The sequence below is a fragment of the Flagellimonas hymeniacidonis genome (assembly GCF_008040165.1).
Classification (GTDB): Bacteria; Bacteroidota; Bacteroidia; order Flavobacteriales; family Flavobacteriaceae; genus Flagellimonas; species Flagellimonas hymeniacidonis.
Map to the genome: position 1 here is coordinate 122150 of NZ_VRUR01000001.1, position 230686 is coordinate 352835.

Sequence of the window (230686 nt, forward strand, 5' to 3'; positions counted from 1 at the left end):
GTCGATGGAATCTTAGGCAACGAGGTCCTAAACGCAACCACGGGAGGGTCCTTGACAAGGTCAGGCGCTGGGTCCGCAGCCGACCCATTCACGCTCGATGTCGCTGACGACGGAATCGATACCGCAGAACTTGCGGACGACGCCGTGACAACGGATGAGATAGGGACATTAGGGGCAACAGATGCCAACAAAGTACTCGGAACGGACGCAGCGGGCGACCCCCAATGGCAAAATCCAGCGGTGATAGCAATGGGTAAAGTTGATGCGGCAGCCATAGCGGAAAATGCAAGTGGTGCAACCGTAGTCAGAAATGGTCTTGGTGACTATACCGTGACTTTAGATACAGCCGTATTATCCGCAGATTATATAATACAATTGACATTACAAAATGCTGGAGCAAATACATCCATTGAAGTAATAACTCAAACAGCAAATAATTTTACAGTCCAGATTTCTCAAACATTTATTGACAATATCACTACTCCTGGTACACCTGTTCTGGATTCAAATCAAATAGATGCTGAATGGTTCTTCACTATAACAGACTTCTAAGCTTTGAAAAAACTTCTTTACATATCACTTTTCCTTTTCACTGGATTTATCCAAGCCCAAACCGCTTTATATAACAGCGGAAACATTCGCATTCACCCTAATGGTAATTTGGGATTTCATACCAACCTGGTCAACGATACTGCCTTTGACCAAAATGAAGGTCTAGCTGGCTTTTATGGAAATCAGGTCATTCAGGTATCAGGGAGTATTTCTCCCACATTTAGAGATGTTGAATTTTTGGTCTCCAATAACGTGTTTTTACAAAATTCTGTCAGCGTGGATAACAACGTAAATTTTGTAGATGGTAACATACTAACGCCTCTTAATGACCAAACCATTCATCTAAATTTTCAAAATAATGGTTTTTTTACTGGAGAAAGTGATGCTTCCAAAGTAACAGGCTTTGCTGCTATTACCAATAGAAGCTTTTTCTCTTTTCCTGTAGGAGACCAAAATCAATTGCGTCCTTTGTTATTGGATTCTGAAAGTGAATCTCCCTTAGCTATTTGTGCCTATTTCTTTGAAAACCCTTCAAGCCCTTCCTCAATCTTAGAAAGTTTTGACATAGAAGAAAAAGTGAGGGATATAGGTACTGTAACGGACAGGGAATTCTGGATTATCCAAAGTGATGTTCCAGCAACTGTTACTATAAGTTGGAATAGTAGAAGTGCTTTGGGCTTGATTCCAAATACAACCGCCGATGCAATAATAGTTGTTGGCTGGAGCAAGCAAGCAAACCAATGGGTCATTATTGGAAATTCCGCACAAAGCGGGGATATTTCTCAAGGATTTGTGACCTCTCAAACTTTTATTCCCAGTGATTTTGAAGCGATTACCTTTGGGACTATTCCCTTGCCAACAGATACCTTTGCTGTAAACAATCCAACCTTGGGCAATTACTTTTTAAGTCCAAACGGAGATGGCACAAATGATTTTCTGGTTATTGAAGGCATGTCAGAATCACCAAACAATAGTCTGCGATTATTCAATCGCTTTGGACAAAAAGTGTTTGAAAAAATCAACTATGTCGATGAATTTACAGGAATATCAAACACAGGGAGTTTGTTACTGAGTCAAGATATTGGTCTTCCGGAAGGAATATATTACTACTTGGTAACTTTAGATGATTTGGAATTAACATATCAGGGCTTTCTATTTCTTGACAGGTAATCTTGTAAGAATTATACTTCAAATCAATTACCCTAAACTGCTAAAAACTAACCTTTTGAAGCACTAGCTCTCTTTTTACAACATTCTTATTTAGCTACACAACATTTACTGGTGATTCCTCTCTCAAGCATCTATTTTTAGCCAGCTATCAAATTAGTTGTAATGAGATTGAGAATAATATTACCCTTTTTTGCCCTATTTTTTTCTGCTTTTGTCTTTTCTCAAGTTAAAGTTGGTGCTAATCCAAACATAATAGATCCTTCATCAATTATTGAGTTGGAAAGTTCCAACAAAGCATTTGTCTTAACAAGATTGACATCAGCGCAAATGCAAAGTATAAACCCATTACATGGTGCTTTGGTATACAATACTGAAACATCATGTGTCCATTATTACAATGGAGTACAATGGGTTAATCTTTGTAGTTCTTCTAATACAACAAATCTCACATTTGTAGATAACAATGATGGAACCTTTTCCATTCTTGATAATGGTCAAATTGTTTTTACATCTTCAGATTTAACCGGCCCGGCAGGTGCAGACGGTCTTGACGGAGCAATAGGTCCTCAGGGACCGGCAGGGCCACAAGGACCATCAGGTGCAGATGGAACAAACGGAACAGATGGCGTCGACGGCGCAATAGGTCCACAGGGACCGGCGGGGCCACAAGGGCCGGCAGGTGCCGATGGAACAAACGGAACGGATGGTATTGACGGAGCAATAGGTCCTCAAGGACCGGCGGGACCACAAGGGCCAGCAGGCGCGGATGGAACAAACGGAACGGATGGTGTTGACGGGGCAATCGGACCACAGGGACCAATAGGATTAACCGGACCAGCGGGACCCCAGGGACCAGCAGGTGCAGACGGAGCAATCGGACCAGCGGGACCACAAGGGCCGGCAGGTGCGGACGGAGCAATAGGACCCCAGGGACCGGCGGGACCACAAGGACCGGCAGGTGCGGATGGAACAAACGGAACAGATGGTGTTGACGGAGCAATCGGACCCCAGGGACCAGCGGGACCACAAGGGCCAGCAGGTGCGGATGGAACAAACGGAACAGATGGTATTGACGGAGCAATCGGCCCACAAGGACCGGCAGGTGCAGATGGAACAAACGGAACGGATGGTGTTGACGGAACAGATGGCGTCGACGGGGCAATCGGACCACAGGGACCGGCGGGACCACAAGGGCCAGCAGGTGCAGATGGAACAAACGGAACAGATGGTGTTGACGGGGCAATCGGACCACAGGGACCGGCAGGACCACAAGGGCCTGCAGGTGCGGATGGAACAAACGGAACAGATGGTATTGACGGGGCAATAGGTCCTCAAGGACCGGCGGGGCCACAAGGGCCTGCGGGTGCGGATGGAACAAACGGAACAGATGGTGTTGACGGAGTAATCGGACCTCAGGGACCGGCAGGTGCGGACGGAGCAATAGGTCCCCAAGGACCAGCGGGGCCACAAGGGCCGGCAGGTGCAGATGGAACAAACGGAACAGATGGTGTTGACGGGGCAATCGGACCTCAGGGACCAGCGGGACCACAAGGGCCAGCAGGTGCGGACGGAGCAATAGGTCCTCAAGGACCGGCGGGACCACAAGGGCCAGCAGGTGCGGATGGAACAAACGGAACGGATGGTGTTGACGGAACAGATGGCGTCGACGGGGCAATCGGACCACAGGGACCGGCGGGGCCACAAGGGCCTGCAGGTGCGGATGGAACAAACGGAACAGATGGTGTTGACGGGGCAATCGGACCTCAGGGACCGGCAGGTGCGGACGGAGCAATAGGTCCCCAAGGACCAGCGGGGCCCCAAGGGCCGGCAGGTGCGGATGGAACAAACGGAACGGATGGTGTTGACGGGGCAATCGGACCTCAGGGACCAGCGGGACCACAAGGGCCGGCAGGTGCAGATGGAACAAACGGAACGGATGGTGTTGACGGGGCAATAGGTCCACAGGGACCAATAGGATTAACCGGACCGGCAGGTGCAGATGGAGCAATAGGACCCCAAGGACCTGCGGGGCCACAAGGACCGGCAGGTGCGGACGGAGCAATTGGACCTCAGGGACCGGCAGGACCGGTAGGTCCACCTCAAACATTGAGTAAAACAGGTATTACTATTACCTTAAGTGACGGAGGTGGGTCTGTAGACGAGACAACGACAACTTTAACTCAAAACAATTCTACAGGAGTAATTACATATACCAATGAATCATCTACTCCTCAAACCGCAAATACTGTAGGGGCCGAAACAGACAATAGTATCTCAGTAGGGGCTAATGGAGGAGCTTACTATGAAAGTCCAATCAAAGCCTTTGGAAAAATAGCTTCTAATGGATCAGTGACCAGAGCTACCGCAGGTATTACTGTCACAAAACTTGGCGGAAATGGTCGTTATCGCGTTAATCTGCCAGCTGGATTAGTATCGGATGCAAATTATATCATTCAATTGACTCAGCCTGGAAGAGGCGGTGCAGGAAATGATGACCCCGGCATATCTTACAATAACCAGACATCAACAAGTTTTGAAGTTATTGTCGGAGATAATGACAATGGTGGCGGCAATCGATTCAGATTTAATTCTGAATTTATGTTTACCATTTTAGATTTATAAACAACTATGAGAAAAGTACTCACAACCTTAATTTTTATTTTAATTGCCAACGCTTCTTATGCTCAAATTGAGGCAGGTTTATTGTTTAGTCTCAACACAGGAAGTACCTCTGAAATAAATGCCATTACTGGTATGCAACAGGGGCAAATGTTATTCAACACTGACACTCGTGAACTATTGGTTTTTAACGGGACCAATTGGGTAACTACCTCAAATTCTAATTGGCTTTTAACTGGAAATGCAGGCAGTACTGGATCATTCTTAGGTACAACCAATGATGTCAGTATGGATATAAGATCTAACAATGTTAGTACTCTTGAGTTTGGAAGAAGACAAACACTGGGGTTAGTCCAAAATTATCTTGACTATACGGATGGAAATCAATACCTGACATATGTTAAAGGCAACAATGGAGTTTCAGCTTTGCAATTTCAGGCAGATGCTGCGGCCTTTTATAAACCTATGTTCTTTACCAATAGCGATGGAAACTTTAGGCTAAAAGGAAGTGCGGCAGGTACTGACTTTTTTGAAATTGGATCTAATGGGGTTTCCAATAATGGGGAGCTAGAATTTATAATCGCTGATGATGGTGCGGAACCTTTTCTTTTTAAACGCTTTGACTATAGAGACCAGCAACTTAAAGAACTTTTTAGAATTCAAGGAAGTGCAAATGCTCAAAATGCGAAACCCAGAGTAGGTGTAAACACAGGGCAAATGGCCAATTCTACCTTCGAGGTTAACGGATCTATGTCGTCTGCAATTGTACGAATCACGAACAGTATTACCCTTACAGAAGATCACCATACCGTAATAATGACAGGGGGTTCCCCGAATATTACATTACCAAATGCAAATAGTTGTCAAGGTAGAATTTACATTGTTAAGAATTATTCAGGCGGTAATAGGTCCAGTTCAACCTATAGGGCTGATAATGGAGGCACTAGCACTCAAATACGTAATGGAAGATGTTATACTTTTCAGAGCGATGGTGTGGAGTGGCAACAAATAGTAAGAGACTAAAATATACCTGTAAAGGATGTTTATACAAAATCGACATATAAAATTATTGCTTTGTGGAGGTTTGTTGTTCTTGAACACGATTCTCTGGGGACAAGATGCTGTACATAATTTTGGAAATCTTCAGTTTCATGCAACGGCCTCTGTTGGCTTTCATATTGATTTGATTGATGATGGTACTTTTCAAAATAATATGGGACTAACCGGTTTTTATAGCGCAAACCGATTAAGCGTATCGGGGTCTTCAAATCCCATTTTTAACGATGTAGAAATTGTAACAGACAATGGTTTGCTTCTAGAAACGTGGATGGGGGTTACCAACAACCTCAACTTTATAGTGGGTGATATCCTAACTTCAAAAAATAACTCAAACAATTACCTCAATTTTATAGATAACTCATTTTATACGGGAACTGGAAATCTAGCCCATATAAATGGATATGCCGGAGCAACAAATAAGGAAATCATAACTTTCCCTGTGGGAGAGGGCAATCGCTTACGGTATTTAACCCTAACGTCCAACGCTGTTAATAGTCTTGCCAAATGTGCTTATTATTTTGAATACCCTAACAATCCGTCTTCAATACCACAACAGTTTAGCACTAACAGCAAGGAATTTGATGATATCCAAATTAGTTTACTTGAGTTTTGGAAATTGGAAAGCAATCAACCCTCTGTAGTTACACTAACCTGGGATGTAAACAGTGATGTAAGTGTCTTGGCTGAATCTATCGAAGGTTTATTGGTAGTTGGCTGGAGCAAAACAAAAAATCGTTGGGAACGACTTGGTAATTCGGACATCACTGGAAACCTTCAAGTAGGAACCATCACCTCGGAGATTTTTGTTCCGAATGAATATGAAATTATAACGCTTGGCGGCTCGGATGATTTGTTGGAAACGTTTTCAGTTCTTGAACTTGATAATTACTTTTTAACTCCAAACGGAGACGGCATCAATGATTTTTTACTCATTGATGGTATTGAAAATACACCCAATAATCTTCTGAATATTTATAACCGTTATGGGGTAATGGTCTATTCCAAGTTAAACTACACCAATGAATTTAACGGTGTCTCAAATCGGAATTCAGTATTAAGCAGGGATTCAGGCTTGTCTTCAGGTATTTATTTTTATACCCTTACGGTTAATGATACCCGGCAAAAGTTTCAGGGGTATATGTATATCTCAGACTAAATACATTTCTAAAACTGGGCCAGTCAGTATCAGTTAGACTAAAAAATACTTCTTAACTTGTCCCGTAAACAAATTCTGTTTGATGAAAAGAAGGACTTTTATAAAAAAAACTGCGGTATCAGGTATTGCTTGTTCTTTACCTCCTGTTTTTCCATTTAGCTCGAATCCAGATTATTCCATTTCGGAACTTATGGGCAAAGCTGATATTGAACTTTTTGGTGAAGGTATTAATCTTAGGGAAGAAGCTTACATGGCTTACACAAAAATGAAAAAAGCAGCATATTCCGCTGGGTTTGATATCAAAATGGTATCCAGTTATCGGGATTTTTACAGACAGGAAGGAATCTGGGAACGAAAGTACTTACGCTTTACCGAAGATGATAACATGCGTCCTTTGGAAGCAATTGACAAAATAATTGAATATTCTACAATACCAGGCACCAGTAGACATCATTGGGGAACGGATATTGATATTATTGACGGATATGCCAAAACCTCTGGAGATGTATTGGTGCCTGAAAAATTTGAAGCAGGGGGACCTTTTGAGGGTTTTAAAGCATGGCTGGATGAAAATTCAGAAGAATTTGGGTTTTATCTAGTTTATACGGATGACCCTAGAAGAAGAGGTTTCAAATATGAGCCTTGGCATTACAGCTACGCCCCTATTTCCATTCCAATGTTGACCGCTTTTAGAAAAAAGAATATTCTAAAGTTATTACAAAACGAAGATTTTGTTGGCTGCGAACATTTTACTACCGGATTCCTGCGAACCTACATTCAAGACAATATTCTTGATATTAACCAGAATCTATTATAGGTCATTTTTTGTATCTTGAGTTCTTAAGAACACTAACACCATGAGAAGAGGAAGTTGGAAAATACGAATCCTGATAGGGCTTGCTATAGTTGCCTTTGCTTTTGTACAGCGCTGTAACAACAAAGAAGAAAATGCATACACCGGAAGAGTTCAGAACATAAACATGACGGCAGATCAAGAAATTGCCATTGGTTTGCAAAGTGCTCCTGAAATGGCTCAACAACATGGTGGGTTATATCCCGATCAACGGATGCAAGCGTTGGTTGATGCTGTTGGGAACAAACTAGTCCAAAGTAGTATTGCTAGAGAAACACCCTACAAATACGAATTCCATCTTTTGGCAGATGATAGAACCATTAACGCCTTTGCATTACCGGGCGGGCAGTGTTTTATCACCTATGCCCTATTCTCCCAACTTACCGAAGCACAATTAGCTGGAGTATTGGGTCATGAAATAGGACACGTTATCGGCAGACATTCTGCAGAGCGCATTGCGGAAAGTAGCTTTTGGCAGACACTTACCATGGGAGCCTCCGTTGGTGGAGATATGGGCGGTCTAGTTAGTGGCATTGGACAAAACACTTTATTGAAAAATGGTAGAGGAGATGAGTTGGAAAGTGATGAACTTGGTGTTTTATTTATGATTCAATCTGGTTATGATCCTTACGAGATGATTGAGGTCATGAAAATTCTAAAAGCGGCTGCCGGACCAAACAGGGTTCCGGAATTTCAAAGTACACATCCCGACCCAGAAAACAGGATAGAAATGATTAAAGCGGCCATCGAAAAATATTCAGGTCGATAGATTTGACACGTTCATCGATTAAAACCTCATATTCCCTAGTTTTGACTACCTTTGGGTGACCCCAAGTCTGAATTACCTTTCCTTAGCCCCCTTTCTGCTATCTAACGAGAACAGTACATGGGAACACTATTACATTTCAGGAACCTTTATAATGAGGCTTTTGATGACTGCAAACCAAGTTTTGTTGTTATCATACTAAAAGGATATACCATATTTTGTGGCATATTATTAACTATGGCGTTGTATGCATTCTTATACAGGGCATTTACAGGATTTGAATTCTAAGACAAGATTTTTACTCTTTTACATGAACACTAAATGAGTTAAAAAGCCCATCCGTTTGGATGGGCTTTTTATTTGGATGAATAAACTCCTTGTTTATTTCTTCATAGCCAATTTTAATACTTCCAAAGCTTCTGTTGCATTGGAAAGTTCTGCGTATTTTTTCGCAGTATATCCTTTATCACAACGTTTTTTTACATTTGCTCCATTAGCAATAAGCAATTCCAAAATTTCAGTTTGGTTGTAGCGAGCTGCAAAATGAATGGGAGCCATTCCAAGTGATTTTTGGTTGACATCTTCTCCCAATTCAATAAGCTTTTTTACCGTCTCAAAATCTCCCTTCATAATTGCTTTGCAAAAAGAGTTGATTTCAGCCGAAATTACCGATGAAGGTAAATTGCTGTCAATAATTGTTGATGAGTCATTGGCGCGCACGCCGGTAGCCACTAGCGCAAAAGCAGCAGCTACTGTTAGGATTGTTTTTTTCATGATGAATGAATTTTTGATTAAAGATTTAACTTATATAAAAGTAGACTCCATCAATCACCAAATGTTACAGCATTAACACTTAAATAACTAAACTTTAACAAGACCATTTTTTTTAACATAAATAATTAACAAATCCGCAAGTAGAAAACTAGCAAAATACTAGGGCTTCCAGCCAAATCATTCTATTTTTGCGGTTCAATTTCACAACATGAACAAGAAAATAATCTTGATGATTCTGGATGGTTGGGGCAAGTCTCCAGATCCAAAAGTTTCTGCCATTGCACAAGCTAAAACCCCTTTTGTTGATTCCTTATATACCCAATATCCCAATTCCAATTTATTGACAGATGGAATGAATGTTGGCTTACCTGAAGGCCAGATGGGTAATAGCGAAGTAGGACATATGAACCTAGGTGCCGGAAGAATCGTTTATCAAGATTTGGCTAAAATCAATAAGGCTGTTTCAGAAAACACTTTGAAGGATGAAGTCGCATTAAAAAAAGCTTTTGAATATGCAAAGGCCAATAACAAGGCGGTTCACTTTTTAGGATTGGTAAGTAATGGTGGGGTGCATAGTCACATAAGTCATTTAAAAGCATTGATCAATGCTTCCCAAGAAAATGGTGTAGAAAAATCCTTTGTCCATGCCTTTACCGATGGTAGGGATGTAGATCCTAAAAGTGGTAAAGGTTTCCTGGAAGATTTGACTCATTTCTGTTCAGATAAAAACACCAAGTTAGCCACAGTAATTGGCAGATATTACGCAATGGACAGAGATAAAAGATGGGAGCGTATAAAATTGGCCTATGATGTTCTTGTGAACGGTAAAGGAGAAAAAGTAAATAATATTTCTGAAGCCATGCAGAACAGTTATGATGAAGGTATCACGGATGAATTCATCAAGCCAATAGTAATGGTAGACTCAGATAACAACACCAATGCTAAAATAACCGAAGGCGATGTGATTATTTTCTTCAACTTTAGAACAGACAGAGGTAGAGAGCTAACCCAAGTATTGAGCCAACAAGACTTTCATGAACAGAATATGCACAAGTTAGATTTGTACTACGTAACAATGACCAATTACGATGATTCTTTTAAAGGAATTAAAGTGGTGTATGACAAAGAAAATATAAAGAATACCTTAGGTGAAGTATTGGCTAATCATGGAAAAAAACAAATACGCATCGCCGAAACCGAAAAGTATCCGCATGTAACTTTTTTCTTTAATGGTGGTCGCGAAGAGCCTTTCGATGGCGAAAAACGCATTTTATGTCCTTCGCCAAAGGTGGCGACCTACGATTTACAACCTGAAATGAGTGCCTATGAAATTAGAGATGCCATTATTCCTGAACTTGAAAAAGCTGAAGCAAGTTTTGTCTGTCTAAATTTTGCAAATCCAGATATGGTAGGGCATACAGGTATTATGGAAGCTGCAGTAAAAGCATGTGAAACGGTAGATGAATGCGCCAAGGATGTAATCACTGCTGGTTTAGAAAATGGCTACTCCACCATTGTTATTGCCGATCATGGGAATTGCGATACTATGGTGAATCCAGATGGAAGTCCAAATACCGCACATACCACAAATCCAGTCCCATTAATTTTGGTTGATGGGGGAATCAAGCATATCAAGGATGGTGTCCTTGGAGATATTGCTCCTACCATTCTTCATTTATTGGGTATTGAAAAACCAGAGCTAATGACTCAAAAATCATTGGTATAACTAACGAATCATCTTTTTTCAAACATTCTGCGAACCAATAATTAATTGATTTCCACTTATCTTTGCAGCCATGGTAAAAATTAAGACAGCGGAGGAAATTGAATTGATGCGCGAAAGCGCATTGGTTGTTTCCAGAACATTGGGAATGTTGGCTTCCGAAATTAAACCTGGTGCTAATCCACTGCAACTGGATAAAATGGCAGAAGATTTTATTCGTGAGCAAGGTGCAGAACCTGGTTTTTTGGGCATGTATGACTTTCCAAATACCCTAAACTGGAGCCCAAATGCCCAAGTAGTACATGGAATTCCAAATAATGATCCATTAAAAGAGGGGGATGTAATCTCCGTAGATTGTGGTGCACTTAAAAATGGATATTATGGGGACCACGCCTACACTTTTGAAGTTGGCGAAGTCGCAGAGGAAACCAAAAAACTACTTAGAATTACCAAAGAGTCCTTATATGTTGGCATCAAGGAATTCAAAGAAGGGAATCGAGTTGGAGATGTGGGTTATGCCATCCAGAATTACTGTGAAAATCATGGATATGGCATTGTTCGGGAGTTAGTAGGTCATGGATTGGGTACTGAACTTCATGAGGATCCCCAAATGCCCAATTATGGGAAACGAGGACGTGGCAAAAAATTTGTAAACGGCATGGTGGTGGCAATAGAGCCTATGGTTAATATGGGCACTCGAAGAATAAAGCAGCTAAAAGATGGCTGGACCATTTTGACTGCTGATGGAAAGCCAAGTGCACATTTTGAACATAACGTAGCTTTAATTGATGGCAAACCAGAACTGCTTTCTACCTTCCAATACATATATGATGCGCTTGGGATAAACAGCAACGAAGAGGAAGCCTTTAGAGCTCAAAAATTACAGGCCTAGGTTTCTTTTTGGAAAGACATATGAAAAGGCTCTTCAAATTCTTTTTAAATCTAATTCCAAGACCTTTGCTCATAAAATTGAGTTATTGGGTTAGACCTTTAATAGCTTTTTGGTTAAAGGGGAAAAAGTATACCGATCCCATTGATGGGAAAAGTTTCAGGGCCTTTCTACCATACGGATATGAGCAACCCAGAGAAAATGTGCTGTCCCCTTCTACCCTATCCTTGGAAAGACATCGGTTACTATGGCTGTATTTAAAAGACGAAACAGATCTTTTTACCAAATCCCAAAAGTTATTGCATTTTGCACCAGAACAAGCTTTTTACAAAAGGTTTAAGCGTTTACAGCATATTGAGTACACCACCACAGATTTAAACTCACCCTTGGCAGAGGTGAAGGCAGATATCTGTGAGCTTCCCTTCGCCGATAATTCATTTGATGTAATTCTTTGCAATCATGTTTTAGAGCATATTCCCGATGATACCAAAGCCATGCAAGAGCTGTATCGAGTACTAAAACCAGGGGGTTGGGGTGTTTTTCAAATTCCACAAGATCTAAAACGAGACAAAACCTTTGAAGACAATTCCATTATTGATAAAAAAGAACGCGCTAAGATTTTTGGGCAATATGATCATGTCCGCGTTTATGGAAAGGACTATTTTGATAAACTTAGGAGTATTGGTTTTAATGTAAATGAGGTTGATTATACCAATAAACTCTCAGTTGAGGAGGTAGAGAAATATCGATTAGCCCAAGGTGAAATCATTCCTTTGGTTTCAAAATAATCAGTTTTTCATCAAAAACTTGAACCCTGAGGTCATAAATTCTTGGGTAACTCCATTTTCATCCAGATAGATAATATAGGCTTCCATTTCATCTTGATTTTTTAAGAGTTTTATTGATTCACTCAAATCCATAGCCATAAGCGCCGTGGCATATGCATCCGCTTCACCGCAAGAATTTGCTATCACGCTTGCGGCCAAAACGCTGGAATTTTTGGTATAGCCCGTTTTTGGGTTGATGGTATGCACATATTTATTTCCAGTTTCAGGGTCAATTCTAAACTTTCTATAATTTCCGGAGGAAGCCATGGCCTTATCTTCTAAGGATACAATTAATTTGAGCTGACGTCCTGTTTCAACCTGAGGATCATCTATACCAACAGTCCATTGCTTTTCAGAAATGGTGTTTATTCCTTTGGTCAAAACCTCTCCTCCTACTTCAACTAAATAGTTTTCAATTCCATTGGCATTTAACATTGCCCCCAGCCGGTCGATGGCATAGCCTTTGGCAACAGCATTAAAATCAAAACGGATTTCCGAATGCTTTTTGGAAACGGTATTGTTTGCATTTAGCTGCACTTTCTCCCAGCCCACAAAGGTCAAAAGGCTATCCACTTTCAAACTATCCAGATTCATTCGTTCCTCTGGCCCAAACCCCCATGCATTAGCCAAAACCCCAATTGTTGGGTCAAAATAGCCATCAGAAGCCCTGTGGACCTTTGTTGAAATTTCAAATACTTCTCTAAACATATCGTCAACCACTACAGTTGAATCTCCCCTATTGATTTTGGAAATATCTGAGGTAGGAATATAGGTTGACATGGATTGGTTTATCACTTGAAAAACCGAATCAATCTCATTTTCAAAGTCTAACTGTTTATCCGCTATATAGATAATGGAATAGGTGGTACCCAATGCACTGCCCACATTTTGATTCTTTATTAATGGATTCGTTGTACATCCAATAAAAAATACAGCTACTAGTAAAACAACTACTCTCATCTTTAAATCTCAATTAATCCTTGATAATCCACTAGATATTCTTCATTTAAAAATACAGGTAATTCTTGATTGGAAGCATTGGACAACCCCACTCCTGCAAAATAGGTTTTGGCTTCAAATTTTATAGCATGGTCCTTCATCTTTTGCATTAATTCCTTATCAAATTCCCTTGAATTCATAGGATATTCCACATTCCTGACCACTATAAAATGTAATATTTTCTCTTTTAAACATACATACTGTGGGTTCTTCTTGAGTTTGCTGTTTACGGCCATAAACTCAAAGCCATCTGCTTCCAGTTCTTTGCCAACAATATTCATGGCCAGATTATGTAGTTCTTGATCCGTAAGTGCTCTTCGTTCTTCCATATAAAAAAACCGATGCTTTCGCATCGGTTAGGTTTTATAATTTACCTCTCGACTGCGCTCGAGGTTAATATCTATCTATTATCCTCCAAAGTCATCAAATCTGATGTTCTCATCAGGAATACCAAAATCTTCTCCCATTTTCTGAACTGCTTTGTTCATTAACGGAGGTCCACAGAAGTACAGTTCAATATCTTCTGGCGATTCGTGGTGGTTTAGGTAATTGTCAATTACACAATTATGGATAAAGCCAACAAAACCGTCTCCTTCTCCATCAATATCTTCTTTTACCTTCCAATTATCCTCTTCCATAGGTTCTGAAAGCGCCATATAGAATTTGAAGTTTGAAAATTCTTTTTCCAATTGCTTAAAGTGGTCGAGGTAGAATAGTTCTCTTTTAGATCGTCCACCATACCAATAGGTAACTTTTCTATTGGTTTTTAAAGTTTTGAACAAGTGGTACAAATGCGAACGCATTGGCGCCATTCCGGCACCTCCTCCAACGTATAACATTTCCGCTTCTGACTCATTGATAAAGAATTCCCCAAAAGGTCCTGAAATAGTAACTGGATCACCTTCCTTTAATCCAAAGATATACGAAGATGCAACACCAGGATTTACATCCATCCATCCATTTTTGGAACGGTCCCATGGCGGCGTAGCAATACGTACATTTAGCATGATTTCTCTTCCTTCCGCAGGGTAAGAAGCCATCGAATAGGCACGTTCTACTGTTTCAGGGTTCTTCATGACCAAAGGCCACAAATTGAATTTATCCCATTCATTCTTGAATTTATCAGGAGTTTCATGCTCCTCTGGGTGTGCTGTAATATCAATATCTGAATACTTAACCTCACAAGGTGGAATCTCAATTTGGATGTATCCACCAGCCTTGTAATTCATGTCTTCTGGAATCTCTACAACAAATTCCTTGATAAAAGAAGCTACATTATAGTTACGGACAACTTTGGCAGGCCATTTTTTAATTCCGAAAACTTCTTCTGGAATGGTGATGTCCATATCTTGCTTCACCTTCACTTGGCAAGCTAGACGGGCGCCATGATTCAATTCTTTTTTAGAAAAATGTGGCGTTTCTGTTGGCAATGCCTCTCCACCGCCAGATAATACATGACACTCACATTGAATACAGGTTCCACCTCCACCACATGCAGATGGCAAAAACACCTTTTGGTTTCCTAGTGTAGTCAGTAAGGAGTTTCCAGAAGCAACTTCAATTTGCTTTTCACCATTAATTGTGATGGTCACTGGTCCTGAAGGAGATAATTTCTCCTTAGTGAACAACAATAATGCAACTAACAATAACAACAAAATAAGAAATGCTACAACGGTAATTAGAATAGTACCTCCAGTACTTGTGGCTAAAATCATCTTTATTTGTTTATAACTTCGTTATAAGAGACTGCTTTTTCTTTAGCTTCAATCTCTTTTTTAATTTCTTTTTCTTCAATGGTTTTCTCTGCAGTAGTGTTTTCCGTAGGTTCTGGAGCTTCATTATCTCCTGTTAACATTCCACCAAAACTTTGAAATCCAATACCCATCAACCCAGTAATGATAAAGGTGATACCCAATCCACGAAGTGGCGCAGGCACGTTGGAATATCTAATTTTCTCCCGAATTGCTGCAATGGCCAAGATGGCCAAGAACCATCCGATACCAGAACTAACCCCATAATTTAAGGCTAGTCCCAAACTAGGAATTTCCCTTGCTTGCATAAACAAAGAACCTCCTAAAATGGCACAGTTAACCGCAATCAAAGGCAAGAAAATACCCAAAGAGTTATATAGGGATGGGGAAAATTTTTCCACTACAATTTCTACCAATTGAACCATCGTTGCTATAGTTGCAATAAATAAGATAAAGGATAAAAAGCTTAGGTTATAATCCGCATATTCTGGACCTAACCACACCAATGCTCCATCTCTCAACAAGTATTGATCTAACAACCAATTTAATGGCACGGTAACCGCTAAAACGAAGATTACAGCTGCGCCAAGTCCCACTGCCGTGGAAACTTTTTTGGAAACGGCCAAATAGGAACACATTCCTAAAAAGACCGCAAAGACCATATTATCTATGAAGATGGACTTAAAAAATAATTCTAAATGCTCTAACATACTTTCCTATTTATGCTTCTTCTATTAATGCTTTGTTTCTGGAACGTTGTACCCAGATGATGATTCCTACAACAATCAATGCTGCTGGCGGTATGATCATAAAACCGTTGTTCTCATATCCGGTAGCGTACAATCCTGTCTTTGCAATGGGATCTCCCAATACTGGAATACCGAACAGCGTTCCTGAACCCAATAGTTCTCTAAAAAATCCTACAATAATCAAGATTACTCCGTACCCTAAAGCGTTTCCAATACCATCTAAAAAGGATTTCCATGGACCATTGCCCAGAGCAAAGGCCTCAAAACGCCCCATGATAATACAGTTGGTGATAATTAAACCAACAAAAACCGAAAGGGTTTTACTCAACTCATACGCAAATGCCTTTAAAACCTGGTCTACAATAATTACCAAGGTTGCCACAACGATAAGTTGGACAATAATTCTAATTTTTGAAGGAATCACGTTACGCATCAATGAGATGACCACGTTACCCACTCCCAGTACAAAAATCACCGAGATTGCCATTACCAATGAGGCTTTAAGTTCAGCTGTAATTGCCAATGCCGAACAAATTCCTAAAACCTGAATGGTTATTGGATTATTGTCCGCTAACGGATCTAAAATTAGATTTGCATCTTTTTTTGAAAGCAATGCCATATTAATTCGTTCTAATGGTTTCTAAGTAAGGTTTGTAAACCTTTAAGGTTTCTTTTATCATCGCTGAAACTCCATTTCCAGTGATGGTTGCACCTGCAAGTGCATCCACTTCATTATCCTCTTTATCGTTGTTCAATGGATCATTGTTTCCTTTTGCTACACTTACGCCGGCATAACTTTTACCTTCCAACAAAGATTCACCTATAAAATCATCCATGAAAAAGCGCATTTTTATATTTGCGCCAAGACCGGGAGTTTCAGCTTTATGATCGAAATAAACTCCCTGAACTATCATATTGTCATCAACCGAAATAAAGCCCCAAATGGCATCCCATAATCCTTTACCGTACATGGGTAGGATATATGATTTCTTGCCATCTTTTTCACCGATAAAAATAGGCAACCGCGCTTCGCCTCCACTTTTAAAGGCAGCTAGCTGTTTCTTCATATCAATCAAAAAGGCTTGGTCATCTTTTTGAACCTCGCCATCCACGAAAACATATTGTTCTTTAATGTATTTTGAAAACTCACCCTCAACTACATCTGTAGGAATAAAGTTTACCCCACTATCTTCTGTATTCTCATTTATACCCATGGCGTAAAGGATATTCTGTTGTTTTTCAAAACGTTCATTTTCCTTGATTCTGTCATTTAGGCTAGATGCCAAAAAAGCAAGGACAGAACCTACAATTACAACCATTATGATTGCAAAGATTACGGTATATGAGTTTTTATCTGTGTTAATTCCCATTATTATACTGTTTCCGTTTTTAATGCTTCAGCACCATCTGTTACTTTTGGGTGTATGGTTGCTGTTTTCAATCGTTTCATTCTTCTTTTGATGTTGCCTCTCACCACATAATGATCAATGGTAGGTGCAAAAACGTTCATTAATAGGATGGCCAAGAAAACACCTTCTGGGTACCCTGGATTAAATACACGAATCATAACAGACATAAAACCAATCAAGAATCCATAAATCCATTTACCTCTATTGGTCTGTGATCCTGTTACGGGGTCTGTTGCCATAAACACAATACCAAAGGCCAGCCCTCCTACCAGCAAATGTTGCCAGTACTCAAAGCTCATGAGCCCATAAAACTTACTGTACACCGGAATCCATTCCGCAGCAACGATACCGTTAAAAATCAGTCCCATTGCAAGAGATCCGATTACGGCACTAAGCATAATTCTCCAAGAAGCTATTTTTGAAAAAACTAGGAACAAACCACCCAACAAAATCAAAAGTGTGGAGGTCTCCCCTACTGAGCCAGGAATAAATCCGTAGAACATATCTGAAAGTGAATATGCAAACTCAGTACTCCCTTGTGCCAAATAGCCTAATACCGTTTCTCCTGAAATGGCATCAGCAGTTCCTGTTCTTTCCACTGCTCCATGCACCCATACTTGATCTCCACTCATCCATGTTGGATACGCAAAGAACAAAAAGGCACGAATGGTCAATGCAGGGTTTAGGATATTCATCCCTGTACCTCCAAAAACCTCTTTTCCAATCACTACACCAAAGGCTACGGCAACTGCCAACATCCAAAGTGGTGTATCTACAGGAACAATCAGTGGAACCAACATCCCTGTCACTAAATATCCTTCTTCTACTTCATGTCCTTTTATCACTGCAAAAATGAATTCGATGGCCAATCCTACTCCATAGGAAACAACAACGATAGGCAATACTGTAATTGCTCCCAACCAAAAGTTATCCCATGTTAGAAAGTGTTCAAAAAGTGAGAATTCAGCTGGGAAACCATTGATTGCTGAATAGTGTTGATATCCCGCATTGAACATTCCAAATAACAAACAAGGCACCAAAGCCAAGATTACCGTGTTCATGGTACGCTTTAAATCGTCTGCTGAACGAACATGACTACCGGAATGGGTGGTTTCATTTGGTGAATACAGAAAAGTATGAATGGCATTAAAGGCTGGAGCCATCTTTTTGCCTCGATACTTTAATTTTATCTGATGTAATTTTTCTTTCATACCCATATTATCCAATTTCTTGATGTAATAAATCCAAACCTTCCCTTATGATCTGCTGATGTGGTTGTTTAGAGATACAAATGAATTCTGTTAGTGAAAAATCTTCCGGAGCAACTTCATATAATCCCAATTGTTCCATTTCATCCAAATCCTTAACCATACACGCCTTAAGCAACTGTAATGGGTAAATATCCAATGGAAAAACATCTTCATAACGTCCCGTTACCACAAATGCCCTATGTTCACCATTGGTATTGGTGTCCAAATCATATTTCTTATTGGGCTGCATCCATGAGAATGTCAACGCCCTAGTGGATGAAATTTTGTTGAAAACTGGCTTGTTCCAACCAAAGAACTCATAATCATCCCCTTCTGGAATAGCAGTAACTGTATTGTTATAAAAACCTAAATGCCCTTCTGGGTTGGTTTTTGAACCTGTAAGCACATCTCCATTAATCAACCTAAACTTATCTTGACTTACACCGCTGGCATATAAAAAGGTTGAGATTTCCGTACCAATTTTAGTGGTGTAATATTTTGGATCTTTTACTATGGAACCTGCAAGTGCAATAGTGCGTTCTGCGTTAAACCTCCCTGTTAACAATAACTCTCCCAAAATAATCAAGTCTTGGGGTGATACTGTCCAAATCACCTCACCCTTATTGATTGGGTCGATTTTATTGATTTGGGTTCCCACCAAGCCAGCTGGATGTGGTCCTGAAACTTTATGAAGGGTAATCCCATCCAACTTCTCCAAAGGAGAGGTATTGGATTTCCCTACAGAAACATGCACCTGACCTGGAGTTAACTTAACAAGAGCTGTAATCGCTGCTTGTAGTTCCGTTTCTTTCCCATCTAACACATAATCAGCATTGGCCGCCAAAGGTGCTGTGGTATATCCTGAAATAAATATCGCTTTTGGAGTAGCTTCTGGATCAGCTATAATATCGTATGGACGCTGCTTTATGAAGGGCCACCCTCCTGATTCCAACAAGAAAGCTTTGATACTCTCGGCATCGGCTCCTGCTATATCCAGTTTTTGGTGTTCCACATATTCCTGCGTTTTATCTGCAAGAATTTTCAGCGTTAAGATTTTTCTTCTAGCACCACGAACAATTTCCACCAATTCTCCACTAACTGGAGACACAAAGAGCATATTCTCTTTGCTCTTATTGTAAAACAATGGCTCTCCAGCTTTAACCTCGGCTCCTTGTTTTAACAACATTTTTGGTGTAATTCCGTGAAAATCGTCTAGGTTTAGGGCATATACGTTGCTTAAAACGGCTTTGGAAGTAGTCTGCTCTGCTGCCCCGATGAGATTGATGTTCAATCCCTTTTTAATCCGGATGTCTTTAGACATATTGTTGTAGACCTTTTGTTATCAAAATTGCACGCAAATTTAGCACTAAATGGATTGTTTTCATAATAATTGACCATAAAAATGGGATTACATCGAGCTAAATTTGCTCGGCACACTTTTTGTTTACCTTTACCCAAAATTTAAGGCCTAAATGCGCTTTTTGATCAAACAATTATTCTTTTGCCTTTTTGTCTCCAGTATTTTTGCCCAAGTACAAGAAGAAGTAAATCCTCCAAGCAATATAAAGACCGTTGTTTTTAGAGGACCTACGGAAGATCAATTTCCATTACTAAAGCTGGGCGAATCCATGACCCTGGAGTTTGATGACCTTACAGCAAGTGAACAGGATTACTATTACAAAATTGTACATTGTGATTATGATTGGACGCCTTCACAACTCTTAAAATCGCAATATTTGGTTGGGGCAGACAACCAGCGGATCATCGATTACGAAAATAGTTACACCACCCTCCAACCCTATTCCAATTATCGCCTAACCATTCCCAATGAAAATGTAAAACTAAAGGTAAGTGGCAATTATCTTATTGAAATCTATAATAGTTATGGGGAATTGCAATTTTCGCGAAGGTTCATCATTTATCGCGATTTGGTTTCTGTGGGAGGTACGGTAAAACGTTCTCGTGACTTTAATTTTTTAAATGAAAAACAAGTTGTACAATTCAACATCAACACGGCTGGTTTTCCTGTGGTGAATCCAAAAAAAGAAGTAAAGGTTGCCATTCTTCAAAATCATTTTTGGCCAACCGCTTTGTATGATGTAAAACCTCAATTTACCATAGGCACCGAACTAGTTTACAAATATGACCAAGAAACTAGTTTTTATGGGGGCAATGAATTTTTGAATTTTGACACCAAAGACCTACGTTCACCCACTTTTGCAATTTCAAGGGTAGAATTCAAGGAGCTTTACAATCATTATTTATTTACCAATGATTACCGCTATGATCGCCCCTATACTTATTTTCCGGATATTAATGGAGATTTTGTAGTACGCACCATGCAAGGTGAAGATGTATCTCGCGAAGCGGAATATTCCGAAGTGCATTTTAGTTTACCGTATTCAAATGAGATAGGACTGGACAATGTTTATGTTTTTGGTAAGTTCAACAATTATGAACTCGGTGATGAAAATAAAATGAACTTTAATTCCGAAAGTGGAAAGATGGAGCTTATTCTTCCCATAAAACAGGGGTTTTACAATTATAAATATGTGGTTGAGCGTGATGATGGAACTATTGATCTTAATCACGTTAGCGGAAACTTTCATTTCACAGAAAACAACTACCTTATTTTGGTGTATTATCGAGATTTTGGAGACATGTACGACAGTGTAATTGGTATCGGTTCCGTCAACTCTAGAACTATTAGTAATTAATTATCTTTAGCTTCAAATCCTATCAGGATAATGGAGGACGACAAACCAAGTATAATTACCAAAGGCCGATACGAATTAAAATTTAGAGGCACAGAATGCCTCAACTGTGGCCACCTTTTAGATATCAGTGATAAATACTGCCCTAATTGCTCCCAAGCCAACAGTACTAAAAAGTTAATCCTCAAGGATTTTTGGGATGAGTTCTTTTCTAGTTTAATCAATTACGATTCCAAGTTATTAAAAACCCTATATGCCCTTCTGGTAAAGCCTGGCACCATCACCAAAGATTATATTAAAGGTAAGCGTATTGCCTATACCAATCCATTCCGATTTTTATTGAGTTTGGCATTTCTGTATTTCCTAATGGCCACTTATGATAATAGTCTTTACAATTTGGACAATCTTGGCTTAGAAGATAAAATTGAGCAAACGGGGCCCTTGTCCTACAGTTTTAATAATGGAAAAACTGCTTCTGACAGCATCAACGCGAAAGAACAGACCGAAAAAGCACTAAAGCAGCTTGATTCCTTGAAGAATTTAGAAAATGTCCATATTCCAGGAATTCAAAATTTGGACACATTACAGACCTTAATAGGTCAAGGGATAAAAGAAGAGGCAAAAAAAGATTCTTTTATGCTTGCAAATCCTCGAAAATACTTTGAAAACCTTCAAAACAACAATTCTGGAGGTCTTGGGGGAAGAATGGAGTTTTTCTTTACATTTCTGCAAAAGGACTCTATAAAAACCTTCGAAGAAGCAAAAGAAAAATATGGGGCCAATGAGACTTGGAGAAATAAAGTGGCCTTTAATGGATCCAAGAGCTCTCTTAAAGCAATTGCGCAACCTGGGACATACTTAAACAATACAATTGCTAAGCTGCCTTTGGTCATTTTCTTCTTTCTTCCCATATTCACAGTTTTCCTTTGGGTGGTTTACATCAGGAAAAAATACACCTACACCGATCATCTTATCTTTAGCTTTCACAACCAATCATTATTATTTATCTTGCTCATCCTTAGCCTGATAATAGATACAATTTTCAATACGGCTAGTGCAGGTATATTTTTACTGATTTTCGGTTTTTACCTGTACAAAGCAATGAGAAAATTTTACGGGCAAGGAAGGGTTAAAACGATTGTCAAATACATTTTCCTAAACACGATGTTCGCCTTTTTAGGTTTTATTGTGGTAATCATTTTGTTTACGGGAAGTGTCTTTACCTATTAGAACTATGTTCACTCAAATCACAAAAGGAATTAAAGTATCTGTGCAAACCACTTTCGAGGGCACATTCTTTAAAAACTACAAAATGCATTATGCCTTTGGATATACTATCACCATAGAAAACCAAAGTAAAGATGCCGTGCAATTAACAGCCAGGCATTGGGACATTTTTGATGCTTTAAAAGAATTGGAAACAGTGGACGGGGAAGGGGTCATTGGCAAAAAACCCGTAATCAAACCTGGCAAATCCCACACCTATAGCTCGGGCTGTTTATTGGCATCCCCTATCGGTGCAATGCGGGGGTATTATCACATGGTTAATTTTAGTTCTACGGAAGAATTTGAGGTTGAAATCCCCACCTTTAAATTTGCTGCTCCCTTTGCCATAAACTAGTCGCAATTCATTTTATAATCGCTATTCCTTTTACTACCTTTGGTGGAATTTTTAATACATAAAAATCATCACTATGGGAAAAGGTTTTTTTCAAGTTCCAACCGCATATAACGAGCCTATAAAAAGTTATGCTCCAGGTACTCCGGAACGTGAAGAAGTATTGCAACAATATGATGCATACTACAAAGGAAAGGTCGAAGTTCCTTTATATATAGGTTCTGAAGAGATTAGGACTGGAAACACTAAACCGATGTCTCCTCCACATGAGCACAAGCATGTTGTAGGGCAATTCCATTTAGCAGAAAAAAAACATATAGAACGGGCTATTTCAAATGGCTTGGAAGCTCGTGAAGAATGGGCCAATTTAACTTGGGAGCAACGCGCAGCAATCTTTTTAAAGGCTGCGGAACTTATCGCAGGGCCTTACCGAGCAAAAATTAATGCTGCCACCATGATGGCACAATCTAAAACCATTCATCAAGCGGAAATCGATGCTGCATGTGAATTTATAGATTTTCTTAGGTTCAATGTAGAGTACATGACCCAAATCTATACTGAACAGCCAGAGTCGGCAGAAGGTATCTGGAACCGTGTGGAATATAGACCGCTGGAAGGTTTTGTATACGCCATTACTCCTTTTAATTTTACTGCTATTGCGGGTAATCTACCTGCAAGCGCAGCTATGATGGGAAACGTTGTAATTTGGAAACCTAGCGACAGTCAAGTATTCTCTGCAAAAGTGATTATCGATGTCTTCAAAGAAGCAGGTTTGCCAGATGGAGTTATCAATGTAGTATTTGGGGATCCAGTGATGATTACGGAAACTATTCTATCAAGTCCAGATTTTTCTGGCCTACACTTTACAGGTTCTACCTTTGTTTTTAAAGAATTATGGAAACAGATTGGGAACAACATTCATACCTATAAGACCTATCCAAGAATTGTTGGTGAAACTGGTGGAAAAGATTTTATAGTTGCCCACCCATCTGCAAAACCCAAACAAGTGGCTACTGCCATTGTTAGGGGGGCATTTGAGTTCCAAGGTCAAAAATGTAGTGCCGCATCAAGAGTTTATCTACCAAAATCTACAGCCAATGAAATTTTAGATTTCGTTAAAGCTGATATTGCCTCTTTTAATAAGCCTGGTTCTCCTGCGGATATGAGCAACTTTATTACGGCAGTGATCCACGAAGGCTCTTTTGATAAGCTTGCCAAATATATTGATCAAGCCAAAGCTGATAACAATGCAGAAATAATTGCTGGTGGAGGTTATGATAAATCTGTTGGGTATTTTATTGAACCAACAGTTATTTTAACCCAAGATGCCAAATACACTACCATGTGTACGGAACTTTTTGGACCAGTAGTGACCATTTATGTGTATGACGATGCTGATTGGGCAGAAACGCTAAAGTTAGTCGATGGCACCTCAGAATACGCATTAACTGGAGCTGTTTTGGCCACAGATCGCTATGCGATTGACGAAGCTACAGTGGCATTGCAAAATTGTGCCGGTAACTTCTATATCAATGACAAGCCGACAGGTGCGGTAGTTGGTCAACAACCGTTCGGTGGAGCAAGAGCTTCTGGAACCAATGACAAAGCTGGTTCAGCACAGAACTTATTACGATGGGTATCACCAAGGTTGATAAAAGAGACCTTTGTTACTCCCGAAGATTACAGATATCCATTTTTAGGGTAAACAAAATTGCTTGCAATGAACGTTTCAGCCTACTTAGAAAGAATTAATTTCAAGAAGAAGGTTGAGACTGATAAATCCACTTTATTTGAACTTCAAAGGGCACACTTGTTAAGTGTGCCCTTTGAAAATTTGGACATCCATTACAACAGGGAAATTGTTTTGGATACAAATATCATTTTTGAAAAAATTGTTACCCACAAGAGAGGCGGGTTTTGTCACGAGCTAAACGGCCTTTTTTACACACTTCTCAAAGAGATTGGATTTAACGTTCATTTGGTTTCAGCTCGAGTTTATTCCGAAAAAAATCAATACGGTAAAGAATTTGGTCATATGGCCATTTTTGCAACTATCAATGAAGAACAGTTTCTGGTAGATGTTGGTTTTGGCAGATTCTCATTTGCACCGCTGCCTATAATAATTGATAAACCTCATACGGATGAATATGGAGTTTTTGTATTTGACCATTATGATGATGACTATTTGAGGGTATGTACACAAGAGAATGGTATCTTAATTCCTCAGTATATCTTTAGTCCTAAGTCCCGCAAACTATCTGAGTTCAAGAATATGTGCCATTATCAACAGACTAGCGTAGAATCACATTTTACCCAAAAAAAGGTGATTTCCATTAGTACACCGAATGGACGTGTTACCCTGAACAACACCAAAATAAAGATTATTGATGGTGCAAAAACTGAAGAAATCGAGTTTAATGAGGATCAATTCGAGGTGCTTCTTAAAAATTACTTCGATATTGTTATGAAAATTGGAGAATCAAAGTAAACATAGAGCCTTCTTTCTTGTTCCCCCAGAAGTTCAACTTTTGGACATTGCTGGGCCCGCCCATCTTTTTTATGAGGCCAACGAATATGGGGCAAGTGTTAAAACCCACTATTTAAGCCTAAATACATCTTCCAAAGAAATTTCCAGCGCTGGGGTTTCTTTAGGGAATTTAGAGGAATTTGAGAATTTTAGCTTAAACCAAGACGATCTTATTTTTATTCCCGGTTTAGAATCCCACCTATTTTATAACAAAAATTTTATTCAACAGAATCAACACTTTTTCACCTGGCTACAAAAACAACATCAACAGGGTGCAAAAATATGCTCAGTGTGCACAGGTGCTTACCTCATGGCCTATGCTGGGCTTTTCAATGGAAAAAATTGTACTACCCATTGGAAGTATTTGGAAGATTTTCAGTCCAGATTTCCTAAAACGAAATTGCTCAGGGATAGATTGATTGTAAAAGACAACAATCTATATTCAAGTGCAGGGGTCTCATCAGGAATAGACTTGGCCTTATTCCTTTTAGAGGAGCTTTTTGGACCTATTTTTGCCACTAAGGTTGCCAAAGAAGTGGTTATCTATTTAAGAAGAACAGAGCAAGATCCACAGCTTAGTATTTTTCTACAATATCGCAACCACTTGGATAATCGCGTACATCTAGTTCAAGATATATTGGCACAAAATTTACACAAGAAAATTGGCATTGAAGAATTAGCAGAGCGGGTGCATATGAGCCCAAGAAACCTAACGAGATTGTTTAAGAAAACCACCGAAATTACTATAGGTGAATATTTGGATAAGCTAAGGGTTGAAAGAGCAATACAGCTCCTATCCAATGGCTCAAAAGTGAGTTCTGCATCTACTTCCTGTGGATTAAAAAGTGCCAATCAACTAAGAAAATTGCTTAAAAAACATACCGCTTCCCTTCCTTCGGATTGGAAAGAACTGTTGTCCCAATAGTGCGCCTCATTGTCCTTTCGATACTAGTCTTTGTAATGTAGTTTTGAAGTATCATCAAAAATCAAAAACATGAACAGATTCGCAATAGCCCTAGCACTACTTTTTACATTTTCACTAATCCATTCACAAAACAACATCCAAGTGTCGAGTGTATACATTTGTCCTCCATGTGACCTCCCATGCGACGACAAAGAGCACAGTGAGCCTGGAAAATGTTCTTATTGCAATATGACCCTTATGAAAAAAGAAAATATAAAGACAATTGCCTTTTATTTGCAGGATAGGGTAGAAGTTTTGGATTTTGCCGGACCTATGGAAGTACTTTCCTATGCCGGTTTTAAAATCTTTACCGTTTCTGCCACCAAAGAACCTATTAAATCACAGGGCATTCTAAATGTCATCCCTGACTATACTATTGATAACGCTCCAAAAGCTGATATTTTGGCCTTTTTTGGGGGAAATGCAACCTCAGCTTCCAAAAACCCCAAGGTAATAGAGTGGATAAATGGGCAAAACAGTGTTGAATACTATTTCTCTGTCTGTACGGGTGCTTTTATTTTAGCAGAAGCTGGTCTCTTGAACGGAAAAACGGCCACCACCTTTCACACTGTACTAGATGATCTTCAAAATGATTATCCAAAAGTCAATGTAGAAAAAAATGTTCGCTTTGTAGACAATGGCAAGGTAATAACTACTGCAGGAATTTCTGCGGGAATAGACGGCGCATTGCATTTAGTAGCAAAATTGCACGGACTGAATGCGGCCAAACGCATTGCATATAATATGGAATATGACAACTGGAAGCTTGGCAACGGACTAATCTTATCCGATGATAATCCATACATAAGCACAAGAACCACTCCAGAATTAATTGCTTATGAAGGAAAATATGAATACAAAGATGGGAGTGAAATCGACCTAAAATTAAACAAACAAAAAGACGAAATTTACTGTATAATCAGTGAAGTGGCTTATCCTATTTATCATGAAAAGGATGATGTTTTCGCAGACATTGGAGGCGATCTTATTTATTTCAAAAGGAATGAAGCAAATAAGGTGATTGGCTATTCTTTTACTATTGATGGAGACATATACAAAAAACTTTGATACATTGATAAACATCATTCTTGAAAAGAAAAAATGCTGGAAATAAGAACTTCTTGTGAAAATTGTAATAAAGAATTACCGAATGACAGTTCTGATGCCATGATCTGCACTTATGAATGTACGTTTTGCAAAAACTGTGTAGATGATATTCTATTTAATGTTTGTCCTAATTGTGGCGGGGGATTTGAAAAAAGACCGACAAGACCTAAGGACAATTTGGTTAAAAACCCCGTTCGAATGGACAAGGTATCTAAACCTGTCATAGAAAATAGGTTTTTAAAAAAGTTTAAGAATAGTAACCCAAGAAAAAGGTAATTCTCTAGGCTATTACATGGCTAATACGTGCCAAGAAAGCTTCATAACACTATTCACATTTTCATCGTAAACACCTATTAACCAATTCCTTAAAGACTAATAACACTCCCCTACACTCAAGATAAGTACATATAAAATTTGTAAAGCATAATATTTTATGTAAATTTAACGTTAAGTAATTGTAAATTTTATGCAATTATAAAACTCATGTCCTTATGAAAGAACGAATATTTACATGGCAAAAATCGGTGATTGGACGGATTGACCTCATTTACAAGAATATGAAAAACTATTCTAGAAAATGCAGGTTGGTGTATAACAGAATGTGGAGTATCTAATTTCCACCACGAAATTTTTGCGGCAGATAAACTACTTTTTTGGTTTCAAAAAAGTCTTCAGTATAGTAGGCATTCAAATTGAATGTTTGCGCAGTCGCGTAGTCCCTTAATTCTTCAGTTAAATCCCCTCCTTTCAAGTAGAGAATACCATTTTTTCGCTCGTGTACGGACTCTTTCTTTACTTTTCCCTTTGTCCAATGTACAAAGGTGTGCATGGCAGCTACAGCCCTACTTACGATAAAATCAAACTGCCCATCTATATCCTCTACTCTAGCATGAATAGCCGTTACATTTTCCAATTGTAGTCCATCCACAACCTCTTGCACCACTTTTATTTTTTTCCCAATGGCATCGACCAAAGTAAACTGAACCTCAGGAAATAAAATTGCCAACGGAATACCTGGAAAACCTCCACCAGTTCCTACATCCAAAATGGCGGAGTCTTTTTTAAATTCTTGAATTTTAGCAATTCCCAGGGAATGCACTACATGACGCAAGTAAAGCTCATCTATATCTTTTCTGGAGACTACATTTATTTTCTGGTTCCAATCCTTATAAAGTGCTTCCAAACCTCGAAAATGATCTTTTTGAGTACTGGTGAGTGTTGTAAAATACTTGAATATCAAGTTTGCATCCATGCCAATCTGTTAATTTTGCCAAAATTAATACTTTTAAGCACCTTAACATCGTTTTCATAAAAAGGTGGTGAACTTGAGAAATCTATTTACTTACCTTTGTAAAAATTTTTATTTATGGAAAAGGATATCATCCGATTTTCAAGAAAAGACTCAGCACAATTCTTCAGAACACTAAACAAACGAGTAAACCAATATTTTAACGAAAATGAAATAAAGAAAACCGGAAACTGGAAACTTCACCTTAAAACCATAGTGATGTTCGCCGTTTTTCTTGCCCCCTATTTTTTGATGTTAACCTTAAATCTCCCTTTTTGGGGTTATTTACTGCTTTCCGTAACCATGGGAGTAGGCATGGCCGGAGTTGGAATGAATGTAATGCATGATGGTAATCACGGTTCCTATTCTAATAAAAAGTGGATAAATAAGTTAATGGGCGGCAGTATCTATATTTTGGCTGGAAATGTATATAATTGGCAGGTTCAGCACAACGTTTTGCACCATACATACACTAACATTCACGAGCATGATGAGGATATGGAAGCAGGAAGAATTCTTCGCTTTTCAAAACATGCGGAGTGGCAAAAACACCACAGATTTCAGCATTACTATTCCATATTTCTTTACGGATTATTGACATTCAACTGGGCTATAACCACCGATTTTCAGCAAATGTATCGCTACATGAGGAGAAAGTTGTCCTATGGAAAACTACCAAACCCTGTGATAAATTGGAGTACACTGGTCATTACCAAAGCCATTTACATTACCATTTGGATTGTTTTACCGCTAATACTTGTGGATATTGCCTGGTGGCAAGTACTCCTTGGTTTCTTTATTATGCACTATGTAGCTGGGGTGATCTTAAGCGTAGTATTCCAATTAGCTCATATTGTTGATGAAGCTGAAACCCCGTTGCCTGATGAAAGCGGTACTATGAAAAATACATGGGCTATACATCAACTTATTACAACTGTAAATTTTGGCACCAAAAACAGAATTGTAAATTGGTTCACTGGTGGTTTGAATCATCAAGTTGAGCATCATATTTTCCCTAACATCAGTCATATTCATTACACAAAAATTTCCAAGATTGTGAAACAAACGGCAAAGGAATTTAATTTGCCATACAATGAATATAAAACTACTAGAAAAGCTATAATTTCGCACTTCAAACATTTGAAAGAACTAGGTAAAAAACCAGTTCTACAGTACTAGCTAAATTGCATATCAATGAGTAACCAACTTTCTGAAAGGATCAATAGCTTAGTTCCTTCAGCAACCCTTGAAATGGCTGCAAAAGCTCGCGAGCTTAGAGCCTCTGGAAAAGATATTATTGGCCTTAGTTTAGGAGAACCGGATTTTAACACTCCAGATTATATTAAAGAAGCAGCAATACAAGCTATCAATGATGGCTATAATTCATATACTCCGGTTGATGGTTATGTTGAATTGAAAGATGCCATTATCACTAAGTTTAAAAGGGATAACAATATTGCATATGAGCGCCCACAAATAGTAGTTTCGACTGGGGCCAAGCAAGCACTTTATAACGTGGCACAAGCATGCATAAATAAAGGAGATGAAGTTATTCTGCCTTGCCCATACTGGGTAAGTTACAGCGATATTGTAAAACTTTCTGATGGCATACCAGTAGAAGTTGAAACTTCCATTGAAAATGATTTTAAAATGACGGCCGAACAGTTGGAGGCAGCCATTACTCCAAAAACCAAAATGCTTTGGTACAGCTCGCCTTGCAATCCAAGTGGATCCATATATAGTAAAGAAGAACTGAGAGCCTTGGCCGATGTGCTCCAAAAACACCCACAAATTGTGGTGGTAAGTGATGAAATTTACGAGCATATCAATTATGGGGTTACTCCGCACGCATCTATGGCCGCTTTTGAGGATATGTATGATCGTACTGTAACCGTAAATGGTGTAGCCAAAGCTTTTGCCATGACCGGATGGCGAATTGGGTATATAGGTGCGCCAGCTCACATTGCCCGTGCTTGTAATAAATTACAAGGACAAGTAACCAGTGGTGCCAATTGTATAGCTCAAAGAGCTGTTATTACCGCATTATTGGAATCGCCCAATCGTGTACAATACATGGTGGATGAATTCAAAAACAGAAGGAAACTTATCTTAGAATTATTAAATGGTATTGATGGTTTTAAATGCAATGAACCTGAAGGTGCCTTTTATGTATACCCAGATGTGACCGCTTTCTTTGGAAAAACGTTGAATGGGAAAACAATCAATAATGCATCTGATTTTGCTATGTATCTTTTAGAAGAGGCCAATGTGGCCACGGTTACTGGTGATGCCTTTGGAAACGGAAACAGCATCCGTATTTCTTATGCCGCCAGTGAAGATGATATAAAGGAAGCGATTTCCAGAATAGCTCAAGCAGTGAAATAATGCTTCCCAAAAATTCAAAAAACATACTAACCTTTGGTTTTCACTAATCAAAGGTTTTTTTAGGTCTTTTTCCAAAAATATGGTGTTAGAATAATCAAGACGGTAAACAATTCTAGACGCCCAGATAGCATTAAAAATCCACACCACCATTTACCGGCATCTGGCAAGCTATTGTAATTACTGAGTGGGTTGAGACTTCCCAATGCGGGACCAACATTGCCTAATGAAGAGGCAGCTCCACCTATCGCCGAAACAAAATCGAGCCCTAAAAATCCTAAAATAAGGGAGCCAATTATAAAAAGTAGCATATACAGCACAAAAAAGGCTATCACATTATATACAATGTGTTCCGTTACTGTCTTGTTGTTGTAACGCACTGGAATAATAGCATTGATATGAAGGGTTCGTTTAAATTCCAAAAGGCCATTCTTAATAATCAACAAATGACGCATTACCTTAATTCCACCTGCTGTAGAACCTGCAGACCCTCCCAAGAACATCAATCCAAAAAAGAAAATGGTCAAAAATGGGGTCCAAGCTGTAAAATCTGCAGTTACAAATCCCGTGGTGGTCACTATAGCAACTACTTGAAAGAGTGTATGCCTAAAAGCACTTTCCATCTCACCAAAAACCATAGGGTGAAAATCCGATATTTGAACGTCAGCCTTAAGATAGACCACTAAAAAAGCTACAATTACAAAAAGAACAACAAAGCTTGTGTAGTATTTAAACTCTTCATCCTTTAAAACACGTTGAACCTTTCCGGTAAAAGCAAAATAGCTCAGTACAAAATTGCTCCCGGCCAAAAACATAAACAGAATAGTGATGTACTGTATTAAGGGCTGGTTGTTCCAATAGGCCAAACTGGCATTTTTTGTGGAAAACCCACCTGTAGACAATGTAGCCAAGGAATGATTCATGGCATCAAATAAAGACATTCCTGCCAGTTTCAACAATAAGGTTTCAGCCACGGTATAGCCAAAATAAATTAACCACAAGCGTTTAGCGGTATCTGTGATCCTAGGATGTAATTTATCTCCTCCAGGACCCGGAGCTTCAGCAGCAAATAGTTGCATTCCTCCAATTCCCAAAAGTGGAAGAATCGCGATCGCAAGCACAATAATCCCCATTCCGCCAATCCAGTGCGTCAAACTTCTCCAAAAAAGTATCCCTTCTGGCAGGGCTTCAATATCATCAATAATGGATGCTCCAGTTGTGGTATAGCCAGATATGGTTTCAAAAAACGCATTGGTTACCGTAGGTATCGCTCCCGAAAAAAGATACGGTAGCGTTCCAGAAATGGACATGATAATCCACCCAAAAGTCACCACTATATACCCTTCCTTGCGCTTTACTTCCTTTTTATGACCTCTTGTGTAAAACATGGCCATTACCCCAAAAAGCATGGTTACTATTGCAGCCAAGGTAATATCCAGCGTTACGCCATCCTTATAAATACCACTAACAAAAGCGGCTATAAGCATAAAAGAACCATTGCAAAGCAGCAATAGCCCCATAATATGTACAATTATTCGGGTATTGAGTCTCATTACAAGAACAACTTTTCTATTCTGGGAATTGCTTTTGGTAAACAACAGACCACCACACGGTCACCTTCTAAAATTTTAAAATCCCCCAAGGCAATTATTCCTTTTCCATCCCTAATTACGCCTCCAATGCTGGCCTCTCTTGGAAAGCTTAACTCCCTTATAATTTCTCCGTTTACCAAAGAAGAAGCTTTCACCTCAAATTCCAAAATTTCGGCGTTCAGGTTATTCAACCGTGTAAGTGCGAGCACCTCTCCCCTACGGATGTATCTAAAGATATTATTGGCAGCCAATAGCTTTTTATTGATCAAAGTATCTACCCCAATGGATTGCGATAGTTCAAAATAATCCATATTCTCCACCATGGCGATGGTTTTCTTTATCTTTTTGGATTTGGCCACCAAACAGGACATAATATTGGTCTCTGAGTTACCGGTAACCGCGATAAACGCATCCATGGATTCCAGGCTTTCCTCATCCAACAGTTCAACATTTCTTCCATCACCATTGATCACAAGGGCATGGGGAAGGTCGTCTGCAATCTGAAATGCTTTGTCCTTATCTTTTTCAATCAGCTTTACGTTGAACTTATTATTGCACAGATCTCGAGCTGTTTTGAAACCAACTTTGCTCCCTCCCAAAATCATGACATTTTTGATGTCTTTTTTCTGCATACCGGTGAGCTTATACAGCTCGTCCACACCACCTGCGGAAGTAATAAAATACACTTGATCTCCTTCCTTAAAAACGGTATCTCCCCTCGGAATAAGGGTAAATTGTGTCCCCATTCGCTGCAGTGCAATAGGCATAAAATGGAGTTCAGGGAATATTTTGGCTGCCTCTTTGACCATTTTACCCACAAAAGGGGCCGATTTTGGCAAGAAAACCCCGATCATGGTCAATAAACCTCCTTCAAACTCATAGGTATCATTAAATGCAGATTGATTCAACAATAATTGTATTTCTGTTGCTGCCAATTCCTCTGGAGAAATTAATTCATCTATACCAAGCTCATCAAATTTGATAAGGTCCCTATTATCCATAAACTCAGTATTGGATATTCGAGCAATAGTTTGTTTACATCCCAATTGCTTGGCTAAAAGACAAAGGGTTAGATTGGTCGTTTCTGAAGCGGTAACCCCAATCACCAACTCAGAACTTTCAACCTGAGCATCGCGAAGCACCTCTATTGAAGTGGCATCCCCCTTTAGTACACGAATATCTAAATGATTATCTGCATACGACAAACTTTCTTTGTCCGTATCAATCAATGTTATGGCCTGTGCTTCATACGACAAAAGTTTTGCCAAATGAAAGCCTACTTCACCTGCTCCCGCAATTATAATCTTCATTGATTAGAATAAGATGTTCTTAAATAAATTCAATTTGAGTATTACAAATGATAAAAAAAGAATGGTATTCGGAGTCTAAAAGACGCATACTTAACATACTACGGAAAAGTTTTCCTTTATTGTTTGGCAAAATTACGCAATTATTTTTTGTACAGCTCCATATCCCTATGTTGTATATTTGCCAGCAAATTCTATACATGCCCAAAAAAGTTATTCCATATAAGGATTCTGAATTAGGAAAAAAGGAACAGGTTAAGCAAATGTTCGATACTATTTCTAAGGATTATGATGGGCTAAACAGGGTAATTTCTTTTGGTATTGATTTAAAATGGCGCAGAAGGGTGGTGAATCTTCTTAAAAAGAAATCGCCGCAAACCATCTTGGATATTGCAACTGGAACGGGAGATTTGGCCATTGCAATGACTAAAACAGGCGCTAAAAAAATTATTGGTTTGGATATTTCTCCTGGAATGTTAGAAGTGGGGAAGCATAAAATTGCGGATAAGAACCTGCAAGACACCATTCAAATGGTGGTGGGTGACAGTGAAAATCTTTCTTTCGATGATAATACATTTGATGCGGTTACTGTAGCTTTTGGTGTGCGTAACTTTGAAAACTTGGAAAAAGGACTTCGAGAAATTTACAGGGTTTTAAAACCAGAAGGAAGTTTGGTGATTCTTGAAACTTCTGTCCCAACCAAAACACCATTTAAACAAGGGTATAGATTATATACCAAATATATTCTCACAGGTATAGGCAAAACCTTCTCTAAAGATCGTTCTGCATATGATTACTTGAGCGAATCAGCTTCTGTTTTTCCTCATGGGCAGGAATTCAACAATATTTTGGCCAAAATTGGGTTTATAGGTATAGAGAACATGCCCCAAACATTTGGGGTGGCATCTATATATGTCGCGACAAAATAATTTAATGAAAAACGTCCTTCTTCTGTTCGGTCTACTGGTATTAGTATGCCCAAATTCCATAGCACAGTTTCAAAAAGACCCTATCCTTAATCTTCAGAGCGAGGATTTAAAACTTTTGAATTGGGGTTACTATCTTGGTTTTAACCAATATGATTTTCAATTTGAATATGAAAATGACATTGGACAAGATGTTTTGGTTGATAAAAGCATAGGCTTTAATGTTGGATTGATAGGAGAGCTAAGAATCAACGAGTTTTTGGACCTTCGTTTTGAGCCTGGTTTACTCTATACATCGCGTAATCTTGGCTTTCCAGGGTTTACAAGCGAAGCCGACGCCCTTAGAGAAGTAAAATCAACATACATTAGGTTTCCTTTATTGTTAAAAGCCAGCGCAAAAAGATTTGGCAACTGGAAACCCTACATAACTGGTGGAGTGTATACTGCCATGAATTTAGGGAGTAAGGAAGATAGTTTAGATGATAACAGCAGTGGAGAGTTTAGGATGAAACAAAATGTGTACGGCTATGAACTCGGATTTGGAATCGATATTTATACGGAGTACTTTAAGTTTTCACCTTCTATCCGTGGGGTTTTTGCCTTGACCGATGAGCTTGTTCCTGATAATGACCCTAATAGTCCTTGGACAGGGAACATCGATGCCATGCGGACCCGAGGGTTCTTTATCAACTTTACTTTTGAATAGCTTGGTTTCTTCTCACCTCATTTAATAAAATAGCCGTTGCGGTTGCAACATTCAAACTCTCTGCAGTAACTTCTCCAAATTGAGGGATAGCAATACGTTCTGTAATTAATTCACTGATTTCTTCCGAAATGCCATTGGCCTCATTCCCCATAACCAAAACCCCTTTTTCAGGTAGTTTTTTCTGATAAACGTTTTCTCCATCCATAAACGCACCATAAATAGGGTAATCCATGGTTTTCAAATAATTCGGCAAATCAACGTAAATGACATCCACCCGGGCAATGGAGCCCATGGTAGCCTGCAATACCTTAGGGTTATAACAGTCAACCGTATCCAAGGAACAGATTAGTTGTTTAATTCCAAACCAGTCGCAGAGTCTTATAATAGTCCCCAAATTTCCAGGATCCCTAACAGCATCCAATGCAACAGTCCAATCAAGATTTTCGTTCTTTTCTGTACTACGCATATGAAATACTCCCAATATACCATTTGGGGTACTCAAACTACTCATCTGTTTCAATTCAGATGCTGAGACCAATTCAGCCTTATTAAAATTTTCCAACTCGTGGGAGTTATCCACAAATAGTTTAAATGGTACCAATCCAACCTCCAAAAGTTCGTTTACCATCTTTTTTCCCTCAACTACAAACAATCCATGTTCACTTCGGTACTTTTTTTGCTGTAAGCTTGTAACTAGTTTAATTTGGTTTTTGGTAACCATCTAAATCGTGTATTTTTGGCGTCTATGAAGGGTGTTTTAGGTCTAATGTGCAACAAAGCAAAAGTAGGACTATTGTTGCTTATGTTAAGCATGGTAGGTTGCAATACCCTTAAAAAGGTGGAAGATGACGAATTTCTTCTCACCAAAAACACTTTGTATGCGGATGACAAAAAGGTAAAAAACGATGATATCGAAAGCCTGATTGCTCAAAAACCCAATAGCAGTCTTCTTGGATATCCACTTCGTCTTAACCTATACAATCTTGCAAAAGAAAACCCAGATTCTTCCTTCCAGAATTGGCTTCACCGAAAAGAAAAAAGAGAAAAGCGATTAAATAAGTTGCTTTCTCAAAAACAGGTCAACAGATTAAAAGAATCCTTTGTTGTAAAAGGAGCAAGTGATTTTTTTAAAAGAATTGGTGAGGCTCCTGTGGTAATTGACACATCGCTAACCCAAAAATCCGTAGACCGTTTAAAGGGATATTATAATAGCAAAGGTTATTTTAATAACTCGGGCACCTATACTATAGCTCCAGCAAAACGAAAAAAGAGAGCTGAAATTGATTATAAAATCTCGTTAGGAAAGCCTTTTCTTATTGATACCATTCAAAAAAACATATCATCTCCGGAGTTGGATTCCATTTATATCCATACGAAAGACCAATCCCTTGTTAAAAATGGAGATCAATTTGACCTTGCCAACTTTAACCGTGAACGTGAGCGCTTAACCTCGTTATTTAGAAACTCTGGAGTGTATAACTTTCAGGAAAGCTCTATTAATTATGATATTCAGAGAGACACTTCACAAGTTGCAAATGACCAATTGATGGATGTTCAGTTAAATATTCAAAACCCAAGGACTGCAAATGATAGTACTGCAACAGATAACGAGTATCGAGTGCATCGATTAAAGAAAATAAACATTTATGCAGATTATTTGTTTGGGAGTGATTCCGATTCCCTAAAATCCCTGGATTATGAAAACTACACCATTTTTTATTACAACAAACTTAAATATAAGCCTAAGGCCTTAACGGATGCTATCTTCTTTGAAAAAGACAGTGTTTATCGAGACTTGGACAGGATTAGAACCTACAGGCAAATAACCAACCTCAATACCTTCAAATATCCAAATATTGAGTTCATACCAGATACAACAAGGGCCCAACTTATCTCTAACATCTACTTGGCCCCAAGACAAAAATATTCACTGAATTTGGATTTTGATGTAACCCACTCCAATATTCAGGAAGTAGGTACTGCTTTTAGTGCAACAGTAATTACAAGAAACGTTTTTGGAGGAGCAGAGACTTTAAATATATCGGCTAGAGGATCCATTGGTCTTCTTAGTGATCGTAATCCTTCACTATCCAATGAAGCTTTCACCTCAGAATTGGGTGGAGACATCAATATCACATTTCCTAGAATCTGGCTTCCATTTAATACAGAAAAAATTATTCCATATTATATGTTGCCTCAGAGTCGGTTTCTAATAGGTACCAACTTTCAAAAAAACATTGGTTTGGACAAGCAATCTTTCAATAGTGTATTGTCCTATAATTGGTCGCCATCAATCAGCTTAAAACATAACATTGAGTTGTTGAACGTGGAGTTTGTACGAAATGTGAATCCAGATAATTTTTATAATGTTTATCAAAACACATTTAGCAACCTTGACGAAATTGCCGATCAATTCGAAAATGACCCTCAATATGCTTCTTTTTTTAATACTCCTGATAATGCAGCCGATCCCATCCAACTAAACATTCCTTCAGGTGCCAATAACTTTGCCCAAGCAGTATTAAATAATGAAATCCCTGTAACTCCAGAAGAGCGAAGCGAGGTAAACAGTATCGAAGAACGTAGACAAAGACTAACAGAAAACAACCTGATTTTTGCTAGTAATTATACATTTACCAAAAACAATAAATTGAACATTAACGATAATGATTTTTATCAATTTAGAGTTAAACTGGAAAGCGCAGGAAATTTACTCTCATTACTTGAGGATGTAGTTCCGTACAATAAAAACGACAATGACCAACTTTTGGTTTTTGGGGTCCCCTTCTCACAATATTTTAAAACTGAACTGGATTTTGTGAAGCATTGGGAGGTTTCAGATTCAAAAGTATTGGCCTTTAGAAGTTTCTTTGGATTGGCAGTACCTTATGGCAATTCAGAAAGTATTCCTTTTGTTCGAAGTTATTTTGCAGGTGGGTCCAATGATAATAGGGCCTGGAATGCATATGAATTAGGCCCGGGAAGCACACAAAACGTCAATGATTTTAACGAAGCGAACTTAAAAATTGCCCTTAATGTAGAATATCGGTTCCCTATTGCCGGTGATGTAAAAGGAGCATTCTTTGCCGATGCAGGAAACATTTGGAACGTTTTTGACAACGAGGATAATCCAGATGCTATTTTTAGTGGATTCGATTCTTTGGGAGATATTGCACTGGGAACTGGATTGGGGCTTCGTTACGACTTTACCTATTTTGTTTTTAGACTGGATGTAGGCTTTAAAACCTACAATCCCGCACTCGAGCAATCCAAGCGATGGTTTAGCGGATACAACCTAAGTGATGCCGTATTTAATATAGGAATCAATTATCCTTTCTAGAGTAAATATTTTATTACTTTTGTTGCTTAATTTAAACCGTAACTAACTAAAACATGTCCCACAATATAAAACCGGGTGTTGCTACTGGTGATGAAGTGCAAGCCATTTTTAACCATGCAAAAGAAAATAACTATGCCTTACCAGCTGTAAACGTTATTGGATCAAACACCATAAATGCCGTTTTAGAAACCGCTGCAGCCTTAAATTCCCCTGTTATTGTTCAATTTTCAAATGGAGGAGCCCAATTTAATGCAGGAAAAGGGTTGTCCAATGAAAATCAAAGAGCTGCCGTATTGGGAGCAGTTGCCGGTGCCAAACACGTACATCAGCTAACGGAAGCTTATGGAGCTACCGTTATTCTACATACAGATCACTGCGCCAAAAAATTATTGCCATGGATAGATGGCCTTTTAGATGCCAGTGAAGAACATTATGCAGCTACTGGAAAATCATTGTTTAGTTCCCACATGATAGATTTATCTGAAGAACCTATAGAAGAGAACATAGAAACTTGCAAAAGCTATTTGGAGCGTATGAGCAAGATGGACATGACTTTGGAAATAGAATTAGGAGTAACCGGAGGTGAAGAAGATGGCGTGGACAATACAGATGTCGATAGTTCAAAATTATACACACAGCCTGAAGAAGTCGCGTATGCATATGAAGAATTATCGAAAGTAAGTCCAAAATTCACCGTTGCTGCGGCTTTTGGTAATGTTCATGGGGTGTATAAGCCTGGTAATGTTACATTGACGCCAAAAATCTTGAAAAATTCTCAAGAATTTGTTTCAGAAAAATATGGCGTGGAACACAATCATATCGATTTCGTTTTCCATGGCGGGTCAGGCTCCACAGTTGAAGAAATAAGAGAGGCTATTGGTTATGGAGTTGTAAAAATGAATATTGATACAGATTTACAGTATGCCTTCCTTTCTGGAGTTAGGGACTATGTACAAGGCAAATCCGATTACCTTCAAGCACAAATAGGAAACCCTGATGGTGGTGACCAACCCAATAAGAAATTCTACGACCCAAGAGTATGGCTCCGTGAAGGGGAAAAATCTTTTGTTGATCGTTTGAAAAAAGCATTCGAAGACCTAAACAACATCAATACGTTGTATACACTTGGATAAAACCGTTTAATTTAATTTTATTGCATGTCGTCTTGGTTTAAAAGAAAAGAAAAAGGAATACAAACAGCCACCGAGGAGAAAAAAGACACTCCAAGGGGGCTTTGGTATAAATCCCCCACGGGAAAGATTGTTGAATCCGAAGACTTGGCTAAAAACTTCTATGTTAGTCCAGAAGATGATTACCATGTTAGAATAGGTAGTAAGGAATACTTTGAAATTTTATTTGATAACAATACGTTCAAAGAATTGGATGAGAAACTATCTTCCAAGGACCCTTTACGTTTTGTGGATACCAAAAAATACTCAGAGCGTTTAAAAGCTGCCCAACAAAAAACTGGACTTAAAGATGCTATTAGAACAGGCATTGGAAAATCTATGGGTAAGGAATTGGTCATTGCCTGTATGGATTTTAGTTTTATTGGAGGATCTATGGGAAGTGTGGTAGGTGAAAAAATTGCCAGAGCCATCGACGTTGCCAAAAAGAAAAAAGTTCCATTTTTAATGATTTCCAAATCGGGAGGAGCACGTATGATGGAAGCGGCTCTTTCTCTTATGCAATTGGCAAAAACCTCTGCTAAGTTGGCCCAATTGGCTGAAGCCAAGGTTCCTTACATTTCATTATGTACAGACCCCACAACTGGTGGTACCACAGCTTCATATGCCATGTTAGGCGATATTAATATCTCCGAACCTGGTGCTTTAATCGGTTTTGCTGGACCCAGAGTAGTAAAAGATACCGTAGGCAAAGATTTACCAGACGGATTCCAAACATCAGAATTTGTTAAGGAACATGGGTTTCTAGACTTCATTTCCCATAGAAAGGATTTGAAGAAGAAAATAAATCTATATCTGGATTTGATACAAAATCAACCAGTAAGAACATAAAAAAAGCCTGCAATAGCAGGCTTTTTTTATCCAAGAGCTACTTTAAAAAGCGTCTTAGAAATATTTCCGTTTCAGTACCGTCTGGCTTGGTCAATATGCCCTTGGCATCACAACTTCCATCTCCAAAATCCAAACTTGCCGTATTGTCATTTCTAGAGATTTCCAAAACCCCACTAACAATAAACCTACAAGCCATTTCCCTACGCAATGGTGTAATCACCTCCTTAATGAAAACATTCCCCAATCTACCAACATAAGTTCTCTTGCCAGTAATTAGAAAAACATTATCACCCCAAAAACCTGAACCATACCCCTCAATCCATTCACGGGTTCTGGTTCCAGTAAAAGAAGCGGTATCGCCTTCGGGCCATGTGGCATTAAAAGAAGCATTTGCAGTACTTTGTGGATTACCGTTGTCATTAGATCTAACACGTAAGATATCTGCAGACCCTTCCACTGCAACGCCATTAAAAGTGAAATTTTCCAGCGTTAATGCAATGGATTTAGAAGCGGTTTCCATGTCCTTGGCATAACTTAATTGAATAATCCCACTCAATACATTACCATTTGGAAGTTCACAGCCTTCGCCAAAATCAATAGTTTTTTCTCTAGTAGTATCAGTAACAACCGTTGTAATAGTAACACAATCTGGTAAGTAATCAGACTGATAGTCTGCTTTGGAAATCATTGAAATCTCATCCGCTGCGTAAACATCTTCGGCTACAGTGGTAACTTCTTCAGAAATCATTTCAGCTTCATCACTAAATTGTAATTCTGTAGCCGAAATTACTTCCGTATTTGATAATTCATCTTCGGCACTCTCCTCCTTACTACATGAAACAACTGTTAAAAGTAACATTGCCAAAAGCATTAAGGTAATTCTAATAAAGTTTGTTTGTTCAAGACTCTTTTTCATAATGATTGAATTTTATGGTTTGTGTCTATGACCAACAGAAGAACAAAAGGTTTAATGAGCCATCAAAAATTCCACATTCTAAAAAAAGAACTTATCTTTGCACGCTGATTGAGAGACAATCATATACATAAAAATCATTTAAATAAATATTGGAATGTATTTAACAAAAGAAGTGAAAGCCGAGATTTTTAAGAAACACGGCGGTTCCGAAGGGAACACAGGTTCTACGGAAGGGCAAGTTGCCTTGTTCACGCACCGTATCAACCATTTAACACAACATTTAAAAAACAACCACAAAGATTATAATACTGAGCGTTCTTTGGTGAAGTTGGTAGGTAAAAGACGTAGCCTTTTAGATTACCTAAAGAAAAAAGATATTGCAAAGTATCGTTCTTTGATTAAAGAACTAAATATTAGAAAATAAGTTTCAAAGGGGAGGTTTCGGCTTCCCCTTTATTTTTTGCTAACCATGTTTAGCTTTCAAAAGTCCCTGCCAATATAGGTTGGGCAAACACAAAAAGCTGCCTACAGTTTTTCATTGGTCAGTGCCACAGGCACACACAACAACAACACAACCCGACCGTCCGGATGGCGGTAGACCAAATGTTTAACGACCCGTAGATATTAGACGGGTAAGATATTATTTATGATTCCAAAAACTTTTAAAGAGGTCATTGACCTTGGTGACGGTAGAGAAATTTCTATTGAAACTGGAAAATTGGCAAAACAAGCACACGGCTCTGTTGTTGTTCAATCGGGCGATTGTATGTTATTATGTACGGTTGTATCAAATTACAAACAAAGCGATGTAGACTTTTTGCCACTCACGGTAGATTATCGCGAAAAATTTGCAGCTGCTGGGCGTTACCCCGGTGGTTTCTTCAAACGTGAGGCTCGCCCTAGTGATGGCGAAGTATTGACCATGCGTTTGGTAGATAGGGTTTTAAGACCATTATTCCCAAAAGATTATCATGCTGAAACCCAGGTGATGATTCAATTAATGTCTCATGACGAAAACGTAATGCCAGATGCTATGGCAGGACTTGCTGCCTCTGCGGCAATTCAACTTTCGGACTTTCCATTCGAATGTGCCATTTCAGAAGCTAGAGTCGGACGTGTTAATGGTGAATTTATCATCAACCCAACGCGAGAGCAGTTAAAAGAATCTGACATCGATATGATGATCGGTGCCTCTGCCGATTCTGTAATGATGGTAGAAGGCGAGATGAAAGAGATTTCCGAAGAGGAAATGACCGAAGCGATCAAATTTGCGCACGAAGCCATTAAAGTACAATGTGCAGCACAGATAAAATTGGCGGAAGCTTTCGGTAAAAAAGAAGTACGCGAGTACGAGCCAGAGCATGAAAATGAAGATTTAGCCAAAAAAGTTCACGACCTTGCTTATGATAAAGTATATGCAGTAGCCAAAGCAGGTTCTGCAAAACATGAGCGTAGTGCTGCCTTCGATGAAATTAAAGAGGAAATAAAAGCAACTTTTTCTGAAGAAGAATTGGAAGATTTTGGTGATTTAGTTACCAAATATTTCTATAAAGCCGAAAAAGCAGCTATTAGAGATTTGACCCTCAATGACGGTTTGCGATTAGATGGTAGAAAAACAGACGAAATCAGACCAATCTGGTGTGAAATCGACTATTTACCTTCTGTTCACGGCTCATCTATCTTTACTAGAGGGGAAACTCAAGCATTGGCAACAGTGACTTTAGGAACTTCAAGAGAAGCTAACCAGATAGATATGCCATCCTATGAAGGTGAAGAAACGTTCTATTTGCATTATAACTTCCCTCCTTTTTCTACAGGTGAAGCAAGACCTATCCGTGGGACATCTCGTAGAGAAGTTGGTCACGGAAACTTGGCACAACGCGCACTAAAAGGAATGATTCCTGAAGATTGTCCATATACAGTAAGAGTAGTATCTGAAGTATTGGAATCCAATGGATCATCATCAATGGCAACGGTTTGTTCCGGTACAATGGCATTGATGGATGCCGGTATTCAATTGAAAAAGCCAGTTTCTGGTATTGCAATGGGATTAATTACTGATACCGATTCAGGAAAATATGCAGTTTTATCAGACATTTTGGGTGATGAAGATCACTTAGGAGATATGGATTTTAAAGTAACCGGTACCGCTGATGGTATTACTGCTTGTCAAATGGATATCAAAGTAAAAGGACTTTCCTATGAAATCTTGGTAAAAGCATTGATGCAAGCTAAAGATGGTAGGTTGCACATCCTTGAAAAACTGACCGACACTATTGATGCGCCAAGAGCTGACGTTAAGTCTTATGCACCAAAAATTGTTACCAAAATTATTCCAGGAGAATATATTGGGGCTGTTATTGGTTCTGGTGGAAAAGTGATTCAAGAATTGCAGAAAGAAACCAACACTACTATCGTTATCAACGAAGATCCAGATACAGAAGAAGGTATTGTTGAAATCTTAGGTACTGGTCAAGATGGTATTGATGCTGTAATTGCTAAAATTGATGCATTAATGTTCAAGCCAGAAGTAGGTAGCGTGTATGAGGTAAAAGTCATTAAAATGCTAGACTTTGGTGCCGTTGTTGAATATGTCGAAGCTCCAGGTAACGAAGTATTACTTCACGTTTCCGAATTAGCGTGGGAACGCACCGAAAATGTGTCTGATGTTGTAAACATGGGAGATGTCTTTGATGTGAAATACTTCGGACTTGATCCAAGAACTAGAAAAGAAAAGGTATCTCGAAAGGCTTTACTACCAAAACCTGAAGGTTATGTAGAAAGACCACCAAGAAACGACAGAGGTGGAGATAGAAGAGGCGGTGACCGCAGAGGTGGAAATCGTGATAGAAAACCAAGAAGAGACTAAATTTTAGTCAATTCATTGAAAATAAAGGCTCCAAGCATTGCTTGGGGCCTTTTTTACAACAAAAAATCAAGAAAACTTTATCAAAATGTAACTTTTTGCATTTTCCTACGTATAACTTAATGAGCTCCGGTTCACAAATTTAATTTGAAGGGAAAATAAATGAGACAGTTAAAAATTACAAAACAGGTTACCAATAGGGAAACCGCATCGCTAGACAAATACTTACAGGAAATCGGTAAAGTAGATTTGATTACTGCCGACGAGGAAGTGGAATTGGCACAGCGAATTAAAGCGGGTGACCAGATAGCCTTGGAAAAATTAACTAAAGCCAACCTCAGGTTCGTGGTTTCTGTTGCAAAGCAGTATCAAAACCAAGGATTGACCCTTCCTGATTTAATAAATGAAGGAAACTTAGGGCTGATCAAAGCAGCACAACGTTTTGATGAGACCCGTGGATTTAAATTTATATCCTACGCAGTTTGGTGGATTCGCCAGTCTATTTTGCAGGCATTAGCGGAACAATCCCGTATTGTACGTTTGCCGTTGAACAAGATTGGATCTATCAACAAAATCAATAAGACCTTTGCTTTTTTAGAGCAGGCACACGAAAGGATTCCATCTGCAGAGGAAATAGCCAAGGAATTGGATATGACCGTTGAAGATGTTAAGCAATCCTTGAAAAACTCAGGACGTCATGTATCTATGGATGCGCCGCTAATTGACGGTGAGGATTCCAACTTATACGATGTATTAAGAAGTGGAGAATCTCCAAATCCAGATAAAGAATTATTACACGAGTCCTTGAGGACAGAGATTGAACGTGCATTGGAGACATTGACTCCAAGAGAAGCAGATGTTATCCGCTTGTACTTTGGTCTAGCAGGTCAACATTCCATGACTTTGGAAGAAATTGGTGAAACTTTCGACTTAACAAGAGAACGTGTTCGCCAAATAAAAGAAAAAGCAATTAGAAGGTTAAAACATACTTCTAGAAGTAAGATTTTAAAGACTTATTTGGGTTAATCATAAGATTATCCGCACAAATTACAGTTAAACAAACCTTAAATTTGTTTTTTGGCAAGAAAGTTGTAATTTGTAATCCTACAACAGTTTATCATGACTGTTCGTTTTTTGATTGATGAATAAACTCCGGCTGATTACCGGAGTTTTTTCATTTACACCCTGTCCAAAAATTGGACAAACTTAGCCAACCTCCCTGTTAAAGTTTCTCAAACGACTGTCCTTATAGCATTTTCCAACGTACATATTCTAACTACAGGATATTTTAAAATAGACAGGATATGAGTTTTACTATAGAAATAAGATTTTTAGGTGGTTTAACAGAGAGTCAACAATCAGTATTTGCAGATGCTGCATGCAGATGGCAAGAAATTATTCTAGGAGATTTACCTCCTGTACAATTGGCGAACGGAGATATCATAGAGAATGTGAGAATCGATGCCCAAGGCACTACTATTGATGGTGCCTCAGGAATATTAGGCCAAGCAGGACCCACACAACTAAGATCAGGAAGTTTTTTGCCCGCAACTGGCATTATGCGATTTGATAGTGCAGATTTAGCCCGTTTAGAAGCTGAAAACAGCCTTGTTGATGTCATTATTCATGAAATGGGGCATGTTTTAGGGTTTGGGACACTATGGTCTTCCCAGTTTTTAGGGTTAATTGCTGGTGAAGGCTCTGAAAATCCTGTATTTACTGGTGAAAACGCTCTCAATGAATATAAAAACCTCACCAATAGTATTGAGCCTAATCCTGTTCCTTTAGCTAATACCGGAGGCCCAGGAACTAGAGAGGGGCATTGGCGTGAGCTTACTTTCGACAATGAGTTGATGACAGGATTTATAGATACAGGGGACAACCCCATAAGCAGACTATCTATTGCCGCGTTTGAAGACATGGGGTATCAAGTGGAATACACCTCCGCTGATACATATGCCCTCCCCGACCCAACAATAATGGAATTGAAAGAGTTAAAAGAAAACAATCAGTGTAAAATGTGTAGCAGAAAAATTCTCCGTTGCGACCCCATAATCTTACCTGAAAGTGCATTTTTGAATTAGCAATCAAGACAAAAATAAGGCGCGTAAACCTAAAAAAGCATTTGCTTATTTTTGTATGCATATAATGCTCAGATGAACACAAAATTAGTAGCTCCTTCCCTTTTAGCGGCAGATTTCGGAAACCTGCAACGAGATGTTGAAATGGTAAACAAAAGTGATGCCGACTGGCATCACATAGATGTAATGGATGGTGTTTTTGTTCCAAACATTTCATATGGAATGCCTGTGGTAAAAGCAATTGCCAAGCACGCTACCAAACCTTTGGATGTGCATTTGATGATTGTGGACCCGGACCGTTACATCAAAACATTTGCCGAGTTGGGTGCTTCAATTCTATCTGTTCACTATGAAGCGTGCACACATTTGCACAGAACTCTACAAGCTATAAAAGCAGAGGGCATGAAAGCTGGGGTGGCTCTAAATCCGCACACTTCTGTACATTTATTGGAAGATACCATCCAAGATATAGACTTGGTCTGTATGATGAGTGTAAATCCAGGTTTTGGAGGTCAATCTTTTATTGAAAATACCTACCAAAAAGTAAGTGATTTAAAAAATCTCATTAAAAAGAAAAATTCTAAGGCCCTTATTGAAATTGATGGTGGGGTTAATGCGACCAATGCCAAAAAATTGGTGGATGCCGGTGCCGATGTTCTTGTTGCTGGTAGTTTTGTTTTCAAAAGCGAAAATCCGACAGCAACCATCAAAACCCTTAAAGAAGAAATTGCATAATGCAAGATTTTGATGTTATTATTATTGGTGGCGGTCCCATTGGTATTGCCTGTGGCCTCGAGGCCAAAAAGCAGGGGCTATCTTATCTAATTATTGAAAAAGGACCTATCGTCAACTCCCTTTTTAACTATCCAATCAATATGCAGTTTTTTTCTTCTTCGGAAAAACTGGAAATTGATAATATCCCTTTTATTAGTAAAGAAGCCAAGCCCAAGCGCAATGAGGCTTTAGAATACTACAGGAGAATTGTAACCTCCAACCAACTTAATATTCACTTGTTTGAAAAAGTAACCGAGGTTAAAAATAATGGTGGTTCCTTTTCAATACACACCGAAAAAAATCAATATACCTCCAAAAACATTATAGTAGCTACCGGCTTTTACGATTTGCCCAATACGTTAAACGTTCCTGGGGAAGACCTACCCAAAGTTTCTCACTATTATAAAGATCCCCATTTTTATGCAAGTCAAAAATTAGCCGTTGTAGGTGCTAGTAATTCAGCCATTGATGCAGCTTTGGAATGTTACCGTAAGGGGGCAGAAGTCACATTAATAATTCGCGGTCCGGAAGTAGGTCAACGGGTAAAATATTGGGTGCGCCCAGACATCATAAACAGAATAGAGGAAGGGAGCATTAAGGCCTATTACAATGCCACAGTAAAGAAAATCTCCTCAACTGAAATACAAATTGACACTCCAGATGGTGTTGTAACCTTAGAAAACGATTTTGTCCTAGCACTTACCGGTTATATGCCCAATTTTGAATTTCTGGAAAAGTTAGGCATTGAGCTATCTCTAGATGAAAAGCGACTTCCCAACTACAACCCAGAAACAATGGAATCCAATATTGAAGGGCTTTACCTGGCCGGGGTTATTTGTGGAGGTATGGAAACCCATAAATGGTTTATTGAAAACTCCAGAATCCATGCCCCCATCATTATCCAATCCATTAAGAGTAAAATAGCATAAGAAATCAGGTTTTAAACCTTATAAAAACTGCTTTAGCCGTAAGGTGCATTCCAAAATCCCTACTTTTAAGTAGTATAGGAATTCAAAAACAGGAAAATGACCAAACAATTGCATTTGGCTGCTCAATATTTGGCTACCGCAGCGAAAAGCTTTTTAGAAGCCAAATCAGACGATAGTCACACCAATCTTGGCTTTTCCATAGAGGAAAAGAGTCTTCAAACTTGGGCTTTGGATGCCAATGGCACAAAACTCTGCCTAAACTATGAGCAATTTTCACTAGAGTGGAAATCCCATGAAAGCAACTCCTTTTTACTAGATGGAAAAACCCATGAAGAAATAGTGAACTGGTTAAGCCAGACTTCCAAAACCCTTGGATTTGAAAAGCCATATCAGTTTGACTTACATTACGATATGCCTTATAGTATGAATCCAACTGACCAATTTAAGAAGTCGGATACACAGGAATTGATATTGTTGAGGTCTCTCGCACAAAATGCGTTAAAATCATTTTTAAATATTGAAAACCTAACTTCGGATATTCGTATTTGGCCGCATCATTTTGATACAGGAGCATTTTGCGTATTAAATGATGGTTCTGGAAAATCGATTGGTATGGGGCTCTCCATTCCGGACGCTATGATTGATGACCATTATTTTTATATCAGCGGATATATTGGGCATGACGGTCTTGACACTGCCAATTTTGCACCATTGACGAAAGGCAAATGGTTAAATGATGGATTCAAGGGTGCTGTATTATCTGCTTCGGGAATAAGTACTGAAATTGCTGTTCAATTTTTTAGAGAAGCCTTTAAGGCTTATGTTAGTTAAAGTGAAAATTGATATTGTAAGGAGATACTAGCGATAAATCCTTGTTCCACCTCATCTCCACTGGTTATGGCGTTGATTTCACGTCCAAATCCAGCAGTAAGACCAATTTGGGATTTGGTATTCTTGATAGGCAAGAAATACCCGCCTTCCAACCAAGGTTGTACTACCAAAGTATACGTACTTCCTGATACTTGACCTCCTATAGGTCCAATATTATCTGTCCAATCAATGTTTAGGCTCCAGACATCCACATTGAAACCTGCTATGAATTTACCCTTACCGGATGGATAGTGTTTTCGAAATCCAACGGAACCACCAAAACCTTCGCCTTCTTCAGTAATATTGACATCGCTAAAATCTTGGCGATCCACAAAATTTCCTCCCAAGCGAAAAAGTAATGAGGATTTTTCATTGAGATAATGCTCCAGATTTATTGTTGGGATGATCCCAGCTGGATATACTTGAATAGACACTCCTAAATCTGTTCGCACTCCATTGGTGTTAGTATCTTGGCCTTGGGCCGAAAGATTGGCAAGACAAAAAAACAATCCTAAAACATACAATTTTGCCTTCATGCTATATCACTTTTAATTGTGCTTCCAATTCACCATTAGCTTTCAACATGGCTCTACCATCTTTAAAGCTAAGGTAAGAATGTCCCTTTTTATGGTTCATGATACTGATATCATTGAGCATGCCCCAATGCCTAGTAATCTCCTTCCATGCAAAAAACAAAGAGTGCTTTGGGTCGTAGATATGTGTTGCCTCTCCCCCAGCCCCGTTAATTTCGATAATACTGAAGTTTTTACCCTCCGACAGTTCTTCAATAGAGTTATGGAGTACATCTAAACGTCCATAATGAAATCCTTCAATTCTTGAACAAATGTCATCTATAGCCTTCAACAGTCCTTCATTAAGTCTATGGGTATCGTCAATAAATTTGGCCCCTCTAGTATGGCTTCCGTATGGCACCAAAATGAATTCCTCACCTTTATCGAGAACCAGATTTAATTTAAAACCAAATTTCTTTTTTAAAGCTGAAAGTTGTAAGTGACTTCGCGGGTCTTTTTTAATAAGATCTAGAATAGCACTTTTCCCATCTCCTATCACAGATAAAAACAGTTTGGAGACTATTCCAGTAATCTTCCCTTTTTTCTCCCCAGGTTTGCGAACATAAAAAATACCAACTTCATTAGTATAGGGTATCAATTCTTGAATCAAAAAATGTTCTGGGTTTTTTGAAAAATACGCTCTAAACTCTTCTTTGTTATGAATTTTATCCACCCCAAATGCCTTCATCCCGATATCCGGTTTAGCGATAAAGGGGAAATTAATTCCTTCAACCAATACCTTTTCCAAAGCTAATTCTGGAGTCTCCTCCTTAGAAATGAATACGGTCTTGGGGATGTACTGTTGTGGAATCATATTATAAATTTCCATTTTTGATTCCATAGCCATTCCCCCGTTTTTCATGGATGGATTGGCAGCATTGAAAAAGAAAAAAGAACGTGCTTTAATGGAGAAGTACAACCAAACGGGAAACAAGGGGTAATAAATTGCCCATAAAGGCCAATATTCCCAATGTGTTAGTTTATGAAGTTTTAATCTCCAAGGTTTCATTTTGTTACAAGTTGATTTGGTGAAAAGGGCACAACATACTTTTTATTATTGAATAGATCTAAGTGCTTTAAAACGGACTCTTCATTACCCAAAATCGCTTGGGTTACACTAAAGGTCTTCAATCCTGTATTTCTATCGATAATAAATCCGTTTTCATAATCTTCATGATTGTTAGAGTGAAAATCAACAACATCTGAAGCCAGAATATCCGTATTGCTACCTATGAACTTACTGAAAAGGTTAGCTCTATGGGCTATAGCCTCTTCATCATATAGGGTCGCAGAGGACCAGATATGGCTTTGGCTTTTATCCAATAACTCGAGATGTTTTTGGTGTCCATCCCATCTAAGTTCTTGCAACTTATCTGTATCAAACAGTACCAATGTAAAAGGTTCAATATTGTCTAAATCCATCTCTTTTATAAAAGCATCAGGATTGGACGCACTAATCACATCCAACAAAATAAGTCCTCTGCTTTTTGCATAATTTCCTTTGGATTCATGTTTTTTAAACGCCCCATTCAATACTACTGCAACAACCCCATTTTCATTTAAAGCGAACCATGTTCCACCGGCTTTTGGGTCCTTGGGAAAAAGCACTTTAGTAGTATTTATTATTTCTTCCTTTGGCTCAAATGCTACGGGCCGCGAAATATGTTCATCACGGTTTGAAGTGATGAAATAATTATTATTTCTAGAAATGAAGCTTACTGTACACATGCTGCTCTATGTTGCATGGTTGAAGGAGCAACTCCAAACGATTCGGGCAGTTCCATGGTAGAAAAATGTCTAATGCCTACCTTAATGAGTGCATGGTGGTGGATGGTATGCTCCAAATTATACATCACCTCTCTATAATAATTAGATTCCAAACGAGTTTCTGAATCACCCAATTCATAAGTTACTTTTACCGTTTTATTGGGTTTTTCCAGAGTTGATTGGATGCGTTCCAATTGCTCAATGGCAAAAGTCAATTCTTGTTCAATTTTATGGTTGCGTTCCCGCTTATCATAAGACACATCAGCTCCATCATATCCATTGATCAGGCATAAGTACAATTCGATGATATGTCTTGTATGTTGCCCTATCGTGGAATTGGAAAGCACTTCACATGACTGCGCATAACACTCCTCTGGAAGCTGCAAAAGTATTTCTTTGAATTGCTCAATAGTATCTATAGAAGATCTGAACATAATTATTATTGTATTTTGAGGTTAAGGCGTTTTTTAACAAACAAGAACATAAGATAAAAAGAAAATCCAAGGTACAATAGCCCCATTAACAGATTGGTAATCATACTATAGTTCTCATAATTTGTAAAAATATATTTGCCTGCGGAAATGAAAATACCTAGGCCTATCATGGTCCCGATTCCTATCCCGAATAAATAAAAAGCATAGGATCTTTTAGAAGTTTTCAATATCCCTTTAGTGCTAAGTACCTTGTTCCAGGTCATCCAAAAAGGAATTTGCAAAGGGTTAAGGGCACTCAATAAAAGACCAAGTAAAAATGCTGAACTAATTTGTGGCAATGCATTGACTTTAGGGCCTACGTCAGAAAGACTAGCAGATGCCAAAAAACTGGTTGTGGCTAAATACAGTAGTAAAACTATCCCAAAGGGAATGAGGTAATTGGACACTTTTTCACTCAATTGCAAGCGCTCATTCCCAAATAAGGCTAGACGTACAACTAGTAGTTCAACCAAAACAACTGCAACGGAAAACCATATGGCCGATGTTACACTTTCAGAAGCTGCAATATTAAAAGCTGTGAGGTTCAAGGTACCTAAAGGCAAAGCCCCTAAAAAACTAACTAATAACCCTGAAAAACAAACTTTTGAATATTTATCCATAGTAACAATCAATGTTTATCCAACATTCAAACATTGCTCTAATAGTCTCTAAAATAGATATACCTAACATCTAAAAGCAAATCTAATGCAGATTTTAAGCTGTCTATCCTACTAAATGTTATTTGTTTCTTATTTTTTTCCAGTTCTCATCTGCCTTGGTTTGCAGTGTTTCTGGAGATTCTTTGGTCCAAAGATTCAAAGTGTTGGTTTTTCCTGAATTGTAGAACAGATAGAGTTTTCCATCCCTAATCTCAAAAGTCTCTGGGTTGATGCTTACCTTTTTGTCTGAAACAGCAACAGCGTAAGCGCAATATCCACCATATTGAGGAACAAATTTGGTTGGATCGGACTTAAAGGAATCCAAATTGTCTTGGTTGGAGAACTTATATTTTACTCCATCATGGCCAGTGGTCAATTCTTTTTTTCCTTCAACGGCTTTTCCATCAAAATAGGCTACCACATCATATCCATTGGCTGCATAACCTTTTTTTGTGTTGTAATCGATGGATTGGGCAACCGTTATGGTGCTCATAATAAAAAGAAGAGCAATTACAATTTTTTTCATTCTAGTAAATTGAAGATTCTTTATCTAACTTTTCTATTTTGGAAACATCAATGCGCATAGTGTACCAATCTTCCAGTTTTTCAACCTTTCCCTTTAATTTTGAAGGAAGGCCTATATACGGTACTATGTCTTTATGTATTGGGTTTCCTTTCAAATCGGTTAATAGAAAATATTCTGAAATGGAATTATTGTCCGAAACAGCCAGAACAGGTGGAATTCCGCCAGAAATACAAAGAGCCGCACAACTACGGTGTATTTTTCCATAGCCAGGTTTCATTACCCCAAAATAGCATTTAGGGTCAACTATTTCTCCAACAACCTCATGATTACCCATGGATTCTGGTAGTACAAAATTTTTCTTTTTTGATTTATCCAAGCTTATTTTCTGGCTATCATCAATCTGCAGCAAGGTCTTCCCATTGTAATAAATAAGGTTTCCTTCAATGGTCAAATGTTTACCATTAATGTTTCCCTTATGCCTTTTGATTTCATCCAAATAAGCATTTGCACCAAATTTCCCAAAACCTAACAAAAGAACATCCTTAAAAGTGTTCTTTGCAAGTTCAACTCGTAGCATGGGATAAGGAGCCTCATAATAAGTGCCGGATATTTTTGTGGGGGTATCAAAATCAAAAACGCTATTGTTAGCCTCCTTCTGAAAGAAGCCAAATAAAATTGACCCAATAAGAAGTAGCCCTAAAGCAAATAGAACAAAGCGTTTAATGGAGCTCTTCGTTTCCTTGCCCACAGCATCTACATAACCAATATAAAATTCATCCTTTTTCTCCATGTCCTAGCACAATATTGGTTCAACTTCGGTTCCTTCTTCCAACCCGATAGGATTAATGTATATCATATCATTATCCAATCGTAACTCATATGTGGCCACTTTTTCTGTAAAAGGCGGAGGAGATTGTCCATTATGGGGCAGATATTGATATCCATGCCAAGGACAGGTAACACATCCATCTACAATCTTGCCTTCCCCCAATGGACCACCTTGATGCTTACAGACATTATGGATTGCTGATAATTTACCATCGTACTTAAAAATCGCTACGCGTTTCTTTCCTACGGAAAATATTTTAGCCCTGTCTTCAGGAATTTCATGCACATCACATACTTTCAACCATCCTCCAGTATCTTTTTCCCCCTTAAATCCATCTACTTTAGATTCTTTAAAAGCCGCCACTAAATGCAAACTGCTTATCACGATAAACCCTAAAACCAAAATACCTATTGTAAATACTGATGTTTCTTGTTGAAATGCCCCTAAAAAAACATGAAGAAGTATCAGGGCATAAGCAACATAAACAAGCATATGGAGCCCTTTCCATACATTCGGAGAAAGGTTTTTCAGAAAAAAATCATGACTTGTGGAAGCCATAAAGAACAATATTAACAAGGCTAAAAAACCCAAAACTTGAAATGGGAAATTGGTCAAGGAACCATAATCCATATTGGAAGTGAATACAGCATAAATTGAGTTCACATTTCCCAATGTGTGAAAATGAATTATTGCAAAAACTCCATGGATTAGAGCGGCTAAAAACATACTTACTCCCAAATGTCTACGATTGTACAAAATGGGTAAAAATTGAGGGTTTAGCCTGCTTAAGGGGCCAATGACCAAAATGATATGAAGCATTATGACCGCTAACGAGCCAAATGCCCGAATAATCATTGTTTCCGCTATGGTTTCCGGATTGAACGCCAATGTTAGGGCTATAAATAGTACTAAGTATAAGACCATTCCCAAAGCAATGATCTTATCATAGGTTTTTTTGTGCTTATTCCAAAGCACCAGTTTATAATCCAATCCCATTAGAATTCCATTTTTAGTATTTCTTCATTCTTGAGTACATCCTGTATTATGATTCCTTGGATTTCTTTTTCAGAAGGAAATGTATAAGAACCTATACCCTTTATTTGCCCCAATTTTGTGCCCTTCTCCCCTTTCATATTCAAAGCATAGATCACAGATGAAGCACTTTTAAGTGGATACTTTACATTTAATTCAAGAATATAGGCTCCATCGCTCTTTGTTAAATTGGCATCAACCATATTATTGCTTGAACTTCCATTGGTTTCATAAGAAATGTTCTCAGGTTGATTAAAATTCAAATCCTTGATAATCAAAATCAACAAAATGGGCAGTATGATCGCAAGCAACAACCAACTGTATTTATGTCTTTTTCTTAAATTGGCATCCATTAATCTGCAGTTTGGGATTTAAATAGCCTTCTCAATAAAAAGGGCCATGTGGCTACTACTCCAGGAAAAAGAAGTAGTCGAACCTTCTTTTTACTATCCCTCATTATGGAATCAATTTTTGATGCGCCTAGGAGCATAAAATACAATCCAAACAGCAATCCCACACCAAAGTACAGGGCTAAGATTGTCAAAAAAGCAGTTATTACCGTTTCCATCTTAAATCAGGTTTACATCCGTTAGCACCTCTAAAACGGCTGGTCCCTTCTCTGCATAAAGCGCTTTCATTGCAGCCTCTAAATCATCTTGATTTTCAACTCGCTTACCCCAAGCGCCACAAGATTGCGCAAATTCAGCAAAGTTTGGGTTGGAAAGGGAGGTTTTCCATACATCAAATTCACCTGCACGTTGTTCTTTGGAAATTTTACCAAGTTCATGATTGTTCAAAACAATAAGCTTTACAGGCATATTATACTTTACCAATGTGGTGATTTCAGCTAAATATTGACATAGCCCTCCATCCCCAGCAACGGCAACTACTGGGCGAGAATCTCCAACCGCGGTCCAAGCGCCAATAGCCGCGGGCAACGCAAACCCAATAGAGCCTAAATAACCAGACATTAAAAAATCTTGATTGGTAGGTTCAAAATAGCGTCCAAAGGAATATGCATTATTACCCACATCTACACACATCACTGCATTTTCAGGGGTCAACTTATTCATCGTTTCAAAAACGGCAATGGAACTAATACCATTGTTTGAAGTTTCCAAAAGTCGTTTTGCCTTTTCTTCCTTCCAAATTTTCCAACGCTCCGCTATTTCAGGAGTTTGATCTACGGTGTTTATATTTCCGTTTAGTTCATCTTCAAAAATTTCAAGGGTTCTTGATATTTCACCCCAAACAGCAACTTCAACTTTATGAAATTTACTTAATGCCATGGGATCAAAGTCAACCTGAATAATGGGTTTTTTGGGGGTTATTCCGGTGTGATTGGAGAATGAAGCTCCAAAAACAAGCAATAAATCGGATTCATTCATAAACCAAGAAGCAATGGGAGTGCCACTGCGCCCCAAAACACCACCGCCAAGGCGATGATTATCAGCAATTAGACCCTTACCCTTAAAAGTTGTGACCACCGTCGCATTTAAGCGTTCTGCAAACTTTACAATTGCCTTTTTATGTGCTCTAGCCCCATGACCCATTACAATTACAGGGCGTTTTGACTTTTTTATCAATTCAACTGCATCATTTACGGCCTCTTTTGGAGGTGCTATTTCCATAGCTGTAATGCGCTTATCTGGTGTTTGCGCTTTTTCATTGGGTTTGGCCAATCTTTCTTGAACCTCATCAGGAAACGTCAAATGGGAAACATCGCGCTTTAAAATAGCATTCTTTACCGCCAAAGACATCAATTCCGCATGTTTACTGTCACTTTGTACACGTTGATTGAATTCAGCAACAGTACTAAATCCTCTAACCAAATCTACTTCTTGAAAATTTCCTGTTCCCACCACCTGCGTGGCTACTTGACCCGTTAACGCCAAAAGCGGCGCTCGGTCTACCTTAGCATCCCACATCCCCGTATACATATTGGTAGCTCCGGGACCAGCGATTGAAAAACATGCTGCAGGCTTGCCAGTTAATTTTCCATACGCAGAAGCAGCAAAAGCAGCGGCGCCTTCATGCCGTATTCCGTAAAAGTTTAACTTTCCTTTCTCCTCCTGACGTTTCATGGCATCGGCAAAACCTAGATTGGAATGTCCTACCATTCCAAAAACCTTGGTTACACCCCAGTTTACCATAGTTTCTGCCATAATATCGGAAACAGTGGCCTCATGAACATCCTCTTCCTCTACTCCAACATAAATGGCATTATCTTCTTCTTTAACTTCAAAAGTCTCGATGCCGTCATCATACCCCCCTGGAGGTAAGCCTGTACAAGGATCAAAATCCCAACCATGCCATGGACAGCGGAGCATTCCATTTTCAATAGATCCTTCACCCAATGGTCCTCCTTGGTGTGGACATTTATTGTCCAATGCAGAAAACTTGCCTTTAAAATGGGTCAAACAAATTCCTTTGTGGGCAGCAGTTACCGTTTTAACCCTCCCTTCTGGAAGTTCCCTTTTATTATCTAATACTTTATGCCAAATCGTTTTTCTTGAAGAAGCCATAGTTAGTTGTTATTTTTTCAAGTTAATCAGTTAGTTTTAAGTAATCTCGACACTACCTTATCAATGGTAAGTCCTTGCACTATAATTGAGAAAACCACAACACAATATGTAACAAAAATCAATGCCTCCCTAAATTCTCCATCTGGTAAAGTCAATGCAAGTGCAATTGAAATTCCTCCTCGTAAACCTGCCCAGGTCAATATGGTCATTTTATTCTTATTGCTGCGGTGTTCTTTTTTCAAAAATATGTTTGAAATAAAAACAGAAATATATCTTGAAAAGAGCACAATCGGAATTGCTACTAGTCCAGCAATTAAATAATTTAGTTGAAAATCAAGGCTCACTATTTCCAACCCTATCAAAACGAATAGGATAGCGTTTAAAATTTCATCCAAGACCATCCAAAATATATTCATGTTTTCTTTTAATGGTTCACTTTTACAAGATTTATGCAGATAATCACCAATCATTAATCCCATAACTACCATCGCCAATGCTCCAGAAACATGAATTAATGAAGCCAGCCAATATCCTCCCATAACAATAGCTATGGAGATATGCACCGCCACAATGGGTGATTCATATATTCTATTAAGAAAAAGTTTACCGATATATCCCAAGACAAACCCCAAGGCAATTCCTCCAAAAGCTTCTTGGGCAAATTCTAAAAAGATATGTGACGGTTCAACGCCATGGCCACCAGACATAGTAGCTATGGATAAAAGTGATATAAAAACCACGATTCCCACACCATCATTGAATAAGGACTCGCCCACTATCTTAATTTCTAAATCCTTTGGTGCTCCTGCCTTTTTTAGTAACGCTAGAACGGCAATAGGATCTGTTGGAGAGATTAAAGAGCCAAAAACAAGACAATATATATAGTCGAAGTTCAGGCCAAAAAAACCACTTACAAAATAAAACAATGTTCCAATTAGAAATGTGGAGATTAAAACCCCTACTGAGGCATATATAAGGACAGGACCTTTTTCTTCGAGCAGATTGTGAAGATTTACATGTATAGAACCGGCAAAAAGTAAAAAACTCAGTAGAAAATCAAACAAAATTGTTCTAAAGTCAATTTCGTCAATAACCGAACAGACACTGACAAAAGCCTCATGATCAATAAAATTAAGGGCTCCAATCAATAATGAAGCTACAATTGCTAAAAGCATGACACCGATAGTATCTGGAAGCTTCAGTACTTTTTTATTGATAAAGCTGAGTAAGGAGGATAGGGCTACTATGCCCGTGAAAATTTGAAACATATGTTTAGCATTTAGCGAACTCCCGCATAATTGATTCCTGTTAGGTCATGCATATCCTTATTAAAAGTAGACAGGTCATTATGATTAAATTTTGAAACATCATCATAACCACAGGAACGTGCCACTACCTTAATTAAATCATTAGTGGCGCTGAAAAAATTATGCAATTGTTTGGCCGAAGAATCAATGATCAATCTACTTCTCAGGCTTTCTTTTTGTGTAGCGATACCCACAGGGCAATTATTGCTCCCGCACGCACGCATACCCAAACAACCTATTGCCTGAATGGCGGAATTTGAAACAGCTATGGCATCTGCTCCCAACATCATCGCTTTTGAAAAGTCTTCTGCAATCCGCAGTCCTCCGGTAATAATGAGTGTAACATCTGTAGCTCCTACTTTATCTAAATACTTTCTGGCTCTTGCCAATGCAGGAATTGTAGGAACATTAATATTGTCTCGAAGAATTGTTGGTGCTGAACCTGTTCCACCTCCGCGTCCGTCTAAAATGATGTAATCTACCCCAACATCCAATGCAAACTGAATGTCTTTTTCAATATGACTTGCAGCAATTTTAAACCCTATTGGTATTCCTCCTGTACGTTCTCTAACTTTTTCGGCAAAGGATTTAAAATCCTTCACTCCATGAAAATCTGGGAAGGTTGCAGGGCTAATAGCGGTTTCGCCCTCTTTTAATCCTCTTACTTCGGCTATTTCTTTGCTTACCTTATTCCCAGGTAAGTGTCCGCCTGTGCCTGTTTTGGCTCCTTGCCCACCTTTAAAATGAAAGGCTTGTACATTATCCAGCTTATCCCAAGAAAAGCCAAACTGTGCCGAGGCCAATTCATAAAAATATCTGGAGTTATTTTTTTGCTCATCTGGCAACATCCCTCCTTCTCCAGAACAAATTCCTGTTCCGGCCATCTCGGCTCCTTTAGATAGGGCAATCTTTGCTTCTCTGGATAGTGCACCAAAACTCATATCGCTTACAAACAGGGGTATATCCAAAACCAGTGGCTTTTTGGATTTTGGGCCAATAGTCACTTTTGTTTCCACTTCTTCATGATCTAAAAGAGGCCTGCTTGCCAGCTGTGCCGGCAAAAACTGAATATCGCTCCATTTGGGCAAGGTATTTCTATCCACACCCATGGATGAGGAAAACCCGTGATGTCCAAGATTCTTAAGGCCGTTTTGGGCCAATTCCTTGATATAGCCAGTATAGGGTTCGGTATCTTCAGGATGTGTGTCTGCGTACGTACCTAAATAGGCATCCCTATCAAAAGGTTGTGGGTGTTCATTTTCAAAAGCTGCTATTTCATGTTCATCAACTTGCAATGAATCGCCTTCAACATGCTCTTGAAACTTATGAAGCTGTTCGTTATTATTATATTCACTTATTCCTGTGTCGTACCGGTAATCCCACCCATGAACTCCGCAAATAAGGTTTTGGCCTTCTACATGACCATCTGCTAAAAGGGCCCCTCGGTGGTGGCAACGGCCATATAAAACAGATATTCCTGTTTCGTGTTTTATAATGACTAAATCGGTGTTTTTGACTAAGGCGTATGCTGGTTTTTTTTCTTCAAGAGTAGAAATCTTTGCAATCTCGATAAGCTTTTGTGACATATTTGGTTAGCTATTTTTTAAGGTTGAATTTAGTCTTAGGTCGAAAAATTGTAATACGCATTACAAGAGTAAGTTAGCGTTAATACTAATGCAACGGGCTAAAAACTATTAAAATGTGTCGGCTGTAGTAAGTCTTGCTCATTTTTTCATAAAAGAAAACCCAAGCATAATATACTTGGGTTTCTTGACAACCTAAATCCAATCATCAATCAAAAACTATCTTGACTACCTAATACTATATTAGATGTGTCTTTTCTAAAAAACTTGTGGTCCAACAAAAAAGCTTGGAAAAAGATTCCAAGCTTTATAAGCTACGATTAGATCTAAGTGCAATAATTTTGTTTATCTCTTAAGGTCTTCGACCTTTTCCATGACGATGTAATGCTTGGGATATAATCATATCTAGTTTAGCCTTTTGCTGCGGAGTACAAATTTTGCCCACTGCTTTAAAGTGATTAAATACGTTTAGCTCTTTCTCTTTACTTAATTGTGCTATAATAGAGGTAATTGAATCTGCTTGCTCTTCGGTAAACTGCTGATTCCCTATCCCATCAAAGAGATTATCTTTTAGTCTTCTTGTCTGCTCATCAATACTTCTCATTGCACGCATATGCCCATCACTTAATTCTCTAAATTGTTCCATTTGATTTACATCAAAACCCAATTCCTTAACGATAAAATCTCCAGGAGGTCCGGGGGGTCTTCTATCTGGGCCCTGTTGAAATAACATAAAAAGGAGAATCCCATTCATCACCACCAAAAAAAGTAAGAGAAGGCCTAAGAGTAGATTTTTCTTCATATTACTTAGTTAAAATGGAATTATCTTCGTTGTTAGAAAGGCCATAGGCTTGTGCAAATGTCTCTATCTCCTCTATTTGATTGCTATTGTTATAAACATATAGTGCCCCAAAATTTAAAAAAGCAAAAATAACCAACGCCGCAATTTGATATTTGGGTAAAAACCAATCCAATACGTTTGAAACTTCATTTACTTCATTGTCGCTAGACAACCTATTGAGCACTCTATCTTTAAAAAACGGAGGAGTATTCACCGCTTCAATATGAGATACCGTTTCTAGGACCTCATCAATTTTTTGCTGTGTATTTTTTTTACCATCCATGATTTTTAATGTTATATAGTTTAGATGTTTTTTTTTTTTCAACCTTGCGGCTTAGGGCACATTTTTATAATATTCTGTTAAAATCTTCTGCAAATTCTTTTTTGCCCTGAACAATAATGACTCAATTGAGGATACGCTTTTTTCGGTAACCTCGCTCACTTCTTTGTAGCTCATACCATCAACTTTATGCAATGTAAACACCACTTTTTGTGCTTCTGGAAGCTTATTAATCGCGCTGAATAGAAGCTCACTTTTTTCCTTGTTTTCTAGTTGAATCCCAGGGTGATTGAATTCAGTAAAATAAGAAGATTTATCTACGGGCATTTCACCACCTGTAATCGATTGCATAAAACCAAAACGCTTCTTGGTGCTTTTCTTTCTTATAAATTCCAAACTCTTGTTCACAGAAATCCTATATATCCAAGTGGAAAGTTTGGAGTCGCCCTTAAACTTTTTAATAGAATTAAACACCTCAACAAAAACTTCCTGTGCTATATCTTCAGCATCCTCCTTGTTGGGAACAAATGAGAGACAAGTATTAAAGACCTTGCCTTGATAATCATCTAACAATCTACTGTAAGCGGATTGTTTCTGCTCTCTAAGATCCGCTAAAAACTGCTTGTCCTCCAATAAATTATCAAGTTAATCTTAGTGCAATTTAGAAGGATTTTTAAAATCAGAATAGAAAAAAATCATCACTGGGCACAAGTTTTTAAAAACAACAGCATCTAAACTTAAAAAGCATAACAATCATATTATGAAGAATAGCACTTTAAAATTAGCAATCTCCATAGGAATTATTGGAATATTGACTTCTTGCAATTTAAAAGCCCAGCAGCGAGAAAGAAACTCTGATAGAAGAGAACCTCCATCATTTGAAGAACTTTTAGAAAAAATGGATAAAGATGAAGATGGAAAATTATCAAAGGCAGAAGTTAAAGGGCCTTTAAAAAATAATTTCGACAAAGTTGATTTGAACGAAGATGGATATATCAACGAAGAGGAATTTAAAAAAGCTCCTAAACCTAAAAGACAAGGAGGTCCCAATAGAAATTAATAATTAAAAAATATAGTAGTATGAAAACGAATCCTATTTTAAGCTTAACTATACTATTTTCAATAGCAATATTCTCCTGTTCAAACGACGCCGATGGTACATTGACAGATGATGGCACCGGGATTGATACCAATGATACAGCATTAACTGAGTTGCCCGCAGCTTTTGCAGCTTTTAATACCGAAGCAACTGATATCTACTTATCTGATGGAGGTACCACGGTCACAATAGAGACTACCGGTCTACCAAATCACGAAACCGTTTATTGGGGCGAAGGTAATGACGGTTATATAGAAGAACCAGATGTAAGACTTACTCCATCAATTATAAGCAGCAATAATAATGCAACAACAATAACTGTTGATGCCGTTCCAGATATAGATGGCAGTACCGTGCAGACAGAATTAGGAACAATAGGAATAGCCGTTAGTGGTTCTTCCTTGTTCAATGATCAAGAAGGTGGTGGTGCACTAGATCAAGCAGCGGCAAGTTTAGATTGGACCGGAGCACATATAGGTCCGGGTGTATACCACTATCACCTAGAACCAGTTGCTTTCTCAAATGATGATGAAAATTTAGTTGGAGTTTTATTGGACGGTGTATTTATTTATGGACGAAAGTGTAACTCAACAGGTACCTATCCAACAGATTTAGATTCTTCCGGTGGGCATACATCTACTACCCAGTATACAGATGGCGAAGAGGAATACCACTATCATATCATTAACGAGATTTATTCAACAACCGGTTCTTATATTGTATTTGCGGGCCCTTATCAAGGATACTAAATGAAGATAATTCCTAGCATACTTTTACTGTTGTTTGTTAGCTGTATTTTGAGTTGTGAGCATAATTCAGAACCAAAAAAGAATGGTGCCAGCGAAGAAAAGATTATAGCAAATGTTCAAGTTGCGAAGGATAGTCTTGTTCTAAATGGCAACGAGGGTAATTGGTATTACAAGAACCAACTTTTTACTGGTTATGCGGTAAAATATCATATGAATGATTCGCTACAGCAAAAAGTTGGTTTTTATGAGGGTAAAAAAATGGGGGTTGCAAAAGTGTGGTTTCCAAACGGGATTTTAAAAATTGAATCGCATTACAATCAGAACAAACTTGTAGGCAGTTACAAAGCATGGTGGGATAATGGTGTTTTGGCTTCAAAAGCCAACTATGTTGATGGTAAGATACAAGGGATTGAGAAAAAGTGGTATAAGACCGGTGAATTAGCAAAATCAAGGAATTTGGTAGATGGCAAAGAAATAGGTTTGCAGCAGGCATGGTTGAAAAATGGAAAGTTGTATGTAAACTATGAGGCAAAAAATGGAAGAATTTTTGGCATGAGGCGTGCCAATTCATGCTATAAACTAAAAGATGAAGAAGTGGTACTTTCTAAAAATTAGCAGCCTAAACTGTTTCTGTCTTTATTTACTTGTTTGCTTTATAAGTTGTAAAAAGGAAATCAAGAAAGAAAATATAAAGATTGAAGAGACTAGTAGAGTTGAGCACCTACCTTATTTTGGCGATGAGACTTTTACCCCGCATTGGATAACTCCTAGAAGTAATGAAGAAAAGAGGTTTCACAAAATCCCAGATTTTAAATTGACAAATCAGCTGGGTGACACCATCACACAAAAAACATTTGACGAAAAGATTTACGTGGTAGACTTCTTTTTTACAAGTTGTCCTGGCATTTGCCTTAAAATGACCAATAATATGTCTAAAATACAGGATGCCTTTAAAGATGATTCAGAAGTATTAATACTCTCACATTCCGTAACACCAACAATAGATTCCGTATCTGTTTTAAAAGCATATGCCAACAAATATGATGTTATAGATAATAAATGGCATTTAGCAACAGGTGATAAAGTGGAGATATACAATCTTGGCAGGGACCATTATTTTGTGGAAAATGATTTAGGCGAACCAAAGAGTGTTGATGATTTTTTACACACAGAAAACTTTTTATTGATAGATAAAAACAAGCATATTAGAGGCATTTACAATGGATTGAACAGATCATCCATAGCACAGTTAATAATAGATATTAAAGCTTTAAAAAAAGAGTTTTAATTCTTATTCTATAAGTTGAGCCATTGCTTAAACTCTGAGGCTCTGTTCTTGCTGATTATAATATCGACCTCGGAGTTGGGGTCCACTAAAATCTTTAGTTGATTATTTCCATATTTTATAATCTTACCAATTGATGAGATAGCCACTATGAACTGACGATTGGCTCGGTAAAAATGTGATTCATCCAGATTTGAAAATAATTCATCCAAGCTCAAATTAGAGGTAGATCTACTTTCATCAAAACAAACAATATAAGTAATAGTGCTTTCCATAAAAACATATGCTATATCATCCGTAGAAATCGGTTTGAGCTCATTCCTAACATAGGTAAGAATTCTCTTCTTTCCTTTTTCTGCACTTATTTTTTTAGACTCGGGTTTAGTACTTTCAGTTACTTTTTGTTGATAATTGTCCAATGCCCTGTTTAATTTGGCCAAACTAACCACCTCATCTTCCAACTTTTCGTTTTTGACCTCCAATCTTTTTTCATACGAGCTTCCTATAAGTCTTACCATAATTACAGAGCAAAGGATTATAGCAAAACCCATGATTATAAAAATGGTGTAAAACTTGTTGCGTAAATCGTCTATTTGATTGGATATTTTTTTCACATTGGCATGTGCTCCAATAATCCAATCTGAATTTTCTACAGGATATAAGTAAATGATTTCCGAGGCTTTTTCTTCCTCATTAAAGTCTCTTATTCCCCCAAAACTCTTTTTGCTGGTCAATAAATCGTAAAAATCTTCAGGCGTCAAATCACCATCAACTGTAGATACCGAAGATTGATTTGGGCTTACCTGTTGCCCAACTCTTGTAATATCCGGATGACATATTTCCTTTCCAGACCAGTCGAACATACATATAAAACCATTTTCAGTATCTGTATTTTCAATGCTTTCCTGGACGTTTTTAATTACCACGTCTTTATCCAATCCGCTAGCCAATTGAAAGCCAATCAAACTGGCTACCTCTTTTGCTTCTCTTTTACTGGACTCTAGCTGGGTTTCTAAAAACTGATTGGCACTTACTTTAATAAAGGATTTTACGGCAATTCCTGCAATTAAAATAAAAACAGCAGTAATTGCCAAAAAAGTAAAAAAATAAAGTTTGTCCTTTCGCATTGTTCAAAGATTCCGTGCAACTATGGCTAATATAAAAGATAAGTTTTAAAATTTAGAAAACTGGCCGGTCCTTATACATCCCTTTTTTATTCCTTTTTAAACTCTAAAATTCCCTTTCACAAACCTTTTTAGTGATTCACGCAAGGTTTATTAATTGATTTGTGCTGTAATTAACATCTAAAAAAAAGAATCAAAAATGAAAAAGTATTTATTTATTTCCGCATTACTTCTTACAGCATGGAGCTGTTCTGAAGACGATATTAACGATATCCCGGATGACGCCCCTGCACCTCCTCCAGAGGAACCAACAGGTCAAGCATCTGTAGTGTTAAATGAGGTTGCTTATTTAAATGGATCCGTTGAAATTTTCAACAATGGTGATGTGAATGTAGACCTTAGTGATTACTTCTTATGTTTAGGACCTGGAACTTATAGAAGAATAGGCGATTTAGAATTACAGGGCAATGTCGACTTAGCTCCAGATGAGTATTTGGTCATCAATTATAACATGCCCTCTGCGGCGGGTGGATTGGGCCTTTATATCAATAATACTGATTTTACAAGCGCCTCGACTATTGCAGATTTTGTGCAGTGGGGAGATGCAGGAAGTGCACGTGAAAATGTTGCCGCTGCTGCCGGCATATGGACAACAGGTGATTTTATTCCTGTTGTTGGCAGTACCGATAACAGTATAGCTTATGATGGCACTGGAAATGCTGCCTCAGATTGGACAGAAACTACAACGCCCACCTTAGGTTCTGAAAATTCTACAACAGCGCCAGAACCTACTGCCTCCATTGTGTTGAATGAGGTTGGATATTTAAACAACGATATTGAACTCTATAACAACGGAGATATAGCTGTTGATGTAAGTGATTATTTCTTATGCCTTGGTCCTGGCACTTATAGAAAAATAGGTGACCTAACCGTTGTAGGGAATTTGAATTTAGAACCAGGGGATTTCTTAAGCATAGCTTATGACATGCCAAATGCTGAAGGAGGCATTGGTCTTTATGCCAACAATTTAGGTTTTGGCGATGCCGCCAATATTCGCGATTTTGTTCAATGGGGTGCCGCAGACAGTCCAAGGGAAAATGTTGCTGTAGAAGCTGGTATTTGGACCGCTGGGGAATATGTAATGGTAGTTGGAAATGCAGATAACAGCATTGCTTACGATGGACAAGGAAATAGTGCAACAGATTGGTCCGAGACCACAACGACCACTTTTGGGGAATCAAACACTTTTACTGCTCCTGAGATTAGATCAATTGTCATTAACGAAGTGGAATATTTAGTGGATGATCAAATTGAACTGTACAACAACGGCAACCAAACCGTGGACCTATCTACCTACTGGATGTGTTTTGGTCCAGGTCAATATTTTAGAATTGGGGATGTAGCAATGACCACTGTGGTAAGTGGTTCTACAAACTTGGCGCCAGGAGAGTTTCTTGTAATTTCTCCGGCAACCCTGGAAGCACCTGATGATGCTGGTGGTCTTGGTCTTTACGCTAATAACAGCGGCTTTGGAGATGCTGAAAACATTAGAAGCTTTGTACAATGGGGTGCGTCTGGTAATGCTAGAGAATCTGTAGCTGTTGAAGCCGGTATATGGGACGCAGGTGGATTTGTACCTAACGTGGCTTCAGGGTCCAGTATATCTTATGATGGAGAAGGGAAAACATCATCCGATTGGGGCGAAGACGACAGCCCAACACTTGGAGAAGGAAATTCTGCCTTATGATAAATACTTCACCAAATAATTAATATCTAAAAATCAACCCATGAAAAACTTAAAACTAATTGCAACTATAACTGTGAAAGTCCTTATAGTCCTAATCCTTGTAATGAATATAAGTTGTGATGACGATGATGACAGCTCATACGGAGGCCTTATAACGCCCGAGCATTACATTGATTTGGCTACGCTTGATTCCGGGGAAATAGATTGCTATGTCTAAAATCGATTTTCCAGTTTAGTTGTTGACAACCCATAGGAGTTCGGAATTCCCCGAGTATTGCTCCTATGGGTTATTTTTATACTTTGCCCAATAAAACACAACCACTTAAAATAAAAATAGGTTATCATTAATCTAGATACAGTAAGCAATGACTGTAAAAAAGAAAATCTTCATAACGTTTTTAGCATCCTTTTGTTTAGGCCTTGTCTACTATATTCTAGTAAAATTCAATGAAGAACCTAACCAAAACTCCATTACCGCAGAAACGGAGATAAGGATTAATTCAACAGATTTATTAACTTCATTTATATCTGATGAAACACTCGCCAACAAAACTTTTGTCGAAAAAATAATAGAAGTTGAAGGTATCGTCAAAGAGGTTACTTTCTTTAATAATAGATATACTGTATTATTGCAAGGTGGTGAAGAGTATATGTGTATTATGTGCGATATGAAAGAAAATCAAATTGAACAAATAAAAACACTCACCAAAGGAGACACAGTGGTCCTTAAAGGAATATGTAAAGGTTTTTTGATGGACGCTATATTGCTGAACTGTGTATTGTTAAACCAAACCAATGAATAAACTAACCCTATTTGCCATAATTCTTGTTTCGCAGGTTTGTTTTGGACAAAAAGCAAATCGTGTAATCACCAAGCAAGGGCAAATAACTTTTTTTTCATATACTTCTGTTGAAGATATTGAAGCCAGCAACAATCAGGTTTTAAGCATAGTAGACTTATCCAGTAAAGAAGTGGCCATTAGTATGCTGATGCGCACATTTGTTTTCAGGAAAGCACTAATGCAAGAACATTTTAATGAAAGCTATATTGAATCTGACATTTATCCCAAAGCTACATTTGAGGGGGAAATACAGGATTTTGATACAAGTTTACCTCCTTTACAAACCAAATTGGTCAAAGGAAAAATAACAATTCATGGTGTCACCAAAGAAGTTGAGATAAAAACTCAGATTGAGTATGTAAATAATGTCCTGGTTTTATCAGGAAATCTAAATCTGACAGTGGCAGATTTCAAAATCAAAATACCACCAATTGTAGCAGGAAATATTGCAAAAACGATACAAGTAAAATTTAGATTTGAATATCAGCCTTATGAAAACTAAAATTTCCTTTGTTTTTCTTTTTTTGGGTGCAGGAGTACTTAATCTTCTAATAGCACAAGATTTATTGCAATCACTGGACAAAGAGTTTCCGGACAGTAAACAATTTACAGAAGCTACTTTTAAGACCACCCGAATAGCTTTAGGGCATTCCATAGAAACAAGAAAAAAGGGAATAATGGAAATTTCAGCCAATTCAAGGTTTTGGAATATTCCGCAACGCACTCAGGGGTTTTTAGCAGATAGAATCAGTACCAGATTTGGTGTGTCTTATGCTTTTTCAGATAGACTTACTTTTGGTAGTGGCATAACCACATTTGATGGAATTTTTGACACCTATTTTAAATACAAGCTTGTGCAGCAAGTTAGTAACGGCAAAGGCTCTCCTTTTACAATAACGCTTGCACAAAATGCCAGCCTTAGAACAAATCCCAATAGAAGTATTAATGCAAGTACAGGTTTTTCAGATAAATTAGCATTTACTTCACAAGCCTTAATAGCCCGTAAGTTTACTAGAAATTTCTCACTACAGGCATCACCTACTTTCATTTATAGAAATTCTTCAAGAAATATAAGTGATCCAACTAATCATTTTGCCGTGGGTATTGGGGGTAGGTATAAAATAGGTGGTCATTTATCAATATCAACAGAATACTATTATTTGGCCAATCCATTAGAGTCTGTAAATACTTTTGACCCCTTTGCAATAGGTGTAAACTGGGAGTTAACAGATCTAATGCTTCAATTTCATCTTTCCAATGCGCCAAACATTGCAGAAGATGCCTTTATTACGCAAACTCGAAACAATTTTAATACGAGAGATGGCAATCTTTTCTTCGGATTCAATGCTATTTTCATATTACACTTGAAGAAAAAATAATATTAAAAGAAAAACCTTAAAGTAGCATTTGGAGTAAAACCAAGGGATAACTGTTCTATTTGATTTAACTCCTGTGCACTTGTCTCCAAATTTTCATCTACTCGATAAAAAACAGATATTGGAATTTGTCTGCTGTACAAATTTTGAAATGACACTCCAAAAGTGCCTCGAAAATTGCTTGTATTGGAATTTCCAAACTTGTACAATAACGAAGCATCCAATCGGTGGTAATTTGGCAATCTTTCACTATTAATCGCTCCAAAATCAATATCCCCTGTAACGATGCTAAAACTATCAACTGGGGTGAACGGTGTACCTGTTCTATATGTCCATCCCAAAGACAACTCCCAATTTTTCACATCCAAAGTATTGGATATTCTAAAATTATGGGTGACATCATTATTACCAGGAAAAGGATTAGTTTGTAATTCTTCAAAAGTGTACTCTACGTTATTATAGGTATATCCTAACCATACTCTATAATTTGCAATTTTTTTACGGAGCAATACGTCAACACCGAAAATATCGCTTTCACCTTGCGATAATTCTTCAGCGGCGTTGGTAAAGCCATTGGTAAAAGAGGTAAGCCCCTTTATATTCTTTACATAACCATCAATATCAAAAGTCCAACCACCTGAATCGATTAAAAATCCACCAGAAAACTGTGTACTCTCCAAAATGGGTATTTCATTTCCATCCGAAAGTGTCCAAATATTGTTTTCCAGCCGAAGCTGAGTGTCTTCAAATTCAATTAATTGACTTACTGGTTGATACCTTCTTTCCGCAGTACCTTTAATTCGAAAAATAGGGGAAAGGGGATATTCAATGTTAATCCGTGGTTCCAAATAAAGTTTATCCACCAAAGAATAATGAGATCCACGTACGCCCAAACTTACCAGCCCTTTGTTTTGTGGTCTAAAAATATATTCCCCATAGACTGAGCTAGACTGATTGGTATTGTTCCGTTCCACATTAAAATCGCGTGTTTCTGGAGGCAATGGAATTTCATCGTCATCATCAGGGTCAATATCACCATCTCCTGCCTCATCACGAAACAATTCAAAGAACACATCCAAATTAGAATACTGATATCCCAATTTTACCTCATGTTGGGGCAAGAACTCCAAGGCAAGGTTTACATCTAAACCATAGTCTTCAACTGTATTTTTCCTAAAATTTTGCTCTTCTTCTATAAAATTCTCACTTATTACATTATTATACTCGCTATCAAAACTTGAATAGTAGCCTTTTATCGAGTGTCTTAATTTTCCAAATTTGGTGCCATTCCAATTAAAACTTGCTCCTTTGTTCTCGATAATCAATCGATCCTGCGTGATATCTTCATCGTCTCGAGAAGAAAAGTCCAGATCATTATTGGTCAAAAGTCCGCTAATCGAAATGTTATCATTTTTGGAAGGTTGAATGAGCAACTTGGCACTTGTATCATAGAAAAAGAATGTATCTCCCCCTAAAACTTCGCTGAAATCATCATCATCATCTTCAATGACCTGACCTGTAACATCTGTCACTACTTTAGTATTTTGAAATACTTTTTCCGACAAAGCGGTATATGTAGGTGTTTCCAAAATATCTGTATAAGACCTTCTTGCCGATAAAATTAAAGCCACCTGCTTCCCTAGGGCAGCTTTTAAAAATCCATCGGCATGGGTTCCGTTAATGCCTATGCCAGCATTGGTTTTAGTTGGAACATTGGCATCTGTTGTAATATCTATAACTCCAGAAATACGGTCTCCATATTCTGGGCTTGCCCCTCCCTTAAAAACCTTGGCGCTTTCTGTTACATACGGGTTGAATGCAGAGATCATTCCAAAGAAATGTCCTGTATTGTACATTTTAATGCCATCGTAGTAGATTAGATTTTGATCAGGTGATCCACCTCGAATCTGTATTCCAGAAGCAGATTCATCCAAACTGGTAATCCCTGGAATCAATTGAATGCTTTGAAAAACATCTGGTTCCACCAAACCAGGTAAAATACCTTGCTCTGCATTATTCAAGGTAAAAGATCCATCTGAATTTTTATCAATTCCTTTAGTAAGATATGCCAATACCACTACTTCCCGCAATGACTGTGCCTCGGGAAATAAAATGATGTTTTTACAATCATCGACACCATATTCAGAAGCTTTTATTACCTTATCTGAAAACCCCACATATTGAATGAGAATATTCTGATCTTGTTCTATTTCTTGGAGCTGAAAAAAACCATTTTCATCACTTGTAACTCCAACGATTGTGCCAGCAATCAAAATTGTGGCAAATGGCAATGGAGTGCTTGTATCACTATCAAAGAGATACCCACAAATATCCATCTTGGTAGGTGGAACACTTATAATAACTTGATTTTCGGATACTTTTTCAAAGTTTAATCCTGTTTGGTTAGCAAGTTCTGATAATAGTTGAGATTCGTTCAAATTGGAACCTGACAATGTTATGGTCTTATCAACTATTGAAGCTTCCGCATAGGAAAAAGTGAGTGTGGTTTTAGATTCTAAATCCAACAGCACTTCTTTTAATGGAGTGACTGCATACTCAATAGTAACCATCTGTTGAGAAAAAGCTTCTATGGAAATCAATAACAGACATAAGTACAGTAGCTTTTTCATTTGGGTGCTTTATGGGGTTTTAAGCAGTATAGTTTTCTCATCTATAGACACTTCATAAGCTATGCCCATAGGTACAAATACAGTCTTTAATGCTATCTCAAGGTTATTGTGAACAAAACTACCTGTAAAACGATCAGCATCATTTGCAAGGTTATGTTGTATAGTTATTCCGTATTGAGCTTCCAGCTCTTGTATCACCTCAACCAAAACAACATTGGAAAAAACACTTGTTCCTTGAGTCCAAGAAGGGAAGTCTTCTTTTAGTTTCTCTCTTTCGATTACGCCAGCGGTATTCAAACTTATACCATCTCCATGTTCCAAAATAGCTTCCTCATTGGGCTTACCAGTTTCAAACTTCACTTTACCTTCATAACAAGCCAATGAAAAGTTTGCACTCCGTGCCCTTACATTAAACTCTGTTCCGAGCACTGAAACCGTTCCGGATTCAGTTTCAACTTTAAAACCATCTCCTTTTTCTACCTTAAAAAAAGCTTCTCCTTTAAGGTTGACCGATTTATCATTCTTCCAAAAAAAACGATTATGGGTAAGTTTGGAATCAGCATTTAATTGAACCGAAGAACCATCTGGAAGATTAACCGCCAATTGCTCTCCAAAAGACGTGGAATAGCTTATTTCATTAAAGAAAATACCAACAATCAATGCTAAAGAGGCTGCAATTCCTATTGCATAGTATAAAGGTTTAAGACGGATTACTTTGCCTTTGGATTCCTTATTTTCAATTTGAGCTAGGACTTTATCTTTTAAGACAGAGGTATCAAAGTTTGGTTTTTTAAACCGCTCCATCCCCTGGCTTATCCGCTGATACTCTAAAAACTCCGTAGAGTTTTCAAACTCCTTCTGTTCTTCAGGAGTGAGTTCACCTGCCAACCATCTGGCTAATATTCTATCGTCTTTATCTTCAAACATTTTTATACATTCAATGAGAGAACAGGTCAATTGGCATACACCCTACCCCCTTATATATTTTTAACTGTTTTTCTCATTTTAACCAAAGCTTTGTGCATACGTTTTTCCACGGCCTTTTGGGAAACACCTAACATGTCTGCTATTTCTCTGTACGTTTTTTTATCAATACGGTTTAGCAGGAAAACTTCGCGTTGTCCTTCTGGCAAAGCATTTATTGCTCCCTGTAATTTTTCCATAAATTCATTCTCCTCAATTTTATACTCAGGAGTTTCATTATCTGCGGTGCTTCTGGGAATCTTGGAATATTCTAAAACCACTTTTTTATGTGCAACCTGATTGTAAAAAGCATTCTTGGCCACAGTGTACAAAAAGGCCTTTGCTTTCTCAACTAATACTTTTTTACAGTTGTTCCAGAGTTTTATAAAAGCTTCTTGGGCCAAATCTTCAGCCTGTTGTATATCACCACACTGATAATACAGATAGTTACAAAGGGTCTGGGAATTAAGATCAAAAATTTGATTGAAAGTTTTCTGGTTGCAAACTGAGTTGTCAGTACTGGCCATTAAGTATTCTTTTTGGGAGGGGGTGGGGTAAAATATGGATTAGCTGTTCTATATCAAAAATAGCAAAATATATAGTTATGAACGCACCCTTCAACTTAAGAACAGTAATAGTGAGCATCTTGGCCCTAGTAATGATCTCACTTGTGGTAAAGCTGATTCCACTAAGTAAAAACATAGATGACTTTTATGCAGAAGAAATGTATCAAGTCACATACAAATATTTTTTGAAGACCGGTGAAAAGAAGACTTTTTTGAAAACCTACTTACCAAAAAACAATGGTCATCAGCGTATTAGTGATGAAAAATTTGAAAAAAAACCATATTGGACCTTTCAAAAACAAGCCGTTGGAAATAATATGAAAGGTGTTTGGTTTACAGGTAGGGAAAATTCATATGAAAGCATTGATTATCAATTCACTTTTGAAGGAAAATCCAAAATTTTTGCCGTACCAAATGTTTTTGATAAATCCAATGGGATTCATGAGAGGTATTTAAGGGAAAGTGAGTTTATCCAATCCAATCACAATCGCATTGTTAAAAAAGCAAAAGAACTATCTGAAAACGCCAACAACAATAGACAAGAAATTCAAAGCATATTTGATTTTGTCAATAAGATTCCATCAGCTCCAATCATAAACCTTACCGATGCAGTTACGGTTTTAGATCAAAATAGAGCTTCTTGCAATGGAAAAAGCAGATTACTAGTGGCTTTGGCTCGAAATCTAGGGTATCCCGCAAGAATAAAAGGGGGTATCATACTAGAAGAAGCCAACAAAAGAACTTCACATGCATGGGCAGAAATCCATATTAACAATACATGGGTTCCTTTTGATGCGCTAAACGGTCATTTTGCCTACTTACCTTCAAATTACCTAGAACTTTATGCAGGTGATGAATTTTTAATTGCGCACACTCCAAACATTCAATTGGATTATATCTACGAAATAAGCAAGCAACAAAAAGTACCTTTTCTAAATATGAACGCTGATGAAGTAAGTAAAATATCAATGGTCTCTCTTTGGGGGTTGGTTGAAAACAACATTATCTCCATAGAAGCTTTGTTACTTTTATTAATGCTGCCCATTGGTGGACTATTGGTCGCGTTTCTAAGAAATGTGGTAGGACTGAGGACTTTTGGAGTGTTCCTTCCTGTGTTGATTGCTTTTGCGTTATTGGAAACTGGTTTTCTTACCGGTATACTCCTTTTCATTTTTCTAATCCTTTTCGTAGGTATCATTTCAAGACCATTTAACAACCTGGGACTCCTACATACCCCCAAACTTGTCATCTCACTTACATTAATGGTTTTGGTAATGACCTTAGGTTCTTTTATTGGTTCATTGACCGAAGTTACTTGGTTAACGGCACTCACCTTTTTTCCTACCATAATCCTCACCATATCTGCCGAACGATTTTCTACTTTAATTATAGAAGATGGATTCCAGAAAGCAACAGGAACGCTTTTTCAAACTCTTATTGCGGTAAGTTTTTGCTATTTCATGTTGTCCAGCCAATGGTTGTCATCTATCCTAATTCTATTTCCAGAAATATTATTGGTAGTCATTGTACTATCAATGCTCTTGGGAAAATACATTGGTTTACGTTGGACAGAATTGCTACGTTTTAGACCTCTATTGAACCTTAAAACCGTATAATCATGATTCAGAAAATTTTCAACATAAAGAACACTGCTGGTGTCATGGGATTAAATCGAAGAAACCTAGAACTCATTTATCCCCATAACAAAAGAGCAAATTATAGTTTAGCTGATGATAAGGTGAAAACAAAGGAGATTCTTCATCAAAACCATATAGCATGCGCAGAAACTTATACCGTTATCACTAAAGTCAGTGAAATCAAGAAAAAATGGGCTCTGTGCAAAAGCAAAAATGCAATGGCAGTCAAACCTGCCAATGGATGCGGAGGCGGGGGTATAAAAATCCTTAAAAAAACCAATGAAGGAGAATGGAAAAGTGGAGAAAAGGTAATCTCTGAAGCACAGATTTTTCAACATATTACGAGTATTGTTTCAGGTTTGTTCTCCATGAATTCTTCAGATAGCTGCTTAATTGAAGAATGTATAGTACCCCATCCCTTTTTTGCTGAAATCTATGATAAAGGCGTACCAGATTTTAGGGTCATAACCCTTAAAGGGCAACCTATTATGGGAATGTTACGAATGCCAACCTCAAAATCTGGAGGTAAAGCAAACCTTCATCAAAAAGGAGTAGGTATTGGTGTAGACCTAGAAAAAGGGACCTTAACCCAAGTTTATGATGGAAAACAATATATGGACCATCACCCTGACAATCCAAACAAAGTGAATGGCAAGCCTATTCCCTATTGGGATGAAATGATCACCCTATCCATAAAAACGGCAAAAGCCTTCCCTCTAGACTACCTCGGTATTGATCTTGTAATTGATGCTGTTAAAGGGCCACAAATCATGGAGGTCAATGTACGTCCAGGATTGGGCATACAACTAGTGAACCAATGCGGCCTACAAAAGGCTATAAAAGAACGGTGCGAAATGGTCTAAAAAGTCCATTTGTTTTTTGATTGAAAATCCAGCTTTAAAAAGCTGGATTTTTTTGTGGTCAGGGGGTGGGGTAAACAAGAACAAACCTGTTCTATTATCATAAAAGCAAAAAATAAAAATCATAAAATAATTACGATGAAAGCAAAAATAAAAATGTTGATAGCACTACTGGTATTCCTAATGATATCGTATACCATCTCAGCACAAGAAAGCAAACAAAATTTTAAGGTAGGCACCTATGCAGGTTATGAATACAATTATTTTAAAAGTCCGACCGAAGTCCAACAAGACACTGTTCTATTTACGGAAAGTGACCTTATCTCCAGTAGCTCTTATAAAGATATTTTTGCAAATTATGACTATACCACCAAATGGAAAGGAAATAGACTTCGCCTTTCCGCCAGTCCATCTACTCGTTTATTCTATGACAACTTTGAGGATAGTTATTGGAGTTTGACCGCAAATGTAAAGTATGATCGTGAACTCAGTGAAAAGACCAAGTTTTTAGCACAACTTTCTTTCCGAAGAATGAACCGGGAAGGGCTAGATGGCGCACAGGATGTTCTGGTCAATCCGCTTGGATATACAAATTACGGAGTTAGAACAGGTTTAGGGATAGCACCGATACAAAAAAACAAGACTACAATACTGGCATTTTATAACTTTAAAGATTTTGATGCTTTTGGAATTCGTGATTTACAATTTGACGAATTTGGCCTTCAACTAAATACCAGACAACAGTTTAGAGTAAATAAGTTACGCCATGCTTATGGAATAAACTCCTATATCAAAAAGCGCTTATACGACACCTTTAATGCTTCTGATGTAATAAGCTCGGGAGCGCGCGATTGGAGTTATGTAAAGGCAACTGCCTATTACGAACTTCCTATCAGTAAAAATTTAGAAATTGAGCCGAGTTATACTTATTATACTCGTATAGATAATATGGACAAGCGCTCGGGTTTTACGCAAACTGGACCTGCACTGGGAATAGTTTTTGACAATGATATAACTTCGGTACGTTCTTCTCTAAAATATTTGACCAGAAATTACACCACCTTAGAAGCACGCGATAACCTTGGTTTAATTGGAGAGAAAATTAAGTATCAATACATGGACATTGCTATTAATGCAGAACATAGATTGGGTAGTAGCGGTTTTTCACTAATCGCAGAAGCCTATAGTAGAGTAAGAACCACAAACTATACAGATATTGATGCCCGTTCGTTTAGAGGGTACACTAATCAGTATGCTGGGGTTGGTCTAAGATGGCAACTATAAAAATTAAGCCTTTTTGATTACGGAAGTAAGTATTTTCCGTTTTCTATTCTTAAAATATTCAAAGGGTTTTCAGTTTTCAACTCATCTGGAAGTAGTGAATCTGGATAGTTTTGATAGCACATTGGTCTTGTAAATCTTGTTATTGCAGCAGTTCCCACAGAAGTCATCCTTGCATCGGTGGTAGCCGGAAAAGGTCCCCCATGCACCATGCTATGGCACACCTCAACTCCTGTGGGAAATCCGTTAATCAGCAACCTGCCCACTTTTCGTTCCAATACCTTCAACAAATCTGCATATTCCTCCAAATCTTCTGGGGTTCCATGAACAGTGGCCGTTAGATGCCCATTTAGGTTTTTAGCAACGTCCATGATCTCAGTTTTATCTTTCGTTCGAACCAACAAGGTAGATGGACCAAAAATTTCCTCTTCCATTTCCTTATCTGATAAGAAATGATTTGCAGATACAGACAGTACTTCAGCCACACCTTGTGCTTGTCCTTCAGCTTTCTTTCCGATAGAAACAGATACAATCTCGTTTTTAGTTTTCAACCTTTCCAGTCCTTGATTATATGCTCCATGAATTGCTCCTGTGAGCATCGTTGTGGATTCTGATGCTTCAATGCTAGTTTTTAGTGCGTCCTCAAAAAGATTGCTCTCATCCATTTTAGGGAGTACCGTAATTCCTGGATTAGTACAAAATTGACCTGCACCTAATTGCACAGAGGTTGATAGCCCTTCTGCCAGCGCTTGATGTTTTTCCTTTAGAATTGCAGGAAGAACAAAAACAGGGTTAACACTCCCCATTTCCGCATAAACCGGTATGGGTTCCTTTCGCTTGGCAGCTTCATCAAATAAAGCCTTTCCTCCCCTAAATGAACCTGTAAACCCAATAGCTTTTATAAGTGGATGGCGAACAATTGCCTGCCCCACTTCAATTGACGCTCCCTGGACCATTGAAAATACACCATTAGGCATGTTTGTTTGCTTTGCCGCTTTTACAATTGCAGTTCCCACCAACTCAGAAGTTCCGGGATGTGCTGGATGTGCTTTTACAACAACGGTACAACCTGCCGCTAAAGCCGATGCCGTATCCCCACCAGCTACTGAAAAAGCTAGAGGGAAGTTGCTTGCTCCAAAAACCCCTACCGGTCCTAGAGCTATTTGCATTTGTCTTATATCTGGTTTTGGAAAGGGAGTTCTGTTGGGGTCGGCTTCATCAACTCTTGCATCCACCCATGATCCATCCCTTAAAAGGGAAGCGAACAGCTTTAATTGCCCTGTGGTTCTGCCCAACTCACCTGTTAACCTGCCCAAAGGCAAGCCCGTTTCCTGACTGCACAAATCAACTAATTCACCTTCGATTTGCATTAATTCTTCTGCAATACCTTCTAGAAAAATTGCCTTTTCCACTCCTGTTTTCTCCCTATATAGGATAAAGGCTTTTTCAGCAAGTCTTATTGCCTCATTCACCTCTTCCAGTGTTGCCTCATAATAAGAGGTAGGTAATTCGTCGCCTGTAGCTGGGTTTTTTGCATGAAAAAAGGTAGTTCCTTTTGCTGAAAAGCTAGTACCAAAAATATTTTTTCCACTTGTCTTCATCATTCTATTGGCAATAAGATTAGTTGGTAAAAGTAAGGTGTTATTTGAATCAATCAAAAAGAGATTTGCATCGGGAAATGGGTTTGACTTTTGTTATCAAAACTCATAATAATTGATGGTTTAATTGGATAGCATATCCAAATCAACAACTGTCCTGAATCCGAGGTGTCCAGTAGAAGAATCTGTCGCCGAAGACATTCTGGCAGATATCCTATAACTGGAACAATAGGCAGCATTACACAAATAAGACCCTCCTCTTATTATTTTTTCTTTCGCTAAAGGATTATTGGAATTGAATGGAGTTTCTGCCCCCTTAGGGTTTCTAACAACGCCCTTTTCCAAAATTTTTTGGTAGTATTTCGCATTGTACCAATCACTTGTCCATTCCCAAACGTTCCCAGACATATCATAAAGATTATTTGCATTAGGAGGGAACTTAGCTACTGGCGATGTACTTTCATAGCCATCGGTCTTCAAATTTACCACAGGGAATTCTCCTTCCCATGTATTGGCATACTGGGACAGTTGTGAAAAATCATCCCCCCAGAAAAAAATGGTGTTTAATTTTCCCGCTCTAGATGCAAACTCCCACTCCGTTTCCGTAGGAAGGCGCCTATTGGCCCACTTACAATACGCCAAAGCATCTTCATAGGCAATATGTACTACAGGATGGTCCTCTTTACCATTAATGGAGCTTCCCGGGCCTTCCGGTTGCTTCCAATTGGCTCCAATGGACCACTCCCACCATTTTGAAAAATCATACAGATTTGGTAATGTTGTTTTTGCCTTCTTAAAGATTAATGACCCAGGTTGTAATACAGAATCCGGCGGTTTTGGAGTGCCTTCAGGAACTTGCTTTTTTAGCTCTTCCCAGTCCGGTTTTCGTTCGGCAATTGTAACATAGCCTGTTTCCTTTACAAATCTGGAAAATGCCCTATTCGTTACTAAAGTAGTATCCATAAAGTAGCCGTCCACAGCAACTTTATGTGCAGGTTTTTCATGAGACATAGCCTCTTTGTCATGAGCAACAGCGCCTTGGATGAAAGTACCTCCCGGAATCCAAACCATCCCATCCGGTATTTTAATATTTGAAGGTTTCTCCTTGATTAATCCCAAGGTATCCATAACCATTACCTTTTTTGGAACGGTACTTTCTATATTGGATTTCTGTTTGCTCTTTTTGTTGGAACATGCTATTGAAATAACCAAAATGTATAAAAGGAATGTGCTTTTGAAGAAAATAGGTTTGATATGATTCATCTTCTCATATTTCATAATAATGACTTTTATTCTTTACTGGTAAATCAAAGGTAATCCATTCAGATATTCCATTGCAGAATTTAGTGCAAACAAAAAACGCTCAAGTAAACTTGGCGTTTTTCTTATGGCATTATTTAGTTGTGACCACGGTAGGATTCAAACCTACGACCGCTGGAGCCGAAATTCTTAATAGAAATAACAATATTTTTTAAAACACTGAATGACAATAGTTTATACTTTTTCATTTGGCCTTATTTAACTAGTAACATACTCGCTTATATGCCTAAAATTTTCTATTCCCAAGGCTCTCTGTAAGGCATATTTGGCATCAATATATAAAAAGCACCTAATTTGGGTGCTTTTATTATTCAAACATTACATCTTCTGGAACCATTTTAGCTACATTTATTGTTGGCAGAATTAAATGGTTAACTTTAGTTCCGTCGGTTTTTGCATGAAGTACGCCTCTAGTAGTTCCAACAGTTATCATGCTCATATGGGCTACAAAACCTTTTGGAAAAATTATTTTCCCTTCTTCTTTTTCAGAAAAACCTTTCCATCTATAAACTCAATAACTTTTTTTAGGCTTCCGAACGTACTTAATAAAATGCTTATACATTGCTAACATGATGAATACGGCGCAAGGTTCAATAACAGGATTGACCTCTAACGAGTGTTTTAATCAATTCTTGGAGGATTCCGAGAGTGTTCTTAATCATATTATTTGGAATTAAAGCAACAGAAGATATTGAATACACCTCTTACAGAACAACAAAACGCAAACTCCATGAATTAGTCAAACCCCCTAATTATAAAGTCTTCACTGATTTGACAAAGGTCATAATAAGCGCAGATAGGGAATTGGGTATTACCCAAGCCAAATGGGCCATTAAGCTCTACATTTTGAGGGATTCAATAAACCAATCAGGTAACAAAAAAAATAATTGAAAAAACCAGAACCTCCTCCCATAAAAAACCATCCCAAAGGATGGTTAGATTTTTTTAAAAATATTGATTGACTATTATTTTGGAGTATTAGCACTTTTATTTTCTAACTCCTCAAAGAGCCTTAAAATATCAGATCCAATATCATTGTCCACTTTTTTAATTTCGCCCTCATACTTATAATCTAAATCCAAATATTTCGGCTTCGCTAAAAATGTGTAATGATTCTTTTTTATTTTGTCATATGATACTAACATAGTTACCGTGTCCAAAGATTGTTTGACTTCAATACTATTTATATAAAACAAACAATCCTTCTCTTTTAATCTAGTTGGTTTTAGTTTTTTACCATTTAAATAATCTTCTAACTGAAAATTATCCTTCCGGTAAATAAGACCTACTTTCTCATCGTTTTCGTATATCTCAAATACACCATATTTCAACTCATGACAAGATTTATCTTGAGCACAACTAACAATGGACATTGAAACAATTAAACACACCGCAAACTGGATTTTTGACAATTCTCTATAGACCATAATAATACCTATCACTAAAAATACCAATGTTCCAAATATAATATTAATATCATAGGACATAATCCAATAATTGTAATCTTTATCTTTCTCGATATCTTTTTTGGTATAAATTAAATAAAGTATTGTTCCAACAATTAATAATATACCTATTAGTAAATTTAAAAAGTCTATTGAATTTGAGCTTTCCATGCAAATTTTATTGTTCTTCTTCTATTGGGACACCTATTACTGGTCTTGCTTCTGGAATGTTTAATGGCACTACTCCCTTGTTTTCTTTCCTCATAATATCTTGAATTACCTCATTACCTCCTTTTTCCATTATTTTTAAAGCTGCTTTAAATGCATCAGTATCTACTTTAGCCTTTTCAGTTGCTCTCAATGCTTTTTTACTCGCTTGCCCTAAAATTATTCCTGGTAATCTTTCCTTTGCAATATTCCCTAAAGATTTTCCATCAAAAAAATCAACTGTTATATTTATTCCTGTTCCTGTCTTACTAATTCCCTCTCCTAATGCAACTCCAGGGCCGAATCCTACTGCCGCACTTAATATTGCTAATCCATCGCCTCCTTCTTCCATAACCGTACCTGCTATTTGAGCTCCACCTTTTGTTGCTTCCGCAGTTCCTTCAGCAACTTCACCCATAGCTTCTGACCTATCCGCTAATCTTTCCTGTTGAATTTCTTCTTTTCTTGCTGCGTTTAAGGTCTTACCAGATTCTATTCTTCGATTTAATTCTTTACCTGTCTCATTATTTAAAAGGTCGCCAGCACCTTGTTTCATTCGGTCCATTCCAGCTTTGAATCTATCAAATAATTCCGCTCCTTCAAGCTCAACTCCCATACCGAGTTTGTTCTCTTGGAAAGCAAAGGTAGAATTATAGACGTAATCGTCAGCCAAGGGGTCTATCTGCCAGAACCTCCCGATTGCTGGGTCGCTTATCCTGAACTTCCATTCGTGAATATTCAATTCCAAATCCTCGGTAAATTCCTGACCTTGGTACGTATTCAAGTTGTTCTCTGCACCATAGGAGATATTGTTATATCCCTTATGCTCCAGTCCTAATGGATAATAGTTCTGCTCCCTTCGTATCTCGAAAGATGCAATGATATTCCCATCGTTATTATCATCCGCATAGGTCAGTCTTGTGTTACCCCATATATCGACATATCTATAAACATACTGCCACCCATTGCCGTCAGGCTCTATATATCCTTCGAGTTGGGTAATCTGTTTAAGGTTCCCATTTTCGTACACGAACGACCCTGCATAATCAGTTGTAGTCCCATTGCTACTGATTTTACGAAGTTTCTTCCTATCAGAAGAATAAATATAGTCAATGGTTCCTGTATTATTGCCACTACTGACTGTAATCTTGGTAGGCATGTTGAGATGATTGTACTCGATACCATTCACCGCTATACCTTTATTCAAGTCGGATGTCATATTTCCATTGGCATCGTAGGTGTACTCCGTGGCCTGATCTGTACCATCCTTAAACCCATAGGTATCGTTGCCGTTGTCCAATACCTTGGTCAATTTGTTTCCGCTATCATAGGTGTATACAAGGTTGTCCATGGTGCCAAAGGTTGTAGCAGCACTATTGGTATGGCCATTCCTTACCAAGGTGGTAATGTTCCCCATCTTGTCATAATCCACATTGGTAAGGCTATAGTTGGTATTGCTTCCCATGGCATTCTCTATCCGGTTGAGGGCATCATATCCATACCGGTACCAACGCAGGGCATTGTCATTGGCCGTTTTCCATTCGGTCTCGGCGATGTTCCCATTGTACAGCGCGGTACCGCCATGATCTGCCGTATTGTAATTGATATCAAAGGCAAAGAGGTCGTTCCCCAAATTGGCAGGGTCGTTGATCTGTTTTAACCAACCCCGTACATTGTATTTGTAATCCACGGCCTGCAAACTTCCGCCAACGGTTTTCTTCTTTAATTGCCCCAGTTCATCATATTCGTTCCGTACCAGTTCCTCGGTATGGCCCCCTATGGTCTGTTCCAGTTTTACCAACCTTGCCGCCTGATCATAGGTAAAATCATCTATGGTCACTATAGGTGCATTGGCCCCTTTGGTATGGGTAGTTTTGCTCTGCAGTACCTTCCCGGCAAAATCCAATTTGGTCTCCACAATGTCAGTTGTATTGAGATAATTGTTCTTACTTGCCGTATATATAGGCCGCCCCTTAACATCATAACCTGTAATGGTGGTAATCCAATTAGTGGTTCCCAGCACCCTTACCTTGCTTACTGTAGGGAGTCCATGGGTATTGGTCGTGGCTGCCTGCCCCAATACTGTTGTGGGAACGGCAAGTCCATCTTCGTCCTCATAGTTATCATAATAATTAATGGTAAACACCTCATTATAGCTTGTGGGGTATGCATCATTGCTATAGTATACATTTGTGCCTGCCAAGTTCAAGGCGGTGCCACGTTTTTCTTCAAAAGTATCCGTCGTGTTATCAGCGGCATTTTGAAGTGCAGCTCTTGTGCTGCTTGTATTGTCATCCCTTCCGGTGTAGATGACCCTTCCAAAGGCATCATATTTAGTAAAGAGCCATTGGTTCAATGCCTTTAAATTTGCATCCCTGGTCATTATAGGTCTGTTCAGTTTGTCATAGACAATTTCCTCCCATCCTTTTCCAGGCAATTTTTTCTCCACCAAACGGTTACGGTGGTCATATTTATATTGATAGCACAACTCGCTAAGTTCGGTGCTGCTTACATTGTCCACGGTCACTTTTGGCGGGAGCACATAGGTGAGGTTGCCAAAATCATCGTACACATAATAAGTGTCGTGCGCACCATTGTTATAGGTCCTTTTTAACAATACCTGCCCCAATTTATCGGTAAATTCCTCGGTACTATGGTCCGTCCCGGAGGTATGGTTCTCATCATAGGTTACTTTTTTATACAGGGCATTGGCGGGATAGGTGCCATGGTTGACCAACTGTGGCGCTTCTGTATTTCCACCACTAAAGGAAATGGAAAAGTGTCGCACCTCATTGGCATCGTTGGTGTCATACCCAAACTCTATTTCATGTCCCCCGCCCATGCGCCAATCGTAACCTGGGGCCGCTTGTTTTAACACTCGGTTCAACGGGGAGGCCTCAAATTGGGTCTCTGAATAGGGGTTGGGAGTGCCGCTGTTGATATCGCCGGGATATGTATTGATATAATGATCATTGGTCGCCGTTTTGGAACTGCTTCTATAGGTTCCCAGCCCATTGTACTCCATATAGGGCAAATATTGTTTTGATGCACGGCCATAATCGTCATATTCCACATGGGTGACAATGTCCTTGGGCTTCCCATCATCAAAGAGTTTCTGCAAGGGAAGCTCACTGCCATCGACCACTTCCACTTTAGGGTCATAAAAGTATTGGCGTACGTTCACATCGGTACAATAATAAAGGTAGCTCCTAAAACGTGAATTGGTCGTATCCGAACGCCATTTGAACTCCGTACCATCAAGGACCTTATTGCCCTGAAGGTCATAGACCCCACTTACCCCTGTATCGGTACTGCCATGGGTATATGGATGGATGATGCCCACCAAGAGGTACCATTCTTCAAGCTGTGGAGGGTCTCCTACCCAAAAATAAGGGTTACCATTTGCACCTCCGCCTAAGTTATCCACGTTCTGGGTTCCATGATAACTATGTCCATTATTACTGTGGTGACGACGCACCCAAACGGTATACCTATAGGTCTTTGTCTTGTCCACATTAAAATAATCGGTGTTCCAGCCACCATCTGAACCGCTATCTGGCTTGTTGCCGCATTCCCAGACCAAGTTATTGTTGCCAAAAGGGTCTGGTGCCCAAACCCTAGCATTTTCCGATACTTCCCCATTCCTATTGAAGAAGGCTGTACCTCCAGTACCTTCGGACCAATCCATGGTCCAACCTGGTGCAATATTGGGTGTCTGCGCGGATGTCTTTCCCGAGCCCCGGACAAAGACGTTCTGTTTTGTCCTGCCAAGGCCATCAAAATAGGCAACGCTCTCAATGGCCTCTGTCTCTGAAGCATCCTGATAGATTCGTGTGGAAACATAGTTCTCATCACTGGGTGTTATGAAGATGGCCTCACAACCATTTCCACTACCTGGTTCATTTGGGCATTGATCCGTATTGTTATCCGCATATCCCAATCGTTTGAAACTGGCATACAGGGTGGTGTTACCATCCCCAAAACCATCTCCGTCCACATCGCTGTAATATGTCTGTGGGGTCAAATTGGTCACCAGTACGGTTGTATCGTCATGGTCGGAGCTGTTGGCCACATAACCTGATGGTTGGCTGCAATCCGAAGTCGTCGAGGAGGAATTTCCATAGCCATCCCCATCGGTATCGGCATACCAAGTTGTGGGTTGTGTTATTGAATAGGTAACCGTACGTGAAGCCCCCCAACATCCACTGCTACTTCGTCCTCGCAGGTAATAGGTGCTTCCGCTGGTACGGGTAACGCTACTATTTGAGTTGGAAGTACTTGTTCCCGAGGAACTACTTTGCCAATACCATGTTATTCCCGAAGGTGGATTGGACCTTGTAAGGACTGAACTGCCGCAGTTGTTTGTTACTGAAGGGGTGGAAGGTGTTCCTGGCGCCGAGTTTATGGTATAGTTCACTGTTCTTGCCGGGCCCCAACATCCTCCGGAATTTGCCCTAGCTTTAATATAATATACTGTGCCGCTTGTTCTTGTTATGGAGTTTGATGAATTTGAAGTACTGGTTCCAGAGGGACTGCTCTGCCAATAAAGTGTAAGCGCACCTGAATGCGAGGGTTTTGTTAGTATTGTGCTTCCACAATTATTTGTGATGCTTGGGGCTCCTGGAATACTAATTGAATCTTCATCGACCTGTCCATCACAGTCATTGTCCACACCATCGCATAATTCTGGGGCTCCAGGATATGTAGTATCACCGGTATATTGATTATCATTACAATCCCCTCCTCGAGAGACATACCCAGGTGGAGGATAGCTCCCTGTAATGGTTTGGGTTCCTCCCCAAGTATCCCCATCGACGTCCCTGTAAAAAGTTTGATTCCATTGCGAATATCCAAAGCTTTGAACTAATACAACTATCAAAATAGTTAGACATATGTATGATTTTTTCATGGCTTCTAGTTTTTATAGTTGTATTTGTTCTCACTGATAAGATTACCGTTGGAGTCCTTAACAAATTCTAGACGGTTATTACTATCATATTCATAAGTTGTTTTGTATCCCCGCGGGTTTACTATACTGGTGACTCCTACCAATGGATCATAAGTATATGTGGTGACCAAAGCATTTGACATATTCTGGTGGTTCCTCAGCCCATCCAATTGTGATAAATTATTTTCATTATAGGCCCTCAGCACAACCTCAGTTATTCCTAACGCTGAGGCAACCTCAGAAAAGTCAGCATTCTCAATCTTTGCAATAACGTATTGTTTGTCATAACCCCAAATCAAAGTAACTTTCATTCCGTCTTCTTGTTGGAATTCAAGTAAATTGCCTTTATCATCATATTTGTTAAATACATATGAAGAATACAAAGCATTGCTTTCTTTTCCCATAAGAATTCGGTTCTGCTTGAAGAGATAATTGCCCCAATCACTATAAATTGTTCTAATTTTTTGAATTGCCGTTCCGTCTACTTTTTTCTCGATTTGGATTGGATAAGCAATAAGGTGTTGATCGCTCTTTTTCATCTGTTGGACCACTGCATATTCTTGAGAAGACAACGCAGAGCCAGGCAGGGTACTCGCAGAACTTATATCATCAGGATAATAGAATACATTTTCTTGGGATTTTCCTGAGCTATCTGTCAACGTATTTCTAGTTAGTTGAGCATGTCCTGGATTATCATAATAAAAATTTTCTATAGTTTCTAAAGTTTTGTTTCCATTCTCGTAGAAGAACATTTTCTTTTTTGATTGCTTAAGGTAAAACCATCCCGATACGTTATGATAGGTTCCCATCCACAAGGTTTCTGGTTGCGACTCAATTCCATTAAAATAGAGAGCTGGAGCATAAATAATGCTTTGAACAGCAGGAATAATATTTTCATTGGACAGTGAGGAATTCTTATCAAATTTGTCGTGAAGCACTTCATAAAAATACTCCTCTTCGGATGCTGTACGGAATACACCTCCGTCATTTTCATAGTTTTCTGTTTTCAGCAACCTTCCCCTCAGCCAATCATATATGGTAGGTGGAAAGAACGGCCAGGTTGTTGTGTTTCGACCTAAATCCAAATCGCTGGAATAAGTATTGACCCTTTTACCAAGAATACCGTTCAAATCACCAAAGTGTGTTTGAACATATTCATATCCCACATAGTTGCCTTGCACAAGTCCAACCAAGGATGTATTATTTGATTTCCGGGTAAAGTATTCGCTTACCAACAGCGAGTTTTGGGTACTACCGTATCTGAATTCTTGATGAGTCGAAAAATAGTTTACCTGAAAATTCACAAATCCAGACGACGTTGCAGTATTTGTTGGCAAATGATATTTGTACTCCCTGAAATTTAGCTCACCCAGTTCTGATTTATCAACAAGTTTTTTTACCCTAACTCCCCCGCCAATTTTGTTACTGCTGATTTGTGATGTACTTTCCACGGTCCAGTGAAAGTTTAAAGAACCCACAAATCCCGTAGTCGTAGTAAGTAATTTGATTTCATAATCCCCGGCAGCTAAAAACATCTCATTAGGATTGGGATAATCCGCGGAACTTGATCCGGAATTCACAGGCAATTCATAGGTCTGTTGAAAATTTCCTGGGCTTACCAAAGTAACTGATGCAAGTATAATATCCCCAGGGGTTAGACCACCAGGGGGTGGTGTATAATTAAATATTACGTCCGCAAATGAACCTCCCTGGGGTATAGTTATTATTTGTGATTGATTGGTTACTTGTCCATTCACAGATAATGAAACGTTATGGTCAACATAAGATACCTCGGGACCACTGTAAAAATATTCGTTAGGTTCATAAGTGAATTCGGTATGCCCACCTAAAGGATAAGTGACTTTTTTCAGAATGTTGGCAGTCACATAGCTAGGATTTGGAGATCTATCAGCTCCCGAAACGGTTCTATTTCGATATCGTGCTTCTGGCACCAAAGTCGTATTGTTATTTTCTCCATTGTAGTAACCCCAGTGATCCCGAGCAAAAGAATCTCGATATGGGAGAATTGTATTTGATTCATAATCAAACACATGGGGAGGTTTTCCGTTTTCTGTAATCGAATCCAGTTTCAAACGATATTTTGCGTCTCCAGTTCCGGAAGTACTTGTAAAATAGGAATGGTTCAATGTCCAATCATTAATAACCTGGTTATTGTACTTCAATGAGATTTTATGTAAGGCATTGGACCCATTCAAGTCTTGTCGGTTGTTGACCGAATACTCAAATTCAATACTTGTTTTTTCATGAACAATGGAAGTAAGCCTTTTACCGGCAACATTATTCTTTAGGATACATTTGGAATTTGCCTTTGAAATAGAATTGGGTGACGTAATTTTATCTGCAATAGATTTAATTTCAGAACTGAAATAAGTGTAGTCATAATTTACATTTTCATAGTTGAATTGTACCAGTTCCCCATTAACGGTTTCAATCCTAGAGAGGTATAACAAGGAAGTGTAGTTGCCTTCTGGAGTAAAAGGACTTGTAATATTGCAATTCACAGACCCACTTCCTAACTCAAGGAACGACGTCTCATTTGTTTCAAAATAAAACTTGTTCCCTTTTTCATCCGTTATCATAAAATCATTTCCCGTTAATTCCGAAATCTTGATGCTCCTAAAAGGAATGGGTTTAATTTGTCCTAAATGGTTATAAGTAAAGTTCCCCGAACTGTTCGGTAAAGAATAAGAAAACAAGTCCGGTTCCCCATCCATTGTCCCTTCAGCTAGTTCGAATCCGTAATCATGGTCTCCGTGAGCATCAGAAGATGCCCCTCCCTCATTTGTATACTCTTGGAAGCTTCTAGCGATATATCTATTATATATTGCGGTCGAGTTTCCCAGATTGGTAACATACCCGTAACTACCAAAATCATCCTTTCCTCTTATATTTCTTGTTATGTTACCTCCTGCGTTCAACACCCAACCTAAACCAACAGTACTAGAAATTTCGTCCACTTTAATTCCCCTTGTGATATAACTCAAGGAAACGGGAACAACCATTTCTTTCAGTTTAAGTTCATAAATAGGGATATTGATTGATGCTGTCCCGGAAAATTCGCCTATTGGGATATTACCGTATTTTTGAAATGCAGCTGCCTCTGGTGTGGAAGGTGTGATTTCTAGAGATGGGTTGCTTATTTGTTGACTTGATAATTGAAAGGTTGCTATTAAAAAAAATAAGATTGCAGCGAAAAAAGAGTATTTAGATTTCATTTCATGTGTTATTAGATGTTGTATTGCTATCTGAAAATAGGTGGAAGAGAAATTATTCCCTTTATGAAGTTTTGGCAAAACAAGGCAATAAGAAAACAGTCCGTTACCTACTAAGGGTAATGGGATTTGTTGGTTCTTCAGGTATTTTCTTAATTTCTATCTTAGGAACAGAAGAAAGAATTTATAATTGGAATTACTTATGCTGATGAAAACTTCTGAAATTGGATATAATAGCAGGTACGGTTGACCTGCTGTTCTGAAATTCGTTGTGTAAGGGGAAAATTCGTGAAGGTTGTTGACATGGGTTTGAAGAGGATTGATCGTTACGTAATATGTTTTAATAAGGTCTTACTAAAAATAGGAAATAAAATAATATGTAAGTAAGAAATATCTTACAAAAGTTATTAACATCAATTTATTTGGCCACTACAGCCTATCCCTAATAGCTAGGCCACCCATATTTTACAAATTAGTTCCCTCTTCAACCATAGTAACCTTAGTTTGTATCTTGGTAACAGTATCTAAATAGTGTAACTATTTTGACATCATTGATTTTTGAACTGAAGACAGTTCCCAGTCTTTCATGGTCTATTCTATAATAATCCAATAGTAAAAGTATGTTGATAAGTGTGTCATACCTGTAGCCAAAACAAAATTTGGCCACCTCTAAGCTAATTACTCAGATGAGCAGAGATATAATTGCCTAAAAGATGAGGACTCAGAATCCCCATACCTGTGAATAAATCAATCAAATTCACCGACTTCATCGCTAAAAAGTAAAAAAATAAGACACTCAAAAATAAAATGTTATAATAATATGAAGTCTAAAATCATTTTTTACTTATAATATGTAACATTAATTTAACTATTAGAATCAATCAATATGAGTTATCTTTAAATATGTAAGTTATTGTTAGTTAATCATATTAATTGGAATTAAAGCAATGGAAGATATTGAATACACCTCATATAGAACAACAAAACGCAAACTCTATGAATTAATCAAACCCTTTAATTATAGGGTATTTACTGATTTGATAAACCCTATAATAAGTGCGAATAGGGGGTTGGATATTACCCAAGCTAAATGGGCAATCAAGCTTCAGAGTAGAGAAGTGTTACTGTTTTTAGAACAAACAGGCATTACAATTAGAAACTTCGGTGTGGATATTCAAATAGATAAAAAACAGATTTCGAAGAAGGAAATTAAGGGCTTAATTCCAGAAATTACCAATGAGGAAATCGAAAAAACCCTTAACCCTATAATTTCGTGCCAAAGAGGGGCATACATATCAGACCCCAAATGGGTGAGATATGTTTCCATGGATGAACTCAGGATGTTTTTATTGAAAATAGGAGAGCCTATCCAAGGAGTTTCAAATCAAATTATAGAGCTCGTTGACTCCTCAGAAAAACCAGTTGTATATGAATTAATCTAGTGCTAATCTTTTCTCTTTTGTAGCATCCACATACGAAGAAAATCGTATGAGTAATTATCTTATTGTGGTTATCATAAATACTCTAGTTTATAGCGATAGCATTTTGTTTGCGAATTATATACCTGAAGTCTAATGAGCAAGATTTTAAAATACTTCAAACGTATCATTCTCAGGAATGATGGCCGTGATAATCATTATGGTTTTATATTATAACATAAAATGTCTCTAAGAATATATTATCAAGCTAAGGCTTATCATCTTCAAAATCTTCAGGAAAAAGAATAGGTAAGATTTTGGCTTTATTCTTTGGCAAAAACTCGTTTACGTATCTTAGTTGCTCATCTTTTTGGTCTTTCAAACAGTTTTCAATTAGATGAATATTAGACTTAAACAATTCAAGATGCTCTTTACCCATTTCTTCTTTATAAAGTTCTGATATTTCATCAATCTTAGCGCTTGTAACTTCGTGCATAATTTCTCTAACTTTCTCATCGTTCACTATCAGGTTTGTTGCTTTTCCGATAGCTGTCTCTTCACGCATATCAGCAAACTCTCGAACTTTCTTAGTATCGAAAATTTCCATAAAATCTTTTATCGCAGTCACAATTTTATTTTGAGCATAAAATGCGATTCCTAAAATGATTATTCCAATTGTATTTATTAACTCCAGGTAAGGTAAAAAGTTTTCCATTGAGACTATGTTAGATTAAAACATATTTATTATAAAATATTAGATTTGATGTAATTAAGGTAATAAAGTTTTAAATAGGTGGAATTCTACCTATACAAAATAAACAGTAGACGTTTGCATACCCGTAATTCCGGGTATGGAATATGGTTTTGCACTATTACCCCTCCTATTGTCCTTACAATGGAGGGTAATGAGAGTCTTCATTGGGCTTTAAATGTACGGAATTCAGATGTTTAGAGATTTACAGTTCACCTTTCTTTACACCCTCTATAGCTTGTTTTTTTAATATTCTATCTTGGTACTTTTGAATTTTATAATACCAAAAGATTGCTCCTACTATTGAGAAGCTTATTCCAACATAAAGTATCCAAGACATTTTTGATTTAAGAATCAAATAATTGTCGTAAATCATGTCAATTTTTTTCCTTCAACCTCTATTATTTGTAGCTTTCTTTGTATGTCAAATTCATGATTGTTATCGTGTTTCAAAATTTCACTGATACTTTCCTCAATCTTTTCTGGATTACAGTTATTACCAGTAATTCTGTATTTAATTCCTTTTTCACCCTTTTCTAAAGCTATACAGCAAGGATTGTCTTCACAATAGGTAAAGGCCTCTTCCACGTGTTCTGAGTGCTTCTTTTTAATATTTCGAACTTCTTGGTTAACCAATTCAATCTCAAAATGTAAATCCATTTGCTTCTGAGAGAAGTCCTCATAACTTGTGAATTCAAGGTATAGGTAAAGAAAAATCAAAATCAACCCAAAAAGGGTCAGGAATTTATATAGACTATCTGTTGGGAGTCTCGGTATATTCATTGTTACTTTTCTTTAATAGGACCATTTTGTTGATTTACGTCATCTAATTTTGCTGATTGTATTATATCTTTTCCAAAAGTATTGCATTCTTTTTATGTCCAACATCATACATCTTCGTTGTCTTTCTGAAAATTTTTTTAACAACAAAATGATTACTTAAAAATGAAATTGTGTCATTTTCAAAGACTTGAATTGTTTGTGAATTCCTTTCGAAATTAAAAGAATCCGAATTATTTTGAGAATATATTTTTTGAAGCCCTGTAAGCCCCATTTGTCTGCTATTGATATAAACGATAATGTTAGCAATTGGTTTATATATACCATCCTCCCATTTGACCTCTTCAGTTTCTATTAAGTCAATACTTAGGGTATCGTTGTTGTTATAATTGTAAAGTATCGGGGTAGGTTTTTTAAATACTCCTTTTTCAATCAAGAAGGTCTTTTCTCTGGTAGAATAACTCTCATCTATTCCCAATATTCTATAAGATAAATTAGCTATTCTTTCATTAATAATATTTATCTTCTTTTCAGTTTCAACTGGTTTTATCCTAAAGTTACTAATTGAAGCAACAATAGAAAGCACAAGCGCTATCAATCCTATCCAAAAACCGTAAATCGAGAATATACTGGATTTTTTATTTTGATCTAACTCCTTTTTTATGCTGTCAATAACCTGTGATTTTATGGCATCAATGTTATCTTCAATTTGCTTTATTTCCTTAGTATGTTTAGCTAGTTCTTCATAACTGTCATTCAAGTCATGGATAGATATCCCTTTTTCCTCTATAACTGAAATTGAATTTTTAAGGTTTTCTAGTATTTTTTCATACTCTTTCTTCATCCTTTTGGTGTATAATAGTCATAAACAATTATCATTCATGTCTCTAGAACCATATTCCAATAATTAATAGTCCAAATATAACTGATATGGAGCATTACGCTCTTCATCTATATTAAATTCTAATCTCCATCCCGTTCTGATCAATCAAATCAAACTCCGTTATAAGAGTCAATATTGCTCTATTACGCAATGCCATTTTTTTTACCTTAGTTTCCACTATTGTTTGGACTAGTTTGGTTGATGTAATCCGATTATGGTTTGAATTATACCCCTTTTTATGCCCTATATCTCCCATTTCAATCAGTACGTCTGCTAAATCCACCCCTTTTTCAAAGCCTTCTTGTTTTTCAAACCAATCATCAACTTTAATTTTATACCCCTTTTGATTTAATAAGAAAGCCCTATTCTTCCAATCACAATATTCTCCATTGTCCGGGAAAGCAACTATGTCGCAATCCTTGATAGGCTCCAAATAACTTTCTTTAAATCCTTGCTTGCTACCAGTGGCCATCCAGGTGTATTCAGGTTTGAAAATACTCATCATTATAGCAGTCTTTTCGCCTTCCACAAGGGCTATTAACTTGTTTTTGCTTTCATTGATTAGATGTAACCCGAACAAACATTGTTTTAAGTTGAAATCTTCCAATTTGTTCATTGAGCGGACACTTGTAATATAGGCCCTTCCATTTTTTTTGACTCTTTTGCCGGTATTCTGGTCATAGAGCATAATTTTGCCATGTCTGAGATTATTTTGTCTGTCTATCTGCCAAAATACCGTGTCCCCTTTCCAGTGTTTGGGGGTTCCAATGCAATATTTCAAGATGGCTTCCTTTATAGAGCTGATATTAAAATGTAGTTTTAAATACTGTATGAAATTGTTCTCTATATAATTTCTGCCATACCTTACTATAAGTCTTTTATCATGGTAACTAGCCCCTAGGGGTTTAATAGACTTACCATATTGTGGAATATAATGTTTCTCGGTATTCTTTTCAAAGAAGGTCTTTTCACATGAATGGCAATAACCATAATTTTCATACCCTTTAAAAGGAACAAACCTCTGATTTCTATTGCTCCTACCACATGGACAATATTTAACCCTTTTTCTATTCCTATCAAACTCTAAATTTCGATTCATTTCCATATGCATTAAAAAGTTGACAAAGTTGATAAAGTGCCTTACCTTCAATGGTTTGTAGTTTTTTGTTTTCTGAAGTCACAAGTAAAGTTGACAAACTAGAGGGTAGAAATCGGTAAAACTTTGCAAAGTTAGATCATTAATATTCAATCACTTGACATCCGAATTATCAACTTTGTCAACTTTTCAGTAATAAATCTTTTTATACACCCCATAGCTGAGGGTTTTATCCTTTTTTCGATTATCGAAGAGCTCTTTTCTTTTTAAGAATCTGTCCAATGATGAATTTGACATATGGTGTTCTTCCGCAATTCTTAAAACATCGTTTCTTTTAAATTTCACAGGCATCTTTTCGTATAGCTCTCTTTCTATTGCATTTAGTTTTTCAATTGGGTCATAAGTGGCCAGCTTATCGTGGACCTTCAAAGCTTGGATTCTAAAGTATTCAACAAGCCTTATGGTTTTGTGGAGAACATCTTCGGAAAGTTCTTTTTTGAAGCTTGCTATGGAAGCCTGATGCATTGTTTCCAAAACAAGTGCAAGCCTCCATATATAAGTTTCCATTTTTGATTGAATTGCATGTTCAAGGTCGTCGTTATCTACTTCCATCGCCTTTTTATGTTGCCATGATTTGTATATATCTAAGCATTTAGGCCCCACAAATATTTCATGTCCTTCAAAACCAAGAATATTATTAATTATTCTACAGTAATTTTCAAAAAGAGCAGTATCCAATCTTTCTCCAGTAAAAAGTCTTGGTTTAGGGTTTTCAGGAATAACAAACAGGAACCTGTCCAGGAAACCATCACTTGTTCTATTGGTAGCCAAGGTTTTCAACAACTCAGTTTGCATTCCACCAAGAATATTGACACATGGATTCTCTATTCTAATGGCATCACTGCTTTTTCTATCGACAGAATAAATGGAACCATTCCACAATTTTAGGTAGGCTTGTTGGTCACCACCCTTGCCCCTATATTTGTCAAATTCATTTACCCATTTTAATAGCTCGTCCTGAAAAATCATTACACCCCTTTCGTTGAAACTTAACAATTCCACTAACTTTTCAATGGTAAAATCATCAAGAAGGAATTTTTTAAAAGTTGGTTTTCTGGTGTCGTCAATTCCAGTAGAACTCTTAGACACTTTTAATTCTTCGCGATAATTGAGATAACTTTTAGAATCTTGATTTTCCAATGGTTCTTTAGCTTTGCTTAGTGGATGGGTTTTAGCCGTTCCTCTTCGTCCCACAATGGTCAGCCATAATATGGACATTACACTAAAACTTCCATTATTCAAGGAGTATGCACTACCCATTGAAGTAGCGACTGTTGAAAGGATGCCTGCGGAAAAATAATCAGGATTAAATAATACTGTTGTTCGAGCATTTTCGATAAGTTTCTGGATACAATCTGGAAAAACATCTATAGGAAACCCATTTACATCATGAATCATTGCATTATCAATTGTCTTGCTAAAGTTTTCCAAATCAAAATGTTGAAATATTAGGCCATCCCGGTTAGCTTTTTTTGCTCCCATTGCTAATTAATTAAGTTGGTTCAATGATGTTCTAAATGTTCTTTTGAAATGGGTCATTTCAAGAAATTTGGATATGCCCTGAGAAAGTGGAATGGTTCTACCCGATCTCAACTTTACATTTGGGAATGTGTAGATATATGGGTACTTTTGCTTTGCTATTGTTTTCATTGTTATTCTATTAAATGATGAAAATATTCGAGGGGGTAAGTGTCAATTACCCCTTTTTGTTTGGGAACTATCCCATGGAATTATCTAAAAGGGCTTCTATTTCCTCTAGCTTATAGAATACTTTATCTCCAATTTTTCTTTTTTTGAGGATTCCTTTTTTATCCCAGGAATCAAGCGTCATGTAAGAGACTTCCAATTTTTTTGCAGCTTCCTTTCTGGTAATATATTTCCAGACTGGTTTAAGTATGTTGTCTCTAGATTTACAGGAGAGTATTTTGCTCGCTAATCTTTCCACTAAATTTTCCGGTGTGATGTTGTGAACCTGTGTAATTGATTCCATGATAATATTATTTTGAAGCAAAGTTCATCATGGAAACCAATAAATAAAATTCCCATTTTATTCCAGTTTTGGGAATAAAATGGGAATAATTGGTATTATTATGTCATATTGTATTCTTGGTTCTACCCTTTCAGAGTTTTGTAGGTGGAAAGGTTTTCTACAAAATCGCTAACCTCTTTCTCATGGGCAACTCCTCCTGAGAGTTTGGCCTTGGTGCCCAAACCATAGGTAGTATCTAAGTACTTGATATATTCGATTTTCTTCGCTGATTTCCTAAAGAAATCTAAGTCCTCTTGAAAAACACTCCAGAAAGCATCAGTTATGGGCATAAACCTCCCTTTAACGGCTATTTCAACATTGTCAATCGCCTTAAAATGTTTTAACACACAACTCAAAATCTCTTCAGCTACCTCATGTGCAAAGATTGAACTGTAATAGTTTTCATTCACCCTTCTGAGGTCTTGTGTATTGGATGGGAGTATTTTAGACAGCTTAAAAAACAATTTGCAAAAAACATATATGAGTTCGAAATCAAGAAATTCAACACCATTTACCTCAAAGTAAGGGTAATCATGGGTGCTAGAGCATTGATTATTGTTTCCATACTCAGTATTAAGTTCTTTAATGATTTTGAACCTTTCAAACATAAGGCCATCACTACCTTCATTTTCAGTTTTAAGATATTTGGCAATCGCTATACCATATACCCTATACTCATTCTTTAGTTTTAGTATTTCTTCTTCCTTGGCAACAATTTTTTCCTTCAGCGCATCCAAATTTTGCCCCACTTGGAAATCAAAAAGATACTCCTCAAAATATTCAAGTTCATCTATCACTACTCGGGCGACATTTCGAACGTAAATATCATTCAGACTCTCATTTAAATATTTTGAATTCCATGTATTAAGTCCATTATCTTTTTTAATGTTGTTTAGATGAAAGAATTTCAGAGGATTTGTTTCGGAAAGGTCTTTATATTTTAGCTTTCTAAACACCATATCTTTCTCCGCTGAATACCATCGAGTACAGTATTCTCTGATGGACTCAATTGTTTCCTTAAAAACTATTTGTATAGAATCAATCGTTCCTTTCATTGGCTCGAATCAAAACCTCTGTCTTTATCCAATTTTTCAATTTCTTCTCTAGGCACTTAACTTGTCCTTTTTACATTCTAATATATATGTAAGGAAATTTTGCAACAATGAGTAATGATGGGTATGGGACAGATGGATTTCTCTATCAAGAACCCCGGTGTCATGACTTACATTTACCCAATCGACAAAAAAATCAGAAAGAGAATCTTTAATTAAGGTGACATCATATTCTTGAAGGTTTTTAACTTCAGCTAATAAACGATTGATAGTCTTTTCGTCATAATTTGATTTTGGTTCCATAATTCTAATATTTAGTTTATAATACTGTTTAATCTTTAGGGTTACCTGATACTACTAAAATGATATGTTGTAATGTTTGGTCCAATCCTTGGGTAAAATTGCCCCTATGTCCCTTAGGTAGTTTCTAAGTGCTGACTCATCCTTGTGCCTCGTTATCTTCATTAATTGTTGAATGGCCTCGTTTTCTGTAAACCCTTGCTCTACAAAGCTTTTAAATAAATCGACCGCTGCATTGTGCCTAAAGGAATATGTTTTTTTGTGGGCATCAATATTTAGTTCTTCACGGATTTTTGCAAAGTTCTTGCTTATGGAATCCACTTTTTGTTTTATGGAAACATCCCAAATCCCGGGAACACCTTTTGGAGTAAATAAATCAAAGTGTCCTGGGCACTGCTCAATGTTCCATTGCTTTAATAGTTGATACAAAGGCTCTACCATTAAGATGTGTGACACCCTATCCCCTTTCGTCTCGATTGAAATTGTTTTGCTAACCATATTGACATTACGAACTTTTGTGCTCAGGATTTCACGGTTCCTCATAAAGGAATAGAACAAAAACTGAATGAAATTATAGAGAAATGGTGGGTTTTGGTTGGCCAGCACCTTTTTGATTCTGCCAATTTCTTCCAAGGTGAAAGGGGCGTTCTTAAGTGGTTTATTCTTCTTGGTCTCAATGTCCTTGATAAAATTATGTCCAATCAATTTTGATTTTTGCATTGATGACATAATCGCACTCAGGTTAAGCTTGTGGTTGTGTACTGAAGTTGGCATCAATCCTTTCCCGGTTGGCTTCTTTCTTCCAAGGTAGTTGAAGTATGAGATAACATGTTCCTCTTCAAGCTTTGTAATTGAAATTTTTGAAAGGCCTTTTTTATCACACCAATGCAGGAACATGTTCAAATAGTCTTCATAACTATCAAATGTATTAGGTTTTAAATAGTTTCTTTTATTTTCAAGAGCCCCTTCAAACGCCATCCGTACACTTATAATGTCTTTTGCATTCTTGCTAGCAGAATTCAAATCATAGGGATTGTAATTTTCACTTAATAAACGTTTGGTGACGTTAACCAGCATTTTTCCCGCCGCTTTTCTCTGGCTAACTGTTTTTAGCCGATTCAGCCCCTTATATACCTTAAACGGTTGCTTGGACATCTGCCCCGTGGAGGGGTCCCTGAAATAATAGTACACGTACCACCTTTTTTTCAATGAAGGTGTTCCCAAACTCCCATCCTTGTTGACTTCTTTGGGGATATATAGTCTGGGTTCAGAGTACATTTTTATCGCAAACTTTGAAATTATATTTACATACTCGTTCACATGCTTTTCGCCAAGGCGTTTTTTGATTATATCCATTGGATGAGGTTTAAAAATACAAAAACCCCTGTAAAAACATAGGTTTTACAGAGGTTTATTTCGTGACCACGGTAGGATTCAAACCTACGACCGCTGGAGCCGAAATCCAGTGCTCTATTCAGCTGAGCTACGTGGCCATTATATTATGAATTCAATTTGGCTCTAACAATATTGGAAATGGTTTTTCCATCCGCTTGTCCTGCCAATTCTTTGGAAACAATCCCCATAACCTTACCCATATCTTGCATTCCTGACGCTCCGGTGGAATCAATAGTCATCACCACCACCTTTTCAATTTCTTCTTCGGTAAGTTGTTCGGGTAAAAACTTCTCAATTACTGCCACTTGGGCCAGTTCCGGTGCTGCTAAATCCTCTCTTCCCTGTTCCGTGAAAATTGCAGCGCTATCCTTACGTTGTTTTACCAATTTTTGAACCAGCTTTATTTCATCTTCCTCAGAAAGCTCTCCAGCGGCACCTTTGTCAGTCTTTGCCAATAAAATAGCAGATTTAATGGCTCGCAACGATTCCAATGCAACTGTATCCTTTGCTTTCATTGCCGTTTTCATCTCTATCATTATCTGATCTTGCAAACTCATTTTCTCTTTATTTTGGGCAGCGAAGATAAAAAATAAACCCGAAAGTCTCTTAACTAACGGGTTTAAGCTTTCCATTAAAAATGGATTTCAATTTAAACACTACTAATCAACATTATCGTGTAAAAAAGAGTTGTTGGAGCGTAATTGTAAATCATCATTACTGTCCTCACTCAATGTTGTTCTAGATACTTTTTGTTCTTGTGGAGTATCATTTAAGTCGACACCCTGTCTTTTATACGCAGGTTGCTTTTCTATCTCATCGATACTATTTCTATTGTTTTGAAACTTATAGTTGAAGTTCTTCAGCTTCTTTCTTCGTTCGTCTGCGCGATCTTTTAATAAATCGTTGATAGAACTATTGAATGGGTCCACATTGCCTGAAGCGCCATCTCCCTCACCTTTTGCTTCTACCTTTATGGTTTTCTTTTCAAAAACCAATTCATCTTCCACCAATTTAGGCTCATGGGTCTCCGCTACCGATCTAGCGCCCGTTAATTGGGTCTCCAACTCCATGTATTCTTCCAAATTGTACCGTGTTTCTCCCTCCTTTTTATATTCTAATACTGGCTTAACTTCTACATATTCGTTAACATCAATATCGTTAACGTTGTCATCCAAGTCAAATGTAATAGTATGCTCTTTTTCTTCAGGCTCTTTAGTTTTGTTCAACGGTATATCAAATGTCAGGGCAAACTGGTCTTCTTCCGCTTTTGGAGACACTTCTTCTGGGTCTACAACCTCAATATCATTTAAAATGCTCTTAGCTTCTATAATGACAAAGTCATCCTCTATATTTTCTGGAACCACCTCTTCATAAAACACATTAAAGTTTCTGATGTAGTTCGTTGTTGGAATAAGGTGTGCTTCTTCTACTTTAGGAGTTATTTCCTCTGCTTCCTCCATCTCCAAAGTGTGCTTTACAATAACAGGCTCTGGTTCAGACACCTGCATTTCAATCTTAACATCTTGCACAGCTGTTGCTTCCGTAGTTAATTCCTGCTCAGCAATTTGCTCATCTTCAAGCGTATAAAATACCTTCTTGGTTTCTGTATTTACAATGTCATCTTGCTGATCTACATTAAATCCTGTGGCAATTACAGTTACAGCAATGGCATCCCCCAAATCCTCATCTTCACCAACACCCATAATAATATTGGCTCCGTGTCCTGCCTCTATCTGGATGTAATCATTGATTTCCCCAATCTCATCAATAGTGATTTCCTGTGTACCTGAAACGATAAGTAACAATACGTTTTTAGCTCCATTAATTTTATTATCGTTCAATAGTGGAGAATCCAATGCTTTCATAATGGCTTCACCAGCTCTTGCAGAACCGGAAGCAGTGGAAGATCCCATGATAGCTGTTCCACTATTGGAAAGTACGGTTTTAGCATCCCTTAGGTCAATATTTTGCGTGTAGTGATGTGTAATTACTTCTGCAATACCCCTTGCTGCAGTTGCCAACACTTCATCCGCTTTAGAGAAACCGGCTTTAAATCCTAGATTACCGTATACCTCACGTAATTTATTATTGTTGATTACAATAAGGGAATCCACATTAGAGCGTAATTTTTCAATACCTGCCTGGGCCTGTTTGTTACGCATGGCGCCTTCAAACTGGAATGGAATAGTAACGATTCCAACAGTAAGAATATCCATCTCCCTAGCCACTTTTGCAATGACCGGAGCTGCTCCAGTTCCGGTTCCACCACCCATGCCGGCAGTAATAAAGACCATCTTGGTTGTCTGTTCCAACATGATTTTTAAATCTTCCATGCTTTCCAAAGCGGCTTGTTCACCAACATCTGGGTTGGCTCCAGCACCTAGACCTTCGGTTAGGGAAACGCCCAATTGAATTTTATTGGGGACGGCACTGTTTTGTAAAGCTTGTGCATCTGTATTACAGATTACAAAGTCCACTCCGTTTATTCCGGCCAGGAACATGTGATTAATGGCATTGCTACCACCTCCACCGACTCCAATTACTTTTATTACGTTGCTTTTGTTTTTGGGAAGATCAAAAGCGATGTTGTCAAATTCAGTGCTCTTACTCATGACAGTTTTCTGTTACTTATTAAAGGGGTTATTATTCTGCATTGTCTAAAAAGTCCTTCAACTTCTCTGACCATTTGTCAAAAATCGATTTGCGTTCTCTGGCAGACATCTTATTTGATGTACCAGTCATATGTTCCTGTCCTACCAATACTTCTTCTCCTTCTGCCTCAATCTCCGCCTCTTCCATTGCGTTTAGCGTCTCCGTTTCCAAGGCATTCATTAAAAGTCCTACTGCAGTGGCATACAAAGGGCTCGCAATCTCCTCATCAGAATCGCCAGCCAAATGCTCATTGGGGTATCCTATACGGGTATCCATACCAGTGATGTATTCCACTAGCTGCTTTAAGTGTTTTAACTGGCTTCCACCACCTGTTAATACAATTCCAGCTATCAGCTTTTTTTTCTGATCTTCATGGCCATAGTTTTTAATCTCCACATATACCTGCTCAACAATCTCAACTACTCTGGCATGAATGATTTTGGATAAATTCTTTAGCGTAATTTCCTTAGGTTCCCTACCTCTTAAACCAGGAATAGATACAATTTCATTGTCTTTGTTCTCACCTGGCCATGCAGAACCAAATTTTATCTTAAGCAGTTCAGCTTGTTTTTCAATAATGGAACAGCCCTCTTTAATGTCCTCAGTGATTACGTTACCACCAAATGGTATTACCGAAGTATGTCTGATAATGCCATCTTTAAAAATGGCCAAATCCGTAGTTCCACCCCCTATATCGATTAAGGCAACACCTGCTTCTTTTTCTTCTTGACTTAAAACTGCCTCAGCAGAGGCTAAAGGCTCCAAAGTGATGTTTGCTAAGTCCAATCCAGCACTTTTTATACATCTACCAATATTTTTGATGGATGACACTTGACCAACCACAACATGAAAGTTAGCTTCCAAACGACCCCCGTACATTCCTTTTGGCTCTTTTATCTCGGGCTGACCATCCACTCGGTATTCTTGTGGCAATACATGGATAATTTCCTCTCCTGGAAGCATTACCAATTTGTATACCTGATTACAGAGCTTTTCCAAATCATCATCGTTGATAACTTCTTCTGAATTGGGTCTTGTGATATAATCACTATGCTGAAGACTTCTGATATGCTGCCCAGCAATACCCACGACCACAGAACCAATTTTTAATCCTGAATCTACTTCTGCTTGTTCCACTGCTTGTTGGATAGAAGAAATTGTCTGGGTGATGTTATTGACCACTCCCCTGTGCACGCCTAAACTTTTGGACTTGCCTGTTCCTAAAATTTCAATTTTCCCATACTCATTTTCCCTACCAATAATTGCGACAATTTTGGTAGTTCCAATGTCCAATCCAACTGAATAATTACCCTGTTCCATAATTTATATTTTGGTGCAAACCACTTGATTGTTGAATTCTAAACTTACTGTTGCATATTTTTCCAAAGAATTGTCTTTGGCCGCCTTGGCATAAAAAGCCATAAAATTTTTAAATTTTTCATTGAGGTTGTCCACGCTGCCCAAATTCACTACAAAATTTTCCAAACGAAACTTGAGTTGATACTTTCCTTCTTCCTCAATATGTATTCCTATGACATTTTTCCTAAGAAAATCGTCTTCATTAATGTAATTCAATATCGTATAGGCATCCTCAAGGCTTTTGCCTGTAATTTTGCCCGTAATTATGGGAACTCTAGCTGAATGATGCTTGGACAAAGGCATATGCTCTCCCAAATCATCCAAATAAAATTTAGAGACTCCCTCCACTCTTCCAATCGGTTTACGCTGAACAATCTTAGATATAAGTTCTCCATTTATAGTAAGATAGACTTGGGCGTTTTTCACCATATCGTTGGATAGAATTACCTGCTCTATGGTATTCAAAACTAAATCTTCTTTAGCCCTATTTTTTACCGCGCCGTAATTTTGTATTAACAATTTATTAACTGTGGCCTCTGTAAGATATAAGTCATTGTTTCCCAAAAAATTAATGGAAATATCGCTTACTCTTTTTTTCTTGCTACGGTGGTCGGCAAACCCATAAAGTCCAATTACGGCCATGGACAACAGCGTCAATTTTATATAATTCCAGTTAACTCGCATATGCCAATTCTTTTTTTATTTTGGGTATTTCCAATCCAATATCTCCAGCTCCCATAGTTACCAAAACTCCTGTTTTACAATGTTTTATCTCGTTTATTAGGCTCGATTTAGAAATCAATTTCTTATTTGGGTTATCAATCTTATCCAATAACCAAGCTGAAGTAACCCCTTCCATGGGTTCTTCCCTTGCCGGATATATCTCTAAAAGCAAAACCGCATCGAATTGGGATAAGCTCTCCGCAAAGTCATCAGCAAAATCTTTCGTTCTTGAAAATAAATGGGGCTGAAAAACTGCTGTTACTTCTTTGTTGGGGTGCATTTCTGTTATAGCCTGATATACTGCTTTGATCTCTGTTGGATGGTGTGCATAATCATCAATAAAAACAAAGTCCTTTTCCTTTATTTGATATGAAAATCTTCTCTGCACTCCCTTGAATGTTCCTAATGCTTCAGCCAGACGGTGCGGCGGGGAACCAGCCTGCACCGCCATCGCAAAAGCTGCTAATCCATTAAGCAGGTTATGCCTTCCGGGTTTACTAAAACGTACTTGTTTCAATATTTCCTTAGGCGTAACCAAATCAAATATGTAGGTGCCATGTTCAATTAAGATGTTTTTAATGCAATAATCAGATTCATCCTCTATGCCATAAGTGATTCCTTGCAACGGAAGCCCATTTCGTATAAACAGCATTCCCCCTGGTTTGATTTTTTCTACAAAATCTTGAAAGGATTGCTGTAATTCTTCATTGGTTCCATAAATATCCAAATGATCTGCATCCATGGAAGTAATGCAGGCCACATTTGGTGAAAGCTGTAAAAAGGAACGATCAAATTCATCTGCCTCTACCACGGAATAATCCGTTCCTTCCAATACAAAATTGCTATTAAAATCTTCAGAAATACCTCCCAAGAAAGCCGTCAATGGGGTACTATTTTCTTTTAGCAAATGTGCCAAAATACAGGAAGTTGTAGTTTTGCCATGTGTACCTGCTACTGCGAAACAATAGGTGTCTTTTGTGATAATACCCAATACTTCTGAGCGCTTTTTCACTTCAAAACCATTACTTCTAAAATATTGTAATTGCGAATGCGTCTCTGGAACGGCCGGGGTATACACCACCAAGGTATTTTCAATATTCCTGAAGGTCTCCGGTATCAAATCCAAATTGTCTTGAAAATGAACTTTTATTTCATTAGCGGTGAGCTCATCTGTAATTGGGGTACTCGTTTTATCGTATCCCACTACTTCTTTTTCAATATAGCTGAAATAGCGCGCCAAAGCGGACATACCAATACCTCCGATACCGATAAAGAAAACATTATGGATGTCCTTCAAATTCATTTCAACAACTTTTCAATTTCATCAACTATATGTTCCGTAGCCCTTGGCATGGCCAGTTTTTTAATATTGGCGCTCAAAATATTTTGGGTACTCTCTGAATCCATAAGACTGGTAAAGGCCATTTCAAATTCAGCATCCAATTCACTTTCTTTAAGCATAAGCGCTGCTTCTTTGGAAACCAATGCTTTTGCATTTTTGGTTTGATGGTCCTCTGCAACATTGGGAGATGGAATAAACAAGACAGGTTTTCCTACCAAACAAAGCTCTGATACCGACCCAGCCCCAGCTCTTGAGATGATAATGTCCGCAGCAGCGTAGGCGTAATCCATCCGGTTTAAAAAGGCAAGCACCTTTACATTATCTGAGTTATGCTTTTTATACTCCTCAAAATAGAGCTTGCCGCATTGCCATATTAATTGCACTTCTTTTTCCTGAAAGAATCGAATTTCTTTTTCAACCAATTGATTTATACGTCTAGCTCCTAAACTCCCTCCAATAATTAGTATGGTTTTCTTATTGGCATCCAAATCAAAAAATTGAACAGCCTGCTCTTTACCCACCTTTAAATCCACTAAATCTGAGCGAACCGGATTGCCTGTTTTAATGATTTTTTCCTTTGGGAAAAATTGGTCCATTCCATCATAAGCAACGCAAATACGTTCTGCTTTGCTTGCCAACAACTTGTTTGTGATTCCGGCATAAGAATTTTGTTCTTGCAAAACACAAGGAACATTGGAACTAGCTGCCATTTTTAACAATGGCCCACTTGCAAACCCCCCAGTGCCAATGGCGACATCGGGTTTAAACTGTTTTGTTATTTGTCGTGCTCTAAACAAACTACTCACTAGTTTTAATGGAAACATCAGATTTTTTAATGTCAGTTTCCGTTGCAATCCACTTATCCACAAGCCTTTTATTTTATATCCGGCTTGCGGCACTTTTTCCATTTCCATTTTATCCTTTGCTCCAACAAACAAAAACTCAGCATCGGGATGCCTCTTTTTTAATTCGTTTGCTATGGCAATGGCCGGATAAATATGTCCACCAGTACCTCCTCCAGAAAGTATGAACCTATAATTGCCCACTTAATACTTCTAAAGGATTACTTTCATCTATGTCATAGGATTCCTCCTCTAAATTTTCTTTTTTATTGCTTGCACTCAATACAATTCCAATCGCCATGCAGGTCATCCAAATAGATGTCCCTCCCATACTGATCAATGGTAAGGGTTGACCTGTTACGGGAAATAGTTGCACTACCACTGCCATATTTATAAATGCTTGAAAAACGATAGGCAAGCCTACTCCGATCACCAATAATTTTGAAAAAATGGTTTTGGCCGAATTTGCCACTACCACAATCCGGAACAGCAACAGCAAATAGAAAAACAACAACGCTCCTCCACCTAACAGACCATACTCCTCTATAATGATGGCAAAAATGAAATCTGACGTACTTTGCGAAAGCATATTTTTCATAACACTTTTTCCAGCGCCCTTTCCAACTACTCCACCTTCGGCGATAGCAATTTTTGCCAGTGTCAATTGATGTAAATCATCTTTTCCTGCCTTTTCTGGGCTCCAAAAGGTTTCAATTCTAGATTTCCATGTTCCCGCTCTTTGTGGTAATATCTCTGGAGTTTTAAACAGTACAAACAAAAACATTCCAGAAAGCACTAGTCCGGTGCCTACTATCGCGAATAAATATTTGAGCGGATACCCCCCTAAAAAGCATAAAACCAATACCAGAAGACAAATAATAATCGCCGTAGAAAAGTTTTCAGGCAGAATCAACAAAACCACTAGAGTCGTGGGCAACCATAGCGGCAAAATACTTTCCTTAAATGTGATTGCCGTATCCTTGATTTTGGTCAGATATCTGGCAATCCAAATCATTAAAACTACCGAAGCCAATGTTGACGTTTGAAAATTGACTCCCACAAACGGAATTTTTATCCACCTGTTTGCTGTTACGCCTCCTATTCTGGTCTCCACGGTTAATGTATATGCCAAAAGGATTAAAACAATGGGTAGTGCAATAATGGATAGTCCCTTAAAATAATGTGTAGGTATGCGATGAACCGCATAGATGATTCCAAAGCCCAAAAACAAAAGCACGGCATGTTTTACCAGGTGCCCAACGGTTGTACCATCATCGTTTACATAAACCAGATTGGTACTCGCGCTATACACCGGCAAAAATGAGAAAAGTGCCAACAGGGCCACTACGCCCCATATCGCTTTATCACCTTTCAAATTTTTAAATACCGCCAACATTTGCTTATAAATTTTTTATTGCTGCTTTAAATTGATTTCCCCTATCCTCATAATTTTCAAAAAGGTCAAAACTTGCACAGGCAGGAGACAATAACACTGAGTCTCCACGTTCTGAAATTTTATAGGCGACTTTTACCGCTTCCTCCATGGAGTATGTCTCCACCATTAATTCTATTACATTCCCAAAAGCATCCTTAAGTTTTGAATTGTCCATGCCCAAACAAATAATTGCCTTTACTTTTTCTCGTACCATTGGCATTAATTCTTTGTAATCGTTGCCTTTATCTATTCCGCCAACAATCCAAACAATTGGTTTTTTAATTCCATTCAACGCATAGTATGTTGCATTTACATTAGTAGCCTTGGAATCGTTAATGTATTCCACATGATTAATTTTCAGGACTTTTTCCAGTCTATGCGGAACTCCTTGAAACGTTTGGATACTTTGACGAATCGTTTCCTTCCTAACATTTACCAAAAGGGCCGCAAGGCCTGCTGCCATGGTGTTCTTTACATTGTGTTGACCTTCTAGGGTCAAAGTATCTGTGCTCATTTCCAAAGTTTTATGTTCTATTTTTATTTTAATCGTTTCATTTTCCAACCAAGCTCCTTCTTCTTGTTGTTCCTTTAGTGAAAAGGGAACTAATTTGGATTGAACTGGGTGTTTTTTCAACCACGCCGTGATGACTTCATCATCAGCATCATAAATCAGAAAGTCATTTTTATCCTGATTCATTACTATTCGAAATTTTGATGCTATATAGTTTTCAAACTTATACTCATAGCGATCTAAATGGTCTGGAGTAATGTTGGTTAAAATTGCTACCTGTGGTTTAAAATCAACAATGCCGTCCAATTGAAAACTGCTTATTTCCAATACATACTGCTCATAATCTTGCTCTGCAACCATTTTAGCATAGCTATCGCCAATATTCCCTGCCATTCCAGCATTTAATCCCCCATTCTTTAGCAAATGATGGGTCAACATAGTTGTTGTGGTCTTCCCATTGCTTCCTGTAATTCCTATTAGCGTTGCATCTGTATATGTTGAAGCAAACTCAATTTCAGAAATCACAGAAACTCCATTTGCCACCAATTTTTTTACCAATGGAACAGTGTCTGGAATACCTGGACTTTTCATAACTACGTCAGCATTTAAAACCTTAGCTTCCGTATGCTCTCCTGACTCCCATTCAATCTCAAAATGTTCAAGAACTTTTTTGTAATCTTCCTTTATTTCTCCCTTGTCTGAAACAAAGACTTTAAATCCTTTTTGCTTCCCTAAAATGGCCGTGCCGACACCGCTTTCTCCTCCTCCAAGAACCACTAAGCGCTTCATTTATCTCACTTTTAGCGTCACTATACTCACAATTGCCAACAAAATTCCAATAATCCAAAATCGGGTCACTATTTTGCTCTCGTGATATAATTTCTTTTGATAATGATGATGCAACGGAGCCATTAGAAATATTCGTTTTCCTTCTCCATATTTTCTTTTGGTATGTTTGAAATACCCCACTTGCAGCATTACTGAAAGTGATTCTGCAAAGAAAATTCCACACAATAGCGGAATCAACAATTCCTTTCTTACGATAATAGCTATTACAGCGATAACACCCCCAATGGTTAAGCTTCCTGTGTCTCCCATAAAAACTTGGGCAGGATATGTATTGTACCATAAAAACCCAACCAATGCTCCCACAAAAGCAGCTATAAAAATCAGTAGCTCTCCTACTCTTGGAATGTAAAATATGTCTAGGTAGTCTGAAAACTGGATGTTACCAGATACGAGTGCAAAAATCCCCAAGGTCAATACGATTATTGCTGAGGAACCCGCTGCCAATCCATCAATTCCATCGGTAAGGTTGGCCCCATTGGACACCGCAGTAACAATTAATATCACCACAGGAATAAAAATCAACCAGGCATAATCTTCCAAACCATCTCCAGCCCATGTAATCCAATCGGCATAGTCCAGCTCATTGTTCTTAAAGAACGGCACATTGGTACGCATGGCCTTTATATCTTGTCCAAAAACCCTTTCTACCTTAAAATTCTCTGTTATTCGGGTGGTATCTTTTTCTTTAATGGTGACTTCTGGATGGAAATAGAGCACAGCTCCTACGATAAGTCCTAAGCCCACTTGACCCATTACCTTAAATCTTCCTTTTAATCCCTTTTTGTCTTTTTTGAAGATTTTTATATAATCATCAACGAATCCGATAATTCCCATCCATACGGTGGTGACAATCAAAAGAATAATATAGATGTTCTTAATATCAGCAAAGAGCAACACGGGCAGTAAGGTGGACATGATGATGATCAATCCACCCATAGTGGGGGTTCCAGCTTTCTGCTGCTGTCCTGCCAACCCTAAATCACGAATACTTTCTCCTATTTGCTTTTTCTGCAAAAACAGAATAATCCGTTTACCGTAAACCATTGCAATCAATAAGGAGAACAAGACCGCCATTCCCGCTCTAAAGGTCTGGAACTGGAACAATGATGCTCCGGGTAACTGGTATTGATTCTCTAAATATTCGAACAAGTAGTATAACATGGACTACATTATTTATTTAAATTGGCTAACGCCTCTTTTACTTCCTTAAAATCATCAAAATCCACACGTTCACCATTTGTTTCTTGATAGGTTTCGTGTCCTTTTCCCGCCACTAGAATGATATCATTTGCCAATGCCAATTTGCACGCTGCCTTAATGGCCTGCTTTCTATTCTCAATGGACAATACTTTTCTGGTATTCTGAGGTTCTACTCCTGCCTCCATTTCTTCAATAATCGTAGAAGGGGGCTCTGTTCTAGGATTATCTGATGTAAAAATGGCCTGATTGCTCATTTCTGAAGCGATATGACCCATAACCGGACGCTTAGACTTATCACGGTCACCACCACACCCCACTACGGTGATGACGTTTTCATTTCCAGTCCTCAATGCATTGATCGTAACCAACACATTTTTTAACGCATCCGGCGTATGGGCATAATCAACTATTGCTGTTATTTTGTCTTTAGATATGTAATATTGAAATCTGCCATCTACATTTTCCAATTCGCTGATAAGCTTTAAAGTCTCTATTTTTTCAAGACCCAAAATATCCGCGGTAGCATATATAGCCAGTAAATTGTACGCATTAAAATCTCCAATTAGTTTGGACCAAAGTTCATTATCATCAATTTTCAATAGTTGTCCATCAAATTGTTTTTCCAAAATCTGCGCTCTAAAATCAGCGTAAGATTTTAAGGCGTAGGTGTACTTTTTTGCTTTGGTGTTTTGCAACATCACCAAGCCGTTCTTATCATCTATATTGCTAAGCGCAAAGGCCGTTTTAGGAAGGTTATCGAAGAGTTTTTTCTTTGTATCTCGGTATTCTGCAAAGGTTTTATGGTAATCTAAATGATCATGGGATAGGTTTGTAAAAATAGCTCCTTCAAAGTATAATCCTTCGGATCTTTTTTGATGGATACCATGTGAGCTCACCTCCATAAAACAGAACTCGATTCCCTCGGCATTCATCTTAGCAAGATGATTATTAATGGTCAGTACATCTGGTGTGGTATGGCTTGTGCTGTATTCCTTATCATCTACCATGACCTTTATTGTGGAAATCAATCCTACTTTAAAACCTGCTTTTTTAAATAGATTGTATAGTAGTGTACTTACAGTTGTTTTCCCGTTAGTTCCTGTGATTCCAACCAGTTTCAGGTTTTTTGAAGGGTTGTCATAGTAATTAGCCGCAATTATGGCCAAAGCGCTATTACAGTCAGAAACTTTTAAATAGGTAACTCCATCTACCAATAACTCAGGAAGCTCTTCGCAAACAACAGCTTTGGCACCAAGTTCTATCGCTTTTTGAATGTACTTGTGTCCATCTGTGATTAGGCCCCTAATGGCTACAAAGACATCATCCATTTCAACTTTTCTTGAGTCAAAATGAACATGGTTCACCAACACATTGGTATCTCCACTAACCGCAGAAAGGCTTACTCCATACAATATGTCTTTTAATAACTTCATGAAAGTTCCAACACTATTTTTTTTACTCGATTGATATCTGTTCCTTGAGTAATGGATTGCTTCCTTACTTTCCCGTTGCCTCGTACCTCAACCTTCATTCCTAAATTCTCCAGCAGCGAGACAGCATCCATTCCGCACATTCCTTTTACATTAGGCACTTTAGTGTACTTTTTTTGTACTTGCGCATAGTACTGTTCATACTTTTCTTCCAAGGCATCTCCATTGAAGGCTTCGCCTTTTACTTCATCAATAATTGGTGAGGTGGCATAAATTTTTTGTGCCATGGATTTAAACACTGGTCCCGACACATCCGCACCATAGTAGCCTACACTTTTATCTGGTTCATGTATAATGACGATACAGGAGTATTTTGGATTATCTGCAGGAAAGTATCCTACAAATGATGAGATATAAGCCAGCTTATCTGGGTCTTTTGCTATGTAATTCTTCTGACAGGTTCCCGTTTTCCCCGCCATGGAAAAACTTTTGGAATACAATCCATGACCTGTACCATATTCTTTTTCCACCACATCTTTTAGCAATTGTTGCGCTTTTTGCACAGTTTCCTTGGAACAGATTGATGCATTGGTAACTTCTTTATCAAATCTTTTAAGGACTTTGTTACCCTCCCTTACTTCTTTAATCAATCTGGGTTTAACAAATTCCCCATCATTTGCAATGGCATTATAAAATGCAAGGGTCTGCATAGGTGTCAGGGATACTTCATAACCATGGGACATCCAACCCAATGAAATTCCTGACCATCCTTCATCTCCAGGGTATCTGATAACTGGTTTTCCTTCCCCAATAATGGGCAAATCCAGTTTTTTGTGGAGACCCATATTCATAAGTCGATTCACAAATCTTCCTGGCTTTTCCTTGTAATTTTCATGAATGATTTTTGCAAATGCAGTGTTTGAAGAAATAGCAAAAGCCTTTGCAGCCGAGACTTTTCCATATCCACCCCATTTAGAATCTTTTACCACCCTATCATAAATTCGATATCTTCCTTTTTCCGTATCAATTACGGTGCTAGTATCGATAACCTTGTCCTCCAAGGCAGCAATCATAGACATTAATTTAAAAGTTGATCCCGGCTCATGGGACTCTCCAATGGCATAATTCAACTTTTCATAATACTTTCCTTCGGAAGTTCTACCCAAATTAGAGATGGCCTTAATTTCTCCAGTTGCGGTTTCCATAACCACCACACACCCATGGTCGGCCTGGTATTTCTCTAGTTGGCCCAAAAGCTCATGATGGGCTATATCCTGAATGTTAATATCTATAGTCGACACCACATCCAATCCATCTTGCGGCTCTACAATATTATCCAGCCCTACTGGTTTCCATTGCCCTTTTGCTATCTTTTGTTTTAGGCGTTTACCTTCTTTACCACGTAGATATTGTTCACCAAAGGCTCCATCTAAACCTACTCTAGTGTAATATCCGTTTTCATCGACTTTTTCGTAACCAATGCTTCTTGCCGCCATTTTACCCAAAGGGTATTCACGAACCACACGGTGTGTTTCGATAAACCCTCCTTTGTATGGGCCCAAAGCGAATAATGGAAACTGTTTAATGCGGATATAATCCAGATAATCTATATTCCTGGCCACCAATTTGTATCTATTACCGTTGGCACGAGCCTTTCTAAATAACTGTCTATAATAGGAAGAAGGTCGGTCAAAAAGATGTCCTAAAGAATCTGAAAGTGCGGCCACATTATTTTGAAAATTCTCTTCTGAAACGGTTTTGGCATCAAACCGAATCTCATACTTAGGCACAGAAGCTGCCAATAAACTACCATCATCTGAGTACAGATTGCCTCTATTGGGCTCAATGGTGAACATTTTCTCTGTATTGTTCAAGGCAAGCTCTTTATAATCGTCACCCTTGATCATCTGTATGTCCACCAACTTTACCACAACGCAAATGGAAAACACCACAAGACAGCCTGCAACCAGGTACAATCTATTCATGATGTTTTTTTCTGTAATGGCCATTATTCTTGTGATTTTACCTTGATTTTACTTGGTGGGTCTGCTGATGGAAAAAGACCTTCTACCGCAACTGATTCTCTTAAAGTAGATTCTAGCTTAAGTTGCTGGACAGTCGATCTATGTTCAAAAAATTCACTTTTAAGTTTTCGGACTTCCTCGCTTAAAGCGGCAATTTCATGCACTTTTTTATCAGCTTTATGACTGCTGGAAATCATCATTGCCGCAAGAAATGATGCAAAAAACAAAAACATCCAGTTCTTGGGTGCGTCTCCACTCACCAAAAACTTTCCTTTTAATATGTCCAGTAATCCCTTTTTCATTTTGTTCTCCATATTCAAATTCGTTCTGCAATGCGAAGCTTTGCACTTCTGGCTCTATTGTTCCGGCTAATTTCTTCTGCTGATGGAGTTATCAATCCCCCTACTTTTCTCAAGGGAACATTAATATTTCCGTAAAAATCTTTTTCTGCCTCCCCTTCAAACCGCCCAGCTCTAATGAATCTTTTGACCAATCTATCCTCCAAGGAATGATAACTTATCAAGCTTAACCGCCCTCCTTCTTTAAGGACCTCCGGTGCTTGCAATAAAAAATCTTTTAGCACAGCTATTTCCTGATTCACCTCAATCCTGATTGCTTGATAGATTTGTGCCAAAATCTTGTTCTCTTTCATTTTGGGCAGAAATCTTTTTAAAACTTCTTTTAACTGGTCTGTAGTTTTGATTGGTGTTTCTAATCGAGTTTCTACAATAGTTTTTGCCATTGCATTTGCATTGCGCAATTCACCATATTGAAATAAAACTGATGCTAGATCTTGTTGGGAGTATGAATTGATCACTTGATAGGCGGATAATTCATTGCTTCTGTTCATCCGCATGTCCAAATCCGCATTGAAACGAATAGAGAAACCACGTTCCGCCTCATCGAACTGATGGGAGGAAACTCCAAAATCTGCCAGGATTCCATCAACTTTCCGAATGCCATAGAACTTGAGAAACTGCTTGAGAAACTGAAAGTTTTGACTGATCAATTGAAATCGCTCATCATCTATCGCGTTGGCCAGTGCATCTTCGTCTTGATCAAATGCAAATAATCTTCCATCTACCCCTAACCGCTTCAGTATTTCTTTGGAGTGCCCACCGCCACCAAAGGTGACATCTACATAAACTCCATTTTCTTTTATATTCAATCCATCCACGGACTCTTGTAGGAGTACAGGATTGTGGTATGGACTAGTCATCGTCTGCAAAAATCTCTTCGGCCAGATCAGCGTAATCCTTCTCCCCTTCTTCCAGAATCACTTCGTACTTCTCCTTGTTCCAAATCTCTATCTTATCAAAGACGGCGTTTAATACTACTTCTTTCCCAATTTCAGCATACTCTACCAGATTCTTGGGTATCTGAAGCCTTCCCGTATCGCCATCAATAGTCACTTCTTTCATGCCTGCCACGAAGTTTCGCACAAAAGCATCGTACTTTCGGTTGATCTTGCTTTTCTTAAGGACCTTTTGCATAAGCACATCGAACTCGCTCTTGGGATACAATTCCAAGCATTGCTGAAAAACGGAGCGTTTAATTACAAAACCGTCATTCAGTACGGGCAACAACTGATTTTTTAAAGAAATAGGTAGTATTACCCTTCCTTTTGTATCAGCTTTGCAATCATGTTGTCCTATGATATGGGTCACTAGAAATCAATTGGTTATCAATAACAACTCAAATATATAGATTTTATTTCCACATTTCTCCACATAAAGACACATTTGTTGATAAATTCTCCACATTTTCGACAAAACCCCATATTTTATCGAAAAAAAAGCTGCCAACCTCTCATTTAAGCAATCTCATTGATTTTATAAGACTTCACAAAACCTTCTTTTTTAGGTGTTAAAAACTCAAAATACGTGTGATTTGAATTGCCTATATTTGCCCTCTTAGTACCAACTAACTTTAGATGGAAGAGCAGATTATTAAGGAAGGCAAATACCGATATATTGAGATGGGGGAAGGAACTCCCATGATTATTTTGCATGGCCTTATGGGTGGGCTCAGCAACTTTCAAGGGGTATCGGAATATTTTCCGCCAAAAGGGTATAAAGTTTTAATACCTGAGCTTCCCATTTATGATATGCCCATGCTAAAAACCACGGTGAAGAATTTCGCAAAGTTTTTAGAGAAATTTATTGAGTTTAAAGGGTTGAAAGATGTAATTCTTCTTGGGAACTCTTTAGGAGGGCATATTGGACTGCTCCATACAAAAATGTTTCCTGAAATGGTCAAGGCTTTAGTTATCACAGGTAGTTCTGGATTGTATGAAAGTGCTATGGGTGATGGCTACCCAAAACGTGGTGACTACGAGTTTATAAAGAAAAAGGCCCAAGATGTTTTCTATGACCCAGAGGTAGCTACAAAGGAAATTGTTGATGAAGTATTCGCCACAGTCAACGACAGAATGAAGTTGGTTAAAACTTTGGCTATTGCCAAAAGTGCTATCCGCCACAATATGTCTAAAGATTTACCACATATGAAAACCCCTACCTGTATTATTTGGGGTGAAAATGACACTGTAACCCCGCCTAATGTGGCCAAGGAATTTCATGAGTTGCTTCCAGATTCTGATTTGTTTTGGATTGAAAAATGTGGCCATGCCCCTATGATGGAACATCCGAATGATTTCAACAAAATTCTTGAAGCTTGGCTGAACAAGCGTAATTTCTAAATCATGAAAATTACTTCGGCCGAATTTGTGATGAGCAATTCCAGTGTGGCCAAATGCCCCAATGAACCTTTACCAGAATATGCATTTATTGGCCGTTCCAATGTAGGTAAGTCTTCATTGATCAATATGTTGATGGAACGTAAAAGTTTGGCCAAAACTTCTGGAAGACCTGGAAAAACACAACTGATTAATCATTTTAAGGTCAACAACAATTGGTTCTTGGTAGATTTACCCGGTTACGGTTATGCCCGAGTCTCTAAAAAGGATAAAAAGGTTTTTCAAAAATATATAACGGAGTATTTTGAAGAACGCAGGCAATTGGTTTGCGGTTTTGTTTTAGTGGATATTAGACATGAACCTCAACCCGTAGATTTAGAATTCATGGAATGGTTGGGAACACACCAAGTGCCCTTTGCCATTATTTTTACCAAAGCTGACAAGTTAAAACCTACTGTAATAGAAAAGCAGGCTGCTACCTACCTACAAAAACTATTGGATGGTGCATGGGAAGAGGCTCCGTTTCATTTTATAACATCTTCTACCAATAGAATGGGGAAAGACGAACTCCTCGGCTATATTGACGGAATTAACAAGGGATTTTTTGCCGCTCAAACTTCTTCCAAAAATTAGCAATACATTTATTCGACCCGCTCTTTCACTAGCTGCACTAATCCTTCTGCAGCCTTAAGCTGATTTAGCTCTTCTTTGGTAATCAAAACTTCCAAACCAGTCTCTCCTTCAGTCAGTACTATTGGAAATTCAAACTTATGCCCAAATTTGCTGGCGTATTTCTCAGAGAATTCATCTTTGTGCAAGAACTCCATGTCATATGCTTCTTCTTCTCTAAACTTTTTCCAAGTTTTGTTTTCTGAAACGACACCAAAAGTGATGTCGCACAAATTACAGTCATATGTAGAGGGACTAAAGACCTTATGCATACTATCCATAATGGCATTTCGAGTGCCTGAATTAGCATTGTAGATAAAAAGGAGTTTTTGAGTTGTTTTCTTTTTCATATCAATTAATCACATTAGTCTAAAAATACATATTCGCCTTTCAATTTCTTTGGATATGGATAAAGCATCAAACCAAACCGTGAATGTTTTGAATCAATTTAGAGTTTAATCAATTCATTTATCTTATTGGTTTTTAATTTACCTTTATTTGCAACCAACATTTTACCAAAGTTATGGGCACAAAGGAACAGCCACTCACCCCTAATGGATTTATAAAAACTTTATCCATTCTACACATGAGTTTAATTATGGGACCTATACTGTTTGGCACCGTAGTCTATTTCCAAACACAAAATGCCAGTTTAAATTTCTCTGATACTGATGACATCTACCTAATGATTGTTCCCATTGTTGCCGTTAGCTGCATTTTTTTAGGGAATTTTATTTTTAAACAATCTATTAGAAATATCCCGAAAACAATTGATCTAAGGCAAAAACTAGCTCGATTTCAGACTGCCTCTATCATCAAGTATGCTTTAGCCGAAGCGCCTGCCCTTTTTGGTGTTGTAGCATTTATGATAACAGGGAATATGGCATATCTGACCATATCCGTTGTTTTAATCCTTTATTTCTTTATGCTGAAACCCACCAAAGAGAAAATTGAAAGGTATCTGGATTTGAAAGGAGATGAAAAAAGCCAGTTTAATAGATTGAATGAGCCGTTACCTTAAATTGAAAGCTTACTTCAATTCTAATTTTTCGGCAAAATAATCGCAAAAATCCTTCATGGTTGCGGTCATTTTTTCATCTTGGGTTGCCTTCATAAAGGTATCCGCCATAGTAACCAAGGTCTGATGAAAAAAGATTTTCATCTCGTCAACAGGCATATCTTTGGTCCATAAGTCAATCTTTAAAGATTCCCTATTCTTACTGTCCCAAACAGAGAGCATCATGGCTTTGGCCTCCTCATCCTGTATTCCTCCATCTTGGGCAGACCAATTTAGTTCTTCTGGAACTCTATTTTCGTCCAACCCAACCGTCAATTTTATTTCTGAAGTATGTGCTACTGCCATTTATTTTCTTGGTTTGTAATTTGATTTCTTAAAAATTTCATCTGCAGGTAAACTTAAAAGCTGCTGCAAGCTTACATCATTCCTTTCCATAAAGGCCCTAACAATTTGCCATCCGATATAACGACCTACCCTACCCGGCGACTCACTGTCCAACTCTAACTGAAATTTTGAAAAGGGCGCTGTGTCTAAAAAACGTCTATCCAATTTTGCGTCAGTGCTATATAGTAATTCACGTTCCACAAAATAGCGCCAAATTTGCTCTTCATTAGCTTTAGACCATGCTATTTCTTCTGGAGTATATCCAATTTTTTGGGCATCAGAAATGGTAGGAAGTATATTATCTTTTAGGTAAAGCTCCTTACCATAATATACGATTCGGGACAAAAAGGACCGATTTCTTGGGTACTGCACTATTTTCTTTGTCAGAGCGCTGGTTATATCCGAGGTAAGAAATTGCTTGTCCAATCCTTTAGCAATATAACGCTGGATTCCTTTATAAAAATGATGGTCTTTACCCAAATAATTATCCAATCCCAATAGTAAAAGCGTATCTGTATAGATTATCCTATTATTATATCGCACATCAGAAGTCACGGTAACTACCTTTGGAACTTCAAAGGTTGGAAAGTAATAGCGCATATGCTTAAAAAGCGATGCTATATCCTCAGTTTCTTTAGTAAAATCACCAAAAGCCTTATTTACTTCTTCCGACAATTCTGTTTGAATGGTATCTGTAAGTTTTGCGATCCATATACTATCTGGAAACTGTTCTGGAAACAAATACGGATATTTTTCCTTCAAAGCAGGAATTTGTTCTGCAGTTGCAGTTGCAAACTCACGATCAAACCTGAACACTTCAAGGTCAACAGGGATTTTTGAAATCTCACTGGCGGTTTTATCTTCTCGTTTACACCCTGAAAGGGTAAGAAACATTACAAAAACCAGAAAGCCGTATGCATATGCATCAAAGTATTTTGACAAGCTCTTTATTTTTAGCACTGCAGCGTTTAAATTTACAGGGCACAAAGGTAAATTATTGAATTTAAAAAGTATAGCATGCAAACCGAAAAGGTAATAGATCATATTGTTAATTGGTTAAAAAATTATGCCACCAACGCAAACTGCAAGGGATTTGTCATAGGTGTTTCTGGGGGAATTGACTCTGCCGTAACCTCAACGCTCTGTGCTAAAACAGGTTTAGAGCTTTTATGTTTGGAGATGCCCATACATCAAGGCACAAACCAAGTTACAAGAGCGGATAACCATATTGGATGGCTAATGGATAACTTTTCCAACGTAAGCAGACAACCTGTTAACCTAACCCCGGTTTTCGATAGCTTGGTTGCAGCCTTACCGAAAGTTGAAAATGAAGAAGATAGATTTATGTCCCTCGCAAATACGCGTGCCAGGTTACGTATGACAACCTTATATTATTTTGCTGCTTTGGAGGGTTACTTAGTAGCCGGGACAGGAAATAAAGTAGAGGATTTTGGGGTAGGATTTTATACCAAGTATGGTGATGGTGGGGTAGATTTAAGCCCTATAGCCGATCTTTTAAAAACAGAAGTATATGAAATAGGTGGTACTCTGGGGGTTAACCAAGAAATTATGGATGCAGCTCCTACTGATGGGCTATGGGGAGATAGCCGAACAGACGAAGATCAGATTGGTGCTAGCTATCCAGAATTGGAGTGGGCAATGAAAATGGATGATGAGAAAAAGAGTGTTAGCGATTTTTCTGACAGAAAAAGAGAAGTATTCAGTATCTATAAAAAGTTTAATACTGCGAACAAACATAAGATGATTCCTATACCTATTTGTGAAATTCCTGCTCACTTAAAATGACCTTTTAACCTAGAAAACCCAGCTTAAAACGAAAAAAACCCCAGAAATTCTATGGTTTTAAGAAAAAAATTACAGTTTTACGTCCTCAAATTGTTAACTTGCTTGCCACGCCACGTAAGTAATTAAGTACTAAACAAACGAATAAAACTCAAACCAAATGATAAAAGTAATAATAGCTGACAATCATCCCATAGTTCGACTAGGCATTAAACAAGTGCTCGAAGCTAGCTCAGATATTGAGGTTATTGCTGATGTTTCAACAACCACGGAGTTGTTCGATACGTTAGACAAAGTTTCCCCAGATGTAGTAATGTTAGAAATGGATATTCCGGAAATAAACGGAATTGCTACCCTAAGAAAATTAAAACAAGAGTTTCCAAACGTTAAATCCCTTATGTATAGTGGACAATCTGAAGATGTCTATGCATTAAGTACCATTAGGGCAGGAGCATTTGGTTACCTATCGAAAACTGCTGATCTGGACTACGTAATTACAGCAGTAAGAAAAGTAAGTGAAGGCAATATGTTTATCACCAATGAATTGGCACAACGTCTTGCTTTTGATGAAGGAACCCAAAAACCACGAAGATTCTTTAGAAAATTATCTTCAAGAGAGGTAGAAGTTTTAAAACTTTTGGCCAGTGGAAAACGAAACAAAGAAGTTGCCGAGGGTCTAAACCTAAACGAAAAGACCGTTAGTACATACAAAGCACGTTTAATGAAAAAATTAAATGTGGACAACTTGGTCGATTTGTTGCAACAGGCAAAGGCGCTTGAGCTTTATTAAAATAGCCAGTACAAACTGATAAAAATCCCGGGCTTTATGTTTGGGATTTTTTGTTTTAGGAAAGTACCCTGTTCAATTTTGCATTCAATAATTTGTTTAGTTGTAGGTAATTCACAATTTCTTCCAATACTTCAGAATTATCCCCAACATTTCCTTCGGTACCTTTTTGCAACTTTTTAATTCGGTTTTTAATTAAATTACAACGTAAGGTAAGTATAGTTTCCCCCACCAATTGTGCAACACCTTGCCCTTTTTCTTTGGGGTAAATGTCCTTTCGCTCCCAATCATGTAGTACATAGCGCTCTTCTTCCATTAAAATTGAAGAAATTTCACTCACCATCGCCTGATCAAGATTTGCCAAGAACGAATTCACTTTAAATTCTTCATTCTCATTTAAATCCTCAATCAATTTATAATATATAATCTTAAATTGTTCATTCGTGAGTTCAATTTCGTCTTCTTGAAGATCCAAATACACTTTTTCGTAGACTTTGGCCTCAATAATCTCAGGTTCAAGGACTAAATCGCCCTCTTCATTTTCTTTGAGCACCAAATCTTCAAATTCTTGTTTCTGATTTCCATATAAGAGGAGCATTTCAATTATTTTTCGTTCCAACTCATATTGTACGTCAACCTTCTCAACAACTTGGTCATTTTTTACGACCTCAAAAGCCTTTTGCTCTTGTTTTTGTTTTTTGTTCGCATCAGCAACACCTTTTTTATCTATTTGTGCTAGCGTGTTATACAGTACTTCTTCTGAGATGTGCATTATTTTAGCACATTCTTGAATATAAATCTCCTTCTTTATACGATCTGGAATCTTGCTAATGCTATTGACAATGTCCCTAACTGTATCTGCTCTTTTTATAGGATCATTAGCAGCTTCCTCAGCTAAAAGAGAAGTCTTGAATTGAATAAAATCCTTTGCATTCTCTTCCAAATAAAGAACTAAATCCTCATAGGTGTTGTTCTTGGCAAAACTATCTGGATCTTCTCCTTCGGGGAAAGTACAAACCTTTACATTCATGCCCTGCTCCAAAATCAAATCAATTCCGCGAAGCGAAGCCCTTAAGCCCGCCGCATCCCCATCAAAAAGTACTGTTATATTCTTGGTAAGTCTGTTAATCAGTCTTATCTGTTCTGGTGTAAGTGCCGTACCACTAGAGGACACTACATTTTCAACACCGCTTTGATGCAATTGAATGACATCTGTATATCCTTCTACCAAATAGCAATTACCCTCCTTTGCAATGGATTGCTTAGCGTAGTAGATTCCATAAAGCACCTTACTTTTATGGTAAATGTCGCTTTCAGGGGAGTTTAAGTATTTGGCTGCTTTTTTATCATTAGTCAATATACGTCCCCCAAAACCAAGCACTCTTCCACTCATAGAGTGGATGGGGAACATGACCCTCCCTTTAAACCGGTCAAACTTTTTAGTTTCCCCTCCAGATTGTTCTTTGACAATAGTTAAACCTGTTTTCTCTAAGAATTCCAGTTTATATCCTTTGTCTATCGCTGTTTTGGTAAAAGCTTCCCACTCATCCAAACCATAGCCAAGTCCAAACTTTCTAATGATACCATCAGTAAAACCTCGTTCCTTAAAATAGGTAAGTCCTATGGCCTTCCCAGGCTCAGACTCCCAGAGGGTTTCCGTAAAGTATTTTTGAGCGTATTCCGAAACCAAATACATGCTTTCCCTCTCATTGGCCTGCTCTTTTTGCTCATCACTCTGCTCAGTCTCTTCAATCTCTATATTGTACTTTTTTGCCAAGTATTTTATAGCCTCTGGATAGGTAAAGTGCTCATGTTCCATTAAAAAGGCTACTACGTTGCCTCCTTTTCCACTGCTGAAATCCTTCCATATCTGTTTTACGGGAGAAACCATAAAACTAGGGGTACGCTCATCTGTAAAGGGGCTTAATCCCTTAAAATTAGAGCCCGATTTCTTCAACTGTACAAAATCCCCAATCACCTCCTCCAAACGGGCGGTTTCATATACTTGGTCAATGGTGGTTTTTGAAATCAATGCGATACTTTAAATAGCCTCTAAAGGTAACTAAAAAATGAAAAAATGATGGCCCTAGATTTACCCAAATTAAAAGAGAAAAGTCCCTTACAATTGTAAGGGACTTTTATTGATTATATTATTTTTTAAAAATATATCGGGTAATAAAAATTCCCTGTCCATCTTTATCTCCACCATCACTTTCGACAGCGCTGTTTACAAAGGCGAGTTCCCAACCATTGGCAACCATTTCATTGATCATTGAGGTTAACAAAGCATCGTTAGCTGCAATATTTTGAAAACGAATTCCGCCAATATTGTAAAAGTTCAATAATTTGGTTTCTTCAAAATTCTTTACACGGATGTTCCCTCTTTTAGACTTGTTTCTGGTATTGTCATCTTCGGTCTGCACACTGGTATACTCCCTGTAATCTTTATCTTCCAGCGCATTAATTATTCTAGATCTGCCCATTCCGTTCGGGACAATAGATTCTACACTTGTGATGACCTTAAATTCTTGGGCGCTAATACTAAGACTTGTGGATAGCACCAAACCGGCAACTACTAAAATTTTTTTCATGATATGTTTTTCTTTACTATACCAGAAAGACAGTCTCATTTTATAAAGGGTTGCATTTTGGGCAATAAAAAAACCCTTTGAATTATCAAAGGGTCTTGGAACTACAGAAATATTAAATTTTATTTCTTAAAAATATATCGGGTAATAAATATTCCCTGACCATCGCCTTTACCGCCTTCACTTTCCACAGCACTGGTCACAAAGGCCAATTCCCAGCCATTTGCAACCATATCGTTGATCATAGAAGTTAACAAAGCATCGTTAGCAGCGATATTCTGAAAACGAATTCCGCCAATATTGTAAAAGTTCAATAATTTGGTTTCCTCAAAATTCTTTACACGGATGTCACCACGTTTAGATTTGTTTCTGGTGTTGTCATCCTCAGTTTGGACACTGGTGTACTCCCTGTAATCTTTATCTTCCAGAGCATTTACAATTCTGGAACGCCCAAGACCGTTTGGCACAATGGACTCTACACTGGTAATAACCTTAAACTTTTGAGCACTCATTTCAACTGTAGCAGCTAGGGTTATCACTGCGATAAAAAAGATTTTTTTCATAATAGATTTTAATTGGTTAAATAAACTGTTAACTACTATATACGTATCAATTAGAGTATTATTGTTTCTTTGCAAAGAAAATGTTAACATATAATGCAGGGAATCGTTTATAAATCTACCGGAAGCTGGTATACCGTTAAATCGGATGAGGGTAGTTTTTATGAATGCCGCATAAAAGGTAAATTTAGAATTAAGGGTATAAAAAGTACCAATCCGGTGGCTGTAGGGGACAGAGTAGTTTTTGATTTAGATAAAATTGGCGATGAAACCACAGCCGTGATTTCAGAAATAAAAGAGCGGAAAAATTACATTATTCGTAAATCGGTAAACCTATCCAAACAAACACATATCATTGCCGCCAATCTAGATCAGGTTTTTTTGTTGATTACCCTAAACAATCCACAAACCTTCACCAGCTTTATTGATCGGTTTCTAGTAACTGCTGAAGCCTATGAAATTCCTGTGGTTCTTTTGTTTAACAAGATGGATGTATATGACAAAGATGAAAAGGCAGAAGTGGGCTATTTGGCGCAGTTGTATAGAAATATAGGATATCACTGTATTGAAATAGCAGCTAAGGAAGGAGATAATGTAGAATTGGTTAAAGATTTGATGGTTAATAAAACAAGCATGTTTGCTGGGCATTCAGGTGTAGGTAAATCCACTCTGGTCAATGCACTGCAACCAGGACTAAAACTAAAAACCGCAGAAATTTCTGGGCAACATCTCCAAGGACAGCACACCACAACTTTCGCAGAAATGTATGACCTGTCTTTCGGCGCAAGAATAATTGATACCCCTGGTATCAAGGGTTTTGGTATTGTTGATATGGAACAGTATGAGATTGGAGACTATTTTCCAGAGTTTTTTGCCTTAAAATCCAGATGCAAGTTTAATAATTGCAGACATTTAGATGAACCCAAATGTGCTATAAAAGCTGCATTGGAAGTAGATGAAATCGCTTGGAGCAGGTATAAAAGTTATGTGCAAATGATTACTGGAGAAGAGGAGAATTACAGAACGGATATTTATAAAGAATAAGAATTGAGAGCGGTAATACAAAGAGTTTCCAGGGCTAGCGTGACTGTGGACCACAAATTGGTTTCAAGTATTGGGAATGGTCTTCTTGTGTTATTAGGGATTGAAGATGCAGATGGCAAAGAAGATATTGAATGGTTATCAAAAAAAATAGTGAACCTCCGCATTTTTAATGATGAAGAGGGTATTATGAACTGTTCCATTCTAGATACAAATGGAGACATGATTGTAGTAAGTCAGTTTACGCTTCATGCATTAACTAAAAAAGGAAATAGACCTTCATATATCAAAGCATCCAAACCGGAAATTGCCATACCCCTTTATGAAGTCTTTGTCCAAAAAATTGAAGAAGCTTTAGGAAAAACAGTAGGTACGGGTGTTTTTGGTGCCGATATGAAAGTTGATTTACTGAATGATGGGCCAGTAACCATACTAATAGACACAAAACATAAGGAATAATAGTCTTTTAACGAATTTGTTTTTTTCTTTTGTAAGAAATGTACCATTTTAGTGTTAACTTATTTAACCGACCAATCTTAATGCGTTTTCTTACTTTTTCTCTGCTCCTTTTAAGTATACACTTTTCGTTTTCGCAAGATTTTAATTTTAGCGCAATCCCGAAGGAACTCCTCAATAATTCCAACGCAGTCTATCGTTGGGATGAAATTGCTGTAAAAGTAAATTCCATAGATAAAATGGAGTACACCATTAAAAAAGTTGTCACTGTTCTAAATAAACATGGTAATCGTCACGCATACTTGGGAAAATACTTCGATGAACAAACTAAAATCACCAACATTGGCGCAGTTATATATGATAGTTTTGGAAATAAGATAGATCAGATTAAGAAAAATGACTTTTCAACAAGAAGTGCTGTAGATGGTTTCTCACTTTATCTGGATGATAAGCTAATGTATTATAATTACACACCTATACAATATCCATATACCATCGAGTTTGAATGCCAAATAGAGACTTCAGATACCGGTGCGGTTCCACAGTGGTATTTTTTATCAGGTTACCTAACTAGTGTTGAATATAGCAAGTACACCATTACCTATCCCTCGAAAAAATTTAGACCGAATATAAAAGAGAAAAATCTTGATGGATTTGAGCTTTTAAAAACAGAGAAATTCAACAATATAACCTATGAAGCTCGCAATATACAATCCATAAAAAAGGAAGAACTCTGCCCATCATTTAATGAAATAGCTCCGATACTATCAGTTAGACTCCCAGAATTTAGTTTTAAAGGAATACAAGCCAAAGTAAACAGTTGGAAAGAAATGGGGGATTGGATCAATGAAGAATTGCTTAAAGGTAGATTGGAACTTTCTCAAGGAACTGTTGAAACAGCAAAATCACTTGTCCGAGACATTGACGATGATTTGGAAAAAGCTAAAATTATTTACAGTTATGTTCAAGACAACACACGATACATTAGTGTACAAGTTGGGATAGGGGGATTCCAACCAATAAGTGCGATTGAGGTGGACAAGGTTAAATATGGTGATTGCAAGGGTCTCTCCAATTACACAAGGGCCTTATTAAGTGCTGTTGAGGTAGAATCTTACTATGTTCATGTTGAGGCAGGCGATGAAAAAATCGATTTTGAAGATGACTTTCCGGATCTGCTCCAGGGAAACCATGCCATAGTTGCAATTCCTTATAAAGGGCAGTATTATTGGATTGATTGCACCTCCCAAGTGCATCCTTTCGGGTTTCTAGGAGATTTTACAGATGGGCGTAAAGTTCTAGTTGTAAAACCAAATGAAAGCGAACTGGTCACAACTACTTCTTACCTTAACAGTGAAAATCTTAAAAGAACAAGTGCCAAAGTCAATTTGGATTCTCTAGGGGGACTAGAAGGTACAGTTTCAGTCCAAACTCAAGGAATCAAATATGATCAGCATTTTTATTTGGAAGGAAAAACTAAAAAACAAGTAGCAGATTATTATAAGAACTATTGGGGTAATGTGAACAACTTGCAATTGGAATCCTATAGTTTTGAAAATGATAGGGACAGTATAGTTTTCAAGGAAAAACTAAATATTGAAGCATCAAATTATGCCAACAAAAGTGGAGAACGATTGTTGTTTGGAATAAATCCATTTAACAAAAACCGGTCCTTGCCCAAAAGGTACAGAAAGCGAAATTCTCCGTTTGTGATTCAACGTGGTTTTTTGGATGAAGCTGAGTTCGAAATCAAACTTCCGGAAGGTTTTGACATAGAGGCCATACCACAATCTTTGCATATTGAAAACGAATTTGGCACATATAAAGTGTCTGTTGAGGAGCTGGAAAATGCAAATACACTTTTATATAAGAGGTACTTTTTAGTAAAGCACGGCAAATTCCCAAAGGAAAAGTATAAAACGTATAGAGAATTTCAAAAAGAAGTTCTTAAAATGGACAACGCCCAAGTTGTATTAGTAAAAACAAAAACTAACTAAAACAATATCATGAAAGTTAATCACCTCATTATTTTAATCTTAATGGTGAACCTTGGTTTGGCCCAAGAGGTAAAATTTGAAAAAGTATCCAAAGAAATGCTTGAGGAAAAATTTTATGTAAAAGACTCCTCTGCTTCAGCAGTAGTTCTTGCTAGAAAAGTAAGAATATACTATGACTATAAACAAAAGTCAGGTTTTCAAGTTATTCGGAGCGTAAAGGAGCGGATTAAAATATACAATAAAAGCGGTTTTGGTTATGCTACAATAAAAGAGCGTCTTTATAAAGGTAGTGGAGCTAAAGAGAGTATTGGAAGTTTAAAAGGGAATACGTATAATTTAGAGAACGGACAAATTGTAAAATCAAAGATAAAGGGGTCAGAGATATTCGTTTCGTCACTCTCAAAATATAGAAATGAAGAAAAGTTTACAATGCCCAATGTAAAGGAAGGCAGCATTTTAGAATATGAATACCGTATAACATCTCCATATGCTTATTATATTGATGAAATACCTTTTCAATACTATATACCGATTCAAGAAGAAGAGGTTTCCGTTTCAATTCCTGAATATTTTAACTTTAAGACAGCCGTTAGAGGGTATCTTCCTGTATCGCCAGTTATCAGCTCAAAATCTGCCAAAATCAGTTTCACCTCAAAGTCCAGAGCCAATCAGGGTTTACCAGTTTCTGAAGGTAATAATAGTAATACTATGTACTATACAATTAACACCTCTACCTTTTATATGAAAGACGTGCCAGCGTTACAAAGAGAACTTTATGTAAACAATATGAACAACTATCGATCCGCAATCAAGTATGAATTGCAGTTTGTTAAATATCCCAATTCTCCTCCCGAGGAATATGCCACTACTTGGGAAAAGGTGATTAAAAAGATTTACAAAAATCAAAATTTTGGAAATCAGATTGAAGCTACTAGATTCTTGAGAGAGGACGTTCAATCCATTATCAATGGCATGGTTGATAATCAGCAGAAGACAAAGGCAATTTTTCAACATGTTCAAAATCGAATGAGTTGGAATGGGATTTATGGGAAATACTCCAATAAAGGCGTCAAGAATGCCTACAAGGATAAAACAGGAAATGTAGGGGATATCAATTTACTTTTGGTCGCCATGTTGAAAGAAGCTGGATTGAATGCAAATCCTGTTTTAGTAAGCACTAGGAATCATGGTGTTCCTTTATTTCCAACTAGGGAAGGATTCAATTATGTTGTAGCATCTGTAGAGGAAGGTGATCAAATCATCCTATTGGATGCCTGCAATAAATATACTAATGTCAATCTGCTGCCTACCAAAGCATTAAACTGGTTTGGTAGGGTTGTATATGAAGATGGGGCTTCAGAAAAAATCTCAATGTTTCCAAAGACGAATTCCAAACAGATGAGCATGATGAACGTAAACTTAAAACCCAATGGCGATATCGATGGTAAGCTTCGTAAAAATTACACTGGTCAGAATGCATATTTGTATAGAAACTCATACAACCAAATAGACCAAGAAAGTTATTTAGAAAAAGTAGAAAATGACCACGGAGGAATGGAAATTTCCAATTATGCTGTAAAAAATAAAACAGATTTAAGTAAGCCTATTGTAGAGAGTTACGATTTTTATTTAGAAAGTCAAGCTGAGGTAATAAATGATAAGATTTATTTTTCACCTATGTTTTTCGATACAGAAAAAGAAAATCCTTTTAAACTCGATAAAAGGGATTATCCAATAGATTTCGCCCATCCTTGGCAACGACGATATATTGTAAACATAGCTATTCCTGATGGTTATGAGGTTATTTCCTTGCCCGAGAACTTAATCATGACCTTACCCGAAAACCTAGGCGCTTTCAGTTACAAATTAGGAAAAAGAGGCAATACGTTACAGCTTAAAACAGATATTCAATTCAATACAGCAATAATCGCTCCCCAAGATTATGCAGGCGTTAAAGAATTGTATAAAAAAATGATCGAAAAAGAGACGGAAAAAGTAGTTTTGTCCAAAATCTAAATTATGGACATCCAAAACGCCCAGCAAGCCGTTGATGAATGGATAAAAAACCATGGGGTTCGCTATTTTAATGAATTGACCAATATGGCCCAACTTACAGAAGAAGTGGGTGAAGTGGCCAGAATCATTGCAAGACGATATGGGGAACAAAGCGAAAAAGAGTCGGATAAGACCAAAGATCTCGGTGAAGAACTTGCAGATGTACTTTTTGTAGTCCTCTGTTTGGCAAATCAAACCGGAATAGATTTACAGAAATCATTTGACCAAAAATTGGAGTTAAAAACCAAGCGGGATCATGACCGCCATCAAAATAATAAAAAGCTCAAATAGATTATCTTTGAGCTTTTATTTTTTCAGGACAACTTATAAAGAATTCAGCTTTTGAAACTCCAACTTTCCTACCCAAAAAAACCATTAATCAATAAAGCAATAAAAATCACTGGCTCCAAAAGTGAAACCAATCGTTCCTTATTGCTTCAAGCACTTTTCCCAAATGTGAACATTGAAAACCTTTCCAATTCAGATGATGGAGCAGTAATGCAAAAAGGCTTAAAAACGGTATCTGGGGAAGTAGACATACATCATGCAGGAACAGCAATGCGATTTTTAACGGCTTATTTCGCCTCACAAGAAGGTAAAAAGGTTGTACTTACTGGATCTAAGCGTATGCAGGAACGCCCCATTAAAGTATTGGTTGAGGCGCTTAGGGAATTGGGTGCAGAAATTGATTATGTAAAAGAACGAGGATACCCACCAATAAAAATTACAGGGAAAAAATTGGATAAAAGCAAGGTTTCATTGCCGGCCAATATCAGCAGTCAATATATTTCTGCCTTGCTCTTAATAGCGCCTAGTCTTGAAAACGGGTTGGAAGTAGAGCTAGTGGGTAAAATAACCTCAGTTCCATATATTAAAATGACTTTGGCACTACTAGAGCAAATAGGGGTCAACACCCAATTTGAAGGAAATACCATAAAAATAGATACTAAAAACCAGGTAGAAAAGACCACTTTGGTTGTAGAATCCGATTGGAGTTCTGCGAGTTATTTTTACAGTATTGTGGCATTGTGTGAAGTAGGTACAGAAATTAAACTCTCTTCCTACAAGGAGAATTCGCTACAAGGAGATAGTGTTTTGGAAGAAATTTATAGAGATTTTGGTGTAGAAACTTCGTTTTCAGCAAATGAGATTACCATTGTAAAAACAGCACATCCTCAATTGCCCACTATCACTTATGACCTTTCCAATGCTCCGGACATTGCCCAAACAATGGCAGTGACTTGTCTTGGTTTGGGAATGGGTTGTCATCTTACAGGTTTGCATACACTTCCTATAAAAGAAACGGATCGTTTGGCCGCATTAAAAACCGAACTAACAAAGTTGGGTGCAAAAGTTGCCACCGATGCAGAAAGTATTACAATCAAGCCTACAAAAGCAATCACTTCTGGAGTTGCTATTGACACCTATCACGATCATAGAATGGCCATGGCATTTGCGCCCTTGGCTTTAAGAACAACTTTGGTGATCAATGATGCCATGGTAGTTTCAAAATCCTATCCAGACTATTGGAAGGATCTTGGAATACTTGGTTTTGTTGAAGAAGAACTGTAATTCGCATTTAATTGTCAAATTACTTGACATCCCCTATCCCGAGATTGTATATTTGCCCTCTTTAAAAATATCCAAAAAAACGTTACATGAAATTATCAAACTTCAGTTTTGAATTACCCAAAGAATTATTGGCAGAATATCCCGCTGAAAATAGGGATGAATCCAAACTTATGGTGATTCATAGAGAATCTGGAAAGATTGAGCATAAAATGTTCAAAGACCTTATCAACTATTTTGATGAAGGAGATGTCATGGCGTTGAATAACACCAAGGTTTTTCCGGCCAGATTATATGGAAACAAAGAAAAAACTGGAGCCAGGATTGAAGTCTTTTTATTAAGAGAGCTAAATCAAGAGCAACGTCTTTGGGATGTTTTGGTAGATCCAGCCAGGAAAATAAGAATTGGAAACAAACTGTATTTTGGAGATGATGAAAGTTTGGTTGCCGAGGTAATTGACAATACAACCTCTAGAGGAAGAACGTTGCGTTTCCTTTACGACGGGTCCTATACCGATTTTAGAAGAAAACTTCGCGAATTGGGTGAAACACCTCTACCAAAATATATTAAGCGAGGTGTAGAGCCAGAAGATGAGGAGCGATATCAAACCATATATGCAAAACACGAAGGTGCTGTTGCAGCCCCTACTGCTGGACTTCATTTTTCTAAGCACTTATTAAAAAGATTGGAAATAAAAGGCGTTAAATTTGCAGAAGTTACCCTGCACGTTGGTCTGGGAACCTTCAATCCTGTAGAAGTTGAAGATTTATCCAAACATAAAATGGATAGTGAAGAACTGGTTATCGATGAAAAAGCAACTGAGATCATCAATAACGCTAAGCAAGAAAAAAGACGTATTTGTGCCGTTGGAACTACTGTAATGCGTGGTTTGGAAAGTGCTGTGTCCTCCGGACATACCTTAAACACCTTTGAAGGATGGACAAATAAATTCATATTTCCCCCTTACGAATTTAGCATTGCCAATTGCATGATCACCAATTTTCATTTGCCAAAATCCACACTTTTGATGATGGTTTCAGCATTTATTGGACATGATCTTATGAAAAAAGCGTACAAGCAAGCTATTTTAGAAGGGTATCGTTTTTACTCCTACGGAGATGCAATGCTAATAATTTAATATAAAAGCTACTACCATATTAAAATCCCGTTTGATTGATCAAATCAACGGGATTTTTTCTTGACTATCTTTAGCCAGTGGAAATTAAAAAGAAAGACATACGGGCCCTTACCAAAGAACAATTGCGCGACTTTTTTGTCAGCGAAGGTGATAAGGCTTTTCGTGGTAATCAAGTTTATGAATGGTTATGGCAAAAATCCGCACATTCGTTCGATTCCATGACCAATATCTCTAAAGAAACCAGGGAGATGTTGGAAAATAACTTTGTTATTAACCACATCAAAGTAGATCAGATGCAACGTAGTAGCGATGGTACCATTAAAAATGCGGTTAGGCTTCATGATGATTTGGTTGTAGAATCAGTGCTAATTCCCACAGCAACAAGAACCACAGCTTGCGTATCGAGCCAAGTAGGCTGCAGTTTGGACTGCAGGTTTTGTGCCACGGCACGATTAAAAAGAATGCGCAATCTAAATCCAGATGAAATATATGATCAGGTGGTAGCCATTGACAATGAAAGTCGATTGTATTTTGATAGACCCTTAAGTAACATTGTTTTTATGGGAATGGGAGAACCACTAATGAATTACAATAATGTACTTAAGGCAATTGAAAAAATCACCTCACCAGAAGGGCTGGGAATGTCACCTAAGCGAATTATCGTTTCCACATCCGGAGTTCCTAAAATCATCAAAAAAATGGCTGATGAAGAGGTTAAATTTGGTTTGGCAGTATCATTGCATTCCGCAATAGATGAAGTCCGCACCTCTATAATGCCCTTTAACGCTACTTTCCCCTTAAAAGATTTGCGTGAAGCACTGCAATATTGGTATAGTAAAACCAAAAACAGAATAACTTACGAATATGTAGTATGGGAAGGCATCAATGATACGCAAGAAGCTGCAAACGCCCTATTCAAGTTTTGCAAGTTTGCTCCATCAAAAGTGAATTTAATCGAATACAATCCTATTGATGACGGCGAATTTCAACAGGCTTCCAACGATGCTGTAGAGATGTACCAAAACACTTTAGAGAAAAATGGAATTACCGTTACCGTAAGAAGGTCTCGTGGTAAAGATATTGATGCTGCTTGTGGTCAATTGGCCAATAAGCGCTAGATTATAATACAGACTAATTGTTAGAATAGCCTTATTTCTTTTCTAAGACATATTTGTAAAACCCAACATCATTTTTATTGGCTGATAAAGTCAATGTATTCTTATTTATGGTATAGTTATACGTTCCATTTAAAATTAAGTTCCAATCAAAATCAGCAGTCCATATATTTTTGTCAGTAAATTGAATAGTATTGTTTTCCACCTTATATGTTCCGTTTCCTCCGGCTGGAAATCTATCGGTCCCTGTTGTGCTTGAAAACTGATCTTCACTGAAAGAAACTTCTACCGGGTTTGAAAAAGTTTCATCATTTTTATATTCCACAGTGAACGTACCTTCATAATTGCCCTCCAATGTTGTCAAAAAATCATCATTACTTTTTCCACAGCTTAAAACACATATGAAAAACCCAACAAATAAGATTGATTTAAACCTTAATTCCATCTTCTTTCTTTAATTCAAAGATGTAAAACTTCAGTCAAAGTTGCGTGATGTCATCATCATTAAAGAAGTTACTCTATTTTGCAAATTATCGATGGTTTTGTACTAGTGTCCTAAAACTTGAAACTTCCAAGGGTGAACTCTGTCATTTTCCCTACTTTTAGACATTGAAAACCAAATTCACCAAAGGCCGATTGTATTGAAGGTAGTTTCGCAGATTAGAGAGCCCATTGAGCATGAAATGGAACTTTTTGAAGAGAAGTTCCTAAAATCCATGTCTTCCAAAGTGGCCCTGTTTAACAGAATTACATACTACATTGTTAACAGAAAAGGGAAGCAAATGCGACCTATGTTTGTGTTTCTTACTGCCAAATTGATCAATGGGGGTAGTGTGAATGATAGAACCTTCTGTGGTGCATCTATTATTGAATTGATTCATACCGCAAGTTTGGTACATGATGATGTGGTGGACGATAGTCATAAAAGAAGAGGCTTTTTTTCCATCAATGCCCTTTGGAAAAACAAAATAGCCGTTTTGGTTGGAGATTTTCTTTTTTCAAAAGGCGTTTTAGTGGCTTTGGAAAATAAGGATTATGACCTATTGCATATCATTTCCAATGCGGTTAGGGACATGAGCGAAGGAGAATTGCTTCAGATTGAAAAAGCACGCCTTTTAGACATCACTGAAGAGGTGTATTATGATATCATTCGGCAAAAAACAGCTACTTTAATTGCAGCTTGTTGCAGTATGGGTGCTTGCTCAGTAAAACCAGATTCCGAACATGTGGAAACCTTTAGAAAATTTGGAGAGCTCTGTGGAATGGCATTCCAAATTAAAGATGACCTTTTTGACTACGGAGCTGAAAAGATTGGAAAACCCACCGGGATAGATATTAAGGAGCAGAAAATGACACTCCCTTTGATTTATGTGTTAAATGAGAGCGATAAAGAAAAAAAACGTTGGTTGATCAACTCCATCAAAAACCATAACAAAGATAAAAAGCGGGTAAAAGAAGTGATTGCATACGTAAAAGAAAAAGGTGGATTAGAATATGCAGTAACCAAAATGCTTGCCTTTAAAGATGAAGCTTTAGCGTTATTGGAAAATTATCCAGATTCTGATTATAAGAGTGCACTTATCCTTATGGTCAACTATGTTGTGGATCGTAAAAAATAGAATAGCTACACTTTAATACCTCCCTTTCCTGGCAACTTTTTGAAGATATCATTGAAGTTGCTCAAAAAAATGATATTCCAGACAACCTTTTTAAAACGTACCGCGTCTATCTTTATAGAAAACAAATCGAGAACCACTTTTGAAAATCGTCTCTTTGTATACAAACGAAAAGCTTTTTATTAAAAAAGCTATTGCCGGAGATCAGCAGGTACAAAAACAATTGTACGAAAAATATGCCCCTAAGATGTTGGGCGTGTGCAGACAGTACATTAAGGATCTGCAATTTGCAGAAGATGTTATGGTAAATGGATTTGTTAAAGTCTTTCAAAATTTGAAATCCTTTCAGCATAAGGGAAGTTTTGAGGGTTGGATAAGAAAGATTATGGTGCGGGAGAGTATCTCTTATTTACGCAAGAAACAGTTTGTGGTCTATGACGATGAGGTGTACGAATCCCAGTCAAAGGAAATAATTAGTAGCGACTCATTACTCGATGTGGAGTATGTGCAACAACTAATAGATAAACTTCCTGAAGGGTATAAGATGGTTTTTTTGCTCTATGCGGTAGAAGGGTACAAACACCAAGAGATTGCCCAAATGTTGAAAATTTCTGAAGGCACCTCAAAATCGCAATTGTTTAAAGCACGAAAATTGCTTCAAGAAAATTTGACCTTAAAGGGGATGTCGCCCAGAATTAAATCAGGTGATTAAAGAAATTGGTATGGAAAAATTGGAAAAACATATAAAAGATAGATTGGAGGAACGAAAAATCACTCCTTCAGCACAAGCATGGGACAAGATTGCGGCCCAAATCGACACGGAGGAAAAACCAAAGCAGAGAGGATGGTATCTATATGCCATAGCAGCAAGTTTCATCGGTATTCTGTTAGTCTCGATATTCTTCTTTAAATCGGAACAGCCTGAAGGTAATACGATTCCTGTCGAAGTGGTAGAAGACAATAACTCCAAAAAGGATTTAATCCAACCTAAGGAAGAGAATATCAATTTTAAAAATAAGGTACAGAAAGAATCAGCAGTAGCAGAAATTGATTCAAATAGTACGCGTGAAGACCCATCTCTAGATTTCAAGCCTGTTGTATTGCCTATTGAAACGGAAGTAGCAGAGGAAACCGTCAAAAATCCAATACAGGATAGTTTTTTAAGTGATTCTAACGATTTAATAACTCAAAAAGTAAATGAAATTGTGGCTCAGGTTACTCTTTTGGAAACCACGAATGAAGAAGTGACTGATGCCGAGGTAGATTCCCTTTTAAGAGCTGCACAAAGGCAAATTCTTTCAGAAGAACTGTTTGCCGAAAACGGCGCCGTAGATGCCATGGCATTGCTTTCGGAAGTTGAGGGAGAATTGGATGGCTCATTTAGAGATCAAATTTTTGATGCCCTCAAAGATGGCTACTTTAAACTACGAACTGCTGTGGCCGACAGAAATAATTAAAATATTCATCAATCAAAAGACCTTTTTAGTTTTCCTCCCAATAGGCTTTGGGAGGAGAATTGGAAGGGACAAAAAATCAAAAAACATCATGAGAACAATTACATTGTATCTAGCTTCACTTTTCTTGTTAGTTCTTTCTTACCAAGCCATCGGCCAAGAAAAATATGAACAAAAAATTGAAGTGTTAAAGGCTCAAAAAGAAAGAATTACCCAGCAGGAGAAAGAAGCACTTAAGTTTGAAGTGAAAGATATCAACAGACGCGTAAGCAAGGGTGATTTAACGTCAGAAGAAGCTAAAATACTTAAAGCTGAAGTGGCCAAAAAAAGAGCGCAAAACATAGAAAATAGAATTGCCATTGTAGAGAATCAAATATTATTATTGGAGAGAAACCAAGGAGATGCCTTGGTTTTAATGGAAGCGGATACCATAACGCATGACGGAGTTCGAGTAGGTATTGATATTGATGGCAGACCGGCATTTTCATTTCGTTCCCGTGACTGGAAAAGAGAGGTGAAATACGATAGGAGAACCTATTCAGATTTTGTCTTTGCCATTGGCCTCAACAATGCTTTAATAGAAGGACAATCTTTGGATAATTCGCCTTACAAAATTGGAGGAAGTAGATTTTTTGAAATGGGATGGCAATGGAGGACAAGAGTCTTTCCACGATCCAATTGGTTACGTTTTCATTATGGTTTTTCTTTTCAGTTTAATGGATTAAAGCCAGATGACAACCAGATATTTGTTCAAAACGGAAATCAGACCAGTTTGGAAGAGTTCGAATTTGAACTGGACAAATCAAAATTAAGAATGGATAACCTGGTATTTCCCGTTCATTTTGAGTTTGGTCCTTCGCGACTTAACAAGACAGAGAAGAGCTTTAGGTACTCCATCCGAAATCAATTTAGAATTGGCATCGGGGGGTATGGAGGATTTAACCTGGGTACACGTCAAAAATTAAAATACACCAGAGATGGGGAACAGGTAAAGGATAAATTTAAAAGGGATTATAATACCAGTGATTTAATTTATGGTCTAAGCGCCTATACAGGTTTTGATGGTATTCTTTTATATGTAAAGTATGATTTAAACCCCATATTTAAAGATGCTCCAATTGAGCAAAACAATATTTCTTTGGGCCTTCGGTTTGATTTATAGACCAACCAAAAATGCCTCCCTGCTATTTTAAATGGTATCTAAAAAAGGGAGGTGTTTTAATGATTTAAAACATAGGTTTATCGATTCAGTCCCTTCTCCATCCCTGGTGTAAACTCTTCCTCGTAAAACCCTCGCTTGCAATGCGAACATTCAGCAAATTTTGAGGTTTTCAATTTAAAAATGGGAATCCAGAACAAATGCACGTAGTTGGATTGCGAAACTGTCATCAGCGTACCCTTTTGGGCACAATATGGGCAAGAAACAGTATTTAATGTTTTGGTTTGCTTTTTACCTGTTTTTGTACCGAAGAAGAGAATCACTTTTAACTGAGTTTACGTATTTAAGGACATTATATCATTAAGTAAATAAATAAAAAATAGTTTAATCCATAAAAAAAGCCCCTAATAGAAGGGGCTTTTTGTTTTTAGTAATACTCTAATCTACTATATGCACCCGTCCTCCAACAAATGTACTTTTATTTACTCTTTTGGGTTTTCCATAAACTCGAACATCACCTCCTGCTTTTACATTGATATCCACCTGATCTGATGCAAAAACCTCAGCTTCTCCTCCAGCTGAAATTTTAATATCGGTATTGGCAGTCCTTAAATCCCTACCATCGAAAATTCCACCAGTATTGAGTACAATGGATTGGTTTTTGGCTAATCCTGATGCTTCAACAATTCCTCCGGTGACCGCTCTAATGTCAGCATAGTCCACATCCATTCCAATGCGGATTTTAGCTCCTTCTTGAGCACGAAGTTCAATTTTGCTTTTCTTGACCAACTCATTACAAGTAATTTTTGCGCCTTCATTACCATCTATAACATCCAAATCGGTATAATACACCTCTATTAGGGTTTCTTCCCCTAGAAATTTTTTATCTAATTGCATACGCAATTTTAGCACACCATCTCTATTCATCCATACAATATCATCTACATTTCTTCCTTTGATCATTATTCTATTATCATCAGATTGAATAAGATTCACTTCAATTAAATCAAAAACCTTGATTTTATCAAAATCCCCCACTTCTGTATCAATCATACGTTGGGAAAAAATGGTGCTGGAGAATAGTACTAGACCGAGTGTAAACAGTTTTTTCATAATAGTGTGAGTTTACTTTTTTTAAAGATGATATTTTTATAAATCTGTTACAGTCGGATTAAAAAAAATGCCATTTAAGACTAAAAAAGTATTAAATGGCATTTATAAAGGTTGTTATGTTAGATTACGCGTTGATAATCTTCTCTTGATGGTTAATAGATTCTTGATGGATTGCTTTAAACATTCTTAAAACAAACTCCTCACTCAATCCTTTGGATTCTCCTTCAAGAATCATGGCACCTAAGATTTGATTCCATCTGTTGGATTGTAATACGGCAACGTTTTTTTGTTTTTTAAGCTCCCCTATTCCATCCGAAATTTTCATACGCTTTCCTAAAGTATCTATTAACTGATTGTCAATGACATCTATTTGTGCCCTAAGGTTGCTTAGTTTGCTATTATACTCCGCTTCTTCATCAGTTTCCTTTCTAATTCTAAGGTCTTGCATAATTTGTACAAGTTTTTTGGGTGTTACCTGCTGTGCGGCGTCACTCCATGCATTGTCTGGATCATAATGCGTCTCTATCATTAGTCCATCAAAGTTCAAATCCAATGCGGTTTGTGATACATCAAAAATCATATCCCTTTTCCCTGTAATGTGCGAAGGGTCATTTATTAATGGTAAATCAGGAAATCTGTTCTGGAATTCAATAGCCAATTGCCATTCTGGAATGTTTCTATATTTACTCTTTTCATAGGTGGAAAACCCTCTGTGAATTGCCCCTAGTTTCTTTATTCCGGCAGTATGCAGACGCTCTATTCCCCCGAGCCATAAGGCTAAATCTGGGTTTACCGGATTTTTCACCAATACTATTTTATCGGTCCCTTCCAATGCATCCGCTAGTTCCTGCATGATAAAAGGACTTACTGTTGATCGTGCACCAATCCAAAGTAAATCTACATCATGTTCTAAAGCAAGGTCTACGTGAGCCCTATTAGCAACTTCGGTAGCCGTTTTTAAGCCTGTTTCTTCTTTGACTCGCTGCAACCACTTTAAACCTAAGGCTCCAACACCCTCAAAATTTCCAGGACGCGTTCTTGGCTTCCAAATGCCTGCTCGGTAGTAATTTACGTCAGTATCTTTTAAGTTGTGTGCAATTTTAAGCACTTGATCTTCTGTTTCTGCACTACATGGGCCAGCGATAACCAAGGGATGTGGTAAATCCATATCATCTAGCCATTTTCTCATTTGCTTATTGTTTTCCATAATCAATTCTCATTTTTTGTAAGTGGTATTCCCTTTAATATTTGTTTTATTCTATTGGTATTGTTCATTTCTTTATATACATTTTCAAAGTCCCCGCTTAAAAGCAATTGCTTAAATCTTTCTAGGTTGTGAATATATTCCTCCAAAGTTTCCACCACATTTTCTTTGTTTTGCTCAAAAATTGGTGTCCACATGTCTGGAGAACTTTTTGCTAAACGAACGGTACTCTCAAAACCACTCCCTGCCATGTCAAAAATATCACGCTCATTTTTTTCTTTTTCAATTACCGTCTTTCCCAACATAAATGAGCTTATATGTGATAAATGGGATACATAAGCTATATGTTTGTCGTGCGCTTCAGGATTCATATACCGAATGCGCATTTTCAACTTCTGAAAAATTTCAAGTGCCTTTTCTTGAAGTTTGAATGCGGTTTTTTCAACCTCGCAAATAATATTGGTCTTCCCCTCATACAAGCCATTAATTGCCGCTGAAGGTCCTGAAAACTCCGTACCTGCAATGGGGTGGCAAGCCAAGAAATTTCTTCTTTTGGGGTGGTTATCAACTGTTTCGCAAATTAGTTTTTTGGTAGATCCGGCGTCCATTACTACAGTTTCATCACCTACAGCATCCAAAATCTTTGGTAGTTCCTTTACAAGAGCATCCACTGGAATACTAACGAAAACCATATCAGCGGTAGCGAGAGCATCATAAGTTCCTTTTTGGTCTACTAACTGCAGTTCTAAAGCCTCATCTACATGAGCTTCTTTTTTATCTATTCCAATGATATTTGCATCTGGGTATAAGCGTTTTATATCCTTTGCAAAAGATCCTCCTATTAATCCAACACCAATGATAACTAAGTTCATACCCTAAAATCTTTCGATTGCTTCCATAATTCTCTCCTCTTTAACACACAATGAAAAACGAATATATCCTTCTCCATTACTGCCAAAAATAGTTCCTGGAGCTATGAAAATATTCTTGTCATATAGCAATTGGTCTATAAATTCTTCTGAAGAAACTGAACCTTTGGGAAGTTTACACCAAACAAACATTCCCACTGCCTTTTTATCATAGTTACAGCCCAATTTTTCAGCTAACTGAAACATAAGCTCTCTCCTCTTTGTATATACCTCATCCAAAGCTTCAAACCATTCTGGCCCGCTCTTAAGGGCAGCTATGGCTCCCTTCTGAATTCCATAGAACATTCCGGAATCCATATTGCTTTTTACTTTAAGAACTGCGTTGATATGATCCGCACTGCCTAACACCATTCCCACGCGCCAACCAGCCATATTAAAAGTCTTACTTAAACTATTAAGTTCTAAAGTGCAGTCTTTGGCACCATCAATAGACAAAATACTTGTTGGGTTGTTGGATAAAACAAAGCTGTACGGATTATCATTTACCAGCAATATATTATGCAGGGTGGCAAAATTGATTAAGGATTTTAACTGTGATATGTTGGCGGTTGCTCCAGTAGGCATATGGGGATAACTAACCCACATAATTTTCACCTTCGAAAGGTCCGTCTCAGTCAATTGTTCCAAATCTGGAAACCATCCATTTTCTGCCTTTAAATCATATGTCCGTGGAATGGCTCCTACCAATTTGGTTACGGCAGCATAGGTCGGATACCCTGGATTAGGCAACAAAACCTCATCACCTTCATTTAAAAAGGCCATGCTAATATGCATAATACCTTCCTTAGACCCCATAAGGGGTAAAATTTCATTTTGACTGTTCAAGGCTACCCCAAATTTTTCTTGATAGAATTGTGCTATTGCCTCTCGCAGTTCAGGCAAGCCCTGATAACTCTGGTATTGATGGGCACCCATATCTGTAATGGAATCTCTCAAAGTTTCCAAAACTTTAGAAGAAGGCGCCAAATCTGGACTGCCAATGCCCATGTTTATGATGGGTTTTCCTTGATTGATAAGTCCTCTTACCTCTCTCAATTTTTTAGAGAAATAATATTCTTGTACGCTATGTAACCTATCCGCTACGATCATGACAGCAATGCATTTTTATATTCACCTAAAACTCTAAAATCCTCAGACATGATCTCCAACAATGCCTTTGCTTTTGAAAAATTACTGTATGCATCAAAAGTCACATCCACAAAAAAGGCATATTTCCACGGGGTTTCTATCACTGGCAATGACTGAATCTTGGTTAGGTTTAAGTTACAATCACTCATTACATTCAATACAGTTGCCAAGCTCCCTCGCTTATGATCCGTTATGAAACGTAAAGAAGCTTTGTTGATTTCTTCTTCTGGTAAAACCTTGTTTTGCTTTTTTAGGATGATAAAACGGGTAGCATTATTCTTTATGGTCTGAATTTCGGGAGCAATAATTTCCAAATTGTATAAGTCGGCCGCCACTTTCGGAGCAATAGCTCCAATATGTTTCAACTCCTTATCCATAATACGTTTGGCCGTCTCTGCAGTATCCACATCTTCCACTAGTTTTATGCTCGAATATTGCTTAAAGAATTCTTTACACTGCAATAAAGCCATTGGGTGAGAATGGACCTCCTTAAGATTATGAAGCGAACATCCTTTTAACATCATTAAGTTATGATGGATATTTAGGTAATGCTCGCCAATAATGTGCATATCATTATGATATACTAGATTGTAATTGGGAATTATGGATCCTGCTATAGAATTTTCGATGGCCATAATTCCTTTATCCGCCGAACCATTTTGCAAATGTTCTATAATAGCATCAAAAGAAAGGCATTCCAACAAATCTATGTCCTCACCAAAATAGTCCTTTGCCACTTGATGGTGGTTAGATCCCTTTATTCCCTGTATTGCAACTTTTAAATCCATTGTAAAAAAAAAGTCCCGATTTGCATCGGGACTTTATGTGTTATTATACGTAGCGTATATTTAGAACAGTCCCGTACCTCTTTTAAAAAAGAAGTAGAAATAAAAACCGTTCCAGAAATACGTTTTTGTCATTTTGTTGTAAATCTTGGGCTAAGATAGGTATTCAATTGAAAAACAAAAGCTAAACCCAAAATTTTTTCGATTTTTAGCAAAATGCTCAAATTTGTTGAATATTACTTTGTAGAAATATCCTTTTTTTAAGAATTCATAATGTTTCTGGATTTTTCAAATTCCAATAGAATGACCAAAATAGATTCGTTTACCATTTCAAAATGAGATAACCAACGTAGATTGAGAAATCTAAAACCGTATTTTTGAATTCAAATACATCTGAATGTCCATTACAGTAAAAAACATCACCAAGACTTTTGGTAAGCAAAAAGCATTGAACAATATTTCTTTTTCCATTGATAAGGGTGAGATTGTCGGTTTTTTGGGTCCAAATGGTGCTGGAAAATCTACTATGATGCGCATTTTGACCACATACTATAAGGCTAATTCGGGCGACGCCGAAGTAAATGGATTTGATGTTTTAACAGCTGATCGAGAGGTTCAAAAAAGCATTGGTTATTTACCAGAACATAATCCACTCTACCTAGAAATGTATGTAAAGGAATACTTGGCTTTTAATGCTGATGTCTATAATGTTCCCAAGCAACGTATTGAAGAAGTTATTGAACAAACTGGTCTTACATCTGAAGCCCACAAGAAAATTGGTCAATTATCCAAAGGATATCGGCAACGCGTGGGTCTGGCAGCTGCTCTATTGCATGACCCAGAAGTCTTGATTCTAGATGAACCTACTACTGGACTTGACCCCAATCAGTTGATTGAAATACGCAAGCTGATTCGTGAAATTGGAAAAGAAAAGACCATATTGCTTTCTACCCATATCATGAAAGAAGTTGAAGCTGTCTGTGACCGCGTCATCATCATCAACAAAGGGGAATTGGTTGCTGATAAAAAATTGGAGGAACTCCGCGAGGCCAAAGAACAGATTATAGAGGTGGAGTTTGATTATAGAGTTGAAGAAGTACTGCTAAACAAATTACCCAGCGTATCCCATGTTAAAAATGCTGGAGGCTTTACTTATGAAATTACCTTTACCACCTCCAAAGATATGAGACCTGTCGTTTTTGATTTTGCGCATGACAACAAATTAAAAACACTTCAGCTAAGCAGAAAAAATAAAAATTTGGAGAGTTTGTTTACCGAGTTAACCTCTTAAATGGGGCTAACAAATTATACCTAAATTTAAGAGACAAATTTGAAGTTAATGAAACAGTATTTAAAAGTATTTCTTCTTGCGATTACAGTTGTTTTTTCATGTAAGACTGATAGAAAAAACGAGAATGCCGCAGTAGACACCAAAGAAAATCCTAAGGAAACGGCATTTTTTAAAGCTAATCCACAAGCTATTCCAGAACAAGAAGTAACTACTCTAAAAATAGGAGAAAGCGCACCTGATTTTAATTTACCAGGAACGGACGGAAAATTTCACACTCTAAATGATTATACTAATGCCGAAGTATTGGTCATTATTTTCACCTGTAACCACTGCCCTACTGCTCAAGCATATGAAGACCGTATGATACAGCTTACCAAGGATTACAAAAACAAAGGTGTTCAGGTAGTTGCTATTTCCCCCAATTCTGTTAAGGGACTGTTGCTAAATGAATTGGGCTATAGTGATTTGGGTGATACTTTTGAAGATATGATTACCCGAACTGAAGATAAAGGGTATAATTTCCCGTATTTATATGATGGTGATACCCACGGTGCTTCTTTGAAGTATGGACCAGTAGCTACTCCGCATACATATGTCTTCAATAAGGAACGAAAACTGACTTATGTAGGCAGGTTGGACACTTCTGAAAAACCGGGTAGTGCAAACGCCGAAGATGTACGAAATGCGATTGATAAAACACTAGCAAGTGAATCTATTAAAGAACCTGTCACAAAAACATTCGGTTGTTCTGTAAAATGGGCATGGAAAGATAACTATGCCAAAAAAATAAATAAAGAATGGCAAGAAAAAGAGGTGACATTGGAAGAGCTTTCCGCTGATGGCATCAAAGAACTCTTCAAAAACGATTCTGACAAATTACGCCTCATCAACGTATGGGCTACATGGTGTGGGCCGTGTGTACATGAATATCCTGAATTTGTAGACATCCACAGGATGTATCGCGGACGCGATTTCGAATTTATTTCAATTAGTGCAGATAATTTGAAGTCTAAAGATCGTGCTTTAAAGTTCTTACAAAAGAAACACTCTGCCTTGACCAACTACATCTATTCAGAAAGTGATAAATATAAAATGATAGAAGCCGTAGACCCTGAGTGGGACGGCGCATTGCCCTATACTGCATTAGTTGCCCCGGGAGGTGAAATTATATATCGAAAAATGGGTGCTATTGATCCCTTTGAACTAAAAAAGACCATAGTAGAGCATCCAATGATGGGGAGGTATTACTAGAAATTAATTAATCCTATCCAAGTTTTCATCAACATCTTTGTTTTTGAATTTTGTCACCTTGGAATTGCCAAAAACATATTTTACAGAAAACGCCATTTCTTTGGCATCGGCAAAATAAACACCTTCAGCTTCAACACCATTAATGGAGTAGCTTTCTTCAAAGTTCATTGCTCTGGTGATATCGTTTAGACGAATTGCACACTGCAGTTTTTTAAACAGTGTTTTTGTAACGGTAGCATCTAGTACCAACATGTTGTTTCGCTGAAATATCCCTTCCTGTCTTCTGGTCAATAACCAGCCTCCAAAAGCAATTGTGGTATCCTTCGCAATAGCGAATTGTTGATTGGAATATGCATATACATACGGATTTGTATTTCCTAAATCGGCTGTGCCATCTTCTATTTTGTTATAGATAAGACTAACCGTATTGGTCGAAGTCCACTTTTTATGTGAAAAAGGCAATGTCAACCCTGCCGAAAATCCTGATTCTTTTTCTAAGTTTATTGTCGACAAAATAGCTCTTTCCAATCCATCATCATATTGAATCGTGAAATACGTAGGATTGGCATTTCGGTAATATGTTAGATTGATAGATTTATTTTTCCATTGAAAGTTGGCAGACAATTCATTGCTCAATGTTGGCAATAAGTTCACATCATTGACGCCTTCCAAAAAAGGATTAATAAATGTCCTTATTGTGCTTGTCCCGCTGAAATTTGGACGTGAAATACTCCGGGCAAAATTTACCGATATCGTTTTTGTACTATCCAATTTTATATTCAAACCAGCCTTAGGGAATAGGTTGGTATTCTCTCGCTCCACAAGAGGAGAAACTTCACTTTCAAGTTGCCCCGTCACTTTATTGTACTCAATTCGTAATCCCAAATTATAGTCTATCCAGTTTTTTACATTTCCAGATAATGCAGAATAGGCTGAATGCAATTTTTCATTGTAGTCAAAATCAAAAATAGTCTCTGTATTGCCCTCAAATTCTTGTATTTTGGTAAAAGCGACCGCCCTTGCTTCATTAAGGTTTGCTCCAAATTCCCATTTCAGATTATCCGAAACACTATGTTCCAAATCCACTCTAAATGCCAATGAATTGATTTTATATTCTTGCTCCCTAATCTCATCCAAATTAAACCCAGCCTGATTAAAGTTATTAGACACTTCAGTATCCAAAGTTTGCTTAAATGAAGAATATTGAAATCCAGTGAAGAGGTTAAACTCTTTGGACAATCTTGCATTATAATTAAAATTACTGCTGAAATAATCCTTAGTATTATCATTTTTGGATTCTGAACTAACGTTGTCCTCCCCTTCTTCACTCCGAATTAAGGTTTCCGTTTCTATGGGAGCCTTATTCGTTTGTCGTCTAAACGTTGTATTGAATGAAACATGATCGTCTTTTTTTAGAGGATGGAAAAAACCTAATCCACCATTAAATTCTTGACGCATGTTTAATGGTATCAATACTAGGTAATCTGAAAAAATATCTTCCTCTGGAATATTGAATGCAAACGTATGACTCTCCCATTGTCCCAAATCATTAAAGCCAAAATTCCCTTGAAGGATTGATTTCCCATTGGAATAATTTCCATTCGTGTTGAAATAATTGTTGATGTTTCTTCTAAAAGATACTGTCTCACTAGTATTCACTTTTATACCTTTCTGTAAGTTTCTCTTTCTTACGACCAATAACACCGCCCTACCCTCTGCTTCATATTTTGAAGAAGGATTGTTGATCAATTCAATACTTTCAATAGCATCAACAGAGAGCGTAGCGAATTCCTCAAAACTAATCCGCTGGCCGCCCAAATAAATCAAGGGAGTTCCCTTACCAATAATTGAAATGGATTCTCTGTCCGCAGAGATTTGAACATTGGGCAGCTTCGCCAAAACATCTATGGGGTCGGGCATGGAAGAGAATATAGGATTCTGAGTATCAATTTTTAGATTACCATTCCTGTTTGTAATTGGGTTTTTGGCTGCAACTACCTCAACATCTTCAAGTTGGGTTAGCGCTTCTTTCAATACAATTTGTAATTCTATGTTTTCATTAAGTATGATTTCCTCGGTATAATCTTGATATCCAAGAATGGAAATAATCAAATGATAGCTGTTTTCTAAAAGACCTTCCAATTTGAATTCTCCATCAAGCAGCTGGGTGTACTTCACCAAGTCCTTTTGGTTGATATCATACAAAAGCACATCTCCTAAAGAAATAAGGTGTCCGTTTTCATCTGTTACATTTCCAGATATGGTATATTCATTTTGACAGTAGGTCGGTACTATTGCAAAACAAAAGATTAGCCAATATAGATACTTCAAAACAGTTACATTTTGAAGCAAAGTAACAAGTGAACAAGGCTGTCAAGAAAAATAGAAGGTCTGATTTAGGTACTAGTACCCGTACTCTTTTGTAAAAGTTCTTGCCTATTGGCAACATTTAATTTGCTGTAAATATTGGTTATATGGGTCTTTACCGTGCTGAGGCTAATAAAAAGCTCATTGGCAATCTCTTTATTGCTTTTTCCTTGAAGAATAAGACGACGGACTGTTCTTTCCTGCTTGCTCAAAACAGAAACCAACGACTCTTGTCGCTTTCTTCTCATTCTTATTGTAAAAACACTTAGCGTTACAACAATAAAAAGTAACCCAAAAATTATCAGTTTGCTTTGCTGTAATTCCCTTTCTAAACCAATGTTAGTTAAATAAGCTAGTTTTCTTTCTAAAAAAGCATAAGAGGAAGGGTCTAAATCACTTGCCTGTAATTCTGAGAGCAAGTTTAGATAATAGGTTTCATTTTGGGCAATATCCGTATCCAATAACTGTTGTTTATCCAATTGTTGAATCCCAATCAATTTTACCATCAATATTTGAAGCGAATCTTTTACAAAACCTTTTCTAGGATTTGTCATTTCATCAGAAGATGTATACTGGGCAATTAAGCCAGATTCAAAGTTTTTGAACTTTTGCCACTCCAATTGAGCTTGATTGGTCGTCTCAAAATTGGCAAATAACTGGTTCCCTTTTTTGAATCTTACAAAGTCGTTTTTAGAAAGAATAAACTCAACTTCTTTTTTAATGGTATCATTAAGCACCTTCCTAATTCTATTAATTGAAAGCCGATACAATTCGTTTGATGCTGAAATGTACTTTTTATTAAAAGCAAAAGAGCCGTCTTTTTTAATTTTTGCTATGGCTACTGGCTTTCCGTCTCCTTCCTTTTCCAAATTGTTTAGTGAAAGCTTACTCAGCTGCACGTTTGGTTCCCACGCATCAAGGTTCTCTACGTTAACAAATCCGGAAATAGCATTCTGGGCCGAAAGTTGGAATCCGAATATGAGAAAAGTTAGGATTAAAATAAACTTCTGCATCAAAAAATACTTAATGAATAAATTTAAGGTATTTAGGTGGTTGGGACAATCCCCATAGTTGTTTTGCTCCTTCAATTGCATTGCATTTTTTTTCAACGCTATTTTCCAGCAAACATCATGTTATTCAAATATGCAAATCGGTACTTTTGCATTTGCGATGTAATAATACTTCATGAAAAAGAACCTGGCCAGTTTAGAATTATCAAAAGAAGCAATGAAAGCGTATGGCGACCATGTGGTTGATGCCATTATTGAACACTACCATACTCAAAACAGCAAACTTCCTGTGGCAAAAGGTTCCAGAGAGGAAATGGATTCTCTTTTTCTTGAGGAAGCCCCAGAAAAAGGATCTGACCCATTGGATGTGCTTCATTTTGTTTTAGAAAAGGTGATGACAAATAGCACGGATATGTCTCATCCAAAATCGTATTCCTTTGTACCCGGTCCAAGCAACTACATTAGCGTAATGGCCGATGCCCTTGCTACCGGTTTTAATATTTTTTCTGGCGGTTGGGTAGCCTCCCCTGCTGCTGCAGAACTGGAAATCATAACCATACAATGGTTGCTAAAAATATTTGGCTTTCCACAAAAAAAAGGTGGGGGTATTTTTACTAGCGGAGGCTCTATGGCAAACTTGACAGCATTGACCACTGCCAGAAGAATTAAATGCGGACAAGATTTCTCTAAAGCAGTAATCTACCTTTCTGACCAAGCACACTCATCCAACATAAAAGCGATACGCGTTTTAGGGTTTAAAAAAGAGCAGATTAGAATAATACCAACAGATCTTGAATTTAAATTTGCCATTAACAAACTTAAAAACTGTATTGCAAAAGATAAGTTGGAAGGACTTTTGCCATTTTGTCTCATTGCGACATCTGGAACCACAAATACGGGTACTATTGACCCACTATCAGAGCTAGGTGCAATATGTAAAAAAGAAGATATCTGGTTTCATATTGATGGGGCTTATGGTGCTGCGGCTATTTTAGCTTCAAAAGGAAAACAACTTTTAAAAGGTATTGAAAAAGCCGATTCTTTGACTGTGGACCCTCATAAATGGTTTTTTCAACCTTATGAAATGGGTTGTCTATTGATACGAAATCATAAGCATTTAAGCCACACCTTTACCGAAAAACCGGAGTACCTTAGAGATATTGAAGGGAATACTTCAGAAATCAATTTTTACGATCATGGTATTCAACTTACCAGAAGATTTAGGGCACTAAAGTTTTATATGTCTTTAAAAACGTATGGTTTAAAAGAATTTAGAAAGGCCATTACTTATAATATAGATTTGGCGGAAGAAGTGGAAACGATACTGAGAGGCAGTAAGCATTGGCAGGTTGTTTTCCCAGCGACTTTGGCCATTATTAATTTTAGGTACAATCCCATTGAAAAAAAGCATTCAAAAAAGGAGTTGGATGCCATCAATCAATATATTTCGGAAAAAGTGGTGTCTTCTAGAAAAGCATTGCTAGTCACCACTGTCTTGCATGGAAAAACCGTCTTACGAATGTGCCTCATCAATCCTAGAACAACATTGGATGATGTAAAAGAAACTTTGGCGCTTTGCGAAGCATTTGCAAAGGACCGCGATTAAAAAATACGTACTTATTTAGAAGACAAATGTTTGCGGTGTTCAAAAATGGTCATGAACATTCTCACACTTATATTTCTGGCCCTCTGTTTTGCTTTTTCAGCATTTTCACCCACAAAATTAGCATCGATGGTTTCAATCCAATGGCGTAACCAAATTCCAAAGTGATAATTGGAAATTTCGTGATTCATTTTTTCATCCAGCTCTGCATGTACCATCAAGGGGTTGCCTTTGTACTTCTGCACAAAAAATAAATTGGTCTCCCAAAAATCTACCAGCTTGTCCATATGTGCTGGCCAATCATCTATGGTTTCGTTAAAAAAATGACCTATCTCAGCATCCTTTCTTACTTTATCGTAGAACTGGGTTACCAGTAAGCGGACTTCCTTTCGTGTTTCTATTTGCACTCTTGCCATATTACAGCAAATTTAATATTAATACGACCGTACTGAGAACAACGCTAATGATAAAAAGATTAAATATAATTTTAGGAGGCTGTTGTGATAGCACAGAAGCATTAAACCCCATACATGCTATGGTCACCAAAAACAGCTGAAACATTTGAATGGCAGATGCCCCGTTTATCAAAATATACATGGCAGCTACAGACCCTAAGCAACTTTGGCCGATTATAAATATGGGAGAATAGCCGTTGATACTTCTTTTAAATTCCTGCAAACCTTTTGAGTAGAGTTCCATAATATATCTCATTTGTCATATTATGAAACAAAATTATTCTAGGCTGGACACTTGTTTTTATGACTTAAATCATAAAAGAGCTAATGTGTTAAAAATTTCTATCGGACTATTTTGTGAGATTGAAGTTGGAGGATTCTTTTCTTTTCCATGGATTTAATGGCTCGGATTACGGTTTCTACCCTGAGTCCTGTTAGGTCGGCCATTTGTTGCCTAGATAATTCAACTAAATATGGTTCCTCGTCTGGAATCTTATGAATATGCGTTTTAAAATAGTCAATAAGTTTTAGCAACCTATGTTCAGGGCTTTCTGATGAAATCTCTGCCACCATAGTAGCTTTATAATGTAAACGCCCCGCCAATACCTTGGTTATGGACAAATGCACCTCTGAGTTTTCTTTTAGCAGTTCAAAGAACTTTTTCTTTTCAAGCCTCCACACTGTACTTTCTTCAACAGCTTCGGCATATGCAGGATAGGTTAAATCGGCAAATAAGGGCGGTTCACCAAAACTTGACCCCTCAGAAAATATACCTTGTATAAACTCCTTGCCATCTTCATTAAAGTTGTTCATCTTAATTTTCCCGGAAATAACCTGAAAGTAATAGCGAGGCAAAGTATCAACTTTAAAAAGCACCTCTTTTTTTGAAAGGTGCACCTTTTCCGCTCCATATTTTTTTAATAGATCGTTTGAAATCATATTTTTTCTTCAAACTCAATACAATCAAGGCGAATATCTGAATGCTTTAGTTGCTTTTCCAAAAGATGACAATAATGATTTGCTGTTGTTTTCTCATAAAACTTGCATGCAAAACAGGTACGCTGTACCGTTAAAATACCAGTTCTATTCAGTTGATAAATTAATTTACTTAATGTCTTAAACAGGTTTTCCTTTTCCTCGGTTCCTACAGTTTCCAATTGATCTGCCAAAGGGCTTGCAAAATGTTCTGTCTTTGAAACAATTTCTTGTCCTGTACTTGAAAGTAATATGGAGTAACTTCTATTATCAGCAGAAGAGTAATCTTTAACGATGTATCCTTTTTTATCCAACACCCTTATGGCGTCGCTAATAGTGGGTTTGGTCACATTAAATTCCAAAGCTAAAAAACTCACATTATTGAATTCACTTTTATGATAGGCCACAAAAATCAAAATTTGGATTTGAATCGGACTCAAACCCAATTCCTTGGCTCTTTCCCATAAAAGCACCTTAAACGCTTGAGATATGCGTTCCAGACCCGTAATTATTTTACTCGAAAGGTCATTTTGTTGCTGTTCTGGATTAAAAACACTTTTCTTGTTCATAAAAACAAAGCCTGCCGATTATACGACAGGCAAAGTTAGTTATCCTAATTAAATTAGGAACAATTTTCCATTTCAATAATATAATATCCGTCTGCCTCTATATCTTCTGTAACCTGCACAGGTGCCTGCTGCATATGGCAAAACTTACATTCATTAACAGATAACTCCCTTGTTGTAAAAGATTTGGAAGCTAGATACCGCTTGCCAAAACCAAAAATCACATCAGTATCCGTTAAGGTACTAGGCACTAAAATGTCAAAATGCATGACCTTACCATCTTGTCGCTGAACATAGGTATCCCAAACTGAGACTTCCATACTACTATTTTATGGTATAAGGTAAGGACAAATCGCCACTGGCAATACTAAACACTTCATATACTCCAAGCATAGGCATATCATCAATACTTGTGTTTACTTTCATAAAAGCAGTGACCCCATCATACTTAAAATCCGTTTTGTTATTAATGCGATAATCAGGTACAATCACTTTGATTATTTCATTTTTGGTAAGTACTGGATATCCAGGAGAATCCATATACATTGGCATACCCGGATTTGTTGGCGGAAGCACCACCGTTTCATCAGCCTTTTTAAACTGCTTAACTGAAAGTCCGCCAGCTACCCTTTTGTCCTCGGTGAGTATCACCCAATGCGGATGCCAAACTACACCATCGTTATCAAAAATAGTATCACTATTCTCATCCCAAAGTGGTGTATCATCAAAATCTGGGTGGGAAGTTAAAGCCAAGGCAACAATACCCTCCGTTGCGTTAAAACCAACATCTGTAGGTTGCAGACTCGTTGGAAAAACGTATCCAAGTACTGGAGCACCATCTAGTTGCCCAACAGCAGTTGGCACAGTGGCCCCTGCATTACCATTTACGGCCAATTCCCAAACCGTTACTCCTAAATCTGTTTCATGAGTAACTTGTGTGGCCTTAATTTCAAAATCTGAATTGTTATAAGGACTTTTTTGAGCACAAGAAGTAAATAGACTACCTCCAATCAACATGCCCATCATTACTAAATTTTGTGATTTCATAACTAAAAATATTTAACTGATAAGGATTCCTAACTTGTAAGGTTTAAAAAATGATTAGCCTTTGACATCTTCAATTGAAGCACCATAATTAATATGTAGTACACTTCCATTAGGGGTAACCAATGCGGGTACAGATTTAATTCCCAAGCCTTCAGCTTCAGAAATTCTACTTTTATCCTCCCCTATGTTCACAATGGAAATATTCTTTGCTCCCACAAGACCAATTAACTCTTGCTCCGCGGTTACACAAACTGGACAGCCTGCATGATAAAAAACTGATTTACTCATTTGTATTGTTTTTAGATTTTGCATTATTGCAATACAAATATAGTTAGGATTCCTAACTTAATAAAATATTATTTGGATTTTAGATGAAGTTTTGAATGTTCTCCAGATCTTCTTGCACTTTAGGATCCGTACAGTTAATCAAAATGGAGACAACCATGTGGTCTTTTGGGTATACAAAAAAGTTGGAATATGCACCAACACTATTGCCTATATGCCCTATATAATCGCGTCCAAGATGGTCTTGACTTACTTGAAAACCCAATCCGTAATAGGTTGGCTTGCCATTCACCATTTGTGAAGTGAGTATTTCTTTTACTATTTCCGGTCTGGCCAACTTATGCTCTAAAATGGCTTGTCCCAATTTGGAAATATCGTTGCTAGTGGACAAATAACCTCCACCAGCCAGTTTAAAGAAATTATTGACTGGCACTGAGTCTTTAAACCCCATTGTGGTTTTAGTATAGCTTTGAGCCAAATTCCCAACCGCTCTTTTAGTAAGTTCCGGCGAGTACGTACTTGTCATTCCCAGAGTATCAAGTATTCTTTGTTTTACATACTTTTCAAAGGGAATTCCACAAGCCTCTTGCATAGCAAGGGACAGCAGCACAAAATCAAAACTATTATACAAGTATCCCTTTCCAGGTTCAAAAACCAAAGGATCGTCTTTAAAAACCTGAATACTCTCTTTAATGGAATATGGCTTGTTCATAGCATATTCCTTACCTCTGTATCCTCTAATGCCCGCAGTATGACTCGCTAACTGTCTTAAGGTGAAATCAAATTCTTTTTTGGGATAGTAAGGCACATAGTCATAAAACGAAGTATCTAAATCCACTAGCTGTTCCTCTACCATTTTTGCCAGTGCCATGCCAGTAATACATTTTGAAACACTAGCAATTCTGAATATGGTTTTGTTAGGATTTACTTTATGTTTTTCTTCCAAGTTGGCATAGCCGTATCCTTTTTCAAGTACTATCTGGCCTTCCTTTAAAATGGTAACTGCTAGCCCAGGTATCTTTTTTTCAGCAATTAAATTATGAAGTATGGCGTCGTACTTATTAAATCCATCGAGATGATCAAGGGATTTAACCTGATCAGGACTAAATATATTTTTAAGGTATGAAAAGAATGAATTCAATCTTTAGAATTTGTCTTTCCGAATGTAATGAGAAATTCTAAACTTTCATGAGACTACCATCTACGTGTAAAACAACCCCAAATGGTCAATCATTAAAAATCAATTGTCCATTGAAAAGTTCCTCTACCTCAACTTCTGGTGGACGATTGCTACTTATAACATCACCAGTTCCCCTAATAACACCACTGATTCTTTGCTGTGGATTTACAAGCACATCGTTGGAACCCCGATGGTCTATATTTACATTTTCGGAAATTAGATTTTCCGCTTCAATTCTAGAATCTCCAGCAGCTATACCAACATTAAAATTTGTTGTGTTTCCTCTTAATCTAAAATATGCAATACCATTGGTAGTTATCCGCAAATTCTCGGAGTCTACATTTAAATCAAAAGAACCATCTGTTGTTTCTGCTTCTGGCTCTCCAAAACTTTCTGATAATAACGACAGGTTAGGGTATTCCAATACTCCATCACTAGAAATCAATAAACCTGTACTGCTACGTATTTGTTCTATGTTTGGTGAGGTAACATATACTGTTGTTAAACCATAATCCCTAAAAAAATTACATCCATTTTCGTTTCTTAGAATGAGACGGTTATCTTCTACTTGTGCACTTACTTCCCCTCTAAGGAATTCCCCTGTTTCAATTTCCACTACTTGTTCTGTCCCTTCTCTTATGACTAGATTGATATTTTCAAAAACTGTAATATTAATGAATTGATCTACATCTACATTCTCTCGAACCAAGTCACCAGCATTTTGAAAGCAGTCGGGTACATTATCGCCATTACAGGCAGCAAAAAGCAAAATAAAATATGTAAGAATCAACTTTTTCATAAACGAATTCCTATTCCAAATTCTACGGTTTCTGCCTTTGCTCCATGAGATTTTAAAGTAATCGCTCCAAAGACCTTATCTCCAAAATAGCGTTTGAGTCCTATTCTATTATACACTTGGCCTTCAAAATCAAATGGATAATATACATAATACCCTAGTTGGGCAATGACGCTCATTTTATTTACAAAAAGCTCGTGACCCACAAAAAGCCCTACGCGCTTATAATCGGTATCTGGGGCCACATCTAACTCTGGAAATGAAATAGACTGAAATCGAATCAATTCCTTTAAAAAATTGGAGAAAAAGATATCTGTCCCAAATTGTATCGCGCTCTTTCTGCCAAGTCTTTTGTCGGCATACGCAGATAAAATTAAAAATCCGTACCGCCCAGAATCAATAATGTCACTCTCATTTGCCCCACTTCTTAAAACAACATTATACCGTATGGGTTCGGTAATCTTTTCTGTAGTTTCAGGTTGAATAAATTCGTATGATTTTTCAGCATCCAAATCATAGGTCAACCCCAAGTTGAAAGCCATGGTATTGGTGGAAGTGTTGGGAGCTTTAAAATTGGCATTGGAATAATGTAGTAAAGAAATCCCTGCTTTTAATCCAAAGCCCGCTACAAGATTCTCCTTATGATAATTCAGCATGACCATGGTAGATGCTAGTATGTGCGAGCCATAAGCATTGTTTCTGAAATTTTCTGTTTTGTCATACGGATTTGTATTGTAAGCCAATCCTTGACCTACACGAAGTTGCAAATTACGCCTCAGAAAATAGAAATTGTAATGGGCATACAGTCCAAAATGATCTCCTAAAGTTGAATTGTTTGTGTTTTGGTACACAAAAGAAAAACCGGTATCTGGGTATCCGTAAAGCGATTCCCATTCTTCATTACCAAATCTTTTCTTGCTTAATCCTAGAATAATTCCTCCAGGATGATCCGTTATTAAATGTGAAATGTCTGGGTTATGCAATACGATGGAGCCATAAAATTGATTTGCATCGATTACAAACTTTTTTGGAATTTCCTCTTTTTGGGAAAATCCATAGCTACTGCATGCTAGAATACATAAACAAAGTAGGCGCTTCATGTGGCGCTAAAATAGCAAATTAAAATACCTCGCTCGCTATTGCTCGAATATTATCTGACTTGCCCATAGAATAGTAATGTAAAACGGGCGCACCTGCTTCTTTCAACTCTTTTGATTGTTGAATGCACCACTCGACCCCTACTTGACGTACTTCTTTATTGGTTTTGCAGGCTTCCACCGCATCTACCAAATCTTGTGGAATATCCACTCGAAATACCTGTGGCAGCAATTGTAAATGACGTTTAACGGCTATTGGCTTTATCCCGGGGATTATGGGGACGTTAATTCCCATTTTTCTGGCTTCCTCTACAAACTCAAAGTATTTCTGGTTATCAAAAAACATTTGTGTAACCACATAATCTGCACCCAGATCCACTTTCTCTTTTAATCGCTTTAGGTCAGATTTTAAAGATGGGGACTCCATGTGCTTTTCGGGATACCCGGCTACGCCAACGCAAAAATCAGAACAATTATCTGTTTCGATTACTTCATGCAAGTAGTTTCCACAGTTTAATTCTTGAATTTGTTTGACCAAACTGGATGCGTATGGGTGACCTCCTTTAGTAGGCTCAAAGTATTTTTCTTCTCTCATCGCATCCCCACGCAATGCCATCACATTATCAATTCCCAAATAGTGACAATCCACCAATAAATATTCCGTTTCTTCTTTGGTAAATCCTCCGCATAGCACATGAGGGACTGTATCCACATTGTACTTGTGGGTAATAGAAGCACAAATTCCTAAAGTTCCAGGACGCATGCGCGTTAATTTTTTATCCAAAAGACCATCGCGGTCTATATACACAAATTCTTCCCTGGAGGTAGTAACATCTATAAAAGGTGGATTAAACTCCATTAGAGGATCAATGTTATTATAGAGTTCCTGAATACTTTTTCCTTTTACAGGAGGTATAATCTCAAAGCTAAAGAGCGTTTCTCCTTTTGCTTTTTTAATATGGTCTGTTACTTTCATTTTCTTCTAAGTAGATAGTTGATGGTTTGTAGTTGAAGGCAAAATTATTTGGAACTATAGTAATTAATGAATCCATTCAACAATTTTTTACAATGCTTAATTTGCTCTAATAGCGAATCAAAATCTAATTTGCTTACATATTTTTGGTCTAAAGACAGGTAGCTTTGAGTTTCCAACTCATATAACGAACCCCTGGCAATATGTAAAAACTGTATGGTGTCTGCAGATGTTCTTCTACCGCAACCTTCAGCTATATTTGATGGCACAGAAACAGCACTTCTTCTAATTTGACTAGTGAGCGCATAAACCTCCTCCTTAGGATAATTCTTGGTTATCTTATAGATTTCTTGGACCAATTTTCTTGACTCCTTCCAAACTTCCAATTCTATGTATTCCATAAATAATTCTATCAACCAATATCTGTCAACTGTCAACTAAATTTGGCGCCAGCCACTTTTGTGCTTCTTCCAGTTTAATTTCTTTTCTTTTTGCAAAATCCTCTACTTGATCTTGCTTTATTTTTCCCAAACCAAAGTATTTAGCCTCAGGATGCCCAAAATAATAACCACTTACACTCGCAGCTGGCCACATAGCCAAACTTTCGGTAAGCTCTACGCCTATTTTTTCTTTTACATCCAACAGTTCCCAAATAGTGATTTTTTCTAAATGATCTGGACAGGCGGGATAACCCGGAGCGGGACGGATGCCACGATATTTTTCATCAATTAAATCATTGTTGGATAAGATTTCTTGTCCTGCATATCCCCAATGTTTGGTACGTACTTCCTTATGAAGATATTCGGCAAAGGCCTCAGCCAATCGGTCTGCCAATGCCTTAACCATTATGGAACTGTAATCATCAAGGTTTTTTTCATATACTTTAGCTAGTTCTTGGGTTCCAAATCCAGTAGTCACACAAAAACAGCCTATGTAATCCTGAATCCCTGTCTCTTTTGGGGCAACAAAATCCGACAGTCCAATATTTGGAACTCCAGCTCTTTTTTTAAGTTGTTGACGCAGCGTTCTAAAAATAAATTCTGATTTTGAACTTTCGTTCGGGATTACTTCAATATCGTCGTCATTGATTGTGTTAGCTGGGAATAGACCAAAAATTGCTTTAGCTTTCAATAGTTTTTCATCCAAAATTCGCTTCAGCATAAGCTGCGCATCTTCAAAAAGTTCGGTAGCTTGTTTTCCAACGACTTCATCTTTCAGTATAGCAGGATACTTTCCATGTAAATCCCAACTTCTAAAGAAAGGGGTCCAATCGATAAAATCAGTGAGCTTTTCAAGATTGAAATCTTCCCATACCTGAATACCTAACTCATTAGGTTTTTTGATACTTGCAGCATTCCATGTTATCTGAAGTTTGTTTTGTCTGGCTTCAGCCAAGGTCAAATATTCTTTTTGCTTGGTTCTATTCAAAAATTTATCCCTGAAACTTTCATAATCCAACTTGATGGATTTTTTGTAGTTGTTCGAAGTTTCCTTTTGCAATAAATCCCCAACTACGGTAACCGCTCTTGAAGCATCATTTACATGCACCACTGCCTGACTATATTGAGGGTCAATTTTTACAGCTGTATGGGCTTTACTTGTGGTAGCACCTCCAATCAACAAAGGAACCTCAAATTGTTGTCGCTCCATTTCTTTGGCCAAAAATACCATCTCATCCAAAGACGGTGTAATCAACCCACTTAAACCAATAATATCAACTTGCTCTTCTTTGGCCTTTTGAATGATTTTCTCCGGGGGCACCATAACACCCATATCCACAATTTCATAATTGTTACAAGCAAGGACAACACTAACTATATTTTTTCCGATATCATGGACATCTCCTTTAACCGTAGCCATTAAAATTTTGCCTGCTCCTTCTGAAGGGATAAGATCAGGATTCTTCTTTTTTTCTTCTTCTATATAGGGTTCTAAATATGCTACAGCTTTTTTCATCACCCGTGCCGATTTCACCACTTGGGGAAGGAACATTTTTCCGCTTCCAAATAAATCTCCCACAACGTTCATCCCTGTCATTAGATTGCCTTCTATGACTTCTATGGGTTTCGAGGCATTCAATCGGGCTTCCTCAATATCTTCAATAATAAATTGATCGATTCCTTTTACTAAAGCTCTTGTGATTCTGGATTGCAGCGGTTCCTCTCTCCAAGACAAATCAACCTTGTTTTCCTTTGCCTTGCCCACTACGGTCTCAGCAAATTCCAACAATCGCTCCGTTGCATCATCCCTGCGATTTAGAATTACATCTTCAACATGCTCCAATAAATCCTTTGGAATGTCATCATAAATCTCAAGTAAAGCCGGATTTACAATTCCCATGTTCATTCCTGCATTAATAGCATGGTACAAAAACACAGAGTGCATTGCTTCCCGAACAGGATTATTTCCTCTAAATGAGAAAGAAACATTACTTACTCCCCCACTAACACTACAATGGGGAAGGTTTTCCCTAACCCATTTGGTTGCTTGAATAAAATCCAGGGCATTTAACCTGTGTTCTTCCATTCCGGTTGCAACAGGGAAAATATTGAGGTCAAATATGATGTCTTCTGGAGAAAATTTGACTTTATCTACTAAAATCCGATACGATCGTTCCGCAATTTCTTTGCGGCGTTCCAAATTATCCGCTTGCCCAACCTCATCAAAAGCCATGACGATGACGGCAGCTCCGTATCGTTTTATTAAGGTAGCCTGATGTATAAACTGATCTTCTCCTTCTTTTAGACTTATGGAATTTACGACGCACTTTCCTTGCACGACTTGCAGGCCAGCTTCTATGATTTCCCACTTGGAGCTATCGATCATAATGGGAACTCGTGCGATGTCTGGTTCGGCCACAATTAAGTTTAAAAACTTGACCATAGCTTCTTTTCCATCAATAAGGCCGTCGTCCATATTGATGTCTATTACCTGAGCTCCTCCTTCTACCTGATGCCTAGCAACATCCAGCGCTTCATCAAATTTTTCTTCCTTAATAAGGCGAAGAAATTTTTTAGATCCTGCCACATTGGTCCGCTCCCCAACATTGACAAAATTACTGTCCGGGGTAATTATCAATGGCTCAAGGCCACTTAGTTTTAGATATTTTGGTTTGGCACTTTCCATAATGGCTTCCTAATTATACTGGAAGAGTTTGTTTTCTTGGTTCATATTCTTTTACCAAATCTGCAATAGCCTTAATATGCTCTGGGGTGGTTCCGCAACAACCGCCTACAATATTCACAAGACCTTTTTCCAAGTATTCTTTAATTTGACTTGCCATTTGCTCGGGGGTTTCATCATATTCTCCAAAGGCATTGGGCAATCCTGCATTTGGGTGGGCAGAAACTCCATAATCGGTTTTTGCTGACAATACTTCTAAATGTGGTACAAGTTGTGCTGCCCCCAAGGCACAATTAAATCCAACAGAAATTATAGGAATGTGTGAGATAGAAATCAGAAAAGCTTCTGCTGTTTGACCAGATAAGGTACGCCCAGAAGCATCGGTAATAGTACCGCTGACCATTATGGGGACACTAATGTTTCTTTCTTCTTTGACTTCTTCAATAGCAAACAATGCTGCCTTTGCATTTAGGGTATCAAAAATGGTCTCTACCAATAAAACATCAGCTCCTCCATCCAAAAGGGCTTCTACCTGCTCTTTGTATGCAATACGCAATTCATCAAAAGAGACTGCTCTATATCCTGGGTCATTTACATCTGGCGACATGCTGGCTGTTTTATTTGTGGGGCCAATACTTCCTGCCACAAATCTTGGTTTATGAGGTTCTCTTGCCGTGAATTCTTCAGCTACTTTTTTGGCAATTTTGGCAGATTCATAATTGAGTTCATAGACCAAATCCTCCATGTGATAATCTGCCATAGCGATGGTCGTTCCCGAAAATGTATTGGTTTCCACAATATCCGCTCCGGCTTCAAAATACTTTTTATGTACTTCCGCAATGGCCTGTGGCTGGGTCAATGATAAAAGGTCGTTATTACCTTGAAGGGGATGTGCCCAATCTTTGAATCGTTCTCCCCTAAAGTCCTCTTCCACAAATTTATACCGTTGTAACATAGTACCCATGGCACCATCTAGCACCAAAATACGCTCTTGTAAAATAGCTTCAATATTCTTCATAACACAATTATCCTTTTAAAGGATTATATTATTGCATCAAGAAAAGTGTAGAAAATACGATGAAAAGTATTCATTACGTTATCCTTCCTAAAACCAAAAATTAATTTTAGGTAGAATTTAGCACCTTCTTTAAAAGTAAAGGGTTGCTAAGGTTTCATTGGGTCTAATCCCTCCACCTTTCTTGATAACAATTTCAATTTTTAAATGAACTGAGGACAAAATAACTACTCTTTGTCCTTAAAAACAACTTAAATCTGCTTTTTGTAACGTTAAAACCTTCCTAAGCGGGCACAAAGGAAGGTTCTTGACTAACTCAAAATAACCTAAAAAAACTTTAGACTATGCTTTGCACCACTTCTTTTTTAGCTTCTTTTTTAGAGCCGTCAAATCCCTCAACGCCTCCAACTGTGGTATATTTCATAACAAATCGCTTATCTGGATTAATGATTTTATAAGCATACTGACACATAACTGCCGCTTCATGAAATCCAGATAGGATTAATTTTAATTTTCCTTCGTATGTATTCACATCTCCAATAGCAAAAACTCCAGGGATGTTGGTTTGGTAATCTTTGGCATTATTTACTTTAATAGCATTTTTTTCAATTTCCAGACCCCAACTTCCTATTGGACCCAGTTTTGGGGAAAGTCCGAAAAGTGGGATAAAGTTGTCCACCTCTAAATATTCGGCATCCTTTTCTTTATCATTATAGGTGATCACAACACCACTAAGGTCATTCTTACCATGCAATTCGGTTATTTGAGCTTCGGTGAAGAGTTTTATCTTACCTAGTTTTGCCAATTCCGATGCTTTTTCAACGGAATCCAAGGCTCCTCTAAATTCATTTCTTCGGTGTACCAATGCAACCTCTGAAGCTACATCTGCCAAGTAGATGGCCCAATCCAATGCTGAATCGCCTCCACCAGCAATCACCACTTTTTTATTTCTATATACTTCAGGATCTTTTATGATGTATGAAATGCCCTTATCCTCATAGTCACCGATATTGGCAATAAGTGGTTTTCTGGGTTCAAAAGAGCCCAATCCCCCTGCAATGACCACAACAGGAGCATGATGCTTAGTCCCCTTGTTTGTTGTTACAATAAAAGAACCGTCTTCTTGCTTATCCAAGGTTTCAGCTCGCTCTCCTAACGTAAATCCAGGCTCAAATGGCTTTATTTGCTCCATTAATCTATCTACCAAATCGCCCGCGAGAATTTCTGGATAAGCAGGTATATCGTAAATAGGTTTCTTTGGATAAATTTCTGAACACTGACCGCCTGGCTGGGGCAATGCATCTATCAAATGAGTCTTTAGTTTTAGCAAACCTGCTTCGAACACGGTGAACAAACCTGTAGGACCCGCTCCTATGATGAGTATATCTGTTTTGATCATGATCTTATTCTTTTTCTAATAACATTAATTCCTTCTGGTCGTATTCTTTTTGAATCTCCATTATTTTCTCTCGATGGTCGACTACTTCACCGATAATAATAATTGCAGGATTGGATAACTGTTGCTCTTTTGCCTTGTACTCAATTGAAGCAACAGTTCCAATACCTATTTTTTCTTTATCTGTAGTACCATTTTGTATAATGGCAACAGGAATATTTGATTTTTCTTCGTTTCTAAAAAGCTCCATAATCTCTGATAGCTTTGACATCCCCATCAAAATAACGACTGTTGCGTTTGACTTTGCAGCCAAGGCAACATCCTTGGATAACTTATGTTCTTTTGTTGTTCCTGTAATTACCCAAAAACTCTCCGAAGCTCCTCTTTTGGTTACAGGAATGTTTTGAAATGCCGGCACAGATACGGATGAGGAAATTCCTGGAACTACAGCCACTTCTATTCCTTGTTTGGCAGCATATTCCATTTCTTCGGCGCCTCTACCAAAAACAAAAGGGTCACCTCCTTTTAATCGTACCACATGCTTATGCAAAGCTGCACGGCTAACGATAAGCTCATTTATTTGCTCCTGTTGATAGGCATAACATCCCTTACGCTTGCCTACAAAAATTTGTTCAGCATTTGGAGCATAATCCAATAAATCAGTATCCACCAAAGCGTCATATAAAACAACATCTGCGCTCTGTAATGCCTTAATACCCTTAAGGGTAATTAAATCGACATCCCCAGGGCCCGCCCCCACCACTGTTAGCTTTCCTCTATACATGTGCCAATTCTAATTTTCTGTAAGCTTCTAATTGTTGCAACACTAGTTTCGCATCTTCTAAAAAGCTAATTGCAAATACCTGTGTAGGCTTATTTTCCTTCAATTGAAGTGCTATAGCTTCAAAACTTCCTCCTAAACTTATCTTCCCGGTCTCCACATACAATCTGTCAAAATCCTTGATGATTGTTGCATGGTTATTGGTCTTTACTTTTTCTGATGTTAAAAGTGCTTTGGCAGAATTTACAATGGATTGATAGGAGTAGTATATACTTGCAGCCCACTTTTCTTCCGATAATGCTTCTTTGGCATTTTGAATTTTTTCTTCGCTTTCGAAAAATAGCGTAGCGACCAAATCAACAATCACTCCTGCACATTCTCCAATGCCAATCTCCTTCTTATATTTTTCTGCATTTCCCCAATCGATAAAATCATCTTGGGTCAAATTTTCAATATCGGCTAGAGGTTTCAGGAAATTGTAGAAATAATGCTCTCCTTTTTCCCAATAATAATCGGCAAAAGAGGCACCATTGCCATTTGCATTAAAGTCGTCCAAAATCAATCGTAATGCCTGTGGGCCTCTCTTGCTTGGAACTTTTATAACCTTATCGGCAAATCTGCCTTTGCCATTTCCGAAGTTACCTCCACCCAATAATACCTGTAAGGCCGGTGCAACTAATTTATCCTTGGTACGGATAGACATTCCTTGGAAACCAATATTTGCCATATTATGCTGTCCGCAGGCGTTCATACAACCGCTTATTTTAATGACCACATCTGGGTTACTGATATATTGCGGATATTCAGCCTTGATAACTCGTTCCAGTTCCTCAGCAATTCCAGTACTACTGGCAATTCCTAGGTTACAGGTATCAGTGCCTGGACATGCAGTAATATCCAATGCTTTATTATAGCCAGCTTCTACAAAACCTAATTTTTCAAGTTCTAAATAGAAAAAAGGAATCAATTCTTCTTTTACATATGGAATTAGAATATTCTGTCTAAGGGATAATCTTAACTCTCCTGCAGCGTAGTCTTTGACCAATCTTGCCAATTTCCTTGCGTTATCTGTATAGAAATCACCCAACAAAACTTTGATGCCTATTGCAACAAAGCCCTTTTGCTTTTGAAGCACTATATTAGTTGATTTCCACTTTTCAAAAGCCTCCGTATCTTTAATTTCAACCAAAGGAGTCTCTGCAATTGCCACTTGTGATTTTGGATAGTTTTCAAAATCGATTGGGTATGTTTGATGTGGAATTGCCAATTGTTCTTCTTCCAATAGGGCTTTAAATCCATCCAGACCAATGTCCTTCAATAAGAATTTCATTCGAGCTTTTGCTCTACTTTTTCGCTCTCCATATCGGTCAAAAACACGGATTACACCTTCCATTAAAGGAATTATTTTATCAGATGGCAAAAAGCTATAGAGTTCATCGGCATGACGGGGTTGTGAACCCAATCCACCTGCCAACATTACTTTAAAGCCTCTTTCTCCATTTTGGATTTTAGCGATAAAGCCTAAATCGTGCATATAGGAAAGTCCGGTATCTGCATCACTTGCAGAAAACGAAACCTTGAACTTTCTTCCCATTTCTTGCCCAATAGGGTTTCTTAGAAAATATTGAAAAACGGCATGCGCATAGGGTGAAACATCAAACGGTTCGTTTACATCAATACCAGCTGTCTCACTTGCTGTTACATTACGCACAGTATTTCCACAAGCTTCGCGCAAGGTGACATCATCTTTTTCCAATTGCGCCCAAAGTTCAGGGGTACGATCTAAATCCACGTAGTGAATCTGAATGTCTTGACGCGTGGTTATATGGAGTCTTCCTCTAGAATATTCATCAGAAACATCACAAATACGAAGCAGTTGGTTTGATGTTACTTTACCGTAAGGCAGTTTAATACGTATCATCTGAACCCCTTCTTGCCGTTGTCCATAAACTCCTCTGGCTAAACGGAGGCTTCGGAATTTTTCCTCATCTATCTTACCTCCCCTAAACTGACGAATTTTATTCTCCAATTCAATAATATCTTTTTGTACTATTGGATTTTCGATTTCTGTTCTAAAGCTTTGCATATTTTTCTATTTTTCCTATCTATTTACTAGGTTTTAATTCTGTCTTTATTCCGAATACTTATTGCAGTTAAAATGGACTTAATTTATAAATCCTACACCTGCAGTATTGTTTGTTCTGCTATCTAAAATGATAAAGGAACCATTTGTACGATGATCTTTAAAACGATCGTAGAAAATAGGTTTGTTTAATTTTAATCGGACTTTGGCAATATCGTTCATCTGTAAGCTGGATACATTCTCTTCAATACCGGAATAATCGGGATGTATTTTATGTTCAATAGCATCGACCTTTGCCAGCACCTTATTTATTCCATGTTGAACCACATATTTTCCTCCAGTTGTCAAGTTATCCGAGTCCATCCAAGATATGGTTGCTGTAAGCTGTTTATCTATGGTAGGCAGATCTCCTGTTTTCACCAGCATATCTCCCCTACTTACATTCACCTCATCTTCCAAGGTAATGGTTACGGATGAACGCCTTGGAGCTGTTTGGTACTCTTGGTCATGAAAATAGATGTTCTTAATTCGACTGCGGGTCATGGAAGGCAACACCACTACGTCATCTCCAACATTCAACTCCCCGCCATATACTTTTCCGGCAAATCCGCGAAAATCATGATGCTCTTCCGTTTTTGGTCGAATTACATATTGTACCGGAAAACGTGGAGTACCCACATTAGATACTGCAGCCAAATCCAAACCTTCTAAATGCTCCAACAAGGTTTCGCCATTGTACCATGGTGTATTCTGAGATTTATCTACCACATTATCACCTTTTAACGCACTAACGGGGATAAACGTAATTTTTTGATCTGCGTAATCACGCTTACTCATTAATTGCTCAAAATCAGCTTTGATAGCGTTATATTTTTCCTCTGAAAAATCTACCAAATCCATTTTGTTCACAGCAACAATTACTTCTTTTACCCGAAGCAGGTTATTGATAAAAAAATGTCTGTTTGTTTGTTCTATCACTCCTTTTCTGGCATCTATTAAAATAATGGCAGCTTGTGATGTGGATGCCCCAGTCACCATGTTTCTAGTATATTCCACATGCCCCGGGGTGTCGGCAATAATGTAACTTTTTGATGCTGTTGAAAAGTAGATATGTGCCACATCAATAGTGATACCTTGCTCTCTTTCTGCTATCAAACCATCTGTTGCTAAGGAGAAATCAAGGTAGTCGTATCCTTTTTGCTTACTTGTTTTTTCAATGGCCTCTAATTTATCATCGGTCAACGATTTGGTATCATAAAGTAATCTTCCAATCAAGGTACTTTTACCATCGTCCACACTGCCTGCTGTTGCTATTTTTAAAACTTCCATTTTTTATTTTTGATGGTTTTTAGAAATATCCTTGTTGTTTGCGTTTCTCCATTGCAGCTTCTGACCGCTTGTCATCAATCCTAGCTCCGCGTTCGGATATTTTGGATTCTCGAATTTCTGAAACCACCTTTTCAATGGTATCTGCATGGGATTCTACCGCTGCTGTACAAGACATATCTCCCACGGTCCTGAACCTTACCATACGTTCTTCCACTTTCTCATCTTCAGCTCTAAAGACAACAGCATCTTCGGCGGACCAAATCAACCCGTCTCTTAAAAAGATATTTCTTGGATGAGCAAAATAGATAGAAGGTATTTCAATATTTTCTTTTTGGATGTAGCTCCATACATCCAATTCTGTCCAGTTACTTATTGGAAAGACTCTTACGTTCTGACCTATTTCAATTTCACCGTTCAACATATCGAACAACTCTGGTCGCTGATTTTTTTCATCCCATTGACCGAAATCGTCACGAACAGAAAAAATACGCTCCTTTGCTCTTGCTTTTTCCTCGTCTCTTCTTGCTCCACCAATACAGGCATCAAATTTGAATTCTTCAATGGCATCGAGCAAAGTGGTCGTCTGTAACATGTTTCTACTGGCATATTTGCCCGTTTCTTCAATAACTTTGCCTTCATCTATGGAGTCTTGTACATTGCGTACAATTAACTCTACACCGAGTTCCTCTACCAATTTATCTCTAAATTCTATGGTTTCCGGAAAGTTATGCCCTGTATCAATATGCATCAAAGGGAAAGGAATCTTAGCTGGCCAAAATGCTTTTTGTGCCAAGCGTACCAAGGTTATCGAATCTTTTCCTCCCGAAAACAACAATACTGGCTTCTCAAATTGTGCCGCTACTTCACGAATAATATAGATGGCCTCATGCTCTAGAGCGTTGGCATTTGGTCTGTTCAACAAGCCAAGTGTATTAGGGTTTTGTATTTCTTCTAATAGTGTGTCCAAAAGTCTATTGATTTAGGTGTGCAATCCACATTCACGGTTTTCCAAAACCTTGGTAGGATCAAAATATTTGTGTTCGTTTGGTAATTGTCGATCTCTCAAGTAAGCATCCAATTGGGTATCATTCCAATAATAAAACGGACTTACTTTAAGCACGCCATCTTTACTTAAGCTCAAAACGTCCAATGAATTCCTATGTGCCGTCTGTCCTTTACGCAGGTTGGTAAACCAAACATCTGGCTGGTGTTCCTCCATTGCTCTTCTAAACGGTTCTAGTTTTACTTGTTCTGTAAAAGTTGCATGCAAAGGGTCATCAATTTGAGGAATCCCCATTACGGAATCGCGATGTGCCGATGTCTGTTTTGGAACATATAATTTGATATTCAACCCTAAACGGGAAATCAAATCTTCTGCATGTTTGTATGTATTGGGGGTATTGTACCCAGTATCACACCAAAGAATGGGAATCTCTGTAGAGACGTCGGTGACCGCATGAAGAATGGCAACCTCGTACGGTCTAAAATTAGTGGTTACCACTGGCTTGTTACTATTATTTAAAGCCCAAGAAATAATCTCCTGTGGAGCTATACCTCTAAATTGACGGTTTAAACTTTCTATTTCCTCTTTTAAGAATGCCATATTTTCAATTGTTTATTTACCCCAGTTAATACTGTTCCAAATTCTTTCATGAAAAAAATACAGCACCATTTTTGTAACCAGTTCAACCATTCCAATTGAGAATGCCAATGATAAGGTTCCGGTTACCACCCAAGAAATAAGAATAGTATCCAAGGTCCCAATTATTCTCCAACTAACTGATTTCGCTATACTGCGTTTGGGTTTTTCAGAAGTTTTGTCCTTTGTGAAAGTATCTCTGTTTCCCCTATTGCCAATTATTAACTGATCTGCTATCATTCCTAATTATTATATTCCTATAGATTTAATAGGATAATCAAAAATAGAATTATTTGTTTAAGTAAATCGTTAAAAAGGTAATAAAATTACATTTACCCTATGGTTTTTATAGATTATAACAAATGTGATGTGATTTATTATAAATATTTCGACCAAAAATCAAAAAAAATGAAGAATATTAATTTAGGAAATCAAATCTGCCAAGGTATTATTTCTATATACCTCAAGGGCACTATCTCTAACTTGAAGCATCAGTTTATTGACGGAACACTTATTTTCATCCGGACAGTCATCACATTTTTCATAAAAATTAAGACTCACGCAAGGTACCATGGCGATAGGTCCTTCCAATACCCGCATTACTGAGGTCATTAAAATATCCTTGGGTTCCTTGATTAGATAGTATCCCCCACCCTTTCCTTTTTTAGAGCCTAGAAATCCATTTCGTCTGAGGGTGAGCAAAATGCTTTCCAAAAACTTCTGGGAAATGTTTTCATGTTTGGCTATTTCAGCAATTTGAACGGGCTCCTTACTATCTATTGAAGCGAGATACGTAAGTGCTTTTAAGCCATATTTTGTCTTCTTGGAGAGCATCTTACGAATATAGGGAAAATTAACAATTGACTTCCCTATTATAGTGGTTTACCCCAGCGCTTGCTCAATATCTGCTATAATATCATCAATATGTTCCAAACCAACCGAAACCCGCACCATACCATCAGAAATTCCAACAGACTCCCGTTCTTCTTTGGTCAATTTGCTATGGGTTGTTGAGGCAGGATGTGTAACAATACTTCTTGAATCACCTAAATTGGCGGAAAGGGACAATAACTTAATGGCATCAAAGAACTTTTTACCTTCTTCTATGCCTCCTTTTACTTCAAAAGCTACTACACATCCGCCAGCTTTCATTTGCTTTTTTGCAATCTCATATTTGGGGTGCGACTTAAGAAATGGATATTTTACCCAATCTATTTTCTTATGACTTTCTAAGTATGTTGCCAATTGCAATGCATTGGAGCAATGTCTATCAACTCTAAGTGCCAAAGTTTCCAAGCTTTTGGACAACACCCATGCATTAAATGGAGAAAGCGAAGGTCCTGTAATACGTGAAAATCTGTAGATTTTATCAATAAGCTCATTGCTTCCAACTGTAATTCCGGCCAAAACCCTTCCCTGGCCATCCATCAGTTTTGTCCCAGAATGAATTACCAAATCCGCTCCAAATTTTATGGGTTGCTGTAAATAGGGTGATGCAAAACAATTATCAATAATAAATATGAGATTATGTTTTTTGGCAATGTTTCCTATAACCTCCAAATCCAAAACATCAACACCTGGATTTGTAGGTGATTCAGCATATATAATTTTTGTGTTAGGAGTAATTAGTTCCTCAACAGCCTCTAAATTATTGATATCAAAATAACTTGTACCAATATTCCATTTGGGGAAAAATTGAGTGAAAAGCGTATGTGTAGAACCAAAAATACTTTTGGCAGAGACAATATGATCCCCACTCTCTAATAAAGCAGCAAATGTGGAAAACACCGCCGCCATGCCAGAAGCAAATGCAAAGCCATTTTCTGCGCCTTCCATTTTACATACCTTATTTATAAACTCTGAAGAGTTTGGATTGGAATATCTTGAATAGATATTATGTTCTTTTTCCTCCGCAAACGAAGCTCTCATGTCCTCTGCATCCTCAAATACAAAACTGGATGTCAGATACAGTGGAGTGGAATGCTCTAAAAATTGTGTGCGCTCCAACTGTATTCTTATCGCCTCCGTTTCAAATTTCCTCTCGTTCTTCATTATATTTTTTCTGCTATTCTTAAAATATCTCCAAAAACTCCTCTTGCGGTTACCGCAGCACCCGCTCCTGCCCCTTGAATCACTAAGGGGTTTTCGCCATATGATTCTGTATAAATTTCAATTATGGAGTCCGAACCTTTAACCTGCCCTAAAGCGCTTTCTTTTGGAACAGACACCAATTTTGCTTCCAATATTCCTTTATCCTGTTGCAAGTCTCCATGTAGGTCACCAATATATCGCAATACAAACCCGTCTTTTTGATCTTGCTTAATCTTGCTAAACCTTTCATCCATTTTTGAAATGTTATCTATGAACTCATCAAAATTGATTGATTGTAATGGTTTAGGGATCAGATTGTCAATCTCAATATCTGAAAATTCATTTTGCAAGTCCAATTCGCGTGCTAAAATCAATAACTTTCTCCCTACATCATTGCCGGAAAGGTCTTCTCTTGGATCGGGCTCTGTATACCCCTTGTCCATAGCTTCTTTTACAATAGTTGAAAATGACGCTTCTTTTTCTGAAAAAGTATTGAAAATATAACTTAACGAGCCTGAGAAAACACCTTTTATACGGGTAATATTCTCTCCGGAAAGATGTAATAATTTTATGGTATCGATAAGTGGCAACCCAGCTCCAACATTGGTTTCATAGAGGTACTGCTTTTGATTTTTTTCCAGATGATTTCTAATCGATTTATAATAGTCAAAGCCTAAAGTATTGGCAATTTTATTGGATGAAACCAAATCAAATCCACTCTCAATGAAAAGCTCGTAATTGGATACAAATGTTTCACTCGCAGTGTTATCTACAGCTATTAAATTCTCCAAATGATGCTCTTTAGCAAAAGCTACAATGTCTTCAATTTGATATGGTTTCCCTCCTGTATCCAAATCCTTTTTCCAACTTTTTGCTATTCCATTTGCATTGAGCAATACTTTTCTCGAATTTGACACAGCAAAGACTCTAAGGTCTATTCCTTTTCGTAGTTCAATATTTTTTTGTGAATCCAAAATCTGATCTATCAAGGTTGCTCCCACGTTACCATGCCCAAAAATGGCCAGATTGATTTTCTTTGCAATTCCAAAAATTTGACCATGAACTACATTGATGGCCTTGTGCAAGTCGGATTTTTTAACCACCAAACTCACATTCTTTCCTGAAACCGTATTATTAAAAAGTAAAGGGACAATTTGATTTTTCACCAAAGCATTAAATGGTTTATGGAAAGTGCTTAAATCCATCCCAACAATTGAAATCACCGAAACGTCTTCCATCACTGTAATCTGATTGATGTCATAAGAACTATAATCCGTTTCAAACTCCAAATCCAATACCTTTTTTGCTTTTTGGGCCTTTTTGGATTCTACTACCAAACCAATTCCTCTTTCGGAAGAGCCTTGAGAGATTATCCCAACATTTATATTGTTTTGTCCTAAGGCCTTAAAAATACGGGCATCAATTCCTACTTTGCCCAAAAGACCTCTTCCTTCTAGGTTAACCAACGCAACATCCTCTATTACAGACAAAGATTTTATACCTCCATTTTCAGTTTTGGGGCCTACAAGAGTTCCTTTATTATCGTTATTGAACGTATTAAGAATACGCAATGGAATGTTCTTTTCAATAAGCGGAATAATAGTTTTGGCATGTAGAATATTAGCTCCAAAATTTGCAAGTTCGTTAGCCTCAGCATAAGAAATAACATCAATCAACTTGGCATCAGTAACTAAATCCGGATTGGCCGTAAAAATACCATCTACATGGGTATAGTTTACCAGTTCTTCGGCATCTAAAAAATTGGCCAACAGCGCCGCAGAATAATTACTGCCATTTCTTCCTAAAGTTGTAGTCTCCCCTTCTCTATTAGATGCTATAAAGCCTGTGATAATGGGTACAACGTCTGAATCCAGTTCTTTAAAACAACGAATTACATTTTCTTTGGAAATTGCTTCGTCAACCTCAGCATTATTAAATGTATCATCTGTTTTAATCAATGCTCTGGAATCAATAAGCTGTGCTTTGATTCCAGATTTCTCCAATAACGAGCTTACAACTTTTCCTGAAATTAATTCCCCATAGGATAATAGTTCATCCTTAGTTTTTAAGCTGTAATCCCCAGTAAGTGAAACACCTTTTAAAAGCTTTTCTATTTGCTGAAGTTCTTCTTTTATATCAATCTTAGAAGTATTGCCTTTTTGATAACTTGAAAAAACATTTAAGTCTTCACTGAAACCCTTTCCATTTGATGCTTTTTTAAGCATTGATTCCAATTGATCCGTTGCTTTATCTCTAGCTGAAAGTACTACCGCAAAATTCTCCCTTTCTTTTGCTTTTTTTGAAATGATATTCAGCACATTTTCAATCCCTTCTCCATTGGCCAAGGATTTACCTCCGAACTTCAGGATTTTTATGCCATCTGTTTTTCCGTTTTTTTGAAAAACTGGTTCCAAAAGCTTTTCCAATTGTTTAAATTCAATTAAAAAAGCATCATGCCCATGCAGGGATTGTACCTCTCCATAGGTTACATTTGCGTTGGCCTGAGCCAAATGCCTAAATGTTTCTTTGTTTTCTTCAGCAGTAAAAAACAAATCTGAATTAACACCAATTATATGAATCTTCGTTTCGCTTTGCTGAATCAAGTTAAAAGCATCATCTCCATTTCTAGTAATATCGATGGTCTTCAACAGTTGGTTCATCAATTTATATGCTGAGAGCTGAAATCGTTCCTGTAGTTTTTCACCATGATGCATCAACCAACTTTCTACATTGAAAACCTGAAGTTCTTCATTGGTGCTTCGCTTAAAACGCTCTTTAAAAGATTCCGGAGTTCTATAACATAGCATAGCGTGCATCCGTGCATCGTGAACTGGTTGTTTAGAATTTACCAAAAACTGTTCTTGGATTTGGCAATTTGCTATCAACCAATCTGTAGACTTCCAATCAGAAGCTACAGGGATCAAATGTTCAGTAATCTTTGGATTAAGTGCAGTCATCTCCCATGCAATACCTCCGCCCAATGAACCACCAATAATTGCATACAACCGTTCAATTTTAAGTTGCTCCAATCCCGAAAGAAAAATCTGTGCAATATCACCAGCAACAAAATCCTTATAATTATCAATAACAAAACCATCATATCCGTTTCCTGGAATATTGAAAGCCAAAATGGTATAGGTATCTGTATTAATACATCTGTCCTTACCAATTAAATCTGACCACCACCCTTCTTCTCCCGTAACATTGGAGTTTCCTGTAAGCGCATGATTCACCAAAACAATAGGCGCAGTGTGCAATTTCTCCCCAAAAACTTGATAGGACAATTGCAAATCTTCAACAACGCCATTTAAGGTGGTATAGTTTTGTATGGTAATATGCTTGAGCATAAAATATTATTTATTAAGCCAAAACCGACTTATCAATTGTTGAAAATGCGTGTTCTAAATCGGCTTTCAAATCAGATAAATCTTCTAGCCCAACTGATAATCTAATCAAGTCTTGAGATACTCCGGCATCTGCTTGTTGCTCTTCAGTCAATTGCTGATGCGTTGTACTTGCTGGATGAATGATCAAAGATTTGGTATCACCTATATTTGCCAATAATGAGAATATCTTGGTTGCATCGGTCAATTTTTTTGCTGCTTCAAAACCACCTTTTACCCCGAACGTAACCAAACCACTTTGCCCTTTTGGCAAGTATTCTTGTGCCAGCTCATAGTATTTATTCCCTTTTAACCCAGGATAGTTTACCCAAGCTACTTCATCTCTATCTTGCAACCATTCTGCCAAAGCCAAAGCATTTTCACTATGCTGCTTGATTCTTACTGGCAAAGTTTCTAGGCCTTGAATAATTTGAAAGGCATTAAATGGACTTAATGCACCGCCAAAATCACGCAAACCTTCCAAAATCAATTTAAAAGTAAATGCAGCAGCACCTAAGGCTTCACTATAAACCAAACCATGGTACCCAGCAGATGGTTCTGTAAATTCTGGAAAATTACCATTAGCCCAATCAAAGGTACCAGCATCAATGATAGCACCACCTAAAGAGTTACCTTGTCCCCCAATATATTTGGTCAATGAATGAATCACAAGATTTGCCCCATGTTCAATAGGATTCAATAATCCAGGAGTTGCCACGGTATTATCAACTATGAATGGCACTTTAGCTGCTTTTGCTTCCTTGGAAATAGCTTTTAAATCCAACACATCCAATTTAGGATTGCCCAAAGACTCCACAAAGAACGCTCTAGTATTTTCTTGCACTGCATCTTTGAAAGTAGAAGGGTCCGATGCATCCACAAAAGTGGTAGTAATACCCAATCGAGGTAAGGTAACGTTTAATAAGTTAAATGTACCTCCATATAAACTGCTCGATGCCACTATATGATCACCAGCTTTTAACAGCGTTAACAATCCAGTGGAAATGGCGGCTGTGCCTGAGGCAAAAACTACAGCTCCCACCCCACCTTCAATAGCAGCAAGCCTTTCTTGCAGTATTTGATTGGTGGGGTTATTTAAACGTGTGTAAATAAACCCAAGCTCTGCTAATGAAAATAGATTAGCAGCATGTTCTGTGTCGTTAAAAACGTAAGATGTTGTTTGATAAATAGGTACTGCCCTAGTGCCACCGGTTTGGGTGGTGTCGTGTCCTGCATGCAAGGCATTGGTTGAAAATTTTTGATCACTCATGATTTCAGTTTTTTAAATTATTAGCATCGATAAAATAAAAAGCCAAACCCTACTCAATCCGTAGATTGATAGGATAAATCAAAAAGTTATAAGAAAGTGAAATCGATATAAATCGATGGCTGTTATCTATTCCTAAAACGTTAGGATAGAATTTAGCACCTTCTTGACATTGGAAGTCAAGGGTTGCTAAGGCTTCATAGGGTCTATTCCCTCCACCTTTCTTGATAACTATTCAATACGTGTTTGAACTTATTAGAACAAATATAAAGGCAGAATCTTTTAAAATCCTAATCTTTTATGAAAAATTAATATCCGCAAGAAATCTAAAACCTGTATTTTGGAGTTGCTCTAAATAGAAATACGGTTGTTACTAACAATAAAAATTTGTTTAGATGTAATTCCAAAGTATGAAAGAAACCATTCAAATAAAGATTGATGATTTGACATTCGATTGCCGAACTGATGGCGATAAGGAAAACGAGTTAGTGATTTTTTTGCATGGTTGGCCTGAAACGTCTTATATGTGGAAAAAGCTAATGTCTCATTTTTCTAAAAATGGTTTTTATTGTGTTGCCCCCAATTTAAGAGGGTATAGCAAAAATGCATGTCCTAAGGGCAAAAAACATTACAGTTTAGATAAGCTGAGCAAGGATGTTTTAGGCATTTCCAATTTTCTAAATAAATCAAAATTTCATCTTCTTGGTCATGATTGGGGAGCGGCCATTGGTTGGAAAGTAGTCCATGATCATCAAGACAGGATTTTAAGTTGGACCGGAATCTCTGTTCCACATCTACAAGCTTTTGGAAAAGCCATTGTAGTTGATATGGAACAAAGTAAAATGAGTCAATATATAAAAGACTTTCAGCTGTCATATCTTCCAGAATCACGAATCAGAAAAGATGATTTCAAAATATTAAAAAAATTATGGAAGAATAGTGAATCCAATGAAATTGACAATTATTTGGAAGTTTTTAAAAACCCAAAACAACTGACTGCATCGCTAAATTATTATCGCAGTAATTACAAACTATTAAAGAGTGCAGCTACAAAACAAATACTTGGAGATATCAATGTTCCAACGTTATTTATTTGGGGAAATAAGGACATCGCGATAGGCTCTTATGCTGTTAGTGAAAGTCATCAATATATGAAAAATGAATATGAGTTTTTAGAATTAGATTCTGGTCATTGGTTAATCCAAACAAAATACCAAGAATTAAAAAAAGTCATTACCAAACACATTATGAAAAATGCCAATTTTAGTAGTTAAACTAATAAAATCTAGGTCGCATAAATCTAAAAGTTAGCATCTTAAAAACCTATTGCATTTTATATGTGGGATCTTTGGTTATTTTAAAACCGAAAACTCAATACTAGAATCAGTAAATACTGTGTGGGTCTGTGTTTTAAAATCCGTTTCATCTGCTTTGAATATATTTTCAACGTAGGTCTGCGGATTCAAATCTATTAGAGGGAACCATGTGCTTTGCACTTGTACCTGAAGCTTGTGGCCTTTCTTTATTGTATGAAAAACATCTTGCAATTTAATGGTGACATCGGTCTTCTTGTTTGGAGTAAACGGTTCCGGGTTTGAAAAACTATTTCTAAATCGTCCACGTAACACCTCACTTCGAATCATTAAATGATAATTGCTCATTTTAAGATGGTCCTGCATCTCCTCATTGGTTTCCGTATTTGCAGGATGTACATCGATAATCTTTACAATCCAATCTGACGCAGTCCCAGTAGTAGCTACTTTTAGTTTTGCTAAAATATCACCTGCCAGGGTTAAATCTTCTTCCATCACATCGGTCTCAAAAACAAGAACATCTGAGCGACGAGCGGCAAAACGCTGATCATCTGTCATATATTTTCTTGGTGTAAGTACGGATTTAATATCTTCAGAATAGGGAACCGGTTTTTTGACATCACTTATGAACTTAATCCCCGAAACATCGTTTTGCTCACTGGTTAATTCCTGATTTTCTGAAAGAAACATGGCTTGCTTTTCAAGGCCCTTAGGTGGCCAAGAATCATATTCTTTCCACTCCTTTCTTCCTGAATCGAAAACATAAGCTTCAGGCAGGCCACTATTTTTATCACCATCTCCCTTTAAAAAATGATTGAAGAATTTCGTTTCAATCTTTTCTTGGTAAAATTCTGATATGGAATCACCAAAATAGTAGTTGCCCACTAAACTACGTCCATTCCGACGTGCCCAGCGGCCATGATCCCATGGCCCAAAAACCATGGTATTATAACTCTCTTTATTTTTTTCGATATTCTTATAGGTTTCCAATGGCCCGTAGAGGTCTTCGGCATCAAACCAACCGCCAACAATCATGGTAGCTACATGTGATTTGGATTTATCTAAATGTTGAATCAATCCGCGACTCTGCCAAAGTTCATCGTAATTGGGATGTTCTTTTAATTCATTCCAAAAATAATCGTCCGTTACCCCTTCTGGTCGCATAGTAGGCGTATCAACAGTTTCGTACTCAAAAAATGAGTTGAGGTTTTTTAAAGGGCCGGCATCCAAAAAGAATTGGTATTGATCCTCTGTTTGAATATCTGGAAAAGAATACCAAGCTGTATCTATAGGTTGGTCATTGTTTGGCCGTGGTGTACCAAAAAGGGATGTTACTCTAAAATAACTCAATAAATATGCCCCGTTATGGTGAAAATCATCAAAAAAGAAATCGCCAATACAGGCTTGTGGAGAAGATGCTTTTAGAGCAGGATGCGCATCAATAGTGGCATATGTTGCGTAGTAACCCGGATAAGAAATTCCCCAGACACCCACTTTACCATTATTATTTTCCACATTGTTCACCAACCATTCAATGGTATCATACGTATCCGAACTTTCATCCACATGCTCATTGGAAGTTTTATTTGGAATATAGGCTCGCATGTTTTCATAATGTCCTTCACTTAACCATCTTCCTCGTACATCTTGGTACACAATGATATTCCCCTCTTTCATTAAATGAATATTAGGCCCTATTTGCTTTCTAAAGTTTCCCTCTCCATATGGTCTTGAGCTGTAGGGAGTGCGTTGCATCAATATGGGATATTCTTTTGAAACATCCTTGGGAGCATATATGGTAGTGTGCAATGTAACGCCATCACGCATTTCAATATCTACTTCTTGCTTAGTGTAATTATCGGCCACATAAGTGTCTTCTTGTTCAACAGTATCTTGTTTGATGGTTTTTTTACAGCTTACAGCCATTAACACAATACAAATGCCCAGGAATATAAATCGAGTAGAACTTTTCATTCGGATAGTTTTATTTTCTAAAACTACTAAAGTTCATGAGAGTATCCCAATAAAAAAGGGAGCCAATATTGGCTCCCTTTTTATTTTGAAATAAATTTTGATCTATAAACCAAATGCAGTTTTTACTGCTTCGACCATATCTAGTTTTTCCCATGTAAACAGTTCTACTTCTTTTTCAATCTTTCCGTTGTATGGGGATTCAAAAACTTTGGTCAGTGTTTGGGGTTGTTTTCCCATGTGACCATAGGCAGCTGTTTCTAAATAAATTGGATTTCTAAGCTTTAAACGTTCTTCTATGGCAAATGGTCTCATATCAAACAATTCCGAAGCTTTTTCAGCTATTTCACCATCTGACAAACCAATATTGGATGTACCATAAGTGTCCACAAAAATTGAGGTGGGCTCTACCACTCCTATCGCGTAACTCACCTGCACTAGAATTTCATCAGCAACACCAGCAGCAACTAAATTCTTTGCCACATGCCTTGCTGCATACGCTGCACTCCTATCTACTTTACTCGGGTCTTTTCCACTAAAAGCACCACCTCCATGCGCTCCTTTTCCCCCATAAGTATCCACAATTATTTTACGACCGGTAAGGCCTGTATCTCCATGTGGACCACCAATCACAAATTTTCCTGTTGGGTTTATATGATAGTTGATTTGGTCATCAAAAAGGGCTTGAATGTTTTTTGGTAATCTGTCCACAACTTTTGGAATAAGAATAGAGATAATATCTTCTTTGATTTTTGATAGCATTTGATCATCAGAATCGAAATCATCATGTTGCGTGGAAACCACAATCGTATCTATACGTTGAGGAGCGTTATCATCAGAATACTCAATGGTTACTTGCGCTTTAGCGTCTGGTCTTAAATAACCTATTTGGCTGCCCTCTCGTCTAAGTTCTGCTAAGACTTGAAGGATTTTGTGGGAAATATCAAGGGCCAAAGGCATATAGTTTTCCGTCTCCTTTGTTGCATAACCGAACATCATACCTTGGTCTCCTGCACCTTGGTCTTCTTTTTTTCCTCTATCAACCCCCTGGTTTATGTCTTGTGACTGCTCATGAATCAAAGAAATAACACCACAAGAATCTCCACTAAATTGGTATTCTCCTTTGGTGTACCCAATATCATTGATAACCTTTCGCGCAATATTTTGAACATCCAAATACGTGTGGCTTTTTACCTCGCCAGCCAACACCACTTGCCCAGTAGTGACCAAAGTTTCGCAAGCTACCTTGCTTTCAGGGTCAAAAGCTAAAAAATTATCTAATAGTGCATCACTTATTTGATCCGCTATTTTGTCTGGGTGTCCTTCACTAACAGATTCTGATGTAAACAAATATGGCATGTATATGTAATTTTACGTGAAGATTTGACGGCAAAGCCCAAAGAAGTTTACACCACTTTTTAGCATTTTTTTAGGGAGGTTGCAATCAGTCAAATCTTTCCTCAATAATTGTGTGCAAAAATATAAAAATGTTTTGGTCTTGAAAACCAAATAAAATTTTAAAATTCCTTTTCATGATAATACCCTCTTTATGCGTATTTTGTTCATTGACTAATATTCTTTAAAATGAAAAACAAAGTACTTTTGCCAACTCTTCTTTTCTTTTTTACACTCTCCTCTTTTGGTCAAGAAAAAAAAGATGACAACAAATGGGATGTCTCCAATCCTTACACGGATTGGAAAATCAATGATGTTGCTTTGGAAACCGATGAGGGAACATGGATGAATCTAGACGTTAGCCCTGATGGCAGTCAAATTACATTTGATATGTTAGGAGACATTTATGTTATGCCGATAGCTGGTGGAACTCCAAAAGTGCTACGTTCTGGACTACCGTTTGAGGTACAACCACGTTTTAGTCCAGATGGCAAAAAAATATCCTTCACTTCCGATGCTGGTGGGGGTGATAACATTTGGGTCATGGATGTGGATGGGCAGAATGCAAAACAAGTCACCAAAGAAGATTTTCGATTGCTTAACAATGCTGTTTGGACTTCAGATGGAAATCACATCATCGCCAGAAAACACTTTACCTCTCAACGTTCATTGGGTGCAGGAGAGTTATGGCAATACCACATTACAGGTGGAAGTGGATTGCAACTGACTAAAAGAAAAAATGATCAGCAAGATGTAAATGAACCTTCTATTTCCAGGGATGGAAAATATCTTTACTATTGTGAAGACATGTACTCTGGAGGTTTTTTTCAATATAACAAAAACCCAAACTCACAGATTTATGTTGTTAAACGTTATGATTTTGAGACTGGAAAAACTATTCCTATTACCGGCGGACCAGGCAGTGCATCTAGACCAACCGTATCACCAGATAACAGAAAATTAGCTTTTGTTAAGCGTGTCCGCACCAAAACCGTTTTGTTTGTTCATGATTTAGAAACAGGGGAAGAATGGCCCATATATGATGCTTTAAACAAAGATCAAATGGAAGCCTGGGCTCTTTTTGGTACTTATCCCAATTTTAGTTGGACACCCAATAACAAGGAAATTGTCTTTTGGGCGGGTGGAAAAATTCATAAAGTCAATATTGAAACCTTAAAAGTAGACCCTATCCCTTTCAAAATAAATACGACACTAAAAATAGCGGAAACCCATCGTGCTAAACATCAAGTAGATTCAGAAGAGTTTACCGCCAAGGTGATTCGCCATGTAAAAACTTCACCTGATGGAAAAAAGATTGTATTCAGCGCTCTTGGACACTTATGGACCAAAACGCTGCCCAATGGTAAACCCAAACGTTTGACCAATAGTGATGACCTTGAATTTGAACCTTCATTTTCGCCCAATGGTAAGGAAATTGTTTATGTTTCTTGGGATGATGAACAACTAGGTGCTATCCATAAAATAGCCTCAAATGGCGGTTCATCTACAAAAATGACTTCATTAATAGGAATTTACCGTTTTCCATCCTTTTCCAATGATGGAAAACATTTGGTTTATGGCAAGCAAAGTGGTAATAATGACCAAGGCCGTACTTTCACTAAAGAACCAGGAATTTATGTAATGTCTGCCAATGGAGGTAATTCAAAAAAACTAACCGATAATGGCTTAACTCCTACTTTCAGTAAGAATGACCAACGGATTTTCTTTCAAACAGGGGGGCAATTTTTTGGAGCACTTACAAAAGAGCTAAAAAGTGTAGATTTTGATGGAAAAGATGAACGGGTTCATTTTAAATCAAAATATGCCAATCATATTGTACCCTCTCCAGATAACAAATGGTTACTATTTTCCAATCTTCACAAAGCGTATGTTGCGCCAATGACAATTACAGGTCAAACCATTGAGTTTGACCCGAAAAGCAAAGCTTTTCCAATAACACAGGTAGCCAAGGATGCTGGCTATAATTTGCATTGGTCCAATAACAGTAAAAAGTTACATTGGACTTTAGGCAGTCAATATTTCTCAAATGATGTAAATCAACGCTTTACTTTTCTTCAAAATTCTCCAGACAGTATTCCACCAATGACTGAAAAAGGAATTGATGTTGGTTTAATTGCCAAAACAGATAGACCCAAAGGCAGCATTGCTTTAACCAATGTTAGGATTATCACTATGGAGAATGATGAGGTTTTGGAGAATGCGACTATCTTAATTGAGAACAATAAAATTGAGGCTATTGGTGTTTCATCAGAAGTTTCCGTACCCTCAAGCACAAAGGTATTTGATATGAAAGGCAAGACCATTATGCCCGGTATTGTAGATGCCCATGCCCATATTGGTGCTTTTAGAGCAGGGCTGAACACTAAAAAGCACTGGCAATTATATGCAAATCTTGCCTATGGAGTAACTACAGCTCATGATCCATCCGCAAATAGCGAAACCGTCTTTGGCTTGTCGGAGCTTGTAAAAAGCGGAGAGATGGTGGGCCCTCGTATTTATTCCACTGGCTTTATCCTTTATGGTGCGGATGGGGATTTTAAAGCTGTCATCAACAATTTAGAAGATGCGCGCTCTGCTATCCGAAGAACAAAAGCATTTGGGGCCACTTCTGTTAAAAGTTATAACCAACCGCGCAGAGAACAGAGACAACAGGTTATGCAAGCAGCCAAAGAGCTAGGAGTAAATGTTGTTCCTGAGGGCGGTTCTACATTTTTCACCAACATGACCATGATTATGGATGGACATACAGGTGTGGAGCATAATATTCCTGTGGCACCTGTCTATAAAGACATTGTTACTTTATGGAGCAACAGCAAAAGTGGTTATACACCTACTCTAATTGTAAATTATGGTGGAATGAATGGTGAATACTTCTACTATGAACGGGATAATGTCTGGGAGAATGAAAAACTGCTGAAATATACCCCTAGACATATTGTTGATTCACGAAGCCGACATCGCACCAAAGTACCGCAGGAAGAATATAAAAACGGTCACATTCTAGTTTCCGAAACCGTTACCAAGCTTTCAAATGCAGGTGTTAAGGCAAATCTAGGTGCTCATGGGCAATTGCAGGGCCTTGGCGCACATTGGGAACTTTGGATGCTAAAAGCCGGAGGCATGTCCAATATGGAAGCTTTAAAAGCTGCAACCATAAACGGCGCTCAATATATTGGCATGGGAGATGAAATAGGCTCTTTAAAAGTCGGTAAACTTGCCGATTTAATTGTTCTGGATAAAAACCCCTTAGAAGATATTGAAAACACCAATTCGGTGCGCTACACCATGATCAATGGGCGATTGTATGATACGGAGACCATGAATGAAATTGGAAATGAACCAAAGGAACGTAGTCAATTTTATTGGGAAAACAATAAGTACAACCAAGCATTTCCTTGGCATGAGCAGACTCAGAGTTTTAGCATTCCTGGTTGCAGTTGCCATGCGCTAAAACATTGATAAGGGTGATTTCGTCGAAAGGTTGATAAAAGGTACATAGTAGGTTTTACCTTCAACAAGATTCGTTGTATATTGTATGCCTTTCGATTAAACACAACAGTCTAATAACCATTCAACAAAAAGACCCATGCACATTGCGGTAGCCGGAAACATTGGAGCAGGAAAAACTACATTAACTAATTTATTGGCAAAGCATTATAAATGGGAAGCTCACTTTGAGGACGTGGTAGATAATCCCTATTTAGATGATTTCTACACGCAAATGGAGCGTTGGAGCTTTAACCTTCAGATATACTTTTTGAATAGTCGTTACCGGCAGATTTTAAAAATTCGTGAAGGAGGCAAAAAAGTGATTCAAGATAGGACCATTTATGAAGATGCCCATATTTTTGCGCCCAACCTTCATGCCATGGGATTAATGACCAATCGCGATTTTGAGAATTACTCCAGTCTTTTTGATTTAATGGAAAGTTTGGTACAACCTCCAGATTTGCTCATCTATTTGCGCAGCTCCATTCCCAATTTGGTAAATCAAATCCACAAACGCGGGCGGGATTATGAAAACAGCATCTCGATAGATTACTTAAGTAGATTGAACGAACGCTACGAGGCCTGGGTAAACACCTACGAAAAAGGTAAACTTCTTATCATTGATGTGGACAACATCAATTTTGTTGATGAACCTGAAGATTTGGGTACTGTAATCAATAAAATTGATGCTGAAATTCATGGGTTGTTTTGATACTCAAAAAAGTACACCAATAAAAGGCCCCTGCAAGTTATATTTTGTAGGGGCCTTACTTTTAACAAAGGAGAGTTTTTAGAAACCTCCTCCAGAATTACAGTTCACTGCATTCAAACCAAACACCTCAATACGGGTTCCGTTCGCATTAGAGGTTACCAAAGTCACAGTATAATTTCCAGCATTCTTTATGATAACTGTTGCGGCATTTCCGTTATCCTCCGGAAAAATGTCGGCCACATTAATCCCGCTTGGGTTTATTGTCCAAGAATATGAAGAAACACATGGATCGAATGGAATAGACAATCGATTTGCAATCGTATTCACACATAAAGAGTTACTACCCAAATTTCCTTCTTGATAACCTGGAGGAGTAGGGCTTCCAAACTGGGAGAATATAGGAACAGCGCTTGGTCCAGTATTTGGACAATTTGGGTCAAAACCTACTTTGTAAAGATTTAATACAACGTCACAATCCGTTGAAGCTCCAGGGTTATTTATTTTTACCATTACACTTCCTGTTGTAAAATTGGATAAAAACCTTAATCTAACACTGCTTCCTACACTGGAACCAATTATTTGAATATTCCCAGATTCTACCGTCCATACCGAACTAAAACCTGATAATCCTACAGCTGTAAATATCCGTTCTTCATTTGAAAAACTAATCGGGTTAAAATTTCCATTTACCTCACAACCATTAGAACCTATACTTGATGTACTTTTTATGGCTTCGAGGTTTTCTGCCACTGTTTCTTCCTTTTCACAAGACATTAGGATTAAAAATAATAATCCAAACATCAAACTTACCTTTCTTTTCATATTACTAATTTTATAAGATTTATCCTACAATATATGATTTAAATAGATTCATACAAAAGAATCCAGGTCATCTTAACTCTCTAATAACCTTGGCCTTTTTCAGAAATTAAAATTCCATTAATTTCCCATAGAATAAGATGGTAATTTGATTTTTCCCTCATCCAAAAGGTTAGTTCCCTCATTCTTAGTTTTATTCCTTTTGTTTTCAACTTAGTTTTAGATTAGGGTTAACACCCATTATTTCTAACTCGAAGCTCTCTGCTTCATAAATTTTGAAAATATGGAATTAAAGAAAAATCCAAAACTGGAACTGAAAAAGAACAGCTTGCTCTATTTCTCCATTGGAATGACAACAGTACTATTGCTTGCTTATGTTGCTTTGGAATGGAAAACCTTTTATGAAACCCCAGAATTTGCACAAAATTTAGACATGCCTGATGATATCGATGACGTACTCCCACCGGTAATCATCAACTTACCTCCACCTCCACCTCCAAAAATTCAAACACCACCAGTTATTGAAATTGTAGATAATGAAAAGGACATTATAGAAACGGTAATTGAGGCTATTGAACCCAATCAAGACACTGAGATTGCAACAATTGATGATATTGATTTTACAAAAGATCCTGTCGATGACGTAATTCCTTTTACTGTCATTGAAGATGTACCAGTTTTCCCAGGTTGTGAAGGTTCAGATGATAAACGAGCTTGTTTTCAAGAGATGATGCAAAAGCATATACGAAAGAATTTCCGCTATCCTGAGATTGCCCAAGAAATGGGACAGCAAGGTAGGGTACATGTGGTTTTTGTCATTCAAAAAGACGGGGGCATTGATGAAGTTAGAATGCGTGGACCTCATGAAGTTCTAGAAACAGAGGCTGCTAGAATTATCTCGAAATTACCAAAAATGACCCCGGGAAAACAAAGAGGAAATCCTGTTAAAGTACCTTTTTCAATTCCGATAACTTTTAGACTTCAATAGAAACAAAAAACCACGCTTAAAGCGTGGTTTTTTATTATTTAAAAAGATATTTGAAAGCTACTCTTTGGATGCTGCTTTATAAGCATCTACCAATTTTTGTACTTCTTCTTTGGTAGCTCCGGTAAATTCTTTTATTTCTTCTTTTGCTTCTCCGGCTACTTCATACGTTGATGTAACAACCGCTTTGTATAAGCCTTCAGCAGTGTTGCTCATTTCAACACGGACTTGTTTTTCAACAGGTACGCTCTCTTTCATTCCTTCAGTAGTGATAGAGATTGTAGTGCCGTCTTCTTTTAGCATACTAACCTCATCAGCTGGAGCAAGGCTCACCAAACTTGGTGCAATAACCAAAGCCACAACGGACATCAACTTTAACAAGATGTTCAATGAAGGTCCAGAGGTGTCTTTAAATGGATCACCAACCGTATCACCAACAACGGCAGCTTTATGTGCATCAGAACCTTTACGTCCGTCAGATTCAATCATTTTCTTAGCGTTATCCCAAGCACCACCTGCGTTTGATTGGAAAATGGCCATTAAAACCCCACAAGTGGTTACACCTGCAAGCAGACCACCCAACATTTCAGCACCACCAATAAAACCAACAGCAACCGGAACAGCAATCGCCAATAGACCTGGCAATACCATTTCTTTAATAGAAGCCTTGGTAGAAATATCTACACACTTATCGTACTCTGCAAGTCCATCAGCTTCATCAAAAATTGCACGTTGCTCTGGAGTCGCTTTTGACATATCTGAATCAACAGCTCTCATTACTTCCAATGCAGCTTTCAATTGTGGAATATCTCTAAACTGGCGACGAACTTCTTCAATCATCGCCATTGCAGCACGACCTACAGCATTCATAGACAAGGCAGAGAATACAAAAGGAAGCATTCCACCTATTAAAAGACCCGCCATAATTTTAGGCTGGGATACATCAATAGAAGTTACGTTTGCTACTTTCATGAAAGCAGAGAACAAAGCCAAAGCCGTTAATGCAGCTGAAGCAATTGCAAAACCTTTGCCAATAGCGGCGGTTGTATTACCAACAGCATCTAATTTATCCGTACGCTCACGTACCTCTGGATCTAACTCAGCCATTTCTGCAATACCCCCGGCATTATCAGAAATTGGTCCGTAGGCATCAACAGCTAATTGAATACCCGTATTCGCCAACATACCTACTGCAGCGATTGCAATACCATATAGACCTGCGAAATGGTGTGATACCAAAATCGCTGCAGCAATCAATAAAATAGGAATCATAGTGGACATCATACCAACGCCCAAACCTGCAATAATGTTTGTTGCCGCACCTGTTTCAGATTGTGAAACGATAGATTTTACTGGTTTTGTACCTGTACCCGTGTAGTACTCTGTAATTTTTCCCACGCCTAAACCAGCAACAAGACCGGCTAAGGTGGCCCAGAAGATTCCCATTGCTCCGAATGGCAAACCTTCAACGCTTTCAGGGATTAAACCATGAATAATGAAGTAAGAAGCAACAACCATTAAGCCTGCAGAACCAAATTCACCAATATTTAATGCAGTTTGAGGATTTCCACCATCTTTAACTCTAACAAAGAACGTTCCTATAATAGACATTAAAATACCTACCGCAGCCAATACCAAAGGAAGGTACACTGCACCTAAACCTGCAAAATCAGGTGTAATAATGAATGCCCCTAACACCATGGTACCAATAATAGAACCGACATAAGATTCAAATAAATCAGCTCCCATACCAGCAACATCACCAACGTTATCACCAACATTATCTGCAATAGTAGCTGGGTTTAAGGGGTGATCTTCTGGAATACCTGCTTCTACCTTACCAACCAAATCTGCACCAACATCCGCTGCTTTGGTATAAATACCTCCTCCTACACGTGCAAAAAGTGCTATAGATGAAGCTCCCAGAGAAAATCCTGAAAGCACATTTAATACCAAGCCTAAATTTTCTGCGCCTGGCCAAATAGATTGGTATATTATGAACAAACCACTAAGCCCTAAAACACCAAGACCTACTACACCTAATCCCATTACCGCACCACCAGCAAAAGCAACTTCTAATGCTTTTCCTAAAGAATTTTTGGCAGCCTGAGTCGTTCTAACATTTGCTTTTGTAGCAACTCTCATCCCAATAAAACCTGCCAAAGCCGAGCAAATAGCTCCGACAATGAATGATAATGCTACCATTCCGTTAGATCCCTCTTCGTTACTTCCTTTAAGGAATAAAAGGATAGCAACAGCAATCACGAAGATGCTCAGTATTTTATATTCTGCTTTAAGGAAGGACATTGCTCCATCTGCAATATTTTTGGCAATCCTTGCCATTTTAGCATCTCCCACATCCTGCTTTCCTACCCACATATTCTTAATGAATACAAAGATTAGCGCCACAATACCAAATACGGGCAGAAATTTTAAGATTAATTCCATAGTGTTATAGTTATTTTATGAGTTTTTTAGTGGCAGCAAAAGTAGTAAAATACAGACTAATAAAAAAAATGCACTTTTGAAGGTCAAAAGTGCATAAATCTTATGTCGATACTGCCTTAAATAGTAAAGGTTCGCTTCTTTTTATGCTCGCTTTCTTCATAGCGTTTTACACACTGATGGTAGATGTCTATAGCTTCAGTTACATCTCCCCAACCACCTGTATCTACCTTCTTTTCTTCTAAGTCTTTATATACCTGGAAAAAATGTTCGATTTCTTTTAATCGATGTGGATTTAAATCGCTGATATCATCTCTTTTGCTCCAAATAGGGTCTGAAATAGGAACACAGATAATTTTTTCATCAGGTCCTTTTTCATCGGTCATATGGAACACTCCAATAGGCTTTACTTCCATGACCACCATGGGATAGGTAGGTTCCGTGCCCAATACCAAAACATCTAAAGGATCCTTATCCAAAGCCAAGGTTTCTGGGACAAATCCATAGTCTCCAGGATACATCATTGAAGAGAAAAGAGTACGGTCAAACCGGATTTTATGCAATGTAAAATCGTATTCGTACTTATTTCTGCTACCTTTTGGGATTTCTATAAGGACATCAAAAGTGACTTCTTCTTTCTTAGACATTTTGAGGCGTTTATTTTTTTGCAAAAATAGCTACTAATAAGCGAATAAGGTAAGGAAATTGTGTTCTTATTATGAATTAAAAATTAAATCCGAAAGTTCCAGTAATACCAAATCGCCGGGCATCTGGGTTATCTAAATAGTTTCCTCTAAAATTGAAATCGATTCTAAGAATTTTAAAGATGTTTCCTATACCAAAAGAGTACTCCCAATAAATTTGATCGTTAGGTGCTATCAATGGAATGTTGGACGGAGAGCTCAACGCCATATTCTCGTCCGAAAGCTGCCCCCATGCTCCCCTCACTCCCACAATCTCTCTAAGGTTTAATTTTCTCAACACCGGAATTCTTGAAAATAAGCGTCCATTAAAATTGTGCTCTAAGTGCACTGTGGCATAGGTATCGGTAACAAATTCGTAAAAATCCAGATTCGGAAAGGTATTGTAGAGGGTAAAAAGCGTTTGATTTCCGGGTACTACGCTTAATAAACTTAGAGGAACCTCACCAAATGTCTTGCCCAATTCTATGCTGCTTGTTAATCTTCCAAAGCCACCTATTTGCCAAGGTTGTCGGTACGAAAACTGAACTTTCTCGTAGTCAAAGTCACTTTCCAAAAATCCGCGGACACCTTTGGTGTAGTTAAGAAGTAATGTGCTATGGTCATCGTTTATATTCGCCCGTTCCACACCATATCCTATGGTTCTCTTTCCGGGAGTATATATTAAGGTTGTATTCAGGTCAAATTGTTTTACTTCCGATGAAATGCCTGTTGGAGAATCTGGATCTATATAATCAAGGTTAAATGCATCCGGTAAAGCAGAGCTTAACGTTCTGAAAGATCCGCCTAGACGAACTCTAAAATTCTTTGCGGGTTCCACTTCAAAGTTCAGTGTAGACAAATTAATATTGGTCAACCGATCATTGGCACCTACCGTCACCAAAGATGAAGAGGCGATACTCCTTCCCAATACATCATTGGTACTTGTAAGACTTAGTCCCAACTGTTCAATATCCCTCCGATTCCCCCCGGAGAGAATCAATCTTGACTTTCTATCCAATAAAAACTTAGCAGAAAAACCGTGTTTTGCTTTTTTATCCGTAAATCCGTAGGCCATGTACCCTTCTAATCGCCAGGTATCATTCTGTCCAAAATAAGTTCTTGCCCCAAGCCGAACACGCGTACCTTCGGCATCGTTAAATCCAAGAACGCTATAGATATTACCTACATCAATATTCCATTTATCAATCTCTATATAACCAGAACCAAGAATACTGACAATGTCATAGTAAGTCCTAAACTTTGGAACGGTTTTAAGCGTATCCAGTAATTTAAATATTCCTGACTCATCGTCATTAAGGGTTTCTAGACGAGCATTTTTCCAGAATATACTATCTCGTGAAAACACTCTGGGGTCATAAGGGTCCGATTCTGCCTTGTAGAATTCTTCGGGACGGGCGGTATCGAACTTATAATTATCAAAAACTGTGGTACGTTTGCCATATACGCCTCGCGATTTTTCCTTTTTTGAAAAACTAAAATCACTCAACATATAATCTCTTTTCAGTAAAAAGACCGAATCGTTCACCACATCAAATTCTTGTTCTATATAAATTTCCTTCACCCAGTTGATGTTGGCACTTTTAGTAACCTGAAGATTGATTTTTTTAATGGCATAGGTAGTATCAGCTACCCAAAAATCTCCTTTAAATGTGAGTTCATTTTTTCTTCTGGGGTAGTAAATAATATTGTAACACCATTTATTGTCAATAAATGTACTATCCGATAGCACATAGTTATACGTATCCACCCCAGTCTTGGAAAGTGGGCTGGTAAAACTTTTATCAAAAAACTTCAGGTAATTATTATAGATATCATAGTCTGAATATAAATCTTCCACAAAAGCTGTAATAGCCTGGTTTCCGCTAAATCCCGAATTTTTGTTCCCTAGTACATCTTCCTTCTCCTCTTCTAAAATGTTATCTCCATAGATTTTGGAAAAGCTTTCATTTAAAAACATAGGCAAATAGGTTTTCCCCGTAATTCTCGAAGTATCCAAATCCGCAAACATGAATTCCAATCCTTTAAAGAGTTTACTCTTGATCAGAGCACTATCAATAGTATTCAAGTCAAATTCTACCTTTTCATACTTATCATATTGGTATTGTTTGAATTTTCGAACACCATTTTCCCGCTTCTTTGCCCATATTTTTTTTAATATTTCAATAGCAGGGTTATTTTTTTTGGATTGTTTACCGGTATATACGATTACTTCTTTGAGCTGTTCCGCAGATTCTTGCAAAGTAATCTCCATATTATAGTTCACTCTCTGTTCCAGCTCAATCTCCTTTGTTTCAAATCCTATAAATGAAATCTGTATGGTATTATATGTCTGGTCCGATTCTATATAAAAACGTCCATTATCATTGGTAATGGTTCCCTCGGAAGAGTTTTTAAAAATGATATTGGCAAAAGCGATGGGAGAACCAGTTTCATCCACTATAATACCACCAACTTTAGTTTGGGAAAACGCAAAAAAACAAGATGTGAAGAGAAAAATAAAAAGGAATCTTTTCATGTTTTGATATGTGTTGCACAGGTAAACTCCCTCCTAGGGATTCTAAAAATGCATGGTCAATTTGGTTTTAAAGTAATTTCTTATCAAAAACTATTCCTTAAAAAAAGCCTCGTCAACTTTAGTTGAAGAGGCTAATATACCCTACAAATATGAGTAAGTTATTTATATAACACTTTCTTAACAGCTTTGATCACATCTTGATGATTTGGTAACCATTCGGCCAAAAGCACTGGTGAATATGGCGCAGGTGTATCCGCTGTATTGATCTTTATAATAGGGGCATCCAGATAGTCGAATGCCTTATCTTGAACTTGATACGTAATTTCTGTAGCCACGTTACCAAAAGGCCAAGCTTCTTCTAAAATGACCAACCTATTGGTTTTCTTTACAGAATTCAAAACCGCATCATAATCCAACGGACGAACAGTTCTTAAATCGATAATTTCACAACTGATTCCTTCTTTTTCCAATTCATCAGCAGCTTTGTAAGCCTCCTTTATGATTTTTCCGAAGGAAACAATAGTAACATCTGTTCCTTCTCTCTTAATATCAGCCACACCTAAAGGAATGGTAAACTCCCCTTCTGGCACTTCTCCCTTATCGCCGTACATCTGTTCAGACTCCATAAAAATTACTGGATCATCATCACGAATGGCAGATTTCAATAATCCTTTTGCATCAGCAGGGTTGGAAGGCACAACTACTTTTAAGCCTGGGCAATTGGCATACCAGCTTTCAAAGGCTTGCGAGTGTGTTGCAGCCAATTGTCCTGCAGAGCCCGTAGGCCCTCTAAAAACTATAGGGCAAGGAAACTGTCCAGCTGACATCTGCCTAATTTTTGCAGCATTATTTATAATTTGGTCAATTCCAACAAGGGAAAAGTTAAAGGTCATAAATTCAATAATAGGTCGGTTACCAATCATGGCAGAACCCACGCCAATACCTGAAAAGCCTAATTCAGAAATAGGAGTGTCTATGACTCGCTCAGGTCCAAATTCATCCAACATACCTTTTGAAGCTTTATACGCTCCGTTATACTCGGCAACCTCCTCGCCCATCAAGTATATGGTATCATCTTTTCGCATCTCCTCGGACATGGCCTCCTTGATAGCTTCTCTGAACTGTAGTGTTTTCATTAAGTAGTACTAAAAAGTTTAGTTAACGTGCATTAAAAAATGCAAGCAAAAATAGCAAAATATACAAGAATACCCCACGGATGAAAACCAAAAAAAAGAACAAAATTTATTATGCATGCATAATAAAAATCTGAATTTTATAGCTATCTTTGAGGCGTTAAACCTAAAAAGTATATGAAGATTTTAGTTTGCATAAGCAATGTACCAGATACCACTTCCAAAATCAATTTTACGGAAGGAGATACCAAGTTTGATACAAACGGTGTTCAATTTGTGATTAATCCCAATGACGAGTTTGGATTAACTCGTGCCATGTGGTTTAAAGAAAAACAAGGAGCTGCAGTGCACGTAGCTACCGTGGGAGGCGCTCAAACAGAACCCACCATACGTAAAGCATTGGCTATTGGTGCGGATGAAGCCATACGCATAAACGCAGAACCCACTGATGGTTTCTTTGTTGCCAGACAATTGGCCGAAGTAGTTAAAAATGGTGGATATGACCTCGTTATAGCTGGGAGGGAGTCCATTGATTACAATGGTGGTATGGTACCAGGAATCTTGGCTACACTTTTAGATATGAATTTTGTGAATACCTGCATTGGTCTTGAAGTTGATGGAACAAGTGCAACAGCCATGCGCGAAATTGATGGTGGAAAAGAAAAAATAAGCACTTCCCTTCCATTGGTAATTGGCGGACAAAAAGGATTGGTACAAGAAAGTGACCTACGAATTCCTAATATGCGTGGTATCATGATGGCGCGAAAAAAGGCTTTGAATGTGGTTGAACCTGTAGATGCACCAAAGCCTACACAGGATCAAAAATTTGAAAAACCAGCTGCCAAAGGACCTGTAAAATTGGTAGATGCCTCCAATGTAGCAGAATTGGTCAATTTATTGCACAGCGAAGCCAAAGTCATTTAAGAATTAGAATCTAGAAAAATATGTCAGTAGTAGTATATACAGAATCCGACAAAGGAAAATTTAAAAAGAATGCTTTGGAAGTAGCATCTTACGCCCATAAAGTTGCACAAGAACTTGGTGGTAGCGTTACCGCAGTCACCATCAATGCAGACGATGATGCATCACTTGGTAATTATGGCGTTTCCAAAGTTCTTAAGGTCTCAAATAGTCAATTAGATACCTTTAACGCAAAGGCTTACGCCAGCGTAATTACCCAGGCTGTTGAAGCAGAAGGTGCAAAAGTTGTCATTATCAGTTCAAGTGCCGATACCAAGTTTTTAGCGCCAATCTTAACGGCCAAACTAAATGCTGGGTATGTACCTAACGTAGTTTCTGCACCAGATAGCGTTTCTCCTTTTGTAGTAAAAAGAACTGCTTTTAGTAATAAAGGATTTGCCCATACTGAAATCAGTGCCGAGACCAAAATCATTGGAGTTTCCAATAATTCTTTTGGAATCCATGAAAATAGTACCTCAGCAGCAGTGGAAGCTTTTAGTCCATCACTTGGAGATTCAGATTTTAGCACCAATTCTGTGGAAGTTGATAAAGTGGTTGGCAAAGCCACCATTGCTGATGCTGATATAGTGGTTTCTGGTGGTAGAGGACTTAAAGGTCCGGAAAATTGGGGTATGATTGAAGAATTGGCCGAAGTACTCGGAGCTGCAACAGCTTGCTCCAAACCCGTATCAGATTTAGGGTGGCGTTCCCATGGTGAACACGTAGGGCAAACAGGTAAACCAGTAGCCAGCAATCTATATATTGCCATTGGTATTTCTGGAGCCATTCAGCATTTAGCTGGTGTCAGTGCCTCAAAAACCAAAGTAGTCATCAATAATGACCCGGAAGCTCCGTTCTTTAAGGCCGCAGATTATGGGATAGTTGGAGATGCCTTTGAGGTAGTACCTGAACTCATCGAAAAATTAAAGGAATTTAAAGCCCAGAACGCTTAATTTTTGTTAATTTGCCCATTGCAAGGGGCTGTTCAGATAACTGGTATCGCCACTTATTTGAACGGCCTTTTTTGGTTTTAGGAAGATAATATGAGCTTAGTACGATTAAAAATAAAGGGGATATCTTACAGCCAGACACAGAATGGTGCATACGCCCTTATTTTAAATGAAGTTGAAGGGGATAGAAAACTTCCAATAGTAATCGGTGCGTTTGAAGCGCAATCCATTGCTATAGCCCTCGAAAAGGAAATAAAGCCTCCCAGGCCCTTAACGCATGACCTTTTTAAGAATTTTGCAGATCGTTTTGCTATTGTGGTAAAGCAGGTAATCATCCATAAATTGGTTGATGGTGTTTTTTATTCCAGCATTATATGTGAGCGAGATAAGGTTGAAGAAATTGTAGATGCCCGCACAAGTGACGCCATTGCCCTTGCGTTACGGTTTGATGCGCCCATTTTCACCTACAAGACCATTTTGGACAAAGCTGGTATCTTCCTTAAGTTTTCATCAAAGGAAAATGAAGAAAATGAAGATGACGACAGTATTGTGGTGGATGAAATTCTTCAAGAAGGAGAAACCGTAGAGATTGAATCCGGAGCTTCCTCACAAGGATACAGGGAACTAACCCTGGAAGAGCTCCATAAAGAATTGGATAAAGCAGTTGCCAACGAAGACTACGAAAAGGCTGCCAAACTAAGGGACGAAATCTCCAAGCGTAAATAAACACCAACTACATGGGGGTAAAAACCAAAGGTTTCCTAACACTTTTATTTTTTGTTTGTGCATTTTCTTTTGGACAAAATACCTTGCCCACAGATTCGCTTAACATCACCGTAGCCACCACCATAATAGATGACCTTACTCCAGTACAAGCACCAGAATTAATTCCAAATCAAGGATTTACCTTAACCTCGTTATGGAGAGGCGCATTGGGCATGGCCGTGTTGATATTGATTTCCTTCCTTTTCAGTTCCAACAGAAAAGCCATCAATTGGAGAACAGTGGGAATTGGTCTCTCACTTCAACTATTGATAGCCATTGGCGTATTGAAAGTACCTTTTGTAAAGCTAATTTTTGAAAAAATTGGTCAAGTTTTCGTTAGCATTCTAGATTTTACTCGAGCCGGAAGTAAGTTTCTATTTGAAGGTTTGGTGGTAGATATGGATACTTTTGGGTTCATTTTTGCCTTTCAGGTATTGCCAACTATTATTTTCTTTTCCGCATTGACCTCGGTGCTCTTTTATATGGGAGTGATTCAAAAAGTGGTAAGAGCTTTAGCATGGTTGCTCACAAAATCTTTAGGAATTTCAGGAGCAGAAAGCCTTTCCATAGCAGGAAACATTTTTTTAGGTCAAACAGAAGCACCCTTGTTGATCAAGGCCTATCTGGAGAAGATGAACAAATCAGAAATCCTTTTGGTAATGATTGGCGGAATGGCCACCGTTGCTGGAGCGGTCTTGGCAGCATATATTGGATTTTTAGGTGGAGATGATCCATCCTTGCGCTTGGTATTCGCCAAACATTTATTGGCAGCTTCCGTAATGGCAGCCCCTGGTGCCATTGTAGTTTCCAAAATTTTATATCCCCAAACTGAAAAAGTAAACACCGATGTAAAAGTATCAACAGAAAAAATTGGTGCCAATATTTTAGATGCCATCGCCAACGGAACCACTGAAGGACTTAAATTGGCTATGAATGTTGGGGCCATGCTATTAGTTTTTGTCGCCTTTATTGCCATGATCAATGGTATTTTAGGCTGGGTTGGGGATATTACCACGTTCAACACCTGGATTGCTGCAAATTCCCCCTATGATAGTTTCTCTTTAGAAGCTGTTCTAGGAACTGTCTTTGCACCGCTTATGTGGTTAATAGGAGTTTCTGGTGACGATATAATGCTTATGGGTCAACTATTAGGAATCAAATTAGCCGCCAGTGAATTTATTGGCTACATTCAATTGGCGGAGTTAAAGAATATGGCCAACAATCTTCATTTTACGTACAACAAATCCGTAATTATGGCTACTTATATGCTCTGTGGATTTGCCAACTTTGCTTCCATTGGCATTCAAATAGGTGGCATTGGATCCTTAGCCCCTGGACAACGTAAAACCCTATCCGAATTTGGCATGAAAGCTGTTTTAGGCGGTTCCTTGGCTTCGCTATTGTCTGCTACCATAGCAGGGATGATCTTGGGTTAATTGGGCGAAGAGTTTCTGGGTTGAGGATAAAAGGTTGATAAAATCTTTATAAGTCAATCAAAATTCTTTTTCTATAACTTTATTCTTGAAGTAATTTAGATGGATTTAATTTTTATGTCACATCGAGCGCCGTCGAGATGTCTTTTAAGATTTCTCTTCGTTATACCCGTTCGAAATGACAAACGGTAATTTGATGAAAGAATGAAGCAATACCACGACTTATTACAACATGTATTGGAATACGGAAACCAAAAAGGAGACCGCACGGGAACAGGAACCATGAGCGTTTTTGGTTATCAGATGCGGTTTGATCTATCCGAAGGTTTTCCCATGGTGACCACCAAAAAATTACATTTAAAATCCATTGTGCATGAATTGTTATGGTTTTTAAAGGGCGATACCAACGTTGGCTATCTGCAAGAAAATGGCGTGCGTATTTGGAATGAGTGGGCTGATGAAAATGGGGATTTGGGTCCGGTGTACGGACACCAATGGCGTAATTGGAACAGCGAAGAGATTGACCAGATCAAAGAAGTGATAGAAACCCTAAAAAACAATCCCAATAGCCGAAGAATGCTGGTCTCTGCCTGGAACCCCAGCGTATTGCCCGACACTTCAGTGTCTTTTTCTGAAAATGTGGCCCAAGGCAAAGCGGCCTTACCCCCCTGCCATGCTTTTTTTCAGTTTTATGTAGCTGATGGAAAACTCTCATGCCAACTCTACCAACGTAGTGCCGATATTTTTTTAGGCGTGCCCTTTAATATTGCCTCCTATGCCCTGTTTACCATGATGATGGCCCAAGTTTGTGGGTATGAGGCTGGAGATTTTATCCACACCTTTGGTGATGCACACATTTACAACAACCATATGGAACAGGTGGAGCTACAATTAAGCCGTGACCCACGTCCATTACCTACCATGAGGCTAAACCCTAGTGTACAAAACATTTTTGACTTTACTTTTGATGATTTTGAATTGCTGAATTATCATCCTCACCCGCATATTAAAGGGGTTGTGGCGGTGTAAAAAGCAGAATTGATTTAGGATATATGAACTAAAACATTTCATCTAAAACTATAACTACCAATCTATTATCAAATGGAAATAATAATTGGAATTTTAGGGTTAATTATTGCCGTTTTAACATTTTGGTACAGTTTCTATAAAAAACCTAAAGAAGAATTACTTCATTTAAAAGCACAGTTCAAAGCAACTCAGAAACTATCTGAAAATTTACAAGTTGAATTGGAAAATTATATTGCAAAAACCAATTCAGCTGACCAACCCATATTTCCCAACATTTCCTTTGGTTCGTATCTTAACGAAATGAAAGAATCTTATAAGGAAAATCTTTCTGACGAATTATATAACAAATTGGATAATTTAAATCTTTCGAAGAGTATCATTCAATCAATGATTGAAAGTCTTGAAACTCAATTCTCGGCATTGCAACAAATACAAATTGAGATAAAAATGCGTGGCAGATAGGATTCGAATTAAAACATTTGGACCTTATCCCCTCAAAACCACAATAATTCCTCTAATGGCTGATACAACTTGTTGAATTTCTCGTTGGGTAAAAGCTTCTTCTTCCACATAAAAGAACATTTCCACTCCCAAATCTAGAACATTGGCCAGTTCGGCTGGAGTGTTATAGCCTTCCTCAATGAGTTCTATTAGTTTCCTAAGTTGAGTTTTATCCAATATGCGGTCACTTTTTATCATTCACCGTAATAATCATTCAAAGGTGTAAAATCTTGTTCAAACCCGTAGCCCTATATATCGGTCAAAAGTATTAACTGGTTTTGGTTTAAGGGTCATAACAAATTGTGACTTTTGGTATATTTGATTTTCAAGTAAATAAACCTACCATCCCAAATATGAAAAAAGCATCATTGTTAATCTGCTGTCTAATCTATTCTATAAACAACAGCGCCCAATCCCAAATAGCGTACTTTCCGCAGGAACAATTAATCATAAATGATTGTATGGATGCTGATGATAAGAATGCATGTTTATATGATTTTTTCAAAACAAAAACACTACAAATACTTAATAGTAAAAAAAGCACAAAGCTCATATCCAATTTAAAAAAAGACACTATTACGGTAAATGGATCCCTATTTGTAAATATGGATGGTTCAGTAAAAAGAGAGTCCAGTAGTTTTATTGTATCGTATAAAAAATTAAGAAAGAAATTGGATTCCGATTTTTCAAAAATCCTTACGGACTTACCAAAATTTAAGGTTATCAATAAAAAACCAAAACGCATCAAAACGAAACACTCATTCTTCTACGAATTTGTGATTACCACTGATGATGATAAAATAACTCTTACACATATTCCGAATGAAGTAAAATACGAAGGTGGGGTAATTCAAGAAATTCCTGTATTTCCTGGATGTGAGGGTCTTATGGACAAAGAAAGCCGTATGTGTTTTCAATTTAAGATGCAGGAGCACATCAAAAACAACTTTAAATACCCCCTTGAAGCGCAAAAGCAAAGTATTTCAGGTAAGGTGTATATCATATTTAAGATTACAAAGGAGGGGAAGATTACGGATATAAGAACTCGAGGACCTCATCCTATTTTGGAACAGGAAGCAAGGCGGATTGTCAAATTATTGCCAGATATTGGGCCGGGAAGGCAGAATGGTAAAGCTGTAAATGTTCCTTTTTCCATACCCATTACATTTAAACTATAAAAAAACACCCAAGCTTTCACTTGGGTGCTCTTTTGCAAACAATTAAACTAATTTACCAATTTTCTTTTTCATGCTTGCTCAATGTGGAAGTTCCCTTTTCACTTTTATAGCATTGGAGAGGTCGTAAAAGCCATCCAGGTCAGCAACGTTCATTCCAGCTTTTAATCCGGTTAGGCCTTCCTCGTAGGTAATATGCCAGATAAAGCATACGCCAACTCTGGCAGCATCAAAATCTACGCCTTCAACGGCATCAATGGTTGGCGGCAAGCCTAGAATATTATTGTATTCGTCTGTAATCACCCAGCCTTGTTTTGATCCATTTAAATTGGAGTCATCTAAATAGATTCCACTTACCATATCTGGTGTACCATCTACTTTAAATACAAATGGACCTCCACCAATATACCCTGCATTTAATGCATTTCTGTTCACTGTTACAAAGTTCGAAAGGGCAAAATTACCTGACAGGTCATTCAAGTTCTGTCCGCCTTCCAATCCGGACAGTTCGCCAGAATAGGTCAGATGGAAGATATAGCATGAACCAACGCCAGCTCCATCAAAATCAACTCCTTTTACAGCATCCAAAGTCGGGGGCACTCCCAAAATGTTTTTGGAATCGTCTGTAATTACATAGGTTTGTGCCGCACCGTTAAGTTCTGAGTCATCCAAAGCAATGGCACTTACCATATCGGGCGTACCATCCACAACAAAGTTGTATGGCCCCCCAGAAAGCTTTCCTGCATTCAAGGCATTTCTGTTGACGGTTACAAAATTGGAAAGGGCAAAATTACCTGTCAGATCATTCAAATTCTGTCCGCCTTCCAATCCGGACAGTTCGCCAGAATAGGTCAGATGGAAGATATAGCATGAACCAACGCCAGCTCCATCAAAATCGACCCCTTTCACGGCATCCAAGGTTGGGGGAATACCTAAAATATTCTTGGAATCGTCCGTAATCACATAGGTCTGTGCATCACCAGTAAGTTCTGCGTCATCCAAAGCAATCGCGCTCACCATATCCGGTGTTCCGTCCACAACAAAGTTGTATGGACCCCCGGAAAGCGTTCCTGCATTTAATCCACTTCTGTTGACCGTTACAAAGTTGGAAAGGGCAAAATTACCCGATAAATCGTTCAAGTTCTCTCCACCTTTTAATCCAGACAACTCGCCAGAATAGGTCAAATGGAATATATAACAAGAACCTACGCCTGCTCCATCAAAATTGACACCCTTTACGGCATCCAAGGTTGGGGGAATCCCTAAAATATTTTTTGAATCATCTGTAATTACATAGGTCTGTGCGGCACCAGTAAGTTCTGCGTCATCCAAAGCAATGGCACTTACCATATCTGGCGTACCATCTACAACAAAGTTGTATGGGCCTCCTGAAAGGGTTCCCGCATTTAATCCACTTCTGTTGACCGTTACAAAGTTGGAAAGCGCAAAATTACCTGATAGATCATTCAAGTTCTGACCACCTTCCAATCCGGACAACTCGCCAGAATAGGTCAAATGAAATATGTAGCAGGAACCAACGCCTGCTCCATCAAAATCGACACCTTTTACAGCATCCAAAGTTGGGGGAGTCCCTAAAATATTTTTGGAATCGTCAGTGATCACATAGGTCTGTGTATCTCCATTAAGTTCCGCATCATCCAAGGCAATGGCGCTTACCATATCGGGTGTACCATCCACAACAAAGTTGTAAGGCCCTCCTGAAAGGGTTCCAGCATTTAGACCATTTCTAGTGACGGTCAATGAGTTGGAAAGTGCGTACTCTCCAGATAATCCACTCGTATTTGAATCTACATCCAATCCTTCCAGACCATCTTCGTAAACAATATGCCAAATAAGGCATACTCCCGCTCCAGCGGCATCAAAATTTACAGCCTGAACTGCATCAATGGTAGGTGGAAGTCCTAAAATGTTACCTGCATCGTCTGTAATAACGTACCCGCTATTGCTTCCAACTACGTTGTCCACATTCAAGCTAATTTCACTTACCATATCTGGAGTGCCATCTACGGTAAATGTATATGGTCCGCCGGAAAGTTCCCCAGCGTTCAGTTCCAGCACAGCTGGTGCTTCATCTGTATCTCCATCGCAGGAGAACAAAAATATTCCGATGCTTAATAGCATCAATACTGATTTTAAGTTCTTCATTTTCGTGTGTTTTTAAATTGTGTCACAAATAAATAGGGAAGTTGTTGCAGAAATATCACGTAAAAGTCAAAATTCATTACTCATTGATTATCAATGTTTTGAGATAAAAAACAGTGCTTTTTGTAAAGATTTGAATGAAAAACAGACTTTTTAGAAGGTATGCTATCAAAATTTTATAGCAAACGGTGAACTTTCCGTGATACTTTACATTTTAATTCGTTGCATCATGAAAAAAGTATTGATTGTTGAGGATGATATTGAAATCATTCGCCTTTTGGAAATACATCTTAAAGATTTGGGTTGCCAAGTCTTGACCGCTAACCGCGGAGATGTTGGACTACGGAAGGCCATCAATGAAAATCCTGACCTTATTATTTTGGATGTAATGCTACCGGAAATGGATGGGATTGAAATCTGCCAAAAAATAAGAGCACAAGAAATAAAATCCCCCATAATGATGCTTACCGCACGTTCTGAGGAGATAGATAAGGTATTGGGACTGGAAGTTGGGGCAGATGATTATTTGACCAAACCGTTTAGTGTTCGTGAATTTATTGCGCGCGTAAAAGCAATTTTTAGAAGGCAAAAAATGGATATTGAAGAGCCTTCCTCTGATCGAAACCATAAGCTGATGGAGTTTGATATCCTCTCCATTGACATTGATATGCGAAAAGTGCTTTTAGATGGCAAAAAAATAGAGCTTTCGCCAAAGGAATTTGAATTATTGGTGCTGTTATCCTCCAATCCGGGTAAAAGCTATGATCGCACAAAATTGTTGAATATGATCTGGGGTTACGATTTTAAAGGATATGAGCATACCGTGAATTCTCATATCAATCGGCTGCGATCCAAAATAGAACCTGATATGAGCAACCCGAAGTTTATATTAACCACCTGGGGTGTTGGCTACAAATTTAATGAAGAACTCATGGGAGTCTAACCAAACCAAAACTTATGAAAAATAGTATTCTCTCTGTTAGATTCATCTTAAAACTTACACTTTCTTTTTTGGCTATTATATTGTTGGCTGGCATCGGATACACTATTACCTCCATTTACCTTTCCAACAAATACTTTTACGAAACCACACAACGTTTGCATGCTAATCTCGCACAAGATCTTATTGAAGAAAAGTTCAGGGACACCCAACCTTTTGATTCTACAGGCACCGTAAACAAGGCCCTTTTTGGGGATATTATGCATGATATGATGGCCGTTAACCGGGCCATTGAAGTATACCTGCTCGATAATACCGGAAATGTGGAGTATTCCGTTGTGTTAGATCATGATGCTCCTGAAACGAAACAAAAGAAAGTAAATTTAGCACCCATTAAAAAGTTCATCAATGACAATGGGGGCAATTATATTCTTGGAGATGACCCCAAAGATTTATCCAAACAGACCATTTTTTCAGCAGCTCATTTTAACAAAGATGGGCATGAAGGTTATATCTATATTATTCTTGCAGGCGAAGATTTTTTAGCCACCCGTAGCGATTTGTTCAATAGTTATTTTATGCGCTTAGGACTAGGCGGCTCCATCTTAACCTTAGTATTTGCTACACTTTTGGGAATTTTGGCCATTTGGTATCTCACCAGAAGCCTAAGAAAGATTATTTATGCTGCAAAGCGTTTTCAAGAGGGGGATTTACGATATCGAATAGAAAATGCGGAAAAAACAGATTTGGCAAACGTGGCAAGCACCTATAATAGTATGGCAGATACTATTCTTTCCGACATTGAAAAAATAAAATCCGTAGAGCAGTTGCGTCAGGAACTTATTGCCAACATTTCACATGATCTAAGAACACCACTATCCATTATACAAGGCTATATTGAAACACTACACATGAAGGATGCTGAGCTATCAGCCGAAGAACGGGCTGAATATCTAAAAACAGTAATCCGAAGTAGTGAAAGGCTTTCCAAATTGGTCTCCCAGCTTTTTGAGTACTCCAAGCTGGAGGCCAATCAAATTCAGCCAGAAAAGGAACCTTTTTTAATCAGTGAATTGGCCAATGATATTCACAGGAATTATTCGCTAATGGCAGAGCAAAAAAACATTGATCTAAAATTATCCATGGCCGATAATATTCCTTTGGTTTTTGCTGATATCTCCCTTGTTGAACGCGCCATTCAAAACTTAATGGACAATGCCTTAAAATTTACTCCTGAAGGTGGTGATGTCACGGTTAAAATAGAGGCCGAGGAGGACCATGTGGAAATTACAATTAAAGACTCAGGCCCAGGAATCAAAAAGGATAATCAGGCGCTAATTTTTGAACGTTACCGCCAAACAAAAGCTGGTCAACAAAAAGAAGGTGCTGGTTTGGGGCTTGCCATTGTTAAAAAAATTATGGAAATCCATGATAGTAGAATTAAGGTGTTCAGCAAGCCTGAAGAAGGCACTTCCTTTAGCTTTAGCTTGCCTGTTTATGCCGTAAACTAAAGCATTATTCTTTATCTTTAAGGTGAAAAATGCGTCTATGATCCTTACCGATTCCCTTTTGGATTTCTTTCTAGAAACCCGAAAACACTCAGAAGACATCTGTGAGCCTCTGGAAATTGAAGACTACGTAGTACAGCCAGTAGTGGATGTGAGCCCTCCTAAATGGCATTTAGGCCATACCACATGGTTTTTTGAGGAGTTTATTTTAAAACCGTACGCTAAAGACTACACTGTTTTCGATGAAGATTTTTCCTTTGTTTTTAATAGTTACTATGAAACCGTTGGCAAAAGGGTTGTTCGTTCCGACAGGGGAAATTTGTCCCGCCCTTCGGTAAAAAAAATATATGAATACCGAGCTTATGTAACAGAGGGGATAAAAACACTTTTTGAAGCCAAATCCAACAAAGAGCTCAACTCGCTGCTGGAAATTGGGATTCATCACGAAAAACAGCATCAGGAGCTATTGCTTTCTGACATCAAATACATTCTTGGAAACAATCCACTGTTGCCAAGCTACTCTGGGGAGTTTAAAGACCATCCCATTGAAACGCATCAACAAGATTGGATCACGCTTGAAGAAGGTATTTATGAGATTGGGCATAATACAGAAGATTTTTGTTACGACAATGAACAAGGAAGACATAAAGTGTTTCTTCATGGTTTTGAAATATCCAATAAACTGATTACCAATGGAGAGTTCATGGCGTTCATGGAGGATGGCGGATATCAACGTTTTGATATTTGGCATGCGGAAGGATGGGATTGGGTAAATCAAAATGAAATAACTGCTCCTTTGTATTGGCACAATATTGATGGAAATTGGTTTCATTATACTGCACAGGGACTTCAAAAAGTTACGAATGATGCCCCTTTAGCGCATGTTTCCTATTTTGAAGCATTTGCTTATGCGCAATGGTCTGGACATCGATTGCCAACGGAATTTGAATGGGAGGCGGCCCAAGCATTTTTTCCATGGGGAAAACGCTGGGAATGGACAGAGAGTGCTTACCTGCCCTACCCCAATTACCAAAAACCAGATGGCGCCTTGGGCGAATACAATGGAAAATTTATGGTAAACCAGAAAGTATTGCGCGGAGGTTCGGTAGCAACCCCAATAAAACACACCAGACATACCTATAGAAACTTTTTTCACCCCCAATTAAGATGGCAATTCACCGGTTTAAGGTTGGCCAAATAATTACGACATAACCACTATGCAAAACAATGAAATCTCAACCTTTACCTCAGTCTTTGAGCAAGAGGTCTATGAAGGCTTGACCACACACCCCAAACACTTATCCTCCAAATACTTTTATGATGAAATAGGAGATAAATTGTTTCAAGATATTATGGCCATGCCAGAATACTATCTTACAGATTGTGAATTTGATATTCTGGAAGAGCATAAAGAGACCATTGCCAAACTCTTTGGAAAAAATGGAGAACCCTTTAGTCTATTTGAACTAGGTGCTGGAGATGGCAAAAAAACAAAGGTCTTGCTAAGACACTTTATTCAAAACAACATTTCTTTTGACTATAGACCGATTGATATCAGTCAAAATGCGCTAGATCAGTTGGAAGATGCCTTAAACCATGAAATTCCAGAATTACAGATAAACACCTTGCAGGGCACCTATTTTGAAACCTTGCGGGCCATTGGGGATAGTAATGGAAGAAGGAAAGTTATTCTTTTCCTTGGATCCAACATTGGTAATTTATTGCATCCACAGGCGGTGGAGTTTTTAAAAAACATGAAAGATTCCATCAACCCAGATGATTTAATTTTCATGGGATTTGACCAAAAAAAGAACCCACAGACCATTTTAGATGCCTATAATGACAAAACGGGAATAACGGAAGCTTTCAACAAAAACATACTGGCCCGTATTAACAAGGAAATGGGTGGGAATTTTATTTTAGATAAGTTCTTGCATTGGGAAGTCTATGACCCAGAAACGGGTACGGCAAAGAGTTATCTGGTATCAAAAGAGAAGCAAACCGTCTCTATTGAAAGTTTGGCCTTAAAAATACGTCTTAATGCATGGGAAACCATTCATACAGAAATTTCCCAAAAATACGATGATGCTGTTGTGCAATGGTTAGCGGAACAAGCTGGACTCAAAATTGTAACTGAGTTTACGGATGCAGCGCAGCAGTATAAAAACTATGTATTTAAAAAATAACTTATGAAAGCAATTTGGAACAACACTGTTATAGCTGAAAGTAACGATACTGTGATGGTAGAAAACAATCACTATTTTCCAGAAGACAGTATTAAAAAAGAATATTTTAAACTTAGCGACACCCACACTACTTGTCCGTGGAAAGGGGTTGCATCTTATTACTCTTTAGAAGTAGATGGAAAAGAAAATACCGATGCAGCTTGGTTTTATCCTGAGACCAGCGAGCTTGCAAAAGGCATTAAGGGTAGAGTAGCTTTTTGGAAAGGAGTCACCATTGAAGACTAATCTCCAATGGTGACTGTGGTTTTTTAGATGTCTAGAACAGCGTTTTCTGTTCCAGCATAATCGTTCCATTGAAAACGATCTGCTTCTACATCATTGCTATAGGTATCATCAATTAGATATCTAAACTCGTAGGTGTTCTCTTTGGGAAGTTCAAAAGTTCCTTTGAATGTTCCGTTTTTAAGTTTTCTCAAAGTACTCCCTTTTGGGTTCCAATTGTTGAAATCACCAACAACTGCTACTTTCTTTGCTTCTTCTGCTGGTACTGTAAAGGTAACTTTACAAACCGGCTTACTTTTTAGGTATTGTTTTTTTATTGCCATGGTCTTCTAATTTTGTGTTTAAAATCAACAGCAAAGCAATACATAAAACGGCTTACTTACAATAAGTTAAGGTCGATTTATCAAATTGATAAAATGCACCTAACAATAGGGTTACTTTTATAAAATAATGGTTTGTTTTTTTCAAAAAAACGATATTATAGGGCTAGGAATTAAGCATATCTACAATGGCATCAACCTCATTTTCGGTGTTATAGAAGTGAAAACTTAATCGAATTCCGCTTCCGCGTTGTACACAGACCACATTTTCTTGAATAAGTTTGTGGTACACCTGTTTATCCCCCTTAATATTGAAAATGGTACTATGCCCCTTTCTTTCGATTACTTCTTTTTCTAATAAACCCAAGGATGAAAACGCGGACTTGGCCTTATTGGACAATTCGTTTAAATGATTTTCAATATGATTTAGACCTATACTCTCTAAAAAACTTAGGGAGAATTTTAGGCTTCCAAAGTTCAAGGAATCCAAGTGACCTGGTTCTAGGTATTTGCAAAAAGGGATTTCTTCTCTTTTGGTAATATCTCTATCCACAGAGCCATTTCCAATAAATTTAAGGTCAAACCGCTTCTTTGCTTCTTCTTTCACCAACATAAAACCATTGCCATAGCCCGACAAAAGCCACTTATATGCGCTCGCTCCAAGAACATCAATTGCTGAATCTTGAAAACTGAATCTCTGAGTGCCGCAAAATTGGGTGCCATCAACAATAATCAAAAGGTTTGGATATTCTTTTTTTAAAGAACTTAAAAAGTTCAAATCTATTTTTATTCCATTTAACCACTGCACAACGCTTAAAGCCAAAACATCAATGTTGCCCTTTTTTACCTTTTCATAGATTTTATCCTCTAGATATTCATCAATTTCAACATACTCCCTATTAAAATTACGTGTTTCAAAGGGCCAGTTCAAAGACGGGTAATCATTGTTTAGTAAGAGTATATTTTGGTTTTTGGGCAACCCCTCTAGCAGCATATTTAACCCCAGGGTAAAATTTGGCACTAAGGCAACATTATCTGATTTGCAATCAAAAAAATCTCCAACCGCTTTTCTAATGGTGAACATTTCCTCAAAATTTTTCGCCTTCATTTCACTACCACCGATCAAATAGTCCAAATCATGCTCTTGTCTCCATTCCATCAAATCTTCATATAGCAATCCTGTGGCAGCTGTATTTGCATAAATACATTGCTTTAGTACAGGAAATTTATTTCTTAAGTTTTGCATCACTTATGTATTGGGTCTAATTGAATTATATTTGTTGTTAAAGATAGCCATTCAATGTTATCCAAAAAGAAACAAGAACCTCCTGTTGCTATAGAGCAGCACGAACTTTTAGAAAATGCCCAAAAGCGCATTCGGCAGAAAAAAAAGTTGTTTTCGCATTTTGTTATTTTTCTGATTGGAAGTGTTTTTTTGGTCCTAATCAACAAGATTTTAAAGTATGGCGAAGCTTACGACTGGTTTATTTGGGCCATTCTTTTATGGGCCTTTTTGTTCTTGATGCATGCCTTTAATGTTTTCGTTACGCAACGCTTTATGGGTCAGGCTTGGGAACGCCAACAACGTGAAAAACTGGTGAGTAAACAAAAACAGCGCATCTCTGAAATACAAAAGGAAATAGAAACGGATTTTCCACTTTCCAAAATCAATAAAAAAAAAGAGTAGTGAGGCAATTAATTATTATTGCAGCAGCCGGAGAAAACAACGCGCTTGGTATAAACAACGACCTTCCCTGGCATCTTCCTGATGATTTTAAGCGGTTTAAAGCCTTGACCACAGGCCATAAGATTATTATGGGCCGCAAAACCTTAGAAAGTTTTCCAAAGGCATTGCCCAACCGTGAGCATATTGTAATTACGCGGGATACTAATTACACCCCAAAGTTTCCTTGCACTGTGGTTCATTCTATTGAAAATGCCATTGCGCTAGTAAATCCTAGTGCGTCCGCCTATATTATTGGGGGTGGCGAAATTTACAAACAAGCTATGGCATTTGCAACGGACATTGAGCTAACTCGAATTCATGATTCTTTTGAGGCGGATACTTTTTTTCCTGAAATTGATGAGACCCAATGGGAATTGGTGAAAGAAGAGTACCATTCAAAGGATGAAAGGCACAAACATGATTTTACCTACCGCTCTTACAAAAGAAAGTAAGTACTAGAAATCCAAAAATTCAACTTGAACAGCAGGCCCTTCTACCATAGAAGAAAGGATATCTAGGTTTAGGTTGGAATAGAATTTATGAAAATTGGTCGGACTTGTTTGGGCATCCATATGATTTCTCTCCAAAATTGTTTTGGTTTGTCTTGCAACGGCTGCTCCAGAGTCAATAATATTAATTTGGGTCGGTAGTATTTCACGTAACAATGGAATTAAGTATGGATAATGTGTACAGCCCAACACAAGACAATCAATATCCCGTTCCAACATTGGGTCTAAATACTTTTTTAGTAAGTCTTTTGTGATGCTTGAATTTAGCTTTCCAGCTTCTATCAATTCTACCAATCCCGTACCTTCCTGTTCATGCACCGTAATACCCTCTGCAAACATTTTTGAGGTACTGTTGAACAAACTACTGGAAAGTGTTCCTTTGGTCGCTAAAATGCCTACATTTTTGGTTTTTGTCTGTAGAGCAGCTGGTTTTATAGCCGGTTCAATACCAATAAAGGGGACTTTATAATGTGCGCGAAGATGATCAATAGCATTCGTTGTTGCCGTATTGCAAGCAACTACAATGAGTTTGCATTCTTTTTGAAGTAAAAGTTCTGTGTTTTTTATGCTCAACCGGAGTATTTCTTCTTCGGACTTTGCGCCATACGGGGCATTCTTGCTATCTGCGAGATAAATTGTGCTTTCGTTGGGGAGTAAGTTCTGTATTTCCCTCCAAATTGATGTTCCGCCAACACCTGAATCAAAAATACCAATGGGTTGTTGCATGTTCAAAAATAGATACTAATACTAGAAAATAAAAAACCGCTTTTTCCAAAAGAGAAAGCGGTTATAATATTGTTAGTGTAAAAGTGTTAGAATCCTAGTTCTTGTTTTACAGATGGTAGCAAGTCTTTTCCCTTAGCAACAATTAGGCTAAGTCCTGGGCTTGCATCTACAACATAGTCGAAGCCTTGCGCTGCAGCTACTTTTTCTATGGCTGCTTTTGCCTTGTCAGAGATTGGCGCATACAATTCTTGTTGTTTCTTTTGCATCTCTTGTACGGCTGCTTGCTCAGCTTCCTGGATATTTTTTTCAAATCCTTGAAGTTCTACGGCTCTTTTCTGATTTTCTTCTTCAGATTTTGAAGTAGCTTCATTGGAGTATTGGGTGTATTTGTTCTTAAGTTCTGTCATTGAACTCTCTATGTCCGCTCTATACGTTTCCTGCAATTTTTTAAGCTCGGCCTGGGCAGCTTTCATCTCCGGCATTTCAGACAATAATTGCTGTACGTTAATGTGTGCAACCTTACTTTGTGCGTTTACAAAACTTGTAGCCGCAACAAACAAAATTAGTGCCACAGCAATCTTCTTTACATTTTTCATGATTCTAAGTTACTATTTGAGTGTTAATTTTAGTGTTTCAATATTTATTGTTGTATTGAATCCTTTTCTTGTTCTTGAGCTTTTTTACGTTCTTCTAATTTAGCGTCTCGTTTGGCAGCTCGTTCTTCCAATAATTTTTGTCTTCTTGCTTCATATGCCTTCTTTCGCTCTTCCCGCAATCTTAACTGTTCTGCTCTTCTGTCTTCAGCACTTTTAGCTTTGGCATTCTTTGCATCCTCGGCTTTAGCCTGTCGTTCTTTTAGCGCCTCACTAATTTCCTTATCAGTTCCTGCCTCCTCTTCTTGAAACTTATCTAGTCGGCTTTTTTGCTTCTCCTTTTTATTGGATTTGCTCACCTTCCTTGTCCGAGCTATCTCCCTTAAAACCAAGTCACTGATATCGTGTCTTTTTTCGGAGTACAACATTACAACATCTGCCGATTTATCAAAAATAAAATCGTATCTTTTATTTCCACCTATTTTTTGGACTTCGTTGAACACTTGGTCTTGAATAGGCTGAATCAAAAGCTGTTTTTGTAATACTAAATCTCCCTGAGGACCAAAACGGTCCTGTTGATAATCCAGCATTTCTTTTTCCAAAATTTCTATTTCCTCCTCACGTTCCGCAATTAACTCATCTGTTAAAAGCACTTTCTCAGCCATTAAATCCTTCCTCATTTGCTCAACAACACTTTGTTTAAGCTCAATCTCTTGTTTCCATTTTTGGGCTTTTGTGTTTAATTGCTCCGTTGCTTCTCTATATTCTTCTACACTTTCAAGAATATACTCCATGTCTACATATCCTATACGAACCCCTCTTTGAGAGAAACCGTTGTAAGACATCATCAAAACAATTAATGACAATAGAACTTTGGTCTTCATTTTTGATTCCGCTTTTTACAAAGAAAATATCGTGCCAAAATAACTAAATAATTTAAAATGAGCTATTTAGATGTTTTAATGGTGGTATTTTCCTCCAGTTAAAATTGTTGCCCGATGATGAAGTGCGTTTGCCAGCCGCTTGGCCCAATTGATCCTGGTCTGGCATCTGTGTCAAATCCATAACCGAAATCAATTCCCAAGAGACCAAATGCCGGCATAAAAATACGTAGCCCCACTCCGGCAGATCTTTTTAATTCAAACGGATTATACTCATTAAAATTGTTAAACGCGTTTCCTGCTTCCAAAAAAGAAAGTGCATAGATAGATGCTGATGGTTTTAGGGTAAGCGGGTAACGCAGTTCCAAAGAGAACTTATTGTAAATAGTTCCCCCATCTTGCTCCTGTCTGTTTGTTATTGGATTTGTAATAAAAGGAGTCAAAGAACTATTCTCATATCCTCTTAATTGGATTACATCCCTTCCATCCAGAGTAAAGTTACCCAGTCCATCTCCACCAACAAAGAAACGTTCAAAAGGTACATTACCTATATCATTGTTATAGCTTCCTAAAAAGCCAAATTCCGCATTGGAACGCAATACCAGTTTATCGACCAATCTTGTATACCAATCTCCTTTAAATTTAATTTTGTAGAATTCCAGTAGCTTAAAGCGCTCTTCCTCCAACCTTTCCAGTTCGTCGCTAAGTTCTGCGAATTCCAATTGCTCTTCAATGTTCGCTGGGGTTGCACCAATCTCAAAAAGTCTTTCGGTAGTTTCATCTATTCTAGTTCTTATCCCCTTGAAGTCTTTCTTTCCAAAAAGGGAATATGGGGGTGTAAACTTTGCGGTTAGTTCAAAATTAGATCCCGTCAAAGGAAAAATTCTACTTGGCCCCTGAGAACTTCTTGATATTCCGAAGGTATAGCTTAGTGAATTGGAACTACCATTACCAAAATTAAAAAGTCCGTTGTTGAAATCGTTAAAATCATACAACTGATAACTCAAGGAATGTGAAATGGTGAAGAAATCATCTGGCCATTGTACTCTTTTTGCAAGACCTGCCGAAATCCCGGTGATGGAGAATCCCCTATCCTTATCCACATCTAACCTACCCTGATTGTTAAAATTGGTAGCAAACTGCTGGGTTCTTGATAATGAAAGATTAAATCTAACAGGTTTTTTACCACCCAACCAAGGTTCAGCAAAATTTAAACTATATACTCGAAATGTTCTACTGGCTTGTAAACGGAGGGCAAAAGTTTGCCCATCACCCATAGGAACGGGTTTATATGCCTCTCCTTTAAAAATATTTCTTAACGAAAAATTACTAAAAGACAATCCGAGCGTTCCAATGAAACCGCCTCCACCAAAACCACCTTGGAGTTCTATTTGACTGGAACCGGATTCCACCAAACTATATTTTATATCTACAGTACCTGCATTGGGGTCTGGATTCTGAATATCGGGAACAATCTGTTCTGCATCAAAAAATCCTAACTGCCCCAACTCACGAATACTCCTTACAATATTATCCTTGCTGTACTTTTGACCTGGTCTTGTGCGCAATTCCCTGAAAATTACGTGGTCATTGGTTTTATCGTTACCAGATACGGTTACATGATCTAAAAAGGTTTCTTTCCCTTCAATAATCCGTATTTCAAAATTTATGGTATCATTAATAGCAGAAACCTCAACTGGGTTTATGCTTGAAAATAGGTATCCGTTGTTTTGATAGAGATTGGTTAAATCTTCACCATCTGGTTTGGAGTCATCGGCAATTCGCTTTTTTAGCAATACCCCATTGTAGGTAGCACCCTTGCGAATTCCTAATACTTGACTTAGTTGCCTGTCAGTATACACGGAGTTACCAACAAAGTTAATGTCCCCAAAATAATATTTGTCACCTTCTTCAACACTTATTTTTAGGTCAATATTGTTTTCATCAACTTTTACAAAAGTGTCGGATAAAACCCGGGCATCTCGATAACCTCTTTCCGCATAGGCATCAACCAAACTGGAAAGGTCCTCCTTATAATCATCCTCTATATACTTGGACTTCTTCCAAATGCGGTAAAACTTTTTCTTCTTTGTTTTCTTTAATGATTTTGCCAATCTTTTGTCCGTAAGCTTCTCATTTCCTTCAAAAACAATCTTTCTGATTTTTACCTTACCACCCTTTTTTACATTGATGACCATGCTTTGGGAGTTGGTTCCCGAGGTATCTGCTGCAGTCGCGATGCTTACTTTGGCATTTAAAAAACCCTGTTTTTTATATTTATTTTGAAGGTAATTTTTGGTGTTGGCAATTAAGCTTTCCGTAATTTTTTTGCCCTTTTTAAGGTCTGTATCATTAAGAATGTCTTCAACTTTACGCTTTTTAACCCCATAAACCGTAACATTGGAAAGTGTTGGGCGTTCTAAAACGCTCAGTTCTAAAAATATATTATCGCCTTCAATTTTAGTGTAGTAGAACTCCACATTACTGAACAGTTCCAGGCTCCATAATTTTTTTATAACTCCACTAAGTTCATCCCCGGGAACGGTTATGGGTTGTCCTACTCGCAGTCCAGTATAGGTTTTTACCGTTTGTTCATTGTAACTTTGAAGACCAGTTACCGACAAACCTCCTAAAATATACGTCTTTCCATCCTCAAAGGAAGTTTCCTGAGCGAAGCCTTGGTTTACGAAAAGAAGTAGAAGGAGTAGTTTTAGGTATGGTTGTATGGAAGTTTTTATGTCTTTAATTGAGTTGTTCGCTAGTTTTTCCAAATCGTCGTTCTCTATTTTGGTAACTTAATATTGCCTCTACCAAATGATGCTCACTAAAATCGGGCCAAAATACATTAATAAAATATAATTCAGCGTATGCAATCTGCCAAAGTAAAAAATTGCTTATCCTATGTTCCCCACTGGTACGGATAAGCAAGTCCACGTCTGGCAAAAAATGCGTGTAAAGATGAGTATTTATAACGGCTTCGTCAATATTTTCAGGTGAAATTATATTATTTTTAACTTTGAGACTAATCTCCTTAACGGCAGTTTTTATTTCCTCCCTTGAGCCATAACTTAGTGCAAGAGTCAGTGTAGTGCCTGTATTTTTAGATGTTTTTAAAATAACCTCGGCCAATTCTTTTTGGGCCTTGGAAGGAAGGGTATCTATTTTACCTATGGCATTTAACTTAATGTTGTTTTTGTTAAGTGTTTTCAATTCTTTTCTAAGGGAAGCCACCAACAGTTTCATTAAGGTATCCACTTCTATTTTAGGGCGATTCCAATTCTCCGTAGAAAATGCATAAAGGGTAAGAAACTGAATTTGAAGCTTTGCGCAGTTTTCAACGGTCTTTCTAACCGCCTCTACTCCATTTTCGTGGCCAAAAACCCTAAGTTTACCCCGTTGCTTGGCCCACCTGCCATTACCATCCATGATAACAGCAACATGTTTTGGAAGTTTATTTTTGTCTAGGTCCTCTAAAGTGTACATTTCTATTCAAAACAATCCTGGCAAGGCTTACGTCCAAAGGTATACGTTAATGTAATACCTGAAAAGACGTACCAGTCATCGCTTAAAATATTTCCAAATCTAAACTGCTCAAAATTAGAACCTTCAGGATTGCTTGCGTCCAAATTGTCCGTAAACGTATACCTGGCTCCAATCTCTGCACCAAGAATCAGGAATTGATTTAACCGATACTTTGCCCCCACCGTCATTGGAATTGCAAAACTACCTTCTTTTTGGTTAATATCCTGCACTTGAAGGGCATCAAAATAATTAAAATCGTACCTGAAGTAAGTAAGACCTGTATAAAGATAGGGAGTAAAGGCCGGTCCCAGCTTATGAAGATTGTATTCAACGTAGTTAAATTCCAAACCTACAGAGGCTTCTAAAACGGAATTATCAACCACATATCCGCGTTGTACACGTGAAGATTTGCTGGATTTTGAGTCATCTGCAGTAAAACTCCCATAGAGCACACTTGCTCTCCATGCATAGCGCTTGCTCTTATTCCATTTAAATATCCCGCCAAAAGCAGGACCCGAGGGCAATATAAAATTAGTCCTTCCTACATCACCAATGGTATTGGCACCACCAGCAAATACACCAATCTCATACGTCTGGGAATTGACTTTGAGCATACAGCACAAAAAAATAGCCAAAACTATTCGCATTCTATTCAAAAGTTATACATTTTAGGGTAAAGGAAGGTCTATAGGTATACTATTATCAATGTTCTCCTTGTTAAACAGATTTTAGCTTCTTTTATTGTTTTTAATAGGTTCAATTACGTTTATCTTGGCCCCACAACAATTTGTTCCGAAGTGTTTTTAAAAAGCTTTCCGATTTGTATTGTATCATTTTGATGGTAAAATCTGATTTTTTTATTCTTATTTCCTTCCCATTGGGAATGCTGGCAAGTCTAGAATCCAAGGACACCAAGTGATTATCCTCCCGTCCAGACACCTTTAAACGTATAGCCGTATCATCTGAAATGACCAAAGGACGTGCATTAAGATTATGAGGGGCTATAGGTGTTAAAACCAAGGATTTTGCTGTTGGCTCAATCACTGGACCACCGCAGCTCAACGAATATCCTGTGGAACCCGTAGGGGTTGAAACAATCAATCCATCTGCCCAATATGAAGCTAAAAATTCATCATTTAAATAGGTTTCCACAGTAATCATGGAAGTGGTATCCTTACGACTGACCGTAATTTCATTTAGTGCAAAATTCAGACTTCCAAACTCATCCAGGTCAGAGTTAAGCGCAACTTCTACCAAACTGCGTTCTTCTATTTTATAATGACCTGCTGCAAATTCTGTCACCACTTTACGAACATCTTCTTTCTTAAAAGTGGATAAAAACCCTAATCTCCCCGTATTGACACCTACAATTGGAATTCCTAAATCCTTTACATAGGTCACCGCCCTCAGCATAGTACCATCACCGCCAATGCTCACAAACATATCAAAAGAACTGTCCAATCCAGAAGTTTGTGAAAAAGTACCATAATCCAACCCAAGATTGGATTCGGAAACGAGCTGACTAAATTCTTCTTCAAAAAAAACAGCAGCTTTTACCTTCTTAAGCTCGTCTAAAAGCTCCATAACACAGGTTCTGTTCAGCTCATGAAAAGCTTGACCGTAGATTGCAACTTTCATGTTAAACGTTAAGGTATTTCTCTAAATAGTCGGATCGTTGTTTCAAATCCTCTAGGAATTGATCATCGCTATTGCCATACACTATAGTGTAGTTGTATCTTCTAAAAGTTTGAGCGACCTCATTTAAGTTTAATGTCCCCACTTTAAGGGTAATCTGTACAACATCATTTTGGGAGTCCGTAATAAAGGCACCTAATAGGCGAGCATTGTTGCCCTCTACAATTTGTGCAATCTCACTAAAAGAGTAGTCTTTAATGCCAGTTGCAACAACGAGAATCCCTCCTGGTTCCCTAAAAAACGGAGTGTCTATAAAAACGGAAACTACGTCTTCCAAATCATAATACCCAACGATTATCTGATTCTCATCCAATACTGGAAGTACATTGGCTTCGTTTCTAGAAAACATTTCAAGAACATCGAGCCATGCCGTATCCTTGCTTACGGAAAACGTCTCTAACTGAAACCTGAAATCTTCAATCTTTTTCTTGGGTTCAAAACAGGCCAGATCATTTTCGGATAATAGACCAATATAAATTCCATTCTCAGTAACACCAGCATGTGAAAATGTGGTTTCCTCAAAAAACCGGATAACCTCTTCCAAGGTCTCTGACACCTCAAAAATAGGTACTGTTGTTATTATTTGATTCTGGATTTGCATTACAATTTAATTAGGCGCAAAATACTAATTTTAAATCGCAAAAGGCGTGCCTAATTCTTATTTTTGGCATTCAAAAAGTTAGAAGTCTATGACAAAATTGAGTGTCAACATCAATAAACTGGCAACCCTTAGAAATTCTAGAGGTGGCAATATGCCGAATTTGATAAAATCCGCGAGGGATATTGAGTCTTTTGGAGCGCAGGGAATCACCATTCATCCAAGACCTGATGAGAGACATATTCGGTATAGTGATGCACATGAGTTAAAGGATGTCGTAACTACGGAATATAATATTGAGGGAAATCCCATCACAAAATTTATAGATTTGGTTCTAGATGTTAAACCTACTCAGGTTACGTTGGTGCCAGATGCCGAAGATGCCATAACCTCCAATGCGGGGTGGGACACTATAAAAAACAAAGCATTTTTGGTTGATGTTATTCAAACATTCAAAAACAACGGCATTCGTACTTCCATTTTTGTAGATCCCAATGTGGAAATGGTTAAAGGAGCAGCGGAAACAGGAACAGATAGAATTGAGTTATATACCGAAAGTTTTGCTGAAGAATTTGCCAAAGGAAAAAAGGCAGAGAGCATTCAACCCTTTGTCGAAGCTGCCAACATGGCCAATGAACTTGGGTTGGGCATTAATGCAGGCCACGATTTAAATCTTGATAATGTTAAATACTTTAAAGATCATATTCCCAACCTATTAGAAGTATCTATTGGACATGCCCTCATTTGTGAATCGCTTTATTTGGGACTGGAAAATGTAGTAAACATGTATTTACATCGATTAAAATAAATGGAGCTTTTACATTCAAAAATTATAGGAGAAGGAACACCACTATTAATTCTACATGGCTTTTTAGGCATGTCGGACAATTGGAAAACATTGGGAACCCAATTTGCCCAAAACGGTTACCAAGTCCACTTGGTAGATCAGCGAAATCACGGAAAAAGCTTTCACTCCCCAGATTTTGACTATGATGTTATGAGTGATGACATCATACAGTATATCGATCACTTTCAAATTGGCAATACAACTTTAATAGGCCATTCCATGGGAGGGAAAACAGCGATGCAATTGGCTACCGTACATCCTGAGAAAGTTTCAAAACTGATTGTTGCCGATATTTCTCCAAAATATTACCCTCCGCACCATCAGCCCATAATAGATGCCTTGGGTCATTTGGATTTTAATGAAATTACCAGTAGAAAACAAGCGGACGAAGTACTTTCCAATCATCTGTCAGAAGTTGGGATACGACAGTTCCTGCTTAAAAATCTGTATTGGGTGGAATCTGGAAAACTTGGACTGCGCTTCAATTTTGATGTCCTTCAAAACAAAATGGATGAAATTGGCGAAAATATAAATGCTACAGCAACCTATGAAGGCCCTACCCTATTTTTAAGGGGCGAAAGATCAGAATACATTATGCCGAACGACTTTCCAGAAATAAAAAAACACTTCCCAGGAGCAGCCATAGAAACGATAGACAAAGCTGGACATTGGTTACATGCCGAAAACCCAAAACAGTTTTTTGAAAAGTCACTTCACTTCCTAAATTCATAAAATTTCACCCTTTTTATTATGCATGCATAATTTTTTTGTCCATTTTATTGCCTGTATAACAAATTTGACATAGTTTTGGTTAATGCTGATTTAACCGAAATTTAACTTAAACTAACTCTAACAGTATAGATTATGAAAAAGTTTTATGCCCTGCTCCCCTTCTTAGGGTTATTCTTGATTGCATGTGAAGATGACGATACCCCCCTACCAACAACACCAGATCCAGACCCGGTGGTCATTACCCCTGGTTCGGCTGATTTTACAAAATACGTAGCCGTAGGAAATTCGCTTACAGCCGGATTCTCTGACAATGCGCTATTTAGTGCTGGTCAAGCAGCATCTTTCCCAAACATGTTAGCTTCGAATTTTGCTTTGGCAGGTGGCGGAGAATTTACCATCCCATTTATGGCGGATAATTTAGGTGGTGCTACCATAAATGGAGTAACAGACGCCAATATGGACGGCTCTCCAGATATAGGAAATAGATTAATTCTACAATTTACCGCAGATGGACCTGCCCCAACACCAAAAGAAGGCACAGGTACCACAGAAATTACAACTAAACTACCTGGCCCTTTCAACAATATGGGAGTACCAGGAGCAAAAAGTTATGAGCTTTTAGCCCCAGGATATGGTAGCTTGGCAGGTTTGGCTGTAGGAGCCGCCAATCCATATTTTGTCCGTTTCTCTTCTGCCGAAGATGCCTCTGTAATTGGAGACGCTGCTGCTCAGGCACCATCATTCTTTTCGCTTTGGGCAGGATCAAATGACATTCTTTTATATGCAACGAGTGGCGGATCCGGAACAAATCAGTTAGACCCAACCGTGAGTCCTGCACTATATGCAAGAAACGACATTACCAATCCTTTGGTTTTAGCAGGCGCATTGGATGGTATGTTACAAGCACTCACAGCAAGTGGCGCAGAAGGGGTTATTGCCAATATTCCAAGTGTTACGGATATTCCATTTTTTACCACAGTACCGCACAATCCTGTTCCATTGGATGAGGCAACCGCAGCACTTTTAAATGGTGCATATGCAGCTTACAATGGAGGTATTGTTGGAGCTTTTGCTTTTCTTGTTGGTCAATCGGCCATCTCTCAGGAAGATGCTGACCTTGAAATAGCCAAAAGAACTATTTCTTTTGCCGCAGGAGATACCAACGCAGTCGTGCTGATAGATGAAGATTTAACCGATTTAACTGGCATCAATGCAGCTCTTATTAACATGCGCCAGGCCACTGCTGATGACTTACTGGTATTGACTTCAAGGTCGTTCATTGGTACGTTGGCCAACCCAGCTGACCCCACATCTATAAATGGCGTGGCTATACCCTTGGAAGACAAATGGGTTTTAACCCCTGAGGAACAAACGGCAGTCGCTGATGCATTGGCCGCATACAACGCAACAATTTTAGCATTGGCCACCCAATATGATTTAGCTTTTGTAGATGCCAACGCATTACTAAGTGAGCTAAGAGCAACTGGTTTTCCATTAGCGGATGGCAGCGTGGTCACAAATACTTTCGGAACAGGTGGTGGTTTCTCGCTAGATGGGGTACATCCAGCGCCAAGAGGGTATGCAATTTTGGCCAATGCCTTTCTTGAAGCCATAAATGAAAAATATGGTTCTAATTTTCCAGGTGTAAATCCATTAAATTTTACTGGACTCTATATTGACTAACTATACTTAATTTCATTATATTAAAAGCACCGTTTTCACGGTGCTTTTTTATTATCCTAAAAATATAACCAAATGAAACTCATTTTAAAACTTCTTCTCAACGCATTAGCTGTGGTAATTCTCTCCTACATATTACCCGGTGTTGGTGTAGATTCCATTACAACAGCAATACTAGTGGCCCTAGTGTTAAGTATCCTCAATTTTTTGGTAAAACCCATATTGGTTATTTTAACCCTACCCATCACCATTCTTACCCTTGGACTTTTTCTCTTGATTATAAACGCTATCATCATTCTCATTGCAGCACATTTTATATCTGGATTTCAAGTGTCGAGCATTTGGTGGGCGCTAATATTCAGTCTTCTGCTTTCATTTTTGCAATCTATTTTACATTCAATATTAAAGGAGGATAAAAAGAAATGATTTTGTTTGGTATTCAACAGTTTAAAAAGTTGCTGTCAAAAAGAAAATGCATTACTTTTGCCACCCATTTTTGAATAGCAAATTAGGTAGGAGATGAATATCACAAAAGAGCAGATTGACGAGCTTAATGCGGTTGTAAAAGTTGCCATAAGTAAGGATGATTATCAAGATAAGGTTGAAAAAATCCTAAATGACTACAGAAAGCAGGCGAACATTCCTGGTTTTCGCAAGGGTCAAGTTCCCATGGGGCTTATTAAAAAACAATATGGTAAAGCCGTATTGGTTGATGAAGTAAACAAGTTATTGCAAGATAACCTCAACAAATACCTCACCGAGGAAAAATTGGATGTTTTAGGTAACCCATTACCAAAACAACAAGACAATTTTGATTGGGATAATGAAAATCTAGATTTTGAATTCGAATTAGGTTTGGCACCCAACTTTGATGTTCAGGTAAAAACCAAAAAGGCCATTACCCAATACAAGATTGTTGCCGATAAGAAAATGATAGAGGAACAGGTAGAGCGCATTCAAAAGCAATATGGTAAACTGGTTTCAAAGACTGAGGTTGGAAAACTGGATGAAGTAACCGGAACCTTTACCAATGAAACTGAAGAAATAGAGCATAAAACCACAGTAGAGCTTGAGAAAATCAAAAGCAAAAAAGCGATTGATGCCCTTGTTGGAGCAAAACCTGGAGATTCGGTAACACTTAAGACCAAAGGTCTTTTTAAAGAAGATTACCTACTGTCCAGCGCTCTTGGAATCGACAGGGAAAAGGCTGAAAAACTAAATATCGAGGTTTCCTTGACCATTGAAGAAATCAACGAACGTGAACCAGCAGTACTTGACCAAGAGTTATTTGATAAGCTATTTGGAAAGGATAATGTGAAATCTGAAAAAGAACTGAAGGAGAAAATCAAAGAAGATTCAGAAAAGCAATTTGAGCAGCAATCTGATCAGAAACTATTAAATGACATCACTGAAAAATTGATTGATGCTACCAAATTTGATCTTCCATCTGACTTTTTAAGAAAATGGATCCAAGTTAGTGGCGAAAACCCTCTTTCTGATGATGAAGCCAAAGAAGAGTTTGAAAAATCGGAAAAAGGATTGCGTTATCAATTAATTGAGGGGAAAATTATTCGTGAAAACGACCTTCAGGTTCAAATGGATGAGTTGAAAGAATTTGCCAAAGGCTTTATCAAATCACAAATGGCACAATATGGCCATTTAGATCCTCAAGAAGAAGAGTTGGAGAACATTGCCATGCGTGTCATGAGCAATCAAGATGAGGTGAAAAGGCTTTCAGAGCAGTTGATGAGTCAAAAACTACTCGATTTTTACAAAGAAAAGGCCAACCTGAAAGTAAAAGAGGTAACCTATGATGATTTTGTAAAGGAAGCTTACAGCTAATCTTGAGCTAAAAAGAAAATTAAGTATCTTTACGGTGCCGGAAAATCAATTTTTCGGCACCTTTTTTTTAAGCAAAATCGAAGAAAATCCTATGGATTACGGAACAGAATTCAAAAAATACGCCACCAAGCACCATGGAATAAACAGCATGTACTACGACCAAATCATGAGTAGTATGTATCCCATGAACATGACACCAAACATCATAGAGGAAAGACAATTGAATGCCATTGCAATGGATGTTTTTTCCAGATTGATGATGGATCGCATCATATTTTTAGGTACTGGCATCAATGATCAAGTGGCCAATATCGTTCAAGCGCAATTACTATTTCTAGAAAGTGCTGATGCGGTTAAAGACATCCAGATTTATATTAATTCCCCTGGAGGTAGTGTTTACGCTGGATTAGGTATTTATGACACCATGCAGTTTATAAAACCGGATGTAGCAACAATTTGTACAGGTATTGCCGCTTCCATGGCTGCTGTTCTTTTATGTGCAGGGCAGGATGGTAAGCGTAGTGGATTAACACATTCCCGTGTTATGATTCACCAGCCGCTATCTGGAGCGCAAGGACAGGCAAGTGATATTGAGATTGCTGCAAAAGAAGTACTTAAGATAAAAGACGAATTGTATCAAATTATATCAAACCATTCTGGACAGCCTTTTGACAAGGTCTATGAAGACAGTGATCGTGATTATTGGATGAAGGCAGAAGAGGCCAAAAAATATGGGATGATTGACGAAATTTTGGTAAGGGAAAAGTCCTAAATCCGAACAAAGAAGTTGAAAAACTGTGCTCTGGAACAAACCAAATCCAGTTTTTTTACGTTATTAGTGGTTGAACTTTATGTGTTGAGTTGATATGGCAAAGGAAAACTTGGAATGTTCATTTTGTGGAAGAAAGAAACCAGAGACCAATCTATTGATTGCTGGTCTTGATGCACACATTTGTGATCGGTGTATTGAACAAGCCCATAGTATTGTTGCAGAAGAATCCAAGCAATCTAAAAATCAAGACCTTTCCTCAGAATTGGTTTTAAAAAAACCGATGGAAATCAGGGATTTCCTAGATACATTTGTCATTGGTCAAGAACGTACCAAAAAGGTAATGTCCGTGGCCGTTTACAATCACTATAAAAGACTTCTTCAACCCAAAGGCAAGGAGGAAGATGTAGAAATACAAAAGAGTAATATTGTAATGGTTGGGCAAACAGGGACTGGTAAAACCCTTATTGCCAAAACAATAGCTCGAATGCTAAACGTTCCTTTAGCCATAGTAGATGCTACTGTGCTTACAGAGGCAGGTTATGTAGGTGAGGATGTGGAAAGCATTTTAACACGATTATTACAAGCTGCAGATTATAATCTGGAAAAAGCGGAAAGAGGCATCGTTTTTATTGATGAGATAGATAAAATTGCCCGTAAAAGTGATAATCCATCCATTACTAGAGATGTTTCTGGTGAAGGTGTACAGCAAGGTCTTCTGAAATTGTTGGAAGGAACTGTTGTAAATGTGCCACCTAAAGGTGGACGTAAGCATCCCGATCAAAAATTTATCGAAGTAAACACTGAAAATATCCTTTTTGTTGCCGGTGGAGCGTTTGATGGTATTGAGCGTATCATTACCAAACGTTTAAACATGCAGGCTGTAGGCTATAGTGCATCAAAAGCCGAAGACAGGCTGGATAATGAGAACATTCTTCAATATATCATCCCAAAAGATTTAAAAGAGTTCGGTCTTATCCCAGAAATTATTGGTAGACTTCCTGTACTCACCCATATGAATCCTTTGGATACAAAAACCTTACGAGCCATTCTAACCGAGCCAAAAAATGCCATTATTAAGCAATATGAAAAGTTGTTTGGCATGGACGGGATTACATTTAGTATTACCGAACAGGCTTTAGGCTATATTGTAGAAAAGGCAGTGGAATATAAACTTGGTGCAAGAGGGCTTCGATCCTTATGTGAGGCAGTTTTTACCGATGCAATGTTTACCTTGCCTAGTAGTGAAGAAAAGGAATTTAAGGTTACCAAAGCGTATGCAGAGGAAAAGCTTTCTTACGAAACCATTAAAAAGTTAAAAGCAGTCTCCTAGACTGCTTTTTTAGTTACTTTTTCCAGAAGATCCAAACAAACTTCCGCTATAATTTTTTCATCAGAGTACAATTGATGACCAAAGCTTGGTATAACATTTAAATCCACTCCTACCTCTTTTTCCCAAGAGGCTTCCGGTTTAAACGCATCGCGCTCCCCAAAAATAAGATTCAAAGGCGCATTGGGTTTTTCATTTTCATATCTAATCCTAGTAGGAGATATTGCGGTTAACGACTTCATTTGAAGTCCTTTCAAAGCAGCCTTCCATGCAATAGTTCCTCCAGTACTAAAAGCCAAATAATGGCATGGTTCTTTTTCTTTTTTAAGTAAATGTGCAACAGCGGTATCTATTCCACCCTCAACAAATGCCTTGTGTAAATTTTTCTCAGTAGAAACAGGTACATCTATATTTCCCAGCTGTTGACAATCGTAGAAAACAATGTCGTAGTACTGTTGTAAATACCCAAAATAGGAAGTAATCCAAAGGCCTTTTTTCACGCCCCATATGTCCGATAAGACAACTAATTTTTCTGCCATAACTTATTCTTTTGTCTGGTTATCAGTTTATTAAGATGAGGGAATTAAAAATCTATGAAACAAACTTCAATCTTTAACGGCTAAAATCCATATTTATTTGTCTAAAGGAAAAATTTGTTCGATGAATGGTGAAGGTTTACGAAAACGTTTTCGTAAAATAGTATGAAACGTTTATTTATCCTGCAGGTTCATCTGCAACAATTCATCGATATATGCCCTTTCATTGGACAATCTTGGAATCTTATGTTGTCCTCCTAGCTTATTCTTGGATTTAAGCCAGTCATGAAATAAACCCTGCCTGGCCACATGAACCTCAGGCATTTTAAGGGTGATATTATTGTATCGCTTTGCTTCGTAATCAGAATTCAATGATTTAAGGGCATTATCCAAGAATTCCGTAAAATAGGCAACGTCGCTGGGTGGTTTTCTAAATTCAATAATCCATTCATGGGCCCCTTTTTCATTTCCACTCATAAAAATAGGAGCTGCAGTGTAGTCCATTATTTCGGAGTCGGTTTTCTGGCAAATTCGCTTAAGGGCTTCTTCTGCATTTTCAATAATCAACTCCTCTCCAAAAACATTAATATGATGTTTTGTCCTGCCTGTTATTCTTATGCGATATGGATCTAAAGAAGTAAACCGTACTGTATCTCCTATCTTATACCGCCATAATCCCCCATTTGTGGTAATTACCATGGCATAATTTACCCCTGTCTTAACATCCCACAGCGGAATCGCCTTTTCTTCATTACCATAGCAATCCATGGGTATAAATTCATAGAAAATACCATAATCCAACATTAATAAAAGGTCTTGGGAATTATTTCTGTCCTGAATTCCAAAAAAACCTTCAGAGGCATTATAGGTCTCATAATAATTGAAGTTTTTTCTGGGCAACAACTTCTTGTACTGGTCTTTGTATGGTGTGAAACTCACTCCTCCATGAAAATAAACTTCCAAATTTTCCCAAATTTCAAACAGATGGTTTTTCCCTGTCTTTTCCAATACCTCATTTAACAACACCAACATCCACGAAGGAACACCTACCAAACTGGTCACATTTTCTTGAATGCTCTCTTCTATAATGGCTTCCAGTTTAGATTCCCATTCACTCATTAAAGATACCTTGTTGCTTGGCGTACTGCTATATTCAGCCCATAAAGGCATATTGTCAATTAAAATAGCCGATAAATCCCCAAAAAAAGTCCCGTTATCTTCATAAAGCTCTTTGCTCCCACCCAACCTAAGGCTTTTACCCCTAAACAATTGCGAGTTTTCATTATTGTTCAAATACAGGCATAATAAATCTTTGCCCGACTTGTAATGACAATCCTCAAGAGCCTCTGCGCTAACCGGAATAAACTTGCTTTTGGCATTGGTAGTGCCACTACTTTTTGCAAACCATTTAATTGCCGTAGGCCAAAACAAATTTTGCTCTCCTCTTCGTGTGCGTTCAATCATGCCGGCGATTTCCTCATAGTTAACAATGGGAACCCTATTTGCGAAATCTTCGTATTTGGTAATATCAGAGAAACCATATTGTTTTCCTAAAGTGGTTTCTTTTGAAAAATCCACCAAATGTTGAAGCACTTCATCCTGAACATCTAAAGGATACTTGAGAAAAAGTTCAATCTGGTGATAGCGCTTTTTAAGCAACCAAGAAGCTATGGAATTGAATAATGGTATTGGCATTTTAGGTATCTTTAACCTAACATACTATTAGGTCTTATAGCTAAAATAGACTATCTGATCATTATTTTCAAAATAAGCTTAAAAACAACCAATTCCACAATGCTTTACCAAGGAGTACTCCGCAAAATGCAAACCGAAATGGGAAGTCCCATTCAATATTTTCTGGTTTTTGAAAACGATTTTTTAAATATGAACCAGCTTTTGAATAAAGAACTGACCATTGATTTCATCAAGTTTCAATGTTTAAACTGCGGTAGGGAGAGACCTATTTATAGACAAGGATTCTGCAAATCTTGCTTTTATGAATCTGCTTCGGCAGGGGATTGGATTATGAAACCTGAATTGAGTACTGCCCATTTAGGGAAGGAAGACCGTGATTTGGAATATGAAAAAAAGGTGCAGCTACAACCTCATATCGTATATCTGGCAAATTCCAGTAATGTTAAGGTTGGGGTGACCAGAAAAACCCAAGTACCTACACGTTGGATAGATCAAGGTGCCCATGAAGCTATTGAAATTGTGGAAGTACCCAATAGGTATTTGGCAGGAATAACCGAAGTGGCCTTAAAAGCCCATGTAAGCGATAAAACAAGTTGGCAAAAAATGCTCACCAATCGCATTGAAGATGTGGATTTAAAAGCATGGCGGGACAAATTACAATCCAGCATCCCAGAGGGAGCATCTGAATATTTTTTAGGAGAGAATTCCGAAACCCATATGGATTTCCCTGTTTTGCAATTTCCCGAAAAAGTAAAAAGCCTCAATTTAGACAAGACGCCAAGTTATACCGGAGTACTGAAAGGGATTAAAGGGCAATATCTCATCTTTGAAGATAGTACCGTTTTTAATATTCGTGGTAACGAGGGGTATTTTGTGGGGATAGGAATTAGCTGAATGTAATGTGAAACACCAAATGGGAACCATGAAAATAAATGTCACTCTTTTCGCATTGCTTTTCATGAGCTTTTTATTATACGGACAAGAAAAGCCAAAAACCAGTAAGGTTCTTTTTGAGCCTGGAAATATTTCAACAAAATATGTTGAATATGGAGCCACCTTTACTAGAGATGGTTCTGAAATGTACTTTGCCCGAAGTACTCAACAATGGGGCAAAGGAGACATGAAAAGTACTATCTACCACGCTTTTTTTGATGGGGAAAAGTGGTCAACACCTAAAATTGCGACTTTTTCAGGAACCTATGATGATAGTGACCCACACATCACCCCTGATAACAAAACCATCTATTTCATTTCCAAAAGGCCTTCTGCGGAAAATACCATTTCATCAGATATTTGGAAAGTAAAAAGAAAATCTGGTGGCGGCTGGACAGAACCAGAACGTATGCCCAATCCTATCAACTCAGAAAAAAGTGAGTATAGTCCTTGTACTGATTTAGAAGGTAATCTATACTTTGCTTCAGATAGATTAGGTGGATATGGACAAGGTGATTTGTACATGGTTCCTAACAAAGAAGAAGGACTAAAAAACCCCATCAATATGGGTGATATACTAAATTCAGAAACTGGAGAATGGAATTTAGGCGTAAGCGCAGATGGAAACACCCTTCTTTATGAAGCGTCTCAAAGAAAGCAAAATGTCTCTGGCTACGGTGACCTCTATATCAGTTTTAAAAGGAATGATTCTTGGACCATTCCCCAAAACATAGTAGAGCTGAATACTTCTGGAAGTGATCTATGCCCCTTCTTGGCGGAGCACACTGAACAACTCTACTTTACCAGTAGTGATAGTCTTAAAAGTGGAGACACTAATATTTACCATGTAGCATTCGATGCTATTCGAAAAAAGTATGAAAAAACGGCCGAGATTTCATTAGTAAGTGAAAAATGCCTTACCAATAATGCTTTTGAGGATAGATATGCTTCGTACTCGCCCGATGGGGAGAAAATCCTATTTGAATCTAACCGAGATGGTACATGGGAAATTTATCTAATGGATAAAAACGGACAAAATACGCAACAACTCACCTCAACTATTGCCGACAGTAGAAGACCATCTTGGCATCCCAGCGGTAAGAAAGTACTATTTGAATCGAATAGAAATGGAAAGCAAGAGCTATTTACCTATACTTTAGGAAATGGGAAAACAAAAAGACTTGC

At 37.9% G+C, this 230686-nt stretch carries 214 protein-coding genes, 1 tRNA gene and 2 riboswitches (1 of these 217 only partly in view); of the genes, 92 read left to right on the top strand and 123 right to left on the bottom strand.

Going from position 1 to position 230686, the window contains the following annotated elements:
- The 8 genes from FVB32_RS00575 to FVB32_RS17980 all read left to right on the top strand — a co-directional run.
- Positions 1-552 (top strand): hypothetical protein (locus tag FVB32_RS00575; protein WP_187269470.1); only part of this gene is annotated, 552 nt, incomplete at its 5' end.
- Positions 553-555: 3 nt separating this feature from the next.
- Positions 556-1722 (top strand): gliding motility-associated C-terminal domain-containing protein, encoded by a 1167-nt coding sequence (locus FVB32_RS00580; RefSeq protein WP_147740648.1) that lies wholly within the window; start codon positions 556-558, stop codon positions 1720-1722.
- A 162-nt stretch (positions 1723-1884) separates the two neighbouring features.
- The gene (locus FVB32_RS00585; protein ID WP_147740649.1) at positions 1885-4344 is read left to right on the top strand and encodes a collagen-like domain-containing protein; all 2460 of its coding nucleotides are present in this window, start codon (positions 1885-1887) and stop codon (positions 4342-4344) included.
- Positions 4345-4350: 6 nt separating this feature from the next.
- On the top strand, positions 4351-5364 hold the full coding sequence (locus FVB32_RS00590; protein ID WP_147740650.1) for a hypothetical protein: 1014 nt from the start codon (positions 4351-4353) through the stop codon (positions 5362-5364).
- A gap of 16 nt (positions 5365-5380) precedes the next feature.
- Positions 5381-6556: a gliding motility-associated C-terminal domain-containing protein gene (locus FVB32_RS00595; RefSeq protein WP_147740651.1), complete on the top strand. Its 1176-nt coding sequence runs from the start codon at positions 5381-5383 to the stop codon at positions 6554-6556.
- Between the two features lie 82 nt (positions 6557-6638).
- Positions 6639-7373 (top strand): M15 family metallopeptidase, encoded by a 735-nt coding sequence (locus FVB32_RS00600; RefSeq protein ID WP_147740652.1) that lies wholly within the window; start codon positions 6639-6641, stop codon positions 7371-7373.
- A 40-nt stretch (positions 7374-7413) separates the two neighbouring features.
- A complete protein-coding gene (locus tag FVB32_RS00605) occupies positions 7414-8178 on the top strand; it encodes a M48 family metalloprotease (protein WP_147740653.1) in 765 nt (254 codons plus the stop codon).
- 117 nt (positions 8179-8295) lie between these two features.
- Entirely contained in the window at positions 8296-8463 is a 168-nt protein-coding gene (locus FVB32_RS17980) for a DUF6747 family protein (protein WP_317132189.1), read from the top strand.
- A gap of 93 nt (positions 8464-8556) precedes the next feature.
- Here FVB32_RS17980 and FVB32_RS00610 read toward each other — a convergent pair whose 3' ends face one another.
- Positions 8557-8949, bottom strand: a complete 393-nt coding sequence (locus FVB32_RS00610) for an ankyrin repeat domain-containing protein (RefSeq protein ID WP_147740654.1) — start codon at positions 8947-8949, stop codon at positions 8557-8559.
- A 208-nt stretch (positions 8950-9157) separates the two neighbouring features.
- Here FVB32_RS00610 and gpmI point away from each other — a divergent pair, with 208 nt between their 5' ends.
- The 3 genes from gpmI to FVB32_RS00625 all read left to right on the top strand — a co-directional run bounded on the left by gpmI (position 9158) and on the right by FVB32_RS00625 (position 12349).
- On the top strand, positions 9158-10675 hold the full coding sequence (gene gpmI / locus FVB32_RS00615; RefSeq protein ID WP_147740655.1) for a 2,3-bisphosphoglycerate-independent phosphoglycerate mutase: 1518 nt from the start codon (positions 9158-9160) through the stop codon (positions 10673-10675).
- Positions 10676-10745: 70 nt separating this feature from the next.
- Positions 10746-11564 (top strand): type I methionyl aminopeptidase, encoded by an 819-nt coding sequence (map, locus tag FVB32_RS00620; protein ID WP_147740656.1) that lies wholly within the window; start codon positions 10746-10748, stop codon positions 11562-11564.
- A 20-nt stretch (positions 11565-11584) separates the two neighbouring features.
- Positions 11585-12349, top strand: coding sequence for a class I SAM-dependent methyltransferase (locus FVB32_RS00625; RefSeq protein WP_147740657.1), 765 nt, complete (start codon positions 11585-11587; stop codon positions 12347-12349).
- Here FVB32_RS00625 and FVB32_RS00630 read toward each other — a convergent pair whose 3' ends face one another.
- The 8 genes from FVB32_RS00630 to FVB32_RS00665 are packed head-to-tail and all read right to left on the bottom strand — an operon-like array spanning position 12350 to position 19867.
- Positions 12350-13348, bottom strand: coding sequence for an FAD:protein FMN transferase (locus FVB32_RS00630; protein ID WP_147740658.1), 999 nt, complete (start codon positions 13346-13348; stop codon positions 12350-12352).
- A gap of 2 nt (positions 13349-13350) precedes the next feature.
- On the bottom strand, positions 13351-13740 hold the full coding sequence (locus FVB32_RS00635) for a Na(+)-translocating NADH-quinone reductase subunit F (RefSeq protein WP_246139807.1): 390 nt from the start codon (positions 13738-13740) through the stop codon (positions 13351-13353).
- A 54-nt stretch (positions 13741-13794) separates the two neighbouring features.
- On the bottom strand, positions 13795-15102 hold the full coding sequence (gene nqrF, locus FVB32_RS00640; RefSeq protein ID WP_147740659.1) for an NADH:ubiquinone reductase (Na(+)-transporting) subunit F: 1308 nt from the start codon (positions 15100-15102) through the stop codon (positions 13795-13797).
- Between the two features lie 2 nt (positions 15103-15104).
- Positions 15105-15848 carry an NADH:ubiquinone reductase (Na(+)-transporting) subunit E gene (gene nqrE, locus FVB32_RS00645; protein ID WP_147740660.1) on the bottom strand — a complete coding sequence of 248 codons (744 nt, stop codon included), beginning with the start codon at positions 15846-15848 and terminating at the stop codon, positions 15105-15107.
- 10 nt (positions 15849-15858) lie between these two features.
- The gene (locus FVB32_RS00650) at positions 15859-16506 is read right to left on the bottom strand and encodes an NADH:ubiquinone reductase (Na(+)-transporting) subunit D (protein ID WP_147740661.1); all 648 of its coding nucleotides are present in this window, start codon (positions 16504-16506) and stop codon (positions 15859-15861) included.
- 1 nt (position 16507) lies between these two features.
- Positions 16508-17257: a Na(+)-translocating NADH-quinone reductase subunit C gene (locus tag FVB32_RS00655; RefSeq protein WP_147740662.1), complete on the bottom strand. Its 750-nt coding sequence runs from the start codon at positions 17255-17257 to the stop codon at positions 16508-16510.
- Positions 17258-17259: 2 nt separating this feature from the next.
- Complete coding sequence (locus tag FVB32_RS00660) at positions 17260-18513, bottom strand: NADH:ubiquinone reductase (Na(+)-transporting) subunit B (protein ID WP_147740663.1); 1254 nt, start codon at positions 18511-18513, stop codon at positions 17260-17262.
- A 1-nt stretch (position 18514) separates the two neighbouring features.
- Positions 18515-19867, bottom strand: a complete 1353-nt coding sequence (locus tag FVB32_RS00665; protein WP_147740664.1) for a Na(+)-translocating NADH-quinone reductase subunit A — start codon at positions 19865-19867, stop codon at positions 18515-18517.
- A gap of 151 nt (positions 19868-20018) precedes the next feature.
- On the opposite strand from FVB32_RS00665, the gene FVB32_RS00670 reads away from it, so the two are divergent.
- From FVB32_RS00670 to FVB32_RS00705, 8 genes are all read left to right on the top strand, one after another.
- Positions 20019-21263, top strand: coding sequence for a type IX secretion system plug protein (locus FVB32_RS00670; protein WP_147740665.1), 1245 nt, complete (start codon positions 20019-20021; stop codon positions 21261-21263).
- A 30-nt stretch (positions 21264-21293) separates the two neighbouring features.
- A complete protein-coding gene (locus tag FVB32_RS00675; RefSeq protein WP_147740666.1) occupies positions 21294-22490 on the top strand; it encodes a DUF3667 domain-containing protein in 1197 nt (398 codons plus the stop codon).
- A 4-nt stretch (positions 22491-22494) separates the two neighbouring features.
- Positions 22495-22881 carry a Co2+/Mg2+ efflux protein ApaG gene (gene apaG, locus FVB32_RS00680; protein WP_147740667.1) on the top strand — a complete coding sequence of 129 codons (387 nt, stop codon included), beginning with the start codon at positions 22495-22497 and terminating at the stop codon, positions 22879-22881.
- 73 nt (positions 22882-22954) lie between these two features.
- Positions 22955-24583 carry an L-glutamate gamma-semialdehyde dehydrogenase gene (pruA, locus tag FVB32_RS00685; protein ID WP_147740668.1) on the top strand — a complete coding sequence of 543 codons (1629 nt, stop codon included), beginning with the start codon at positions 22955-22957 and terminating at the stop codon, positions 24581-24583.
- A gap of 15 nt (positions 24584-24598) precedes the next feature.
- Positions 24599-25366 (top strand): arylamine N-acetyltransferase family protein, encoded by a 768-nt coding sequence (locus tag FVB32_RS00690; RefSeq protein ID WP_147740669.1) that lies wholly within the window; start codon positions 24599-24601, stop codon positions 25364-25366.
- Positions 25350-26330 carry a GlxA family transcriptional regulator gene (locus tag FVB32_RS00695; RefSeq protein WP_147740670.1) on the top strand — a complete coding sequence of 327 codons (981 nt, stop codon included), beginning with the start codon at positions 25350-25352 and terminating at the stop codon, positions 26328-26330. Before FVB32_RS00690 ends, FVB32_RS00695 begins: the two co-directional genes overlap by 17 nt.
- Positions 26331-26567: 237 nt before the next feature.
- Positions 26568-27437, top strand: coding sequence for a DJ-1/PfpI family protein (locus FVB32_RS00700; RefSeq protein WP_147740671.1), 870 nt, complete (start codon positions 26568-26570; stop codon positions 27435-27437).
- Between the two features lie 33 nt (positions 27438-27470).
- Positions 27471-27752: a DUF1272 domain-containing protein gene (locus FVB32_RS00705; RefSeq protein ID WP_147740672.1), complete on the top strand. Its 282-nt coding sequence runs from the start codon at positions 27471-27473 to the stop codon at positions 27750-27752.
- Positions 27753-28086: 334 nt separating this feature from the next.
- On the opposite strand, the gene rsmG is transcribed toward FVB32_RS00705, so the two are convergent.
- On the bottom strand, positions 28087-28728 hold the full coding sequence (gene rsmG / locus FVB32_RS00710; protein WP_147740673.1) for a 16S rRNA (guanine(527)-N(7))-methyltransferase RsmG: 642 nt from the start codon (positions 28726-28728) through the stop codon (positions 28087-28089).
- Positions 28729-28842: 114 nt separating this feature from the next.
- Here rsmG and FVB32_RS00715 point away from each other — a divergent pair, with 114 nt between their 5' ends.
- Together FVB32_RS00715 and FVB32_RS00720 are read left to right on the top strand one after the other, a co-directional pair.
- Positions 28843-29943 (top strand): fatty acid desaturase family protein, encoded by a 1101-nt coding sequence (locus FVB32_RS00715; RefSeq protein WP_147740674.1) that lies wholly within the window; start codon positions 28843-28845, stop codon positions 29941-29943.
- Between the two features lie 15 nt (positions 29944-29958).
- The gene (locus tag FVB32_RS00720) at positions 29959-31149 is read left to right on the top strand and encodes a pyridoxal phosphate-dependent aminotransferase (RefSeq protein ID WP_147740675.1); all 1191 of its coding nucleotides are present in this window, start codon (positions 29959-29961) and stop codon (positions 31147-31149) included.
- 59 nt (positions 31150-31208) lie between these two features.
- Here FVB32_RS00720 and FVB32_RS00725 read toward each other — a convergent pair whose 3' ends face one another.
- Positions 31209-32699, bottom strand: coding sequence for a TrkH family potassium uptake protein (locus FVB32_RS00725; RefSeq protein ID WP_147740676.1), 1491 nt, complete (start codon positions 32697-32699; stop codon positions 31209-31211).
- On the bottom strand, positions 32699-34048 hold the full coding sequence (gene trkA, locus FVB32_RS00730) for a Trk system potassium transporter TrkA (protein WP_147740677.1): 1350 nt from the start codon (positions 34046-34048) through the stop codon (positions 32699-32701). Before trkA ends, FVB32_RS00725 begins: the two co-directional genes overlap by 1 nt.
- Positions 34049-34245: 197 nt before the next feature.
- Here trkA and ubiE point away from each other — a divergent pair, with 197 nt between their 5' ends.
- Together ubiE and porT are read left to right on the top strand one after the other, a co-directional pair.
- The gene (gene ubiE / locus FVB32_RS00735) at positions 34246-34974 is read left to right on the top strand and encodes a bifunctional demethylmenaquinone methyltransferase/2-methoxy-6-polyprenyl-1,4-benzoquinol methylase UbiE (RefSeq protein ID WP_147740678.1); all 729 of its coding nucleotides are present in this window, start codon (positions 34246-34248) and stop codon (positions 34972-34974) included.
- Positions 34975-34978: 4 nt separating this feature from the next.
- Positions 34979-35677, top strand: a complete 699-nt coding sequence (gene porT, locus FVB32_RS00740) for a type IX secretion/gliding motility protein PorT/SprT (RefSeq protein ID WP_147740679.1) — start codon at positions 34979-34981, stop codon at positions 35675-35677.
- Here porT and FVB32_RS00745 read toward each other — a convergent pair.
- Positions 35664-36398 carry a TrmH family RNA methyltransferase gene (locus FVB32_RS00745; protein ID WP_147740680.1) on the bottom strand — a complete coding sequence of 245 codons (735 nt, stop codon included), beginning with the start codon at positions 36396-36398 and terminating at the stop codon, positions 35664-35666. The two genes, porT and FVB32_RS00745, sit on opposite strands and share 14 nt — an antisense overlap.
- 24 nt (positions 36399-36422) lie before the next feature.
- Here FVB32_RS00745 and tamL point away from each other — a divergent pair, with 24 nt between their 5' ends.
- The 3 genes from tamL to accD are packed head-to-tail and all read left to right on the top strand — an operon-like array spanning position 36423 to position 41035.
- Entirely contained in the window at positions 36423-39017 is a 2595-nt protein-coding gene (tamL, locus tag FVB32_RS00750; RefSeq protein WP_147743369.1) for a translocation and assembly module lipoprotein TamL, read from the top strand.
- Positions 39018-39070: 53 nt separating this feature from the next.
- Positions 39071-40150 carry a class II fructose-bisphosphate aldolase gene (fbaA, locus tag FVB32_RS00755; RefSeq protein WP_147740681.1) on the top strand — a complete coding sequence of 360 codons (1080 nt, stop codon included), beginning with the start codon at positions 39071-39073 and terminating at the stop codon, positions 40148-40150.
- A 24-nt stretch (positions 40151-40174) separates the two neighbouring features.
- On the top strand, positions 40175-41035 hold the full coding sequence (gene accD / locus FVB32_RS00760; protein ID WP_147740682.1) for an acetyl-CoA carboxylase, carboxyltransferase subunit beta: 861 nt from the start codon (positions 40175-40177) through the stop codon (positions 41033-41035).
- A 37-nt stretch (positions 41036-41072) separates the two neighbouring features.
- On the opposite strand, the gene FVB32_RS00765 is transcribed toward accD, so the two are convergent.
- Positions 41073-41951 carry a hypothetical protein gene (locus FVB32_RS00765; protein ID WP_147740683.1) on the bottom strand — a complete coding sequence of 293 codons (879 nt, stop codon included), beginning with the start codon at positions 41949-41951 and terminating at the stop codon, positions 41073-41075.
- 154 nt (positions 41952-42105) lie between these two features.
- Here FVB32_RS00765 and rpsO point away from each other — a divergent pair, with 154 nt between their 5' ends.
- The 7 genes from rpsO (at position 42106) to FVB32_RS00800 (ending at position 49432) form a co-directional block, all read left to right on the top strand.
- Positions 42106-42375: a 30S ribosomal protein S15 gene (gene rpsO, locus FVB32_RS00770; RefSeq protein WP_147740684.1), complete on the top strand. Its 270-nt coding sequence runs from the start codon at positions 42106-42108 to the stop codon at positions 42373-42375.
- Positions 42376-42597: 222 nt separating this feature from the next.
- A complete protein-coding gene (locus FVB32_RS00775; protein ID WP_147740685.1) occupies positions 42598-44820 on the top strand; it encodes a polyribonucleotide nucleotidyltransferase in 2223 nt (740 codons plus the stop codon).
- Between the two features lie 159 nt (positions 44821-44979).
- On the top strand, positions 44980-45843 hold the full coding sequence (locus tag FVB32_RS00780; RefSeq protein WP_094997794.1) for a sigma-70 family RNA polymerase sigma factor: 864 nt from the start codon (positions 44980-44982) through the stop codon (positions 45841-45843).
- Positions 45844-46121: 278 nt separating this feature from the next.
- Positions 46122-46901, top strand: coding sequence for a leishmanolysin-related zinc metalloendopeptidase (locus tag FVB32_RS00785; protein ID WP_147740686.1), 780 nt, complete (start codon positions 46122-46124; stop codon positions 46899-46901).
- Between the two features lie 72 nt (positions 46902-46973).
- Entirely contained in the window at positions 46974-47633 is a 660-nt protein-coding gene (gene rpe, locus FVB32_RS00790; protein ID WP_147740687.1) for a ribulose-phosphate 3-epimerase, read from the top strand.
- Positions 47633-48601, top strand: coding sequence for a YpdA family putative bacillithiol disulfide reductase (locus FVB32_RS00795; protein WP_147740688.1), 969 nt, complete (start codon positions 47633-47635; stop codon positions 48599-48601). Before rpe ends, FVB32_RS00795 begins: the two co-directional genes overlap by 1 nt.
- Positions 48602-48697: 96 nt before the next feature.
- On the top strand, positions 48698-49432 hold the full coding sequence (locus FVB32_RS00800) for a hypothetical protein (protein ID WP_147740689.1): 735 nt from the start codon (positions 48698-48700) through the stop codon (positions 49430-49432).
- Here FVB32_RS00800 and FVB32_RS00805 read toward each other — a convergent pair.
- The 16 genes from FVB32_RS00805 to FVB32_RS00880 all read right to left on the bottom strand — a co-directional run bounded on the left by FVB32_RS00805 (position 49429) and on the right by FVB32_RS00880 (position 62498).
- Positions 49429-50007, bottom strand: a complete 579-nt coding sequence (locus FVB32_RS00805) for a hypothetical protein (protein WP_147740690.1) — start codon at positions 50005-50007, stop codon at positions 49429-49431. The genes FVB32_RS00800 and FVB32_RS00805 overlap by 4 nt on opposite strands.
- A gap of 1 nt (position 50008) precedes the next feature.
- A complete protein-coding gene (locus FVB32_RS00810; protein WP_147740691.1) occupies positions 50009-51052 on the bottom strand; it encodes an ATP-grasp domain-containing protein in 1044 nt (347 codons plus the stop codon).
- Positions 51049-51771: an NRDE family protein gene (locus FVB32_RS00815; RefSeq protein ID WP_147740692.1), complete on the bottom strand. Its 723-nt coding sequence runs from the start codon at positions 51769-51771 to the stop codon at positions 51049-51051. Before FVB32_RS00815 ends, FVB32_RS00810 begins: the two co-directional genes overlap by 4 nt.
- On the bottom strand, positions 51759-52244 hold the full coding sequence (locus FVB32_RS00820) for a DinB family protein (protein WP_147740693.1): 486 nt from the start codon (positions 52242-52244) through the stop codon (positions 51759-51761). The genes FVB32_RS00815 and FVB32_RS00820 overlap by 13 nt, the downstream gene beginning before the upstream one ends.
- A gap of 5 nt (positions 52245-52249) precedes the next feature.
- Entirely contained in the window at positions 52250-52903 is a 654-nt protein-coding gene (locus tag FVB32_RS00825; RefSeq protein ID WP_147740694.1) for a LysE family transporter, read from the bottom strand.
- Positions 52904-53021: 118 nt separating this feature from the next.
- Entirely contained in the window at positions 53022-53468 is a 447-nt protein-coding gene (locus FVB32_RS00830; RefSeq protein ID WP_147740695.1) for a YHS domain-containing (seleno)protein, read from the bottom strand.
- Position 53469: 1 nt separating this feature from the next.
- The gene (locus FVB32_RS00835; protein ID WP_147740696.1) at positions 53470-54258 is read right to left on the bottom strand and encodes a hypothetical protein; all 789 of its coding nucleotides are present in this window, start codon (positions 54256-54258) and stop codon (positions 53470-53472) included.
- Between the two features lie 3 nt (positions 54259-54261).
- Positions 54262-55293: a Rieske 2Fe-2S domain-containing protein gene (locus tag FVB32_RS00840; protein WP_147740697.1), complete on the bottom strand. Its 1032-nt coding sequence runs from the start codon at positions 55291-55293 to the stop codon at positions 54262-54264.
- Positions 55293-55682, bottom strand: coding sequence for a hypothetical protein (locus FVB32_RS00845; protein WP_147740698.1), 390 nt, complete (start codon positions 55680-55682; stop codon positions 55293-55295). The genes FVB32_RS00840 and FVB32_RS00845 overlap by 1 nt, the downstream gene beginning before the upstream one ends.
- Positions 55682-55897: a hypothetical protein gene (locus tag FVB32_RS00850; protein WP_147740699.1), complete on the bottom strand. Its 216-nt coding sequence runs from the start codon at positions 55895-55897 to the stop codon at positions 55682-55684. The genes FVB32_RS00845 and FVB32_RS00850 overlap by 1 nt, the downstream gene beginning before the upstream one ends.
- Position 55898: 1 nt before the next feature.
- Complete coding sequence (locus FVB32_RS00855; protein ID WP_147740700.1) at positions 55899-57854, bottom strand: thiamine pyrophosphate-dependent enzyme; 1956 nt, start codon at positions 57852-57854, stop codon at positions 55899-55901.
- Positions 57855-57880: 26 nt separating this feature from the next.
- A complete protein-coding gene (locus FVB32_RS00860; RefSeq protein WP_147740701.1) occupies positions 57881-59122 on the bottom strand; it encodes a cation:proton antiporter in 1242 nt (413 codons plus the stop codon).
- Positions 59123-59133: 11 nt separating this feature from the next.
- Positions 59134-60747 (bottom strand): glutamate synthase-related protein, encoded by a 1614-nt coding sequence (locus tag FVB32_RS00865; RefSeq protein WP_147740702.1) that lies wholly within the window; start codon positions 60745-60747, stop codon positions 59134-59136.
- A 349-nt stretch (positions 60748-61096) separates the two neighbouring features.
- A complete protein-coding gene (locus FVB32_RS00870; protein ID WP_147740703.1) occupies positions 61097-61546 on the bottom strand; it encodes a Spy/CpxP family protein refolding chaperone in 450 nt (149 codons plus the stop codon).
- Between the two features lies 1 nt (position 61547).
- The gene (locus FVB32_RS00875; protein ID WP_147740704.1) at positions 61548-61868 is read right to left on the bottom strand and encodes a hypothetical protein; all 321 of its coding nucleotides are present in this window, start codon (positions 61866-61868) and stop codon (positions 61548-61550) included.
- Positions 61869-61919: 51 nt separating this feature from the next.
- Positions 61920-62498, bottom strand: coding sequence for an RNA polymerase sigma factor (locus tag FVB32_RS00880; RefSeq protein WP_147740705.1), 579 nt, complete (start codon positions 62496-62498; stop codon positions 61920-61922).
- A gap of 127 nt (positions 62499-62625) precedes the next feature.
- Here FVB32_RS00880 and FVB32_RS00885 point away from each other — a divergent pair, with 127 nt between their 5' ends.
- Genes FVB32_RS00885 through FVB32_RS00900 form a run of 4 tightly spaced genes read left to right on the top strand, consistent with a single transcriptional unit; the run spans position 62626 to position 65001 of the window.
- On the top strand, positions 62626-62925 hold the full coding sequence (locus FVB32_RS00885; RefSeq protein WP_147740706.1) for an EF-hand domain-containing protein: 300 nt from the start codon (positions 62626-62628) through the stop codon (positions 62923-62925).
- A gap of 20 nt (positions 62926-62945) precedes the next feature.
- Positions 62946-63713 (top strand): YHYH protein, encoded by a 768-nt coding sequence (locus FVB32_RS00890; RefSeq protein WP_147740707.1) that lies wholly within the window; start codon positions 62946-62948, stop codon positions 63711-63713.
- The gene (locus FVB32_RS00895) at positions 63714-64328 is read left to right on the top strand and encodes a toxin-antitoxin system YwqK family antitoxin (protein ID WP_147740708.1); all 615 of its coding nucleotides are present in this window, start codon (positions 63714-63716) and stop codon (positions 64326-64328) included. It begins immediately after the preceding gene.
- Positions 64300-65001: an SCO family protein gene (locus tag FVB32_RS00900; RefSeq protein ID WP_147740709.1), complete on the top strand. Its 702-nt coding sequence runs from the start codon at positions 64300-64302 to the stop codon at positions 64999-65001. The genes FVB32_RS00895 and FVB32_RS00900 overlap by 29 nt, the downstream gene beginning before the upstream one ends.
- A gap of 8 nt (positions 65002-65009) precedes the next feature.
- On the opposite strand, the gene FVB32_RS00905 is transcribed toward FVB32_RS00900, so the two are convergent.
- Positions 65010-66125, bottom strand: a complete 1116-nt coding sequence (locus FVB32_RS00905; protein WP_147740710.1) for a LytR/AlgR family response regulator transcription factor — start codon at positions 66123-66125, stop codon at positions 65010-65012.
- Positions 66126-66321: 196 nt separating this feature from the next.
- On the opposite strand from FVB32_RS00905, the gene FVB32_RS00910 reads away from it, so the two are divergent.
- The 4 genes from FVB32_RS00910 to FVB32_RS00925 all read left to right on the top strand — a co-directional run bounded on the left by FVB32_RS00910 (position 66322) and on the right by FVB32_RS00925 (position 70090).
- A complete protein-coding gene (locus FVB32_RS00910; protein WP_147740711.1) occupies positions 66322-67869 on the top strand; it encodes a lamin tail domain-containing protein in 1548 nt (515 codons plus the stop codon).
- Between the two features lie 365 nt (positions 67870-68234).
- On the top strand, positions 68235-68672 hold the full coding sequence (locus FVB32_RS00915; RefSeq protein ID WP_147740712.1) for an OB-fold protein: 438 nt from the start codon (positions 68235-68237) through the stop codon (positions 68670-68672).
- A complete protein-coding gene (locus FVB32_RS00920; protein WP_147740713.1) occupies positions 68665-69213 on the top strand; it encodes a YceI family protein in 549 nt (182 codons plus the stop codon). The genes FVB32_RS00915 and FVB32_RS00920 overlap by 8 nt, the downstream gene beginning before the upstream one ends.
- Complete coding sequence (locus tag FVB32_RS00925; RefSeq protein WP_147740714.1) at positions 69203-70090, top strand: DUF5777 family beta-barrel protein; 888 nt, start codon at positions 69203-69205, stop codon at positions 70088-70090. The genes FVB32_RS00920 and FVB32_RS00925 overlap by 11 nt, the downstream gene beginning before the upstream one ends.
- 2 nt (positions 70091-70092) lie before the next feature.
- On the opposite strand, the gene FVB32_RS00930 is transcribed toward FVB32_RS00925, so the two are convergent.
- Genes FVB32_RS00930 through FVB32_RS00940 form a run of 3 tightly spaced genes read right to left on the bottom strand, consistent with a single transcriptional unit; the run spans position 70093 to position 74207 of the window.
- The gene (locus FVB32_RS00930) at positions 70093-72717 is read right to left on the bottom strand and encodes a TonB-dependent receptor (protein WP_147740715.1); all 2625 of its coding nucleotides are present in this window, start codon (positions 72715-72717) and stop codon (positions 70093-70095) included.
- 9 nt (positions 72718-72726) lie between these two features.
- Positions 72727-73644 carry a FecR family protein gene (locus FVB32_RS00935; protein WP_147740716.1) on the bottom strand — a complete coding sequence of 306 codons (918 nt, stop codon included), beginning with the start codon at positions 73642-73644 and terminating at the stop codon, positions 72727-72729.
- 50 nt (positions 73645-73694) lie between these two features.
- Entirely contained in the window at positions 73695-74207 is a 513-nt protein-coding gene (locus FVB32_RS00940) for an RNA polymerase sigma factor (protein WP_147740717.1), read from the bottom strand.
- A gap of 77 nt (positions 74208-74284) precedes the next feature.
- Between FVB32_RS00940 and FVB32_RS00945 the strand changes: the two genes are divergently transcribed.
- The 3 genes from FVB32_RS00945 (at position 74285) to FVB32_RS00955 (ending at position 78027) form a co-directional block, all read left to right on the top strand.
- Positions 74285-75862 (top strand): 7TM domain-containing protein, encoded by a 1578-nt coding sequence (locus FVB32_RS00945; protein ID WP_147740718.1) that lies wholly within the window; start codon positions 74285-74287, stop codon positions 75860-75862.
- Between the two features lie 2 nt (positions 75863-75864).
- Positions 75865-76746 (top strand): sugar-transfer associated ATP-grasp domain-containing protein, encoded by an 882-nt coding sequence (locus FVB32_RS00950; RefSeq protein WP_147740719.1) that lies wholly within the window; start codon positions 75865-75867, stop codon positions 76744-76746.
- Positions 76747-76881: 135 nt separating this feature from the next.
- Positions 76882-78027: a hypothetical protein gene (locus FVB32_RS00955; protein ID WP_147740720.1), complete on the top strand. Its 1146-nt coding sequence runs from the start codon at positions 76882-76884 to the stop codon at positions 78025-78027.
- 17 nt (positions 78028-78044) lie between these two features.
- On the opposite strand, the gene FVB32_RS00960 is transcribed toward FVB32_RS00955, so the two are convergent.
- The 5 genes from FVB32_RS00960 to FVB32_RS00980 form a co-directional block, all read right to left on the bottom strand.
- Positions 78045-79628 carry an aldehyde dehydrogenase (NADP(+)) gene (locus tag FVB32_RS00960; RefSeq protein WP_222707939.1) on the bottom strand — a complete coding sequence of 528 codons (1584 nt, stop codon included), beginning with the start codon at positions 79626-79628 and terminating at the stop codon, positions 78045-78047.
- Positions 79629-79745: 117 nt separating this feature from the next.
- Positions 79746-80900: a formylglycine-generating enzyme family protein gene (locus FVB32_RS00965; protein WP_147740721.1), complete on the bottom strand. Its 1155-nt coding sequence runs from the start codon at positions 80898-80900 to the stop codon at positions 79746-79748.
- A 1007-nt stretch (positions 80901-81907) separates the two neighbouring features.
- Positions 81908-82558, bottom strand: a complete 651-nt coding sequence (locus tag FVB32_RS00970; RefSeq protein WP_147740722.1) for a hypothetical protein — start codon at positions 82556-82558, stop codon at positions 81908-81910.
- 7 nt (positions 82559-82565) lie between these two features.
- Positions 82566-87503 (bottom strand): DUF6443 domain-containing protein, encoded by a 4938-nt coding sequence (locus tag FVB32_RS00975; RefSeq protein ID WP_147740723.1) that lies wholly within the window; start codon positions 87501-87503, stop codon positions 82566-82568.
- Between the two features lie 5 nt (positions 87504-87508).
- Positions 87509-90778: an RHS repeat domain-containing protein gene (locus tag FVB32_RS00980; RefSeq protein ID WP_147740724.1), complete on the bottom strand. Its 3270-nt coding sequence runs from the start codon at positions 90776-90778 to the stop codon at positions 87509-87511.
- Positions 90779-91722: 944 nt separating this feature from the next.
- Here FVB32_RS00980 and FVB32_RS00985 point away from each other — a divergent pair.
- Entirely contained in the window at positions 91723-92217 is a 495-nt protein-coding gene (locus FVB32_RS00985) for a hypothetical protein (protein ID WP_147740725.1), read from the top strand.
- A gap of 244 nt (positions 92218-92461) precedes the next feature.
- Here FVB32_RS00985 and FVB32_RS00990 read toward each other — a convergent pair whose 3' ends face one another.
- From FVB32_RS00990 to FVB32_RS01105, 24 genes are all read right to left on the bottom strand, one after another.
- Positions 92462-92908, bottom strand: a complete 447-nt coding sequence (locus FVB32_RS00990) for a hypothetical protein (protein WP_147740726.1) — start codon at positions 92906-92908, stop codon at positions 92462-92464.
- Between the two features lie 408 nt (positions 92909-93316).
- Positions 93317-93727: a hypothetical protein gene (locus FVB32_RS00995; protein ID WP_147740727.1), complete on the bottom strand. Its 411-nt coding sequence runs from the start codon at positions 93725-93727 to the stop codon at positions 93317-93319.
- Between the two features lie 61 nt (positions 93728-93788).
- Entirely contained in the window at positions 93789-94568 is a 780-nt protein-coding gene (locus tag FVB32_RS01000) for a hypothetical protein (protein ID WP_147740728.1), read from the bottom strand.
- Between the two features lie 112 nt (positions 94569-94680).
- Entirely contained in the window at positions 94681-95706 is a 1026-nt protein-coding gene (locus tag FVB32_RS01005) for a DUF6371 domain-containing protein (RefSeq protein ID WP_147740729.1), read from the bottom strand.
- Between the two features lie 186 nt (positions 95707-95892).
- On the bottom strand, positions 95893-97245 hold the full coding sequence (locus FVB32_RS01010) for a DUF3987 domain-containing protein (protein WP_147740730.1): 1353 nt from the start codon (positions 97243-97245) through the stop codon (positions 95893-95895).
- Between the two features lie 235 nt (positions 97246-97480).
- Positions 97481-97753, bottom strand: coding sequence for a helix-turn-helix domain-containing protein (locus FVB32_RS01015; RefSeq protein WP_147740731.1), 273 nt, complete (start codon positions 97751-97753; stop codon positions 97481-97483).
- Positions 97754-97875: 122 nt separating this feature from the next.
- On the bottom strand, positions 97876-98847 hold the full coding sequence (locus tag FVB32_RS01020; protein WP_147740732.1) for a hypothetical protein: 972 nt from the start codon (positions 98845-98847) through the stop codon (positions 97876-97878).
- Positions 98848-98895: 48 nt separating this feature from the next.
- Positions 98896-99147 (bottom strand): hypothetical protein, encoded by a 252-nt coding sequence (locus FVB32_RS01025; protein ID WP_147740733.1) that lies wholly within the window; start codon positions 99145-99147, stop codon positions 98896-98898.
- A 54-nt stretch (positions 99148-99201) separates the two neighbouring features.
- On the bottom strand, positions 99202-100500 hold the full coding sequence (locus FVB32_RS01030) for a tyrosine-type recombinase/integrase (RefSeq protein ID WP_147740734.1): 1299 nt from the start codon (positions 100498-100500) through the stop codon (positions 99202-99204).
- Positions 100501-100563: 63 nt separating this feature from the next.
- Positions 100564-100637: transfer RNA gene (locus FVB32_RS01035), tRNA-Arg, on the bottom strand.
- 6 nt (positions 100638-100643) lie between these two features.
- Positions 100644-101096, bottom strand: a complete 453-nt coding sequence (locus tag FVB32_RS01040) for a GatB/YqeY domain-containing protein (protein ID WP_147740735.1) — start codon at positions 101094-101096, stop codon at positions 100644-100646.
- A 102-nt stretch (positions 101097-101198) separates the two neighbouring features.
- Entirely contained in the window at positions 101199-103151 is a 1953-nt protein-coding gene (gene ftsZ, locus FVB32_RS01045; protein WP_147740736.1) for a cell division protein FtsZ, read from the bottom strand.
- Between the two features lie 31 nt (positions 103152-103182).
- Positions 103183-104511 (bottom strand): cell division protein FtsA, encoded by a 1329-nt coding sequence (ftsA, locus tag FVB32_RS01050; RefSeq protein WP_147740737.1) that lies wholly within the window; start codon positions 104509-104511, stop codon positions 103183-103185.
- Positions 104512-104514: 3 nt separating this feature from the next.
- Entirely contained in the window at positions 104515-105234 is a 720-nt protein-coding gene (locus tag FVB32_RS01055) for a cell division protein FtsQ/DivIB (RefSeq protein ID WP_147740738.1), read from the bottom strand.
- Entirely contained in the window at positions 105224-106576 is a 1353-nt protein-coding gene (murC, locus tag FVB32_RS01060) for a UDP-N-acetylmuramate--L-alanine ligase (protein WP_147740739.1), read from the bottom strand. Before murC ends, FVB32_RS01055 begins: the two co-directional genes overlap by 11 nt.
- Complete coding sequence (gene murG, locus FVB32_RS01065) at positions 106573-107661, bottom strand: undecaprenyldiphospho-muramoylpentapeptide beta-N-acetylglucosaminyltransferase (protein ID WP_147740740.1); 1089 nt, start codon at positions 107659-107661, stop codon at positions 106573-106575. The genes murC and murG overlap by 4 nt, the downstream gene beginning before the upstream one ends.
- Positions 107648-108853 (bottom strand): FtsW/RodA/SpoVE family cell cycle protein, encoded by a 1206-nt coding sequence (locus FVB32_RS01070; protein WP_147740741.1) that lies wholly within the window; start codon positions 108851-108853, stop codon positions 107648-107650. The genes murG and FVB32_RS01070 overlap by 14 nt, the downstream gene beginning before the upstream one ends.
- Positions 108854-108857: 4 nt before the next feature.
- Positions 108858-110192 carry a UDP-N-acetylmuramoyl-L-alanine--D-glutamate ligase gene (gene murD, locus FVB32_RS01075; RefSeq protein WP_147740742.1) on the bottom strand — a complete coding sequence of 445 codons (1335 nt, stop codon included), beginning with the start codon at positions 110190-110192 and terminating at the stop codon, positions 108858-108860.
- A complete protein-coding gene (gene mraY / locus FVB32_RS01080; RefSeq protein ID WP_147740743.1) occupies positions 110193-111413 on the bottom strand; it encodes a phospho-N-acetylmuramoyl-pentapeptide-transferase in 1221 nt (406 codons plus the stop codon).
- Between the two features lie 8 nt (positions 111414-111421).
- Positions 111422-112885, bottom strand: coding sequence for a UDP-N-acetylmuramoyl-L-alanyl-D-glutamate--2,6-diaminopimelate ligase (locus FVB32_RS01085; RefSeq protein ID WP_147740744.1), 1464 nt, complete (start codon positions 112883-112885; stop codon positions 111422-111424).
- Positions 112882-114891: a penicillin-binding protein gene (locus tag FVB32_RS01090; RefSeq protein WP_147740745.1), complete on the bottom strand. Its 2010-nt coding sequence runs from the start codon at positions 114889-114891 to the stop codon at positions 112882-112884. The genes FVB32_RS01085 and FVB32_RS01090 overlap by 4 nt, the downstream gene beginning before the upstream one ends.
- Entirely contained in the window at positions 114891-115208 is a 318-nt protein-coding gene (locus tag FVB32_RS01095; RefSeq protein WP_147743373.1) for an FtsL-like putative cell division protein, read from the bottom strand. Before FVB32_RS01095 ends, FVB32_RS01090 begins: the two co-directional genes overlap by 1 nt.
- A gap of 14 nt (positions 115209-115222) precedes the next feature.
- Positions 115223-116125 (bottom strand): 16S rRNA (cytosine(1402)-N(4))-methyltransferase RsmH, encoded by a 903-nt coding sequence (gene rsmH, locus FVB32_RS01100; RefSeq protein ID WP_147740746.1) that lies wholly within the window; start codon positions 116123-116125, stop codon positions 115223-115225.
- Complete coding sequence (locus FVB32_RS01105) at positions 116118-116573, bottom strand: division/cell wall cluster transcriptional repressor MraZ (protein ID WP_147740747.1); 456 nt, start codon at positions 116571-116573, stop codon at positions 116118-116120. Before FVB32_RS01105 ends, rsmH begins: the two co-directional genes overlap by 8 nt.
- A gap of 266 nt (positions 116574-116839) precedes the next feature.
- Between FVB32_RS01105 and FVB32_RS01110 the strand changes: the two genes are divergently transcribed.
- Together FVB32_RS01110 and yihA are read left to right on the top strand one after the other, a co-directional pair.
- Entirely contained in the window at positions 116840-117604 is a 765-nt protein-coding gene (locus tag FVB32_RS01110; protein ID WP_147740748.1) for an alpha/beta fold hydrolase, read from the top strand.
- Positions 117605-117607: 3 nt separating this feature from the next.
- Complete coding sequence (yihA, locus tag FVB32_RS01115; protein ID WP_147740749.1) at positions 117608-118234, top strand: ribosome biogenesis GTP-binding protein YihA/YsxC; 627 nt, start codon at positions 117608-117610, stop codon at positions 118232-118234.
- Positions 118235-118242: 8 nt separating this feature from the next.
- Here yihA and FVB32_RS01120 read toward each other — a convergent pair whose 3' ends face one another.
- Complete coding sequence (locus FVB32_RS01120) at positions 118243-118620, bottom strand: GTPase (protein ID WP_147740750.1); 378 nt, start codon at positions 118618-118620, stop codon at positions 118243-118245.
- 236 nt (positions 118621-118856) lie between these two features.
- Between FVB32_RS01120 and FVB32_RS01125 the strand changes: the two genes are divergently transcribed.
- Positions 118857-119291: a hypothetical protein gene (locus FVB32_RS01125; protein WP_147740751.1), complete on the top strand. Its 435-nt coding sequence runs from the start codon at positions 118857-118859 to the stop codon at positions 119289-119291.
- Positions 119292-119300: 9 nt separating this feature from the next.
- On the opposite strand, the gene gldC is transcribed toward FVB32_RS01125, so the two are convergent.
- Together gldC and gldB are read right to left on the bottom strand one after the other, a co-directional pair.
- Positions 119301-119633, bottom strand: a complete 333-nt coding sequence (gldC, locus tag FVB32_RS01130; protein WP_147740752.1) for a gliding motility protein GldC — start codon at positions 119631-119633, stop codon at positions 119301-119303.
- Positions 119634-120623, bottom strand: coding sequence for a gliding motility lipoprotein GldB (gldB, locus tag FVB32_RS01135; protein WP_449401689.1), 990 nt, complete (start codon positions 120621-120623; stop codon positions 119634-119636). It abuts the gene before it with no gap.
- A 66-nt stretch (positions 120624-120689) separates the two neighbouring features.
- Between gldB and nadE the strand changes: the two genes are divergently transcribed.
- On the top strand, positions 120690-121478 hold the full coding sequence (nadE, locus tag FVB32_RS01140) for an NAD(+) synthase (RefSeq protein ID WP_147740754.1): 789 nt from the start codon (positions 120690-120692) through the stop codon (positions 121476-121478).
- Between the two features lie 157 nt (positions 121479-121635).
- Positions 121636-122265 (top strand): response regulator, encoded by a 630-nt coding sequence (locus tag FVB32_RS01145; protein ID WP_147740755.1) that lies wholly within the window; start codon positions 121636-121638, stop codon positions 122263-122265.
- Between the two features lie 55 nt (positions 122266-122320).
- On the opposite strand, the gene dnaG is transcribed toward FVB32_RS01145, so the two are convergent.
- The 3 genes from dnaG to FVB32_RS01160 all read right to left on the bottom strand — a co-directional run bounded on the left by dnaG (position 122321) and on the right by FVB32_RS01160 (position 125413).
- Positions 122321-124294 carry a DNA primase gene (gene dnaG, locus FVB32_RS01150; protein WP_147740756.1) on the bottom strand — a complete coding sequence of 658 codons (1974 nt, stop codon included), beginning with the start codon at positions 124292-124294 and terminating at the stop codon, positions 122321-122323.
- A 118-nt stretch (positions 124295-124412) separates the two neighbouring features.
- The gene (locus tag FVB32_RS01155) at positions 124413-124853 is read right to left on the bottom strand and encodes a hypothetical protein (RefSeq protein WP_147740757.1); all 441 of its coding nucleotides are present in this window, start codon (positions 124851-124853) and stop codon (positions 124413-124415) included.
- 119 nt (positions 124854-124972) lie between these two features.
- A complete protein-coding gene (locus FVB32_RS01160) occupies positions 124973-125413 on the bottom strand; it encodes a hypothetical protein (protein ID WP_147740758.1) in 441 nt (146 codons plus the stop codon).
- Between the two features lie 93 nt (positions 125414-125506).
- Here FVB32_RS01160 and rsgA point away from each other — a divergent pair, with 93 nt between their 5' ends.
- The 8 genes from rsgA (at position 125507) to rlmN (ending at position 134785) form a co-directional block, all read left to right on the top strand.
- Entirely contained in the window at positions 125507-126454 is a 948-nt protein-coding gene (rsgA, locus tag FVB32_RS01165) for a ribosome small subunit-dependent GTPase A (RefSeq protein WP_147740759.1), read from the top strand.
- 3 nt (positions 126455-126457) lie between these two features.
- Positions 126458-126910, top strand: coding sequence for a D-aminoacyl-tRNA deacylase (dtd, locus tag FVB32_RS01170; RefSeq protein WP_147740760.1), 453 nt, complete (start codon positions 126458-126460; stop codon positions 126908-126910).
- 80 nt (positions 126911-126990) lie between these two features.
- Complete coding sequence (locus FVB32_RS01175; protein ID WP_187269471.1) at positions 126991-128904, top strand: DUF3857 domain-containing transglutaminase family protein; 1914 nt, start codon at positions 126991-126993, stop codon at positions 128902-128904.
- 9 nt (positions 128905-128913) lie between these two features.
- Complete coding sequence (locus FVB32_RS01180; protein WP_147740762.1) at positions 128914-130920, top strand: transglutaminase domain-containing protein; 2007 nt, start codon at positions 128914-128916, stop codon at positions 130918-130920.
- 3 nt (positions 130921-130923) lie between these two features.
- Complete coding sequence (locus FVB32_RS01185; RefSeq protein ID WP_147740763.1) at positions 130924-131250, top strand: nucleotide pyrophosphohydrolase; 327 nt, start codon at positions 130924-130926, stop codon at positions 131248-131250.
- Between the two features lie 51 nt (positions 131251-131301).
- Positions 131302-132531, top strand: coding sequence for a 3-phosphoshikimate 1-carboxyvinyltransferase (gene aroA / locus FVB32_RS01190; protein ID WP_147740764.1), 1230 nt, complete (start codon positions 131302-131304; stop codon positions 132529-132531).
- A gap of 86 nt (positions 132532-132617) precedes the next feature.
- Complete coding sequence (gene queA / locus FVB32_RS01195) at positions 132618-133667, top strand: tRNA preQ1(34) S-adenosylmethionine ribosyltransferase-isomerase QueA (protein WP_147740765.1); 1050 nt, start codon at positions 132618-132620, stop codon at positions 133665-133667.
- A 77-nt stretch (positions 133668-133744) separates the two neighbouring features.
- Positions 133745-134785 (top strand): 23S rRNA (adenine(2503)-C(2))-methyltransferase RlmN, encoded by a 1041-nt coding sequence (rlmN, locus tag FVB32_RS01200; RefSeq protein ID WP_147740766.1) that lies wholly within the window; start codon positions 133745-133747, stop codon positions 134783-134785.
- A gap of 31 nt (positions 134786-134816) precedes the next feature.
- Here the strand turns inward: rlmN and FVB32_RS01205 are convergent, their stop codons facing one another.
- On the bottom strand, positions 134817-135227 hold the full coding sequence (locus FVB32_RS01205) for a hypothetical protein (protein ID WP_147740767.1): 411 nt from the start codon (positions 135225-135227) through the stop codon (positions 134817-134819).
- Between the two features lie 196 nt (positions 135228-135423).
- On the opposite strand from FVB32_RS01205, the gene FVB32_RS01210 reads away from it, so the two are divergent.
- From FVB32_RS01210 to FVB32_RS01225, 4 genes are all read left to right on the top strand, one after another.
- Positions 135424-136401, top strand: a complete 978-nt coding sequence (locus FVB32_RS01210; protein WP_147740768.1) for a polyprenyl synthetase family protein — start codon at positions 135424-135426, stop codon at positions 136399-136401.
- 139 nt (positions 136402-136540) lie between these two features.
- Entirely contained in the window at positions 136541-137110 is a 570-nt protein-coding gene (locus FVB32_RS01215; protein WP_147740769.1) for an RNA polymerase sigma factor, read from the top strand.
- Between the two features lie 10 nt (positions 137111-137120).
- Positions 137121-137855: a hypothetical protein gene (locus FVB32_RS01220; RefSeq protein ID WP_147740770.1), complete on the top strand. Its 735-nt coding sequence runs from the start codon at positions 137121-137123 to the stop codon at positions 137853-137855.
- A gap of 88 nt (positions 137856-137943) precedes the next feature.
- Complete coding sequence (locus FVB32_RS01225) at positions 137944-139014, top strand: porin family protein (protein ID WP_147740771.1); 1071 nt, start codon at positions 137944-137946, stop codon at positions 139012-139014.
- A gap of 77 nt (positions 139015-139091) precedes the next feature.
- Here the strand turns inward: FVB32_RS01225 and FVB32_RS01230 are convergent, their stop codons facing one another.
- The 6 genes from FVB32_RS01230 to FVB32_RS01255 all read right to left on the bottom strand — a co-directional run bounded on the left by FVB32_RS01230 (position 139092) and on the right by FVB32_RS01255 (position 144173).
- Positions 139092-139334 carry a zinc-ribbon domain-containing protein gene (locus FVB32_RS01230; RefSeq protein WP_147740772.1) on the bottom strand — a complete coding sequence of 81 codons (243 nt, stop codon included), beginning with the start codon at positions 139332-139334 and terminating at the stop codon, positions 139092-139094.
- A 115-nt stretch (positions 139335-139449) separates the two neighbouring features.
- On the bottom strand, positions 139450-140124 hold the full coding sequence (locus tag FVB32_RS01235) for a head GIN domain-containing protein (RefSeq protein ID WP_147740773.1): 675 nt from the start codon (positions 140122-140124) through the stop codon (positions 139450-139452).
- Positions 140125-140248: 124 nt separating this feature from the next.
- Positions 140249-141331, bottom strand: coding sequence for a bifunctional 3-deoxy-7-phosphoheptulonate synthase/chorismate mutase type II (locus FVB32_RS01240; RefSeq protein WP_147740774.1), 1083 nt, complete (start codon positions 141329-141331; stop codon positions 140249-140251).
- A 2-nt stretch (positions 141332-141333) separates the two neighbouring features.
- The gene (locus FVB32_RS01245; RefSeq protein WP_147740775.1) at positions 141334-142200 is read right to left on the bottom strand and encodes a prephenate dehydrogenase; all 867 of its coding nucleotides are present in this window, start codon (positions 142198-142200) and stop codon (positions 141334-141336) included.
- Between the two features lie 3 nt (positions 142201-142203).
- Positions 142204-143346, bottom strand: coding sequence for a pyridoxal phosphate-dependent aminotransferase (locus tag FVB32_RS01250; protein ID WP_147740776.1), 1143 nt, complete (start codon positions 143344-143346; stop codon positions 142204-142206).
- On the bottom strand, positions 143343-144173 hold the full coding sequence (locus FVB32_RS01255) for a prephenate dehydratase (RefSeq protein ID WP_147740777.1): 831 nt from the start codon (positions 144171-144173) through the stop codon (positions 143343-143345). The genes FVB32_RS01250 and FVB32_RS01255 overlap by 4 nt, the downstream gene beginning before the upstream one ends.
- Positions 144174-144567: 394 nt before the next feature.
- Here FVB32_RS01255 and gldA point away from each other — a divergent pair, with 394 nt between their 5' ends.
- On the top strand, positions 144568-145461 hold the full coding sequence (gene gldA / locus FVB32_RS01260; RefSeq protein WP_147740778.1) for a gliding motility-associated ABC transporter ATP-binding subunit GldA: 894 nt from the start codon (positions 144568-144570) through the stop codon (positions 145459-145461).
- Between the two features lie 48 nt (positions 145462-145509).
- Entirely contained in the window at positions 145510-146712 is a 1203-nt protein-coding gene (locus FVB32_RS01265) for a redoxin domain-containing protein (RefSeq protein WP_147740779.1), read from the top strand.
- 3 nt (positions 146713-146715) lie between these two features.
- On the opposite strand, the gene FVB32_RS01270 is transcribed toward FVB32_RS01265, so the two are convergent.
- Positions 146716-149043 carry an outer membrane beta-barrel family protein gene (locus FVB32_RS01270; protein WP_147740780.1) on the bottom strand — a complete coding sequence of 776 codons (2328 nt, stop codon included), beginning with the start codon at positions 149041-149043 and terminating at the stop codon, positions 146716-146718.
- A gap of 65 nt (positions 149044-149108) precedes the next feature.
- On the bottom strand, positions 149109-150092 hold the full coding sequence (locus FVB32_RS17985) for a response regulator transcription factor (protein ID WP_317132192.1): 984 nt from the start codon (positions 150090-150092) through the stop codon (positions 149109-149111).
- Between the two features lie 172 nt (positions 150093-150264).
- Here FVB32_RS17985 and FVB32_RS01280 point away from each other — a divergent pair, with 172 nt between their 5' ends.
- On the top strand, positions 150265-151695 hold the full coding sequence (locus FVB32_RS01280; protein ID WP_147740781.1) for a pyridoxal phosphate-dependent decarboxylase family protein: 1431 nt from the start codon (positions 150265-150267) through the stop codon (positions 151693-151695).
- Positions 151696-151706: 11 nt separating this feature from the next.
- On the opposite strand, the gene FVB32_RS01285 is transcribed toward FVB32_RS01280, so the two are convergent.
- The 24 genes from FVB32_RS01285 to FVB32_RS01400 all read right to left on the bottom strand — a co-directional run bounded on the left by FVB32_RS01285 (position 151707) and on the right by FVB32_RS01400 (position 177176).
- Positions 151707-152108 (bottom strand): group III truncated hemoglobin, encoded by a 402-nt coding sequence (locus FVB32_RS01285; protein ID WP_147740782.1) that lies wholly within the window; start codon positions 152106-152108, stop codon positions 151707-151709.
- 381 nt (positions 152109-152489) lie between these two features.
- Positions 152490-153086, bottom strand: a complete 597-nt coding sequence (locus FVB32_RS01290) for a Crp/Fnr family transcriptional regulator (RefSeq protein WP_147740783.1) — start codon at positions 153084-153086, stop codon at positions 152490-152492.
- Entirely contained in the window at positions 153083-153691 is a 609-nt protein-coding gene (locus tag FVB32_RS01295; RefSeq protein WP_147740784.1) for a MarR family winged helix-turn-helix transcriptional regulator, read from the bottom strand. Before FVB32_RS01295 ends, FVB32_RS01290 begins: the two co-directional genes overlap by 4 nt.
- A 53-nt stretch (positions 153692-153744) precedes the next feature.
- Positions 153745-154008, bottom strand: a complete 264-nt coding sequence (locus FVB32_RS01300) for a DUF2024 family protein (RefSeq protein WP_147740785.1) — start codon at positions 154006-154008, stop codon at positions 153745-153747.
- 4 nt (positions 154009-154012) lie between these two features.
- Positions 154013-154735 (bottom strand): hypothetical protein, encoded by a 723-nt coding sequence (locus FVB32_RS01305; protein WP_147740786.1) that lies wholly within the window; start codon positions 154733-154735, stop codon positions 154013-154015.
- A 54-nt stretch (positions 154736-154789) separates the two neighbouring features.
- Positions 154790-155023, bottom strand: coding sequence for a thioredoxin family protein (locus FVB32_RS01310; RefSeq protein WP_147740787.1), 234 nt, complete (start codon positions 155021-155023; stop codon positions 154790-154792).
- A 79-nt stretch (positions 155024-155102) separates the two neighbouring features.
- Positions 155103-156161 (bottom strand): serine hydrolase domain-containing protein, encoded by a 1059-nt coding sequence (locus FVB32_RS01315; protein ID WP_147740788.1) that lies wholly within the window; start codon positions 156159-156161, stop codon positions 155103-155105.
- An 85-nt stretch (positions 156162-156246) separates the two neighbouring features.
- Positions 156247-156999, bottom strand: a complete 753-nt coding sequence (locus FVB32_RS01320) for a head GIN domain-containing protein (RefSeq protein ID WP_147740789.1) — start codon at positions 156997-156999, stop codon at positions 156247-156249.
- Positions 156996-158096 (bottom strand): acyloxyacyl hydrolase, encoded by a 1101-nt coding sequence (locus FVB32_RS01325; protein WP_147740790.1) that lies wholly within the window; start codon positions 158094-158096, stop codon positions 156996-156998. The genes FVB32_RS01320 and FVB32_RS01325 overlap by 4 nt, the downstream gene beginning before the upstream one ends.
- A gap of 19 nt (positions 158097-158115) precedes the next feature.
- Complete coding sequence (gene metF, locus FVB32_RS01330; RefSeq protein WP_147740791.1) at positions 158116-159069, bottom strand: methylenetetrahydrofolate reductase [NAD(P)H]; 954 nt, start codon at positions 159067-159069, stop codon at positions 158116-158118.
- Positions 159070-159113: 44 nt separating this feature from the next.
- Complete coding sequence (locus FVB32_RS01335; RefSeq protein ID WP_147740792.1) at positions 159114-159467, bottom strand: four helix bundle protein; 354 nt, start codon at positions 159465-159467, stop codon at positions 159114-159116.
- 25 nt (positions 159468-159492) lie between these two features.
- Complete coding sequence (gene metH / locus FVB32_RS01340) at positions 159493-162192, bottom strand: methionine synthase (protein ID WP_147740793.1); 2700 nt, start codon at positions 162190-162192, stop codon at positions 159493-159495.
- A 13-nt stretch (positions 162193-162205) separates the two neighbouring features.
- Positions 162206-163207, bottom strand: coding sequence for a homocysteine S-methyltransferase family protein (locus tag FVB32_RS01345; protein WP_147740794.1), 1002 nt, complete (start codon positions 163205-163207; stop codon positions 162206-162208).
- A gap of 75 nt (positions 163208-163282) precedes the next feature.
- Positions 163283-163398, bottom strand: a riboswitch (SAM riboswitch).
- Between the two features lie 143 nt (positions 163399-163541).
- Complete coding sequence (locus FVB32_RS01350; RefSeq protein ID WP_147740795.1) at positions 163542-164603, bottom strand: NAD(P)/FAD-dependent oxidoreductase; 1062 nt, start codon at positions 164601-164603, stop codon at positions 163542-163544.
- Positions 164604-164607: 4 nt separating this feature from the next.
- Complete coding sequence (cobA, locus tag FVB32_RS01355) at positions 164608-165384, bottom strand: uroporphyrinogen-III C-methyltransferase (protein WP_147740796.1); 777 nt, start codon at positions 165382-165384, stop codon at positions 164608-164610.
- Complete coding sequence (locus tag FVB32_RS01360) at positions 165377-167467, bottom strand: HEPN domain-containing protein (RefSeq protein ID WP_147740797.1); 2091 nt, start codon at positions 167465-167467, stop codon at positions 165377-165379. The genes cobA and FVB32_RS01360 overlap by 8 nt, the downstream gene beginning before the upstream one ends.
- Before the next feature lie 78 nt (positions 167468-167545).
- Positions 167546-168793 (bottom strand): sulfate adenylyltransferase subunit 1, encoded by a 1248-nt coding sequence (locus tag FVB32_RS01365; protein ID WP_147740798.1) that lies wholly within the window; start codon positions 168791-168793, stop codon positions 167546-167548.
- A gap of 19 nt (positions 168794-168812) precedes the next feature.
- Entirely contained in the window at positions 168813-169715 is a 903-nt protein-coding gene (gene cysD / locus FVB32_RS01370) for a sulfate adenylyltransferase subunit CysD (RefSeq protein WP_147743377.1), read from the bottom strand.
- Positions 169716-169772: 57 nt separating this feature from the next.
- Entirely contained in the window at positions 169773-170396 is a 624-nt protein-coding gene (locus FVB32_RS01375) for a phosphoadenosine phosphosulfate reductase domain-containing protein (RefSeq protein WP_147740799.1), read from the bottom strand.
- 12 nt (positions 170397-170408) lie between these two features.
- Positions 170409-170672 carry a DUF2061 domain-containing protein gene (locus FVB32_RS01380; protein WP_147740800.1) on the bottom strand — a complete coding sequence of 88 codons (264 nt, stop codon included), beginning with the start codon at positions 170670-170672 and terminating at the stop codon, positions 170409-170411.
- A 183-nt stretch (positions 170673-170855) separates the two neighbouring features.
- The gene (locus tag FVB32_RS01385; protein ID WP_147740801.1) at positions 170856-171266 is read right to left on the bottom strand and encodes an RrF2 family transcriptional regulator; all 411 of its coding nucleotides are present in this window, start codon (positions 171264-171266) and stop codon (positions 170856-170858) included.
- Positions 171267-171314: 48 nt separating this feature from the next.
- Positions 171315-172484 carry a trans-sulfuration enzyme family protein gene (locus FVB32_RS01390; protein WP_147740802.1) on the bottom strand — a complete coding sequence of 390 codons (1170 nt, stop codon included), beginning with the start codon at positions 172482-172484 and terminating at the stop codon, positions 171315-171317.
- Positions 172484-175870, bottom strand: a complete 3387-nt coding sequence (gene thrA, locus FVB32_RS01395; RefSeq protein WP_147740803.1) for a bifunctional aspartate kinase/homoserine dehydrogenase I — start codon at positions 175868-175870, stop codon at positions 172484-172486. The genes FVB32_RS01390 and thrA overlap by 1 nt, the downstream gene beginning before the upstream one ends.
- Positions 175871-175883: 13 nt before the next feature.
- Entirely contained in the window at positions 175884-177176 is a 1293-nt protein-coding gene (locus FVB32_RS01400; protein ID WP_147740804.1) for an O-acetylhomoserine aminocarboxypropyltransferase/cysteine synthase family protein, read from the bottom strand.
- 119 nt (positions 177177-177295) lie between these two features.
- Positions 177296-177407: riboswitch (SAM riboswitch) on the bottom strand.
- A gap of 176 nt (positions 177408-177583) precedes the next feature.
- Between FVB32_RS01400 and FVB32_RS01405 the strand changes: the two genes are divergently transcribed.
- On the top strand, positions 177584-178447 hold the full coding sequence (locus FVB32_RS01405; RefSeq protein ID WP_147740805.1) for an alpha/beta hydrolase: 864 nt from the start codon (positions 177584-177586) through the stop codon (positions 178445-178447).
- A 78-nt stretch (positions 178448-178525) separates the two neighbouring features.
- Here FVB32_RS01405 and FVB32_RS01410 read toward each other — a convergent pair whose 3' ends face one another.
- Positions 178526-180460, bottom strand: coding sequence for a CocE/NonD family hydrolase (locus tag FVB32_RS01410; RefSeq protein ID WP_187269472.1), 1935 nt, complete (start codon positions 180458-180460; stop codon positions 178526-178528).
- A 102-nt stretch (positions 180461-180562) separates the two neighbouring features.
- A complete protein-coding gene (gene metK, locus FVB32_RS01415) occupies positions 180563-181816 on the bottom strand; it encodes a methionine adenosyltransferase (protein WP_147740806.1) in 1254 nt (417 codons plus the stop codon).
- 225 nt (positions 181817-182041) lie between these two features.
- Between metK and FVB32_RS01420 the strand changes: the two genes are divergently transcribed.
- Together FVB32_RS01420 and FVB32_RS01425 are read left to right on the top strand one after the other, a co-directional pair.
- The gene (locus tag FVB32_RS01420; RefSeq protein ID WP_147740807.1) at positions 182042-185332 is read left to right on the top strand and encodes an amidohydrolase family protein; all 3291 of its coding nucleotides are present in this window, start codon (positions 182042-182044) and stop codon (positions 185330-185332) included.
- Positions 185333-185459: 127 nt separating this feature from the next.
- The gene (locus FVB32_RS01425; RefSeq protein WP_147740808.1) at positions 185460-186074 is read left to right on the top strand and encodes a deoxynucleoside kinase; all 615 of its coding nucleotides are present in this window, start codon (positions 185460-185462) and stop codon (positions 186072-186074) included.
- Positions 186075-186152: 78 nt separating this feature from the next.
- Here FVB32_RS01425 and FVB32_RS01430 read toward each other — a convergent pair whose 3' ends face one another.
- Positions 186153-186896, bottom strand: a complete 744-nt coding sequence (locus FVB32_RS01430) for a hypothetical protein (protein WP_147740809.1) — start codon at positions 186894-186896, stop codon at positions 186153-186155.
- 280 nt (positions 186897-187176) lie between these two features.
- On the opposite strand from FVB32_RS01430, the gene FVB32_RS01435 reads away from it, so the two are divergent.
- On the top strand, positions 187177-187881 hold the full coding sequence (locus FVB32_RS01435; protein WP_147740810.1) for an energy transducer TonB: 705 nt from the start codon (positions 187177-187179) through the stop codon (positions 187879-187881).
- Positions 187882-187938: 57 nt separating this feature from the next.
- On the opposite strand, the gene FVB32_RS01440 is transcribed toward FVB32_RS01435, so the two are convergent.
- The 4 genes from FVB32_RS01440 to FVB32_RS01455 form a co-directional block, all read right to left on the bottom strand.
- Positions 187939-190326, bottom strand: coding sequence for a sodium-translocating pyrophosphatase (locus FVB32_RS01440; RefSeq protein ID WP_147740811.1), 2388 nt, complete (start codon positions 190324-190326; stop codon positions 187939-187941).
- A 116-nt stretch (positions 190327-190442) separates the two neighbouring features.
- Positions 190443-190970, bottom strand: coding sequence for an inorganic diphosphatase (locus tag FVB32_RS01445; protein WP_147740812.1), 528 nt, complete (start codon positions 190968-190970; stop codon positions 190443-190445).
- A gap of 76 nt (positions 190971-191046) precedes the next feature.
- Entirely contained in the window at positions 191047-193542 is a 2496-nt protein-coding gene (locus tag FVB32_RS01450) for a DUF5686 and carboxypeptidase-like regulatory domain-containing protein (RefSeq protein WP_147740813.1), read from the bottom strand.
- A gap of 158 nt (positions 193543-193700) precedes the next feature.
- Positions 193701-194678, bottom strand: coding sequence for a pyruvate dehydrogenase complex E1 component subunit beta (locus tag FVB32_RS01455; RefSeq protein ID WP_147740814.1), 978 nt, complete (start codon positions 194676-194678; stop codon positions 193701-193703).
- A gap of 174 nt (positions 194679-194852) precedes the next feature.
- Here FVB32_RS01455 and FVB32_RS01460 point away from each other — a divergent pair, with 174 nt between their 5' ends.
- The 6 genes from FVB32_RS01460 to FVB32_RS01485 all read left to right on the top strand — a co-directional run bounded on the left by FVB32_RS01460 (position 194853) and on the right by FVB32_RS01485 (position 200274).
- On the top strand, positions 194853-195599 hold the full coding sequence (locus tag FVB32_RS01460; RefSeq protein WP_147740815.1) for an electron transfer flavoprotein subunit beta/FixA family protein: 747 nt from the start codon (positions 194853-194855) through the stop codon (positions 195597-195599).
- Between the two features lie 20 nt (positions 195600-195619).
- Positions 195620-196588: an electron transfer flavoprotein subunit alpha/FixB family protein gene (locus FVB32_RS01465; RefSeq protein WP_147740816.1), complete on the top strand. Its 969-nt coding sequence runs from the start codon at positions 195620-195622 to the stop codon at positions 196586-196588.
- A gap of 90 nt (positions 196589-196678) precedes the next feature.
- Complete coding sequence (locus FVB32_RS01470; protein ID WP_147740817.1) at positions 196679-197311, top strand: bifunctional nuclease family protein; 633 nt, start codon at positions 196679-196681, stop codon at positions 197309-197311.
- Positions 197312-197322: 11 nt separating this feature from the next.
- Positions 197323-198786: a NupC/NupG family nucleoside CNT transporter gene (locus FVB32_RS01475; RefSeq protein ID WP_147740818.1), complete on the top strand. Its 1464-nt coding sequence runs from the start codon at positions 197323-197325 to the stop codon at positions 198784-198786.
- A gap of 201 nt (positions 198787-198987) precedes the next feature.
- The gene (locus FVB32_RS01480; RefSeq protein ID WP_147740819.1) at positions 198988-199812 is read left to right on the top strand and encodes a thymidylate synthase; all 825 of its coding nucleotides are present in this window, start codon (positions 198988-198990) and stop codon (positions 199810-199812) included.
- A 72-nt stretch (positions 199813-199884) separates the two neighbouring features.
- Positions 199885-200274: a hypothetical protein gene (locus tag FVB32_RS01485; protein ID WP_147740820.1), complete on the top strand. Its 390-nt coding sequence runs from the start codon at positions 199885-199887 to the stop codon at positions 200272-200274.
- 24 nt (positions 200275-200298) lie between these two features.
- Here FVB32_RS01485 and FVB32_RS01490 read toward each other — a convergent pair whose 3' ends face one another.
- Positions 200299-200490 (bottom strand): hypothetical protein, encoded by a 192-nt coding sequence (locus FVB32_RS01490; protein WP_147740821.1) that lies wholly within the window; start codon positions 200488-200490, stop codon positions 200299-200301.
- Between the two features lie 176 nt (positions 200491-200666).
- On the opposite strand from FVB32_RS01490, the gene FVB32_RS01495 reads away from it, so the two are divergent.
- Positions 200667-201491, top strand: coding sequence for an energy transducer TonB (locus tag FVB32_RS01495; RefSeq protein WP_147740822.1), 825 nt, complete (start codon positions 200667-200669; stop codon positions 201489-201491).
- A gap of 78 nt (positions 201492-201569) precedes the next feature.
- Here FVB32_RS01495 and FVB32_RS01500 read toward each other — a convergent pair whose 3' ends face one another.
- Positions 201570-203654, bottom strand: coding sequence for a hypothetical protein (locus FVB32_RS01500; protein ID WP_246139809.1), 2085 nt, complete (start codon positions 203652-203654; stop codon positions 201570-201572).
- A gap of 226 nt (positions 203655-203880) precedes the next feature.
- Between FVB32_RS01500 and FVB32_RS01505 the strand changes: the two genes are divergently transcribed.
- The 5 genes from FVB32_RS01505 to FVB32_RS01525 are packed head-to-tail and all read left to right on the top strand — an operon-like array spanning position 203881 to position 208570.
- Positions 203881-204594, top strand: coding sequence for a response regulator transcription factor (locus tag FVB32_RS01505; RefSeq protein WP_147740823.1), 714 nt, complete (start codon positions 203881-203883; stop codon positions 204592-204594).
- Between the two features lie 14 nt (positions 204595-204608).
- Complete coding sequence (locus FVB32_RS01510; protein ID WP_147740824.1) at positions 204609-206102, top strand: sensor histidine kinase; 1494 nt, start codon at positions 204609-204611, stop codon at positions 206100-206102.
- Positions 206103-206139: 37 nt separating this feature from the next.
- A complete protein-coding gene (gene egtB, locus FVB32_RS01515) occupies positions 206140-207300 on the top strand; it encodes an ergothioneine biosynthesis protein EgtB (RefSeq protein ID WP_147740825.1) in 1161 nt (386 codons plus the stop codon).
- Between the two features lie 16 nt (positions 207301-207316).
- Complete coding sequence (locus FVB32_RS01520; RefSeq protein WP_147740826.1) at positions 207317-208285, top strand: L-histidine N(alpha)-methyltransferase; 969 nt, start codon at positions 207317-207319, stop codon at positions 208283-208285.
- Positions 208286-208288: 3 nt separating this feature from the next.
- Positions 208289-208570: a DUF427 domain-containing protein gene (locus tag FVB32_RS01525; RefSeq protein WP_147740827.1), complete on the top strand. Its 282-nt coding sequence runs from the start codon at positions 208289-208291 to the stop codon at positions 208568-208570.
- Between the two features lie 23 nt (positions 208571-208593).
- Here the strand turns inward: FVB32_RS01525 and FVB32_RS01530 are convergent, their stop codons facing one another.
- Both FVB32_RS01530 and FVB32_RS01535 read right to left on the bottom strand, forming a co-directional pair.
- Positions 208594-208890, bottom strand: coding sequence for an isoamylase early set domain-containing protein (locus tag FVB32_RS01530; RefSeq protein WP_147740828.1), 297 nt, complete (start codon positions 208888-208890; stop codon positions 208594-208596).
- Between the two features lie 163 nt (positions 208891-209053).
- Positions 209054-210133 carry an aminotransferase class V-fold PLP-dependent enzyme gene (locus FVB32_RS01535; protein ID WP_147740829.1) on the bottom strand — a complete coding sequence of 360 codons (1080 nt, stop codon included), beginning with the start codon at positions 210131-210133 and terminating at the stop codon, positions 209054-209056.
- 54 nt (positions 210134-210187) lie between these two features.
- On the opposite strand from FVB32_RS01535, the gene FVB32_RS01540 reads away from it, so the two are divergent.
- Both FVB32_RS01540 and FVB32_RS01545 read left to right on the top strand, forming a co-directional pair.
- Complete coding sequence (locus FVB32_RS01540; protein ID WP_147740830.1) at positions 210188-210574, top strand: 2TM domain-containing protein; 387 nt, start codon at positions 210188-210190, stop codon at positions 210572-210574.
- On the top strand, positions 210574-211065 hold the full coding sequence (locus FVB32_RS01545) for a dihydrofolate reductase (RefSeq protein ID WP_147740831.1): 492 nt from the start codon (positions 210574-210576) through the stop codon (positions 211063-211065). Before FVB32_RS01540 ends, FVB32_RS01545 begins: the two co-directional genes overlap by 1 nt.
- A 3-nt stretch (positions 211066-211068) precedes the next feature.
- On the opposite strand, the gene murI is transcribed toward FVB32_RS01545, so the two are convergent.
- From murI to FVB32_RS01585, 8 genes are all read right to left on the bottom strand, one after another.
- Positions 211069-211848, bottom strand: a complete 780-nt coding sequence (gene murI / locus FVB32_RS01550) for a glutamate racemase (protein WP_147740832.1) — start codon at positions 211846-211848, stop codon at positions 211069-211071.
- An 86-nt stretch (positions 211849-211934) separates the two neighbouring features.
- A complete protein-coding gene (locus FVB32_RS01555; RefSeq protein WP_147740833.1) occupies positions 211935-212444 on the bottom strand; it encodes an OmpH family outer membrane protein in 510 nt (169 codons plus the stop codon).
- Positions 212445-212488: 44 nt separating this feature from the next.
- Complete coding sequence (locus tag FVB32_RS01560) at positions 212489-213325, bottom strand: OmpH family outer membrane protein (RefSeq protein ID WP_147740834.1); 837 nt, start codon at positions 213323-213325, stop codon at positions 212489-212491.
- A 98-nt stretch (positions 213326-213423) separates the two neighbouring features.
- Positions 213424-216093 carry a BamA/OMP85 family outer membrane protein gene (locus FVB32_RS01565; RefSeq protein ID WP_147740835.1) on the bottom strand — a complete coding sequence of 890 codons (2670 nt, stop codon included), beginning with the start codon at positions 216091-216093 and terminating at the stop codon, positions 213424-213426.
- Positions 216065-216805, bottom strand: a complete 741-nt coding sequence (locus FVB32_RS01570; RefSeq protein WP_147740836.1) for an isoprenyl transferase — start codon at positions 216803-216805, stop codon at positions 216065-216067. Before FVB32_RS01570 ends, FVB32_RS01565 begins: the two co-directional genes overlap by 29 nt.
- 2 nt (positions 216806-216807) lie before the next feature.
- Positions 216808-217491 carry a type IX secretion system protein PorG gene (gene porG, locus FVB32_RS01575; protein ID WP_147740837.1) on the bottom strand — a complete coding sequence of 228 codons (684 nt, stop codon included), beginning with the start codon at positions 217489-217491 and terminating at the stop codon, positions 216808-216810.
- 109 nt (positions 217492-217600) lie between these two features.
- Positions 217601-218482, bottom strand: a complete 882-nt coding sequence (locus tag FVB32_RS01580) for an NAD kinase (protein WP_147740838.1) — start codon at positions 218480-218482, stop codon at positions 217601-217603.
- 1 nt (position 218483) lies between these two features.
- A complete protein-coding gene (locus FVB32_RS01585; protein WP_147740839.1) occupies positions 218484-219140 on the bottom strand; it encodes a CBS domain-containing protein in 657 nt (218 codons plus the stop codon).
- Positions 219141-219228: 88 nt separating this feature from the next.
- On the opposite strand from FVB32_RS01585, the gene FVB32_RS01590 reads away from it, so the two are divergent.
- From FVB32_RS01590 to clpX, 7 genes are all read left to right on the top strand, one after another.
- Positions 219229-219945, top strand: a complete 717-nt coding sequence (locus tag FVB32_RS01590) for a pyridoxine 5'-phosphate synthase (RefSeq protein WP_147740840.1) — start codon at positions 219229-219231, stop codon at positions 219943-219945.
- Positions 219946-220716, top strand: coding sequence for an alpha/beta fold hydrolase (locus FVB32_RS01595; protein WP_147740841.1), 771 nt, complete (start codon positions 219946-219948; stop codon positions 220714-220716).
- 132 nt (positions 220717-220848) lie between these two features.
- Complete coding sequence (locus tag FVB32_RS01600) at positions 220849-222399, top strand: SGNH/GDSL hydrolase family protein (RefSeq protein WP_147740842.1); 1551 nt, start codon at positions 220849-220851, stop codon at positions 222397-222399.
- A gap of 72 nt (positions 222400-222471) precedes the next feature.
- Complete coding sequence (locus FVB32_RS01605; RefSeq protein ID WP_147740843.1) at positions 222472-222822, top strand: phage holin family protein; 351 nt, start codon at positions 222472-222474, stop codon at positions 222820-222822.
- Positions 222823-222915: 93 nt separating this feature from the next.
- The gene (tig, locus tag FVB32_RS01610) at positions 222916-224238 is read left to right on the top strand and encodes a trigger factor (protein ID WP_147740844.1); all 1323 of its coding nucleotides are present in this window, start codon (positions 222916-222918) and stop codon (positions 224236-224238) included.
- Positions 224239-224329: 91 nt separating this feature from the next.
- A complete protein-coding gene (clpP, locus tag FVB32_RS01615) occupies positions 224330-225010 on the top strand; it encodes an ATP-dependent Clp endopeptidase proteolytic subunit ClpP (RefSeq protein ID WP_147740845.1) in 681 nt (226 codons plus the stop codon).
- Between the two features lie 94 nt (positions 225011-225104).
- Entirely contained in the window at positions 225105-226340 is a 1236-nt protein-coding gene (gene clpX / locus FVB32_RS01620) for an ATP-dependent Clp protease ATP-binding subunit ClpX (RefSeq protein ID WP_147740846.1), read from the top strand.
- Here the strand turns inward: clpX and FVB32_RS01625 are convergent.
- Positions 226337-226876: a dienelactone hydrolase family protein gene (locus tag FVB32_RS01625; RefSeq protein ID WP_147740847.1), complete on the bottom strand. Its 540-nt coding sequence runs from the start codon at positions 226874-226876 to the stop codon at positions 226337-226339. The genes clpX and FVB32_RS01625 overlap by 4 nt on opposite strands.
- A gap of 171 nt (positions 226877-227047) precedes the next feature.
- On the bottom strand, positions 227048-228568 hold the full coding sequence (locus FVB32_RS01630) for a GH3 auxin-responsive promoter family protein (RefSeq protein WP_147740848.1): 1521 nt from the start codon (positions 228566-228568) through the stop codon (positions 227048-227050).
- Between the two features lie 99 nt (positions 228569-228667).
- Here FVB32_RS01630 and FVB32_RS01635 point away from each other — a divergent pair, with 99 nt between their 5' ends.
- Positions 228668-229462: a DUF2797 domain-containing protein gene (locus tag FVB32_RS01635; RefSeq protein WP_147740849.1), complete on the top strand. Its 795-nt coding sequence runs from the start codon at positions 228668-228670 to the stop codon at positions 229460-229462.
- A gap of 28 nt (positions 229463-229490) precedes the next feature.
- Positions 229491-230686, top strand: the 5' portion of a protein-coding gene (locus tag FVB32_RS01640) for a PD40 domain-containing protein (protein WP_187269473.1). 532 nt of this gene lie beyond the right edge of the window; only the first 1196 of its 1728 coding nucleotides appear in the window; its start codon is at positions 229491-229493; its stop codon lies off the right edge, out of view.

What these genes read in the sequence shown, in the direction of transcription:
- FVB32_RS00585 (WP_147740649.1), top strand. Translation starts at nt 1,885, where the DNA reads ATGAGATTGAGAATAATATTACCCTTTTTTGCCCTATTTTTTTCTGCT.
- FVB32_RS00590 (WP_147740650.1), top strand. Translation starts at nt 4,351, where the DNA reads ATGAGAAAAGTACTCACAACCTTAATTTTTATTTTAATTGCCAACGCT.
- FVB32_RS00595 (WP_147740651.1), top strand. Translation starts at nt 5,381, where the DNA reads ATGTTTATACAAAATCGACATATAAAATTATTGCTTTGTGGAGGTTTG.
- FVB32_RS00600 (WP_147740652.1), top strand. Translation starts at nt 6,639, where the DNA reads ATGAAAAGAAGGACTTTTATAAAAAAAACTGCGGTATCAGGTATTGCT.
- FVB32_RS00605 (WP_147740653.1), top strand. Translation starts at nt 7,414, where the DNA reads ATGAGAAGAGGAAGTTGGAAAATACGAATCCTGATAGGGCTTGCTATA.
- FVB32_RS17980 (WP_317132189.1), top strand. Translation starts at nt 8,296, where the DNA reads ATGGGAACACTATTACATTTCAGGAACCTTTATAATGAGGCTTTTGAT.
- FVB32_RS00610 (WP_147740654.1), bottom strand. Translation starts at nt 8,949, where the DNA reads ATGAAAAAAACAATCCTAACAGTAGCTGCTGCTTTTGCGCTAGTGGCT.
- gpmI (WP_147740655.1), top strand. Translation starts at nt 9,158, where the DNA reads ATGAACAAGAAAATAATCTTGATGATTCTGGATGGTTGGGGCAAGTCT.
- map (WP_147740656.1), top strand. Translation starts at nt 10,746, where the DNA reads ATGGTAAAAATTAAGACAGCGGAGGAAATTGAATTGATGCGCGAAAGC.
- FVB32_RS00625 (WP_147740657.1), top strand. Translation starts at nt 11,585, where the DNA reads ATGAAAAGGCTCTTCAAATTCTTTTTAAATCTAATTCCAAGACCTTTG.
- FVB32_RS00630 (WP_147740658.1), bottom strand. Translation starts at nt 13,348, where the DNA reads ATGAGAGTAGTTGTTTTACTAGTAGCTGTATTTTTTATTGGATGTACA.
- FVB32_RS00635 (WP_246139807.1), bottom strand. Translation starts at nt 13,740, where the DNA reads ATGCGAAAGCATCGGTTTTTTTATATGGAAGAACGAAGAGCACTTACG.
- nqrF (WP_147740659.1), bottom strand. Translation starts at nt 15,102, where the DNA reads ATGATTTTAGCCACAAGTACTGGAGGTACTATTCTAATTACCGTTGTA.
- nqrE (WP_147740660.1), bottom strand. Translation starts at nt 15,848, where the DNA reads ATGTTAGAGCATTTAGAATTATTTTTTAAGTCCATCTTCATAGATAAT.
- FVB32_RS00650 (WP_147740661.1), bottom strand. Translation starts at nt 16,506, where the DNA reads ATGGCATTGCTTTCAAAAAAAGATGCAAATCTAATTTTAGATCCGTTA.
- FVB32_RS00655 (WP_147740662.1), bottom strand. Translation starts at nt 17,257, where the DNA reads ATGGGAATTAACACAGATAAAAACTCATATACCGTAATCTTTGCAATC.
- FVB32_RS00660 (WP_147740663.1), bottom strand. Translation starts at nt 18,513, where the DNA reads ATGGGTATGAAAGAAAAATTACATCAGATAAAATTAAAGTATCGAGGC.
- FVB32_RS00665 (WP_147740664.1), bottom strand. Translation starts at nt 19,867, where the DNA reads ATGTCTAAAGACATCCGGATTAAAAAGGGATTGAACATCAATCTCATC.
- FVB32_RS00670 (WP_147740665.1), top strand. Translation starts at nt 20,019, where the DNA reads ATGCGCTTTTTGATCAAACAATTATTCTTTTGCCTTTTTGTCTCCAGT.
- FVB32_RS00675 (WP_147740666.1), top strand. Translation starts at nt 21,294, where the DNA reads ATGGAGGACGACAAACCAAGTATAATTACCAAAGGCCGATACGAATTA.
- apaG (WP_147740667.1), top strand. Translation starts at nt 22,495, where the DNA reads ATGTTCACTCAAATCACAAAAGGAATTAAAGTATCTGTGCAAACCACT.
- pruA (WP_147740668.1), top strand. Translation starts at nt 22,955, where the DNA reads ATGGGAAAAGGTTTTTTTCAAGTTCCAACCGCATATAACGAGCCTATA.
- FVB32_RS00690 (WP_147740669.1), top strand. Translation starts at nt 24,599, where the DNA reads ATGAACGTTTCAGCCTACTTAGAAAGAATTAATTTCAAGAAGAAGGTT.
- FVB32_RS00700 (WP_147740671.1), top strand. Translation starts at nt 26,568, where the DNA reads ATGAAAAAAGAAAATATAAAGACAATTGCCTTTTATTTGCAGGATAGG.
- FVB32_RS00705 (WP_147740672.1), top strand. Translation starts at nt 27,471, where the DNA reads ATGCTGGAAATAAGAACTTCTTGTGAAAATTGTAATAAAGAATTACCG.
- rsmG (WP_147740673.1), bottom strand. Translation starts at nt 28,728, where the DNA reads ATGGATGCAAACTTGATATTCAAGTATTTTACAACACTCACCAGTACT.
- FVB32_RS00715 (WP_147740674.1), top strand. Translation starts at nt 28,843, where the DNA reads ATGGAAAAGGATATCATCCGATTTTCAAGAAAAGACTCAGCACAATTC.
- FVB32_RS00720 (WP_147740675.1), top strand. Translation starts at nt 29,959, where the DNA reads ATGAGTAACCAACTTTCTGAAAGGATCAATAGCTTAGTTCCTTCAGCA.
- FVB32_RS00725 (WP_147740676.1), bottom strand. Translation starts at nt 32,699, where the DNA reads ATGAGACTCAATACCCGAATAATTGTACATATTATGGGGCTATTGCTG.
- trkA (WP_147740677.1), bottom strand. Translation starts at nt 34,048, where the DNA reads ATGAAGATTATAATTGCGGGAGCAGGTGAAGTAGGCTTTCATTTGGCA.
- ubiE (WP_147740678.1), top strand. Translation starts at nt 34,246, where the DNA reads ATGCCCAAAAAAGTTATTCCATATAAGGATTCTGAATTAGGAAAAAAG.
- porT (WP_147740679.1), top strand. Translation starts at nt 34,979, where the DNA reads ATGAAAAACGTCCTTCTTCTGTTCGGTCTACTGGTATTAGTATGCCCA.
- FVB32_RS00745 (WP_147740680.1), bottom strand. Translation starts at nt 36,398, where the DNA reads ATGGTTACCAAAAACCAAATTAAACTAGTTACAAGCTTACAGCAAAAA.
- tamL (WP_147743369.1), top strand. Translation starts at nt 36,423, where the DNA reads ATGAAGGGTGTTTTAGGTCTAATGTGCAACAAAGCAAAAGTAGGACTA.
- fbaA (WP_147740681.1), top strand. Translation starts at nt 39,071, where the DNA reads ATGTCCCACAATATAAAACCGGGTGTTGCTACTGGTGATGAAGTGCAA.
- accD (WP_147740682.1), top strand. Translation starts at nt 40,175, where the DNA reads ATGTCGTCTTGGTTTAAAAGAAAAGAAAAAGGAATACAAACAGCCACC.
- FVB32_RS00765 (WP_147740683.1), bottom strand. Translation starts at nt 41,951, where the DNA reads ATGAAAAAGAGTCTTGAACAAACAAACTTTATTAGAATTACCTTAATG.
- rpsO (WP_147740684.1), top strand. Translation starts at nt 42,106, where the DNA reads ATGTATTTAACAAAAGAAGTGAAAGCCGAGATTTTTAAGAAACACGGC.
- FVB32_RS00775 (WP_147740685.1), top strand. Translation starts at nt 42,598, where the DNA reads ATGATTCCAAAAACTTTTAAAGAGGTCATTGACCTTGGTGACGGTAGA.
- FVB32_RS00780 (WP_094997794.1), top strand. Translation starts at nt 44,980, where the DNA reads ATGAGACAGTTAAAAATTACAAAACAGGTTACCAATAGGGAAACCGCA.
- FVB32_RS00785 (WP_147740686.1), top strand. Translation starts at nt 46,122, where the DNA reads ATGAGTTTTACTATAGAAATAAGATTTTTAGGTGGTTTAACAGAGAGT.
- rpe (WP_147740687.1), top strand. Translation starts at nt 46,974, where the DNA reads ATGAACACAAAATTAGTAGCTCCTTCCCTTTTAGCGGCAGATTTCGGA.
- FVB32_RS00795 (WP_147740688.1), top strand. Translation starts at nt 47,633, where the DNA reads ATGCAAGATTTTGATGTTATTATTATTGGTGGCGGTCCCATTGGTATT.
- FVB32_RS00800 (WP_147740689.1), top strand. Translation starts at nt 48,698, where the DNA reads ATGACCAAACAATTGCATTTGGCTGCTCAATATTTGGCTACCGCAGCG.
- FVB32_RS00805 (WP_147740690.1), bottom strand. Translation starts at nt 50,007, where the DNA reads ATGAAGGCAAAATTGTATGTTTTAGGATTGTTTTTTTGTCTTGCCAAT.
- FVB32_RS00810 (WP_147740691.1), bottom strand. Translation starts at nt 51,052, where the DNA reads ATGAAACCTTGGAGATTAAAACTTCATAAACTAACACATTGGGAATAT.
- FVB32_RS00815 (WP_147740692.1), bottom strand. Translation starts at nt 51,771, where the DNA reads ATGTGTACAGTAAGCTTCATTTCTAGAAATAATAATTATTTCATCACT.
- FVB32_RS00820 (WP_147740693.1), bottom strand. Translation starts at nt 52,244, where the DNA reads ATGTTCAGATCTTCTATAGATACTATTGAGCAATTCAAAGAAATACTT.
- FVB32_RS00825 (WP_147740694.1), bottom strand. Translation starts at nt 52,903, where the DNA reads ATGGATAAATATTCAAAAGTTTGTTTTTCAGGGTTATTAGTTAGTTTT.
- FVB32_RS00830 (WP_147740695.1), bottom strand. Translation starts at nt 53,468, where the DNA reads ATGAAAAAAATTGTAATTGCTCTTCTTTTTATTATGAGCACCATAACG.
- FVB32_RS00835 (WP_147740696.1), bottom strand. Translation starts at nt 54,258, where the DNA reads ATGGAGAAAAAGGATGAATTTTATATTGGTTATGTAGATGCTGTGGGC.
- FVB32_RS00840 (WP_147740697.1), bottom strand. Translation starts at nt 55,293, where the DNA reads ATGGGATTGGATTATAAACTGGTGCTTTGGAATAAGCACAAAAAAACC.
- FVB32_RS00845 (WP_147740698.1), bottom strand. Translation starts at nt 55,682, where the DNA reads ATGGATGCCAATTTAAGAAAAAGACATAAATACAGTTGGTTGTTGCTT.
- FVB32_RS00850 (WP_147740699.1), bottom strand. Translation starts at nt 55,897, where the DNA reads ATGGAAACGGTAATAACTGCTTTTTTGACAATCTTAGCCCTGTACTTT.
- FVB32_RS00855 (WP_147740700.1), bottom strand. Translation starts at nt 57,854, where the DNA reads ATGGCTTCTTCAAGAAAAACGATTTGGCATAAAGTATTAGATAATAAA.
- FVB32_RS00860 (WP_147740701.1), bottom strand. Translation starts at nt 59,122, where the DNA reads ATGTTTCAAATTTTCACGGGCATAGTAGCCCTATCCTCCTTACTCAGC.
- FVB32_RS00865 (WP_147740702.1), bottom strand. Translation starts at nt 60,747, where the DNA reads ATGTCACAAAAGCTTATCGAGATTGCAAAGATTTCTACTCTTGAAGAA.
- FVB32_RS00870 (WP_147740703.1), bottom strand. Translation starts at nt 61,546, where the DNA reads ATGAAGAAAAATCTACTCTTAGGCCTTCTCTTACTTTTTTTGGTGGTG.
- FVB32_RS00875 (WP_147740704.1), bottom strand. Translation starts at nt 61,868, where the DNA reads ATGGATGGTAAAAAAAATACACAGCAAAAAATTGATGAGGTCCTAGAA.
- FVB32_RS00885 (WP_147740706.1), top strand. Translation starts at nt 62,626, where the DNA reads ATGAAGAATAGCACTTTAAAATTAGCAATCTCCATAGGAATTATTGGA.
- FVB32_RS00890 (WP_147740707.1), top strand. Translation starts at nt 62,946, where the DNA reads ATGAAAACGAATCCTATTTTAAGCTTAACTATACTATTTTCAATAGCA.
- FVB32_RS00895 (WP_147740708.1), top strand. Translation starts at nt 63,714, where the DNA reads ATGAAGATAATTCCTAGCATACTTTTACTGTTGTTTGTTAGCTGTATT.
- FVB32_RS00900 (WP_147740709.1), top strand. Translation starts at nt 64,300, where the DNA reads ATGAAGAAGTGGTACTTTCTAAAAATTAGCAGCCTAAACTGTTTCTGT.
- FVB32_RS00905 (WP_147740710.1), bottom strand. Translation starts at nt 66,125, where the DNA reads ATGCGAAAGGACAAACTTTATTTTTTTACTTTTTTGGCAATTACTGCT.
- FVB32_RS00910 (WP_147740711.1), top strand. Translation starts at nt 66,322, where the DNA reads ATGAAAAAGTATTTATTTATTTCCGCATTACTTCTTACAGCATGGAGC.
- FVB32_RS00915 (WP_147740712.1), top strand. Translation starts at nt 68,235, where the DNA reads ATGACTGTAAAAAAGAAAATCTTCATAACGTTTTTAGCATCCTTTTGT.
- FVB32_RS00920 (WP_147740713.1), top strand. Translation starts at nt 68,665, where the DNA reads ATGAATAAACTAACCCTATTTGCCATAATTCTTGTTTCGCAGGTTTGT.
- FVB32_RS00925 (WP_147740714.1), top strand. Translation starts at nt 69,203, where the DNA reads ATGAAAACTAAAATTTCCTTTGTTTTTCTTTTTTTGGGTGCAGGAGTA.
- FVB32_RS00930 (WP_147740715.1), bottom strand. Translation starts at nt 72,717, where the DNA reads ATGAAAAAGCTACTGTACTTATGTCTGTTATTGATTTCCATAGAAGCT.
- FVB32_RS00935 (WP_147740716.1), bottom strand. Translation starts at nt 73,644, where the DNA reads ATGTTTGAAGATAAAGACGATAGAATATTAGCCAGATGGTTGGCAGGT.
- FVB32_RS00940 (WP_147740717.1), bottom strand. Translation starts at nt 74,207, where the DNA reads ATGGCCAGTACTGACAACTCAGTTTGCAACCAGAAAACTTTCAATCAA.
- FVB32_RS00945 (WP_147740718.1), top strand. Translation starts at nt 74,285, where the DNA reads ATGAACGCACCCTTCAACTTAAGAACAGTAATAGTGAGCATCTTGGCC.
- FVB32_RS00950 (WP_147740719.1), top strand. Translation starts at nt 75,865, where the DNA reads ATGATTCAGAAAATTTTCAACATAAAGAACACTGCTGGTGTCATGGGA.
- FVB32_RS00955 (WP_147740720.1), top strand. Translation starts at nt 76,882, where the DNA reads ATGAAAGCAAAAATAAAAATGTTGATAGCACTACTGGTATTCCTAATG.
- FVB32_RS00960 (WP_222707939.1), bottom strand. Translation starts at nt 79,628, where the DNA reads ATGATGAAGACAAGTGGAAAAAATATTTTTGGTACTAGCTTTTCAGCA.
- FVB32_RS00965 (WP_147740721.1), bottom strand. Translation starts at nt 80,900, where the DNA reads ATGAAATATGAGAAGATGAATCATATCAAACCTATTTTCTTCAAAAGC.
- FVB32_RS00970 (WP_147740722.1), bottom strand. Translation starts at nt 82,558, where the DNA reads ATGGAAAGCTCAAATTCAATAGACTTTTTAAATTTACTAATAGGTATA.
- FVB32_RS00975 (WP_147740723.1), bottom strand. Translation starts at nt 87,503, where the DNA reads ATGAAAAAATCATACATATGTCTAACTATTTTGATAGTTGTATTAGTT.
- FVB32_RS00980 (WP_147740724.1), bottom strand. Translation starts at nt 90,778, where the DNA reads ATGAAATCTAAATACTCTTTTTTCGCTGCAATCTTATTTTTTTTAATA.
- FVB32_RS00985 (WP_147740725.1), top strand. Translation starts at nt 91,723, where the DNA reads ATGGAAGATATTGAATACACCTCATATAGAACAACAAAACGCAAACTC.
- FVB32_RS00990 (WP_147740726.1), bottom strand. Translation starts at nt 92,908, where the DNA reads ATGGAAAACTTTTTACCTTACCTGGAGTTAATAAATACAATTGGAATA.
- FVB32_RS00995 (WP_147740727.1), bottom strand. Translation starts at nt 93,727, where the DNA reads ATGAATATACCGAGACTCCCAACAGATAGTCTATATAAATTCCTGACC.
- FVB32_RS01000 (WP_147740728.1), bottom strand. Translation starts at nt 94,568, where the DNA reads ATGAAGAAAGAGTATGAAAAAATACTAGAAAACCTTAAAAATTCAATT.
- FVB32_RS01005 (WP_147740729.1), bottom strand. Translation starts at nt 95,706, where the DNA reads ATGAATCGAAATTTAGAGTTTGATAGGAATAGAAAAAGGGTTAAATAT.
- FVB32_RS01010 (WP_147740730.1), bottom strand. Translation starts at nt 97,245, where the DNA reads ATGGGAGCAAAAAAAGCTAACCGGGATGGCCTAATATTTCAACATTTT.
- FVB32_RS01015 (WP_147740731.1), bottom strand. Translation starts at nt 97,753, where the DNA reads ATGGAATCAATTACACAGGTTCACAACATCACACCGGAAAATTTAGTG.
- FVB32_RS01020 (WP_147740732.1), bottom strand. Translation starts at nt 98,847, where the DNA reads ATGAAAGGAACGATTGATTCTATACAAATAGTTTTTAAGGAAACAATT.
- FVB32_RS01025 (WP_147740733.1), bottom strand. Translation starts at nt 99,147, where the DNA reads ATGGAACCAAAATCAAATTATGACGAAAAGACTATCAATCGTTTATTA.
- FVB32_RS01030 (WP_147740734.1), bottom strand. Translation starts at nt 100,500, where the DNA reads ATGGATATAATCAAAAAACGCCTTGGCGAAAAGCATGTGAACGAGTAT.
- FVB32_RS01040 (WP_147740735.1), bottom strand. Translation starts at nt 101,096, where the DNA reads ATGAGTTTGCAAGATCAGATAATGATAGAGATGAAAACGGCAATGAAA.
- ftsZ (WP_147740736.1), bottom strand. Translation starts at nt 103,151, where the DNA reads ATGAGTAAGAGCACTGAATTTGACAACATCGCTTTTGATCTTCCCAAA.
- ftsA (WP_147740737.1), bottom strand. Translation starts at nt 104,511, where the DNA reads ATGGAACAGGGTAATTATTCAGTTGGATTGGACATTGGAACTACCAAA.
- FVB32_RS01055 (WP_147740738.1), bottom strand. Translation starts at nt 105,234, where the DNA reads ATGCGAGTTAACTGGAATTATATAAAATTGACGCTGTTGTCCATGGCC.
- murC (WP_147740739.1), bottom strand. Translation starts at nt 106,576, where the DNA reads ATGAATTTGAAGGACATCCATAATGTTTTCTTTATCGGTATCGGAGGT.
- FVB32_RS01070 (WP_147740741.1), bottom strand. Translation starts at nt 108,853, where the DNA reads ATGTTGGCGGTATTTAAAAATTTGAAAGGTGATAAAGCGATATGGGGC.
- murD (WP_147740742.1), bottom strand. Translation starts at nt 110,192, where the DNA reads ATGAAGCGCTTAGTGGTTCTTGGAGGAGGAGAAAGCGGTGTCGGCACG.
- mraY (WP_147740743.1), bottom strand. Translation starts at nt 111,413, where the DNA reads ATGTTATACTACTTGTTCGAATATTTAGAGAATCAATACCAGTTACCC.
- FVB32_RS01085 (WP_147740744.1), bottom strand. Translation starts at nt 112,885, where the DNA reads ATGAAGTTATTAAAAGACATATTGTATGGAGTAAGCCTTTCTGCGGTT.
- FVB32_RS01090 (WP_147740745.1), bottom strand. Translation starts at nt 114,891, where the DNA reads ATGGCCATTACAGAAAAAAACATCATGAATAGATTGTACCTGGTTGCA.
- FVB32_RS01095 (WP_147743373.1), bottom strand. Translation starts at nt 115,208, where the DNA reads ATGAAAAAGGGATTACTGGACATATTAAAAGGAAAGTTTTTGGTGAGT.
- rsmH (WP_147740746.1), bottom strand. Translation starts at nt 116,125, where the DNA reads ATGACTAGTCCATACCACAATCCTGTACTCCTACAAGAGTCCGTGGAT.
- FVB32_RS01110 (WP_147740748.1), top strand. Translation starts at nt 116,840, where the DNA reads ATGGAAGAGCAGATTATTAAGGAAGGCAAATACCGATATATTGAGATG.
- yihA (WP_147740749.1), top strand. Translation starts at nt 117,608, where the DNA reads ATGAAAATTACTTCGGCCGAATTTGTGATGAGCAATTCCAGTGTGGCC.
- FVB32_RS01120 (WP_147740750.1), bottom strand. Translation starts at nt 118,620, where the DNA reads ATGAAAAAGAAAACAACTCAAAAACTCCTTTTTATCTACAATGCTAAT.
- FVB32_RS01125 (WP_147740751.1), top strand. Translation starts at nt 118,857, where the DNA reads ATGAGTTTAATTATGGGACCTATACTGTTTGGCACCGTAGTCTATTTC.
- gldC (WP_147740752.1), bottom strand. Translation starts at nt 119,633, where the DNA reads ATGGCAGTAGCACATACTTCAGAAATAAAATTGACGGTTGGGTTGGAC.
- nadE (WP_147740754.1), top strand. Translation starts at nt 120,690, where the DNA reads ATGCAAACCGAAAAGGTAATAGATCATATTGTTAATTGGTTAAAAAAT.
- FVB32_RS01145 (WP_147740755.1), top strand. Translation starts at nt 121,636, where the DNA reads ATGATAAAAGTAATAATAGCTGACAATCATCCCATAGTTCGACTAGGC.
- FVB32_RS01155 (WP_147740757.1), bottom strand. Translation starts at nt 124,853, where the DNA reads ATGAAAAAAATTTTAGTAGTTGCCGGTTTGGTGCTATCCACAAGTCTT.
- FVB32_RS01160 (WP_147740758.1), bottom strand. Translation starts at nt 125,413, where the DNA reads ATGAAAAAAATCTTTTTTATCGCAGTGATAACCCTAGCTGCTACAGTT.
- rsgA (WP_147740759.1), top strand. Translation starts at nt 125,507, where the DNA reads ATGCAGGGAATCGTTTATAAATCTACCGGAAGCTGGTATACCGTTAAA.
- FVB32_RS01175 (WP_187269471.1), top strand. Translation starts at nt 126,991, where the DNA reads ATGCGTTTTCTTACTTTTTCTCTGCTCCTTTTAAGTATACACTTTTCG.
- FVB32_RS01180 (WP_147740762.1), top strand. Translation starts at nt 128,914, where the DNA reads ATGAAAGTTAATCACCTCATTATTTTAATCTTAATGGTGAACCTTGGT.
- FVB32_RS01185 (WP_147740763.1), top strand. Translation starts at nt 130,924, where the DNA reads ATGGACATCCAAAACGCCCAGCAAGCCGTTGATGAATGGATAAAAAAC.
- queA (WP_147740765.1), top strand. Translation starts at nt 132,618, where the DNA reads ATGAAATTATCAAACTTCAGTTTTGAATTACCCAAAGAATTATTGGCA.
- FVB32_RS01205 (WP_147740767.1), bottom strand. Translation starts at nt 135,227, where the DNA reads ATGGAATTAAGGTTTAAATCAATCTTATTTGTTGGGTTTTTCATATGT.
- FVB32_RS01220 (WP_147740770.1), top strand. Translation starts at nt 137,121, where the DNA reads ATGGAAAAATTGGAAAAACATATAAAAGATAGATTGGAGGAACGAAAA.
- FVB32_RS01225 (WP_147740771.1), top strand. Translation starts at nt 137,944, where the DNA reads ATGAGAACAATTACATTGTATCTAGCTTCACTTTTCTTGTTAGTTCTT.
- FVB32_RS01235 (WP_147740773.1), bottom strand. Translation starts at nt 140,124, where the DNA reads ATGAAAAAACTGTTTACACTCGGTCTAGTACTATTCTCCAGCACCATT.
- FVB32_RS01240 (WP_147740774.1), bottom strand. Translation starts at nt 141,331, where the DNA reads ATGGAAAACAATAAGCAAATGAGAAAATGGCTAGATGATATGGATTTA.
- FVB32_RS01245 (WP_147740775.1), bottom strand. Translation starts at nt 142,200, where the DNA reads ATGAACTTAGTTATCATTGGTGTTGGATTAATAGGAGGATCTTTTGCA.
- FVB32_RS01250 (WP_147740776.1), bottom strand. Translation starts at nt 143,346, where the DNA reads ATGATCGTAGCGGATAGGTTACATAGCGTACAAGAATATTATTTCTCT.
- FVB32_RS01255 (WP_147740777.1), bottom strand. Translation starts at nt 144,173, where the DNA reads ATGGATTTAAAAGTTGCAATACAGGGAATAAAGGGATCTAACCACCAT.
- gldA (WP_147740778.1), top strand. Translation starts at nt 144,568, where the DNA reads ATGTCCATTACAGTAAAAAACATCACCAAGACTTTTGGTAAGCAAAAA.
- FVB32_RS01265 (WP_147740779.1), top strand. Translation starts at nt 145,510, where the DNA reads ATGAAACAGTATTTAAAAGTATTTCTTCTTGCGATTACAGTTGTTTTT.
- FVB32_RS17985 (WP_317132192.1), bottom strand. Translation starts at nt 150,092, where the DNA reads ATGCAGAAGTTTATTTTAATCCTAACTTTTCTCATATTCGGATTCCAA.
- FVB32_RS01280 (WP_147740781.1), top strand. Translation starts at nt 150,265, where the DNA reads ATGAAAAAGAACCTGGCCAGTTTAGAATTATCAAAAGAAGCAATGAAA.
- FVB32_RS01285 (WP_147740782.1), bottom strand. Translation starts at nt 152,108, where the DNA reads ATGGCAAGAGTGCAAATAGAAACACGAAAGGAAGTCCGCTTACTGGTA.
- FVB32_RS01290 (WP_147740783.1), bottom strand. Translation starts at nt 153,086, where the DNA reads ATGATTTCAAACGATCTATTAAAAAAATATGGAGCGGAAAAGGTGCAC.
- FVB32_RS01295 (WP_147740784.1), bottom strand. Translation starts at nt 153,691, where the DNA reads ATGAACAAGAAAAGTGTTTTTAATCCAGAACAGCAACAAAATGACCTT.
- FVB32_RS01300 (WP_147740785.1), bottom strand. Translation starts at nt 154,008, where the DNA reads ATGGAAGTCTCAGTTTGGGATACCTATGTTCAGCGACAAGATGGTAAG.
- FVB32_RS01305 (WP_147740786.1), bottom strand. Translation starts at nt 154,735, where the DNA reads ATGAAATCACAAAATTTAGTAATGATGGGCATGTTGATTGGAGGTAGT.
- FVB32_RS01310 (WP_147740787.1), bottom strand. Translation starts at nt 155,023, where the DNA reads ATGAGTAAATCAGTTTTTTATCATGCAGGCTGTCCAGTTTGTGTAACC.
- FVB32_RS01320 (WP_147740789.1), bottom strand. Translation starts at nt 156,999, where the DNA reads ATGAAAAAGTTGATTCTTACATATTTTATTTTGCTTTTTGCTGCCTGT.
- FVB32_RS01325 (WP_147740790.1), bottom strand. Translation starts at nt 158,096, where the DNA reads ATGAAGCGCCTACTTTGTTTATGTATTCTAGCATGCAGTAGCTATGGA.
- metF (WP_147740791.1), bottom strand. Translation starts at nt 159,069, where the DNA reads ATGAAAGTAACAGACCATATTAAAAAAGCAAAAGGAGAAACGCTCTTT.
- FVB32_RS01335 (WP_147740792.1), bottom strand. Translation starts at nt 159,467, where the DNA reads ATGGAATACATAGAATTGGAAGTTTGGAAGGAGTCAAGAAAATTGGTC.
- metH (WP_147740793.1), bottom strand. Translation starts at nt 162,192, where the DNA reads ATGGAAAGTGCCAAACCAAAATATCTAAAACTAAGTGGCCTTGAGCCA.
- FVB32_RS01345 (WP_147740794.1), bottom strand. Translation starts at nt 163,207, where the DNA reads ATGAAGAATATTGAAGCTATTTTACAAGAGCGTATTTTGGTGCTAGAT.
- FVB32_RS01350 (WP_147740795.1), bottom strand. Translation starts at nt 164,603, where the DNA reads ATGATCAAAACAGATATACTCATCATAGGAGCGGGTCCTACAGGTTTG.
- cobA (WP_147740796.1), bottom strand. Translation starts at nt 165,384, where the DNA reads ATGTATAGAGGAAAGCTAACAGTGGTGGGGGCGGGCCCTGGGGATGTC.
- FVB32_RS01360 (WP_147740797.1), bottom strand. Translation starts at nt 167,467, where the DNA reads ATGCAAAGCTTTAGAACAGAAATCGAAAATCCAATAGTACAAAAAGAT.
- FVB32_RS01365 (WP_147740798.1), bottom strand. Translation starts at nt 168,793, where the DNA reads ATGGAAGTTTTAAAAATAGCAACAGCAGGCAGTGTGGACGATGGTAAA.
- FVB32_RS01375 (WP_147740799.1), bottom strand. Translation starts at nt 170,396, where the DNA reads ATGGCATTCTTAAAAGAGGAAATAGAAAGTTTAAACCGTCAATTTAGA.
- FVB32_RS01380 (WP_147740800.1), bottom strand. Translation starts at nt 170,672, where the DNA reads ATGATAGCAGATCAGTTAATAATTGGCAATAGGGGAAACAGAGATACT.
- FVB32_RS01385 (WP_147740801.1), bottom strand. Translation starts at nt 171,266, where the DNA reads ATGCTCTCCAAGAAGACAAAATATGGCTTAAAAGCACTTACGTATCTC.
- FVB32_RS01390 (WP_147740802.1), bottom strand. Translation starts at nt 172,484, where the DNA reads ATGAAGAACGAGAGGAAATTTGAAACGGAGGCGATAAGAATACAGTTG.
- thrA (WP_147740803.1), bottom strand. Translation starts at nt 175,870, where the DNA reads ATGCTCAAGCATATTACCATACAAAACTATACCACCTTAAATGGCGTT.
- FVB32_RS01400 (WP_147740804.1), bottom strand. Translation starts at nt 177,176, where the DNA reads ATGAGTGATCAAAAATTTTCAACCAATGCCTTGCATGCAGGACACGAC.
- FVB32_RS01405 (WP_147740805.1), top strand. Translation starts at nt 177,584, where the DNA reads ATGAAAGAAACCATTCAAATAAAGATTGATGATTTGACATTCGATTGC.
- FVB32_RS01410 (WP_187269472.1), bottom strand. Translation starts at nt 180,460, where the DNA reads ATGAAAAGTTCTACTCGATTTATATTCCTGGGCATTTGTATTGTGTTA.
- metK (WP_147740806.1), bottom strand. Translation starts at nt 181,816, where the DNA reads ATGCCATATTTGTTTACATCAGAATCTGTTAGTGAAGGACACCCAGAC.
- FVB32_RS01420 (WP_147740807.1), top strand. Translation starts at nt 182,042, where the DNA reads ATGAAAAACAAAGTACTTTTGCCAACTCTTCTTTTCTTTTTTACACTC.
- FVB32_RS01425 (WP_147740808.1), top strand. Translation starts at nt 185,460, where the DNA reads ATGCACATTGCGGTAGCCGGAAACATTGGAGCAGGAAAAACTACATTA.
- FVB32_RS01430 (WP_147740809.1), bottom strand. Translation starts at nt 186,896, where the DNA reads ATGAAAAGAAAGGTAAGTTTGATGTTTGGATTATTATTTTTAATCCTA.
- FVB32_RS01435 (WP_147740810.1), top strand. Translation starts at nt 187,177, where the DNA reads ATGGAATTAAAGAAAAATCCAAAACTGGAACTGAAAAAGAACAGCTTG.
- FVB32_RS01440 (WP_147740811.1), bottom strand. Translation starts at nt 190,326, where the DNA reads ATGGAATTAATCTTAAAATTTCTGCCCGTATTTGGTATTGTGGCGCTA.
- FVB32_RS01445 (WP_147740812.1), bottom strand. Translation starts at nt 190,970, where the DNA reads ATGTCTAAGAAAGAAGAAGTCACTTTTGATGTCCTTATAGAAATCCCA.
- FVB32_RS01450 (WP_147740813.1), bottom strand. Translation starts at nt 193,542, where the DNA reads ATGAAAAGATTCCTTTTTATTTTTCTCTTCACATCTTGTTTTTTTGCG.
- FVB32_RS01455 (WP_147740814.1), bottom strand. Translation starts at nt 194,678, where the DNA reads ATGAAAACACTACAGTTCAGAGAAGCTATCAAGGAGGCCATGTCCGAG.
- FVB32_RS01460 (WP_147740815.1), top strand. Translation starts at nt 194,853, where the DNA reads ATGAAGATTTTAGTTTGCATAAGCAATGTACCAGATACCACTTCCAAA.
- FVB32_RS01465 (WP_147740816.1), top strand. Translation starts at nt 195,620, where the DNA reads ATGTCAGTAGTAGTATATACAGAATCCGACAAAGGAAAATTTAAAAAG.
- FVB32_RS01470 (WP_147740817.1), top strand. Translation starts at nt 196,679, where the DNA reads ATGAGCTTAGTACGATTAAAAATAAAGGGGATATCTTACAGCCAGACA.
- FVB32_RS01475 (WP_147740818.1), top strand. Translation starts at nt 197,323, where the DNA reads ATGGGGGTAAAAACCAAAGGTTTCCTAACACTTTTATTTTTTGTTTGT.
- FVB32_RS01480 (WP_147740819.1), top strand. Translation starts at nt 198,988, where the DNA reads ATGAAGCAATACCACGACTTATTACAACATGTATTGGAATACGGAAAC.
- FVB32_RS01485 (WP_147740820.1), top strand. Translation starts at nt 199,885, where the DNA reads ATGGAAATAATAATTGGAATTTTAGGGTTAATTATTGCCGTTTTAACA.
- FVB32_RS01495 (WP_147740822.1), top strand. Translation starts at nt 200,667, where the DNA reads ATGAAAAAAGCATCATTGTTAATCTGCTGTCTAATCTATTCTATAAAC.
- FVB32_RS01500 (WP_246139809.1), bottom strand. Translation starts at nt 203,654, where the DNA reads ATGAAGAACTTAAAATCAGTATTGATGCTATTAAGCATCGGAATATTT.
- FVB32_RS01505 (WP_147740823.1), top strand. Translation starts at nt 203,881, where the DNA reads ATGAAAAAAGTATTGATTGTTGAGGATGATATTGAAATCATTCGCCTT.
- FVB32_RS01510 (WP_147740824.1), top strand. Translation starts at nt 204,609, where the DNA reads ATGAAAAATAGTATTCTCTCTGTTAGATTCATCTTAAAACTTACACTT.
- egtB (WP_147740825.1), top strand. Translation starts at nt 206,140, where the DNA reads ATGATCCTTACCGATTCCCTTTTGGATTTCTTTCTAGAAACCCGAAAA.
- FVB32_RS01520 (WP_147740826.1), top strand. Translation starts at nt 207,317, where the DNA reads ATGCAAAACAATGAAATCTCAACCTTTACCTCAGTCTTTGAGCAAGAG.
- FVB32_RS01525 (WP_147740827.1), top strand. Translation starts at nt 208,289, where the DNA reads ATGAAAGCAATTTGGAACAACACTGTTATAGCTGAAAGTAACGATACT.
- FVB32_RS01530 (WP_147740828.1), bottom strand. Translation starts at nt 208,890, where the DNA reads ATGGCAATAAAAAAACAATACCTAAAAAGTAAGCCGGTTTGTAAAGTT.
- FVB32_RS01535 (WP_147740829.1), bottom strand. Translation starts at nt 210,133, where the DNA reads ATGCAAAACTTAAGAAATAAATTTCCTGTACTAAAGCAATGTATTTAT.
- FVB32_RS01540 (WP_147740830.1), top strand. Translation starts at nt 210,188, where the DNA reads ATGTTATCCAAAAAGAAACAAGAACCTCCTGTTGCTATAGAGCAGCAC.
- murI (WP_147740832.1), bottom strand. Translation starts at nt 211,848, where the DNA reads ATGCAACAACCCATTGGTATTTTTGATTCAGGTGTTGGCGGAACATCA.
- FVB32_RS01555 (WP_147740833.1), bottom strand. Translation starts at nt 212,444, where the DNA reads ATGAAAAATGTAAAGAAGATTGCTGTGGCACTAATTTTGTTTGTTGCG.
- FVB32_RS01560 (WP_147740834.1), bottom strand. Translation starts at nt 213,325, where the DNA reads ATGAAGACCAAAGTTCTATTGTCATTAATTGTTTTGATGATGTCTTAC.
- FVB32_RS01570 (WP_147740836.1), bottom strand. Translation starts at nt 216,805, where the DNA reads ATGTACACTTTAGAGGACCTAGACAAAAATAAACTTCCAAAACATGTT.
- porG (WP_147740837.1), bottom strand. Translation starts at nt 217,491, where the DNA reads ATGCGAATAGTTTTGGCTATTTTTTTGTGCTGTATGCTCAAAGTCAAT.
- FVB32_RS01580 (WP_147740838.1), bottom strand. Translation starts at nt 218,482, where the DNA reads ATGAAAGTTGCAATCTACGGTCAAGCTTTTCATGAGCTGAACAGAACC.
- FVB32_RS01585 (WP_147740839.1), bottom strand. Translation starts at nt 219,140, where the DNA reads ATGCAAATCCAGAATCAAATAATAACAACAGTACCTATTTTTGAGGTG.
- FVB32_RS01590 (WP_147740840.1), top strand. Translation starts at nt 219,229, where the DNA reads ATGACAAAATTGAGTGTCAACATCAATAAACTGGCAACCCTTAGAAAT.
- FVB32_RS01595 (WP_147740841.1), top strand. Translation starts at nt 219,946, where the DNA reads ATGGAGCTTTTACATTCAAAAATTATAGGAGAAGGAACACCACTATTA.
- FVB32_RS01600 (WP_147740842.1), top strand. Translation starts at nt 220,849, where the DNA reads ATGAAAAAGTTTTATGCCCTGCTCCCCTTCTTAGGGTTATTCTTGATT.
- FVB32_RS01605 (WP_147740843.1), top strand. Translation starts at nt 222,472, where the DNA reads ATGAAACTCATTTTAAAACTTCTTCTCAACGCATTAGCTGTGGTAATT.
- tig (WP_147740844.1), top strand. Translation starts at nt 222,916, where the DNA reads ATGAATATCACAAAAGAGCAGATTGACGAGCTTAATGCGGTTGTAAAA.
- clpP (WP_147740845.1), top strand. Translation starts at nt 224,330, where the DNA reads ATGGATTACGGAACAGAATTCAAAAAATACGCCACCAAGCACCATGGA.
- clpX (WP_147740846.1), top strand. Translation starts at nt 225,105, where the DNA reads ATGGCAAAGGAAAACTTGGAATGTTCATTTTGTGGAAGAAAGAAACCA.
- FVB32_RS01625 (WP_147740847.1), bottom strand. Translation starts at nt 226,876, where the DNA reads ATGGCAGAAAAATTAGTTGTCTTATCGGACATATGGGGCGTGAAAAAA.
- FVB32_RS01630 (WP_147740848.1), bottom strand. Translation starts at nt 228,568, where the DNA reads ATGCCAATACCATTATTCAATTCCATAGCTTCTTGGTTGCTTAAAAAG.
- FVB32_RS01635 (WP_147740849.1), top strand. Translation starts at nt 228,668, where the DNA reads ATGCTTTACCAAGGAGTACTCCGCAAAATGCAAACCGAAATGGGAAGT.